Here is a 230,686-nt window from a genome sequence, read left to right on the forward strand (position 1 = left end):
GGTCAGACTGCCGCGCTTGCGCTCGGCCAACGACAAGAGGCCTGCACCGTCACGCGGCAAGCTGGCTTCACCTTCCAGAATGCAGGTGTCCAGGCTCGCCAGCAGAATGTCTTCGACCAACGCATCGACCCGGCCCATGTCGCGGTACAGCAGCGCCAGCTCGGTCTGCCCCGGCAATTTGCTGCGCAGGAACTTCGCAGGCTCCGCCAGTTGTTGCAGCAACAGACGCTGCAACGCACGGCGATGTTGATACTCGGCCTCGGTCTGCGTCGAGAAGCGCCCTTCCTTGACCGTACCGCCCTCCTCCACCAACGCCGGGTACACCGTCATCGAGAGGCCGGCGATCTTCTGTTGAGTCTTTTCCGCGACCGGCGCAAAGCCCTTGGCTTCGACCGGTTGCTGGCTCTTCTCGGTTTGCGGCACGGCCAGGGCCGCCTGCCCGGCTTCGGCAAAGCGCGCGGTGAGTTCATCCAGATCGCGGCCTTCGCCGAGAAACTTGCCGTTGGCGTCGACCACCTCAAGGTTCATTTTCAGGTGATCTTCCACCTGTTGCGCCGCCTCGGCCCACGCCTCGTCGGTGACACGCGCACCGGTCATGCGCAGCAACTCACGCCCTAACGCCTGAGGCAGCGACCCTTCAGCGAACACCATGCGCTGCAAGGCGGCCTTGACGAAATCCGGCACCGGCACGAAATTCTTGCGCAGCGCCTTGGGCAAGTTACGCACCAGGGCGACACACTTGGTTTCCAGCAGGCCCGGCACCAGCCACTCCAGACGCTCTGCCGGCAATGACAGCAGCAACGGCGCAGGCACGCGCAATGTCACCCCGTCACGGGGGTGATTGGGTTCGAAGTGGTAGGTCAGCGGCAAGGTCAGTTCACCTAACCGCAACGTGTCCGGGTATTGATTGGCCGTGACCTCGCTGGCTTCACGGGCGAGGACATCTTCCTCGCGCATGATCAGCAACTGCGGGTTCTTCTGGCTCTCCATCCGGTACCAGGCGTCGAACGTCGCGGTCTGGTGAATCTCGGCAGGCAGGCGCTCGTCGTAGAAACGGAACAGGGTTTCTTCGTCGGCCAGAATGTCGCGACGGCGGGCCTTGGCCTCCAGCTCGTCGAGCTCTTCGAGCAACCTGGCGTTGGCGCTCAGGCACTTGGCACGCGACTGAATCTCGCCACGCACCAGGCCTTCTCGGATGAAGAACTCGCGCGACACCACCGGATCGATCGGTCCGAAATGCACAGGACGGCGCCCGACCACGATCAGCCCGAACAGGGTGATCTGCTCAAAGGCCACGACCTGACCACGCTTCTTCTCCCAGTGCGGTTCGAAGTGGTTTTTCTTGACCAGATGCCCGGCCAGCGGCTCGATCCAGTCGGGTTCGATCTTCGCCACCATGCGCGCATACAGCTTGGTGGTTTCGACCAGCTCCGCCGCCATGATCCACTGCGGGCGCTTCCGGCCCAGCCCGGACGACGGGTGCACCCAGAAACGCCGTTGGCGCGCGCCCAGGTAGTCGCCCTCTTCGGTTTTCTGTCCGATCTGACTGAGCAGACCGGAAAGCACCGCTTTGTGGAATTTCGGGAAGTCAGCCGGCTCTTTATTGACCGTCAACTGCAGGTCACGGCAGATCAGGCTCAATTGACGATGGGAGTCGCGCCATTCGCGCAGACGCAGGTAATTAAGGAAATTGCGGCGACACCAGTTGCGCAGCGGACTGGCCGTCAGCGCCTGGCGCTGCTCCTCGAAACCGCGCCACAGATTGACCAGCCCGGCGAAGTCCGAGTCCTGATCCTTCCACTGTGCGTGCGCTTGATCGGCGGCCTGCTGACGCTCCGGCGGACGCTCGCGCGGATCCTGAATCGACATGGCGCTGGCGACGATCAGCACTTCCTGCAGGCTGCCCTGTTTGGCGGCTTCCAGCAGCATGCGGCCCATGCGCGGGTCCACCGGCAAGCGCGCCAACTGGCGACCCAACGGGGTCAGCTGGTTTTCGCGATTGACCGCCGACAGCTCCTGCAAAAGGTTGAACCCGTCGCTGATGGCCTTGCCGTCCGGCGGTTCGATGAACGGAAAGTCGGTGATCTCGCCCAGACGCAAATGCAGCATCTGCAGAATCACCGCCGCCAGGTTGGTGCGCAGGATTTCCGGATCGGTGAACTCAGGGCGCGAGAGGAAATCCTCTTCGCTGTACAGGCGCACGCACAGGCCCGGCTCAACGCGACCGCACCGGCCTTTTCGCTGATTGGCGCTGGCCTGGGAAACCGCTTCGATGGGCAGACGCTGAACCTTGGCGCGATAGCTGTAGCGGCTGATGCGCGCGGTGCCGGTGTCGATCACGTAGCGAATGCCCGGGACGGTCAGCGACGTTTCAGCCACGTTGGTGGCCAGCACCACCCGACGGCCCGGATGCGACTGGAAGATCCGCTGCTGTTCGGCCGGCGACAGGCGCGCGTACAACGGCAGAATTTCAGTGTGTTTGAGCTGGGCCTTGCGCAGCATCTCGGCCGCGTCACGGATCTCGCGCTCACCCGGCAGGAATACCAGCACATCCCCCGGCGACTTGCGTTCGCTGCGTTCGAATGCCGCCAACTCATCCAGGGTCGCGAGAATGGCCTGATCGACAGTCAGGTCGTCTTCGACGCTGTTACCCTCTTCGTCCTGTTCAGAGGTCAGCGGGCGATACCAGGTTTCTACCGGGAAGGTCCGGCCCGAGACTTCAATCACGGGCGCCTTGTCGAAGTGCTCGGAGAAGCGCTCCAGATCGATGGTCGCCGAGGTGATGATGACTTTCAGGTCAGGACGGCGCGGCAGCAGGGTTTTCAGATAACCGAGCAGGAAGTCGATGTTCAGGCTGCGTTCGTGGGCTTCGTCGACGATGATCGTGTCGTAGCGCTCAAGAAAACGGTCGTGCTGGGTTTCGGCCAGCAGGATGCCGTCCGTCATCAGCTTGATCAGGGTGTTGCTGTCGCTCTGGTCCTCGAAGCGCACCTGATAACCGACCAGTGCCCCGAGCGGCGTGCCGATCTCTTCGGCGACCCGGCTGGCGACGCTGCGTGCAGCGATTCGACGCGGCTGGGTATGACCGATCAGCCCGTGCTGGCCACGACCGATCTCCAGGCAGATTTTCGGCAGCTGGGTGGTTTTACCCGAACCGGTTTCGCCGGCGATGATCAGCACTTGGTGCTTGAGCAACGCGTCCTTGATCTCGTCGCGCTTGGCGGCGATGGGCAGGTTCTCGTCGTAGCGGATCGTCGGCACGCTTTGCTTGCGGCTGACCACTTGAGCGCACGACGCCTGGACACGCTCGACCCATTGCGCAAGCTTCGCCTCGTCGGGCTTCTTGCGCAGTTCGTGCAACTGGCGACGCAGGCGATGACGATCACTGATCATCGCGTGGTCGAGGTTTTTATACAGTTGGTCGATGGCGGTCGATTCGTCGGTCATCAGGGCGCGAAGTCTTTTCTATCTGAATGCAGGGCGCGGATTGTCGCAGATTTATCCACGATCATGCACAACCCTGTGCTCGCGAACGCGGCAGGTCGGATACGGCAGCTGTGAATGACCCACCGCATTCGCGGCCGTCGTAACCTCCGACTGCTCCTACAGGTCGTGCAGCGTTTCAGGGGTTCTTTCACCTCAGACCTGTGGGAGCGAGCTCGCTCGCGAAGGCTGCATGCCTGGCGCAGAAGGTGTGTCGGATGTAACAGCCTCTTCGTGAGCAAGCTCACTCCCACAGGCTTCACGTTTTCAGGAGGACCCGCGTAAAACGACAAACCCCACACGATGGCGGGGTCTGTCGGTATTGCCGTGAATCAGGCCGGCTTCTTCAACGCCAGCTTCTTCAGCTCTTCATCACGCAACTCGCGGCGCAGGATCTTGCCGACATTGGTGGTCGGCAGTGCGTCGCGGAATTCCACGCTGCGCGGGACTTTGTAGGCGGTGACGTTGGCGCGCATGTGTTCCATGACCTGCTCCTTGGCCAGCGTCGCACCCGGTTTCACGACCACGAAGATCTTAATCGCCTCGCCCGACTTCTCGTCCGGCACGCCGATGGCCGCGCACTGCAACACGCCCGGCAAGGTTGCCAGCACGTCTTCCAGTTCGTTCGGGTAGACGTTGAAGCCCGACACCAGGATCATGTCTTTCTTGCGATCGACGATGCGCATGTAGCCGTCTGGCTGAATCACCGCGATATCACCGGTCTTCAACCAGCCTTCGGCGTCGAGCATCTCATCGGTGGCTTCCTGACGCTGCCAGTAGCCCTTCATCACCTGAGGGCCTTTGACGCAAAGTTCGCCGACTTCACCGAGCGGCAACTCTTCGCCCGCGTCGTTGATGGTCTTGCACAGCGTCGACGGCACGGGAATGCCGATGGTGCCCATCTGGATTTTCTGGATCGGGTTGACCGTCGCCACCGGGCTGGTTTCGGTCATGCCGTAACCCTCGCAGATGGAGCAACCGGTCACCTCTTTCCAGCGTTCGGCCGCCGCTTGTTGCAGGGCCATGCCGCCCGACAGGGTGACTTTCAGCGAGGAGAAATCCAGGTTGCGGAAGTCGGCGTTGTTGCACAGAGCCACAAACAGCGTGTTCAGACCGACGAAGCCGCTGAACTTCCACTTCGACAACTCCTTGACCATCGCCGACAAGTCACGCGGGTTGCTGATCAGGATGTTGTGGTTGCCGATCAACATCATCGACATGCAGTGAAAAGTGAACGCATAGATGTGATACAGCGGCAGCGGCGTGATCAGAATCTCCGTGCCTTCGTTCAGGTTGGAGCCCATCAGCGCCTTGCACTGCAGCATGTTGGCGATCAGATTACGGTGGGTCAGCATGGCGCCCTTGGCCACACCCGTCGTGCCGCCGGTGTATTGCAGGACCGCGACGTCGCTGCCTTTCGGCGATGCATCGTTGACCGCCTTGCCGTGCCCCATCGCCAACACGTCGTTGAACTTGACGGCTTTGGGCAGGTGAAACGGCGGCACCATCTTTTTCACGTACTTGATGACGCTGTTGACCAACAGGCGCTTGAGCGGCGGCAGCAGGTCGGCGACTTCGGTGACGATGACGTGCTTGACGCCGGTCTTGGGCACGACCTTTTCAGCGAGGTGCGCCATGTTCGCCAGGCAGACCAGGGCCTTGGCGCCGGAGTCGTTGAATTGATGTTCCATCTCCCGCGCGGTGTACAGCGGGTTGGTGTTGACCACGATCAGGCCCGCGCGAATGGCGCCGAATACCGCAATCGGGTACTGCAGGACGTTTGGCAACTGCACGGCGATGCGGTCGCCCGGTTGCAGGTCGGTGTGCTGCTGAAGATAGGCGGCGAACGCACCGGACAGCGCGTACATCTCACCGTAAGTGAGTGTCTTGCCCAGGTTGCTGAACGCAGGTTTGTTGGCGAAACGCTCGCAGGACTGTTTCAATACCGCCTGAACGTTTGGATACTCGTCCGGATCGATATCGGCAGCAATGCCAGACGGATATTTATCCTTCCAGAAGTTTTCGATCATGGAAGCCGACTCCTCAGCGACAGCGTTTCTACACACCGCTTAATGCGATGATTTCTTGTGTTTGGAATGATGTAGCCACAGCTTTTTGCTTATCGACATGACAAAAAGCGGGCCGAGCGTAGCAGCTTTGCCAAAGGCCGACTAGAGCCAATAGCGGCCCACACAGTCACAAAAATGACTCTTGAATAGTTAAACGTCACGTTTAGAGCAATGAACCTAAATGTCGGAAACGCCCCCCTGATTGTAGGAGCGCGCTTGCCCGCGAATGCGTCGGAACATCCGACATAATCGTCGACTGACACACAGCATTTGCGGGCAAGCGCGCTCCTGCTCAGGTTTTATGCACCAATAAAAAACGGCGTGTTTCTCAACACGCCGTTTCTGTTTATAGCCGCTTCACGCGATGTCGCGCAGTTCTCTTCGCAGGATCTTGCCCACGGGGGTCATGGGCAGAGACTCGCGCAGCACGATGTGCTTGGGGATCTTGTAGCCGGTGAAGTTCTCTTTGCAGTACGCCTTGAGCTCTTCGTACGTGAGGCTCGAATCCCTCGGTACCACGAACAGTTTCACCGCTTCGCCCGAGCGCTCGTCCGGCACCCCGATCACCGCGCAGTTCGCGACTTTCGGGTGACGCGAGACGACGTCTTCAATTTCGTTGGGGTAGACGTTGAAACCCGAAACGATGATCAGGTCTTTCTTGCGGTCGACGATGCGAATGAAACCGTCCGGATCGATGACCGCAATGTCCCCGGTCTTGAGCCAGCCTTCGCTGTCCAGCACTTCGGCGGTGGCATCAGGCTTGTGCCAGTAACCGAGCATGATCTGCGGCCCCTTCAGGCACAGCTCGCCGCGTTCGCCGACGGGCAACTCAACGCCTTCATCGTCAATGATCTTGGCCGTGGTCCCCGGCACCGGCATACCGACCGTGCCCAGTTTCGACAGGTTGCCATACGGGTTGGCCGTGGCGACCGGCGAGGTTTCGGTCAGGCCGTAACCCTCTACGATCGGGCAGCCCGTGAGCTGCAACCAGCGTTCGGCCGTGGCCTTCACCAGGGCAGTACCCCCGGAGTTGGTGAGCCGCAGGCTGGAGAAATCCAGCGTCTTGAAGTCCGGATGGTCCATCAATGCGACGAACAACGTGTTGAGGCCAAGCATCGCGGAGAACTTCCACTTTTTCAGCTCTTTGATGAAGCCACCGATGTCACGCGGGTTGGTGATCAGCAGGTTGTGGTTGCCGCTGACCATCATGCACATGCAATTACAGGTGAAGGCATAGATGTGATACATCGGCAGCGGCGCGACCATGACCTCGCTGCCTTGTTTGAAGATCGGCAAACCGTCCGGACCGTGCTGGAGCATGCAGGCGTAAACCTGTTGCATGTTGGCGACCAGATTGCCGTGAGTCAGCATCGCGCCTTTTGGCGATCCGGTGGTGCCGCCGGTGTATTGCAGAACGGCGATGTCTTCCAGGTCCAGTTGAACGCGTTGCAGGTGATCGCCCCGCCCCAGCTTGAGCACGCTCTTGAAGGACACGGCCTGCGGCAGGTCGTACTCGGGCACCATCTTCTTGACCTTCTCGACGACCGTGTTGATCAGCCAGCCTTTGGCGGCCGACTGCATGTCGCCCATCTTCACTTCGATGAGGTACTGAATGTCGGTGTCTGGCAGCACTTCCTGGACGTTCTTGCCGAAGACGTTCAGGTACACCAGCGCGCGGGCACCGGAGTCCTTGAACTGATGGCGCATTTCACGGGCGGTGTACAGCGGGTTGGTGTTGACCACGATCAACCCCGCGCGCATGGCACCGAAGACCGCGATGGGGTACTGGATCAAGTTGGGCATCTGCACGGCGATGCGGTCGCCAGGCTTGAGCTCGGTCTGCTGCTGCAGGTAACCGGCGAACGCCGCCGAGTGTCTCTCCAGCTCTGCGTAGGTCAGGGTCACGCCCATGTTGCTGTAGGCCGGACGGTCCGCGTACTTCTTGCAACTGCGCTCGAACACCTCCACCACGGATTTGTAAGCGTGCAGGTCCACCTCGGAGAGGACGCCTGCCGGGCGTTTGTCGTTCCAGAAATCAGGTTGCATGTTCTTTTTATCCTCTTACCTGAGAGTGCTGGCCCCGCGATGAAGCAGGTGCTTGCCGGACGTTAGCAGCTGCCACCAGGAAGGCAAATCGTCATCAATGACGTGAATCTTACGGGTGATCAGGCTGCCATCTGACAAGCGCTATACACTGCAATCAGGCGACCGACAGAGCGCTATTTCAAGACAAATCTTTACAGGGCCAGGGAAACGCCATGAAACACGATGCTTTTTGGCTGGACACCAGTGATCACACTCGCCTGTACGTCAATGCATGGATGCCGCTGACCAGCCCACGGGCCGTGGTCATGCTGTCTCATGGCATGGCCGAGCACAGTGGACGCTATGCCCGCCTGGCGGCGGCATTGACTGACGCGGGGTTTGCCTTGTATGCCCACGATCAACGCGGCCATGGCCGAACCGCCGCCAACGGCCTGCTCGGTCACTACGCGGACCGGGATGGCTGGAACAAAGTGGTGGGCGACCTGGCCAGCCTCAGCGCCTCGATCGGCCAGCGCCATCCGGGCGTCCCGGTATTGTTACTGGGGCACAGCATGGGCAGCTACATCGCGCAGGCGTACCTGTTGCATCACAGCGCCAGCGTTCAGGGTGCGGTGCTCAGCGGCTCGAATTTCCAGCCCGTCTCGCTTTACCGCAGCGCCGCCGTGATCGCCCGTCTGGAACGCTGGCGGCAAGGCGCTGAGGGGCGCAGTGCAATCATCGAGTTCCTGTCGTTTGGCTCATTCAACAAAGCCTTCAAACCCGTGCGCACGCCGTTCGACTGGCTCAGTCGCGATCAGGAAGAAGTCGATAAATACGTCAAAGACCCGCTCTGCGGCTTTCGTTGCACCAATCAGTTCTGGCTGGACATGCTGGGCGGGCTGCAACAAATCAGCAAGAAATCCAACCTGGCGCAGATCGATAAAAGTCTGCCGATCCTGATCATGGGCGGCGAATGTGATCCGGTGAGCGAAGGCAAGCGTCTCAAGGATCTGGCAAGTGCACTGACGGACACCGATCACGCGCTCGTTACGCTGAAACTTTACCCGCAGGCACGGCATGAAATCCTCAACGAAACCAACCGCGAGGAAGTCACTCATGATTTACTCGCCTGGCTCGAGCAGGCGCTGAGCGAACCACGACCGCGCCGAACCGAATGACCTGCCGGGATTTCAGCTCTTTATTTATTTTTCATTTTCATGTCACAGGACCGCAACATGACCGAAGTCACCAACACGCCGTACGAAGCCCTTGAAGTCGGCCAGACCGCCAGCTACAGCAAAACGGTCGAAGAGCGCCATATCCAATTGTTTGCCGAAATGTCCGGCGACCGTAACCCGGTGCACCTGGATGCGGAGTTTGCGGCCAAAAGCATGTTCAAGGACCGGATCGCTCACGGTATGTTCAGTGGCGCGTTGATCAGTGCCGCCGTGGCCTGTGAGCTGCCTGGGCCGGGCACGATTTATCTGGGTCAGCAGATGAGCTTTCAGAAGCCGGTGAAGATTGGCGATACGTTGACGGTGCGGTTGGAGATTCTGGAAAAACTGCCGAAGTTCCGCGTGCGGATTGCCACACGCGTTTTTAACCAGAACGATGAGTTGGTGGTGGATGGCGAGGCCGAGATTCTGGCGCCGCGTAAGGTGCAGACGGTGAGTCTGGCTGAGTTGCCGGCGATTACGGTTGGCTGATTTTTGGTGGCGCTGAGGGTGGGGTGCATATCCGTTAATTCGGGTGGCGCTGAGGGGGTCTGGCTAACGCCAGACCTGTTTCGCCTTCGGCGAGTTACTTTTTCAAGAGCCGGAGTGCCGGACCATCAAAAAGTAACCAAAAGGCCCTGCTCCTGGTTGGGCCCGACTTCGTCGGGTTCCTTCTCTCCGGCGACGCTCCGTGGGCCCGCCGCCATCGGCCATCCATGGCCGGGGCGGCTCTCGCGGCATCCATGCCGCTCGGCCCACTCCACGCCACCTGCGTTCAGCCTGCACCCAAGTCGCATTTGGTGGTGTCTGGACTGTCGCGTACAAGAGCACGCTGGCTGGAGCTAACGCTCCTCGCATTCTTGGTTTGTGCATCCATCTCTCGCACACCGCCCCCTAACCGTAGGAGCGTGGCTTGTGTCTGGGCCGCATCCGGACGATCTGCCGGGAACCGGCAGCTAATCCTGTGAATGCGGTTTACCTGATACTGCCAAGGTGTCCGGTTTTACTGCTGCTTCGCAGCAGATCGCGGGACGAGCCACGCTCCTACAGGGACTGCGTCAGCCTGATATTCTGCTTCTGCTCGTGCTCTTCTGCATCAATGGTCCAAACACCACAAAACGCGACTTGGGTGCAGGCCAAACGTAGACGATGCGGAGTGGGTCGAGCGGCATGGATGCCGCGAGAGCGCCGTCAGGACATGGATGTCCGTTCGGCGCGGGCCCACGGAGCGTCGTCGGAGTGCGGGAATCCGACGAAGTCGGACCTAACCAGGAGCAGGGCCTTTTTGGTTACTTTTTCGGCTCTTGGAAAAAGTGACCCGCTGTAAGAGCGGAACCACAAGTAGCCGTTACCGCAGCAACGGATATACACCCGCCGCAAGTCTCCCATCCCCACAAAAAAACACGCACAAAAAAATGGGCAACCGAAGTCGCCCAAAATGCCTTGCGTGCTCTTTTTATAAGAAAGACTCAGCGCTTGCCGCCTTTGTGGTTCGAGTCTCTCCAGATGAACAGTCCCAAGCCTGCAAAAAAGCTCAGCATCAACATCACCGTCATCACACCGGCTATCACCGCATGATCGAGAAACATAAGTGCCCCTCCTGCCGTAACCCTGTTCGATGGGTGCAGATTAACCAGAGGCGAAAAATGAAATGTTGACCCAGGTCAATGCCGCTGCGCATGACCGCGCAGCGAATACACCGGGACAATAAGAAGGGAGGTCTAGCGTTTTTTCGGCTTGCTCTTCGGCTTTTTCTTGCCCTTACCCAGCGGCATCGCCTGCTCGAAGGCCTGACGCACTTCGTTGAGCCGTTTGTCATTGAGGTCGTGAACACGCTTGGCGCGCTCGGCACTCAGGTCTACCAGTTTTTCGTCATCGCTCATGGCGTGCTGCTCTCGAATGCCCAATGGCGACAATAATGCGGAATCCCGGCGGCGCTGACCAGCACCTTAGACTTTCAAATCCACCCACAAGCCCTGACGCGGCTCGTCGTCGATGATCGGCACGACCGGGACGGTGTTGTCGGCATTCAGATAATCCCCAGGCATGGCCGGACCCGCGTGCTGAGGCTCGTTCGGGGTGTCTTCATCAAGATCGGGATGACGATCGGCGGTGCGTCGGTCACGGCGGCGCCTTTGCTGTCGGCGCTGTTCTTCGCGCAGCAGCAACTGAGCCTGCTCGGGATCGCGCTCCCCCATGTTGATCGTGGTTTCGCTGGAACTGGGCTGCACGGGCGTAACGGGCGGAATGTCCGGGGTTGGCTTGACCGGGTCCTGCTGCGCAGTCACGGGGGCTGCACTCAAGGGAATCAGCGGTGGCAGCATGGTAATGGTCTCCTGTTATCAAGCTGTCGGCAGCCGTTTCGTCGACTTGAGCCGTGAGAAGCGGAAGTTTCGACTATGTTTTTCGCAACAAGTGCCCGCACGAGGCCAGGAGCCCAATAAATACGGGCGTTTTACACAGTTAGCTTTGGCCTGGGCCGCTTGTTCCGTTAACATAGTCGGCTTTTTCAAGGCGGGAGTCAGGCAGCATGGCGCAGCAGTATCAACCGGGGCAACGCTGGATTAGCGACAGCGAAGCCGAGCTGGGTTTAGGCACCGTTCTGGCACAGGACGGCCGCTTGTTGACCGTGCTCTATCCGGCCACTGGCGACACCCGCCAGTATGCTTTGCGCAATGCGCCGCTGACGCGGGTGCGCTTCTCGCCGGGTGACACCATCACCCACTTCGAGAACTGGAAAATGACCGTACGCGAAGTCGACGACGTCGACGGCCTGCTGGTCTATCACGGTCTCAACGCGCAGAACCAGCCGGTCACCCTGCCGGAAACCCAACTGTCGAACTTCATTCAATTCCGCCTGGCCAGCGATCGCCTGTTCGCCGGGCAGATCGACCCGCTGCCCTGGTTCTCGCTGCGCTATCACACGCTGGAGCACACCAGCCGTCAGCTGCAATCCTCGCTGTGGGGCCTGGGCGGTGTTCGTGCCCAGCCTATCGCGCACCAGTTGCACATCGCCCGTGAAGTCGCCGACCGCATCGCGCCGCGTGTTTTGCTGGCCGACGAAGTGGGCCTGGGCAAGACCATCGAAGCCGGTCTGGTGATCCACCGTCAATTGCTGTCGGGCCGCGCCAGCCGCGTGCTGATCCTGGTGCCTGAAAACCTGCAGCACCAGTGGCTGGTGGAGATGCGCCGCCGCTTCAACCTGCAGGTTGCGCTGTTCGACGCCGAGCGCTTCATCGAAAGCGATGCCAGCAACCCCTTCGAAGACACCCAGCTTGCCTTGGTGTCGCTGGAGTGGCTGGTCGACGACGAGAAGGCACAGGATGCACTGTTCGCCGCTGGCTGGGACCTGCTGGTGGTCGACGAGGCCCACCACCTGGTCTGGCATGAAGAAAAGGCCAGCCCGGAATACTCGCTGGTCGAACAACTGGCCGAAGTGATTCCTGGCGTGTTGCTGCTCACCGCGACCCCGGAACAACTGGGTCAGGACAGCCACTTCGCCCGTCTGCGCCTGCTCGACCCGAACCGTTTCCACGACCTGCACGCTTTCCGCGCCGAGAGCGAAAACTATCGCCCGGTCGCCGAAGCCGTTCAGGAGCTGCTTGATCAGGGTCGTCTCTCGCCGGAAGCGCACAAGACCATTCACGGCTTCCTCGGCGCCGAAGGCGAAGCATTGCTTGGCGCCGTGGCCGATGGCGACACCGAAGCCAGCGCCCGTCTGATCCGCGAATTGCTCGACCGTCACGGCACCGGCCGCGTGCTGTTCCGTAACACCCGTGCCGCCGTGCAGGGCTTCCCGGAGCGCAAGCTGCATCCGTATCCGCTGCCGTGCCCGGCCGAATACCTCGAATTGCCGATGGGCGAGCACGCCGACCTGTACCCGGAAGTCAGCTTCCAGGCCCAGGGCGAAACCAGCGAAGAAGAACGCTGGTGGCGTTTCGACCCGCGCGTCGACTGGCTGATCGACACGCTGAAGATGCTCAAGCGCGTCAAAGTGCTGGTGATCTGCGCCCACGCCGAAACGGCCATGGATCTGGAAGACGCCCTGCGCGTGCGTTCCGGCATCCCGGCAACCGTGTTCCACGAAGGCATGAACATCCTGGAACGTGACCGTGCCGCCGCTTACTTCGCTGATGAAGAGTTCGGGGCACAGGTGCTGATCTGTTCGGAAATCGGCAGCGAAGGCCGTAACTTCCAGTTCTCCCATCACCTGGTGTTGTTCGACCTGCCTGCGCACCCGGACTTGCTGGAGCAGCGTATCGGGCGTCTGGACCGTATCGGCCAGAAACACATCATCGAACTGCACGTGCCGTACCTGGAAACCAGCCCGCAAGAGCGCCTGTTCCAGTGGTACCACGAAGCGCTCAACGCCTTCCTCAACACCTGCCCGACCGGCAACGCCCTGCAACATCAGTTCGGCCCGCGTCTGCTGCCGCAGCTGGAAGGTGGCGACGAGGACGATTGGCAGGCGCTGGTGGCTGAAGCCCGTGCGGAGCGCGAGCGTCTGGAAAGCGAATTGCACACCGGCCGTGACCGTTTGCTGGAACTCAACTCAGGCGGTGCCGGCGAAGGCGAAGCGCTGGTCGAGGCCATCCTTGAGCAGGACGATCAGTTCACCTTGCCGATCTACATGGAAACCCTGTTCGACGCCTTCGGCATCGACAGCGAAGACCATTCGGAAAATGCCCTGATCCTCAAGCCGAGCGAGAAGATGCTCGACGCCAGCTTCCCGCTGGGTGACGACGAAGGCGTGACCATCACCTACGACCGCAACCAGGCGCTGTCCCGTGAAGACATGCAGTTCATCACTTGGGAACACCCGATGGTGCAAGGCGGCATGGACCTGGTGCTGTCCGGCTCGATGGGCAACACCGCTGTCGCGCTGATCAAGAACAAGGCGCTGAAACCCGGCACTGTGCTGCTTGAGCTTCTTTATGTCAGTGAAGTGGTTGCACCGCGCTCGCTGCAGCTGGGTCGTTACCTGCCACCGGCCGCCCTGCGCTGCCTGCTGGACGCCAACGGCAACGACCTGTCAGGGCGCGTGTCGTTCACGACCCTGAACGATCAGCTGGAAAGCGTTCCGCGCGCCAGCGCCAACAAGTTCATCCAGGCCCAGCGCGACGTGCTCAACCCGCAGATCACCGCCGCCGAAAGCAAGATCGCGCCCAAACATGCCGAACGCGTGGCAGAGGCACAGCGTCGACTGGCTGCCGACACCGATGAAGAGCTGGCACGTCTGACTGCTCTGCAAGCGGTCAACCCGACCGTTCGCGACAGCGAACTGACCGCGCTGCGCGAACTGCGTGAGCAAGGTCTGGCGATGCTGGACAAAGCGGCGCTGCGTCTGGAAGCGATTCGGGTGTTGGTCGCGGGTTAAACCGTCTCGCCGCAGATGATGCGGCGAATACCCATATGTAGGAGCGTGGCTTGTCCCGCGATCTGCTGCGAAGCAGCAGTAAACCCGGACACCTTGGCCGTATCCAGTAAACCGCACTCACAGGTTTTGCGACCGGTTCCCGGTCGATCGCGGGACAAGCCACGCTCCTACAGGTCCGTAGAAAACCGGAAAATCACGCCACCGACGGCTTCACCCCCTGCCCCACCGGCTCATCGGCCACCATTCCTTCGCGCATCCGCTGCGCATCGCGACTGAAGCATTTCGACGCCCGTACCAGAAACACCAGCGCCAAAAACAACGCGACCGGGATCAGGTACATCGCGTCATGCAGCCCGACCGCCTTGAACGGCTCGGTCATCTGCTCCACCTGCGCCGCGTTCATCGCCGTATGGGCAAAGTGATCCGACAGCAAACCCACCACCACCGGCCCCAGACCGCCACCCAGCAGGTACAGACCGGCAAAGAACAGCGCCATCGCCGTGGCCCGCAGCCGAGGCTGCACAACGTCCTGAATCGCGGTGTAAACGCAGGTATAGAAGTTGTAGGAAAACAACCAGCCAACGCTGAACACGCCCACAAATACGCCGATCTCGATACGCCCGGCGTGCAGGGCATAGCCGGTGCAGAGACTCGCGACGGCCATGCTCAACGCCGCGAACAGGAGTCGGCCGTTGGCGAAGCGTTGATGCAGTTTGTCAGCGATCCAGCCACCCGCGGTCAAACCCACCAGCCCGGTCACACCGACGATGATCCCCGTCGCCATCGCGGCGTCCTGCAACGGCAGCAGGAAATACCGTTGCAGCATCGGCACCATGAACGAGTTGCAGGCGTAGGTTGAAAAGTTGAAGGCAAGACCCGCCAGCACCAGCCAGCGGAACGTTGGGATCGACAACACGCGACGGATCGGCCGGTCGATCTTTTCCTGCGACATCGCCACGTTTTCCGCCGCCCCGCGTGCGGGCTCGCGGATGAAGAACATGAACACCGCCAGCAGCAACCCCGGTACGGCGGCAATGAAGAACGGCGCGCGCCAACTGTCGAACGCCTTGACCATCGCCCCGATGGTAAAGAACGCCAGTAACAAGCCCAACGGCAGGCCGAGCATAAAGATACCCATCGCCCGCGCCCGCTTGTGCGCCGGGAACAGGTCGCCGATCAGAGAGTTGGCCGCCGGCGCGTAGCTCGCTTCGCCAATGCCGACGCCCATGCGCACCAACAGGAACGCCCAGAAATTGCCGACCAGGCCATTCACCGCCGTCAGGCCACTCCACACCGCCAGTCCCCAGCCCATCAGTTTACGGCGTGAACCGTTATCGGCCATGCGACCCAAGGGCAAACCCGCGATGGCGTAGACCAGGGTAAACGCCGTACCGATGATGCCCAGCTGGAAGTCGCTCAACAGCCACTCCTTGCGGATCGGCTCGATGATGATCGCGGGAATGGTGCGATCGAAGAAGTTAAACAGGTTGGCCAGAAACAGAAGGAACAGAATGCGCCATGCGTTCGCTGCCTGAGTGGAATGATCCATGTGTCGATCTCTTTATTGTTGTTTGGCCGGACACCACCAATCCGGGAAATGGAAATCTAGTCAGGGTTGTCGACCCTGTCTTTGATCATTCGCAAGGCTGATATCAGCCCATCGCAGGGGCGTTTCCACGCCGCCAGACGTCCCCCTCATGCCTGCGAATTTCAAGCGTCATACACATCCAGAAATATTTTTACGGCCTACTTCCCAGCCGCCATGGAAAGCCTAGAATAGCCAGCCGATTCATCCCCTTCCCGACTCATTCCCCCCCGGTTAATGTCCATGTCCGAAGCCAGTCCGTGCCTGAATTGTGGTGCCTGCTGTTCACACTTTCGTGTGTCTTTTTTTTGGGGTGAATGCGCGTCGGCGGGCGGAACCGTCCCCGATGAGCTGGTGAGCAGCATCAGCCCAAGCCGCGTGGCAATGTTGGGAACCGACTGCAAATCCGTGCGCTGCACTGCGCTTGAGGGCGACGTTGGAAAAGGGACGCGTTGCTCGATCTACGAACAGCGCTCCAGCACGTGCCGAGAGTTCGAGGCCTCGTGGACCGATGGCCAGCACAACCCGGACTGCGACGCTGCCCGAGCGGCATTCGGGCTGGCGGCCATTGCTCAGCCGGCCTTTTCGGAAGAGACATGGCCGGCATTGACCGATGCCGTCTGCGTGGCTTAGAACATTTCGCGATGACTGTTATTTCAAAATAGTTGGTCGTTCCGTCTCCAGACAGCTGTTTTAAAACCTGCCGCTTCTATAATTCATCGCAAAGTGCCATCAGTCGTTCCGACTGAAGTCACCCGCCGTTGACACATGGAGCGTGCTATGGATTGGCTGGGTCTGCATTTTTTACCGTCGATGCCGACGGATGGCCGGATGCTGCTGGAATGCAGCCATAACCCTCTGCTCATCGTCCTCGCTTATCTGGTCGCCTGTGCGGCCAGTTTCGCGACGCTGGACATTGCCGAGCGGGTCGGACACGTCGACAACCGTCAGGCCAGGATTCGCTGGCGGGCGTTAGGCGCGTTATGCCTGGCGGTCGGTATCTGGGCCATGCATTTCATCAGCATGCTGTCGTTTCAGACCCCGCTCGAAATGCACTACGACCTCCCGGTGACGATCGCCTCACTGGCGATCGCCCTGATCTCCGGCATGGTCGCGATGGAAGCGCTGAGTCACCCGCAGCTACGCGCGGCCCAGTACCTGTTCGCTTCGCTGTGCATCGGTCTGGGCATCACCGCCATGCACTACGTCGGCATGTCTGCGATGCGCTCGAGCGCCATGCACTATTACGAACCGGTCCGCTTCGCGGCCTCGATCGTCATCGCTGTCGCCAGCAGCCTCGCCGCGCTGGTCCTGGCCATTCATCTGCGCCAGGGCAGCGGGATGTTTCATCAGTGGCTCAAATACGGCGCAAGCCTGGTCCTCGGCGCGGGCATCGTCAGCACTCACTTTATGGGCATGTGGGCGCTGCACCTGATGGTCCCGGCGGGCATGCAGCTGCAAGGCCCTTCGACCGACAACAGCCTGCACTTGAGCCTGACCATCGCCCTGATCGTCCTGCTGATCATCGCCGGTAGCGTCAGCGCCGCGTTGGCTGATAAAAAACTTCAAGCCAAGGAACGCGACCTGCGAAGGGTCAACGCGCTGCTCAGCCAACTCGACCAGGCGCGCGTGTCCTTGCAGCAGGTCGCGCATTACGACGCGCTGACCAACCTGATCAACCGTCGCGGCTTCAACCAGATTTTCGCCGAGCGTCTGATGGAGCAGAAGTTGACGGAGGGCATGCTGGCCGTGATGTTTCTGGACATCGACCACTTCAAGCGCATCAACGACAGCCTCGGCCACGATGCCGGCGACGAACTCCTCAAGGTGATCGCCGAGCGGATTCGCAGCGCAACCCGAACCCACGATGTGGTGGCACGATTTGGCGGCGACGAGTTCTGCATCCTGATCGCGCTGCACAACACCAATGAAGCACTGCATCTGGCGCAACGGGTGATGCAGAAGATGAAAGAGCCGATCGCGTTGTCGGGGCGGCGGATGGTCATGACCACCAGCATCGGCATCAGCGTTTACCCGCAAGACGGCGACACCTCGGAAGAACTGCTCAAGCACGCCGACCTGGCGCTCTATCAGTCCAAGGGACACGGCCGCAACAGCATTCATTTCTTCAGCGACAACCTCAAGACCAAAGCCAGCCTGGAATTGCATCTGGAAGAAGAACTGCGCGCCGCGTTGCGTGAGGAAAACGGCCTTCAGCTCTACTACCAACCTATCGTCGACCTGCGCACCGGTCATGTCGCCAAGTTCGAAGCGTTGGTGCGCTGGGAGCATCCGACCCATGGACTGCTGACCCCGGATCGCTTCATCGGCATCGCCGAAAACAACGGTTTGATTGCCGAGCTGGATAATTGGGTACTGCGCCGCGCCTGTCGGGACCTGGGCCTGCTGACCGAACCCGGGTTCGAGAAGCTGGTGATTGCGGTGAACTGCTCCGCCCTGAATCTGGCGCGCGACGAACTCGTGGATGAGGTCGCCAGTGCGCTGAGCGATGCCAACGTCGCCCCTCACCGCCTGGAGCTGGAGGTGACCGAAAACGCGCTGATGGGCAACATCAGCAACACCATCGTGCTGCTCAATGGCATTCGCGCGTTGGGCGTGGGCCTGTCCATCGACGACTTCGGCACGGGCTATTCCTCCCTGGCCTATCTCAAGCGCCTTCCGCTGGACACGGTCAAGATCGACCGGTCGTTCATCATCGACATCCCGAAATCGCCGCAGGACATGGAAATCGTTCAGGCGATCATCCTCATGGCCCACACCCTGCACCTCAAGGTCGTGACCGAAGGCGTCGAAACGCCCGCGCAGCTGGAATTCCTCAGTCAGCATGGCTGCGATTACGTGCAGGGTTATCTGTTCAGTAAACCGGCGCCCCTGAGCAGCCTGAAGCCGCTGGTACAGCAGCTCAACCTGAGGCGGCCCGCGGGGCTGTGGCCCTCGACGACCATGCTCGATGCTGTGAACATGGCGGTGCAGGGACCGGGCAATCCGTTGAGCCTGACCGACAGCAGTGATCCACGCATGGCCCGTTTCTGCCAGGCCCCGCGCGTCGAACCCGCCGGATAACTGTGATCTGCCCCACAACCCCGCGACGTTGAGCCTTCGCACGCTCAAGAAAGACCGTTCGTCGCCGATCATCCGAGGGATTCCCTTAGGCAGCGCTAGGGTTAGGCCCTATCGCTCGCCGTCGATATCCCGCTGTACAGTCGGGTTTTCTTTTTGGTGATGGCGCGATGACACTTGTGCGTCATCCTTCAGGCATGGCGTGCGATGACCAATAATACCGAGGCAGCAGGCGCTGTATCCGAACTTCTGCAGACCGTACTCAGCGAGCACAGCGTGGTGCCCCAAGGGCATTACCGTCCTCAGCCTGTCCCTGCACAGTCGTACCTTTACTTCACGGAAACCGACACCGACCGCATCCTCGACAACCTCGACGGACTGCGCGACATGGTGTTTCCGCCATCGATGCATTTCGAAGAAGCGGAAAACCGCAGTGATCAACAATTTCCCTCGGTTTGCCTGATTGGCCTGGGACGTTGCGGTTCCAACATCGCCCTGGATGTCGCCGAACTGGTCTACAACGCGCGCACGTTCTACCTGAACCAACTGAACAACGACGACCGCCTGCGGGACGACAAGGGCTACAGCCCGGCTCGCTGGATTCGCAACAACCTGCGTCTGGTCCAGAACAAATCGAGCAAACCAGTGTTTCTGGTCGAACCGCTGGTGATGCTCGGCGACCTGGACAAGGACATCGCCGGGCGCATCCGCTTCTCACGCAAAGGTGAGAAAAGCGGTTTCATCAAGGACTACAGCAAGATGAAGATCATGGACCTGTCCGAGGTCCATGCAGGGGGCGCCGGTAACGCACCGATCCTGGGTCAGTACCTGGCCAAGATCATCCTCAACAAAGACACCGAGCACTTCTCCAGCGCCGACTGGAAACTGATCCACTCGTACCTGATCGACTCCTGCGGTATCAAAGCCAACCAGTCGCGCCTGTATTTCTACATCTTCAGCGCCGGCGGCGGTACGGGCTCAGGCATGGCATCGGAATTCGGCCTGGCCCAGCAGTTCTCGTACATGAACAAAACCTTCGACACCAAGCCCGCTGGCGAAAACGACGGCAAGCGCGGCCGCTCGTTCGTGTTCGAACCGATCTTCACCAGCGGCATCTGCGTGCTGCCAAACATTTCCGATCACCGCAGTGAAATGTCCGAAGCCCTGCACATCAACGCCGGTCGTCTGCTGTGCAAGTACCTCGCAGAAGAATGGGACTTCTCGTACAACTTCGAGAATGAAGACAGCAGCGAAGCCAGCGTCATGGGCCGTATCCGCCCGTGGAACGCGATGATGCTGATCTCCAACGACATCATGCGCTACGCCGAAGAAAGCGATGACGGCACCATCGAGAACATCGACGTCAACGCCATGGAGCGTCACGCCAACCAGTACATCTCACAACAGATCTTCAACATTCTAACGGCGCAAGCAGTCACCACCGACTACGACCAGAACTACTTCCGTCGGGCCGGCATCGACATCGGCGAGACCATTCGCCTGGACGCCAACGACCTGTTCATGAGCCTCGCCGGTCCGGTGGCCATTGCCTACGCCGAATCGGTGGTGCCGGAAACGCCAGTCGCGGGTTCCGACAAGCTCAAGCTGTTTGAAAAAGAGCAGCCACGCCTGGACATCGATGACCTGTTCTTCCGTTCCATCGACCTGCCGCACTTCAACAAGATGACCCAGGCCATCGAAGGCATCAGCCTGTTGCCGATCGAATCGCGCCGTTATCGCGCAGCACTGGAGCAATACAAGTCATCGGGTTACGACGCCGCCGCGCTGCACGACCTGCACTTCTTCAAGAATTGCTCGTCGGTGGTGTCGATCGTCTCGCTCCCCAAGGACTACAAGCTATCGTACATGGACCTGAACCGGCTCAAGACACACCTCAACAGCCTGTTCCCCAACACCACGCTCAAGCGTTACGCCCTGGTGATCGGCGCCTCCGCCAACCTGTCGCTGACCACGCTGATCGCGAAAAGCCCGTGCCTGTCGGATGATTTCCTGACCTTGATCGTGGCGTTCATCAAGCGCTGCTTCGCCAAACAGCCGTATCGCTTCGATGACACGCTGGATAATTCGATTCTGGATTTCATCATGAGCGAGGAATTCGACGAGGGCCGGATTGACGATCTGCTCAACGAGTATGAAAACCCGGCGAAGATCCTGGACACCAACTGGTATGCGATCAAGCCAATGTACGAGAAGAAATACCGTGAGTTGATCGATGACAAATCCCGGTTCATCTCGATCAACGACATTCGCATTTCGCGGGAGAGCGTGAAGAAAGCGGTGAAGTACCTGCGGGAGATTTACCGTCACCGGATTGGCAAGACGCGGGTGATCTCGCTGAATCAGCATACGGGGAAGACGGGGTATATGGCTTGAGATCGCTGGGTCTCGGATTGGATCGCTACATTGATGCCCTTCGGGCGCATTGGCGGGCAAGCGCGCTCCTACATTTGTTGCAACGTGCCACGGTCTGACAGACCGCGTCGGTAGCTTCTGATTGATCGTTCCCACGCTCCGCGTGGGAACGGAGCGACTGACGCTCTGCGTCAACGTGGACGCGGAGCGTCCTGGCAAGCATTCCCACGCGGAGCGTGGGAACGATCGCGCAGAAACATCAGGCTAACGCGCTCCTACGGTTGAGAGTGGAGTAATAGAGCTCATCGATGGGACTTTCCGCTACCCACCCCCATGCAACCAGTTACCGCCCTACCCACTTTGCCATCACTACTCGCACCAAATCAGCGCACCAAAATCCCTCACGCCCGTTCCTGGATCAACACCCAGGGTGCAACAACGACCGCCCACAGTGGCGGGTCGCGCTCCAGCAAGTCCAGAGCCGTTGATTCAGAGACCTTCCCGACCTCCCCCGTGCTCAGCCAGGCCGCGACTTTCGCCTCGGCGTTCTCGGCAAATGCCTCGGCGACCGCGATCAAATCCTGCGAAGGCTCGACCCACAACAGGGCACCCTTGGCAAAGAAAGGTTGCAATTCTTTCCACGTGATCGAAGCCGTTTCGCCAAGCAGTTTGGCATAGAGGGTGCTAGGTTCTTGCGTCATGGGTTTCACCGTTTGGAAAATCGGCGTAATGATACCGCCGCCTTACCGACCGACAAACCCGGATTCAAGTGATTGATTGCAGAGAACTTCGCTCAGGCCGATAGATTGAACGACCCGGTTCGTCGATAGACCGGCTTGATTGTGTATCTTTCTTTCGATTAAGCGACATCAACAGGTTTTGCCCCCTGCAGCCAGCTTTTCAAGCGCTCGACCGGCGCTCTAAACTGTTCCGGTACAGTTGCTGGGGGTGTGGCCTGGATTAATCAATCCGGTCCTGCAGCTTCTGGCCGTCAGGATTATAAAAACTACAACGCAAGAGTGGAGCATCATGACTAAGGGTATTAATCAGATTTCCAAGCTGTTTGCCGCACTGGTTCTGGCGGGGGTTGCCAGCCATTCGTTCGCAGCTGACACCATCAAGATCGGTATCGCCGGTCCCAAGACCGGTGCTGTCGCCCAATACGGCGACATGCAGTTCAGCGGCGCCAAAATGGCCATCGCTGACATCAACGCCAAAGGCGGCGTGGATGGCAAGAAACTCGAAGCCGTTGAATACGACGACGCCTGTGACCCTAAACAAGCGGTCGCAATCGCCAACAAAGTGGTCAACGACGGCGTGAAATTCGTGGTCGGCCACCTGTGCTCCAGCTCCACTCAGCCCGCGTCCGACATCTACGAAGACGAAGGCATCATCATGATCACTCCGGCTGCCACCAGCCCGGAAATCACCAACCGTGGCTACAAAATGGTGTTCCGCACCATCGGCCTGGACAGCGCACAAGGCCCGGCCGCTGGCAACTACATCGCCAAGCAGGTCAAGCCGAAGGTCGTTGCGGTCATCCACGACAAACAGCAGTACGGTGAAGGTATCGCCACTGCCGTTAAACAGACTCTGGAAAAAGACGGCGTGAAAGTCGCCCTGTTCGAAGGCATCAACGCCGGCGACAAGGACTTCTCCTCGCTGATCGCCAAAATGAAGCAAGCCAACGTCGACTTCGTCTACTACGGCGGCTACCACCCTGAGCTGGGTCTGATCCTGCGCCAGGCACAGGAAAAAGGCCTGAAAGCCGGCTTCATGGGTCCGGAAGGCGTAGGTAACGCATCCATCTCGCAGATCGCTCAGGACGCGTCCGAAGGCCTGCTGGTCACCCTGCCGAAATCCTTCGACCAGGACCCTGCCAACCAGGCACTGGTAGAAGAATTCAAAGCCAAGAAAGAAGACCCGAGCGGTCCTTTCGTGTTCCCGGCCTACGCCGCTGTTGAAGTGATCGCTGACGGCATCAAGGCCGCCAAGTCGGAAGACACCAAGAAAGTGTCTGACGCCATCCGCGCCGGCACCTTCAAGACCCCTACCGGCGATCTGTCTTTTGACGGCAAGGGTGACTTGAAAGACTTCAAATTCGTCGTTTACACCTGGCACAAAGATGGCACCAAGACTGAAGCCCCTGTGAAGTAATCACACGCCCAGTATTGCCCCAAAGCCCACTGCAACCGCAGTGGGCTTTGTTTTACGAGGGGAATGGATTTCACAAGAATCCAGACGCCTGAACATCTTGAAACCGCACCAGTGAATCACTGGGCTCGTGCCGAACGCGGACGTAGATCACGACGCGCGAGCGGGAAAAAGACTTCACCAGTGAAACACCAGGCAGGTTTTTAGGAGCACTTTGCAATGTCGATAGACCTCTATCACTTTCTTCAACAGCTGGTTAATGGCATGACCATTGGCAGCACTTACGCCTTGATTGCCATCGGCTACACCATGGTCTACGGCATCATCGGCATGATCAACTTCGCTCACGGCGAGGTGTACATGATCGGCTCGTACGTGGCGTTCATCGCCCTGGCCGGCCTGACCATGCTCGGTCTGGACAATCTGCCCCTGCTGATCACGGCTGCGTTTGTCGCAAGTATCGTGGTGACCAGCGCCTATGGTTACGCCATCGAACGGGTCGCCTACCGTCCGCTGCGCGGCAGCAACCGTCTGATCCCCCTGATTTCCGCAATCGGTATGTCGATCTTCCTGCAGAACACCGTGCTGTTGTCGCAGGACTCCAAAGACAAATCGATCCCTAACCTGATCCCCGGCAACTTCGTCTTCGGCCCTGGCAGCACGCACGAAGTGGTGATCTCGTACATGCAGATCCTGATCTTCATCGTCACGCTGGTGGCCATGCTCGGGCTGACCTGGTTCATCTCCCGCTCCCGCCTGGGTCGCGCCTGCCGCGCCTGTGCCGAGGACATCAAGATGGCCAACCTGCTCGGCATCAACACCAACAACATCATCGCCCTGACCTTCGTCATCGGTGCGGCACTGGCGGCGGTCGCTGCCGTACTGCTGAGCATGCAGTACGGCGTGATCAACCCCAACGCCGGGTTCCTCGTCGGCATCAAGGCCTTCACCGCTGCGGTCCTCGGCGGTATCGGCAGTATCCCGGGCGCGATGCTCGGCGGTCTGGTGCTGGGTGTGGCTGAAGCGTTTGGTGCCGACATTTTCGGCGACCAGTACAAGGACGTCGTGGCGTTCGGTCTTCTCGTCTTGGTGTTGTTGTTCCGGCCAACCGGCCTGCTCGGCCGTCCGGAGGTTGAAAAAGTATGACCAGGAATCTCAAATCGGCCCTCTTCAGCGCAGTGCTGGTGCTGGCCGTCGCTTACCCGATCCTCGGGCTCAAACTGGACATCGTCGGGGTCAACCTGGCCGTCGTCGGTGCAAGCACCACCACCGTGCTGGTGATCTTCGCCGCCGCGCTGCTGATGTTCCTGCGTGTGCTGTTCAACGAACAGATCAGCGCCATGTGGCGTTCGCGCCCGCAAAAGCAAATGGTGTCGGACAAGGCCAGCAACTTCCTGACCCTGCCGTCGACGCAGCGCTGGTTCCTCGGCGCAATCGTCATCGCGGCCCTGGTCTGGCCGTTCTTCGGCTCGCGCGGCGCGGTGGACATCGCCACGCTGATCCTGATCTACGTGATGCTCGGCCTGGGGCTGAACATCGTGGTCGGTCTGGCGGGGCTTCTGGACCTGGGTTACGTCGGCTTCTATGCCGTCGGTGCTTACACCTACGCCCTGCTGCAGCACTACTTCGGCTTCGGTTTCTGGATCTGCCTGCCGCTGGCCGGTCTGGCGTCTGCGACCTTTGGCTTCCTGCTGGGCTTCCCGGTGCTGCGTCTGCGCGGCGACTATCTGGCGATCGTGACGCTGGGTTTCGGCGAAATCATTCGTCTGTTCCTGCGTAACCTGACCGACATCACCGGCGGCCCGAACGGCATCAGCAACATCGAAAAACCGACGCTGTTCGGCCTCACGTTCGAGCGCAAAGCGGCTGAAGGGATGCAGACTTTCCACGAGTATTTCGGCCTGGAATACAACTCCATCAACAAGGTGATCTTCCTTTACCTGATCGCCCTGTTGCTGGCGCTGTTGGCGCTGTTCGTGATCAACCGTCTGCTGCGCATGCCGATCGGCCGCGCGTGGGAAGCCCTGCGCGAAGACGAAATCGCCTGCCGTGCACTGGGCCTGAACCCTACGGTGATCAAGCTCTCGGCGTTCACCCTCGGTGCGGCGTTCGCCGGTTTTGCCGGCAGCTTCTTTGCCGCGCGGCAAGGCCTGATCACCCCGGAATCGTTCACCTTCCTTGAGTCGGCGATCATCCTCGCCATCGTGGTACTGGGCGGCATGGGCTCGCAGCTGGGCGTGATTCTCGCTGCAGTGGTGATGATCCTGTTGCCTGAACTGCTCCGCGAATTCAGCGAATACCGGATGTTGGGCTTCGGCGCCTTGATGGTGCTGATGATGATCTGGCGTCCTCAGGGCTTCCTGCCAATGCAGCGTCCCGTCATGAAACTCAAAGGGGAACGCTGATGAGCCGTCCACTTCTGCAAGCTTCGGGCTTGAGCATGCGCTTCGGCGGCCTCTTGGCGGTCAACGGCGTGGGCCTGACTGTCAACGAGAAACAGGTGGTGTCGATGATCGGCCCGAACGGCGCCGGCAAGACCACCGTGTTCAACTGCCTGACCGGTTTCTACAAACCGACGGCGGGCACCATCCTGCTCGACGGCGAACCGATTCAAGGGCTGGCCGGTCACGAGATCGCGCGCAAGGGCGTGGTGCGTACCTTCCAGAACGTGCGTCTGTTCAAGGAAATGACCGCGGTGGAAAACCTGTTGGTTGCCCAGCACCGTCACCTCAACACCAACTTCCTGTCCGGCCTGTTCAAGACCCCGTCGTATCGCAAAAGCGAACGCGAGGCCATGGAATACGCCGAGCACTGGCTTGAAGCGGTTGACCTCAAAGCCTTCGCCAACCGCCCTGCCGGTACGCTGGCGTACGGTCAGCAGCGTCGTCTGGAAATCGCCCGCTGCATGATGACCCGTCCGCGCATCCTGATGCTCGACGAGCCGGCGGCGGGGCTGAACCCCAAGGAAACCGAAGACCTCAAGGCACTGATCGGCGTGCTGCGTAACGAGCACAACGCCACGGTGTTGCTGATCGAGCACGACATGAAGCTGGTCATGAGCATTTCCGACCACATCGTGGTGATCAACCAGGGCACACCCCTGGCCGACGGCACGCCCGAGCAGATCCGTGACAATCCTGAAGTGATCAAAGCCTACCTGGGGGAAGCGTAAATGCTGCAGTTCGACAACGTTTCCACTTTCTACGGCAAGATCCAGGCGCTGCACGGCGTCAGCATCGACGTGCAACAGGGTGAGATCGTGACCCTGATCGGCGCCAACGGTGCGGGCAAATCCACCCTGCTGATGACGCTCTGCGGTTCGCCGCGCGCGCACAGCGGCAGCATCCGCTACATGGGTGAAGAGCTGGTGGGCCTGGAGTCCTCGGTGATCATGCGCAAGAGCATCGCGGTGGTGCCGGAAGGCCGCCGCGTGTTCGCCCGTCTGACCGTGGAAGAGAACCTGGCCATGGGCGGGTTCTTCACCGATAAAGGCGATTATCAGGAGCAGATGGACAAGGTTCTGGCCTTGTTCCCGCGCCTGAAAGAACGCTTCAACCAGCGCGGCGGCACCATGTCCGGCGGCGAACAGCAGATGCTCGCCATCGGTCGCGCACTGATGAGCAAACCCAAGCTGCTGTTGCTCGATGAGCCGTCGCTGGGGCTGGCGCCGATCATCATTCAGCAGATCTTCGAGATCGTTGAACAACTGCGTCGAGATGGTGTGACGGTGTTCCTGGTCGAACAGAATGCCAACCAGGCGCTGAAGATTGCTGACCGTGCGTATGTTCTGGAGAACGGCCGGGTGGTGATGCAGGGTTCGGGCGCTGAGTTGCTGGTTGATCCGAAAGTGCGGGATGCGTATTTGGGGGGGTGATTCCCCTGCCCTCGGGCGTTTCGGAAACGTGTGGAAAGGCCCCTTTTTTGGGGCCTTTTTTATTGGGGCTTAGGGTTGGGATTGGGATTGGGATTGGGATTGGGATTGGGGGTATATCCATTTCTGCGGTAACGGCGGCTTAGGGTTCCGCTCTTACAGCGGGTCACTTTTGAAAAGGCACCAAAAGTAACCAAAAGTGCCCTGCTCCTGGTTGGGTCCGACTTCGTCGGATTCCCGCACTCCGACGACGCTCCGTGGGCCCGCGCCGAACGGACATCCATGTCCTGACGGCGCTCTCGCGGCATCCATGCCGCTCGGCCCACTGCGCGTCGTCTGCGTTTGGCCTGCACCCAAGTCGCGATTGGCGGTGTCTGGACTGGCTCGGCAGGAAGATCAAAAGCCAGAGCCAAGAGCAGGCGATCGTTCTCGCGCTCCACGTGGTAACGGAGCGACTGACGCTCTGCGTCAACGTGGACGCGGAGAGTCCTGGCAGGCACTCCCACGCGGAGCGTGGGAACGATCACGAAGCAAGCATTGCGAATAACCGGTCTGCTTTTGATTGTGGCCGGAGGCCGTAGGAGCGCGCTTGCCCGCGATCTGCCGCGCAGCGGTAGCGAAATCAAGCGACTCGGTTGTACCTGATACACCGCATGCATCGGATTTGCTGCCGGTTCCCGGCAGATCGCGGGACAAGCCACGCTCCTACAACTATGGGTGAAGTGCGGGAAATGGATGCACGAACCAAGAAGGCGATGAGCGTTAGCTCCAGCCCGAATTGCTCTTGTACGCGACAGTCCAGACACCAAAAATCGCGACTTGGGTGCAGGCCAAACGTAGACGACGCGGAGTGGGTCGAGCGGCATGGATGCCGCGAGAGCGGCATGGATGCCGCGAGAGCGCCGTCAGGACATGGATGTCCGTTCGGCGCGGGCCCACGGAGCGTCGTCGGAGTGCGGGAATCCGACGAAGTCGGACCTAACCAGGAGCAAAGCGTTTTTGGTTACTTTTGTCGCTTTTTACAAAAGTGACCCGCTGTAAGAGCGGAACCACAAGTAGCCGTTACCGCAGCAACGGATACTCACCCCATACCCCACCCAACCCCAAGAAAAAAAACATCGACAACTCAAAGCCTCTCCAACGCCGCCGTACTCCGCTCAAACCAATGCGTCAGATAATCAGCCATCACCTGAATCCTTCTCGGCAGATGCCCTTCGAACGGATGCACCAGATACAACGACGACACCGGCGTCTGATAATCCCGCAGCAACCACACCAACTGCCCCTCATCCAGCTCGTTATGCACCATATACGATGGCAACCGCGCAATCCCCGCGCCGACCAGTGCCGCTCTCTTCAACAAACCATAGTGATTGCTGGCGAACGTACCGCGCACGTTCACCCGCGTCAGTTCATGGTTCTGGTGATAGACCCAGGTCTCACGACCGGCGTAATGACTGTTCAGCAGGCAACGGTGCACGCGCAGGGCTTCCGGCGTCTGCGGCGCGCCATGCTGGGCGATGTAGTCGGGGCTCGCGCACGTCAACTCCTGCAACGACAACAGCGGTTTCGCCACAAGGCGCTCATCAATACCGACACTTGAGCGAATGCCCAGATCGAAGCCGTCGCGGCGCATGTCGCGGAACTGATTGTTCAGGTCCAACTCGACCTGCACGTCGGGATAGGCTTTCGAAAACTCCGTCAGCAGTCCCTCGAAAAACGTCTCACCCAATGATACCGGCACCGTCAGGCGCACCGTGCCGACCAGACTCTCGCTGAGATAAGCCATGGCATCGCGCACGCGATCCCGTTGCGCCAGCAGCGCACGGGCTTCAGGCAGCAGAATCGCCCCGGCCGAGGTCAACGTCAGACTGCGTGTGGTCCGGTGCAGCAGCGTCACGCCGTAGCTTTTTTCCAGTTTGCTGATGCGCTTGGACAATTGGCTGGTACTGGTGTCCAGCCATTGCGCGGCCAAGGTGAAGCTGTTGGCTTCAACCAGCATGGCAAACGCCGCGAGGTCGTCCATTTCACTCATGATTGTTTCCTTTCTGACAAACCGGGATTGCCGTTTGGCCTATTTATCTGTGGGAAAAGGCGGTGGACACTGAACGCCTGATCCACTAACGGGAAGGACTGCAACGTGAAGATTCTATTGATTGGCGCTGGCGGAACCATCGGATCGGCGATCGAGAAGGAATTGGCGCCACGCCATGACATCGTTCGCATTGGCCGTAACAGCGGTGACGAGCATGTCGATATTAGTGACAGCGCATCAATCCGCAAACTGTTCGAACGAACAGGTCCTTTCGATGCATTGATCTGTGCGGCCGGCAATGTCACGTTCGCCCCGCTGGGCGAGATGACGGAAGCATCCTTCGAGCTGGGTCTGCGCGACAAGCTCATGGGGCAGGTCAACCTGCTGCTGATCGGTCGCGAGTTTGCCAACGACGGCGCATCGTTCACCTTCACGACAGGCATTACCAGCCACGACCCGATCCGGACCGGCGCCTCCGCCAGCCTGGTCAATGGTGCTATCGACGCCTTCGTGTGTGCCGCCGCGATCGAGATGCCGCGCGGGATGCGGGTCAACTCGGTGAGCCCGAACGTACTGGTTGAAGCGATGGGCAGCTACGCGCCTTACTTCCGCGGCTTCAAACCGGTGTCGGGCGCCGACGTGGCGCTGGCCTATGCGAAAAGCGTCGAAGGGCTGCAAACCGGACAGACCTATCACGTCGGCTAATCGCCTCTTGTGATGAGCGAGCAGCCTGAGTAACGTGGCGGCACCTGTCTGGAGACCCGCCACATGTTTGCTGCTCGATCCGTCCTGATGTTCGCCTTACTGCCGGTGTTCGCCGGCTGCCAACTGCTCCCTTCGCCCTCCGCCGACGGCAAAGTCTCTACGGCCGGGATGCTGCGCATGCAGGGCACGCTCAGCGGCGACGGCGGCAAGCTGTATTTCCAGCCCTGCAGTGAGCAACGTCGCTACGCCGTCACCGATAAAGGCAACACCGGCATCCTGCAAGAAGCCGCTTCGGTGGTGGACAAGAGCGGCAAGGCGTTCGCCGATGTGCGCGGCAACTTCGTCGCCAGCAAGGCGCAAGGCAGTGACGGTCAGGCTGACGTCTATCAGCTGTACCGCGTCGAGCGTCCGGGCAATGCCTGCGAAGACCCCAATTTCAAGCGCCTGACCATTCATGCCAGCGGCAACGGACCGAAGTGGAACCTCAACGCCAGCGGGAAAGGCATGGTGCTGGAGCGTGAAGGCCAGGACGAATTTGCGGTGCCTTACATGGAAGAGCAGATGCCCGAAGGCCGTTTCAACCTGATCACCGACGCCAACGACCAGCATGTCGAGCTGTACGTTGCCCCGCAGCGTTGCGTCGATCCGGTGAACGGTTCCGTGCAGCATCTGACGGCCGAACTGCGCGTCAACGGGAAAGTGCAGCGCGGCTGTGCCTATTTCGGAGCGATGCGTAACGATTGATCGTCCACGTCTTTGTTGGGGCACGCGCGCTCTGACATTGGGCTTGTACACGCCTGGAGGGGCGATGCGTTGCTTACGTCGTCGCTCCAGCCAACGCTCACTGCGCAATCTGGCTTATAATCGCCGGTTCTTGTAGCGCTGCCGGGCCGACCCTGCGGCCCGAAACCGGACCTTTCAATGTTACGAATCACCGAACTCAAACTGCCGCTCGACCACGCGGATGACGCGCTGCGCCCAGCGCTTGTACAACGCCTGGGCATCGACAGCGACGAGCTGCTGGATTTCACCCTGTTCAAGCGCAGCTACGATGCGCGCAAGAAATCCACCGAACTGCAGTTCATCTACACCATCGACTTCCAGGTGCGGGACGAAGCGGCCCTGCTCCAGCGCCTGAGCCACGACAAGCACGTCACGGCCGCGCCCGACGTCAGCTACAAAGTTGTCGGCCATGCACCCGCAGACCTCAACGAACGCCCACTGGTGGTCGGCTTCGGCCCTTGCGGCATTTTCGCCGGGCTGTTGCTGGCCCAGATGGGTTTCAAGCCGATCATTCTTGAGCGTGGCAAGGAAGTCCGTCAGCGGACCAAAGACACTTGGGGCCTGTGGCGTAAAAACGTGCTCAACCCCGAGTCCAACGTTCAGTTCGGCGAAGGCGGCGCAGGCACCTTTTCCGACGGCAAACTCTACAGCCAGATCAAGGACCCGCGATTTCACGGTCGCAAGGTCCTGCACGAGTTCGTCAAGGCCGGGGCGCCGGAAGAAATCCTGTACGTCAGCAAACCGCACATCGGTACGTTTCGCCTGACCGGCGTTGTGGAAAACATGCGTCAGCAGATCGAAGCCTTGGGCGGCGAAGTCCGTTTCCAACAGCGCGTGACTGACGTGCTGATCGAGGACGGCCAGTTGCAAGGCGTGGTGCTCGACAGCGGCGAGCGTATTGATTCGCGTCACGTCATCCTCGCGCTGGGCCACAGTGCCCGCGACACCTTCCGCATGCTCCACGGCCGAGGCGTTTACATGGAAGCCAAGCCGTTCTCGGTGGGTTTCCGCATTGAACACCCGCAGGGCCTGATCGACCGCGCGCGACTGGGCAAATACGCCGGTCACCCGAAACTCGGGGCTGCGGATTACAAGCTGGTGCACCACGCCAAAAACGGTCGCTCGGTCTACAGCTTCTGCATGTGCCCAGGCGGCACCGTGGTCGCCGCCACCAGCGAACCGAACCGCGTCGTCACCAACGGCATGAGCCAGTATTCACGTAACGAGCGCAACGCCAACTCGGGCATCGTGGTCGGTATCACGCCTGATGAAGACTATCCGGGCAGCCCGCTGGCGGGTATCGAACTGCAAGAGCGTCTGGAGTCCCACGCCTACATCATGGGCGGCGAGAGCTATGAGGCGCCCGCGCAGCTGGTGGGTGATTTCATCGCCGGCAAGGCATCGACCGAACTGGGCAGCGTCGAGCCATCCTACAAGCCCGGCGTGAAACTGACCGACCTGGCCGACGCCCTGCCCGCCTTCGCCATCGAAGCCATTCGTGAAGCGTTGCCGGCGTTCGACAAGCAGATCAAAGGCTTCTCGCAGCACGACGCCGTGCTGACAGGCATTGAGACCCGCACCTCTTCGCCCCTGCGCATCACCCGTGGCGCCGATATGCAAAGCCTCAACGTCAAAGGGCTGTTCCCGGCCGGTGAAGGCGCTGGTTATGCAGGCGGAATCATGTCGGCGGGTGTCGACGGTATTCGAATCGCCGAGGCACTGGCCAAGAGCATGTTAGGAATGGCGGAATAACCGACGAAACCGGGGATCCCCCTGTCGGAGCGAATTCATTCGCGATAGGTATGACGGCCAGTGACTACTGCTGGCTGTACTGACGTCGAGGATGAATCCGCTCCCACAATTGTTTCTCACGCTAGAAGGTTAAAGATCCTACAACCCAAGCGGGATAAGCCCTGTAGCACTTTGAAACTAATTTCACAGTTAATTTGTATACACGATTATGCTCATTTTTTAATAACCAAATCGAATATAACTTTTGTTTTCAGAAATAAGCCGACGGGTTAGGGTGTCGCTCCTTTTGCGCATGTCCATGGAGAGTGACCTTGCCCGTACGCAACACATTCAAACGTTTTTTCCAGCTTGAGGCGGCTGGCGGTCTGTTGTTGATCGCCGCTGCCGCCCTTGCCCTGGTCATCAATAACTCGCCGCTGTCCTGGCTGTACAACGGCCTGCTGGAAGTGCCCGTGGTGGCACAGATCGGCGCACTGAAAATCGCCAAACCGCTGCTTCTCTGGATCAACGACGGCCTGATGGCTTTGTTCTTCCTGCTCATCGGCCTGGAGGTCAAGCGCGAAGTGCTTCAAGGGCATCTGTCCCGCCCTTCGCAAATCGTCCTGCCCGGCGCTGCCGCAATCGGCGGGATGGTGGTTCCTGCCCTGTTTTTCTGGGCGTTGAATAAAGACAACCCCGCCGCCATGAGCGGCTGGGCCATTCCGATGGCGACAGACATCGCGTTCGCTCTGGGCGTTCTTGCCCTGCTGGGCAAACGCGTTCCGGTGTCACTCAAGCTGTTCTTGATGACGCTGGCGATCATCGACGACCTCGGCGCGATCATCGTGATTGCCCTGTTCTACTCGGGTGAGCTGTCTAACCTGTCGCTGGCCATCGCGGCCGCTTCGCTCATTGCGCTGATCGGGATGAACCGGCTGGGCGTGATAAAGCTGGCGCCCTACCTGCTCGTGGGTCTGGTGCTGTGGGTGTGTGTACTCAAGAGCGGCGTGCACGCCACGCTGGCGGGCGTCATCCTCGCCTTCTGCATTCCACTGAAAACCCCAAAGGACGTGCCCGCGCCGTTGCAGCAACTGGAGCATGCCCTGCATCCGTGGGTGGCGTACGCGATTCTGCCCCTGTTTGCCTTCGCCAACGCGGGCGTTTCACTGGCCGGTGTCACCCTTGAAAGCTTCACCCATCCTGTGCCGATGGGCATCGCGCTGGGGCTGTTGGTGGGCAAGATGCTGGGCGTCTTCGGGCTCACATGGCTGGCGGTCAAGGTCGGGCTGGCCGCACTGCCAGCAGGCGCGAACTGGGGTCAGGTGCTGGGCGTCTCAATACTGTGCGGGATTGGCTTCACCATGAGCCTGTTTGTCGGCTCACTGGCGTTTGTGCCCGGACAGAGCGAATTTGCGGGCATGGACCGAATGGGCATTCTGACCGGTTCGATCCTGGCGGCGCTGGTCGGTTACGCACTGACGGCTGTCTCCAGTGCCCGGAGCGCTAAGCCGCAAATCTGAGCGATTCATCACCCGTCAGCAGAAACGAAAACGCCCCGGCACGTCGGGGCGTTTTTTGTGTAAGCAGGTATTACATCAACCTGCTTCAGACCTAATCAGCATCGCTTAGTGAGTCACGCGGCTGGTGCCGTTAACGGTCATGATGCGCACACGTTCACCCACGCGGAAGATCTCGTTCTCCTGAACTTCCTGCACATAAGCACGCATGGTGCCGTCGTCTTCACGCACGGTGATCTCCACGCCCTGCGCACGGGTCAAACCGCCTTCCGCCGCCGAGCCCAACAAACCGCCAGCGACAGCGCCGATGACCGCGGTGACGATGCTGCCGCGGCCGCCACCAATGGCACTACCACCGACACCACCGACGATCGCACCGGCACCCGCACCGATCGGGGTTTTGGTGCCTTCAATCTTCACGGGGCGCAGCGATTCGATCGTGCCCAGACGCACGGTCTGCACTTGGCGAGCTTCATCGCGCGAGTACGAGTCGCCGGTCAGGCTCGAGGTACAGCCGCCCAGGGTCAGCGCCATGGCGGTGAACGAAGCAGCCAACAGAACAGACTTACGCATAACATTTGCCTCCAGGGGAACAGGTAGCCATTAGACTCCGCGACGCCAATCGATGTCACGGTCCTGCACCGATAATTTACGTTTATTCAGGCGCTATACAGAAAGTCGCCGGCGTCTACGAGTATGGACGACGACCCACTGGATAGATTCAAAGAATTGTTTTTTCAGCCGCCGAAGCGCTATGGCGCGAGACGTTCACGCGTCCACTGCGCATCGACCAGGCGGTAGTTCAAGCGATCATGCAGACGGCTTGGACGACCTTGCCAGAACTCGATGCGATCGGGGACCAGACGATAGCCGCCCCAATGCTCGGGGCAGTCGGGTTGCGTCTCACTGAAGCGTGCTTCGGTGGCCTTGAGCAGCGCTTCGAGCGCCTCACGGTCGGCAATGACCTGGCTCTGCGGCGATGCCCAGGCACCCAAGCGGCTGCCGAGTGGGCGAACCTGGAAATAGGCGTCGGACTCTTCGTGAGAGACCTTCATGACCCGCCCTTCGATGCGCACCTGACGCTCCAGGGTCGGCCAGAAGAAGGTCATGGCGGCAAAGGGTCGTGCAGCCAGCTGCTGCCCTTTGGCGCTGTCGTAATTCGTGAAGAAGGTGAAGCCTTGAGTGTCGAGGCCCTTCAGCAGAAGGACCCGGCAGTGTGGGCGACCGTCACCATCGACAGTCGCCAGCGTCATCGCATTGGCTTCAACCGGCGCCTGCTCGGTCTTCACCGCCTCGCCAAACCATTGGTGGAACAACGCAAAAGGTTCTTCCGGAGCCTGCGACTCGGTCAAACCTTCGCGGGCGTAGTTACGACGCATATCAGCCAGACTCTGGCTCATCACTGCCTTCCTTTATCGAAATCCGTGAGCGGGATAGCGATATTACCCTCAGTTGCTGCTGGCCTGCGCGTCGGCTGCAGGTTTCTTCGCGGCGGCTTTGGCGGGCGCTGCCTTGGCCTTGCTGGGCGCCGCTTTTTTCGCAGGTGCCTTCTTGGCAGTGGAAGCTTTGGCCGGTGCGGCTTTCTTCGCAGGTGCCGCGGATTTGGCCGGTGCCGCCTTGGTGGCCGGTGCAGGTGCGACCACGGGTGCTGCTTGCTTCACGGCGACCATGGTCGGAGCAGGCGCCGGCGTCATGTTGTACTTGGCCAGCAGCGCCACCATCGTGTCCTGCGGCGTCATGATGATTTCCACACGGCGGTTCAACGCTCGACCGGCAGCGCTGTCATCGGCAGCGCGCGGCATGACGTTCCCAAGACCCCGCAGGTTCAGGCGATTACGCTCCAGACCACTGAGGCGGAAGATGGCGGCGACCGACTGCGCCCGCTGCTGGCTGATCTTCAGGTTCGCATCGCTGGCGACGTCGCTGTGGCCCAGCACCAGCACGGAAGACTTCTGGTCGCCTTCCACGAGCTTGGCCACCCGGGTAATCGGACCGAGATTGACGGGCAGCAGCATTTCCGGACGATCCGGGTTGAAGGTGCTGTCAACCGGAGCCGTCACGACCAGAACGTCTTCGCGGCGCTCGAGTTCGAACTTGCTGTCCTTGATGGCGTCACGCACGCGTGGCTCGTATTGGTCGAGCCAGGCCTGGGTAACCTTCGGGTCGACCTTCGGCACTGCGGGTGCAGCCTCTTTCTTCGCTTCGTTGCCGCCGAACGGCCACCACCACTTGTTGCCCTCGTCAGCGTTCGCCACCGCAGGTTTGGCGGCAGGCTGAGTCGCTGCCAGCTCGGGCTTCTTATCGGTCGCACCGTGGTCAGAGCCGAACGGCCAGTACCAGTGCGTGCCACTCTCGGCTTCTGTTTTTGCGACTTCTGCGGCAGCGGGGCTGGCGGCAGGTTTTACCGAGGCAGCAGCGTCATTACTTTTTCCGGAGCCGAATGACCACCAATGGTCATTGCTGGCCGACGAGTCCTGGGGAGTCTGTGCGCAACCGGTAACGGCGATACACAGTGCAAATGCGAGGCTTTTGTTGGCAGACATGGGTGACCCACACAAATAATTGATCAGAAAATGAACGAAGCAGCGCCCATATAACACGCATAAACGCTGAGTTGGAAAAAGAAACCGCCCTACGGTTCCGTTATGGGCGGTTTAACTGACAGTCGGTAGAACAAGCACTTATCGGCGATAGTTATTGCAAACACTCACCAAGCACCCGTACCAGACGCTGCGCGCGCGGATCCATCAGCACATACGGACCCAATGTATTGGTCACGAAGCCAAACGCCACGTCACGTTCGGGATCGGCGAAACCCACCGATCCCCCGGCACCCGGATGGCCGAACGATTTTGCGCCCAGACCGAACGTCGCATTGGGTACGGTGGGCTGATCGAGCATGCAACCCAGACCGAAGCGGGTTTGGGTCAACAATGTCTTGTCCTGACCGATGCTGTGCTCGCGGGTCAGCTCGTTGATCAGATCGGCATCCAGCAGGCTGCCATCGAGCAATCCACTGTAGAAACCCGCCAGGCTGCGGGCATTGCCGTGGCCGTTGGCGGCGGGCTGTTGCATGCGCCGCCACTCCGGCTTGTTGGTGCTGGTCATGATCGACGGCGGGTTGGTGAATGCGCGCGCGGTCATGGACGTGGGCTCACGCATCGTGGTCTGTACGAGACGCTGGGCCGCTTCGTCGCCCATATTGCCCTTGCCCCGCGCGATATGCGCCACACGGTGGAATTCCTCATCGGCCAGACCGACATGAAAATCCAGTCCCAGCGGCTTGGCAATCCGGGCAGCGATGGACTCACCCGGCCCGCGGCCATCGGCGCGACGAATCATTTCGCCCACCAGCCAGCCGTAGGTAATCGCGGCGTACCCATGACCTTCACCGGGCTTCCACCACGGCTCTTCCGCCGCCAGGGCGTCGGTCATCGCTTCCCAGTTGTACAAGGCCTCAGCGGGCAACATGTCATGAATCGCAGGCAGACCCGCCTGGTGGCAGAGCAACTGACGCAAGGTGATCGCCTGTTTGCCTGCCGCCGCGAACTCCGGCCACAGCCGTGAGACCGGTTCGTCCAGGTGCAATTTGCCTTCGTCCACCAGTTGCAACGCAGTGACCGAGGCAAAGGTCTTGGTGCAAGAGAACAGATTGGCGATGGTATCGCTGTGCCAGACCTCGGCGCCGTCCTTGTCGGCCGTGCCCGCCCACAGGTCGAGCACGGTTTGGCCGCCGATCTGCACGCACAAGGCCGCGCCACGCTCCTGCGGATCGTCGAACAGCGCGGCAAACGCTTCGCGTACAGCTTCGAATTGAAGCTCGAAATGACCTTGAATCTGCACGGTTTCGCTCTCCGGTCGGGGCCTGCACAAAATGGCGTGCATTGTTCCAGCGATTTGAGGGTTTGGGAACAGCCATGCGTTGCCAGACCCACAGCAAAACCTGTAGGAGCGCGCTCCTACAGATCAGCGAAGTTACTGAATTTTGCCCATCACATCCGCCACCTGCCCATTGGCTTTCCGCACCGCTTCCACGAAGCCTTGATAGGGGACGTCGGTAATCCCCACGAGGCCCAAGTGACCATTTTCCCCGTCCAGCATGCGGCCGGTCGCAGGTTGGTCCAGGTACTGGAACCAATGCACACCGACAATGGAAGGCTCGGCCAGTGCGCTTTTCAGGAAGCTCGCATAAGCGGGACCGCGATCCTCCTCGCGGGCCACCTCCATCGCGCCGCCCCAGAAAGGTCCGCGATCACGCGAGCCGAAGTGGAACTCGCTGACCAGCACGGGCTTGTCGAGCACGCGCAATTTGGCGAAGTCCACCCCGTCCTGCGGCTTCGGCGTATAGAGGTTGAAACTCAGCACGTCGCAGAACTTGGCGCAGGCCTCGATGGCCTCGGGCGTGCTGACGCTGAAACGCCCACCCAGCAGCAAGTGGTTGGGGGCATGCCACTTGAGCGCGTCGGAAATGGTTTTGAAATAGGTTTCGGCAAACACCCGCTGGAAATACTTGAAGTCATTTTCGATTTCCGGGTGCTCAGCACTCGGCAAAGGCGGTTCAAAGCCGGGGTCTTCCATCAACTCCCACGCAGGCAGGTCTATCCCCCACGCTTTGGACAGGCCTTCCTGATTGCGGTACTTGTCGCGCAATTGCTTGAGGAATGCGCGCTTGGCGGGCACATCCGTGGTGAGCCTCAACGTGCCGTACGCCAGCGCATAACGATCGTGAGGATCGTCCCCCGGCGCGGCCCACGCCAGTTCGTTATCGGCGAAATAGCCAATCAGATAGGGATCGTCGCGGTGATCGCGCGCAGCGATGGCGACGGCACGTTCAGTGGCCATCGCAAAACGCGGATCGAACGGATCAGGCATCCCGCCCCACCAGTCGTGACCGGTGCTGATGCTAACGTAATCGCCGACGATGGACAGCGGCAAGGTGTAAGGCACATGGCTTTGCGCGCTGACGTCCGGATTCTCGAGTGCGGGCTCGCTCCAGTTGCCGATGGTGTTGAAGCCCCACGCCTGGAGGCGCTGCAGGGTGTGGTCCGCCCAGCGTTGTGTATCGAACGCACCGTAAGTGCGCTGCAGGTTGGCACCGTAGAAATCGAACGTGCGGCCCTGGTCGAAGCGACGATCCTTGCTTGCGCCGGTGTCGCGATGATCATTCCCCTTGCCGTAGAACGTCGCCAACGGATCGTCGTCGCCCGGCAGGCTGCTGAACATCGTCTCCCGGCCTTCGACGTAGGTCTGACTGTCGTCCGCCGTGACCGCGTTGACGCCCAGTGAGTAGAACGGATGCCCTTCGGGGGTCACCAGATACCATCGGTCATTGCGTTTCTCGGTGCGGAAAAACCCTTTTGCCTCAAAGGTCGGTCCTTTGAGCAGACCGCCATATTTGTCTTGGGCCGGACGGTCCTTCAGCCACGCCTTGAGCTGCGTTTGCTCTTTGCCGGCGAGGGCCTTGAGCTGATCGTCACTGTTGATCTTTTCCGGCCATTTGCCCCGGGTGTACTGACCGTAACCATCGAGCAGGTGGGTGTAAGCGGCTTTTTGAATCGCATCGCCTTCCTGCACGCCAAACTTTTCGATCAGCACGCTTTGCGCCACGTCGGGCTGGGACATTGACACGGTAACCGAACTGACTTGCGCAGCATTCAGCTCGCCCTCGGCACTGGCCAGCAACACGCGCTGGCCCTCGTAGGTCCACGGCATGGGCGGTCCTACCCGCATGCCCTGACTCAGGGGCGAACTGGCCTGCAGCGGGACGATGAGGGTTTGCGCAGGCCCCGCCGGCAGGTCGATCCGGCTATTGAGGGTCTTGCCGTCACTGCTCTGGATTTGCACATACAGGGTCAGTGCCCAGTCCATGGCACTCTGTACGCGCAAGGTCATGGCGCTGTCGGCGCTCCAGTCCCAGACGCCATTTTGTGGCGTCAGCCGCAGGCTGGGTTTTGCGACCGGATTGAAGATGACGCGCCGCAGCACCTCGCCCTCGGCGGTCTGCTCGGCGTTGGCTTGCGGCAACGTGGCGTCCTGCGTAGTGACTTGCACCACATCGGCAGGCCGAACGAAATTGAACAGCGTCTGCTGGCCGTCGGGCGCGGCATACACAGGTCCTGCGCACGCGATGGCGAGGAAGGCAGACAGTGAACGGCGAATCATCTGATCGGGTGCTCCTGGATCATCGGAAACTCCATCGCAGCGTCAGCGCTGACGATGGAGCGGGCCGAGATAAGACCCGATCAACCGCGTTTCATCCCCGACACCCGTCAGGAAATTTCGCGGCGGAAAGGCGGCAGTGCGTTGAGGATCGCTTTGCCGTAGCGCTGGGTGACCACGCGACGGTCGAGCAGCGTGATGATGCCGCGGTCCTGTTCGGTGCGCAGCAGGCGGCCACAGGCCTGAATGAGCCGCAAGGAAGCGTCGGGCACGGCGATTTCCATGAACGGGTTGCCGCCTCGGGCTTCGATCCACTCGGCCAGCGCCGCTTCCACCGGATCGTCAGGCACCGCGAACGGGATCTTGGCAATCACCACGTGCTCGCAATAAGCGCCGGGCAAATCGACCCCTTCAGCGAAGCTGGCCAGACCGAACAACACGCTTTCATCGCCACCGTCGACCCGAGCCTTGTGCTTGTTGAGGGTTTCCTGTTTCGACAGGTTGCCCTGGATGAACACACGCTTGCGCCAGTCACGCTCCAGGCCGTCAAATACTTCCTGCATCTGTTTGCGCGAGGAAAACAGCACCAGCGTGCCTTTTGAGCCTTCGACCAGACCGGGCAGTTCGCGGATGATCGCAGCCGTGTGTTCAGCCGCATTGCGCGGATCGGCCTTCAGGTCCGGAACACGCAACACGCCCGCATCGGCGTGATGGAACGGGCTTGGCACCACTGCCGTAACGGCGTCCTTGGGCAGGCCTGCACGCATACGGAAACGGTCGAACTTGCCCAGCGCCGTCAGCGTTGCCGAGGTGACCAACGCGCCGTACGCCACGTTCCACAGGTTGCGACGCAACATCTCCGCCGCCAGGATCGGGCTGGCGTTGACTTCGATGTCGAACAGCGAGCCGCTTTCGGCAAGGGTCAACCAGCGCGCCATGGGCGGGCTGTTTTCCGGGTCTTCGGCGGTGAACGCGGTCCACAGTTCCCAGTTACCGTGAGCACGGGCCAGCAGGCTGCCGAACAGTGGATACCATTCTTCGGCCTGATGGCTGGCGATGCCGATATTGACCTCGCCATCCATGCCTTCCTTGAGCAGCTCGGTCAGGCGCGTGAACAGATCGTCCAGGCGAGCGAACCCTTTCTTCAGCTCGATGCCCATCTCGCGCATGTGCTCAGGCACCACACCGCCGACGAAGCGATGGCGCGGGCGCTCTCGCCCTTCCATGTCCTCGCCCGCCTTGAAGTCGGCCAGTTGCTCACACGCGGTGAACATGAATTGCTGGTGGGTCTTGATCTCCCGCGCCAGCTCCGGCACCTGCTCGATCAGCTTGCCCAGGTCCCCGGGCAATGGATGCTGAGCGAGCAATTTAGTGAGGTTCTTGGCCGTTTGCTCCAGCCAGTCCGCCGTTGAACGCAGGCGGCTGAAATGCGCGAAGTGGCCGATGGCCTTGTCAGGAAGGTGATGGCCTTCGTCGAACACATAAAGCGTGTCGCGAGGATCCGGCAGAACGGCGCCCCCGCCGAGCGCGAGGTCGGCCAGGACCATGTCATGGTTGGTGACGATGACGTCGACTTTCCCCATGCCTTCGCGCGCCTTGTAGAACGCGCACTGCTGAAAATTCGGACAATGCCGGTTGGTGCACTGGCTGTGATCGGTGGTCAGCCGGGCCCAATCCTGGTCGGCCAGCTCCTGAGGCCAGCTGTCGCGGTCGCCGTCCCATTTGTTGCCGGCGAGCTTCTCGATCATCGTGGTGAACAGCTTCTGGCTGGCCTCGTCGACCTCGATCTTGAAGCCTTCTTCCTCGAAAAGCTGCGCCGTGGCGCTTTGCGCGTTGCCTTCCTGCAGCAGCATGTCGAGTTTGGACAGGCACATGTAACGACCGCGCCCCTTGGCCAGCGCGAACGTAAAGCTCAGCCCGCTGTTGCGCATCAGGTCGGGCAAGTCCTTGTGGACGATCTGTTCCTGCAACGCAACGGTGGCGGTGGCAATTACCAGACGCTTGCCGGCCGCCTTGGCCGTCGGAATCGCGGCGATGGCATAGGCCACTGTCTTGCCGGTCCCCGTGCCCGCCTCCACCGCGACCACCGCCGGGTCGCCCGAACGGCGGCCTTCCTCGTCGGTGTCCACGTCTCCCAGCACTTTGGCGACCTCGGCGATCATCAAACGCTGGCCGTAGCGAGGTTTGAGGCTCTTGGCTTCGAGGAAACGCGAATAGGCGCCCTGAATCTGGGATTTGAGTTCGGTGCTGATCATGGGCTGGGTCGTTGGCTCGGCGTCACGGTGCTGAATGAAAACATAAAAAAACCGCTGGATATATCTCCAGTCTTCGGAGGGCGGCTATCATACCGCGCTAATGCTTTCTGCGCAGAACGGAGTTTCCGATGTCGCCTGTAGCCTTTGTCTACACCTTGCACGTCCTGTCGGCTGTTGTCTGGGTCGGAGGAATGTTTTTCGCGTGGATGATTCTGCGACCGGCGGTCATCTCGGCGCTGGAAGGGCCGTCACGCCTGAAGCTGTGGCTGCAGGTCTTACCGCGCTTTTTTGTGTGGGTCTGGTGCGCGGTGATCCTCTTGCCCGTGACAGGCATCGGGATGATCCACCTCAATTTCAGCGGTTTCCAGACCGCGCCCAGCTACGTGCAGGTCATGATGGGGTTGTACGTGGTGATGGTGGCGCTGTTCCTGCGCGTCTCGACGCTGAACCTTCCGGAACTGCGCAAGGCTGTCGTTGCTGAACAGTGGCCAGAGGGAGCGGCTGCGCTGGGGAAAATCAGACGTCTGGTGGGAATCAATCTGACTGTGGGGATTGTGGTGGTGGCGATTGCGGCAGCACGGCCCGGGTTCTAGGCTGAAACCGGACACTGCAGGAGTGACCTGGCTCACGAGGGACGATGATCAACCGCCAGCGATGCGGCGGATGTAATGGCCCCTTCGTGAGCAAGCTCACTCCCACAGGTGACGCGTCACCGCTATGAAGCGGCGCTCCTACACAAATACGCGTTGCGGTTACAACTTGCGAACGCTCACAGAGCCGGCAGGCCCCGTCGAACCCGGTTGACCTTTCTCGCCGTTCTTGCCTGACTTGGCACCGTCCGCGCGGTAGACGAGGCAGCCTTTCGAGGTGCCGCCCTTCCCGCCGCGGCCACCTTCACCGCCGGCACCGCCCGCGCCACCCTGCACATTGACCTTCACGCGGTCGTCCGGAAACGCCTGAGGCAGCTCAAGCCGAACCAGGGCACCGGGAGCGCCGTCCTTGCCGTTGCCGCCGTTATCACCGTCGAAACCCCGGCTAGCCGAGCCCCAGGTGCATCCCGGGTCCTGACCGTTGCCGCCGTCCAGCCCCACATAACCAGGCGAGCCTGCACCACCGCGCGCGTCGATGAACAGCTCATCGGCGTTCAACTGTTCCAGGCGCAGGTTCAGGTTACGCCCTGGCAACGGCGGCTTTTCAAACGTGCCCGGCGCACCCCGCGCAGTGATCTGCGCGCCGCTGCCGAGGTCCCCTCGTTTGACCTGCAACTTGAACGGCTCGGCACTTGGCACGATGGCAATGCGCGACTCATGGCCCATGACCAGTTGCCCCACTTGCACCTCAGTGAGCCCGGCGGGGATCAGCAATGTTCCGTAATCCGCCACCTCCAGACGCTCCAGTTGCAGCACGCTGGTGTTACTCGGCAAGCGCATCAGCGAATGCGGCTCCACCGAAATCGCCTGCGCCATCGCCCAGGAACTGCTCAGGGCCGACAGCAGGCCCGCCGTCATCAGCAACGCATTACGCATGGTGAACCTCCGCCTGGCGGCGATCGAAAGATTGCAGGTGGAAAATACCGAAAATCAGGATCTGTAAACGATCGCCCCAAGGGTGCGAACGACCCCGCAGGCTACCGTTGAAGAGAAACAGCTCCATGACGTGGGTCAGCAGCAACAGACTGCCCGCCAGTTTGATCAACATCTCGAAGGGAATCGGCAGGACAACGACCTGATTGGCCAGCACCACCGCCCAAAACCCCAACATCAAGACTTTCCCCAAGCCCCAAAACAACTTCATGACACGCCCCTGGTATTTTTTTATTTCTGCGCCGCGAAAAGCTTCGCGCACAGTACGGCGACGAGCGCGACTATGCCAGAGAGAGGGGGTAAAAGTCGTGGGTTTAGGGATTGCACAGATAAGCGTTACCGCCGACGAGGCGCGCTGTGCCTTGATCCGCCTTTGATGCCCGCCAAAAAAAACCCCGACACAATGGCCGGGGCTTTCTCACACACCAAATCGCGAACTCAATCAGCGATTAAGCTTGATCTCCACACGACGGTTCAAAGCACGGCCTTCGGCAGTCTTGTTATCCGCCACTGGACGCGCTTCACCATCACCTTCAACCGACACGAACGCACTGCGAGGAATACCGGCGCTGACCAGGTAATCCGTCACCGAATGCGCACGTTTCTCCGACAGTTTCTGGTTGTAGGCATCGCTGCCCACACTGTCGGTATGACCGCTCACGTGCATCTGCACGTTAGGTGCTTCGGTTTTCAGTTTGGTCGCAACCATATCCAGTTGCTGCTTGTCGCCCGGGGTCAGCGTTGCCTTGTTGAACTCGAAGTGCACGTCACGGATCGTAATGACTTCTTCTTTTGGCAACACCACCGGAGCCACCGCAGGCTCTGGCGCTGGCGTCACGAGTGGGCAACCGGTCGCATCCACCGGCGTACCTTTTGGTGTGTTCGGGCACTTGTCGACGCTGTTCAGCACACCATCGCCATCATCATCGCCATCACCGTGAGCCCAGCAATAAGCGCCCGCCATCACACCGACAGCACCACCCAGCCCCGCCGCGACGGAGGCTGTCTGGAACGCGCCAATCGCTGCACCGGTGAGGACGCCGCCCGCAGCACACAGTGGCCAGTCGGTCTTTTGCAAGCCGGCACAGCCCGTCAATACACTGGTAACCAAAATCAGAGGTAACGCTGTCCGAATCATGCTCATACAGTTCTTCTCCTTTGGTATCGGCTAAAACCGACTGAAATGGAGTAAAGACGCCGTTGGGGCCATTTGCCACCCGGAAACAGGGGGTTTTATGGGTTTTTCAGTGCACGGTCTGGCTTGTTCTTCTAGAAATAGCCTTTTGCCTTCACTCCGTACGCTTTGTCATGGCGACCGATAAAAAAGTTCAAGCACTAGGCCACGATCATTCAGCAGGCTAACCTTGCGAGCTCAATGAGGGATTTCGATGACCGACAGTTTTTCCACCCGCACCCCGCAGCAGGCCCTCGCCGCCCTGCTCGACCGGTACGCGCCCAAACGTCTTCTGCTGATTGGCGCAGACAGTTTTCCTGCCCTGCAGGCTTTTCAGGAAGCGCACCCGGACACCCAGCTGGCCCAGGCCGCGCCAGGCGCACTGCCCGCTGAACTCGCCGGGCAGCGTTTTGATCTGGCGCTGGTGGTCGACTGCCTGGAGCACATGCCCAAACGTGCGGGGCTGGAATTGCTGGGCGGCATTCGCAACCTGAATGCCAGCCGCATTGCCGTGCTGGCCGACATGAAGGCCTGCGGCTGGCAGACCACCGACTTCTACTCGCTGGCCCTGCAGGCCAGTGAACGTTTCGCCCGGGACGAACAGGTGCTGACCCTCTTCACCTACGACCTGCGCGAATACAAACAAGTACCGGACTGGCTGAACGCGAAGTTCTGGGCCAACCCGGAGAATTTTGGCAAGTACTGGTGGTGAGACACGCATCATGAGCAGTGCAATTTGTCCCTGTGGCAGCGGCAATCTTCTGGACGGTTGCTGCGGCCGTTATCACGCAGGTCAGCCCGCTCCTAGCGCTGAAGCCCTGATGCGCTCGCGCTACAGCGCGTATGTGCTGGGCCTGGTGGATTATTTGCTGGACACGACCTTACCGGTGCAGAAGAGCAGTCTGGATCGAGCCTCGATCAGTCAGTGGAGCGCACAAAGCACCTGGCTGGGTCTTGAGGTGGAAAGCGCCGAGCTGTTGGGCGGCAAGCCCGAGCACGCGTTCGTGACATTCACGGCGCGCTGGCACGACGCGACGGGCGAGCACAGTCATCGGGAGCGCTCGGCGTTCGTTCAGAATCAGGGACGCTGGTATTTCATCGACCCGACCGTGCAGCTCAAGGCCGGACGCAACGACGCGTGCCCGTGCGGGAGTGAGCAAAAATTCAAGAAGTGCTGCTCGGCGTACATGGCTTGAGCGTCAAACCCGCGCACGCCGGACGATCACGCCAGCTTTAAATGCGAGATGTCCGGCAGCAGTACATGCTCAACTTCCGTCTTCTGCCCCATGTCGCTGCCCGCCGGCGCTAGGCTCAGACCTGAAAGGTCCAGTCGCGGCGGGACGGGCGGCGCTTTCGGGTCCTGCACGTCATGGCCCAGTGCCGACAACGTGAAATCCGGCGCCTCGACATCGACGAAGGCCGCCATATAGACGTCTCTGGGTTCAAGCCCGGATTTCTGCTCTGGCTTGGCGACGCTGCCTGTGGCCGCCGCTGGCGAAGACGCTTTTCTCGTCCAGGTCGGTTCGTCCGGAGGCGGGGCAAGCTCGACTTCCTCGACCTCCATCTCGGCGGGCGCGGGAACGTCGATCTGGCCCGGCATTTCCACCACATCGGCTTTAGCGCCCGCGCGCTCCAGGGTGGAGCGATATTTTTCTGCCGCCGCCTGATCAAGGTTGTTTTTCAGCACCAGACGCCGTCCGGAGAACAGCAGCGCGATCCGTTGTGCGTCAGCCTGAAACAGCTTGGTCAGATTCGCCTGAACCCGGTCCAGTTGTGCGCCAGGTACCAATTGGCCGGAAAAAACAATTTCGTACATCTTCATGGGTCAATACTCCTTCGACACATGGCATGAGTATGGCGCAGGCTCTAGGGAACAGCGAGCGGCCCACAATCAGTCGGTGCCAAGCTAACGTCAGCGAAGTCCTTGCTAGACTGCAGACCGACAGGGAGTGAACGAATGGTATTTCAGTTACGCGTAATCAAACTGCTCTGCCTCTGTGTGCTGTTAGGGCTGTCCGGCTGTTCGAGCCTGATCACCGGCGGCGCGCAAGACCCGGAAGTCAAGCTGCTCAAGGTCGATGTGGTCAAGGCCAAACTGTTGCGCCAGGACTTCAAGCTGCGCTTTCGCGTCGACAATCCCAACGACTCGAGCGTGCTGGTACGAGGCCTGCGCTACAAGATTCTGCTCAACGACCTGCTGCTCACCGAAGGCGAGCACAGCGACTGGTTCATTGTCGAAGCGCACGGCCATAAAAACTTCTCGGTGCCGGTACGCACCAACCTCTGGGAGCACTTGAAAGACATTTCGAAGATGCTCGGCAAATCCAGTCAGACTATTCATTACCGGCTGGAAGGCAAGCTCAAGACCGGATTTTTGTTTGGACACAGCGTGCGTATTCAGCGCAACGGCGAGATAATCCCTGGCGATTTAATTCCGGAGTAGCTCCATGAACCAGCAAGCCCACGTGCACGGCCCTGATTGCGACCACGATCACGACCACCACGACCATCATCACGACCACGGCCACGTGCATGGCCCGCACTGCAACCACGAACCTCAAGAGCCGGTCCGTAACGCGCTCAAGGACGTGGGTCGCAACGACCCTTGCCCATGCGGCAGCGAGAAGAAATTCAAGAAGTGCCACGGCGCTTGAGTAAAGGCACGATTTAATCTGTGGGAGCGAATTCATTCGCGAAAGATTGGCGCGGCGATGCATTGGGATCGTCTGCACCTGCCTCTCGCGAATGAATTCGCTCCCACAATGTTTTGCGCGGTCGCTCGAAGACTATGAAAAATCCTGAAATAAACTCCCGTCCCCCGCTTGCGTGGCGCCTGCCTGCTCTCTAACGTAGCGCGTTTCCAACGCCTACCCCCGCAGGAGCTCCATCATGGCCTCGCCAGCCCTCTCTTCCCTGAAGACGCGACTCAGTACTGCCGCCGCCATGATGGGCCTGTTGAGCCTCGCCGGCTGCCAGCTCGGCGGTGAAGACCGTGACAACCTGCCGCCCACAAGCGGGGTATACGCGATTAAGGGACTGGCGCAGAACGTGTCGGTGCGCCGCAATAACCTGGGCATGCCGCTGATAGAAAGCAGCACCTTCCACGACGCACTCTTTACGCTGGGGTACGTCCACGCCAGCGACCGTATCTCGCAAATGGTGCAAATGCGCCTGTTGGCGCAGGGCCGCCTGTCGGAAATTGCGGGGCCTGGCGCGCTGGACCTGGATCGCATGATGCGCGCTGCCCAGCTCAAGCAGAACGCGAGTGACCTCTATAACGCTTCATCGCCACGCTTGAAACGCTTCTTCGAGGTGTATGCACGGGGCGTCAACGCCTACCTGTTCCGCTATCGAGACAAGTTGCCGTCCGACCTCGCCGACGCGGGCTACAAGCCCGAATACTGGAAGCCCGAAGACTCGGCGCTGATTTTCAGCCTGCTCAACTTCAGCCTGTCAGTAAATCTGCAGGAAGAAATCTCCTCGCTGGTGCTCGCGCAGAAAGTCAGTGCCGACAAGCTCGCCTGGCTGTTGCCGACCTACCCCGATGAAGCGCTGCCGTTCGCGGAGGCCGACAAACTCAAGGGGCTGAACCTGGGCAGTCAGATGCCGGGGTTGAGAGATCTGGACAAGGCCGCGCTGCAACTCTCCGACCTCAACCTGCTGGGCGTTTCGGCCTCCAACAACTGGGTGATTTCACCGCAACGCGCCCGCGCGGGCAAAAGCCTGCTGGCCACTGACAGTCAACTGCCCGCCACCTTGCCGTCCATGTGGAATTTCGTGCAGATCCGCGCGCCGAAATACCAGGCTGCCGGTGCAACCGTCGCAGGTCTGCCGCTGGTGCTGTCCGGTTTCAACGGCAAGCTGGCCTGGGGCATGGGCCCGGCGATGGGCGATAACCAGGACCTTTTCCTGGAAAAGCTCAAGCGCGAAAACAATCGCCTGATGGTCATGGCCGATGGCAAGTGGGTCGCGGCCGGCGCCCACGAAGAAACGTATTTCGTCAAAGGTCAGTCTCCGGTGCGCGAGCCTGCCTATGAAACCCGTCACGGGCCCTTGCTCAATGCCAGTGCTGCGCAACTCGCCAGCGGTCTGGGTATCGCCCTGCAAACGCCAGACGCCAAGGACGACAAGACCCTGGATGCGCTGTTCGACCTGACCCGGGCGCAGAACGTTGAACGGGCCTTTGACACCACGCGGGAAATCCGCGCCATTACCCTGAACATCGTCTTTGCCGACGCCTCGAACACCGGCTGGCAGGTGACGGGACGTTACCCGAACCGCCGCGAAGGCCTGGGCCTGATCCCGTCGCCGGGCTGGGAGAGCCGTTTCGACTGGGACGGTTACGCCGACGCCATGCTGCACCCGTACGATCAGGACCCGCAGCAGGGCTGGATCGCCACCGCCAACCAGCGCACCGTGCCGAAGGGCTACGGGATGCAGTTGTCCAATTCGTGGGACTACCCGGAACGCGCCGAGCGGATCGCCGAACTGGCCAATACCGGCAAGCAGGACACTCGCAGCACGATCAGCATGCAATACGACCAGACCACGACGTTTGCGGCGAAGCTCAAGAAGATGTTCGAAGCGCCAGGGATGTCCAAACCGCTGAAGCAAGCGATCGATGCACTCCCGCCGGCGGACAGGGACAAGGCGCGCGAGGCATTGAGCCGTCTGATGGCATTCGACGGCCGGTTGTCGCCGGTCTCGGCGGACGCCGCGATCTATGAGCTGTTCCTGCAGGAAAGCACCAGGCAGATATTCCTCGACGAGCTGGGGCCGGAAAACAGCCCGGCGTGGAAAGCGCTGGTCCAGACCGCTGACCTTTCCTACTCGCCACAGGCCGACCACCTGCTGGGGCGCGAGGACAGCCCGTATTGGGATGATGTCAAAACCCCGCAAAAAGAAGACAAGCCCGCGATTCTGGCGCGCAGTCTGGCCGCTGCGATCAGCGCGGGCGAAAGTCAGTTGGGCGCTGATCACAAGGCGTGGCAATGGGGCAAATTGCATCAGTACACGTGGACGTCGCAAAGCGCTCAGTTGAAGGCAGCGATCGGTGGCAGCAAAGCCGGCGTGATCAAAGGCCCGATGGCCGCTGGCGGCGATCACACGACGTTGAATGCGTCGGGCTTCCACTGGGGCCAGGACTTCAACGCGGCGGTGATTCCGGCGATGCGCATGATCGTCGACTTCGCGCAACAGGAGCCGATGATGGCGCAAAACGCTGCGGGGCAGTCGGGTAACCCGGCGAGCCCGCACTTTACCGACGGGATCGATCCTTGGGTGAAGGGGCAGTACATGTCGGTGCCAATGCAGCCGGAGAACTTTGAGAAGGTGTACGGGAAGCAGCGGTTGACGTTGACGCCAGGTAAATAGCGCTTTTGCGGTGATGGTTGGGTGTCGGCGCTGGGCTTTGGGTCTAGCCCGTTATTTGTGTCGGCGCTTTATATGTGTTCTGGCGTTAGCCAGAGCCCAAAAAAACCGCGTCACTCGAGATAAGGGATATACACACGTGATCGCGCACCACAAGCAGCCCAACAAAAACCCCGAACTTCCATCCGTCCAACCGCTCTACCTGACAAGCCCCTTAATCCGGTCATCCCATGGACCTCGTCATCGCCCGTCCCGAAGGCCTTTACTGTCCGCCCGGCGATTTTTACATCGATCCGTGGCGCCCGGTCGAACGATCGGTCATCACCCATGGCCATGGCGACCACGCGCGCACCGGCAATGAGCATTACCTCGCAGCGGCCGCCGGTGAAGGCATTCTGCGTGCCCGACTGGGCCAGGACATCCACCTGCAGACCCTCGAATACGGCGAATCCATCACCCACCACGGCGTGAAGCTCAGCCTTCACCCCGCAGGCCACGTGCTCGGCTCGGCGCAGGTTCGTCTGGAATACCAAGGCGAAGTCTGGGTCGCGTCCGGGGACTACAAAGTCGAACCTGACGGCACCTGCGCGCCTTTCGAACCTGTGCGTTGCCATACCTTCATCACCGAATCCACGTTCGGCCTGCCGATCTACCGCTGGCAACCCCAGTCGGAAATCTTCACCGGCATCAACGACTGGTGGCGCGCCAACGCGGCCGTGGGCAAGGCCAGCGTGTTATTCGCCTATTCGTTCGGCAAAGCACAACGCATCCTTCACGGCATCGACCCGAGCATCGGGCCGATCCTGGTTCACGGCGCCGTCGAACCGCTTAACCGGGTCTATCGCGAAGCCGGGGTACTGATCCCCGAGACCCACTACGCAGGCGATTTCAAAAAAACCGACCCGGCCTTGCGTCAGGCCCTTATCGTTGCCCCGCCGTCCGCTGGCGGCAGTACCTGGATGCGTCGTTTCGGCGACTTCAGCGACGCCTTCGCCAGCGGCTGGATGATGCTGCGCGGCACGCGACGGCGCCGTGGGGTGGATCGCGGTTTTGCGCTGTCTGACCACGCCGATTGGCCGGGCTTGTTGTGGGCCATTGAAAACACCGGAGCGGAACGGGTGATGGTGACCCACGGTTCAGTCGCGGTCCTGGTGCGTTACCTCCGTGAAAAAGGTCTGGACGCGCAAGGCTTCACCACTGAATACGGCGACGAGGAAGACGACGCGCCGGCCAAGCCTGATGCCGTGGAAGAGGCCGCCTCATGAAGGCCTTCGCCGAGCTTTATGCCCTGCTGGATGCCACGACGTCGAGCAACGCCAAGCTTGCCGCCATGCAGCATTATTTCGCCCACGCGGCGCCGGAAGACGCGGCCTGGGCGGTGTATTTCCTGTCCGGCGGGCGTCCGAGGCAACTGGTGCCGACGCGTTTGCTCCGTGAGCAGGCGATGGTGCTGTCCGGGCTGCCCGAGTGGTTGTTCGAAGAAAGCTACCAGGCGGTGGGCGATCTGGCGGAAACCCTGTCGTTGCTGCTCCCTCAAGCCGAACACAGCTCTGACGAAGGCCTGGCCAGCTGGATGGAAAATAACCTGCTGCCCTTGCGCGGCCTGCCACCCGAAGAACTGCTCCAGCGTCTACCGACCTTTTGGGCACAACTGGATCGCCAGAGTCTGATGGTCTGCCTGAAATTGATCACGGGCAGTTTCCGGGTCGGTGTTTCAAAACTATTGGTCACCCGCGCACTGGCAGCCCTGGCGGACATCGACAGCAAGCGCGTGGCACAGCGGCTGGTCGGCTACACCGATCTGTCCCATCGCCCAAGCGCCGAAGGTTATCTCAAGCTGATCGCCGAAGAGTCCGAGGACGAGCACGCGCAACGGGGCGGTCAGCCCTACCCGTTCTTTCTCGCCCACGCCCTGCAACAACCGGTCGATCAGTTCGAAACACTGCTGGGCCCGGCCGAGAACTGGCAGGTGGAATGGAAGTGGGACGGCATTCGCGCGCAGGTGGTCAAGCGTGAGGGCCGACTGTGGATCTGGTCACGAGGTGAGGAGCTGGTAACCGACCGTTTCCCGGAGCTGCATGCGCTCGTTCAGTGCCTGCCCGACGGGACCGTGATCGACGGCGAGATTGTGGTCTGGAAGACGCCCTCTGATCAGGAGGGCATCAGCCCGGACGAGTTCGCGCTCAGTACACCTGCACCACAGGCAACCCAAGAATCAACGCCTTCCGTACAGCCCTTTGCGCTTTTACAGCAACGCATCGGTCGCAAAACCCTTGGCAAGAAAATCCTCGAAGACGTGCCCGTGGTCGTCCTTGCCTACGACCTGCTGGAATGGCAAGGCCACGACTGGCGCAGCAACCCCCAGCATCAGCGGCGCGCACAACTGGAGCAGGTGATCGCCGACGCGCAGAGCCCTGTGCTGATGCCCTCTCCGGTCTTGAGCGGCAAAGACTGGCTCGACCTCGGCAAACAACGCGAAGCCTCCCGCAGTCTCGGGGTCGAGGGCATGATGCTCAAGGCACGCGATTCGCTGTACGGGGTCGGCCGCACGAAAGACATGGGTGTTTGGTGGAAGTGGAAAGTGGACCCGTTCAGCGTCGACGCCGTGCTGATTTATGCCCAGCGCGGGCATGGCCGTCGCGCCAGCCTCTACAGCGACTACACCTTTGCGGTCTGGGATGGCCCGCCGCAGTCCAGCGAACGCACTCTCGTACCGTTCGCCAAAGCGTATTCGGGCCTGACCGATGAAGAAATGCGCAAAGTCGATGCAATCGTCCGCAAGACCACGGTCGAAAAATTCGGCCCGGTGCGAAGTGTTACCCCTACGCTCGTTTTCGAACTGGGATTTGAAGGCATTGCCCTGTCAAAACGCCACAAAAGCGGGATCGCGGTGAGGTTTCCCAGAATGCTCAGATGGCGGCAGGACAAGCCCGTGGCCGAGGCCGACAGCCTGGGGACGCTGCAGGACTTGCTGTCCTGAGCACCGTTTTGGGGCGCTGTCGAAACAGCCGCCCACAAAAAATGCCCCGAGTAGGAGCGCGCTTCGGCGTGACGGTTCGGGGTGGAGGCTGAAAAACGTTTCGAATCTTCCTACGCTTACGAAAATCTGAGGGTGGATGAACGTCCACACGCAATTTTTACGCGCACTTGTGGGCCGATCCAGCTACTCTCCCCCTGCCTCCGGCGCACTGAAAAAAGACAAGAGATGGCTCAAAGTCATCATTGCGACAACTCCGTACATTTAAAACGCACGTTCGTCTCTTTGGTTCGGAAATTGCTATCTTTTTGCGGTCTGGCACCTGCCGGTAGCAAGCCTTCGCGTGTTCCCAACGCTCAATTTGGTTTTAAGGACTGAACGATGAAAAAAGCATGGCTGACCCTTTCCGCACTCGCCATCTGTCTGGCCGCTGGCAACGCAATGGCCAAGGAATACAAGGAGCTGCGTTTCGGCGTCGATCCTTCGTACGCTCCATTCGAATCGAAAGCCGCTGACGGCAGCCTGGTCGGCTTCGATATCGATCTGGGCAACGCGATCTGTGCTGAACTGAAGGTCAAGTGCAAGTGGGTCGAAAGCGATTTCGACGGCATGATCCCTGGCCTGAAAGCCAACAAGTTCGACGGCGTGATCTCTTCCATGACCGTGACCCCGGCTCGCGAGAAAGTCATCGACTTCTCCAGCGAACTGTTCTCCGGCCCGACTTCGCTGGTTTACAAGAAAGGTTCCGGCCTGAGCGCTGACGTTGCTTCGCTCAAAGGCAAGACCGTTGGCTATGAGCAAGGCACCATCCAGGAAGCCTACGCCAAGGCGATTCTGGACAAGGCTGGCGTGAAAACCCAGGCCTACGCCAACCAGGATCAGGTTTACGCCGACCTGGTGTCCGGTCGTCTGGACGCTTCCGTACAAGACATGCTGCAAGCCGAACTGGGTTTCCTGAAGTCGCCACAGGGTGCTGGCTACGAAGTCAGCAAGCCAATCGACGACCCACTGCTGCCAGCCAAAACTGCAGTCGGCATCTCGAAAGGTAACAAAGAGCTGAAAGCGCTTTTGGACAAAGGTATCAAAGCGTTACACGATGACGGCAAATACGCCGAGATCCAGAAGAAGCACTTCGGCGATCTGAATCTGTACAGCGGTAAATAAGTAAACTAACGCCCGTCGCGTTCAGAGGTTCATCCGAATCCCCCCTCTGAACACGGTGGGCGTTTTTATTGACTGTATAGGTTCCACATGTTCGAAACTCTCCTGCAAAACCTGGGACTGTCCGCGTTCAGCCTCAAGGGCTTCGGCCCGTTGCTGCTTCAGGGCACCTGGATGACCGTCAAATTATCGGTAATGTCGCTGCTGCTGGCCATCGTGCTTGGCCTGCTGGGCGCCAGTGCCAAACTGTCCAAAGCCGCGGTCCTGCGTATCCCGGCACAGGTCTACACCACGCTGATTCGTGGCGTACCGGACCTGGTGCTGATGCTGCTGATTTTCTACAGCCTGCAGACCTGGCTCACCAGCTTCACCGAAGCGATGGAATGGGACTACATCGAAATCGATCCCTTCGCCGCTGGTGTCATTACGCTGGGCTTCATCTACGGCGCGTACTTCACCGAAACCTTCCGCGGCGCGATCCTCGCGGTGCCGCGTGGACAGGTCGAAGCCGCCACCGCCTATGGCTTGAGCCGTGCTCAACGCTTCCGCTTCGTGGTGTTCCCGCAGATGATGCGCTTTGCCCTTCCCGGCATCGGCAACAACTGGCAAGTGGTGCTCAAAGCCACGGCACTGGTGTCGATCATCGGCCTGGCCGATCTGGTCAAAGCGTCTCAAGATGCAGGCAAAAGCACCTACCAACTGTTCTATTTCCTGGTGCTCGCCGCGTTGATCTATCTGGTCATTACCAGCGTCTCCAACTTTGCCCTGCGCTGGGCTGAACGGCGTTACGCCGCAGGCAGCCGGGAGGCTCAACGATGATCGAATTGCTTCAAGAATACTGGCGCGCCTTCCTTTATACGGACGGGCAGAACATCACGGGCCTGGCCATGACGCTGTGGCTGCTCAGCGCGTCCATCGCCATCGGTTTCATCGTCTCGATTCCGCTGTCCATCGCCCGCGTCTCGCGCAACCCGCTGGTTCGCTGGCCGGTGCAGTTCTACACCTACCTGTTCCGTGGCACGCCGCTCTATATCCAGTTGCTGATCTGCTACACCGGCATCTACAGCATCGCCGCCGTGCGTGAACAACCCATGCTGGGCGCGTTCTTCCGTGACGCGATGAACTGCACCATTCTGGCGTTCGCCCTCAACACCTGCGCGTACACCACCGAGATCTTCGCCGGTGCGATTCGCAGCATGAACCATGGCGAAGTCGAAGCGGCGAAGGCATATGGCCTGACCGGCTGGCGCCTCTACACCTACGTGATCATGCCGTCCGCCCTGCGTCGGTCGCTGCCTTACTACAGCAACGAAGTGATCCTGATGCTGCACTCGACCACCGTGGCCTTCACCGCCACCGTGCCGGACATCCTCAAGGTTGCACGCGATGCGAACTCGGCCACCTTTCTGACGTTCCAGTCGTTCGGCATCGCCGCGCTGATCTACCTCACGGTCACCTTTATATTGGTGGGCCTGTTCCGCCTGGCCGAACGCCGCTGGCTGGCCTTCCTCGGCCCGTCTCACTAGGACCTGCCCATGCGACACCAGACTCATGATTTGCTGGCGCCGGTGCCAGGCACCGCGCGGCAGATCCACAGCTTTCACTACGGTCCGGAAAACGGCGCCTGCAAAATCTACATTCAGTCCTCCCTGCACGCCGATGAACTCCCCGGCATGCTGGTCAGCTGGTACCTGAAACAGCGCCTGGCCGAGCTTGAGAAAGCAGGTCAATTGCTGGGCGAAATCATCGTCGTTCCGGTGGCCAACCCGATCGGCCTGGAACAGGTGCTGATGGACATCCCACTGGGCCGCTACGAGCTGGAAAGCGGACAGAACTTCAACCGCCGGTTCGTCGATCTCAGCCAGCAAGTGGGCGATGAAGTCGAGCCGCTGCTGACCGACGACGCGCAGCACAATGTCACGCTGATTCGCAAAAGCCTGCGTGCCGCGCTGGATAGCTGCGTCGGCACCACTCAACTGGAATCGCAACGCCTGACTTTGCAACGTCTGGCCTGCGAGGCCGACATGGTGCTCGACCTGCACTGCGATTTCGAATCCGTGGAACACCTGTACACCACGCCGGAAGCCTGGTCGCAGGTCGAGCCACTGTCGCGCTACCTCGGCGCTCAAGCCAGCCTGCTGGCAACGGACTCCGGTGGCCAGTCGTTCGACGAATGCTTCACGCTGGTGTGGTGGCAACTGCAACAGCGCTTCGAAAAACGCTTCCCGATTCCACTGGGCAGCTTTTCGGTGACGCTGGAATTACGCGGTCAGGGCGATGTGTGTCACGCCCTCGGCAGTCGCGATTGCCAGGCGATCATCAGCTACCTGATGCAGTACGGCGCGATTGCTGGCGAGCCTGCCGCGCAACCCGAATTGTTATACCCGGCGACGCCACTGGCGGCGGTCGAACCGGTTGCCACGCCTGTCGGCGGCCTGCTGGTGTTCTGCACACTGCCAGGCGAATACGTCGAGGCCGGGCAACTGATCGCTGAGGTCATCGACCCGATCAGCGACGCGGTGACCCCGATCCACGCGGCCAACGCCGGCCTTATGTACGCCCGCTCTTTGCGACGCATGGCAACTGCCGGCATGGTCATCGCCCATGTTGCCGGCACCGAAGCCTACCGCAGCGGCTACTTACTTTCTCCTTAAGGATTGCCAGTCATGTACAAACTGACCATCGATGGCCTGCACAAAAGCTACGGTGAACACGAGGTGCTCAAAGGCGTCTCGCTCAAGGCCAACGTCGGTGACGTGATCTGCCTGATCGGCGCCAGCGGTTCGGGCAAGAGCACTTTCCTGCGTTGCATCAACTTCCTCGAACAACCCAATGACGGTGCCATGAGCCTGGATGGCCAGCAGATCCGCATGGTCAGCGATGCAACCGGCATGCGCGTCGCCGATCCGGCTGAGCTGCAGCGCATCCGTACACGCCTGGCCATGGTGTTCCAGCACTTCAACCTGTGGAGCCACATGACGGTGCTGGAAAACATCACCATGGCGCCGCGCCGCGTGCTGGGTGTCTCCAAGGCCGAAGCCGAAGACCGCGCACGCAAGTACCTGGAGAAGGTCGGTCTGCCAGCGCGCGTTGCCGATCAATACCCGGCATTCCTGTCGGGCGGTCAGCAGCAGCGCGTGGCGATCGCCCGTGCATTGGCGATGGAACCGGAAATCATGCTCTTCGACGAACCGACCTCGGCACTCGACCCGGAGCTGGTGGGTGAAGTGCTGAAAGTGATTCAAGGCCTTGCCGAAGAAGGCCGCACCATGATTCTGGTGACCCACGAGATGGGCTTCGCCCGCAAGGTCGCCAACCAGGTGGTGTTCCTGCACCAAGGGCAGATCGAAGAGATCGGCCATCCTGACGACGTGCTGGGCAACCCGAAAAGCGAGCGGTTGCAGCAGTTCTTGAGTGGCAATTTGAAATAATCCGGTTCGCGATTGGATGCTGACTAACGCGGACTACTGTGGGAGCGAATTCATTCGCGATGCGATCGTACAGCCGCCCCCCTTTTGGCGCCTGAACAATCCTTCGCGAATGAATTCGCTCCCACAGGATTCCTGTCCGACGAACCGACACTAACGATCATCCAACCAAACTAAACCCCTCCCCCGACGGTCTTTGAAAGAACACTTTTCAGAGCCCGCGCATGCCCAGATCCGTCAATGTTGCCCAGCGCTGGTTCGCCGCTCGCGGCTGGAAGCCATTCCCCTTTCAGAAAGAGGTATGGGCCGCCGTCGCCCGTGGCGAGTCGGGTTTGCTGCATGCCAGCACCGGCGCAGGCAAAACCTACTCGGTCTGGTTTGCTGCCCTCAATCAGTTCGCCAAGCCTGTGCCCTCCCCGGTCGAGGAAAAACCCCGTAAACGCAAACCTGCCCCTGCGCCGTTGACGGTGCTGTGGATTACGCCGATGCGAGCCCTTGCTGCCGACACTGCGCGAGCGCTCGAAGCCCCTTTGCGGGATCTTGAGATCCATTGGAGCGTGGGGCTCCGCACCGGCGACACCAGCAGCAGCGAGCGCGCAAAACAGGGTCGTCGGCTGCCCTCTGCGCTGATCACCACGCCCGAAAGCCTGACCCTGCTGCTCACCCGCGCCGACGCGGAAGCGACGTTCTCCACGCTGAAAATGATCGTCGTCGACGAATGGCACGAGCTGATCGGCAACAAACGTGGCGTTCAGCTGCAACTGGCGCTCGCGCGATTACGTCACTGGAACCCTGCCCTGGTCGTGTGGGGACTGTCGGCCACGCTGGGCAATCAGCACCATGCGCAACAGGTGCTGCTCGGCGAGGGCGGCACCACCGTGCAAGGCAAAGTGGTCAAGGATCTGATTGTCGACACCTTGATCCCGCAGGGTATCGAGCGCTTTCCCTGGGCCGGGCACATGGGATTGCGCATGTTGCCGCAGGTGGTTGCCGAGGTGGACAGCAGCGCCAGTTGCCTGGTGTTCACCAACACCCGCGCACAATCGGAAATCTGGTACCAGGCGTTGCTGGACGCCCGACCTGACTGGGCCGGCCTGATCGCACTGCACCACGGATCGCTGTCCCGCGAAGTGCGCGACTGGGTCGAGCGCGCACTCAAGGAAGGTCACCTCAAAGCCGTGGTCTGTACCTCCAGCCTGGATCTCGGTGTGGATTTCCTGCCGGTAGAACGCGTGTTGCAGATCGGCTCGGCCAAGGGCGTCGCGCGCTTGATGCAGCGCGCAGGACGTTCCGGCCACGCACCTGGCCGGCCATCTCGCGTGACGATGGTGCCGACGCACAGCCTTGAACTGGTGGAAGCGGCGGCAGCACACGATGCGGTCGAGGCACGAATGATCGAACCCAGGGAATCGCCCCACAAACCGCTGGACGTTCTCGTACAGCACTTGGTCAGCATGGCACTCGGTGGCGGTTTTTTGCCCGACGACCTGCTGACCGAAGTTCGCAGCGCCTGGGCCTACCGCGATCTGACCGACGAGGAGTGGCAATGGGCGTTGGCATTCGTGCGCCACGGTGGTCTGTCACTCACCGCGTACCCTGACTATCGCCGTGTAGAGCCTGACGAACATGGCGTCTGGCGAGTGCCCGATGCGCGGCTGGCGCGGCGTCATCGCATGAGCGTGGGCACCATCGTCAGCGATGCGAGCATCAACGTGAAGTACTGGAGCAAGGGCGGGGGTGGAGGTTCGCTGGGCAGCGTCGAAGAGGGTTTCATCGCGCGTCTGAAGCCCGGGGACGGATTTCTGTTCAGCGGGCGCCTGCTCGAACTGGTCAGGGTGGAAAACATGACCGCCTACGTCAAACGGGCCACAAGCAAGAAAGCCGCTGTCCCGCGCTGGAATGGCGGACGGATGCCGCTTTCCAGTGAACTGGCTGACGCGGTGGTGGCAAAATTCGACGCGGCGGCTCAAGGGGTATTCGACAGCCCCGAGATGCACACCGTGAGTCCGTTGTTAGACGTGCAGCGCGAGTGGTCAGCGTTGCCGCGCAAGCACACGTTGCTGGCCGAAGTGCTGAAATCCCGTGAAGGGTGGCACTTGTTTCTCTATCCGTTTGCCGGCCGCCACGTCCATCTGGGTCTGGCGAGCCTGCTGGCGTGGCGTCTGAGCCGGGATACGCCACTGACGTTTTCCATCGCCGTCAACGACTACGGTTTCGAATTACTGAGCGCGACCGAAATCGACTGGTCGCAACGCCTGACGCCAACGTTGTTCAGCGAGGAGGATCTGTTGACCGACATCATGGCCAGCTTGAATGCCGGTGAGCTCGCGTTACGTCGCTTTCGCGAAATCGCGAGAATTGCCGGCCTGGTGTTTTCCGGGTATCCCGGGGCGCCCAAAAGCAATCGCCAACTGCAAGCCTCCAGCGGGTTGTTCTTTGAGGTCTTCAAGCAATATGACGCGGGCAACCTGCTGCTGACTCAGGCGCAAGAGGAAGTGTTGCGACAGGAACTGGACGTCAACCGACTGGAACAGACGCTGCAACGAATCAACAGCCGCACCCTCGACCTGCATCTGATCAAACGCCCGACGCCGATGGCATTCCCGTTGCTGGTCGAGCGCATGCGTGAAAGCCTCAGCACGGAGAAACTTTCCGACCGCATCGCGCGCATGGTGCGGGACCTGGAGAAAGCCGCCGGGCCCGAGGTGACGTCATGAGGCCTTATCTTTCCATTCAACTGGCCGGTGCCGAGTTGTGGCTGCTGGCGGATAAAGCGATTTATTACCCAGCAGAACGCGCCTTGTTGATCGCCGATGCGCATTTCGGTAAAGCGGCGGCCTACCGAAAACTGGGGCAGCCGGTGCCCCACGGCACCACAGACGACAACCTGCAGCGGCTGGATGCGCTTCTCGCCGCCTATGACTGCGAACACCTGATATTTCTCGGAGATTTCCTGCACGCTCCCGAGTCCCATGCTGCAGGCACGCTGGCGGCCTTACAGGCCTGGCGCGAGCGACATGCGTCACTGGCAATCACGTTGATTCGCGGCAACCACGACAAACGTGCTGGGGATCCCCCTCCCCACTTGCGCATCACCGTCGTACCGGAACCGCTTCTGCTGGGGCCCTTCGCGCTGCAGCACGAACCCGATCCTCATCCCACTCACCACGTCCTCGCGGGCCACGTACATCCAACCTACCGGCTCTTTGGCAGAGGACGGCAGCGTCTGCGCCTGCCGTGCTTTTACGTGTTGCAACACGTCAGCGTGCTTCCCGCGTTCGGGGCCTTTACGGGGGGCATGAACATCGAGCGGCAGGAAAACAGCAGGGTGTATGTGGTGGGGGACGGAGCGGTCTGGGAGTCTCTGTAGGCGCAAAAGCGTCACAGAGCGGGTGTTAGTGATCAGGCTTTGCAAGGGGGAGCCTGCCGATGCCGCAGCACCGACAGGCCGTTGGGTCAGGCAACCGGAGCAGGAGGCGGCTCGTCAGGCAACGTTGGCTCGCCGGGCTCTTCGGGTTGGGGGTAATCGTTGGGAGTATCAGGATTAGGCTGGCCGGGGATGCCGCCGGCGACCATGTTGTTCAAATGGGGATGCGCTAACAGCGACCAAGCCAGCAACCCGACCTGGTTCTGTCCGGGGTCGGCTTCCTTGCTGCTGGTTCTGATTTGTCTCTTCATAGGGCACTCCTGAGCGTTGGCCCCATCCGCATGGTGCGGATGGGAACAGTTCAGTCAATAGAGTGCGGTTTTCGAGACTAATTCCGTTTCGAAATGACCAACGGCGAAATCCGGCTCAATGGCTCAGGTCCGTGGCAGTGTGACACCACGCTGGCCTTGATACTTGCCGCCACGATCCTTGTAGGAAACTTCACATTCTTCATCCGACTCCAGGAACAGCATCTGAGCGACGCCTTCGTTGGCGTAGATCTTCGCCGGCAAGGTCGTGGTGTTGGAAAACTCCAGCGTGACGTGACCTTCCCACTCTGGCTCAAGGGGCGTCACGTTGACGATGATGCCGCACCGCGCGTAGGTGCTTTTGCCCAGGCAGATGGTCAAAACATTGCGGGGAATGCGGAAGTATTCGACGGTACGGGCCAGTGCGAACGAGTTCGGCGGGATGATGCAGACATCGCTTTTAATGTCGACGAAGCTTTTTTCGTCGAAATTCTTCGGATCGACGGTCGCCGAATTGATGTTGGTGAACACCTTGAATTCGTCGGCGCAACGCACGTCGTAGCCGTAGCTCGATACACCGAAAGAGATCAACCGGTCAGCGCCCTCACCGCGCATCTGACGCTCTACAAACGGCTCGATCATGCCGTGTTCCTGCGCCATGCGGCGAATCCACTTGTCCGATTTGATGCTCATGGCGGTGTCCTGAATAGCGAGGTGAAAAAAGATGTCCGGCATCTTACCGGTCCAGGGCGCCGTGTTCAAAGCTTGCGCGCGATCCGCGGTGAACGCTTTATGCCTTCCGTCGAAATAAACGAGACATGCCCATTGGCACATCCGGAAAAAAGGGTTAAGGTGGGTCCACTGTGTTGCTTGTGTCACTGAGAATCTCTACACGATGTTGAATTTCGATCCAACCATCTCCAAGAATTTTTCCTGCTCTTTGCACTCAGTCTCGGCCAGGGTTCTTCCTGTGTCGCAGTTAACTTTGTCCAAGGAGATACACCATGTCTAATCGCCAAACCGGTACCGTTAAGTGGTTCAACGATGAAAAAGGCTTCGGCTTCATCACTCCACAATCCGGTGACGACCTGTTCGTACACTTCAAAGCAATCCAATCTGACGGCTTCAAAAGCCTGAAAGAAGGCCAGCAGGTCTCTTTCATCGCTACCCGCGGTCAGAAAGGCATGCAAGCTGAAGAAGTTCAAGTTATCTAACTTGTACTGAATCGCTTAAAAGACCCCGCCCTCAACAGCGGGGTTTTTTTATGCCCGTAGATTTTGTAGCTGCTCTATACCCCTGCGGTAGCGAGCTTGCTCGCGAAAGAGACGCTACGGAATCCCGAACGTTACACCCTCGCGAACAGCCCCCACTTTAATGCTTCAATCGTCACTGATCGAAATATTCGGCATCGCCGGTGTCGCCGCTTCCTGCAACACAATCCGCGCCCCGACGTGGCGCGCCAACTCCTGATACACCATCGCGATCTGGCTTTCCGGCTCGGCAATCGCCGTCGGCTTGCCCCCATCGGCCTGTTCACGAATCAGCATCGACAGCGGCAGCGAAGCCAGCAATTCGACGCCGTATTGCGAGGCGAGCTTCTCACCACCGCCTTCGCCGAACAAATGCTCGGCATGACCGCAATTCGAACAGATATGCACCGCCATGTTCTCCACGACGCCCAGCACCGGGATGTTGACCTTGCGGAACATCTCAACGCCCTTCTTCGCATCCAGCAAAGCCAGATCTTGCGGTGTCGTCACGATGACCGCGCCGGCGACCGGCACTTTTTGCGCCAGCGTCAACTGAATGTCACCCGTGCCAGGCGGCATGTCGATGACCAGATAATCCAGGTCATTCCAGGCCGTCTGGGTGATGAGCTGCAGCAATGCGCCCGAGACCATCGGCCCACGCCAGACCATCGGCGTGTTGTCGTCAGTGAGGAACGCCATCGACATGACTTCGATGCCATGGGCCTCAATCGGTACGAACCACTTCTGATCCTTGATCTTCGGCCGGGTGCCTTCAGCGATACCGAACATCACGCCCTGACTCGGACCATAGATATCGGCGTCGAGAATGCCGACCCGCGCGCCCTCGCGGGACAATGCCAAGGCCAGGTTGGCCGCGGTGGTGGATTTGCCGACGCCCCCCTTGCCCGATGCAACGGCGACGATGTTCTTGACGCTGGCCAGGCCCGGGATTTGCCCCTGCGCCTTGTGAGCGGTGATCAACGTGTCGATCTGAACCTTGGCCGAGGCGACGCCCTCCAGCCCTTCAATGGCCATCTGCAGCATCTGCGCCCAGCCGTTCTTGAACAACGCGGCGGCATAGCCCAGCTCCAGACGCACGTTGACGCGATCGCCCTCGATGTCGATGGCACGCACACAACCGGCGCTGACCGGGTCTTGGTTCAAATAAGGATCGGTGTACTGGCGAAGGACGGCTTCCACCGTTGCGCGGTTGACAGCGCTCATGGGTCACTCCCGAAAAAGACTGAGCAAAACAGGCGGCTATCCTACCGCGTTCATCGGAATAAGAGGGGGCCGTGTTTTCCCGGGGCGCGCGATGCCGATTCCGACACGCGGTGTGGGATGAAAAAAAACGCTCAGACCTTTATAGTGGCCGACCTCCGTTTCACTTCAAGTAGCCGAGCCCCATGTCCGAGCCACGCAAGATTCTCGTCACCAGCGCCCTGCCCTATGCCAATGGTTCCATTCACCTTGGCCACATGCTCGAGTACATCCAGACCGACATGTGGGTGCGCTTCCAGAAGCACCGCGGCAATCAGTGCATCTATGTGTGCGCGGACGATGCCCACGGCTCGGCAATCATGCTGCGCGCCGAAAAGGAAGGCATCACGCCAGAACAACTGATCGCCAATGTCCAGGCTGAACACAGCGCCGACTTTGCCGATTTCCTGGTGAACTTCGACAACTTTCACTCGACCCACGCCGAAGAAAACCGTGAGCTGTCGAGCCTGATCTATACCCGGCTGCGCGACGCGGGCCACATCGCCACGCGCTCGGTGACCCAGTATTTCGACCCGGAAAAGAAAATGTTCCTGGCCGACCGCTTCATCAAGGGCACCTGCCCGAAGTGCGGCACCGAAGACCAATACGGCGACAACTGCGAGAAGTGCGGCGCCACCTACGCACCGACCGACCTGAAAGACCCGAAATCGGCGATCTCCGGTGCGACCCCGGTCCTCAAGGACTCCAAGCACTTCTTCTTCGACCTGCCCGCCTTCGACGCCATGCTCAAAAGCTGGACCCGCAGCGGCACACTGCAGGACGCCGTGGCGAACAAGATCGCCGAATGGCTGGATTCGGGCCTGCAGCAGTGGGACATCTCCCGCGACGCGCCGTATTTCGGTTTTGAAATCCCCGACGAGCCAGGCAAATACTTCTACGTCTGGCTGGATGCACCGATCGGCTACATGGCCAGCTTCAAAAACCTGTGCGATCGCACGCCGACGCTCGACTTCGACGCGTTCTGGAACAAGGACTCGACCGCCGAGCTGTATCACTTCATCGGCAAGGACATCGTCAATTTCCATGCGCTGTTCTGGCCGGCGATGCTCGAAGGCTCCGGCTTCCGCAAACCGACCGGCATCAACGTGCACGGCTACCTGACCGTCAACGGCCAGAAAATGTCGAAGTCGCGCGGCACCTTCATCAAGGCGCGCACCTACCTTGAGCACCTGTCGCCGGAATACCTGCGTTACTACTACGCCGCCAAACTGGGCCGTGGTGTCGACGACCTCGACCTGAACCTGGAAGACTTCGTGCAGAAGGTCAACTCGGACCTCATCGGCAAGGTGGTGAACATCGCCAGCCGCTGCGCAGGCTTTATCCACAAAGGCAACGCAGGTGTTCTGGTGGCCGGCAACGCCGCACCGGAATTGACCGACGCTTTCCTGGCCGCGGCACCCAGCATCGCAGACGCCTACGAGGCCCGTGATTTTGCCCGTGCCATGCGCGAAATCATGGCGCTGGCCGACCGCGCCAACGCCTGGATCGCCGACAAGGCACCGTGGTCGCTGGCCAAGCAGGAAGGCAAACAGGATGAAGTCCAGGCCATCTGCGCACTGGGCATCAACCTGTTCCGCCAACTGGTGATTTTCCTGAAGCCGGTCCTGCCTAATCTGGCCGCCGACGCAGAGCAGTTCCTCAATGTCGCTCCACTGACCTGGGACGACCACCTGACACTGCTCAGCAATCATCAATTGAACCCGTTCCAGGCCCTGATGACCCGAATCGATCCGGCCAAGGTGGAAGCCATGACCAACGCTTCGAAAGAAGACCTGACGGCCAGCGCCACCGACACCGGCGCAGCCGCTCAGGGCAATGGCGAACTGGCCAAGGATCCGCTGTCGCCGGAAATCGACTTCGACGCCTTCGCCGCCATCGACCTGCGCGTCGCGCTGATCGAGAAAGCCGAACACGTCGAAGGGGCCGACAAACTGCTGCGCCTCACGCTGGACATCGGTGATGAAAAACGCAACGTGTTCTCCGGCATCAAGAGCGCCTACCCGAACCCGGCGGAGCTGGAAGGTCGTCTGACCATGATGATCGCCAACCTCAAGCCTCGGAAAATGCGCTTCGGTATTTCCGAAGGCATGGTGATGGCGGCCGGTCCTGGCGGCGAAGAAATCTACCTGCTGAGTCCTGACAGCGGCGCCAAGCCGGGTCAGCGCATCAAGTAACCCTGAACGCGGCCGACGACCTCCGGGGTCGTCGGTCTGGTCAAAGCATGAGCCTGATTCAGCGTATCGATGCCCTCCTGCCGCAGACCCAATGCGGCAAATGTGGCCACCCCGGCTGCAAGCCCTACGCCGAAGGCATTGCCAGCGGCGAATCGATCAACAAATGCCCACCTGGCGGCGATGAAACCATCGCAGCTTTAGCGCGCCTGTTGAACGTCCCGGTCCTGCAACTGGACACCGAACGTGGAAGCGCCCCTCCTCAGGTTGCATTCATTCGTGAAGCGGAATGCATCGGTTGCACCAAGTGCATTCAGGCTTGCCCCGTAGATGCCATTGTCGGCGCTGCGAAACTGATGCACACCGTGATCGTCGACGAGTGCACCGGCTGCGACCTGTGCGTGGCACCCTGCCCCGTCGACTGCATCGACATGCTGCCTCTGCCATCGGCCACCGTGGTGCCGATTGTCGGTGGGTTGGCGTTTGACGAAGCTCAGCGGGTGGCGCGAGCGGCGAAGCGCGGTCATGCACGTCAGCGCTTCGAAGCGCGCAACGCGCGACTGGAACGGGAAGAACAACAGCGCCAGGCCGAACGTCTGGCTCGTCAGCGAAAGCCCGCAGCCTCGACGCCAGTTCAGGCAGATCCTGTGCAGGCGGCGCTGGAACGGGTTCGGGCGCAGAAGACGGCTGACCGCGACGCAGCTTTGAAGCAGGCACGCATCGACGTCACGATGAGCCGCGCACAGCTGAACAAGTCACTCAAAGCGTTCGGACACCCACCCATTGCAGAACAGGCCGCGCGGCTGGTGGAGTTGCAGAGGGAACTCGACGAAGCCGAGCGCGCCTTGGCTGCACTTCAAGGCGTTGAGCAACCCGGTCAGGCGACGCAAACCGTGGCTCCAGTCAACAATGAGCCCGCCGCCAAACCTGACAAGGCTGCCTTGAACAGGGCGAAAATCCAGCTTGCCATGCGCCGTGCCGCCCTTGCCAAAGCTCGATCTGCCGAGCTGCCGTCTGATCAGATAGCGGTATTGAGCGCTGAAGTCGCACACGCCGAACAGGCGCTGCAGACCCTTGAGGGCTCATAGACTGACTCACGCCTGCCACCAGGCCCGAAGCCACACTTGATACGACCGTTTCTCAGGGAAAGCGCACTTCATGAACGCAGCAAAACGTCTGGAAATTTTTCGTCGCCTCCACGAAGACAATCCCGATCCCAAAACGGAGCTGTCCTACAGTTCGCCGTTCGAACTGCTGATCGCGGTGATCCTGTCGGCGCAAGCCACGGACGTCAGCGTGAACAAGGCGACGGCCAGGCTGTACCCGGTCGCCAACACCCCCCAGGCGATTTATGACCTGGGGGTCGACGGGCTGTCCGAGTACATCAAGACCATCGGTTTGTACAACAGCAAGGCCAGGAACGTTATCGAAACCTGCCGCATGCTGGTTGAACTGCATGGCGGCGAAGTACCGCAAACCCGAGAAGCGCTGGAAGCGCTACCGGGCGTAGGTCGCAAGACCGCTAACGTCGTGCTCAATACAGCATTCCGCCAGTTGGCCATGGCGGTGGACACGCATATTTTCAGGGTCAGCAACCGCACCGGAATCGCCCCGGGCAAGAACGTTGTTGAAGTGGAAAACAAACTGATGAAGTTCGTGCCCAAGGATTATCTCCTCGACGCCCATCACTGGTTGATCCTGCATGGTCGTTATGTCTGCATCGCCCGCAAGCCAAGGTGTGGCAGTTGCAGGATCGAAGACCTGTGCGAATACAAGGCAAAGACATCCGACGATTGAGCGATAGCGTTTTTGACGGTTGATCGATTGAAAAAATCTTTTTTACCCGGTCGAAGTTTGTCGCTATAAGGTCCGCCAATGACAGTCTAAGCCTGGAGTCAACTTGATGAGCACTGGCAAAGAGCAAATGGACGTAGAGGACGACTTCGTGTCCGGGGATACCGACGACGCCGCCCAAGTACCTGTAGAAACGGCAAAAACCAATCTCAGCAAGCGCCGCACCATCGACAACCTGCTGGAAGAGCGTCGGCTCCAGAAACAACTGGCCGATTACGATTTCGACCTCTGATACGCCCCGAAAAAAAGTTGTTCAAAGCCTCTCTTGTACCTGAGAGGCTTTAGCCTGTCGGCAAAATTCATGGTTCCTGCCTGCAGCGTCGCGACATCGCTGACACCTGTTTCGAGCCTGGACTCCTTTTTTTTACACCAGCCCGTTACGTTGGGCGAGCTCAATGAGATCCACCAGCGAATGCGCGTTGAGCTTCAGGAGCAGACGCGTTTTATAAGTACTGACTGTTTTATTACTCAGAAACATTCCATCGGCAATTTCCTTGTTGGTTTTTCCCCGAGCCAACTGCTGCAGGACCATCATCTCCCGCCCCGATAGACGATCCACCATTTCGGCCTCGCTGGCGTTCCCCAGACTCGAACGCACCGTGTGCAGCGCCTGATTTGGAAAATAGCTGTAGCCGGACAATACCGCCTTGATGGCACTGAGCAACTCGGTCAGGTCTTGCTGTTTGCAGACATATCCCGCAGCGCCCGCCTGCATGCAACGCATCGAAAAATGCCCAGGCGCCTGAGACGTCAGGATCAACACCTTGAAAGGCAGCGTCATCGCCGTCAACCGGGCAATGACCTCCAGGCCGTCGAGCTTGGGAATACCAATGTCCAGTATGACGATGTCAGGCAAATGCTCGCGTGCCAGTTGCAGCGCATCCACGCCGTTGTCCGTCTCGGCGATGACTTCGTAGCCATGACGCTCCATTAACATCCGTACAGCGAGCCGAATGACAGGGTGATCATCCACGATCAACACTTTATTCATGAGCAGTCCATTTTTTTTCTGTTCGAATTTTCAGAGCCCGCACAATAGCTTAGTCGTTTAGTGCTTTGCATGGCGCTCCTCCCTACGGACTAGCAGGCAAAGACCTTTCCTACTCAACCAACAGAAAGATCCTACAAAACCTGACTTTTCCATCCTTACTTGGAGGCTATTCATATCGTTTGCTTCCTGAATTGGAGCCTGTCGGAAACGTAAAAACCTCTCCGAAGAATCCGGGATGACGGTCGTTCACATTTCAGCACTCGGTTCACAGATTTATTACCTCTTCGCACCTTTCCGTCCATGGAAAGGCTGAATAAAGAATAGGCGAACACGTTGCGGCCCTTTTTTCTCCGAGCTCATGCCGGCCCATGCCGACAACCTGGCGTTCCCGTTCTGCCGGTCCACCTGACGCTGGCATTTCGGAAGTCGCCGTACGAATCCGTATCCCTCACTGAGAGGATAAGCGGATCCGCGGAACATGCGAGTCGAGAACCTCCATAAAGTATTGCGACTCCCTTCCGGCTCAATACCCCTGCGTCGCGTTGAAAAATTACACACCTGAAAATGCTTTTCCTCATACATATTTATTTAGAGAAATGGACTACAAGATGATCGGATTAATCCGAAAACCCCTAATCGGGTGCGCTCCGCCGCAGCGCCTGCTGACAAAACATCGCGAGAGCCGACAAACTCGCTAACAGTTCAAAAAACACCATTCATACGCTATACAAACAGGCTTCTCTTAATTAACATTTTATTGATACAGCCCTTCCGCCACCCACGTAATACCATCCCACTCTGTAAATCCAGCAAACTTCGCGCAAACCAGAAAAATACTACACAACTAACAGACCGCAAGATCCCTCCTGTAAGACTCTAAAAAATAACAAAACTCAAATGGCCGTAATTTGATTTTTTACTTGCCAAAACTATTTCCAGTCGTTACTTTTTTCTGCAAACAACCTTTCGGTTTTCGACAACTACCGACCTTCATTAGCTGTTTTAACCGAATCAACATTTGCCCTTAATCACCTTTCTATTTCCTTGCCTGGACTTCAAGCGCGAGCAGGGTTCGGCCGGCTCGAAGAAGCCTGTCCCGCCCTGAAAATAGTTGATGACGGACAACGGCCGGCGATAAGGCCGTCTATATGAAACTTGTTCAAAGGAATAAACCATGACTAAAAAAACAGGAGTGTTTTCAGCGATCACCTCCGAACCTCTGAAAATAGCTGAAGCGATAGAGCAATACGTCGCCCAGGGCGGTGTCATTAACGTGGTCCCGGAGGGTGAGTCCGGAGAAATGGCCTGCGAGGCGGCAAAGATGGCCCAAGCGGTGGATCCTGAAGCGCAGATGAACGCCAAACTTGAACAACTCAAAGGTCTGGTCGCGAAAGGCGCGGGCGTCTCGGCGCTCCAGTACTCGTTGCGGATGAACCGCAAAGAGATCAAGCGTCTGGCGAACGAGAACGGCCTTAAGATCCTCTACAGCCGCCCGGTAAGATCAAGGCCTGCCCGTAGCCATGACACGGTTATGGTGGATGATTCTGTCGCCGGTCATGCCATGCACTACTCCTCGCTGGGTTATACCGCGCAGGAAATTGCACAGTTGCTTGATCTGAGCGTGCGTGATGTCTGGAACATCGGTAAGGCGTATCGCTTCGAGTTCAAGAACACGGAAAAAATCGACGCTTGCCGACATCCATCTTCGGATGTGTCGGAGCCGGAGAAATAGCGGTCATCAAGCAAGGGATAAACGAATTGGAGACGCCCGCAATGCTGCGTGAGCGCAAGCAGGATCTGAAAGAACGGTGCAGCCCCGGGCGGGGCTGCACCTCGACACGTTGACGGCGATCAGAACAACTTGCGGTTCTTGTTCGCGGCAATGCGCATACGCAGTGCATTGAGCTTGATGAAGCCAGCGGCGTCTGCCTGGTTGTAAGCGCCGCCGTCTTCTTCGAAGGTCGCGATGTTGGCATCGAACAGCGAATCGTCGGACTTGCGGCCCGTGACGATGACGTTACCTTTGTACAGTTTCAGGCGGACGACACCGTTCACGTGAGCTTGCGACGCGTCGATCATCTGCTGCAGCATCAGACGCTCAGGGCTCCACCAGTAACCGGTGTAGATGAGGCTGGCGTACTTCGGCATCAGCTCATCCTTGAGGTGAGCGACTTCACGGTCCAGGGTAATCGACTCGATGGCGCGGTGCGCCTTGAGCATGATGGTGCCGCCCGGGGTTTCGTAGCAGCCGCGGGACTTCATGCCGACGTAGCGGTTCTCGACGATGTCCAGACGGCCGATGCCGTGTTCGCCACCGATGCGGTTCAGGGTCGCCAGCACGGTGGCCGGGCTCATTTCGACGCCATCCAGCGCGACGATGTCGCCGTTGCGGTAGGTCAGTTCCAGGTACTGCGCCTTGTCGGGAGCCTTTTCCGGGGAAACGGTCCAACGCCACATGTCTTCTTCATGCTCGGTCCAGGTGTCTTCCAGCACGCCGCCTTCATAAGAAATGTGCAGCAGGTTGGCGTCCATCGAGTACGGAGATTTCTTCTTGCCGTGACGCTCGATCGGGATTGCATGCTTCTCGGCGTAATCCATCAACTTCTCGCGGGACAGCAGGTCCCACTCGCGCCAAGGGGCGATCACTTTCACACCTGGTTTGAGCGCGTAGGCACCCAGTTCGAAACGCACCTGGTCGTTACCCTTGCCGGTCGCGCCGTGGGAAATGGCGTCGGCGCCGGTTTCGTTGGCGATTTCGATCAGACGCTTGGCAATCAGAGGACGGGCGATGGAGGTACCCAGCAGGTACTCGCCTTCATAGACGGTGTTGGCGCGGAACATCGGGAACACGAAATCGCGCACGAATTCTTCGCGCAGATCGTCGATGTAAATTTCTTTTACGCCCATGGCTTGCGCCTTGGCGCGTGCTGGCTCGACTTCTTCACCCTGACCCAGGTCAGCCGTAAAGGTCACCACTTCGCAGTTGTACGTATCCTGCAGCCACTTGAGGATTACCGAAGTATCCAGGCCACCGGAATACGCGAGAACTACCTTGTTAACGTCCGCCATGCCATCACTCCAACGCGTTGTACGGAAAACCGCTGATTCTACCGTTCAAACCCGTGGAATTACAGTGTCGCGACAGCTTCTGACGACGAAGCGACAGAATCTGTCGAACAGACGACGGTTGCAGCGCGGTCAGGAAGTCTTGGCGGCCGGAGTGCCGGATGCGGCCGTGGGTGCCGGGGCAGCCGTCGGCGGTGGTACAGGGGTCGACGCAGGAACTGGCGCGGGCGCGGCGGTCGGGGCCACCGCAGGTTTCTGCTCGGCGACGCGGTCCAGATGGATATTCACCCGGCGATTGCGCGCGCGATTGGCGTTGTTGGTGTTGGGGACCAAGGGGTATTGCTCGCCATGAAAGCGCAGGGTGATCTGCTCTTCCGGCACGCCCTGGGCCTTCAGGTAGTCCATGACGGCCAATGCACGGCGACGCGACAGGTCACGGTTGGTCAGACGATTGCCGCTGTTATCCGAATGCCCGTCCAGCTCGACACGGTTCACCGAAGGATCGGCCTTCATATAAGCCAACACCGTATCGAGGCGACGTTTGGCTTGAGCATCGAGGTCGATGCCGCCTCCCGGAAACCCGATTTCGGCCTGCCGCACTTGCTCGAAGTTCATGGGCAGCAGTTTGGCGGTGCAGACTTGAAAGTCAGCGTACGCATGGCTGAACTTGACCGGAAGCAAGCGCACTTCCATCGCCCCGCCGCCATCACGCAGGACGTGGCGAATCACGGGACTGCGCCCTTCCATCAAACCGGCGATCAAACGGCCGGCCTGGGCCTGGCTGGTGTTAAACGGAATGTCACCATTGCCGACTTTTACCGCACCGAGATTGAGATCACTTCGGCCGGGCTGCCACGGCGCGGCAGCCGCAATCAGCGTTGCCGACCCGGAGGCGAGGCTGTAGCCGGACGCCTTCAGTCGGAAAGTCGCTTGTTCACCCGCACGACGCACGAACTCGCCCGCGCCGAAATCGGTGATCGGCTGGCTAAGGCGGCATTCGAACTGATCGCCTTCTACCTTCCACTCGATATTCTCCAGACGTGTCTGGAAAGTGAGAGCCATGGCCGGCAGGCTGGCAAACACGCTGAGCAGGGCTAGATATCGCTGGCGCACGGGAGGCTCCACAAAAAATTCACCGCGTTACAAAATTTATCGCTTACACGTGTCTATCGGTTACTTCCTACAAAACTTGATAGCGAGTGCCTGGAAGAGTCTTTTCCGGTAGCATTCCCAGCGAGTTTGACCCGCCTGGAATCCCCAATGTCCGAACGCCTGACCCTCCTGCGCCCCGACGACTGGCACATCCATCTTCGTGATGGCGCCGTCTTGCCCCATACCGTCGCTGACGTAGCGCGCACCTTTAGCCGCGCCATCATCATGCCGAACCTCGTGCCGCCGGTACGCAATGCGCAGGAAGCTGATGCCTACCGCCAGCGCATCCTCGCCGCACGCCCGGCAGGCAGCCGCTTCGAGCCTTTGATGGTGCTTTACCTCACCGACCTGACTCAGCCTGCGGACATCAGTGCCGCCAAGGCCACGGGCTTCGTCCACGCCGCCAAGCTTTACCCGGCCGGTGCCACGACCAACTCCGATTCCGGCGTGACCAGCATCGACAAGATTTTCCCGGTGCTCGAAGCCATGGCAGAAGTTGGCATGCCGCTATTGATCCACGGCGAGGTGACGCGTGGCGACATCGACGTGTTCGACCGCGAAAAAATCTTCATCGATGAACACATGCGTCGTGTGGTCGAGCGCTTCCCGACACTCAAAGTGGTGTTCGAACACATCACCACGGCCGACGCGGTGCAATTCGTCAACGAAGCTTCGGCCAACGTTGGCGCGACCATCACTGCGCATCACCTGCTGTATAACCGCAACCACATGCTGGTTGGCGGTATCCGTCCGCACTTCTATTGCCTGCCGATCCTGAAGCGCAACACGCATCAGGTCGCGCTGCTGGATGCCGCCACCAGCGGCAGCAGCAAGTTCTTCCTGGGCACTGACTCGGCGCCTCACGCGCAGCATGCCAAGGAAGCCGCTTGCGGTTGTGCCGGCTGCTACACCGCGTATGCCGCGATCGAGCTGTATGCCGAAGCGTTCGAACAGCGCAATGCGCTGGACAAGCTGGAAGGCTTCGCCAGTCGCAATGGCCCGGCGTTCTACGGCCTGCCAGCGAACACCGACACCATTACTCTGGTTCGTGAAGAATGGACCGCCCCGACCAGCCTGCCCTTCGGCGAGCTGTCCGTTATCCCGCTGCGCGCCGGTGAGACACTGCGCTGGCGCCTGCTGGAGGAACACGCGTGAGTGAAGACCATTACGACGACGATCAGGAAGGCTCTGGCGGCGGAACCAGCTCCAGGCATCCGATGGCAGCCCGCTTTCGCGGCTACCTGCCAGTCGTTGTCGATGTAGAAACCGGCGGTTTCAACTCGGCCACCGACGCATTGCTGGAAATTGCCGCGACCACCATCGGCATGGACGACAAAGGCTTTGTGTTCCCCGAACACACCTACTTCTTCCGTGTCGAGCCGTTCGAAGGCGCCAACATCGAAGCCGCTGCCCTGGAATTCACCGGCATCAAGCTCGATCACCCGTTGCGCATGGCCGTGAGCGAAGAAACCGCGCTGACCGATATTTTTCGTGGCGTGCGCAAGGCCCTGAAGGCCAACGGTTGCAAGCGGGCCATTCTGGTGGGTCACAACGCCAGTTTCGACCTGGGCTTCCTCAACGCTGCAGTCGCGCGGCTGGACATGAAGCGCAACCCCTTCCACCCGTTCTCCAGCTTCGACACCGCGACGCTCGCCGGGCTTGCCTACGGACAGACCGTACTTGCAAAGGCCTGTCAGTCCGCTGACATCGACTTCGACGGTCGCGAGGCCCACTCGGCGCGTTACGACACCGAGAAAACTGCCGAGTTGTTCTGCGGCATCGTCAACCGCTGGAAGGAAATGGGCGGCTGGCACGACTTCGACGACTGACGTTCGCGCACGACCAGAAACCGGCCAATCGGCCGGTTTTTTTACGCCTGGCAAATGCCGATAACTGACCACTCATCGGCCGTCATCTGATGCGCATGAAGTAGTTTTGACAAGCATTCTCATTAACATTAGTATCCGTGGCATTGAGCCAATCACTCAGCGACGGTCCTTTCTCTATGTATGTCTGCCTCTGCCAAGGTGTTACCGACGGACAAATCCGCGAAGCAATCATGGAAGGATGCTGCAGTTATCGTGAAGTGCGCGAGACCCTGGGTGTCGCGAGCAAATGTGGGAAATGTGCCTGCCTGGCGAAGGAAGTGGTGCGTGAAACCCTGACCGAACTGCAAACGACACAGGCCGCACTTGCCTACCCCGCGGAATTTTCTGCCGCCTGATTCAACCGTTTTTGAAGAACCGGACCTTGTGTCCGGTTTTTTTATGCCTGTAATTCAATCGGTTAGCGATAAGATGCGGAACACAAACATTCTTATTTCTATTTATTTTCATTTATTATTCAATCACTTAGGTTTGACAGGTGTTTATTGGAGGCTCAAACTTGTGCCTTATAGATAAACATCTTCGACAGGACCTCGATCATGAAAGGCGACATTACCGTCATCCAGCATCTCAACAAGATCCTCGGAAACGAGCTGGTCGCTATCAACCAGTACTTCCTGCATGCACGCATGTACGAAGATTGGGGCCTGAACAAGCTGGGCAAGCACGAGTACAAAGAATCCATCGATGAGATGAAACACGCTGACAAGCTGATCAAGCGCATCCTCTTCCTGGAAGGCCTGCCGAACCTGCAGGACCTGGGCAAGATCCTGATCGGCGAGCACACCAAGGAAATGCTGGAGTGCGACCTGAAGATCGAGCGTAAGGGTCACGCTGATCTCAAAGCGGCCATTGCACATTGCGAAACAGTGGGTGACTTCGGTAGTCGTGAGATGCTGGAAGACATCCTCGAGTCGGAAGAAGAACACATCGACTGGCTGGAAACGCAGCTGGGCCTGATCGACAAGGTCGGCATCGAGAATTACCTGCAATCGCAGATGGGCGAAGAAGACTGATATCGGTTTTCGCCCAGATAAAAGCCCCGCCTGGTGTTGAGTCAGGTGGGGCTTTTTTGCTTCTGAAGGTGTTTCAGGTCCCTTTCGGCGGTGGGAGCCAGTGCGTTCTGCCAAAGGGCAAAGGCAAGATCAGGGTCAGGATCAGGATCAGGATCAGGATCAGGATCAGGATCTCAAATCTGACGCAGAACCTGTGGGAGCTGCTGGAGGTTACGACAGTGGCGAAAGCCGTATAACTGACACCCCACCCGTACCTGACCCACCGCGTTCGCGGCCGTCGTAACCTCCGACTGCTCCTACAAGAGATCGGGGCAAATACAGGATCAGGATCTCAAACCTTACTCAGAACCTGTGGGAGCTGCTGGAGGTTACGACAGTGGCGAAAGCCGTATAACTGACACCCCAACCGTGCCTGACCCACCGCGTTCGCGGCCGTCATAACCTCCGACTGCTCCTACAAGAGATCGGGGCAAAGGCAGGATCAGGATCTCAAACCTGACGCAGAACCTGTGGGAGCTGCTGGAGGTTACGACAGTGGCGAAAGCCGTATAACTGACACCCCAACCGTGCCTGACCCACCGCGTTCGCGGCCGTCATAACCTCCGACTGCTCCTACAAGAGATCGGGGCAAAGGCAGGATCAGGATCTCAAACCTGACGCAGAACCTGTGGGAGCTGCTGGAGGTTACGACAGTGGCGAAAGCGGTATAACTGACACCCCAACCGTGCCTGACCCACCGCGTTCGCGGCCGTCGTAACCTCCGACTGCTCCTACAAGAGATCGGGGCAAATACAGGATCAGGACTCTCAAACCTGACGCAGAACCTGTGGGAGCTGCTGGAGGTTACGACAGTGGCGAAAGCGGTGTAACTGACACCCCAACCGTGCCTGACCCACCGCGTTCGCGCCCGTCGTAACCTCCGACTGCTCCTACAAGAGATCGGGGCAAAGGCAGGATCAGGATCTCAAACCTGACGCAGAACCTGTGGGAGCTGCTGGAGGTTACGACAGTGGCGAAAGCGGTATAACTGACACCCCAACCGTGCCTGACCCACCGCGTTCGCGGCCGTCGTAACCTCCGACTGCTCCTACAAGAGATCGGGGCAAATACAGGATCAGGACTCTCAAACCTAACGCAGAACCTGTGGGAGCTGCTGGAGGTACGACAGTGGCGAAAGCCGTATAACTGCCCCCCCCAACCGTACCTGACCCACCGCGTTCGCGGCCGTCGTAACCTCCGACTGCTCCTACAAGAGATCGGGGCAAAGGCAGGATCAGGACTCTCAAACCTGACGCAGAACCTGTGGGAGCTGCTGGAGGTTACGACAGTGGCGAAAGCGGTATAACTGACACCCCAACCGTGCCTGACTCACCGCGTTCGCGGCCATCGTAACCTCCGACTGCTCCTACAAGAGATCGGGGGGAAGCCAAGATCAATGTTTGCTTTTGATCTTGATCTTTATACGAGATAGATCAGACGCCGCAGAACGCGACTTGGGTGCAGGCTGAACGCAGGCGGCGCGCAGTGGGCCGAGCGGCATGGATGCCGCGAGAGCGCCGTCAGGACATGGATGTCCGTTCGGCGCGGGCCCACGGAGCGTCGCCGAAGTGAAGGAACCTCGACGAAGTCGAGGCCAAACCAGGAGCTCAGACCCTTGGTTACTTGGGGTCTTTTCAAGTAACCCGCCGAAGGCGGAACAGGTCTGGCGTTAGCCAGAGCCCATCAGCGCCGACACAGACAACGGATATTCAAACCTCATCAGCACCAATAAAAACCAAAAAACAAAAAACCAAAAACCAAAAACCAAAAACCAAAAAAGCCCCGCCTGACTCAACACCAAGCGGGGCTTTTCGAATACCAGACTGAATCAAGCAGTAGCGTTCTTCTCAACCGCTTCCTTGACCAGCTTCTGCAGCGAACCGTCGGCATGCATCTCAACGATGATATCGCTACCGCCTACCAGCTCACCGTCCACCCACAGCTGTGGGAACGTCGGCCAGTTGGCGTACTTCGGCAGGTTGGCGCGGATCTCAGGGTTCTGCAGGATATCGACGTACGCGAACTTTTCGCCACACGCCATCAATGCCTGAGACGCCTTGGCCGAGAAGCCGCATTGTGGGGCATTCGGAGCGCCTTTCATGTAAAGCAGAACGGTGTTTTTGGCAATCTGGTCTTTGATCGTTTCGATGATATCCATGGAGCACCTCGGCTTAACTTTACGACTGTATGAGTCGACACGGTGGCGCATTGTAACGGAATCCCTAGCGTAACGCTCGGTCTTGGCTTTAATCGACCCGATAAATATGATGAGCGTCATGCCGCCGCGACAGTCACCGGCACCCCATTCAGCGCAGCGTTGCCGGACACCGCGTCCATCTGCCGTTCGTCGGTCAGGTCGTTGGCGCTTTCTCCAGGTTGATCGCGAGCGATGTCCATTTTTACGCCAGGACGCCCGTGTCCCCAACCGTGTGGAAGACTCACGACGCCCGGCATCATGTCCGTGCTGCCCATCACTTCAACTTCAATCACGCCCACCCGCGAACTCACGCGAACTCGCTGCCCATCGCTCAAACCTCGGCTGGTCAGATCCTGAGGGTTCATCAATAACTGGTGCCGTGGCTTGCCTTTGACCAGGCGGTGATAGTTATGCATCCACGAGTTGTTGCTGCGCACGTGGCGGCGCCCGATCAGTAAGAGCTCCCCGCTTTGCGGCGCGGGCAGCGTTGCGAAGCGGACGAGGTCGGCGAGGATCACCTCCGGTGCCGCCTGTATCCGCTGGTTGGCGGTACGTAGCCGTGCCGCGAGGTTAGGTTTCAGCGCTCCGAGGTCCAGGCCGTGAGAATGATCGTAGAGCGTTTCCAACGACAGCTTGAAGTCGGACGCATCCCCGTAAAGCCCGGCACGCAGACCACGATCCACGATCTGCGCCGGTGGAATCGTCGGCTTCAGTTCCCGCTCGGCTTTCGAGGCGAAGGCCTTGGCCAGCCCCACGAAAATCTCCCAGTCATGCAGCGCGCCTTCGGGTTTGGCGAGGATGGCGCGGTTGAAACGCGTGACGTTGCGCACGGCGAACATGTTGAAGGTCGTGTCGTAGTGATCATTCTCAAGCGCCGAAGTCGAGGGCAGGATCAGGTCGGCGTGGCGCGTGGTTTCGTTGATGTAGAGATCGATGCTGACCATGAACTCCAGCCCCTCCAGCGCCTGATCGAGGCGACGACCGTTAGGCGTGGATAACACGGGGTTACCGGCGACCGTCACCAACGCCCTCACCTGCCCTTCGCCCTCGGTCAGCATCTCTTCTGCCAGGGCCGAGACTGGCAATTCACCGCCGTACTCCGGCAGCCCGGATACGCGACTCTGCCAGCGATTGAATCCGCCCCCTGAGGTGGAAGCCACCAGGTCCAGCGCAGGCTCCGTGCACAAGGCCCCGCCGACGCGGTCGAGGTTGCCCGTGACCAGGTTGATCAATTGCACCAGCCAGTGGCAAACCGTGCCGAATGCCTGGGTGGAAATGCCCATGCGCCCGTAACACACCGCACTATTGGCGCCCGCAAAGTCTCTGGCCAGCTGTCGAATCTGCTCAGCCGGGACGCCGCAGCGCTGGCTCATGGCGTCGGCATCCATAGGCGCAACGGCGGCGCGCACTTCCTCCAGGCCATCGACAGGCAAGTGGGTCTCACGGGTCAGCCCTTCTGCGAAGAGTGTGTGCAACACGCCAAACAACAGCGCGGCATCGCCGCCGGGACGGATGAAGAGATGCTGGTCGGCGATGGAAGCGGTCTCGCTGCGACGTGGATCGACCACCACCACCTTGCCGCCGCGGGCCTGAATGGCCTTCAAGCGCTTCTCGACGTCAGGCACGGTCATGATGCTGCCGTTGGACGCGAGCGGGTTGCCGCCCAGGATCAACATGAAATCGGTGTGATCGATGTCGGCGATGGGCAGCAGCAGGCCGTGGCCGTACATGAGGTAGCTGGTCAAATGATGGGGCAATTGATCAACCGATGTCGCGGAAAAGCGATTGCGGGTCTTGAGCAAACCGAGAAAGTAATTGCTATGGGTCATCAACCCATAGTTGTGCACGCTGGGATTGCCCTGGTACACGGCGACGGCGTTTTGCCCATGACGTTGCTGGATGTCATGGAAACGTTCGGCAACCAGCTCGAAGGCCGCTTCCCATTCGATAGGCCGCCACTCATCACCGACACGGCGCATGGGCTGACGCAGACGATCAGGGTCGTTCTGAATGTCTTGCAGCGCCACCGCTTTGGGACAGATATGCCCTCGACTGAACGTGTCCTGCGCATCGCCCTTGATCGAACTGATACGCACCGACGCGTCGTCTTCGCGTGTGGTTTCGATAGTCAGGCCGCAAATGGCCTCACACAAGTGACAAGCACGGTGGTGGAGAGTCTTGGTCATCGCCAGTCTCATATTCTTGTATGGCGATCAGCGTGATCGCGGAAACAAAACTATGGAGCCTGGCACGGCACTTCGCCAGAAACGTCAGTGCCGTGAATCGGACAGCATCAGGCGAGCCGATAGCTCACCCGAGCGAAAAGGAGGGACTCACATGAAAAGACTCAGGAAGCGGAACCGCCAATAGGCGTGACCACTTTGCGCTGCATCTGAATCTCGTGAACGGTTTCGACTTGTTCCTGTGACACTTGAACGCCGGTGAGCTCCCCGATCAAACGCCAATGGTCATCCAGCCCAGCACTGATGGTCGCCATGCGATCGATCATCCGGCGACCTGCCGAGCGTGTCACCTCGTCTTCACTGCGCATCAGCTCGAACGACATCGATGTCATGGAAGCGGTGAGGTGCGTGAGGGTGCGAGCCGTGAGCCCGAGCAGTTCCGTCAGTTGTTTCTCTTTTGAATCCATTCCCCACCCCTTTTGGAGGACATAAGCAGCCTTTATAACCCACGCCAGTGCATTAGGAAACGTCCGGGTTTCCGCGGCGTGAAGCATGTCGCATAAGGTTCTGAAGCAATTTGAAACTGTTACAGAATCGGCAGTAATTGCCACCGTGCGACGCGACGATGTAAAACGACGACCGACTTGCCGAGCGAAGATGGCTAAGTGCCTCTGCGTGTACATAACTGTAGCACTTCGTTACATGAAAAGCGTACTGAGCGCGGCACTTTCAGGCGACCGGATGTCTGACGAACACTTTCCCTAACCGCGGCACTTGGCACGAGGCGACATTTTCTTATACCCTCGCGCCTTCCCTATTCGTCGCCCCGTGCGGCTTTTGCCGCAGGTCTCGCCCGTTTTCCCGATAAAACCCGGCTTTGAGGATCTGCGGTCTGTTGCAGACAAGGTAGTTAATGATGAGCGCAAGGCACTTTCTCTCGATGATGGATTACACGCCGGATGAGCTCGTCGGCATGATTCGTCGCGGCATTGAGCTGAAGGACCTGCGAAATCGAGGTGTGCTCTTCGAGCCGCTGAGAGGCCGTGTGCTGGCGATGATCTTCGAGAAATCTTCGACTCGTACCCGTGTTTCGTTCGAAGCCGGCATGATTCAACTGGGTGGTCAGGCTATTTTTCTGTCGCCTCGTGACACCCAACTGGGCCGCGGCGAGCCTATTGCCGACGGTGCACGCGTGATGTCGCGCATGGTCGACGCGGTCATGATCCGTACTTTCGCGCACAGCAATCTCACCGAGTTCGCCGCCAATTCCCGCGTGCCGGTCATCAACGGTCTGTCGGACGACTTGCATCCCTGCCAACTGCTGGCGGACATGCAAACCTTCCTGGAGCACCGGGGTTCGATCAAAGGCAAGACCGTGGCCTGGATCGGCGACGGCAACAATATGTGCAACAGCTATATAGAAGCGGCAATCCAGTTCGACTTCCAGCTGCGTGTTGCCTGCCCCGAAGGCTACGAACCCAGTCCACACTTCATGGCCCTGGCCGGTGATCGCGTCACGCTGACCCGGGACCCGCGCGAAGCGGTAAAAGGCGCACACCTGATCAGCACCGACGTCTGGACCTCCATGGGCCAGGAAGAAGAAACCGCCAAGCGGATCGCCCTCTTCAAACCTTTCCAGGTCACCCGCGCCTTGCTGGACCTGGCCGCCGACGATGCCTTGTTCATGCACTGCCTGCCCGCTCACCGTGGCGAGGAAATCAGTGAAGACCTGCTCGACGATGCCCGTTCGGTCGCATGGGATCAGGCAGAAAACCGCCTGCACGCGCAGAAGGCGCTGCTGGAGTTTCTTGTGGCGCCCGCCTACCAACCCGCGTGAGTGATTCCATGCTGCTGAAGCTGAGCAACCTCGCCTGCGGCTATCAGGATCAGCGGGTGGTGCAGAACCTGAATCTGCACCTCAACGCGGGCGATATCGGTTGCCTGCTGGGCTCCTCGGGCTGCGGCAAAACCACGACACTGCGCGCCATTGCCGGCTTCGAGCCGGTGCATGAAGGCGAAATCGTGCTGGCCGGGGACGTGATCTCCAAACCCGGTTTTACCCTGGCCCCGGAAAAGCGCCGGATCGGCATGGTGTTTCAGGATTACGCGCTGTTCCCGCACTTGACGGTTGCCGACAACATCGCGTTCGGCATCCGCAATCACCCTCGCCTGACACAGGTGGTCAGCGAAATGCTGGAGCTGGTCAATCTCGGGTCGCTGGGCAAACGTCACCCTCACGAACTCTCCGGAGGGCAGCAGCAACGCGTCGCGCTGGCCCGCGCCCTGGCGCCTGAGCCGCAACTGCTGTTACTCGACGAACCCTTCTCCAACCTCGATGGTGAACTTCGTCGGCGCTTGAGCCATGAGGTCCGCGACATCCTGAAAGCGCGTGGCACCAGCGCGATCCTGGTGACACACGATCAGGAAGAAGCCTTCGCCGTCAGCGATCACGTAGGGGTCTTCAAAGAGGGGCGGCTTGAGCAGTGGGACACGCCTTACAACCTCTATCACGAACCTGCCACGCCTTACGTCGCCAGTTTCGTCGGTCAGGGCTATTTCATTAGGGGTCAGCTGATCGATAGCGAGTCCGTGCAAACCGAACTGGGCGTGCTGCGTGGCAACCGGGCCTATCGGGGCGTGCGCGGCATGCCGATGGATGTGCTGTTGCGTCCCGACGATATCGTTCATGCCCCGGACAGCGCGTTGAAAGCCCGGGTCGCGAGCAAGACCTTTCAGGGCGCAGCGACGCTGTATCGCCTGCAACTGCCGACCGGCACCCTGCTGGAAGCACTGTTCCCGAGCCATGCGGATTTTGGCGTCGGGGAAGACGTCGGCATTCGAGTGTCAGCCGAGCATCTGGTGCTGTTTCCGGCGGTCGGTAGCGTGCCGGTGCATCAGGATGTTGCGATCTGACATGCACTTGCTCTGATGAATTGAAATGCGACCCTGTGGGAGTGAGCGTGCTCACGAAGAGGTCAGTCCATCCGCCGCATGTTCTGGCGATACAACGCACTCTTCGTGAGCGAGCTCACTCCCACAAGTCATGTGTCTTGGCGAAAAGTGTACGTCACCCCAACCTTAACGTCCCACTCGCCACCAGCGCCGCGTATCCGCCGATCTTCACTCTGTCCCCTTCCAGGCGGCAAAACAGCTCGCCCCCGCGCGCCGAACACTGATAAGCCGTCAGGCTGAACTTGTTCAATCGGCCTGACCAGTAAGGAATCAGGCTGCAATGGGTCGAGCCGGTCACCGGATCTTCCGGGATGCCGATCGCCGGGGCGAAATACCGGGACACGAAGTCGTAGCGTTCGCCATCGCCCTTGGCGGTGACGATCACACCAGGCCAGGGCAGCCGGGCAATCGCAGCGAAATCGGGTTTGCATTCCCGAACCGCCTGTTCGGACTCCAGCACCACTAGAAGCTCCGCAGACCCGAGCACATCAACGATATCGGTTCCCAGCGCACGCTCAACGTCCACCGTGACGCCCACTTCGCTGGGAGGCATCGCCGGGAAATCCAGCAGCAAGCGTCCGTTTTCCCGCGTCACACTCAAAGGGCCGGATTTGCCCACGAAGTCTATGGTGTCGGCCGTTTCGCCATAGACCTCAAACAGGACGTGGGCGCTGGCCAGCGTGGCGTGGCCGCACAACGGCACTTCGTGGGTCGGCGTGAACCAGCGAATATGCCAACCTTGGGCTTCACGCACCACGAAGGCGGTTTCCGACAGGTTGTGTTCGGTCGCAATGTGTTGCATCAGCTCATCCGACAGCCAGGCATCGAGGCGATAGACCATCGCAGGATTGCCCGCGAACAACCGATCGCTGAAAGCGTCGACCTGATGAAATTCAAGCTGCATGGACGGCGTCCCCAATCGTTGAGTCTGGCAGCGCCCTACCCTGGTCGCTGCAACGGGTTACTGCGTGAAGGCTTGAGGCATTGCTGACGATGCCCGCGGATCATTCACGGCCAATCTGCGCAAATGTCGCCTGGGTGTGGTGTGCAAGTACCGCGGCCGACAGCTCAACCTCAAGCCCGCGTCGACCAGCGCTGACATAAATGGTCGCGAACGGTTGAGCGGTCTCATCAATGAACGTCCGCAGCCTTTTCTTCTGCCCCAACGGGCTGATGCCACCCAGCAAATAACCGGTGGCACGCTGTGCCGCGGCCGGGTCCGCCATTTCTGCCTTCTTGGCGCCAGCGGCATGGGCCAGCGCCTTGAGATCCAGCGATCCCACCACGGGAACGACCGCGACCAGCAGCTCGCCCTTCTCCGTGCTGGCCAACAATGTCTTGAACACTTGAGCCGGTGGCAGATTCAGTTTTTCTGCGGCTTCCAGACCGTAGGAAGCGGCTTTGGGATCGTGCTCGTAGCTGTGTATACGGTGTTCGGCGCGAACCTTTTTCAATAAATCCAATGCGGGGGTCATGCAGCACTCCAGACGACCGGGAGGTTTCTTGTTCGGTGCCGTTACTTTAGGCCATCCGCCTTCGAAACGCCTTAGGCAGATAGGGCGGCGAGCCTTAAAAATCAGCGGGGGTGTAAATCTCACCCCGGTTCGCTTTCGACCTTTGACAAGGTTCGTTTACGTCTATATTTTTTCGAATACGAATATTCGGCCATCAATGTCACTGCCAACCGCGCACTGCACGCGAATTCGCACGTAAACTGATGGCAGTTCCCGGATACCCGCTTTATCACCAGGCCACCGACATGACCGACAACGACAACAAGAATTACATCATCGCCCTCGATCAAGGTACGACCAGCTCTCGCGCCATCATTTTCGACCGCGACGCCAACGTGGTGAGCACTGCCCAGAGCGAGTTCGTTCAGCATTACCCGCAGCCTGGCTGGGTCGAACACGACCCGATGGAGATCTTCGCCACCCAGACGGCCTGCATGACCAAAGTCCTGGCCCAGGCCAACCTGCATCACAACCAGATCGCAGCCATCGGCATCACCAACCAGCGTGAGACCACGGTGGTGTGGGAAAAGGACAGCGGCCGCCCGATTTACAACGCGGTGGTCTGGCAATGCCGACGCAGCACCGAAATCTGCCAGCAGCTCAAGCGCGATGGTCTTGAGGACTACATCAAGGACACCACGGGCCTGGTCATCGACCCGTACTTTTCCGGCAGCAAACTGAAGTGGATTCTTGACCATGTCGAAGGCAGCCGTGAGCGCGCCCGCCGTGGCGAACTCTTGTTCGGCACGGTCGATAGCTGGCTGATCTGGAAATTCACCGGCGGCAAGGTGCATGTCACTGACTACACCAACGCCTCGCGCACCATGATGTTCAACATCCATACCCTGGAGTGGGATCAGCGGATGCTGGACGTGCTGGACGTTCCCCGGGAAATGCTGCCCGAGGTCAAATCCTCCTCCGAAGTCTACGGTCACAGCAAAAGCGGCATCGCTATCGCGGGCATCGCCGGCGACCAGCAATCGGCGCTGTTCGGCCAGATGTGTGTGGAGCCGGGCCAGGCGAAAAACACCTACGGCACCGGCTGTTTCCTGCTGATGAACACCGGCAAGAAAGCCGTCAAATCCAACCACGGCTTGCTCACCACCATCGGCTGCGGCCCGCGCGGCGAAGTGGCTTACGCGCTGGAAGGCGCGGTCTTCAATGGCGGCTCGACCGTGCAGTGGCTGCGAGACGAGTTGAAAATCGTCAATGACTCGATGGACACCGAGTATTTCGCGACCAAGGTGAAAAACAGCAACGGCGTTTATCTGGTCCCGGCATTTACCGGCCTGGGTGCGCCCTACTGGGACCCTTATGCGCGCGGCGCCTTGTTCGGGCTGACCCGCGGCGTGAAGGTCGATCACATCATTCGTGCTGCGCTGGAATCCATCGCTTATCAGACCCGTGACGTACTGGACGCGATGCAGCAAGACGCAGGCGAACCCCTGAAAGCCTTGCGCGTGGACGGTGGCGCGGTGGCGAACAACTTCCTGATGCAGTTCCAGGCGGACATCCTCGGCACGCCGGTGGAACGTCCGAAAATGCGTGAAACCACGGCGTTGGGCGCTGCCTACCTGGCGGGTCTGGCCATCGGTTTCTGGAGCGGTCTGGACGAGTTGAAGGACAAAGCGGTCATCGAGCGAAAGTTCGAGCCGCAGTGCGACGATGCGGAAAAGGAAAAACTGTATGCGGGCTGGCGCAAGGCCGTGGACCGTACCCGCGACTGGGAGCCACACGAAGACGCGGAGTAACCTGCCACACCGCGACTCAACTGCTGGACCTGTTGAACGGTGGGAGCGAATTCATTCGCGATGCTGTGGTACATCCGATATACCTCTATCGAATCTACTGGCCTCTCGCAAATAAATTCGCTTCCACAGGTTTTGGGCGCCCTGACCCTTGAGATTCTTTTTCCGGCTGACAGGTAATGGCTGCCTGCGGCATCATGGGCGCCCTTGCCCGAAGGAAAAAAAATGAATCTGCCACCCCGTCAACAGCAGATCCTCGAGCTGGTCCGTGAGCGCGGCTACGTCAGCATCGAAGAAATGGCCCAATTGTTTGTCGTGACGCCGCAAACCATCCGGCGCGACATCAACCAGCTGGCGGAAATGAACCTGCTGCGTCGGTATCATGGCGGCGCCGCCTACGACTCCAGCATCGAGAACACCGCGTACGCCATGCGTGCCGACCAGATGCGCGACGAAAAGCAGCGCATCGCCGAAGCCATTGCCGCGCAGATCCCCGATCACGCCTCGCTGTTCATCAACATCGGCACCACCACCGAATCGATTGCGCGCGCCCTGCTCAACCATAACCACCTGAAGATCATCACCAACAACCTCCACGTGGCGTCGATCCTCAGCGGCAAGGACGACTTCGAAGTGTTGCTGGCCGGTGGCAATGTTCGTCGCGACGGCGGCGTGGTGGGTCAGGCGAGCGTGGATTTCATCACACAGTTCAAAGTCGACTTTGCGCTGGTGGGTATCAGCGGGATCGACGAAGACGGCAGCCTGCTGGACTTCGACTATCAGGAAGTGCGCGTTTCTCAGGCCATCATTGCCAATGCCCGCCAGGTGATCCTGGCAGCCGACTCCAGCAAGTTCGGCCGTAACGCCATGGTCCGCTTGGGCCCGATCACCCTGATCGACTGCCTGGTGACCGATCAGGCGCCGGTTCCTGCATTGGCGCAACTGCTGACGCAGAACAAGATTCGTCTGGAAGTGGTTTAAACATCCCGTCGCGTTTGCGCTCTCACCTTGTGAGAGCGAGTTCATTCGCGAAAATTTTCCAGACGACACAATGGATAGCGAAGATTCCGGCGTCTCGCGAATGAATTAGCTCCCACAGGTCTGGCGCCCGTCAGCCTTCTCACGCCCACCGCCCTCCTACCATGTTCGTTTTTGTTCTTTTCCTGCGCCTCCCATCAGTATTTTCAATCAATACCGAGTGGCCGGGTGCTCGTTATTGCGTTACTATTTTCGGAAATGAACATAAATGTTCGAATTCGCCTTTAGCGAATGCCTTTGCATTCAGGCGTGATCGAATTCAGACAGGAGGCCCCGATGGCCCATTCCAGCTTGCCCACCCCGCCCCTTTCCGAGGTCTATGACATCGCCGTCATCGGTGGTGGCATCAACGGTGTCGGGATCGCGGCGGATGCATCGGGGCGCGGTCTGTCGGTGTTCCTTTGCGAAAAGGACGACCTGGCCAGCCACACCTCCTCCGCCAGCAGTAAGCTGATCCACGGCGGCCTGCGCTACCTCGAACACTATGAATTCCGTCTCGTGCGCGAAGCCTTGGCCGAACGTGAAGTGCTGCTGGAAAAAGCGCCACACATTGTCAAGCCGATGCGTTTCGTATTGCCTCACCGTCCGCATCTGCGTCCTGCGTGGATGATCCGCGCGGGCCTGTTTCTGTATGACCATCTGGGCAAACGCGAAAAACTGCCGGCATCGAAAAACCTGCGGTTCGGCGCTGACAGCCCACTGAACAGCTCGATCACGCGCGGTTTCGAATACTCGGATTGCTGGGTCGACGACGCACGTCTTGTCGTGCTCAACGCCATGGCCGCCCGCGAGAAAGGCGCACACATCCACACCCAGACACGCTGCCTGAGCGCTCGCCGCAGCGGCGGGTTGTGGCACCTGAACATGGAACGCGCCGACGGCAGCCTGTTTTCGATCCGCGCCAAGGCACTGGTCAACGCCGCAGGCCCTTGGGTCGCCAAGTTCATTCGCGAAGACCTGAAACTGGAATCGCAGTACGGCATCCGCCTGATCCAGGGCAGCCACCTGATCGTGCCGAAACTGTACGAAGGTGAGAACGCGTTCATTCTGCAGAACGAAGACCAGCGAATCGTTTTCGCCATTCCGTATCTGGAACGCTTCACCATCATCGGTACCACCGACCGCGAATACACCGGCGATCCTGCAAAAGTGGCGATTACCGAAGGTGAAACCGATTACCTGCTGAAGATCGTCAACGAACATTTCAAGAAGCAGCTCAGCCGCGACGACATCATCCGCACGTATTCGGGTGTGCGTCCGCTTTGCAACGATGAGTCGGACAACCCGTCGGCAATCACTCGCGACTACACCTTGTCGCTATCAGGCAGTGCCGAGGAAGCCCCGATCCTGTCGGTCTTCGGCGGCAAGCTGACGACGTACCGCAAGCTGGCTGAATCAGCAATGCAGCAGCTCGCACCGTTCTTCACTCAGATGAAGCCAAGCTGGACTGCCAAGGCGAGTCTGCCGGGCGGTGAGAACATGACCACACCGGCCGCACTGGCCGCGGAGCTGCAACAGCGCTGCAACTGGCTGAGCGCAGACATCGCCAACCGCTGGGCAATTACCTACGGCTCGCGCAGCTGGCGGATCGTTGAAGGCGTGCAAGGCGTGTCGGACATGGGCGAACATCTTGGTGGCGGCCTTTACAGTCGCGAAGTGGATTACCTGTGCAGCCAGGAGTGGGCGACCAAGGCTGAAGACATTCTGTGGCGCCGGACCAAGCTGGGCCTGTTCACTACGGATGCGGAACAGCAGAATGTGCAGGCGTACCTCGACAAGGTGGCGCGTAATAAAGGCGCTATAGAAGCCGCCTGAGTCACCCACCCTCTTTCAATCGAGGCACCTCTGTGGGAGCGAGATTGCTCGCGAAGGCTTTAGATCAGACGCTGTATATGCGTGATCAGCAATGGCCCCTTCGCGAGCAAGCTCGCTCCCACAGGATTTTTACCGACCCGCCCACCTTCCATTCGGATTTCCGAACACCCATCCCTAACGTATTCGGTATCCCGGACACGAAATTCCCGCTGCGCCCTCCCTACTTAAAAAATACCTATAAATTTCAATCGCTTGCCTAGTGTCACGTGCTTGGCATGACTCATGCTCTACACTCATTCACGATTGCTCCGATGTAGCGTGCCGCCTGTCTGGGCCGCCGTTGAAGCGTTCTGAAACGATAGGGCCGTCCAACACCGGACCCATAAAAAAAACAATGTCGAGGATTAACAGATGCGCATCGTTCCCCATATTCTGGGCGCAGCCATTGCTGCCGCTTTGATCACCACCCCGGTTTTCGCCGCCGAATTGACCGGCACTCTGAAGAAAATCAAAGAGTCTGGCGTCATTACTCTCGGGCACCGCGACTCGTCTATTCCGTTTTCCTACATCGCTGACGCTTCCGGCGTTCCCGTTGGCTACTCCGCTGACATCCAGCTGAAAATCGTGGAAGCGATCAAAAAAGACCTGGGCATGCCCGACCTTAAGGTCAAGTACAACCTGGTCACCTCCCAGACCCGTATCCCGCTGGTTCAAAACGGCACCGTTGACGTTGAATGCGGTTCGACCACCAACAACGCCGAGCGCGCCCAGCAAGTCGACTTCTCTGTCGGTATCTTCGAAATCGGTACGCGTCTGCTGACCAAGGCAGACTCCCAGTACAAAGACTTCGATGACCTCAAAGGCAAGAACGTCGTAACCACCGCCGGCACCACGTCCGAGCGCATCCTCAAGTCCATGAACGCCGACAAGCAAATGGGCATGAACGTCATTTCCGCCAAAGACCACGGCGAGTCCTTCCAGATGCTGGAATCGGGCCGCGCTGTTGCGTTCATGATGGACGACGCCTTGCTGGCCGGCGAAATGGCCAAGGCCAAGAAGCCAACCGACTGGCACGTGACCGGCACCGCGCAATCCAACGAAATCTATGGCTGCATGGTTCGCAAGGACGACGCGCCATTCAAGAAAGCCGTGGATGACGCCATCGTCGCTACCTACAAATCCGGCGAGATCAACAAGATCTACGACAAGTGGTTCACCCAGCCGATTCCTCCAAAAGGCCTGAACCTGATGTTCCCGATGAGCGAAGAGCTCAAAGCGCTGATCGCCAACCCGAACGACAAGCCGGCGCCGGACAAGAAGGCCTGAGTCCTTCACCGCAGATCATAAAAACGTAAAAAAGCCTGATTCCCGGGAAAGCCCATGGGTTTTCCCGGGAGCCGCTACCAAGCGTATGCGTGCATAACGATCGATCAGAGGGGAGACCCTGATGAATTACAACTGGGACTGGGGCGTGTTCTTCAAGTCCACCGGCGTCGGCAGCGAGACCTATCTGGACTGGTACATTTCCGGTCTGGGATGGACCATCGCGATTGCCGTGACCGCCTGGATCATCGCGTTACTCCTGGGCTCGGTGCTCGGGGTCATGCGCACGGTGCCTAACCGCATCGTTTCTTCCATTGCCACGGTCTACGTGGAAATATTCCGTAATGTGCCGCTGCTGGTTCAGCTGTTCATCTGGTACTTCCTGGTACCCGATCTGCTGCCTGAAAACCTGCAGGAGTGGTACAAGCAAGACCTCAACCCGACCACCTCGGCGTTTCTGAGCGTCGTCGTGTGCCTGGGTCTGTTCACCGCCGCGCGGGTGTGCGAACAAGTGCGCACCGGTATCCAGGCGCTGCCGCCCGGCCAGGAATCCGCCGCGCGCGCCATGGGGTTCAAACTGCCGCAGATCTACTGGAACGTGCTGCTGCCGCAGGCGTACCGGATCATCATTCCGCCGCTCACCTCCGAGTTCCTCAACGTGTTCAAGAACTCGTCCGTGGCGTCGCTGATCGGCCTGATGGAGCTGCTCGCGCAGACCAAACAGACCGCCGAGTTTTCCGCGAACCTGTTCGAAGCCTTCACCCTTGCCACGCTGATCTACTTCACCCTGAACATGAGCCTGATGCTGCTCATGCGTGTGATCGAGAAGAAAGTCGCGGTGCCGGGCCTGATCTCCGTGGGAGGTAAATAATGGACTTCTCTGGCGTCATTCCCGCTATCCCAGGCATGTGGAACGGCATGGTCATGACCTTGCAACTGATGGTCATGGGCATCGTCGGCGGCCTCATCATCGGCACGATCCTGGCCCTGATGCGCCTGTCATCGAACAAGCTGCTGTCGCGTCTGGCCGGTGCCTACGTCAACTACTTCCGTTCGATCCCGCTGCTGCTGGTCATCACCTGGTTCTACCTGGCCGTGCCGTTCGTGCTGCGCTGGATCACCGGACAAGACACCCCGATCGGTGCGTTCACCTCGTGCGTCGTGGCGTTCATGATGTTCGAGGCCGCGTACTTCTGTGAAATCGTCCGTGCCGGTGTGCAGTCGATCTCCCGCGGCCAGATGGGTGCCGCTCAGGCGCTGGGCATGACCTACGGGCAGATGATGCGCCTGATCATCCTCCCGCAGGCGTTCCGCAAGATGACCCCGCTGCTGTTGCAGCAGAGCATCATCCTGTTTCAGGACACCTCGCTGGTTTACACGGTCGGTCTGGTGGACTTCCTCAACTCGGCCCGCTCCAGTGGCGACATCATTGGTCGTTCCAATGAGTTCCTGATCGTCGCGGGTCTGGTGTACTTCACGATCAGCTTTGTCGCTTCGCGTCTGGTCAAGCTCATGCAGAAAAGGTTAGCCGTATGATTTCCATCAAAAATATCAACAAGTGGTATGGGGACTTCCAGGTGCTGACCGATTGCAGCACCGAGGTCAAGAAAGGCGAAGTGATCGTGGTGTGCGGACCTTCGGGTTCGGGCAAGTCGACCCTGATCAAGTGCGTGAACGCGCTGGAGCCATTTCAGAAAGGCGACATCGTGGTCGACGGCACCTCCATCGCCGACCCCAAAACCAATCTGCCGAAACTGCGTTCGCGCGTCGGCATGGTGTTCCAGCACTTCGAGCTGTTTCCTCACCTGACCATTACCGAGAACCTGACCATCGCGCAGATCAAGGTACTGGGCCGAAGCAAGGAAGAGGCCACCAAGAAAGGCCTTCAACTGCTCGAGCGCGTAGGCCTGTCGGCGCATGCCCACAAGCATCCCGGTCAACTGTCCGGTGGCCAGCAGCAACGTGTGGCGATTGCCCGCGCACTTGCAATGGACCCGGTGGTCATGCTGTTCGACGAACCCACTTCCGCGCTTGACCCGGAAATGGTCAACGAAGTGCTCGACGTGATGGTGCAACTGGCCCACGAAGGCATGACCATGATGTGCGTCACCCACGAAATGGGCTTCGCCCGCAAAGTGGCGGACCGCGTGATCTTCATGGACAAAGGCCAGATCGTCGAAGACTGCGCCAAGGAAGAGTTTTTCGGTGACGTCAACGCACGCTCCGAACGTGCCCAGCACTTCCTCAACAAAATCCTGCAACATTGAAGGATCTTTTCGAAAAGTCGGCGAGCGAAGGTCAGGCAAGGCAAAAACAGGCGAGCAAGTGGAGTTGAGGCACCTCAATGAGCATTGCCAGCCTGTTTTTAACACCGCATGGCTGAGCGCAGCCACTTTTAGTGAGAGACAATGCCCCACAAGGGCAAAAAAACCCTCCCGCCGCTCGTGTCGACATCAACGACACGAGCGGCTGGTCGGTCCAGGACGACTGTGATGAAATGCGATCCCCCTCTTAGCGCGCCGCCATCACTTGCCGTGAAACCCCGCCTGATCCGCCATCTGTTCCTGCCGCCACTGGTCATCCTGCTGATGATCGCGCTGGGTTATGTCACCTATCTGTACAGCGAAAAGAACGGCATCAAGGCACTGGGCGAGAACGGTGAGCGTCAGCTCGAGCTGCACGCCCGCACCGTCGAAAGCGAAATCAACAAATACAACTACCTGCCCAGCGTGCTGGAGCTCGAATCCAATGTCTCTGATCTGCTCAACGACCCGTCGCCGGAGTTGAGAAGCAAGGTCAACGACTACCTCGAAGGCCTGAATCGTCGCAGCCGTAGCCGCGCCATCTATGTGCTCGACACCACGGGCCGCGTGCTGGCCACCAGTAACTGGCGTGACGCCGACAGTTATCTGGGTGAAGACCTGTCCTTCCGCGCGTATTACCAGGACGCGATTCGCGGTCTGCCCGGTCGCTTCTACGGCATCGGCAGCACCACCGGTGAACCCGGTTATTACCTGGCCCACGGGCTGGAGGAGAAAGGCAAGATCATCGGCGTGGCGGTGATCAAAGTACGCCTGGAAGCCCTCGAAGAACGCTGGCAGCGTGCGCGCCTGGAGGCGTTCGTCAGTGACGAGAACGGCATCATCATTCTGTCCAGCGACCCGGCCAGACGCCTGAAATCGGTCCGTCCGTTGACCGCAGAGGTCAAGGAACGCCTGGCGCGCAGCCTGCAATATTACTGGTGGCCGCTGAACGAGTTGGTGCCCCTTGAGCGGGAGTTGATCGCCGACGGCGTCGAGAAGCTGACCTTTCCCGCCAACAGCAGCGTCGACCATGAACACACCGTAGTGAGCTATCTGGCACAGACCCGCGACCTCGCGGACACGCCGTGGCACCTGACCTTGCTCACGCCGCTGGAAGACTTGCGTCGCGAAGCGGCCAACCAAGGCATGCTGGTGGCCGTTGCCTGCGCGCTGGTGGCGTTCCTGCTGATCGCCTGGAACGAGCGCCGCAAGGTGATTTCCACCCGCCTCGCCGCGCGGGAGGCCCTCGAGCAAGCCAACAACGAACTGGAGCGTCGGATTACCGAACGCACCGCCGATCTGCGCGCCAGCAACGAGCGCCTCAAGGGCCAGATTCGTGAACGACGTCAGGCCGAGGAAACCCTGCGTCAGGCGCAAGACGAACTGGTTCAGGCCGGCAAGCTGGCCGCCATCGGACAGATGTCCACCAGCATCGCCCATGAACTCAACCAGCCGCTGGCGGCGTTGCGCACGCTGTCGGGCAACACCGTACGCTTCATCGAGCGCGGCGCGCTGGACACCGCCAGCACCAACCTGCGAACCATCAACGATCTGGTCGACCGTATGGGCCGAATCACCGCCAGCCTGAGGGCGTTTGCCCGACGCGGCGAAGACAAAGGTCAGGCGTCGTTGGGCAAGGCCGTGGAAGCGGCCTTGCAGTTGTTGGCCGGACGCCTGGAAGCCAGCGCTCTGGATCTGCATCAGCAGATCGATGATGTCGAACTGGCAATCGATCAAACCCGCCTTGAACAGATTCTGGTGAACCTGATCGGCAACGCGCTGGACGCCATGCAGGCGCAACCGCTGCCCGTGCTGTGGCTCGAAGGTGACCTGTTCGAAGGCCGGTATCGCTTGCGGGTTCGCGACAACGGACATGGCATCGACGCCGAAGCACGCAAGCATCTGTTCGAACCGTTTTTTACCACCAAACCTGGCGAGCAGGGTCTGGGATTGGGACTGACCCTGTCGGCCAGTCTCGCCGCTGCCGCGGGTGGCAGCCTCAATGCTGAAGACCCGGCCGAAGGCGGCACGATGTTCGTGCTGATTTTGCCGCTGGTGAACAGCGGGGCTCCGATCATATGAATCACATCCCGGAAAGTCGCCGACCGGGCCATTTTTTCGCGGATGAATCCGCTCCCACAGAGGGTCGCATTCTTCCTGTGGGAGCGAATTCATTCGCGATGAAGGCAACGCTGATGGATTGGATTTGCACATGAACACTGAATTGACCGTCCTCATCGTCGAAGACGATCCTCATGTCCTGCTTGGCTGCCAACAGGCGCTCGCGCTGGAGGACATTCACAGTCAGGGCGTCGGCAGCGCCGAAGAGGCGTTGGCGCTGGTCGGCGACGATTTTGCCGGTATCGTCATCAGTGATATCCGTCTGCCTGGCATCGACGGCCTTGAACTGCTCAAACGCCTGAAGGAACGCGACCGCACACTGCCAGTGGTGCTGATCACCGGCCATGGCGACGTGTCGATGGCCGTCGGCGCGATGCGCGATGGCGCGTACGACTTCATGGAAAAGCCCTTCTCTCCCGAACGCCTGGTGGACGTTGCCCGCCGTGCGCTGGAACAGCGCGGACTGGCGCGGGAAGTCTGGTCACTGCGTCGGCAACTGGCCGAGCGCGACTCGCTCGAAGGCAAGATCATCGGCCGTTCGGCGGCGATGCAGAACCTGCGCGCGTTGATCGCCAACGTCGCCGACACCTCGGCGAACGTGCTGATCGAAGGTGAAACCGGGACCGGCAAAGAGCTGGTTGCCCGCTGCCTGCATGATTTCAGTCGGCGTCACGCCAGTCAGTTCGTCGCCCTGAACTGCGGCGGCCTGCCGGAAAACCTGTTCGAGAGTGAAATATTCGGTCATGAAGCCAACGCCTTTACGGGCGCGGGCAAGCGTCGTATCGGCAAGATCGAGCACGCCCACAACGGCACGCTATTCCTCGATGAGGTCGAAAGCATGCCGATCAATCTGCAGATCAAGCTGCTGCGGGTCTTGCAGGAGCGCACGCTGGAACGGCTGGGTTCCAATCAGAGCGTGGCCGTCGATTGCCGGGTCATCGCGGCCACCAAATCCGACCTCAATGAACTGAGCCAGGCCAGTCAGTTCCGCAGCGACCTGTATTACCGCCTTAACGTGGTGACCCTGGAATTGCCGCCGTTGCGTGAACGTCGCGAGGACATCCTGCAACTGTTCGAGCATTTCCTACAGTTGTCCTCACTGCGTTTCGACCGTGAACCGCCACAGCTCGACCCGCAGACAATGTCGGCTCTGATGAGCCACGACTGGCCCGGCAACGTCCGCGAACTGCGCAATGTCGCCGAGCGTTACGCGCTGGGCCTTCCAGCCTTCAAGAAGTCAGGGCTGACGGCGGCCAGCCAGAGCCTTGGCTTTTCCGAGGCCGTCGAAGCCTTCGAGAAGAACCTGCTCACTGAAGCTTTGCAGCGCAGCGGCGGCAATCTCAGTCAGGCGAGCCAGGAATTGGGGATGGCCAAGACCACGCTGTTCGATAAGGTGAAGAAGTACGGGTTGGGTTGAACGCAGACCTCTGCAGGTGCGTTTTGCGTGAGTCACGCCTGGATACCACCTGCACGTCGCTTCATTCAGGCCGCGTTCAGACCGTTGGCCCACCCTTTGCAATCCTCCTGAAAGCCCCGCCCGGCCAGCGTTCATGCCCATGAACCCGGTGTCTGGAGCGGCCTTTCACGAGTGAACACAACGTTGAACATTCTCGATCTCGATCACAGCTTGACGCAGCAGGCCCCGATCAAGGAGCGTCTGCAAGACGGCCGCGCAATGCGTCTGGACCTTCTTGAACTGGGGCCTTCACTGCGACTCTGGTCCACGGAACGCAATTACAAACGGTTTGCCGGACACTTGAGCCAACGCGCCAGGCCGCTGGCTGACCGTCCGGAAATCTTTTTCGTCGGCTCCGGCGACTACCACCACCTTACCCCTGCGTTGCTCGCCGATCTTGAAGAACCGGTGAGCCTGATCCATTTCGACAATCACCCCGACTGGGTGCATTTCGCGCCGAAGCGGCATTGCGGCTCATGGGTCAACCGAGCGCTGAAGCTGCCGAACGTCCGGCGCATCGTCACGCTGGGGCCCTGCAGCGACGATCTGCAAACGCCGCAATTGAAGGGCGGAAACCTCAGCGCATTGAAGCGCGGCACCCTGCAGCTGTTTCCCTGGCGCCATCCACCTTCCAGGGTCTGGGGCCATGTGGGCGACGGGCCAGGCCATCAACAGGCGGAGGGTCACCTGCACTGGCATAACCTGGTCGAGGTCGACTGGCCGATTTTCCTTGAACAACTGCTGGCGAGCCTGCCCACCCAAGCGGTGTGGATCACCATCGACAAAGACGTGCTTGCGGACGAAGACGCCGCCACCAATTGGGACCAGGGCGGTATGCGCCTGCATCATTTGCTCTCCGCCGTGCGCGCGCTGGCGACCGGCAAGCGTGTGCTGGGCATCGATGTGTGCGGCGAGTTCGCCCCCCCTGCCTTCAGCAACCCGTTTAAACGCTGGGAAGCCAGGTCCGATCAACCACCGGCCGAGCGATGGAGCGAACACGATCTGCAGCGTAATGCGCGGACCAATGCTGCGCTGATCGCGTTGTTCGAGGAGCTGTTTCCATGACGCCGACTGTTGTACTGCTGACAGCGCTGTCGATTCTGCTCGATGTGATTGGACAACTGGCGTTCAAGCTCGGCCTGGACCAGCTTCCTGAACACGAGGACGGGTTTCGGCTGGGTCATTTCTGGCGGCAGATCGCCGGCGCGCCGTTGTTGTGGTGCGGAGTGAGCGCCTACGTGATCGAGTTCATCACCTGGTTGTTCGTACTGTCGCTGGCACCGCTGAGCCTGGTCTTTCCCGCCGCCAGCCTGAGCTATGTCGGGGTGGTGCTGGGCGGAAGGCTGGTGCTGGGGGAAACCGTCAGCCGCCGTCGCTGGCTCGGCACCCTGGTCATCACCACCGGCGTCATGCTGGTTTGCGCCACGGGCGCGTGAGGATTTCATGACACAACTGCAAGCGGTTACCGCGCACCTGTCCCCGGCCAGCCTGACCGACGCCCCCGCGCTGAACGTCGAGGTCAGTCACAGCATCCATCGCATCAGTCGCACTGACTGGGCTCAACTGCAAAGCGATGAGCTGGAAGGCTATGACTATTACGCCGCCATTGAGGAAGCCGAACTACCAGGTATTGAACCTCGTTATTTCATGGTTCGCCACGGCCAGCGTCTGATTGCCGTCGCACCGGCCTATTGCCAGAGGTTCAAGCTCAATCAGGTGCTTGAGGGCCTGCCCCGCCGTCTGTTCGGAAGGTATTCAGCACCGATACTGGCGATCGGCTCCCCTGTCACCGAGGCGTGCTCCATCGCCTGCGCGCCAGACTGGCTGCCGCGCACACCCGAGCTGATCAATGCGCTGGTCGCCCAGTTACACCGCCAATGCCGCCTGGAAGGTGCTTGGCTTTACCTGTTCAAGGACGTCGCCGAAGAACAGACGAGCGTGCGCAGTGCGCTGGAGCACCTGAGGTTCAACCGCATCAGCGGTATGCCTCGCACACGACTGCCGCTGCCTTATCCAGATCTGGCCGGGTATCTCGCCCGTCTTGGCCGCGCCACGCGCAAAGGGCTCAGGCGCAAGCTCAATACCCCATCCGATTTGCGTATCGAAGCGCGTCACCATCAGGTCGATGACGTCATTGAACGCATGCTTGAACTGTACGCCGACACGGTGGCGCGCAGTGGTGAAGAGATCGAGCCGCTGAACGCCGGGTACTTCAAGGCCGTGTTGGCCAAACTCGGCGAGCGCGCCACGTGTTACCTGTTCTGGTCGGGGAAAACCCTGATCGGCTTCAACCTGCTGCTAGGCAACGGAACACGGCAAATCGACAAGGTCTTCGCCTCCGACGGGTCGGCTGCGTGTGAACACAATCTGTACCACCGCACATGGCTGGCCCATGTAGACCGATGCATTACCGCCGGCATTCCGGCCTTCGAAGCCAGTCAGGCCGCGTACGCTGAAAAGCTGCGATTGGGCTGTGGGCTGCTGGCAAACGACCACTACTTCCATCATCGCAACGCGCTGGTGACTCGCGCGCTGGGCTGGCTCGTGCGCAAGGCGGGGCTGGATCAGGCGACGGTTGTCGCAAAGGAGTCGGAACATGAGTGATCAGACGTTGAGCACAAAACCGGCGTGGCGCTGGCTGGAAAGCCGTGCCGCGACCATCGGCCTGTGGACCTTGCTGATCGGTACCGAGAGCGCCGCACAGCTAGCGCTGAAGGTCGGCGGCGACGGGTTGGCGACCGTGCCGTTCGGCGTCGAGTGGCTTCTCGCGGCGCTGAGCAATATCGCGGTGCTGACGGCGGGGGGCTGTTACATCGGCTCGTTCCTGAGCTGGATGTTGATCCTGCGGCGTAGCAGCCTGTCGCTGGCGTTTCCATTGAGTTCGCTGGTGTTTGTGGTGGTGCTGCTGGGCTCATGGCTAGGCCTGGGCGAGCACATCAGCGCCCTGCACTGGTTGGGGGTGTGGGTGATCATTGGCGGGATAGGGTTGCTGGCGGAGGGTGAAGCATGAAACGGCAGCTCAGGGTTTCAACGCGAAATCCGGGAGCCGCTCCTACCACTCTGGTGTCCGCCGCACATCCCGGTTGACGCTGAACCCTGTAGGAGCGTGGCTTGTCCCGCGATCTGGCGGGAACCGCCAGTAGAGCCACTCAACCGCGTTGAATCTGACATACAGCATTTGCCGGATTTGCGACGGGTTCCCCGCCGATCGCGGGACAAGCCACGCTCCTACAGGTTTGGGCTAAAACCGGAAACATGAGGACACGTTCAAGACCTCGAATGATCCAGCAAAAACCCCAACCCGTGCGACACGGGAATCTCCTTCACCCCCATCATGCGTTGCTGCTCCTTGATCTCCTTGTGGAACGCCTTGACCTTGGTCCAGTGCATCTTGGGCCGATAGTGATGTTCGGCGTGGTAGCCGTTGTTCATCCAGATGAGGTTGTAGAGCTTGCTATAGGAGCTGACGCCCCAGGCAATGGGCAGGTCGGGGTTGCCGCCAAGATGTTCGTAATAGCCGTTCAACGATGACAGCGATTGCCCCAAATACCAGAACGGCACCAGCAGCAGGACCGCGTGCCAGTCGTAGAACGCCAGCGCGATGTAGGCTGCCATCGTCATGTAGATTTCCACCTTCGCCCAACGCGCATCGTCAGGGTGTTTGCGCTTCATTTCTTCGTAGTAGCTCTTGGGCTCGTCACGAAAAGCGCTGAGGAACACGTAGCGCCACAGGGCTTCAGGCTCGCCATTGTGGCCATAGCGATAAATCGACAGCGGGTCGACCGTTTCGCCCTTTTCATTGGGCCGGTCGGAGTTGCCGCGATGGTGGCGGTTGTGGATGTCGCGGTACATGGTTTGCGAGAAGCCGATGGTCACCGACAGCAGCAGATCGAACGCCCGGTTCATGCCTTTGTGAGTGAAATAGGGGTTGTGAATCTGGTTGTGCGAGATGCTGTTGATGCTCCACGACAGGCTCACGGCATACAGCAGCGCCAAGGGCACGATGGCCCACCACGACAGACTGTGAAACGCCGTGACCAGCCAGAGCACGAATGCGAAATGCGCCAGCGCCATGGCAATCGGGACGACGTCCCAGAGTGAGTACGCGAGCCAGCGATAGACGGGACGAGCCATGAAGAACTTCCTCGAAACAGAGACGTGTTCTTCAGGTCATTGCAAGGGCCAGACCAATCCGGGGATCACTTGAAATGGTAAGCCACCGCGACGTCCAGTTCGCCTTGATTCACGCGGCCTTGCTGACGAACGATGCTGCTGTCGGCTGCTGACCCGACCAGGTGAATCCAGCTGGCGCTTGTGATCAGCGACCAGTTCGGCGCCAACGGGAAGGCCACGCTCTGGGTGAGGGTCAGGTTCTGGAAGCCGCCGCTCGCGTTGTAGGCGCGTATGCCGGAAGCCTGTGATTCGGGGCCGCTCACGCCATAAAAGGTCTGTGCCTGTTCGGCATTGGCGTAATGCGCAGCCAGGGTCGTGCCGCCGAAGATGCCTCTGCCCAGCGGGTAGTCCAGTTCACCTCCGACCCGCCCCAACACGCCGCCCTGGCCATTGCTGCCGCCGAACGTGCGGCCCACCTCGGCGAACACACGCCAGACGTCCGAGGGGCTGTATTCGACGAAACCGCCAACCTCGCCCATGTCCGACACGTCATGCAGGCCATGCAGCGCGCCATTGGCCGTGCGGCCCTGAACGTAGTTGACGAAGGGCCCGGCGCTCCAGCCGCTGGCTTTGATCGCATCCCAGGACAACCCCTCGTCCGAGCTCAGGTTGACCCGCCCCCATGACAGATCGAGATAGGGCACGGGCCGGGTTTCATAGCGGCTCCCGGTCGGGTCATCCGGCTGGTAGGCAACCCCGGCGCCGACATCACCGGTCAGGGAATCCGCGTGACACAAAGGGCTGAACCAGGCGGCGCAAAGCAGCCCGGCGACGCACAGGTTGCGCTTGAAAGAACACGGCAGAACGGTCATGGCAGCGATCTCGGGGCGGCGAACATGCGCGCATCAATCCCCAGACCTGACCGCCAGCGCAAGCACTGATCTTGTTTGTAGCGAGCTACAAAAATTGTAGCTTCGTGAGTCTCTGATGCCCCCGATCTCGTATCAAAGCCCATCGCAATCAGGCTTCCAGCGCCTTGGCACAGTCCCTGCTCCTGCCCTGTCACGAGACCCCGGCGCCCCGCTCGCCCGGCTCATTCCTAGGACAAGACAGGCAACCACAGATGATGCAATGGCATATCGTGTGCGACTTCGACGGGACGATCACCCCGACCGACGTCATCGACAACATTCTGGAGCGCTTCGCCGACCCAAGCTGGGCAGATATCGAAGACGCGTGGATCAGTGGCCGGATCGGTTCGCGCGAGTGCCTCAGCCTTCAGCTGTCGCTGGTCAAGGCGTACCCGGCGCAACTGCTGGACTATTTCGACAGCGTCGAGATCGACCCCCACTTTCCGGCGTTCGTCGAGCAAGCGCTTGGGCTGGGTGCGACGATGGCTATCGTCAGCGACGGGCTGGAGCAAGGCATCGCGCGGATTCTTTCCCGGCACAGGCTTCCCCTTCTCCCGATCATTGCCAACGGCCTGCGTCAGGTTGACCGGGATCGCTGGCGCATCGTGTTCCCTTACGCCAGCGATGCCTGCCGCGCGGCCTCCGGCAACTGCAAGTGCCGATCCACGCCTGACAACAAGCGCGTGCTGGTGATCGGTGACGGCAAGTCCGACATGTGCGTGGCCGAAACGGCTGACTTCGTGTTCGCCAAAGGACGCCTCGCCGAGCATTGCGAACGCAACGGCATCCCCTTCGCCCGCTTCGACTCCTTCGCCGAATTACCCGCGCTGCTGGCCTTGCTGCCTCACAGCCTGCCATCGCCAACCGTACGCCTCCCTCTTGAACAGCAGGAACTCTTTCACCATGTCTGACATTCGCATCGCAACCCCCGAAGACCAGGTCCTCCTGGAGAAAGAAGCCCGATACTGCTCGTATGGCGACACCGTCCATTACATCGACCCGCCACGTATCTTCAGCCGCTGCGAAGGCTCCTACGTCTACGACACCAGTGATCAGGCTTACCTTGACCTGCAAATGTGGTACTCGGCGGTCAACTTCGGCTACGCCAATCCGCGTTTGAATAACGCGCTCAAGCAACAGATCGACACGCTGCCGCAGATCGCCAGCCAGTACCTGCACAAAGGCAAGATCGAGCTGTCGGAACACATCGCGGTGGACGCCAAGAAGAAATTCGGTCTGGACGGTCGCGTGCATTTCAACGTCGGCGGCTCGCAGTCCATCGAGGACTCGCTGAAAGTGGTGCGCAACGCGAGCAACGGAAAGAGCCTGATGTTTGCCTTCGAAGGCGGCTATCACGGGCGTACGCTGGGCGCCTCCTCGATCACCTCCAGCTACCGCTATCGTCGTCGTTACGGTCATTTCGGCGAGCGCGCGCAGTTCATCCCGTTCCCGTACCACTTCCGCGGCCCCAAAGGCATGACCAAAGAGGAATACGGCAGCCACTGCGTTCAGCAATTCGCCCGCCTGTTCGAAACCGAATACAACGGTGTCTGGGACCCGAAAGTCGGCCAGAGCGAATACGCAGCGTTCTACGTCGAGCCGATTCAAGGCACCGGCGGTTACGTGATCCCGCCCATGAACTTCTATTCCGAGCTCAAGCATGTCCTCGACCAGCACGGCATCCTGATGGTGGTCGATGAGATCCAGATGGGTTTCTATCGCACCGGCAAGCTGTGGTCGATCGAGCATTTCGACGTCAAACCGGACGTGATCGTGTTCGGCAAGGCCCTCACCAACGGGCTTAACCCATTGGGCGGGATCTGGGCCCGAGAAGAGTTGATCAACCCGAAAATCTTCCCACCAGGCTCCACCCATTCTACTTTCGCCTCCAATCCATTGGGCACGGCGGTGGGTCTGGAAATGTTCAAGATGACCTCGGAAATCGACTACGGCGCGATGGTCATGAACAAGGGCAAGTATTTCCTTGAAGGGCTGCGCGACTTGCAGAAGCGTTACCCGATCATCGGCGACGTCGACGGTCTGGGTTTGGCCCTGCGCGCTGAAATTTGCGGGCCGGACGGCTTCACGCCAGACAAGGCGACGCTGGACTTCATGGTCGAGGAAGGCATGAAGGGCGACATCGAAATCGATGGCAGACGCCTGGGCCTGGTGCTCGATGTCGGCGGTTACTACAAGAACGTGATCACGCTGGCCCCCTCGCTGGAGATCAGTTATCCCGAGATCGATCTGGGTATCGCCCTGCTCGACCGCCTGCTGCACCGGGCCATGAAACGATGAACACGGCGCCGTCGCAAACCGCGATCGACATGGGCGAAGGCGACGCCGGTTTCATCCTGGGCGATGGCGCAGTGGGTGTGTTGTTGATCCACGGCCTGACGGGCACCCCGACGGAACTGCGTCGGGTCGCCCAAGGCCTGGCAGACAGAGGCTGCACGGTGTACGTGCCGACGCTGGCCGGCCACTGTGGCGACAACGACGACCTGCAGCGCACCCGCTGGAGCGACTGGTACGAAAGTGCCCGTCGCACCTTTGTCGGGATTCGCCAGCGACACAGTCAGGTGTTCGTTGGCGGGCTGTCGATGGGGGCGGTCATGTCGATGCACATGGCCGCACAACACCCGGGGGAAATTGCCGGGCTTTTGCTGTACTCGACGACCTTGCGCTACGACGGCTGGAACATGCCGTTCGTGGCCAAGTTCACGCACCTCTACATGATGGTGCCGTTTGGCGTACACGTTTGTCGCTTCAACGAAAAGCCGCCCTATGGCATCAAGAATCCACGCCTGCGGGCGATCGTCGAAAAGCAGATGAAAGACGGCGAAAGTAACAACGCCGGGCTGCTGACCATGTCCGGCATCAGCGTGCGCGAGTTGCACCGCCTGATCGCCGTCGTCAAACGTGGCATGCCGCAGGTGACGACACCTGCGCTGGTGCTGCACTCACTTGAAGATGACATCACTAGCCGCTGGAACGCCGATTACGTCGAACGGCGTCTGGGAGCGCCGGTGGTCAAGGTCCTGCTGGACAACTGCTATCACATGATCACGGTCGATCTGGAATACCGTCAGGTCATTGCCCTGAGCGCTTCATTCATTGAAACCCGTGTGCGGGCAAGCCTGGGGATGGGCGACGCATCAAGCGACCGTCAACCTGAGAACAGCCTGACCCATCATGACGACTCCCCCCAACTGGCCTGAATCATGATCACTGCGCACGCCTTTTCCAGCATCCGCTCCATTGATCGTGACGAATGGAACAGCTGCTTTCCCGGTCTGCTCGAGGACTGGGATTTTTATCTCGCCGTCGAGCAAGCGGGCATCGAACGTTTCACCTGGCGCTACCTGGCGGTCTTTGAAGGCCCGACCTTGATGGCGGTCGTTCCCGCTTTCATCACCTGCTACCGCTTGAACACCACGATGCAGGGTATCGGAAAACGCATCACCGACACGCTCAGCCGGCTGTGGCCCGGCGTGCTCGATTTGCCGTTGTACGCCCTGGGCTCGCCCGTCGCCGAACGATGCAGCGCAGGGATCGCGCGCCACGTGCCCGAGGGCAAACGCCAGGACGTGCTCACCCGCTTGCTGCAATTGGCCCGGCGTGATGCCGACGGCCTGGGCATCGGTCTGCTGGCCGTGAAAGATGCGCCCCGCGACGACCGTCTGTGGACCGAGACCTGTCGCGGTGCGGGGCTGCAAGTTATGCCGGGAATGCCCAGCGCCTTGTTGCCTGTGTCGTACGGGTCTCTCGATGCGTATCTGGGTTCATTGGGCAGGTCTACCCGAAAGGATTTGCGACGCACGCTGCGCGGTCCGGGACCGCGTATCGAATGGCGCCGACACATCGATGACCTGCTCCCGGACATCATGCGGCTGTACGAATCGACACTGGCGCGCAGTCATCTACAATTCGAACGGCTCGGCCCCGCTTACTTCACGCGCATTCTGGAACAGCTCGGCGAGCGGGCGGTGTGCGTGCTGTACTGGATCGATGACAGGCTGGTGGCGTTCAACCTGATGCTGCTGGATGATCAACGCATGATCGATAAAATCTTCGCCCACGATCTGGAACGCACCCGTGAGCACAACCTCTATGCACGCAGTTGGCTGGCCAATGTCGAATACTGCATCCACCACGGTATCGCGGTGTACGAAGCGGGCCAGGCAGGCTATGCCAACAAGCTGCGCTTCGGCTGTCGCTTCGAAAACAACCTGCTTTTCTTCCGCCACCGCAACCGGACGCTGAACACCGTGCTCAAACTGGTCAAACTGTTCGTCCGACCGGACCGATCCGACCCCGCGATGGCCGCCGCCATAAGCGAACATCAATGACTGATACCCCAAAGCAGGCGGTGCGGGCGTTTTTTTCTCTTTCGCGCTGGAGCGTGCAGCGCAAACTGGTGCTGGCGTTCTGGCTGGTCAGCGTCATCCCGACCATGATCGCCGCCGAGCTGGCCGCCTCCACCCTGTCGCAGATCTTCGAGAGCAACGTGCGCATCTGGTTGCAGGAGTCGACCAAGATCGTGATTGATGAAACCACCGAAATCATGCACAACAACGCCCGTGTCGCGCAGTTGTTCGAGCGCTATGCACGCCCCAACGCCGACTCGGGCAACAAACGCGACAAGTTGATTACCGACATCGCCGACGCCATGGGCATCGACGTGGTGGCGCTGATCCGCAGCGATGATCACAAGGTCGTCTTCTCCACCGCTGCCGACGACATCGTCAGCCAGATCAGCCTGGCGCCCAAAGCCGTCCTGCAGACCATCCACGAAGGCGGCAATCCCGTGGGCACCGTTGTCTCCACGTTTCATACCCTCCAGGGCGGCGTCGACTATGTGCTGGTGATCGCCACTTACCTGGACAGCAGTTTCCTGACCAGCGTGGCCGATGTGCACTCGCTTGACCTGCGGCTGTACCTGCGCAACCCCAGCGGCTTCGGCGAAGTATTTTCCACCCAGCGCTTCGAAGACCATCCGACCGAAGTGCCCGCACGCATCGAGAACATTCTGCGCGAGACGCGGCAGCCCAGCGAACAGTCGACGTCGCGTTACAGCGGCCTGTACTCGCCGATTGTGAACGACAACGGTGAGCTGCAAGGGGTGATATTCAGCGGCCTGCTGCGTCATTCGACCCTGGTGGGCCTGGTCAACCAGACCAACCTGTTTCTGGCGATTCTGCTGGTCGGTTCCGCGTTGTCGCTGGGCGTCGGCTGGTTGATATCTCAACACCTGACCCGCCCGCTGCGAGGCCTGCGCGAAGGCGTACGTGCGGTGACCGCCGGTGATTACCATCGCCAGGTCGAGGTCATCGGCGGCGATGAACTGGCCGAGCTGAGCGTGACCTTCAACCACATGACCGAACGCTTGCGCGAACTTCAGCATCTGGAAGCTCAGCTGCGCCGGCGCGACCGGTTGCACACGCTGGGCGAAGTGGCGATGGGGCTGGCGCACGAGATCCGCAACCCGCTGGGCATCATCAAGACGGCCACGCAATTGCTGCACCGTCGAGCCAGTCTGCCGGCAGCCGACATGCGTCATCTGGAATACGTCATTTCTGAAGTGACCCGCATCAATGACCTGATCACTGAATTTCTCGACTTCGCCAAACCCAGCGCGCCCATTCGCTCAATCCAGCCAGCCCGGCAGTTGCTTGAGCACGTGCTGGGGTTCTGCGCGCCGGAACTGGAGACCCATCACGTTGAGGCAGTGATCGATGAGCGCGCGCCGGGAGCCACGGTGTACGCCGATGCCAGACAACTGACCCAGGCCTGTCTCAACCTGATCCTCAACGCCATCGATGCCATGCCCTCAGGAGGCCGATTGACACTCTCCATCTCTCGCGGGCAGGCTGACAAAGGACGCGCTGTCACGATGATCAGCGTCAGTGACACGGGTCAGGGTATCGAGCCGGAGATCATAGAACGTATCTTCAACCCCTTCGTCACCACCAAAGCCTCCGGCACAGGGCTGGGCCTGGCCAAGGTGTTTTCGATCATGGAAAACCATGACGGCCGAGTGGAATGTGTGAGCGAATCCGGTGCCGGTGCGACGTTCAATCTGTACCTGCCCGCCGATGAAGGAGAACAGGCATGAGCCACAATGTGCTGGTGGTCGACGACGAGCCCAAGCTCTGCGACCTGCTGGCCTCGGCCTTGGGTCAGAATGACATTCATGTGTTCACCGCCGGCAATGGTCTGCACGCACTTGCCGTGCTCGAACGCGAGGACATCGATCTGGTGATCAGCGACTGGCGCATGCCGGGCATGGACGGTCCGCAGTTGCTGAGTGAAATCAAACAGCGCTTTCCGCAACTGCCCGTGATCGTGATGACCGCCTACAGCACGGTCAAGAATGCGGTGCAGTCGATGCGAAACGGCGCTTACGATTACATCAGCAAACCGTTCGATATCGACGAGCTGGACATGACCGTGCACAAGGCGCTGCAGTTTCGCGACATCCTGCGCGACAACCAGCGACTGCGCGCAGAGCTGAACGAGCATCAACAGATCGAAAGCCTGGTCGGCGACAGCCCGGCGTTTCGGCGGGTCTTGCAGGCGGTGGAGTCGGTGCGTGAAAGCAGCGCGACCATCCTGCTCACCGGCGAAAGTGGCACGGGCAAGGAAATGGTCGCGCGCGCCATTCATCAACACGGCAATCGGGCCGAAAAGCCGTTTGTCGCGGTGAACTGTGCGGCGATTCCGGAGGGTTTGCTGGAAAGCGAGATGTTCGGCCACAAGAAAGGCGCGTTTACGGGTGCCGTTTCCGATCGCGTGGGTCGCTTTCAACAGGCCGACAAGGGCACCTTGTTTCTCGATGAAGTGGGCGACATGCCGTTGGCGTTGCAGGCGAAAATTCTGCGGGCGTTGCAGGAGCGCGTGATCGAGCCGGTGGGTGATACCCGCGAGCGCAAGGTGGACGTCCGCGTGATCGCGGCCACCAACAAAAACCTTCTCGATGCCGTGGCGCGCAAGGAGTTTCGCGAAGACCTGTACTACCGATTGAATGTGTTCCCCATACCGCTGCCCGCCTTGCGCGAACGGGTGGAAGACATTCCAGCGCTGGCGCGGCACTTTGCGCTGACGCTCGGCGCCACAGCCGGCAAACGCATCAACGGTTTCAGCCCGCAGGCCTTGCTCGCCATGACGAACTACAGCTGGCCGGGCAACATTCGCGAGCTGCAAAACTGCGTCGAGCGAGCGACCATCGTCGCGTCCGGCAGCACCATCGAAGAGTCCGATCTACCGGCCTACCTGTTCGGCTCAAGGCCGCTGGAGGGCTCTAGCGCACGCATTCTCAGCGACGGGCCGGGCATTCCCAAAGACCTTGATGCCGCCCTGGCAGAAGTCGAAAAAGCCTACATTCTAGCGGCGCTGCAAGAGACCCACGGCGTTCAGGCGGCGGCGGCACAACTGATCGGCATCTCCGAGCGCAGCCTGTGGTACCGGCTCAAGAAACTGGAGATTCATGTCGACAAGATTGTGCGGTGACGATACTTGGCGATCCCGGCGGGCCTGACACATTGTTCGGCCAGACACTGAATTCGCTCCCACAAATTTAGACCGTGCAGGCCTTGATCAACACATCCACCTCATCAGCCTTCGGCGCGGTCGCCGGACCCCAGCGGGTGACGGCAATCGCCGCCGCCGCGTTGGCGCGCACAGCGGCCTGTTCCGCAGAGAGCCCCGCCGCCAACCCGGCCAGCAATACACCGGCATGGGCATCGCCCGCGCCATTGGTGTCGATGGCCGTGACCGGAAAACCGCCCACGTGTTGCGCCTTGCTTCCCTGACGTAACCAGCAACCTTGCGGGCCGTCGCGCACCACGATCAACGCATCCTCATTCAACCACTTCGCCAATTGCTCCAGCGCATCGGCAATCATCTCGCAGCCGGTGAACCGCAACGCCTCCTCGCAATTGCTGGTCCACAGCGTGATCATCGGCAGCACGGCCTGCATCTCGGCGCTGTCCGGTGAATTCACCAACGGTCCCGGGTCGAACACCACGCCTGCGCCCTTCGGCAATTCAGCCAGCCAGCTCAACAAGGTCGACACTTTGTGCGTGTGCAGCAGGCTGTAACCGCTCACGAACACAAAGTCGTCGGGTTGCACCGTGACACTGTGCAGGTCGTCGCGGGACAAGCCGCCCTCCGCGCCGACGTAGGAAATGAAGGATCGCTCGGCCGACGGTTCGATGAGTGCCACCGACAAGCCGGTGTCCTGATCGTCCGAACCCGGCGTGGCGATTTCAATGCCTTCGGCGGTCATTGCCTGACGTGCCAGGTCGCCGAAGCGACCGTTGCCGTGACGACCAAGATAGACCGTCTGCAAGCCGTTACGACAGGCAGCGGCCATCACATTGAAACCACCGCCGGTCTCGAACGAGGCGGACCGGGCGAGCACATCGCCCCCCGAACGCGGAAGCGCATCGAGCGCCATGACCAGGTCCACCACGACCTGGCCGGTGTACAGCAATCTAGCGGGCATGAGCAGCCTCTTTGGTGACGATGCGACGGTCGCGGGAACCGCCGAGCAACGCGTACAGGCCGCCGGCAACCACGAACGTCACGATCCAGCCCAGACCGTTATGGCCGAACCAGGAATCAGACAGGAAGCCCTTGAACAGCACGTTTTCCGGCGTGGTCGCGACGGTGGTGAAGCTGAAGCCCAGCACGATTGCCAGTGCCCAGGCACCCAGCGCACGCCATTCGACACCGCCGCGATACCAGTAGGCGCTGCGTGGCGACACGTCCATCAGATCCTTGGCCGAATAGTAATGACGATGAATCAGGTCGACCACGAAGATCCCGACCCACGCCGTGATCGGCACCGCCAGCATCGAGATGAAGGTGATGAACGGACCGTAAAAGCTATCGGCGATCAACATGAAGTAGATCGAACCGGCGAAGATCGCCACGATATCGACGATCACCGCGTGAACGCGCTTGATCTTCAGACCCAGGGTCAGCGTGGTCAGGCCCGCCGAGTACACCGACAGGTTGTTCGACAGCAGCAGGCCACCAAATGCAGTGATCAGGTAAGGAACCGCCATCCACGTCGGCAGCAGTTCGCGAATCGCGATGATCGGGTCGGTCGCCGAGGCCAGGTGATCGTTGCCGACCGACAGCAGACCGCCGAGGGTGATCAGCAATACCAGCGGGATGCCCGCGCCGAACGCCGCCGAGGCGACCAGGCGAGTGGCCTTGACGCTGCCGTGCTGATAACGGGACATGTCAGCCCCCGCGTTGGCCCAACCTATACCGGTGCCCGCAGCCATGGTGCCGACGCCGATGATCATCGCGCTCAGCGGCGCTGGCGTGGCGTTGAACACCGCCGCCCAGTCAATGTGCGCGATCAGGAAGCCGCCGACGATCACGTTCAGCGCACCAAAAATGTAGGTGGCCCATTTCTGGATGACCAGCAGCGTGGCGTGCCCTAGACCCGACACGGTCAGGGTCATCAGCACGAAAATCGCGATGAACAGCAGCGTCAGGCCCGGCGAGTTTTTCGCCTCGACCGCCGTGCCGAACAGGATCGAGCACAACGACAGCAGCACGAAGGCCGCCGTGGTGGTGTTCACGGTTTCCCAGCCCAGACGAGACATCAGCGAAACGATGGTAGGACCGATGTTGCCGCGCACCCCGAAGATGGCGCGCGAGAGGGTCAGACTCGGCGCGCGACCGCGACGGCCTGCGATGGAAATCACGCCCACCACGGCGAAAGAGCCCGCGGCGCCGAGGATCGCCACGATGATTGCCTGCCCGATCGACAGGCCGCGAAAGGCCACCAGCGTTGCGCCCAGCGGCAAGCCGAGAATACTGATGTTGGCCGCGAACCAGACCCAGAACAGCTGCAGCGGATGGCCGTTGCATTCGTTTTCCGGAACCGGCTCGATGCCGCGTGTTTCAAGCTGTCCTGCGCCTTGAGCGGCGTTGGATGTCGTCATGGGAAATGCTCCTGTTGCCATTTGTTCTGGTTGTGGGCAGTACGCAACGCAAGTGACATCCGTGTCGCAGGACGCCTTCGGTGTCCGGTCGGGACAGCAAAAGGCTCCAAATCGCCGCTGTGATCAGGGCAATGGGTGTGTCTCTTATTTGGTTCCGCTTTTCAGTTCAGCTTGACGGCGTCGTCAGACCGCGCGCAGAGACAGCAAATGCTCGACCACTGGGTAAAGTTCGAGCCCGTTCACGGTCTTGATCTGTTCGATCAGCTTGGCCGGCCAGGCGCTCATGCCGTGGCATGCACCCAGCATCGCGCCAAGAATTGCGGCGATGGTGTCCGTGTCACCGCCCAGGCTTGCCGCCATGCACAGCGCGTCGAAGGCCGACAGCTGACCCGAGGCGACCTGATGTGCCAGCGCGAACGCGGCCACCACCGATTCCTGTGACGCCACCGACGTGCCGATCACGTCGTAAATCAATTCAGGCAGCTGTTCATTGCTGCAGCCGGCGCAGAGCTTCTTCGCCCAGACGATGCGCGCCGCAATGCGACCGCCTGCAATCCAGTGGCCGTGACGTTCGGCGCGTTGCGCAATGCGCACGGCGAGGTCCAGCGCATCACTGAGGCTGACGCCGTTGATGCCCGCCGAGACCACCGCCGCCACGGCAGCGGCACTGGAAATGCCGAGGGTGGTGTTGTGGGTGACCTGACAGGCCTGCACCACCGACTCGACGAACTGCGCTTCTTCCTGCACATCAGCGGCTATGCCGACCGGCGTGATGCGCATGGCGGCGCCATTGGTGGTGCCGAACCGACCAGACTCTTCAGGGCTGTGGCCTGCCAGAATCATTTCAATGGCGCGCTTGGTGGACGGGCCAAGCAAGTCTTGTGAGCCTTTCGCCTGCATGACCACTTCCCAGTCGATCAGGCTCTGCGCCAGATCCGACGGCTCAATGCGGCCGCTCCCGGCAATCAGCAGCTCCGCAACGAGCACCGCTTGTTCGGTATCGTCGGTGATCGAACCGGCCACCATGTTCGGGGCGATGGGTTGATCGGCATCGGCAGCGGTCAGCGTGGTAATGCAGTCAAAGCGTTGCTTGATCTGCTCGCGACTCAACGACTGCGTGGGCATACCCAGCGCGTCGCCAAGGGCCAGGCCATAGAAAGCGGCCAGCGCGCGGTCGCGAATGTCGATCAATGCGGTCATGTAGACGATCCAAAAGCCAGGTGAAGACGAAAATGCACGGGGTCCAGAAGGCTTTCCACGTGCTCCATGAAACGGTGTCGCCGGTCGAAGGTGGTCCGTGTCGCCTTGAGAAACACTGTGCCGGGTTCGCGCAACATCAGCGCGGCATCGTCGTTGCTCAAGGGCTCCGCGCCGATCCACTGGTCGCCGCGATCACCGACGTACCCATGAGCGGCCATGGTCACGGTCAGCGAGTCATCGATAAGGCCGTCACGCGGCAGGTTTTCCAGGCCGTCCACGGCCGGGATCAGCACCCGTTCCAGCGACACCACACTGCCGTCCGCCGCTGTACGACGGCGATCCAGCGCAATGAAATCCACAGTGCCAAAGCGGACCTCAAGATCAGGACGCTGCACGGCAACCAGCCGCAGGATTTCAGTGCTGACCCCGGCGCCGGTGTCCGCCAGTGCCTGCGCCCAGCCCGCGCGTTGATCCAGGGAAATCCCGTCGTAGGTGACGATCGAACCCACGCCCGTCTGTGTCGCGATGTAGTTGCGGCGTTTGAGTTCGGACAGCGCCTCACGCAAGGTGCCGCGGCTGACGTTGAATTCCTGAGCCAGCAGGTTTTCACCCGGAAGCAGCTCACCGGAACCCATCTGGCCGGTTTCTATGCGTCGGGCGAGCTCATCGACCACGCGTTTTTTCTTGTCAAATCGAACCTGTCTAATCATGTACAAATTGATATCCGAAAGTGGTTGATGGGAGCAAGCGATTTTTTTACGCGAGATTGGAAATGAGTGATTGCGAGTGAAGTGCGTCGCGAGCAGGTTCGCCCTCACCCGGGCAACGAGGAGCCCTGTGAAAGCACGCCTGCTCGCGGACGCGTCAGTCAGCGTAGCTCAACATTGGTCGGCGTTAACGACACTCGACTGTTCGCTGATGATCTGACGAATGGCGCCGACAAACACGTCTACCGGCTGGCCACCGGTCACGGCGTATTGGTCGTTGAAGACGATGGTCGGCACCGAACTGACACCGCGCGTGACCCAGAGCTCTTCCAGTTCACGCACTTGAGCGGCGTATTGGTCTGACGCCAGTACCGCCTCGGCCCGCACACGGTCCAGGCCGACTTTCTGCGCGACATCCGCCAGCACCTTATGGCTGGACACATCGGCATGCTGGCTGAAATACGCCGTGAACAGCGCCTCTTTCAGAGCCTGTTGCTTGCCTTCCAGCTCAGCCCAGTGCAGCAGGCGATGCGCGTCGAAGGTGTTGTAGATCCGGCGTTCGCCCTGTTTGAAGACGAAACCCAGTTCCGCCCCGCGCTCGCGGATGTTCTCGGCATTGGCCTGGTACTGCTCGCGCGTCGAGCCATATTTCTCGGCGATGTGCTCGAAGATTTCCTGCCCTTCTGGAACCATCTTCGGGTTGAGTTCGAACGGCTGAAAGTGAATCTGCGCCTGAACTTCGTCACCCAAGTGCTCAAGTGCCTGGTCCAGCGCCCGCAAGCCGATGATGCACCACGGGCAGGAGACGTCAGAGATGAAATCGATTTTCAGCGGAGTGCTCATGGCAGCCTCGTGCAAAAGAGGATAAACGCCACGATACGCCGATCAGGCTCAGGGACAAACCAAAGGCGCTTGCCCACGATAGCCCCGCATCAATGAGGGGGATGGCGCCGGACATGCCTCAATCGCGGGCAAGCGCGCTCCTACACATACGGCGTACCACGTTCAGACACAGTAAATCCCTGAAAAAACGCGAAGCTGCCGAACGTCGCGGCCCCTGTGGGAGACGTCCGAGGTTACGAGGGCAGCGAACGCGGTCTGCCAATCACCCTCGATGGGCCGGCTTCAAAGTGCCGCCACGTGCGACGCGTCCTCGCGATGCTCACGCAGGTACGGCAAGACGGCCGCCAGCAACGGGGCCTTGAAGGCTTCCTGGAAACGATGAGCCAGCCCCGGAATGAGCTTCAACTGACTGCCTTGAATATGCGCGGCGACGTGAATGCCGTGCATCACCGGCAATAACGGATCGGCTGTACCGTGCACCACCAGCGTCGGAACGCGCAGGCGATTCAGCAATTCGACGCGGCTGGGTTCGGCGAGTATCGCCAGAATCTGCCGCTTCACACCTTCCGGATTAAACGCACGATCGTAGGAAATAGCCGCCTGCTGCAGCAGCTTTTGCCGATCGTCTTTGACCTCCGGACTGCCCAGCGCCGCCAGCAAATCCGCCTGCTGTTCCAGCGCCGTCTGACGATCAGGTGCGCCACGGCGGGCGAGCAGCTGCAGCAATGCAGGGCTTGGCATCGGCAAACCCGGTGCGCCGGAACTGGTCATGATCAGGGTCAGGCTTTCCACACGCTTGGGCGCCATGTCCGCCAGATGCTGAGCGATCATCCCGCCCATGCTCGCACCCAGCACATGGAAGTGCTGAATGTGCAGGGTGTCCATCAGCCCAATGGCATCCTGGGCCATGTCGGTCAGTGAATACGGCGCCGACACCGGCAGGCCAATCTTGTAGCGCAGCACTTCGTACGTCAGGTTCGCAGTGGCCGGTGCCTGAACCCACGTCGACAGACCGACATCGCGATTGTCGTAGCGAATGACCCGGAAACCTTGCTGACACAGCGCGACCACGACCTCGTCCGGCCAATGAATCAGCTGGCCACCCAGCCCCATGACCAGCAGCAATGCCGGGTCCGAATCTCGACCGATACTCTGATACGCCAGGTGCACCTCATCGAGTTCGGCCACTTGCGTGGGAACATTGATATCGCATCGAGAAGCCGCAAAGGACGGCAAGCTGCACAAAAGCGCAGCCAGGAAAAATAAAACCCGCATGAAAAACACCGAAACGCAGAACCCCAGTAGGCCGCGAGTCTGATGAAGTTTTCCCAAGCGCGCTGCCACAGTTGCGTGACATTTTGATGAAGGGGGCTCAACGGTCGTGAGGCAGCCGGAAGTAGCAAGTTGCAAGCGGCAAGAAAAAGCAGCCCACGCCCGCTTCGGTGCCTCTGTCGAAGGTGATTGAAACGGGGGTCGACGTCCTGCAACGAACCTGTGGGAGCGAGCTTGCTCGCGAATGCTGAGCCAACCGCCAAGGGTGTGTGGGCTGCAATGACGTCTTCGCGAGCACGCTCACTCCCACCAGTTTTTGCGCCTGTCAGTGTGTTGGCTTGTCAGGCCAACTCACACCTCAACTGCCGGGCCGCCGCCACCATGTTCACCAACGCGGCTTCGGTTTCGGGCCACGCGCGGGTCTTCAGGCCGCAATCCGGGTTCACCCACAACCGCTCAGCGGGAATGCGCTGAACCGCCTTGGTCATCAGTGTGACCATTTCCGCCTTGTCCGGCACCCGTGGCGAGTGGATGTCGTAAACGCCTGGGCCGATGTCATTCGGGTAATCAAACGCTTTGAACGCCTCCAGCAACTCCATGCTCGAGCGCGAGGTTTCAACGGTGATCACGTCGGCATCCATGGCGGCGATAGACGCGATCACCTCATTGAACTCGCTGTAGCACATGTGGGTGTGAATCTGGGTTTCGTCCCGCACACCCGAGGCGCACAGACGGAACGCTTCCACCGCCCAGTCCAGGTACTCGGTCCATTGCGCGCGACGCAACGGCAACCCCTCACGGAAAGCCGCTTCGTCGATCTGCACGACCTTGATGCCGGCACTCTCCAGGTCGACCACTTCGTCACGAATCGCCAGCGCCAATTGCTGCGCCTGCACCTTGCGTGAAACGTCTTCACGCGGGAACGACCACATCAGCATGGTCACGGGCCCGGTCAGCATGCCCTTCATGACCTTATCGGTCAGGCTCTGCGCGTACTCGATCCAGTCCACGGTCATCGCCTGCGGGCGGCTCACGTCGCCGACAATCACTGCCGGTTTCACACAACGGGAACCATAGCTCTGAACCCAGCCGAAGCGGCTGAACGCATACCCGTCCAGTTGCTCGGCGAAGTACTCGACCATGTCGTTACGTTCCGCTTCGCCATGCACCAGGACGTCCAGACCCAAACGCTCCTGGATTTCCACGGCATGGCGAATCTCGGCGCGCATGGCGTCGTGGTAATCATTGGCCGACAGCTTGCCCTGCTTCCACGACTGACGAGCCAGACGGATCGACGCAGTCTGTGGGAATGAGCCAATCGTTGTTGTCGGAAACGCCGGCAGATTCAGGCGGGCACGCTGCACCTCGATGCGGTCGGCAAATGCCGATTGACGCTGGCTGTCGGCGGCAGTAATCGCGGCCACACGTGCCTGCACCTCAGGTTTGTGAATGCGTGGCGACTGTTTGCGGCTCAGTTGCACGGCGCGGCTTTCGGCAAACGCCGTCTGGACGCGCTCGTCCTGAGGGTCGTTGAGGGCGGTGCTGAGGATCGAAATTTCAGCACATTTTTGCGTGGCAAAGGCCAACCAGCTTTTCAACTCGGCATCCAGTTGGTCTTCGCGTTCCAGATCGACCGGGCTGTGCAGCAGCGAGCAGGAACCGGCGACCCACAGGTTATCGGCGAAGCGCAGTTGAGCTTCGAGCAAGACCTCACGCGCGGCCTCCAGATCGCAGCGCCAGACGTTGCGGCCGTTCACGACGCCGAGGGACAGCACTTTGTAAGTCGGCAGACGATCCAGCAAGGCCGGCAATTGCTCAGGCGCGCGCACCAGATCGACGTGCAGACCGGCCACGGGCAGCGCGACCGCCAGACCGAGGTTGTCTTCCAGACCGCCGAAATAGGTTGCGATGAGCTTCTTCAGCGGCGAGTACTGCAGGCTGTGGTAGGCGCGTTCAAAAGCGTTTTTCCAGTCCTGCGGCAAGTCCAGGCTGAGGATCGGCTCATCGATCTGCACCCACTCCACGCCTTGCCCGGCCAGACGGCCGAGGATCTCGCCATAGATCGGCAGCAAGCGGTCCAGCAGTTCGAGCTTGTCGAAGCTGTCGCCTTTGGCCTTGCCCAGCCACAGATACGTCAGCGGGCCGATGATCACCGGCTTGACCTGGTGGCCCAGCGCAGTGGCTTCGTCGACTTCTTCGAACAGCTGCTCCCAGCTCAGTCTGAAGCGTTGATCCCGGGTGAATTCCGGGACCAGATAGTGGTAGTTGGTGTCGAACCACTTGGTCAGCTCCTGAGCGTATTGCGCCGTGCCGTGACTGCCGCCACAGCAGGGACTGGAGGCGCCACGGGCCATAGCGAACAGCGTGTCGAGGGTGGGCAGGCCCTTTTCGTTTTTCACCCCGGCGAAGCGCTCGGGGATCACGCCGAAGGTCAGCGAATGCGTCAGTACGTGGTCATACCAAGCGAAATCTCCCACAGGCAGCAGGTCGATACCCGACTCTTTCTGTAGTTGCCAGTGAGCCGCGCGCAGCTCGCGTCCTACCGATTGCAGGGCCGCCTGATCGAGATCGCCTTTCCAGTAGGCTTCCAGTGCTTTCTTCAGTTCGCGGTCGGCGCCAATGCGCGGAAATCCAAGGTTATGGGCCAGGGCCATGACAACTACTCCACTCAAAATATGGCGCCATTGTCGACACTCGCTGTTACATGAGACAAACTCATTGTTTTCGTGTTGATCACAAAATTCATTCATGGAGCGCCACGGTGCTTGAGATACGCCACCTGAAAACCCTGCACGCGTTGCGCGAGGCCGACAGCCTGGTCGATGCGGCGGATCGTCTGCATCTGACGCAATCCGCCCTGTCCCACCAGTTCAAGGAACTGGAGGAGCGCATGGGGATGCCGCTCTTCGTGCGCAAGACCAAGCCGGTGCGCTTCACCAGCGCGGGGCTGCGGCTGCTGCAACTGGCCGACTCGGTGTTGCCGCAATTGCGCAGTGCCGAGCGGGACATCTCACGTCTGGCGGGTGGCGTGGCGGGGCGTCTGCACATGGCAATCGAGTGCCACAGCTGCTTCCAGTGGCTGATGCCGACCATCGATCAGTTCCGGGATGCCTGGCCTGAAGTGGAGCTGGACCTGGCTTCGGGTTTTGCCTTCGCGCCCCTGCCTGCTCTGGCCCGTGGCGATCTGGACCTGGTGGTGACCTCGGACCCGGTGGATCTGGTAGGCATTACCTACGTGCCGCTGTTCACCTACGAGGCCATGCTCGCCGTGGCCAACCAGCACCCGCTGGCGAGCAAGCCCTTTGTCGTCCCGGAAGACCTGGCCACGGAGACGTTGATCACCTACCCGGTCGAGCGTGACCGTCTGGACATCTTCACGCGTTTTCTGGAGCCCGCCGACGTCGAGCCCGCGCAGGTCCGCACCTCGGAGCTGACGGTGATGATGATGCAGCTTGTCGCCAGCGGCCGTGGCGTGTGTGGGATGCCGCACTGGGCGTTGCATGAATACAGCTCACGCGGCTACGTGAAAGCCAAGCGGCTGGGTGAGAAAGGATTATTTGCGACGCTGTACGCGGCGATTCGCGCCGACATGCTGGACGCGCCGTACATGCGAGACTTTCTGCTGACGGCGAAAGATACGTCGTTCTCGACGCTGGATGGGGTCAGTGCGGTGCGGTGAATGGGGAAACCTTGGTGTAGGAACTCGCTTGCCCGCAATAGCTGCGTGTCTGTGATGACGGCGGTGACTGACACAACGCAATCGCGGGCAAGCGCGCTCCTACCGGGTTCGTTGCAGGACTCAGGCGGTTTGCAGGCTTCGATACAGCGGCAGGATCGAATCCCGCGTCAACGGCGCCAAGTGCAGATGGTTCACATCACCGGCATCGACCCAGACGACCTCTTCAATCTCGGCTGCTGGTTTGACGTCGTGCGCAACGTCCAGTCGATAGAGCTGGCAGTTCACTTCAAAGCCCGGCTCGTTGGCGGCTGGCGCTGAAAACTCTCCCAGAAACTGCGCCTGCTCCGGCGCCACACACAACCCAAGCTCTTCGTGCAGCTCACGCGCCAGCGCATTCACCGCCGTCTCGCCTGCATCGATCTTGCCGCCCGGCTGCATGAACGCCTGCGTTCCGCGCTTTCGCACCAGCAGGGTTCGACCGTCGGGGCCAATCAGCAGCGCCGCGGCGATGCGAATGACCTTCACAGCACCACCTCGGTTTTCAGTGCGCGATGTTCATCCGCGCGCTCCAGCGCCAGCACGATCAACCGATCAATCAGCTCGGGATAGCTCAAACCGCTGGCCTGCCAGAGTTTCGGGTACATGCTGATGGAGGTGAACCCAGGAAGGGTGTTGACCTCGTTGATGATGATTTCACGCGCGTCGGTGACGAAGAAATCCACCCGCGACAACCCGGCACAGCCCAATACGCGATACGCCTGCAAGGCGACTTCCCGCACGGCTTCGCTGAGGTCTGCCGAGAGCTCGGCAGGGATTGCGATCCGCGCCTGACCGTCGTTCAGGTACTTGGTGTCATAGGCGTAGAACTCATCGTTGGCCACCACCTCGCCACACACGCTGACCTGCGGGGCGTGGTTGCCCAACACCGCGCACTCCACTTCCCGCCCGACAATGCCCTGTTCGATCAGGACCTTGTTGTCGTAATCGAACGCCAGCTTCAACGCGGCAGCGTAGCTGGCCTCGTCCGTGACCTTGCTGACGCCGACGGAGGAGCCCTGACTGGCAGGTTTGACGAACAGGGGCAGACCCAGTTGCGCCGACACGCTGACAAAGTCAACCGATTCGCCCCGGTGCAGCACAACGAAAGGCGCCACGGCAATGCCGGCGTCGCGCAGCAAGCGTTTGGTCACGTCCTTGTCCATGCACACCGCCGAACCCAGCACATCGGGGCCTACGAACGGAATATCGAGCAGCCGCAACAGGCCCTGGAGCGAACCGTCTTCGCCAGAACTGCCGTGGATCAGCGGGAAGACCACATCAATGCGCGGCACTTCCAGCCCCGTTTCCACTTCAACGAACTGAGGGCCTTGGGCACCGGGCATCAGCGACAACAGCCGGCCGGATTCGCTGAGCTTGATGTGCGCAGGATCGGTCGCGTTCTGCAGGTAATCGCGCTCGTCAAACCGCAGCCAGTGACCTTGCTTGTCGATGCCGATGAGGGTGATGTAGTAGTTGTTGCGATCAATCGCATTGATCACGTTGCGTGCCGATTGCAACGACACTTCATGCTCGGAGGATTGCCCACCGAAAACGATGGCGACTGACTTTTTCAAAAGGGGAACTCCTGGATTTCAGGTCGCAGAGCTAAAAGCAATTTGCGTCGATAGTCCAGTGTCCGGGGCATCTGAATGACGGAATGTCGACCTAGCACACCTGTTGATGGCCGAACATAAAACCTGCGGAAACGAATACGCTGGTTCACCCCCCGTCGACGTTGCCGACCCATCGCCTCGCCAGCAAGCCGGCTTGTATGGTCTGCATCTCCACTATTTACGGTGACGCTGATGGTTTGTCCTAACGGCCGAACTGTTCCGCCCCCAGGCAGAACCCATACATCAGCGCCACCCAATAAAACGGATAAATCCGAAAACCCAGCGCCAAATCCCAACACACAGCCAAAAAAAATCCCGCACCCCAGGTCATCGACAAACGACACCCAAAGCGCGGGACCTGCCTCAGTCATTCAGCCTTCTTGGCACCAGACCCAAACGTAGCAAACCGCTTGTTGAACCCCGCAATACGCCCCTCAGTCGTGGTCTTGCGTTGCTGACCGGTGTACATCGGGTGCGAAGCGCTGGACACATCGAGCGCTACGTACGGATAGGTGTTCCCGTCGGAGTGTTTCTGCGTGCGGTCGGTATCGACAGTCGATCCAATCAGAAAATAGACATCGGCTGCAGTGTCGTGAAACAGGACCTGACGGTAGTCGGGATGGATATCGGCTTTCATAACGCTCTCCAGATGTAAGTAATCATGTAATACGTTATACAGTAACAATTGGAAAAAGTTCAACCCCACTTTTTTGTAACCGTTACAACTTTGGCCTTTGATCCTGCCGAAAGTGTCTATAAGGTTCGCGCCGCTGCTCAAAGCACCCCCGAATTTTTCGGGAACGGAATGAAAAATCACCACCAGGGAGTTGTGCAATGCCAATGATCGATCGATATGAAATGAGCATCCCCAGCCACATGCGTCTGATCGATGCTCGAAGCGCGCTGAATGTTCTAGAGCGGTTCGTGCAGGAAGCCAACGCTCAAATTGACCGTGATGTACTGGCGGACAAGCTGGAGCCATTGATAGACGCTTTGAACGAAGCCGCGGACGCAACACTTCCCGTGGACAGCCATGAAGCCTTCAACCGCTGGGCATGCGAGCTGGGCTACATCGCGCTGTCGCCCAAGGAAGCAGAACTGATCCAGGACATTCGCCGCTGCACCGAAGAAGGACAGGAAGACATCTACAGGATGGTCGAGCACACGCAAGAAACCAAGGAGCGCGTCTTCGGCCAGTAACGGGCGGGGCTGATGCTTTCAACACGTCATCTGATCGAGGGGAGGGTCATGTGAAATGCAGGGGCGCGCCGTTGCAGCGCGCCTCCTTTTGAAATCACACCGCTTCCTGGAAATCCATTTCAGGCGGCTGACGGCGGAAACCACCGGTGAGCCAGGCCAGGTAAATACAGCCCAACACCAGCCAGCTCACGCCGAGCATGATCGCCAGCTTGTCCAGGCTGACCATCAGCCACACGTCGGCCAACAGGCCGATCAGCGGGCAGATCAGGAACAGCAACACCTCGCGAAGACCGCGTTTCTCAACGGCGATCCAGTAATGGAAAATCACTGAAAGGTTGACCAGGCTGAACGCCAGGAACGCACCGAAGTTGATGAACGACGTCGATGTGGTCACGTCAAGTTTCAGGGCCAGCAGCGCCACCACGGCGCAGAGCAGAATGCTGTTGACCGGTGTTCCGAAGCGCTCGCTCAACCCCGCGAAAAACGACTTCGGCAACACACCGTCCCGCCCCATCGCATACAGCAGACGCGAACCGCTGGCCTGAGCCGACAGCCCCGAGGCGAACTGGCCGACGATCAGGCCGATCAGGAAGATCGTCACGAACAGATCACCGCCAATATTGCGGGCGATTTCGTAAGCCGCAGAATCAACGTTCTCGAACTGCGCCGACGGATGCGCCAACTGCACGAAGTAAGACACGCCGACGAAGATCAACCCACCGATCAAGGTAATCATCATGATCGCCCTTGGAATGGTCTTGCGCGGGTCCTTGGTTTCTTCCGTCAGGGTGCTGACCGCGTCGAAGCCCAGGAACGAGTAACAGGCAATCGCGGCGCCACTCATGATCAGCGGCATCTGCATGTCACCGTTGTAGAACGGCGCCAGCGTCCACAACGGTGTGCTGGCATCGCCCCCGATGTAGTGGATGCACAGCACGACGAACGCAGCCAGCACGAGGAACTGCACGATCATCAGCAAGGCGTTGACGGTGTTGGCCAGTTTCAGCCCCACGATGTTGATCACGCTGGTGACAACGATGAAGGCCAGCACCCAGACAGGCTGCGGTACCGAGGGAAAGGCCGAGCCCAGGTACGCAGCGCCGATCAACCAGATCGCCATCGGCAGGAACAGGTAGTCAAGCAGCACCGCCCAGCCCGCGATGAAACCGAGCTTCGGGCTGATGGCCTTGCGCACATAGCTGTAGGCCGAGCCCGCGACCGGGTAAGCCTGCGCCATACGGCCGTAACTCATGGCGGTGAAGAACATCGCCACCAATGCCGCGAGGTAAGAAGCCGGCACCATGCCGCCTGTGGATTGCGCCAGGATGCCGAAGGTGCCGAGCACGATGATAGGGGTCATATAGGCGATGCCGAACAGCACCACCGACCCTAATGAAAGGGTGCGTTGCAAACGAGCCATGAGCGACTACTCCGAATTTATAGGTTTTATGGCAGAGAAAAGTTCGGCAGAACAAAGGCGTTTCTTTTAATTGGGAACTGCTGAGCGTTCGCCGCAGCGACGCTCGGCAGGCACTGCTTTTATGCGGTTTTTGGAATCATCAGTTCGCGCACACCGTTGGCGTGCTCGATCACTTCGCCCGGCAGGCGCAGGCGTTGATCGTCCAGGTAGCGGTAGTCGCGGCGTGCCGCTTGCAGCTGGCTGAGATCAAGCTGTGCACTGAACTGGCATTCTTCGCGACCGGCTTCCTGCAACAGCGTGCCAAACGGGTCGACCAGCGCACTGCCACCGGCAAAGACCAGCCCGCCATCGCCTTCACCCACGCGATTGACCATCAGCGCGAACGCTTGGTTTTCCTGGGCGCGCGCCATGATTGCGGTGCGATGCGTCGGGCCGTATGGGTCCATGTTGCCGTTGGTCACGATGATCAGCTCGGCACCCAGTTGCGCCAGCGCACGGGCCGACTCAGGGAACTCGATGTCGTAGCAAATCAGAAGGCCGACCCGCACGCCATTCCACAGACAGGTCGCATAACGGTCTCCGGGCGTGAACACGCCACGATCAGATGCCCACAGGTGGGTCTTGCGATAGCGCAGCGCGATACCCTCTGGCGTGATCAACAACGTGGTGTTGTAAAACTGACCGTTGTCGCTTTCGGCCATACCAATGACCACCGAAACGTTGCGCGCACGCGCGGCCTGCTGCACGGCCTGAACGGTTGGACCGTCCAGTGGCTCGGAGACCTGAGCGACGGTTTCGCTGGACGGAAAGCCCATCAGGTGAGTTTCCGGAAACACCATCAGCGCGGTGTCATCGGCGCAGGCGGCGATCGCATTGAGCGCGCGTTTCAGGTTATGGCGCGTGCCATTGTCCTGGCCCGTCATTTGGGCAAATTCGACCTTCATGGGTTCTCCTTATCGAGTCACGTTGCCGATCGGCACAAAATGCTGGCTGATCATTGGCGCTGCGGGCAGTATGCGCATCAGCAACTGTTACGGGGTATTACGCAGCTGTAGTAACCCAATAGGGGTAGATCAATGACAATCGCACTTCAGGACATGGCCTGGCATCGCTCGGTCGCGCAGTTGATCGAAGCGCTGGACCGGCCCAACTTCTGGGCACAACTGGTGCGGCTGCTCAATCAATACGTGACCTTCGATAGTTGGGTGGCCCTGCAGTTCAGCGCTGGAGAACGGCCTCAGGTCTTCGCCGAATGCCCCGCCGAAGACGGCAGCCCCGATCAGTTGTTTCAGGACTACCTGAAAGGCCTGTACCTGCTCGATCCATTCTATATCGCCAGCCGCGAGCGCTCGCAAAGTGGGCTGTTCCGGCTGGCTGAAGTGGCTCCGGAGCACTTCGAGCTGACTGAGTATTACCAGCGGTACTTTCGTCTGAATGTCGTCGCCGATGAAATCCAGTTCAACTGCCAGCTCGACAGCGACCGCACGCTGTGCCTGTCGCTGGGCTCGACACAGCGCTTCAGTGCCGAGCAGATCGCCCTGCTGTCGATGATTCAACCATGGGTAATTGCCCTGTTGCGTCAGCGCCTGCCGTTTGAGCTGGCGGAGCCTGAGGCCGCTGACGAACCCACCGTCGCGCCTTTACCAACAACCGACTGGCGAACACAACTGGAAGCCTCGGTTCAGCAGAGTCGTGGCGCCCAACTGACGGCGCGTGAGCTGGACGTCGGCCGTTTGATGCTCAGCGGCTGCTCAAGCAAGGAGATCGCGCGCAAACTGGAGATATCTGCAGAAACCGTGCGCGTTCACAAGAAACACATGTACAGCAAACTCGGAATCAAATCTCAGTCGGAACTGTTTTCGATTTTTCTTCAGGCGCAAAGCGCTTGAGGCAAAGGAAAGTCTTGCCGAAAAAAGGCGCGGCACAGCGTCTCTTCCATCAACCGTGTTAAGACCCAGGATTGTCTATGAGCCTGTCCCTTTTAAGTCGCTACGCCTTTTTCGTCGGGTGTGTATTGTTCACCCTGCTGAGCCTCCCGTTCCTCTACCACGAGTGGCTTTGGCCGTTCACGCTGGCGACAGCGATTCTCAGCCTGATCGGTATTTTCGACCTCATTCAAGTCCCGCACTCGGTGCGCCGTAACTACCCGATCCTGGGTAACATCCGGTACGCCGTCGAAACGATCCGCCCTGAAATCCGCCAGTACCTGCTGGAGTCCGACAGCGACGCCCTGCCCTTTTCCCGTGCGCAGCGTTCGCTGGTGTATGCACGCGCCAAGAATGAATCGGCGGACAAACCCTTCGGCACCCTGATCGACGTCTACCAGTCCGGCTTCGAATTCATCAGCCACTCCATGCGTCCGGCGCCGCTGTCGGACCCTAACCAGTTCCGGGTCACCGTAGGCGGTCCGCAGTGCACTCAGCCGTATTCGGCGTCGATCTTCAACATTTCCGCCATGAGCTTCGGCTCGCTCAGCGCCAATGCCATCCGGGCGCTGAACAAAGGCGCCAAACTTGGCAACTTCGCCCATGACACCGGCGAAGGCAGCATCAGCCCGTACCACCGCGAAAACGGCGGCGACCTGACGTGGGAGCTGGGCAGCGGCTATTTCGGCTGCCGCACCGAAGACGGCCGTTTCGACCCCGAGCGTTTTGCCAAACAGGCGCAGGACCCGCAGGTCCGCATGATTGAAATCAAGATGAGTCAGGGCGCAAAACCCGGCCACGGCGGCATCCTGCCCAAGCACAAGGTCACGCAGGAAATCGCCGATACCCGCGGCATTCCCATGGGCGAAGACTGCATCTCGCCCTCCCGTCACAGCGCCTTTTCCACACCGTTCGAGATGATGCAGTTCATTGCGCAACTGCGAGAGCTGTCCGGCGGAAAACCGGTGGGCTTCAAATTCTGCCTGGGTCATCCCTGGGAGTTCATGGGCATCGTCAAGGCCATGATGGACACCGGCATCCTGCCGGACTTCATCGTCGTCGACGGTACCGAAGGCGGCACGGGCGCAGCGCCGGTCGAGTTCACCGACCATATGGGCGTGCCGATGCGCGAAGGCCTGCTGTTCGTGCACAACACGTTGGTGGGCGTGAACCTGCGCGACAAAATCAAGCTGGGCGCCAGCGGCAAGATCGTCAGCGCCTTCGACATCGCCAGCGTGCTGTCCATCGGCGCCGACTGGGCCAACTCGGCGCGCGGCTTCATGTTCGCCATCGGCTGCATTCAGTCGCAAAGCTGCCACACCAACAAATGCCCGACGGGCGTCGCCACGCAAGACCCGCTGCGCCAGCGCGCGCTGGTGGTCCCGGACAAAGCCCAGCGCGTCTTCAACTTCCACCGCAACACGCTTCACGCCCTGGCGGAAATGCTCGCGGCGGCCGGTCTGGATTCACCTGACCAGCTGGAAGCCAAGCATCTGGTACGTCGCATGTCGGCCACCGAGATTCAGTTGTTCTCCCAATCCCACGTGTTCCTGCAACCCGGCCAGTTGCTCAACGGCGTGGTCGACGACAGTTTCTACTCACGCATGTGGCGCATGGCGCGTGCCGACAGCTTCGAGCCCAATGAGATTGATTGATCGAATCGTGTGACGCCCTGACTGCCAGCTGCGGTGATTTCAAGCGTCGCCGCTGCTGGCAAGCATTACCGTTTGCACCTCGCACCGTTCAACCGGTGCCTGCAAACCTGAGACATTCTGTAATACCCCCCTTTTGCTTTTCCCCCCTGAAAGCGCCACCCTGCGCGCCGCCGATCAGCGCCCGCTGGCGGCGTGGAACCAAGGCCCTGCGCGGCCCTCTTCTCTAAACAGACTTGCAAGAGCCCACCGTCATGACGAACGGACGCGACCATCGAATCGACTTCTTTCGAGGTTTGGCGCTGATCTTCATTTTTTGGGATCACGTACCGGACAACCCTTTCGCGCAACTGACCCTGCGTAATTTCGGATTCAGCGACGCCGCCGAGGTGTTTGTATTCCTCGCGGGTTACGCCGCCGTGCTGGCCTATGGACGTGTGGTCGAGCGCGATGGCTTTGTCGTCGCCTGCCTCAGAATCCTGCGCCGCACGTGGGTGCTGTATGTGGCGCACATTTTCCTGCTGACCTTGCTGATGGGCATCGTCTTTGTCGCCAACAACCATGTCGAAACCCGTGACATGGTGCGCGAGATGGGCCTCGAATATTTCGTCGGCAACCCGCAACAGGCACTCGCCGACGAATTGTTGTTGCGCTTCAAGCCCAACCTGACCGACCCGCTGCCGCTGTACATCCTGCTGATGGGCGCCTTGCCACTGATCCTGCCGATCATGCTGCGCAACGTGGCGCTTGCGGTCGGCCTGTCGATCACGCTGTACATGATGGTGCCGCTGTTCGGCTGGAACCTGCGTGCCTACGAAGGCGGTGGTTACTGGTATTTCAACCCGGCGGCGTGGCAATTGATCTTCGTACTCGGCGGCGCCTTCGCGATGCACACCCAGCGACCTTCCAGCCCGCGCCCGACCGTGCGCCCGGTATGGCAGCAGCCGCTGTTTCTGTTGGCTGCGGTTTACTTGCTGATGGCCGGCACCCTCACCTTCCTCTGGAAATTCCCCGACGTTCACGATGCGCTGCTGCCCAAAGCGTTCACCGACCTGATCTACCCGATCAGCAAAACCGACTTGTCGCCACTGCGGTTGCTGCATTTCGTGGCGCTGGTGTACGTGGTCGCCAAATCGCTGCCAGCGTCCATGACCTGGCTGGACAACTGGCCCGCCCGGCAAACCTGTCGCATGGGCCGTTACTCGCTGGAAATCTTCTGCCTGGGCGTGCTCCTCGCGCCGCTGGCGGATGGCGTCAACGCGCTGGCCGGTGATGCCTGGCAGATGCGCGTGATCACGGCGTTGCTGGGGCTGGGGTTGATGCTGCTGTTGTCCAACTGGCTGGAGCTGAACAAACGACTGGGGAGCCCGAAGGTGGCGACGGTGGTGCGGGTTTGAGGCCTGGTTCTCACTAGGCAAACCTCTCGGAAATTTCCTACTGGTTTATCAGGCAAAGCTTTTTCGCAGACGGCCGTTATGCGGAGGGTAGAGATAAATCAGTGAGGGAATGAAGATGGAAATTTCTACTATCGCAACGCATACAGCGGTGCCAAAAAAATGGGAATCGATGACCAATCAGACGGAGGCACAACCCGGGCCTATGACACTCATTCAGCGTCCGGATAGTAAAAACACTGCACCTGAAACGCCTCGTCCAGATGACGGGACACGCAACATGATAGTCACAACGGGGGCTGTTTTCTCGCCTGAAGAGAGTTCGGCGAGCCTGCGACTAAGCCTCCTCAAGCTGCAATTTGAGATTTTTAGAAACGAGCTGGAAGACGCACACCCCGAATTTATCGGTGTTAGCTTTGAATTTGGTCTGGACGAACATGGACAAATTGAAATCATTGATGCATCGGGACAGCTTCCCAATGAACGGAAAGCTAAACTGGCCCAACTGCTCAGTGATTATCATGGATTTGGCGCAACGGCCCGTGATCTTGTGAACAATATAAAGCAGTCTGTGATCCATGCACGAAGCTATACTTTAGATCGAACCGACTTGGCGGAGCGCCCTGTCAGATCACTTATTGACTTCGGAACGATACTGAACAGTGGTGACGCGATGAGTGAATTAAAAAGTCAGATCATTAGCGCCTTGAACGAAATATCACCCACCATTTCCGAAATCGTTTAGAAACCTTACAGAGCCAGGCGGAAAACATCGACCGCCTGGCGAGTTAGCGAGTGCATCAAGCCTTTATCGGCGCACTTTTCTGTGGCCGCATACATGCCCGAAAACTCGATCCCCTTCTTGCTCTACCGTTTGAGGAAGACGATCAGGATAAGCATTCTCCAGTCGATAGCTGCCGACGTAGTAATAACTACGCCAAGTACCCGGACCATAGAAGATTTCGATATCTGCAGTTTCTCTACCACCGTAACAACGTTCAAAACTGACAGTTTTTGAAACTTGGCCCGCGGCATCGCTGACTACCCAAACAACCACAGGACGCATCCGGGATTCTGCGAGGTCCATATTAAACCAACCGATTGCGCCCTTGAGCGGTGACCCCACCGAATCAGTGAAGCTGGCCTCAAGCTGAGCTTCAATCGAGCCTTGAACCGGCAAGAACGAAGGTTGCGTATAGCCGCTTGGAATCCGTTTCATTCGGTATTGATCTTTTAAATGATACTCCTTCAGCACGGGAGAAGACCCGAATACAAAAGTGTACGGACGCTGTGAATACGGCTGATCTTTCTTATGAGAGACCCTAATCTTTATTTCTACCCCAGGCTCAAGACCTGAAAACACCTTCGAACTCTCAATTTTCTTCTTCCATTCGCCTCCCTCAAGATATTCAATCTCGAAAAAAACAGGCCCATCATGCTGCACAGAGTCCCCAAGCAGAACCTTCTGCCCCCGGACGGCGCTAAAGCTGTAGTAGTGAATCGCATCCGCCGCTTCCAAGGTAGCTGTTTTGGTATGTAGCTCATCACTAAGCTTCTCCTCTAAACTGCTACTTACAGATGCAGCTGGAGTATAAGCTGACACATGATCTACAACCAACTCCCCTTTGACTTCAAGGGCCGACGCTGTGCACATTACCAACGCCAGCGAAGCGCCAATCATTGAGCCTTCAATTTTTTTATTTTTAATCATGAAACATCCTGTCCATTTCGATTGATATTATTTCTTAGAGGTACAACGACGTAAGCAGCCCGCCTAATAGTCGTCAACAGCAAAGAAATCATTTCCGAAACTTCCTACGACTTATCGCCGAGCGGTGCGGTCTATCCAGTTTGAAACGGGCCTCAGCTCCGTGTCATAACCGAACGCCGCCACGTCATAGCCTGATCCGAAGCACCGGACGCTTTCTACACAAATTCTTCACCTTCCCCGCCCAGCGTCTAAGCTTGTAGTCAGGTGCGATTAACAGGTTTAACCGGGCCAATGATATGGGCGCTTTGTGGCATTCAGACGAAAAGAAGGCTGCGGTCAAGGCTGACAGTCATGGGGATGTACCGATGCCTGCCCGCCCACGCCGCAAGTGGTACCTGTGGCGCTTGCTGGTGGGATTGGTGCTGTTGGCGTCGGTGATCCTGGGATTTGCCGTGGCAACGGAAACCCGCAGTTCCAGGCTTCAGGCCCGTGAGTTCAGCCAGTTCGCCCATGAACTGAATTACACCGTAGAGTCCGGCCCCAGCGACGCGATTCTGTATCCGGGGGACGGGCCTTTCGACAAGCGCCTGGGCTACTCCTCGTTGGGCGAGTTCCTGCCTCGCCTGCTGAAACGTGATTACCGTATCACCGAGCAATCCCGGTTCTCTCCTGAGCTGGTTTCCTACGCCAAGCGCGGGTTTTTCGTGCCTTACCAGGAAAAGAGTCAGTCAGGCCTGACCATTTCCGATTGCCGGGGCGATTCGCTGTATCAGTTCACCTACCCGCAGCAGTTATACCCCACCTTCGTGTCGATCCCGCCCGTGGTGGTCAACAGCCTGTTGTTCATCGAAAACCGGGATTTGCTGGATGACAAGCAGCCGCTGGCCAACCCGGCTGTGGATTGGCCGCGCTTCCTCAAGGCCGCCATTTCCCAGGTGGCGAAGCTGGTTGGCCTGCCAGGGCAATCGGCGGGCGGGAGCACGCTGGCGACCCAACTGGAGAAATACCGTCACTCGCCCGATGGCCTGACGCAGTCGGGCGGCGAGAAAATACGTCAGATGATTTCCGCCAGCGTGCGCGCCTATCAACCCGGCCCGCAAACGCTGGAAGCACGGCAACGGGTGGTGCGCGACTACCTCAACAGCGTGCCACTGTCGGCGGTGCCTGGGCATGGTGAAGTACACGGTATGGCTGAAGGTCTGCGCGTCTGGTACGGCGCCGATTTTGACCGGACCAATCAGTTGCTGGCCTCGCCCGCCAAAGACCCGAAGACCATGGCAGCCAAAGGGCTGGCCCTGCGTGAAGTCCTGTCGCTGGTCATTGCCCAGCGTCGGCCTTCGCATTATCTGGCGAAGGGCCGCAAAGAGCTGGCCGACCTGACGGACAGCCATATCCGTTTGCTGGCGCAGAACCAGGTGATCGATCCACCGCTGGCAGACGCCGCATTGGGCGCCACTGTGACCTACCGTGACTGGGTGCAGCAGCCGACCGTGCAACCCATCGAGACCAACAAAGGCATCACGGTCGCCCGCACGCGCCTGTCGAACATGCTCGACCGGCCGCTTTACGATCTCGACCGCCTCGACCTGTCGGCCACCAGCACGCTACAAAGCGACCTGCAGATGAGCGTCGGCCAATACCTGCGCGACCTGGCGAACCCTGAATACGCCGCGAAGCTGGGTCTGCTCGGCGAGCATCTTCTGACACCGACCAGCACCCAGGCGGTGCGCTACAGCTTCACGTTGTTCGAACGCGATGCCGACGGCTCACGGGTCCGCGTGCAGACTGACAGCACGGATCAGCCGTTCGACATCAACGAAGGCAGCAAGCTGGAGCTGGGCTCCACCGCGAAAATGCGCGTGCTGACGACGTATCTGCAGATCATCTCGGAGATTCACGACAAATACGCCGGGATGAGCAACGCGGAGCTCAAGAAGGTCCCGGTCGAAGAACCTGACCGGCTGAGTCGCTGGGCACTGGATTACCTGATGCAAAACAATGACCGGGATCTGTCGAAAATGCTCACGGCAGCGCTCGACCGCAAATACTCCGCCAGCCCTGGCGAGTACTTTTTCACCGGCGGCGGCATGCATCACTTCAATAACTTTCGTCGTGAAGACAATGAGCGCAACCCGACCCTGCGCGACGCGCTGCGAGAATCGATCAACCTGCCGTTCATTCGTTTGATGCGTGATGTGGTGCGCTACACAACCTATCAGGGCCCGAACAACAGCGCCGTGCTGCTCAAGGACGACAGCGACCCGAGGCGTCAGGAATACCTGGCCGACTTTGCCGATCGCGAGGGGACTTCGTTCCTGCTCAGGTTCTGGAAACGCTACAAGAACAAGACGACGCAAGACCGGCTGGACACGTTCCTGGACGGGGTCCATCCGTCCGCCAGCCGCCTGGCGGCCGTCCACCGGTACCTGTTGCCCGAGGCGACCCAAAGCGCGTTCAACGCCTTCGTCCGCGCCCATGTCGTGGCGGACAAACGTCAACCACCGCTGAGCGAAAAGCGGCTCGACGAGCTGTATTACGCGTACGGTCCGGGCAAATTCGACCTGCCGGATCAAGGCTTCGTCGCCCGGGTTCATCCGCTGGACCTGTGGCTGGTGGGCTATCTGCTGCAAAACCCCGATGCAAAGTTCAAGGAGGCTGTCGCCGCCAGTCGCTTCGAGCGTCAAGAGGTGTACAGCTGGTTGTTCAAGAGTCGGCACAAAAGCGCGAGAGACAGTCGCATCCGCACGATGCTGGAGATCGAGGCCTTCCTCGACATTCATCAACGCTGGCAACGGCTGGGGTATCCCTTCGACCATCTCGTCCCTTCACTGGCGACCGCCATCGGCAGCTCAGGCGACCGTCCGGCCGCGTTGGCCGAACTGATCGGGATCATTCAGAACGACGGCATCCGGCTACCGGTCCTGCGCATCGACAGCCTGCACTTTGCGGCCGACACGCCTTACGAAACGCTGCTGACCAACAACCCCGAACTGGGCAAACGCGTGCTGCCTTCGGCTGTCGCAACCGCAATGCGCGAAGCACTGTCGCAGGTGGTGGACGCGGGCACAGCACGGCGCGTGTCGGGCAGTTTCAAATTGCAGGACGGCACCACTCTAGCGATGGGCGGCAAGACCGGTACAGGTGACAACCGCATCGAAAGCTTCGGTTCCGGCGGACGCATGCTCGCGTCCAAGGCGATCAACCGCACTGCCACCTTCGTGTTCTATATCGGCGACAACCATTACGGCACGTTGACCGCGTACGTGCCGGGCCGCGCGGCCGAAAGCTTCAAGTTCACCTCGGCATTGCCTGTCCAGGTCCTCAAAGGCATGGCGCCGATTCTCAATCCCTACCTGGAGCCCGGAACGTTCACCCAGTGCAAGGCGCCAGCGGCCACGCAAGTGGCGAGCCTTCACTGATCCTGCGTATTTCCAGCCACTAAAACTTCACTCAAGCCGACCAGCAGCGATCCACGCAATCGCACAAACGAGAACCGTTCGTCTTTAAGCCTCTTGCAGACATATTAAGATATATCTTAAGGTATATCTAACGTGTAACGAGAGATGAAAAAAGATGAGAGACCACTCACACGATCACCCCCATCACCACCGCCCTCACTTCGGTGACCACGGCGACGGCCGCGATGGTTTTGAAAAACGCACCGGTCGGGAACGCGGTGGACGCGGTCCTCGAGTGTTTGCCCCCGGCGACCTGAAACTCCTGCTCCTGGCACTGATTGCCGATCAGCCTTGCCACGGCTACGACCTGATCCGCCAGATTGAAGGCCTGTTCGACGGTGCCTACAGCCCGAGTCCTGGCGTGATTTACCCCACCCTGACCTTTCTGGAAGAAAGTGAGTTGATCACTGGCGACGCAGAAGGCGGCAAGAAGCGCTACCAGATCACCCCGGCGGGTCAACAACACCTGATCGAGCAAGCCGTTGCGCTGGACGGTGTGAAGATGCGCATCGAGGTGAGCAAGCGCTCGCTGCGCGGTCACGATCGTCCGCCGGAAATCCACGAGGCGGTGCACAACCTCAGGCACGCCCTGCAGATGCATCACGGCCGCTGGAGCCCGGAAGAAATCATCCGGGTTCGCGACCTGTTGAACGAAACCGCCAAAGCCGTCGCCGATGGCCCACACAATCGGTCGGAGAAGCCCGAATGAATTCACAGCAATCGATTCATCGCGTCAGCCACGAAATCAAGCGCCGCAAACTGGACGTGTTGCGCGTCACGGACCTTACGCCACGGATGCGCCGTGTGACCCTGCACGGACCTGAGCTGACCGGCTTCATCAGCCTCGGCACCGACGACCACGTCAAACTGCTGTTCGCCACCACGCCAGAAGAACAGGCGGCGTTGGACAACTTCATGCCTGGCGCGAATGCGGACGGCCCAAAGCCTGCCATGCGCGACTACACGCCCCGCCGCTATGACGCCGCGTCGGGAGAACTGGACATCGACTTCGTGCTGCACGGCGACGGCCCGGCCGCGACCTGGGCGGCGCAGGCGGCTGTCGGGCAGCACCTGTACATCGCTGGCCCACGCGGCTCGATGATCGTGCCGGACATGTTCGACAGTTACCTGTTGATCGGCGATGAGACCGCCCTGCCCGCCATCGCCCGGCGCCTGGAAGAACTGCCGGCCAATCGCCGTGCGCTGGTGGTGGTTGAGATCGAAGACGCCGCCGAGCGCCAGGCGTTGACAAGCCGCGCGCAAGTCGAAGTGATCTGGGTGCTGCGTGGTGAAGAGAGCCTGCTGGACGTGACGCGCCAGTTGACGCTGCCAGAGGGGAGTTTGTATGCCTGGGTCGCAACGGAGTCTGCGTTGTCACGCAAGGTTCGGCGGGTGCTGCTCGACGAATTCAAGCTTGATGAGGCGACCGTGAAAGCCGCGGGTTACTGGCGTCTGGCCGACACCGACGAAGCGTAACGCGGCGTCTACCGTGGGCCTTCGCAGCAGCATGCAGTGAAGGCCTACCGATTCTGAACGCGACGAGCCTTGATTCTGTCGATCAGCACGATCATCAGGCCGATCGCCACAAACCCCGCCAACACCCCTAAGGCGTTGATCAGTGCCTGGCCAAGGCCGAGCGTCCCGATGTCCAGAAACGGGTAGAGATAATCGCCAAAGGCGTTTCCCCGAAACAGCAGCCAGGCGAAGTACACCGCGGGATACGCAATCCACGCCAATACGTGCTTCAGGCCCAGCAAACCCTTCGTAACGTACAGCCACCAATAACCGACAAACAGCAGCGGCATGACATCGTGCAGCAGCTCGTCGGCGAGCCACTGCCAGCCTTGCGGCGTCCACAAATGGCGCAGCAGCAGGTTGTAGGCGATGCTCACCAGAAGAATGCTGGTGGTGATGCCCGCACACACGATCGGGGATCGGAAAAAACGGTGCGCCGCGCCATACCGTTCGGTGATGGCACAGGTCAGCGCCACGGCGACCAGCGTATTGGTCAACACGGTGAAGAAACTGAAAAAACGCACCAGCCCGCCCACCAGACTGGCCTGATCGGTCCAGCGTCCCCACAGGATCAAATACAGCTGCACCGCCAACGCGAACCAGCCAAGCACCGCGCCGGCAGTGGCGAGGCGGCGTTGTCCCGGCGCCAGGGTGAGCGTTTGGCTGTGCATCTGATTCAGTCCTTGAAAGCGTTCGAGCGGGGTGCGATCACCCGCGTTTGGTGCGTGCCAGTTTCACGTACAGGGCTTCGACCTTCTCGCGCGCCCAAGGTGTCTTGCGCAGAAACGTCAGGCTCGACTTGATGCTCGGGTCGCTCTTGAAGCAGCGAATGTCGATGCGCTCCGCCAGCCCCGACCACTCGTAGTGCTCGACCAGCGCGTTGAGGATCTGCTCCAGCGTCACGCCATGCAGCGGGTTGTTGTTGGGTGTGGTCATGCCGGGCCTTTTGCACTTGATGAAGGGACACGTTGTCGCGAGGTGCGCACCTTAACGGAGCAATGGATGAGTGTGAAGAGATTGTAGAACGGGTTACAGGTTCAAGGTCGGCAGCGACCTGTGACGGGCTGCCGCCTATACATGCTGGAACGCCCAGCTTTCATCTGTACCGCCAGTGTAACGGTAGATGAGTGCCCGCCAGGCCACGTCGTTCGCCCATCCTTATAGAGACTAAGGGATAGCGCTACCTCAAATTCCCCGCACTGTTACCAAAGCGGCAACTAATCATGTCGCAAATTCGACTTTTTAAAAAATCGTTAGGGCCCTATCATCGCCGGCGCTAAACACTGAAACGATTAATCCGTCTCTCCTTCGGACCCTTGCCGAGCATTTTTTACGCGCGGCGAGCAGCGTTTCCTTTGGCTTTTAGATTCCTCAAAAAAGAACTCGCCGCCTATGCCTACTCATCCGAAATGCCCCGCTTTAACGACCGCCAGACTGCTGACCGTACAAAGTGCAGCGCTGGTCACCCTCGGCTTTGCGGCCTGCGCCAACGCAGCGCCTGCATTCGACAGTGAGTCGCCGTGGATGCTGGGGGATTGGGGCGGCAAGCGCACCGAGCTGTCGCAACAGGGTTATGACTTCAAACTCGACACGGTCGTGGAAGTGGGTTCCAACCTGCACGGCGGCTACAACCACGATAAAGCCACTCGCTACAGCGATCAGTTCGCGCTAGGCGCGCACATGGACCTGCAGAAAATCCTCGGCTGGCATGACGCCGAATTCCAGTTGACGCTGACCAACCGCAACGGCGACAACATCAGCAACGACCGCGTTTCCGATCCGCGCGTCGGCACCATCTCCTCGTCCCAGGAAGTCTGGGGCCGTGGCAATGTCACTCGCCTCACGGACCTGTGGTACCAGCAGAAATTTCTCGATCAGAAACTGAGCATCAAGGTCGGTCGTTTCAACGAGGGCGAAGACTTCAACACTTTCCCGTGCGACTTCCAGAACCTGGCGTTCTGTGGCTCGCAGGTCGGTAACTGGGGCGGCGGCATCTGGTACAACTGGCCGATCAGCCAGTGGGCGATGCGTGTCAAATACCAGCTCAACCCTGAGCTGTTCGTACAGATCGGCGCCTTCGAGCAGAACCCGTCGAACCTGGAAAACGACAACAACTTCAAGCTCAGCGGCAGTGGCACCCAAGGCGCGGTCTTGCCGGTGGAGCTGGTCTGGTCGCCGAAAGTCAACGACCTGCCGGGCGAATACCGTCTCGGCTACTACTACAGCACCGCCGACAGCAGCGACGTCTACAAGGACAGCAACGGTCGCTATGCCGCGCTGAGCGGCGAAGACTACGCCTCTTCGTCCAGCAAACACGGCATGTGGCTGACCCTGCGCCAGCAGGTCACGAGCCTGGCCAGCGACAATAGCCGCGGGCTGAGCCTGTTCGCCAACGGCACGCTGCACGACAAAAAAACCAACATGATCGACAACTTCGTGGCCTTGGGCGCGACCTATAAGGGTCCGTTCGATGCGCGCCCGCAGGATGATCTCGGCCTGGCCGTGAGCCGTATTCATGTGAACCCGGCGTATCGCAAGAACATCAACCTGCGTAATCAGGCCGACAGCGTGTCGGACTACAACGACCCGGCCTTCCTGCCCGTGCAGGACACCGAATACAACGCCGAACTGTACTACGGCGTTCACCTGACCAACTGGCTGACCGTGCGCCCCAACCTGCAATTCATCCGTCATCCGGGCGGCGTGAACCAGGTCGATGACGCGCTGGTGGCCGGACTCAAGATCCAATCTTCGTTCTGATCGGCTTATTTAAACTTTCTGAATCCCGTTTCAGGAACTAGCGTGAATGAAGCGGATTCAAACGGTTCGAGTCGATCAGACGAAAAGAACAAAGCGTCAACCACTTAATCGTTACGGAGTACGACAATATGAGCACTGACGGTGCTTTCGGTAAGGGTCGCCTGCTACCGAGCTTGCTCGGGCTGGTGATTCTGGTGATGGGCCTGGCCTTGTTGGCCGGGGGTATCAAACTGCTGACACTGGGCGGGTCGCTGTACTACCTGCTGACCGGTATCGGCTTCGTCATCACTGGCGTATTGCTGATCATGGGCCGTCGCTCGGCCCTGGGTCTGTTTGCGCTGGTGCTGTTCGCGAGCACGGTCTGGGCGCTCTGGGAAGTCGGCCTGGACTGGTGGCAGTTGGTGCCACGTCTGTCGCTGTGGTTCGTACTCGGCATTGTCATGCTGCTGCCATGGTTCCGTCGCCCTCTGCTGCGCGGCCAGCCAGGCGGCATGCCGACCGTTGCATTGAGCATCGCCGTGGTCCTGGCCGGTCTGACGGCTCTGGCCAGTCAGTTCACCAGCCCGGGTGAAATCAAAGGCACGCTGGACCGTGACGACGCAGGCGTGGCCTACGATCCTCAGCCAATGCCCGATGGCGACTGGCAGGCGTACGGCCGTTCCGAGCACGGCAATCGTTACTCGCCACTGAAGCAGATCACCCCAGAAAACGTCGGCAAGCTGCAAGAAGCCTGGCGCATTCGCACCGGCGACCTGCCAACGGCAGAAGACCCGGTCGAGCTGACCAACGAAAACACCCCGCTCAAGGTCAACGGGATGATCTACGCCTGTACACCTCACAGCAAGGTGCTGGCGCTGGACCCTGACACCGGCAAGACGATCTGGTCGTACGACCCGCAGATCTCCAAGGAAGGCGCCAAGAACTTCACCGGCTGGGCGCACATGACCTGCCGTGGTGTTTCGTACTACGACGAAGCGGCCTACGCCAAATCCGACGTTGGCGCACCGGCTGCCGCGCTGTCGCCAGCGGGTACTGCCATCGCTGCTTCGTGCCCGCGTCGTCTGTACCTGCCGACGGCCGATGCTCGCTTGATCGCGCTGAACGCCGACACCGGTAAAGTCTGCGAAGACTTCGCCAACAAAGGTGCGATCGATCTGCGCGCCAACATCGGTCCCTTCACGGCCGGTGGTTACTACGCCACTTCCCCTGCCGCGATCACACGTAACCTGATCATCATCGGCGGCCACGTGACCGACAACGAGTCGACCAACGAGCCATCGGGCGTGATCCGTGCCTACGACGTGCACGACGGCAAGCTGGTGTGGAACTGGGACCCGAACAACCCGGACGCCACCGCACCCATTGCTGCCGACCAGTTCTATTCGCGCAACGCGCCGAACATGTGGTCGCTGGCCAGTGTCGACGAGAATCTGGGCCTGGTGTTCCTGCCTTTGGGCAACCAGATGCCTGACCAGTACGGCGGCGACCGCACCCCTGGCGCCGAGAAATTCAGCGCAGGTCTGGTCGCGCTGGACGTCAACACCGGTAAGGTGCGCTGGAACTACCAGTTCACTCACCATGACCTGTGGGACATGGACGTACCGAGCCAGCCAACGCTGATCAACCTGAAAACCAAGGACGGCGTGAAGCCGGCCGTGATTCAGCCGACCAAGCAAGGCAGTCTGTACGTGCTGGACCGTCGCGACGGTACGCCGATCGTGCCGATCGACGAAGTTCCGGCGCCGACCGGTGCTGCGCAAGGCGACCACACGTCGCCGACTCAGGCGCGTTCGCAGCTGAACATGCTGCCACCTGAGCTGACCGAAAAATCCATGTGGGGCGCCACCGCGTTCGACCAGATGCTGTGCCGCATCCAGTTCAAGGAACTGCGTTACGAAGGTCAGTACACGCCTCCGTCGGAACAGGGCAGCATCGTCTATCCGGGTAACGTCGGTGTGTTCAACTGGGGCGCCGTGTCGGTCGATCCGGTTCGTCAGCTGATGTTCACCAGCCCGAACTACATGGCCTTCGTTTCCAAGCTGGTGCCACGCGCCAAAGTGGAAGCCGGCAGCAAGCGTGAAAGCGAAACCAGCGGCGTGCAGCCGAACACCGGCGCGCCATACGCGGTGATCATGCACCCACTGATGTCGCAGATCGGCATTCCATGCCAGGCCCCGTCGTGGGGTAACGTTGCGGCCGTCGACCTGACCACCAATCAGGTGATCTGGAAGCACAAGAACGGCACCACCCGCGACAACACGCCAGTGCCTATCGGCCTGCCGGTCGGTGTACCGAGCATGGGCGGTTCGATGGTCACGGCAGGTGGCGTCGGCTTCCTGGCCGGCACCCTGGACCAGTACCTGCGTGCCTATGACGTGAAAACCGGTAAAGAGCTGTTCGCCGGACGTCTGCCAGCAGGCGGCCAGGCGACCCCGATGACCTACACCGGCAAGGACGGCAAGCAATACGTGCTGATCGTCGCCGGCGGCCACGGCTCGCTGGGCACCCGCATGGGCGACTACATCATTGCCTACAAACTCCCGGAGTGATCGGCCGCGGTAAGCGATGAAGTAGTGCAGTAAAAGGAAAGGCGGTCATCCCAAGATGACCGCCTTTTTTTGTATCCCGAGCCTCACCGCCTGCCCTCTCCTCGACGCGCTGCTGCCTGTAGGGCGTACAGATCATGCCAAGAACCGCATCGCTTTTGCCCGCAGGACGTGCAGATCATTTCACGCACAGCACTGCTTCTGCCCGTAGAGCGTAGGAGCGTGGCTTGTCGCGCGATCTGCCGGGAACCGGCAGCAAGACCGGTGCATGCGGTGTGTCAGTACAACCGAGTCGTCTGATTTTGCTACCGCTGCGCGGCAGATCACGGGACAAGCCGCGCTCCTACGGCCCCGGCCAGAATCAAAAGCCGTGAGCCTCTACGATCAGCCTCTGCCCGCAGGGCGTAGGAGCGTGGCTTGTCCCGCGATCTGCCGGGAACCGGCAGCAAGACCGGTGCGTGCGGTGTAACTGGCACAACCTCGCTTCTGCCCGGAGGGCGTAGGAGCGCGCTTGCCCGCGATCTGCCGGGGACCGGCAGCAAGACCGGTGCATGCGGTGTGTCAGTACAACCGAGTCGTCTGATTTTGCTACCGCTGCGCGGCAGATCGCGGGACAAGCCGCGCTCCTACGGCCTCCGGCCAGAATCAAAAGCCATGACACGCCGCTTCTGCACGAAGAGCGTGAAGATCATGCCAAGCACTGCATCGCTTCTGCCCGCAGGGCGTAGGAGCGTGGCTTGTGTCTGGGCCGCATCCGGACGATCTGCCGGGAACCGGCAGCAAGACCGGTGCGTGCGGTGTGACTGGCACAACCTCGCTTCTGCCCGGAGGGCGTAGGAGAGACCGGGCTTACTTCTCGATCACTTCCCCACGCTGGGGCGCCAATCTTGCGATGAACCGGTTCTGGGTCGGCACCGGAATATGCTGGTCGTCCATCGCGTCGATAAGGTTTTCCACCAGGGCGTTGAAATCACTGCGGCTCAAATTCAAACCCTTATGCGCCTCTTCCAGGGTGTCGCCCGTGTAGGTGCAAGGCCCGCCAGCCTCAACGCAAAACTTCTCCACCAGCTTGTCGCGCACCCTGACGATGTCGACTTTGGCGAAGTATTTGTAGATCCGGTCATCCTTGGCGATGTGCAACAGCATGCCTTCGACGATCTTTTGAATCCCCGGACGCTCGCCCAAGGCGTGATACAGGCTGTCATCCTTCGGCGGTTGCTGCGCACAGCCCACCAGCAACGCGAGGGTCAAAACGCCAATCCACTGCAACGGTCGTATCATCAGAAGCTCCCCTGAACCGACAGATACGTGCCGTTCTGATTGTCCAGCGTCGCGATTTCGCCGAGGCGTACGTAGGCCAGCACCACAGAGACATGCTTATTGGGGAACCAGCCGACGAACATGTCAGCCCAATCGCTTTCACCGGCAAATGACAGGTTGTCCGGCTTCTCCCGATACTCGACGCCGACCGCCCAACGCGGGTTGAACAGCAGCGCCACCGAGCCTTCCTTCAGGACGCTGCGGGTGTCCCGGCGATCACCGCCAAAACCCAACAGCCCGGTTTCATTGGCCCGGCTGTAACGCACCCCGCCGTTGACTACCACGTTGTAGCCAAACGCAGCACCCATGAACAAACGGCTGGCCGTGAGGTAACCCTCCACGTCCGAATCACGCCGAGCGCCAACAAGGCTCGGGATCAGGAAATCGTTCTGATGTTTGTACTCAAGCCCCACGGAGACTTGAGGCAACTGGTCGTAGATCAGGTCGCCAAACAGGCGCACCTTAACCCCGAAAATATCCTGCGAGAGATTGTCCTCAGGCAGGCTCAGCTTGTGGACCAGCGAGCCCAGATCAAAGCGTTGATGCGCGTAGGAGACTTCCACCCGGTTGCCGTAAGAAACCGCCATGCCTGCCACATCCAGCGTGTAGTCCGGGAGATTGATGTGGGTCGCAAACACGTTCGCGCCCCATTCGCCTTGCTCGCCATAACCGGCCAGCACCGCCCACGGAATGATCCCGCCCCCGGCGCCGCCTTCGATGCTGCTGGCGCCACCGGTCGCGATCAGACGTCCCTGATCGGCGTTAACAAAAGGCGCCGTCGCGCCCACGCAACTGCCCACTACACTTGCCAACACCACAGGGCTGAAAACAGCCGAGAGACTACGTGCCATAAACGCGAACCAATCAGTGAACCATCATGCTGGGAGAGGTATGAGATTTGGCGATCCATGCCTCGAACGCCAACGCGGTCAGCGGTCGGCTGATCAGATAACCCTGCGCGGTATCGCAGTGCCAACGCTCCAGTAAACGCAAGCTGTGGGCGTATTCGACGCCTTCGGCCACGACCTTGAGCCCCAGGTTGTGGCTCATTTCGATGGTGGAGCGAACGATCACCGCGTCTTCACTGGTTTCATCCAGATTGCGCACGAACGACTGATCGATCTTCAGTTCCTGCACTGGCAGCCGCTTCAAATGCGCCAGAGAGGAATACCCCGTCCCGAAGTCGTCGACCGACAGGCTGATGCCGCACTCTCGCAGCCGGTTCAGCACCCTCAGCGCATGCTCGGGCTCGCGCATGACAGCACTTTCAGTGATCTCGAATACCAGTTGTTCGGCCGAAACGCGATACAACGTGAGCAGATTCGACACGCGTTCAGCGAGGTCTTCACTGAGCAGATCGTCTGCGGAGATGTTCACCGACACCTGAACATGCAAGCCACGACGCGCCCATTCGGCCAACTGGCGCATCGCTTCCTCGATGACCCAGCGGGTGAGAATCTGGATGCTGCCGGTGCGCTCGGCGAGCACGATGAACTCGGCGGGAGAGACGTTCCCGAACTGCGGATGCTGCCAGCGCAACAGGGCTTCGGCCTGGCGCACCCGGCCATTGCGAATGTCGAGTTTGGGCTGGTAATGCAGCGTCAATTCGCCATTGCGCGCAGCATGGCGCAGGTCGCGGATCAGGCTGATCTGACGCTGATGCACCAGGTCTCGACCGTCTTCATAGACCTGCAGACGCCCCGGCAACTGCGCCGCGTCCTGACGGGCGATGGCGGCGCGCCGGAGCAGCTCGGAAGGCGAATCACCGCTGGCCGGGTACACCGCGATGCCGATGCTGGCATCCAGCGCAATATCGTGATCACCAATGCGCTGAGGCTTGAGCAACAGGCGTTGCAAACGGTCAGCAACGGCCACTGCGGTGTCGGCCTCGGCGTTGTGGATCAGCAACAGGAATTCGTTACCTGACAAACGTGCCACGGTGTCGCCCGGCCGCATGGGCAGCTGCAGCTGCTGGCCAATGACCTGCAGCAACTGTTCGACGCCTTCAGGGCCGATGCTGTCGTTGATGGCGCGAAAGTTGTCGATACCCAGGTACAGCAGGGCCACCGGCCGCTGTGCCGTGACCGCACTGCCCAGACGCTCCATCACCAGCGCGCGGTTAGGCAGCCCGGTCAGGCCGTCGTGCAGCGCGTTGTGCGCCAGTCGTTGTTCACGCTCGGCAATCCCGCTCTGCATTGAATTGATCGCGCCGGCCAGCAAACCCAGTTCATCGCTGCGCTCAAGCTTCACCGGCGTACCGTAATCGCCCTCGCCGATACGCTCGGCGGCCATCGCCAGTGCGCGCACCGGCAGCGAGACGCTGCGGGCCAGCAACAACGTGCCGATCAACGAGCCCGCCAACGCTGCCAGCGTGATCCAGAACAGTTTTTCGTCCAGCGGCGCGAACGCCTGCATCGCTTGATCAAGCGGACTCTGCAGCAACGCCACGACCTGATCGCCCGCGCTGTCGCCGGTATTGCCCAGGCTCAGTCGTTTGCTCAGAAAGCTCTGGTCGCCGTGTTCGGTCATCTGCATCTGATCATTGGCCGGGCTCAGCATCACCCCGCGCAAGCTGTCATACAGCGGCTGGGGTTGGGTACTGATGATTTGCCCCGGCAACCGATGCACCACCGACAGAAAGGACACCTGCAAACCGCTGAGCGAACGCAGTTCCTGCGCCAGGTCGTCGTCCATGCTGAAACCCATGACCACCTGCGCGATCGGCAGCGGTGCCAGCACCGTGCTCTCGACCAGCAAGTGCGGTTTGCCCTGCAACGGGACGATCAGCATCGACTGATTGTGGGCCTTCAGGTCGCGCAGTGCCTGGGTATAGGGAAACGGCGAGCCTTCAGGAATCTGGCCGACCGTGCTCGACAGGACCGTGCCATCCATGCCGAGCAAGAACATGTCATTGGCACTGATGCGCGCGCCATGGTTAAGCAGCACCGAACGGATCGTCGCCGAGTCCGCTGACGCCACCGCATCGCGAAAGCCGAAATCGGTCGAGAGCAGTTGCACTGCATCGCGCAGCCGCTTGCCGCGCATTTCAAGCAGCCCTTCAAAAACGCGAGTACCGACGTCCAGTTGAGCCTGGGCCTGTTTGCGCACCGCATCCTGCGTGGCCGCTCTGACCGCCACGAACACCGCACCGACCACGATCAGCAACAGCAGGATCAGGACGCCGGCAATGCGTGCCTGAAAACTAATTCGGAGTTTCATTCATGGGCCGCTTTATGAAAGGCATCGCCGAACGCACTGGACGGCGGCGCTGCAGGCATGTCGTCATCCTTGGGTTGCACAGCAAGGTTGAAGCGCTGGTGCAGGCCCGCGGCCGGAATGTCGATTTCGCCTCCTGGCACAGGTTGCATATCAGGCGTTTGTGGGTGCCACAGCGTCGCCACATAGTGACCTGCTGGCATTTGGTCTAAGGTCAGCGTGCCTTTGTCGTTGCTTACGCCAAACCAGGGATCGTCGGTCACGTACACATAGCCCAGCATCCAGTCGTGGATATTGCAGCCCAACACCACCACGCCGGGCTTGTCGAACAGCACAGGGTCTGACGGCGTGCCCCCATACAGACGCAATTCGAAGCGCTTGGCCGGAGAAAAGGAGTACACCTGATGGCGGATGTCGTCGCTGTTCGGGAACTTGATCTGTGTGCCGGTCCGCACGGCAAGCACATGCGGCGCGAAGCGCTGATCGCGCTGATCCATATCAGCCTTGGGCGCAAGATCCGGTTTGCCGGCAGGCCCCTGAAGCGTCAGCACGGCGTCGGTCAGCGGCTTGCCGTTCGCGTCGAAAAAATCGGCGGTAAGCGTCGCGGCGCTGACAACGGAGCTGAACAGCAGGGCTGAAGCCATCAGCAAAGAGGAGATCACGTGGGTCATACAGAAGGTCCAGAACGGCATGGTCGGGAAAACACAGCGCCGGCCCTGGCAGTTTTTTGCGGTGTCCTGAGGAGATTAACCGCCACTCGGCGGAAGATCACGCATTAAAAGCAGGCACAAAGCCATCACGCATTTATGACCGACGAAAGGCACAAAGTCACAATCATTTCCTTAATCGACGTCCATATTCAAAGCTATCGACCGCGGCTATTGAAACCTGAGGGCGACTGCCCCATCTAAGCCTCATCTCCATTTATGCAGGTGCCCCATGAGCGACCAGCAATCAGACTCCTCCCATTCGCATCAAGACGACGATCACGAGCACGAAGTGATCGGTTCGGACCGAAAAAGCCTCGCCCTGCCCGGCCAGAACCTGCCAGACCAGGTCTACATCATCCCGATCCACAACCGCCCCTTCTTCCCGGCTCAAGTCCTGCCGGTCATCGTCAATGAAGAGCCGTGGGCCGAAACACTGGAGCTGGTGAGTAAATCCGATCATCACTCCCTGGCGCTGTTCTTCATGGACACACCGCCCGAAGACCCGCGCCATTTCGACACCAAGGCGCTGCCTGAGTACGGCACGCTGGTGAAGGTGCATCACGCCAGCCGCGAGAACGGCAAACTGCAATTCGTCGCTCAGGGCCTGAGCCGTGTGCGCATCAAGACTTGGCTCAAACACCATCGCCCGCCGTTCCTGGTGGAAGTCGAATACCCGCACCAGCCCAACGAGCCGACCGATGAGGTCAAGGCGTATGGCATGGCCCTGATCAACGCGATCAAGGAGCTGCTGCCGCTCAACCCGCTGTACAGCGAAGAGCTGAAGAATTATCTCAACCGCTTCAGTCCCAACGATCCATCGCCCCTCACCGACTTCGCCGCAGCCCTGACCTCCGCCACCGGCGTCGAGCTGCAGGAAGTGCTCGATTGCGTGCCTGTGCTCAAGCGTATGGAGAAAGTCCTGCCGATGCTGCGCAAGGAAGTCGAAGTCGCGCGCCTGCAGAAAGAGATTTCTGCGGAAGTTAACCGCAAGATCGGCGAGCACCAGCGAGAGTTCTTCCTTAAGGAACAACTCAAGGTCATTCAGCAAGAGCTGGGCCTGACCAAAGACGATCGCAGCGCGGACATCGAACAGTTCGAACAGCGCCTGGAAGGCAAAGTCCTGCCAGCGCAGGTGCAAAAGCGCCTCGATGAGGAAATGAACAAGCTGTCGATCCTCGAAACCGGCTCGCCGGAATATGCCGTGACCCGCAATTACCTGGACTGGGCGACCTCAGTGCCGTGGGGCGTGTACGGCGAAGACAAGCTCGACCTCAAACACGCGCGCAAGGTGCTCGATAAACACCATGCGGGCCTTGATGACATCAAGGACCGCATCCTTGAGTTCCTCGCGGTCGGTGCCTACAAAGGCGAAATCAGCGGCTCGATCGTGCTGCTGGTGGGGCCGCCGGGCGTGGGCAAGACCAGTGTCGGCAAGTCCATCGCTGAATCCCTGGGCCGGCCGTTCTACCGTTTCAGCGTCGGCGGCATGCGCGACGAGGCCGAGATCAAGGGCCATCGTCGAACCTACATCGGTGCGCAGCCGGGCAAACTGGTGCAGGCGTTGAAAGACGTCGAGGTCATGAACCCGGTCATCATGCTCGACGAAATCGACAAGATGGGCCAGAGCTACCAGGGCGACCCGGCGTCGGCGCTGCTGGAAACCCTCGATCCGGAGCAGAACGTCGAATTCCTCGACCATTACCTGGATTTGCGGATGGACCTGTCGAAGGTCCTGTTCGTCTGCACCGCCAACACCCTCGACTCCATCCCAGGCCCGCTGCTGGACCGGATGGAAGTGATTCGCCTGTCGGGTTACATCACCGAAGAAAAAGTCGCCATCGCCAAGCGCCACCTGTGGCCGAAGCTGCTGGAAAAAGCCGGGGTCTCCAAGAACAGCCTGAGCATCAGCGACAGCGCGCTCAAAGCCTTGATCGACGGCTACGCCCGCGAGGCCGGGGTGCGTCAGCTGGAGAAGCAGCTGGGCAAACTGGTGCGCAAGGCGGTCATGAAGCTGATCGAAGACCCTAAAGCCGTCATCAAGCTGGGCCCCAAAGACCTGGAAACCTCGCTGGGCCATCCCGTGTTCCGTAACGAACAAGTGCTGTCGGGAACAGGCGTGATCACAGGGCTTGCCTGGACCAGCATGGGCGGCGCGACACTGCCGATCGAAGCGACGCGCATTCACACCCATAACCGTGGCTTCAAACTCACGGGTCAACTGGGCGATGTGATGAAGGAGTCCGCGGAAATCGCCTACAGCTACGTCAGTTCCAATCTGGCGAAGTTTGGCGGCGACAAAGGCTTCTTCGACGAAGCGTTCGTGCACCTTCACGTGCCGGAGGGCGCGACACCGAAGGACGGCCCGAGCGCGGGCGTGACCATGGCCAGTGCTTTGCTTTCTCTGGCGCGCAATCAGGCGCCGAAGAAAGGCGTGGCCATGACCGGCGAGCTGACGCTTACCGGCCACGTGCTGCCCATCGGTGGCGTGCGCGAGAAGGTCATTGCAGCGCGTCGGCAGAAGATTTTCGAACTGATTCTGCCGGAGCCGAACCGTGGCAACTTCGACGAACTGCCGGACTATTTGAAAGAAGGCATCACCGTGCACTTTGCCAAACGCTTCTCGGACGTGGCGAAGATTTTGTTCTAAAGCCTATGCCGAAGCCTGATGCAGCCCTCGGGCTGCCTCTGCCGAAAGGCGTAGGAGCGCGGCTTGTCCCGCGACCTGCTGCGAAGCAGCAGCAAATCCTGACACTGCGGTGTGCCTGAACCCACTCCAGTGTCAGGATTTACGACGACTGCGTCGCCGATCGCGGGACAAGCCACGCTCCCACGCCCTCCGGGCAGAATCAAAATCCAGATCGCTCAAAAACTCATCCTGTTCGGTTATGCTCCCCTCACGTTGCCTACGACCGGAGCCTCCATGACCCCTGCCCGCCTGCTCGTTCCGCTGAGCCTTGCCCTGCTGGCCGCCTGCGCCCAGCAACCGAAACAGATCGTGTCCCTCGACGATCAGAAAGACTGCCCGATCACCCTCAAGACCGGCCAGACCCTGATGCTGATGCTCCCCAGCAACCCCACCACCGGGCACCGCTGGCTGATGCAGAATCCCGCGCCGTCGATCCTCAATGCCATGGGCCCGGAAGTGTTCAACACCCCGGAAGACGTGGGCATGGTCGGCACCGAAGGCCAGTCGGTCTGGCGCTACAAGGCCGCCAACGCCGGCACAGGTCACCTGATGATGGTCTATCAACAGCCTTGGGCACCGGAAGTCCGCCCGGAGCGCACGTTTGACTGTGCGATCACGGTCAATTGAGGCTTGCCACCCGAACGATGAGATGAGGTTTCGGCCGGACGCCACAATTGGCTAAAATGCCGCACTTTTCGCCTCATCCCCCGGAATCGCCGTGAGCCAAGAACCCGACCGCATTTTCGCCCAGCCGCTGGCCCAGGTGCCTGACTTCGCCTTCAACGAGGACGTGGTGCGTGTGTTCCCGGACATGATCAAGCGTTCGGTGCCGGGTTATCCGACCATTGTCGAGAACCTCGGCGTGCTCGCAGCACAGTTCGCCCAGCCCCACAGCGTGCTGTACGACCTTGGAAGCTCTCTGGGCGCGGTGACCCAGGCCTTGCGCCGCCATGTGCGCACCGAAGATTGCCGGGTGATCGCCATCGACAACTCGGCCGCGATGGTCGAGCGCTGCCGCGAGTACCTGAATGCGCAAGACTCGATGTTCCAGGAGTTGCTGCCGGTAGACGTCATCGAAGGCGACATTCTCGCCCTCGAATTCCAGCCCGCCTCGGTCGTTGCACTGAACTTCACGCTGCAATTCATTGCACCCGATCAGCGCCTGGCATTGCTCGGTCGCATTCGCCGCTCCCTGTTGCCCGGTGGCGCGTTGATCCTGTCCGAAAAACTGCGCTTTGACGACACCGAGGAACACGCCCTGCTCACCGACCTGCACGTCGCCTTCAAGCGCGCCAACGGTTACAGCGAACTGGAAATCGCCCAGAAACGCAGCGCCATCGAAAACGTGATGAAACCCGACAGCCTTGAACAACACCGCGAACGCCTGCTCTCGGCGGGCTTCTCCAAAGTCGTGCCCTGGTTCCAGTGCCTTAATTTCGCCTCTCTGATTGCCCTGCCATGATCGATTTAGCCCCACTGGTCCGCCGTCTGGCGGGCACACCGCTGTATGCCTGGGCCCAAGGCCTGCAAGCGCAACTCGACGCGAAGATGGAAAAAGGTCACGGCGATCTGGAGCGCTGGCAAGGTGCATTGAATGCGCTGCCAGCGCTGCTGCCCAGCCGCGTCGAACTCAAGGATGACTTTATCCTGGATGCCGACTGCGACGACGCCACCCGCGAACAGACCCGCGCCGCCCTGATGGGACTGTCGCCTTGGCGTAAAGGGCCATTCGATGTATTTGGCGTGCACGTCGACACCGAATGGCGGTCGGACTGGAAATGGTCGCGTGTTTCACCGCACCTGGATCTGGTGGGCAAACGCGTCCTGGATGTGGGTTGCGGCAACGGTTATTACCAATGGCGCATGCTTGGCGCCGGCGCTGACAGCGTGATTGGCGTCGACCCGAACTGGCTGTTCTTCTGCCAGTTCCAGGCCATGCAACGCTACTTGCCGGATTTGCCGGCGTGGCACCTGCCGTTCACGCTGGAAGACCTGCCCGCGCGGCTCGAAGGGTTTGACACGGTGTTTTCCATGGGTGTGCTGTACCACCGCAAGTCACCCATCGATCACTTGCTGGCGCTGAAGGATTGCCTGGTCAAAGGCGGCGAACTGGTGCTGGAAACCATGGTGGTCGAAGGCGACGTGCATCAAGTGCTGGTGCCGGAAGACCGCTATTCGCAGATGCGCAACGTATGGTTCCTGCCGTCCGTGCCTGCGCTGGAACTGTGGCTGCGCCGTGCCGGTTTCGTGGATGTGCGCTGCGTGGACGTGAGCACCACCACGGTCGAGGAACAACGCGGCACCGAGTGGATGCGTTACCAGTCGCTGAGCGACTTCCTCGATCCGAACGACCACAGCAAAACGGTGGAAGGCCTCCCAGCGCCGCGTCGTGCGGTGATTGTTGGGCGTAAGGCCTGAAGCTGCAGATGATCGTTCCCACGCTCCGCGTGGGCATGCGGCTCAGGACGCTCTGCGTCCCCCCGGCGTGACGCGGAGCGCGGGAACGAACACTAATCGCGAATAAATTCGCTCCCACAGGTTTAACTTGGTGCGGCCGTCAGATCACGCCTTCGCAGCAGCTGCCAGAATCAGCGCCTTCATCTCCGACACTGCCGACTTGAAGCCCACGAACAGCGCGTGCGCCACCAGCGCGTGGCCGATGTTCAGTTCGTTAATGCCCTTTATCGCCGCGACCCCCTCGACGTTGTGGTAATGCAGACCGTGGCCTGCATTGACGATCAACCCCTGCGCCAGACCGAACGCGACACCGTCGGCCACTCGCTTCAGCTCTTCGGCGACGTCGGTCGGTGTTTCGGCATCGGCGTAACGGCCGGTGTGCAATTCAATGGCAGGAGCCCCGACGCGCGCGGAGGCCTCGATTTGACGCTCATCCGCGTCGATGAACAGCGATACCTCGCTGCCCATCGCGGACAGGCGTTGCACCGCTGCCTTGATACGCGCTTCCTGACCCGCGACATCAAGGCCACCCTCGGTGGTCAGTTCCTGCCGGGTTTCCGGGACCAGGCAGATATGCGCCGGACGGATACGCTCGGCAAACGCCATCATTTCCTCGGTCACGCCCATTTCGAAGTTCATGCGTGTCTGCAGCACATCCTTGAGCAGCAGCACGTCGCGCTCCTGAATGTGCCGGCGATCTTCGCGCAGGTGCACGGTGATGCCATCGGCGCCCGCCTCTTCGGCGTCAAGCGCAGCTTTCACCGGGTCGGGGTAACGGGTGCCACGGGCCTGGCGCAGCGTCGCCACGTGGTCGATGTTCACGCCAAGCAGAATACGGGTGCTGTGGGTCACTGTGTTCTCCTGAAAACTTGATCGGCCAGGCGCACGACGGCCTGACTAGGGCTTACGAAACAATTCACGGCTTACGAGAGGGCGACCGCCCAGATGCACCGCCAGCGCCTGACGCATCAGACGCTTGGCCGCAGACAGTGCGCCCGGCGCACTCCAGTCCGCTTCTGACATCGCCAGCAACTCGACGCCCTGAAACAATCCGGGCTGAAACAGATACACCCGCTCAAGGCCGGCGTCTACCTGCAGGCGGTACATGCCGTCGCTGGCCAACGGGTCGCCATTGATGTCCGCATCAAGGGCGAAACCGTAACCCAGGTCGTCCAGCAGACGCCACTCGAACGAACGCAGCAACGGCTCCAGCGCACGCCCTTCGGCCAACGCCACCAGCGTGGCCGCATAGTGATCGAACACACCTGGATGCGGATCTTCGGCGGGCAGCAGGCGGATCAGTAATTCGTTGAGGTACAGGCCGCTGAACAGCGCTTCACCTTCCAGCCAGGCGGCGATACCCGAGCTTTCCATGCGCCCGACGTTTTTAAGCTCTCCACGCCCCCGGAATTCGACATCCAGGGGCACGAACGGCCGCGCCAGCGACCCGGCCTTGCCCCGCGCACTGCGCAGCACCGCACGCAAACGGCCTTTGGGCGTGAGGAAATCAACCAAAGCGCTGTTTTCGCGATAGGGCCGACTGTGCAACACATAGGCGAGTTGGCTGGCGGGAGGGGTTTGCGACATTGCTATCTCAATGAAAGAACGCGGTCTTACAGGCAATCTAAAACCACTGTGGGAGCGAGCTTGCTCGCGAAAGCGGTGTATCAGTCAACATCAATGCTGAATGCTACATCTCATTCGCGAGCACGCTCGCTCCCACAGTGAATCGGTTTACAGCCAGACTTACAGGTCGCCGTAACCCAGAGAACGCAAGGCGCGCTCATCATCGGACCAGCCGCCTTTGACCTTGACCCACAGGTTGAGCATGACCTTGGAATCGAACAGCACTTCCATGTCGCGGCGCGCATCGCTACCGATGCGCTTGATGCGCTCGCCCTTGTCGCCAATGATGATTTTCTTCTGGCCGTCACGCTCGACGAGAATCAACGCATGAATGTGCAGGGTCTTGCCCTGCTGCTTGAATTCTTCGATTTCGACGGTGATCTGGTACGGAAGCTCGGCGCCCAGTTGACGCATGATCTTCTCGCGAACCAGTTCCGCCGCCAGGAAACGGCTGCTGCGATCAGTGATCTGGTCTTCCGGAAAGAAGTGATCGTTCTCGGGCAGATGCTCGGCAATCACCTTCTCCAGCGCTTCCAGGTTATGACCCTGCTGCGCCGAAATCGGAATGATCTGCGCGTTTGGCAGTTGTTCCTGCAACCAGGACAGGTGCGGCATCAGGTCGGCCTTGTCCTCGATGCGGTCAGTCTTGTTCAGTGCGACGATCAGCGGGCCGGTCACGTACTGCACGCGCTCCAGCACCATCTGGTCTTCATCCGTCCACTTGGTGCGGTCCACCACGAAAATCACCACATCGACGTCTTTCAACGCCGCCGAAGCGGTCTTGTTCATGTAGCGGTTGAGCGCCTTGTCACTGCCCTTGTGCATGCCGGGGGTGTCGACGTAGATCGCCTGAACGTCGCCTTCGGTCTTGATGCCCAGCATGTTGTGACGGGTGGTCTGCGGCTTGCGCGAGGTGATCGCGAGTTTCTGGCCGAGAATGTGGTTCAACAGCGTCGACTTGCCCACGTTTGGCCGGCCGACGATGGCGACATAGCCACAGCGTGTTGCAGTTGAATCAGTCATTGCCGTTCTCCACACCCAGGGCGATGAGGGCTGCGGCCGCGGCTACCTGTTCGGCAATGCGACGGCTGACACCTTGTCCCCGGCTTTTTTCGTTCAATAAGGTGATCTCGCATTCGACGAAAAACGTTCGGCAATGCGGTTCGCCCTGAATGTCCACCACTTCGTAGCGCGGCAATTCACAGGCGCGGGACTGAAGGAATTCCTGCAGTCGGGTTTTAGGGTCTTTGTTGGTGTCGACCAGCGTCAGACTCTCGAACTCGCTGGCCAGCCAGGCGAGAACGCGTTCACGCGCCATCTCCATGCCGGAATCCAGATAGATCGCGCCAATCAACGCCTCCAGCGCATCCGCCAGAATCGATTCACGACGGAAGCCACCGCTCTTGAGCTCACCGGAGCCCAATCGCAGATACTCACCCAGGTCGAAACCACGGGCCAGCAGCGCCAGGGTTTCACCTTTTACCAGCCGGGCGCGCAGACGCGACAGCTGACCTTCACGGGCCTGGGGAAAACGCTCGAACAGCGCTTCCCCTGCCACGAAGTTGAGGATGGCATCACCGAGGAATTCCAGACGCTCGTTGTTGCGGCCGGCAAAACTACGGTGGGTCAAGGCCAGAACCATCAGTTCCTGATCCTTGAAGGTATAGCCGAGCTGACGCTCCAGGCGACTCAATGACACGCTCACGGTTTACCCACGCTGAATTCGTGGTCGAACTTGACCACCAGATCGATGTTCTGGATCAGTGGCTCACGATTCTCGTATTTCAAATGGGCGAGGAACCTGTTGTTCTCCGTCGTCACACTTAACGCCTTGTTCAAATCCAAATCCCGAATGTTATTGACCTGCATGCCTTTGGCGACGTAGTCGTAGAAATCCCTGGTCGTGTTGATTTCTGCGGCATTGTCCGTACCGGCGGCTTCGATGATTTTCTTCATCGACATGTAATCGAGGTAGTGCGGCACCACTTTGGCTGCGGTACTCGCGGCAAATGCAAGGACAGCCAGCAACACCAGCCACCCAATAAACGACAAGCCTTTTTGCGAACCGGCAGATGTCATGTGTGCCCTCAAGAATAGCCCTTCCCTGCTGCGTGCAAGGTCAGCCTTGCAGCATAGCCCGCCGAAATGACATACGGCGCTGTGTCACACAGCGCCGCATCGGTTACTTGATCAGCCCGACTCGCGAGAAGTTCGGGAAGTGACTGAGCTTCGGCTCAGGCCAGCTCATCCACACTGCAAAGGCCTTGCCGACGATGTTCTTGTCGGGAACCATGCCCAGCTCGTCTTTGGGAATATTGGGGTCATCCCAGTAACGGCTGTCGTTGGAGTTGTCGCGGTTGTCACCCATCATGAAGTAATGACCGGCCGGAACCGTCCACTCATGATCGGGCGGCGCGCGGTAGCGGCTCATCTCCAGGCGGATCTGATGCTGGACTTCACCCAGCTTCTCTTCGTACAGCTCGGCGCTGCCCAATGTACCGGGTTCGGAGCCAATCAGCTGCTTGGCAACCATCTGTCCATTGACGAACAGTTGCTTGTCATTGGTGTAGCGAATCACGTCGCCCGGCAGACCTACAACACGCTTGATGTAGTTGACGTTCGGGTCGCTCGGGTAGCGAAAGACCATCACGTCGCCCCGCGCCGGGTCGCTTACCGGGATGACTTTCATGTCGATCACCGGCAGACGGATACCGTAGGAAAACTTGTTGACCAGGATGAAATCGCCCACATCCAGCGTCGGTTTCATCGAGCCCGAAGGAATCTGGAAGGGCTCGACGAGAAACGAGCGCAACACCAGCACGATGAACAACACGGGAAAGAACGACTTGCCGTATTCGACCAGCAACGGCTCCTTGTTCAGCTGTTCGACGACAGCGACGTCCGGCTGGCTCACGCTGCCCTCATAATTCGCTATCGCAGTCCGCCGACGCGGCGCCAGTATGATCAGATCGAACAAGGCCAGCAGGCCGCAGACAAACACGGCGATGACCAACAACAGCGGGAAATTTAGTGACATAGGGCCTGACTATTCCAACCTGAGCACTGCAAGGAAGGCTTCTTGTGGAATTTCCACGTTGCCGACCTGCTTCATGCGTTTCTTACCGGCCTTCTGCTTTTCAAGCAGTTTGCGTTTACGGCTCACGTCGCCGCCGTAACATTTGGCCAGTACGTTCTTTCTGAGCGCCTTGACGGTTGTACGCGCGATAATCTGGCCGCCGATGGCAGCCTGGATTGCCACGTCGAACATCTGACGAGGAATCAGTTCTTTCATCTTTTCAGTCAACGCCCGCCCTTTGTAGGCCGCGTTGTCACGGTGCACGATCAACGCCAGCGCGTCGACCTTGTCGCCGTTGATCAGCACATCCAGCTTCACCAGGTTCGCCGACTGGTAACGATCGAAATGATAGTCCAGCGACGCGTAGCCGCGGCTGGTCGACTTCAGGCGATCGAAGAAATCCAGGACCACTTCGTTCATCGGCAGATCGTAGGTCACTTGAACCTGCGTGCCGAGGAACAGCATGTCGTGCTGAATACCCCGTTTTTCGATACACAGCGTAATGACGTTGCCCAGGTGCTCTTGAGGCACAAGGATGTTCGCCCGTACGATCGGCTCACGCATGTCCTCGATACTGGAGAGGTCCGGCAGCTTCGACGGGTTGTCGACGTAAATGGTTTCACCGGTCTTGAGCAACAGCTCAAAGATTACAGTCGGCGCCGTGGTGATCAGGTCCAGGTCGTATTCGCGCTCAAGGCGCTCCTGGATAATCTCCATGTGCAGCATGCCGAGGAAGCCGCAACGGAAGCCGAAGCCCAGCGCGTCGGAGCTTTCCGGGGTGTACTGCAGAGACGAGTCGTTGAGGGTGAGCTTCTGCAACGCTTCGCGGAAATCTTCGAAGTCGTCGGAGCTGACCGGAAACAGACCGGCGTAAACCTGCGGCTGAATGCGTTTGAAACCAGGCAGCACTTCGACGTCAGGCGTGGTGCTCAGGGTCAGGGTGTCACCGACCGGTGCACCGTGAATGTCCTTGATGCCTGCGATGATGAAGCCTACTTCGCCTGCCTTCAGATCGACCGTAGCCGTGTGCTTGGGGTTGAAAACGCCCACGCTGTCGACCAGGTGAATCTTGCCGGTCGACTTGACGAGGATCTTGTCGCCCTTCTTGACGCGGCCGTGACGCACGCGAACGAGGGAAACAACGCCCAGATAGTTGTCGAACCAGGAGTCGATGATCAACGCTTGCAGCGGGTCTTCGATGTTGCCGGTCGGCGCGGGAATGGTCTGGACCAGACGTTCCAGCACCTCATCCACGCCCATGCCGCTCTTGGCGCTGCACGCGACGGCGTCGGTGGCATCGATGCCGATGATCTTCTCGATCTCTTCCTTGACGCGGTCCGGATCGGCCTGCGGCAGGTCCATCTTGTTCAGGACCGGCATGACTTCCAGGCCCTGCTCGATGGCGGTGTAGCAGTTGGCAACGGACTGCGCTTCCACGCCTTGACCGGCATCGACCACCAGCAGCGCGCCTTCGCAGGCGGCCAGCGAGCGACTGACTTCATAGGTGAAGTCGACATGGCCCGGGGTGTCGATGAAGTTCAGCTGGTAGGTGATGCCGTCCTTTGCCTTGTAATAAAGGGTGACGCTGTGGGCCTTGATCGTGATCCCGCGCTCACGCTCCAGGTCCATGGAATCAAGCACCTGAGCTTCCATTTCGCGCTCGGACAGGCCGCCGCACATCTGAATGAAACGGTCAGCCAGCGTCGACTTGCCATGGTCAATGTGGGCGATGATGGAGAAATTGCGGATATGACTCAAATCACTCACGGATCAACACTCGAAAAAGGTTGCAGGCAGACTGCCCGCCGAAAAATAGCCGGGAATTGTACCTGAAGGAAGGCTTGGGCGTCACGTTCACACGTGACCGCAGAGAGCCGCAAGACCGCCGGGCACAAAAAAGGAGCGGACCTGCCGCTCCTTTTCCCGTCATGGCTGATTATTCCGCCAGTTTGAAGGTGATGAACGTGGCGCGCCCCTGACGCAGAACCCGCATCGAGACCGAGCGATTCTTCGGCAGGCTTTTGGCCACCTCAGTGAACTGCTTGGCCGAGGTGATAGCCTGATTATTCAGGTGAGTGATCACATCGCCGGTTTGCAGGCCGATCAGCGAAGCCGGACCGTCCTGCACGTCTTTGATCAAGACGCCGCCTTTGAGGTCCAAAGACTTCATTTGCTCAGCGGTCAGGTCAGTGACCGAAACGCCCAGGCGGTTGCTGTTGCGCTCCACACCCGAATCAGCTGCGCCCATCTCTTCGCCTTCAGCCGGCAGAGCCCCTACCGTCACGGTCAGCTTCTGGCGCTTGCCGTCGCGAATGACTTCCAGCTCGGCCTTGCTGCCGTCCTTCAGGTTGCCGATCAGGTGTGGCAAATCCGCCGACATGACGATAGGCGTGCCGTTGGCGCTGAGAATCACGTCACCGACCTGCAGACCGCCTTTGGCTGCCGGGCCGTCGTCAAGAACCTGCGCCACCAGCGCACCGGCCGGTTTGTCCAGACCAAACGACTCGGCCAGATCCTTGTTCACTTCCTGAATCACGACACCCAGCCAGCCACGGTTAACTTTGCCGTTCGCCTTGAGCTGATTGGCAACGTCCATGGCCACGTCGATCGGAATCGCAAACGACAGCCCCATGAAACCGCCGGAGCGGGTGAAGATTTGCGAGTTGATACCCACGACTTCACCGGCCATGTTGAAAAGCGGACCACCGGAGTTACCCGGGTTGATCGCCACGTCAGTCTGGATGAACGGCACATAGGTGTCGTTCGGCAGGCTGCGGCCCTTGGCGCTGACGATACCTTTGGTCACCGAGTGATCAAAACCGAACGGCGAACCGATGGCCAAGACCCACTCGCCGACTTTCAGCTTGTCGGAGTTGCCCAGTTTGACGGTTGGCAGATCCTTGCCATCGATCTTCAGAACCGCCACATCGGTGCGCGGGTCGGTGCCGATAAGCTTGGCTTTCATTTCGCTGCGATCGGACAGACGCACGAGGATCTCGTCAGCCCCGTCGATCACGTGGTTGTTGGTCAGGATAAAACCATCCGCGGAGATGATGAAACCCGAACCCAGCGATTGCGCTTCGCGCTGGCGGTCGCCCTTGCCCGACCCTGGCGGACGCGACCCCGGCGGCATGCTGCGCTCCAGAAATTCGCGCAACATCGGTGGCAGACCTTCGAGATCTGGCGCTTGCCCTTGAGCCACCGAGCGATCCGGCAGCTTCTGGCGAGTACTGATGTTCACAACGGCGGGCGAAGCCTGCTCCACCAGCGATGTGAAGTCCGGCAGGGCTTCGGCCTGCGCAGTGAGGACCTGACCGAGCATCAGCACGGCGGCCATCCAGGACAGATAGGTTTTCAAGCGTGGTATCGACATACGGCTCCCGTTCACAACGAGCATGGTTAAGCGGTACGAACCGACAGGTTCGAGGAGCATCTGCACATCGCAGTCTTGCTCAGTGCGTGGCTCTCAGCCAGTTTTACTCTCAATCAGCTTTCTGAAAGCTGAAACAACAAAAGGCCAGAGCCGCGAAGCTGTGACCTATAGAAAAAAAAGAATGTGATTGCAACCTGCAAAGCTGACCAAACATTTCAGCCTCTCGTCCCGAGCCCGAAAACACTGGGCTTATGGCATGAAACGCCCAATATGAAACCTTTTTCATAGAGGGCGTTTACCGTTTCGTCAGGTTACTTTTTGGTCGAGGCAGGCGCGGCGCCGTCGTTGCGCATGGACAGTGCGATCCGCTCGGCAGTACCGATCGGGATTTCCCCGACCACCGTCACCATGGCGTCACCCTTCGGTGTCGTCAAACGACGGGACACTGCCACGGTGGGCCCCAACTGAGTGCGGATGTCAGTGACAGCGGCGCCGCTGACAGGCTCTATGAACACCGAGAAGCGGGCCAGACCGTCGTCATACATGAGACTGGTGACCAACGACTTGGAGTCGGGATCTTTGCGCGCAGCGGCGCTGCTCAGCTCGAATCCTGGCGGCAACCAGTCTGAACGCCATGCAACCTGCTGCTTCTGCGCATCGACCTTGGCCTTGACGACTTCGACCGGCTTGCAATCGGCGCTCGGCTGCAACATCTGATCAGTCGGTGCATCCGTGTCGAGCTCGGTAAACTGGAAGCGCTCAAGCAGTTGCCCTTTGTCGCTCAACAGCAGCGACTTAAGCGGCAGGCCGGTTTGAGTGTCCAGATGCAACTCGATGCCGTAACGATGCTGATCACGCGGCGTCAGCGTCACGACGACCGCAGGCCTACCGGCCACCCTGGAATTGCCTCCGACCTTCATGTCGTACCACGCAGACAGCTTCGCTGCATCGAACGCATGCGCCGGGGAATCAGGGATATTCGAAACGCCCGCCACCAGGGTGCCGCTGACGCACTGGGTTACCCCATCGACGCGCAGTACTTCCTGGGCGGAGCCATCAAGCTGGAGAAGATGTTCACGAACCTTGCCATCGACAACCCGATGCCAGATTCGATGAGTGGAAAAGCTTCCATTGCGTTCATAAACGAAAGTGCCCTGGAAGCTTTGCTGCTGTTCTGCCTGCGCAAGACGCTTCAGCTGGTCTTGCGCTTCATCGGCATGAACTGGAAGGACCAGCCATCCACCAAGCAGAAGCGGCACTAGAGGGATGGCGCGCATGATCCTCCTTAACGGTTTTCCAGGCTGGCGGCGCGTGCATACGGCAGAGCGCTTTCAGTGCCTTTCAACGCAGCTTGTTGAGCGTGTTGACGCAAGTAACCTGGCAGGCGCTGGTCGTGCCAGCCGGCCTGGTTCTGCATGACGCCGCTGGCCATCGGGCCTGGAGCCTGCTCGCTTTCGGTGTAACCGGCCAGAACCGCCGGGCCTTTTACCTGAGGCATGGCGACGTTGGCAGGCTGTGCCGATTGCTGAGCAAGTTGGGCACCTGCAATCTCGTCCTGGTTGTACAAGCGAACGCCTGCCAGAACAGCCACGGTGACCGAAGCCGCAACAGCCAGACGACCGAGCGTGCGCCAAGGACCGCGACCGGCCTTCAGCGGGCTGATTTCATCGGCAATCGCGGCAGATACGGCAGCCGAGATGTCCAGGTGAGGCATCAGCAATTCTTTATGCATTGCTGCACGAGCAATTTGATAACGCGACCATGTGGCACGTGTATCCGCATCGTCGATTGCATTGAGCACTCGACGTAATTCCAATTCGTCCGCTTCGTTATCCATCACCGCGGACAGCGATTCCTGCAGGGCTTCACGACTCATGGCGGTTCCTCTCATATGGCTGTCGCCGCTGTCTCAGGTTTCCTGCAACAAAGGCTGCAGGGCTTTATCAATGGCTTCCCGAGCGCGAAAAATGCGAGAGCGCACGGTACCAACCGGACATTGCATAACGCTCGCAATGTCTTCGTAACTCAGACCGTCAAACTCACGCAAAGTTAGAGCTGTACGCAAATCTTCTGGCAGTAGCTGGATGGTCCGATGGACGGTGCCTTCGATCTCATCCCTCAACAATGCACGCTCCGGCGACTCGATGTCCTTGAGGCCATGATCGCCGTCGTAGAACTCCGCGTCTTCAGATCTGACATCGCTGTCCGGCGGTCGCCGACCTCGCGACACCAGATAGTTTTTCGCCGTGTTAATGGCGATACGGTACAGCCACGTATAAAACGCACTGTCGCCGCGGAAGTTCCCAAGCGCACGGTAAGCCTTGATAAAAGCCTCTTGCGCAACGTCCTGAGCTTCATGGGTGTCGTGGACGAATCTCACGATCAACCCAAGAATTTTGTGCTGATATTTCACCACTAGCAGATCAAAAGCTCGCTTGTCGCCGCGCTGTACGCGCTCGACCAGTTGCTGATCCTCTTCCTGGGTTAGCATGAACACTCCTCATAGAGCTCAAAGGAGTGTCGCAGAGGCTGCTTCACAGGCTTGCAAACATAGACTCGGGCTTTTCGCAAAAGTTCTCCCCCCTTCAAGCAAGTTTCCGGCGAGCATCGGTAGCCCGCACGAAAAACGCAGCTCGAACCAGGTCGGCTGCGTGAATAATCTTGTCGTCGAAAGCGCTTGCGCAGATGTGGAAGCCATCCCCGCGCCACGCCGACGCTGTCCCTTTATCGGCAACCTTCTATTGAACGTGGGGCTTTATGAAAAGTTCCCACAATTCGCTTTAGAGCGTAAGACACACATCATGGTGTTTGTAGGATCCAATTCGAGCCTTGCCTCGCCATTGAGCTTGCCCGCCAAACGGTATGCACGATGTCGTGGAGTAGCGCACAATCCGCCCCCCGCTGTGATTCACAATTGCCATAAAATCGCAGCTATTGTGCCGTTCTCACCCTTTACATACTAGTGGCCACTTAGAAGCCGGAATACGTCATGAGTCGACATTTTCAACACGATGTACTGGTGATAGGCAGCGGCGCTGCCGGATTGAGCCTGGCGCTGACATTGCCGGGGCATTTGCGCATCGCGGTCCTGAGCAAGGGTGACCTTGCCAATGGCTCGACCTTTTGGGCGCAGGGCGGTGTCGCCGCCGTTCTGGACAATGACGATACCGTCCAGTCACATGTTGAAGACACCCTGAACGCTGGCGGCGGACTGTGCAACGAAGATGCCGTGCGCTTCACGGTCGAGCACAGCCGCGAAGCCATTCAATGGCTGATCGACATGGGCGTGCCCTTTACCCGCGACGATGATTCGACCGTCGAAGACGGCGGATTCGAATTCCACCTGACCCGTGAAGGCGGCCACAGCCATCGGCGGATCATTCACGCGGCCGACGCCACGGGCGCGGCGATTTTTCGTACCTTGCTGGCGCAAGCCAAGGCGCGTCCGAACATCGAACTGCTCGAACAGCGTGTCGCGGTCGATCTGATCACCGAACGCCGGCTGGGCCTTGAGGGGCAGCGATGCCTGGGCGCTTACGTGCTGGATCGCTCGACCGGCGAAGTGGACACCCACAGCGCACGCTTCACGATTCTGGCGTCTGGCGGCGCGGCCAAGGTCTACCTCTATACCAGCAACCCTGATGGTGCCTGCGGTGATGGCATCGCAATGGCCTGGCGCTCGGGTTGCCGAGTGGGCAATCTGGAGTTCAACCAGTTCCACCCGACCTGCCTCTATCACCCGCAGGCCAAGAGTTTTCTGGTCACCGAGGCCCTGCGCGGCGAAGGGGCCTATCTAAAGCTGCCAAACGGCGAGCGGTTCATGGAGCGCTTCGACGCGCGTGCCGAGTTGGCGCCCCGGGACATCGTCGCCCGGGCCATCGACCATGAAATGAAGCGGCTGGGCATCGACTGCGTCTATCTGGACATCAGCCATAAACCCGCGGACTTCGTCAAAACGCACTTTCCAACGGTCTATGAACGCTGCCTGACATTCGGCATCGACATTACACGCCAAGCCATTCCGGTGGTTCCCGCCGCGCATTACACCTGCGGCGGCGTGGTCGTCGATCAACACGGCCGTACCGACGTGCCGGGGCTGTATGCCATAGGCGAGACCAGCTTCACCGGCCTGCACGGCGCCAACCGCATGGCCAGCAACTCGCTGCTGGAATGCTTTGTCTACGCCCGCTCCGCCGCGAATGACATCATTACGCAGCTGCCGGACATCACTCAGCCTCAGGATTTGCCGTCCTGGGATGCCAGTCAGGTCACTGACTCGGACGAAGACGTGATCATTGCGCACAACTGGGACGAGCTGCGGCGGTTCATGTGGGACTACGTCGGCATCGTACGCACCAACAAGCGCCTGCAACGCGCCCAACACCGCGTACGCCTGTTGCTGGACGAGATCGACGAGTTTTACAGCAACTACAAAGTGAGCCGTGACCTGATCGAGTTGCGCAATCTGGCTCAGGTGGCAGAGTTGATGATCGCGTCCGCGATGGCGCGCAAAGAGAGCCGTGGGCTGCATTACACGCTGGACTACCCGGACATGCTGCCTGAGGCGGTGGATACTATTCTGGCGCCGCCCACCTATTGCGGCTGAACTTCAAGCGCAGACGCAGGTGCCGGTGCAGATCCGGCGCCATAGCGTCCGCCGGAATGCAGATGCTTCTGACCCACCGGCGTGCCAGCCAATGCCCGGTCATCAGGCGAAACCGGAGCACCACGATAGGCGGCAGCGCCATGCTGTCCGGGCGCAATTGCACCGGTTGCCATCCAGCTCGCTCACTCCAGACCTGCCAGCCCGAGCTGTCTCGACGCAAGCCGGTATAGGCGCGCTCATCACTCAGCAAAATCGATCGATGCAGACAATGCAGGCCATGCAGCACGCACAGCAGCACGCCGACCGTCTTGGCCCACAAAGGAATATCAAGCAGGAAAACCGCGATCAGCGCCAACAGCTGGGCGCCGAGGTATGCCGTCAACAGGGCCCGAGAGCGCTGCCAACGGCATTCGAAACGATCATTTCGGCTGGACACGGTCCAGGATCATTCTAACCATGCGCTGCAGTTCGGGGTCTTCGGACTCACCGCGCTGCATGAACCAGCCAAACATGTCCTGATCTTCGCAGGTCAGCAGACGCACATAGAGTGCGCGGTCCACGTCGTTGAGCGAGGGATAGACCTCTCTGACAAACGGCACCAGCAACACATCCAGCTCGAGCATGCCGCGGCGGCTATGCCAAAAGAGGCGATTGAGTTCAACATCTTCGACCATGGGGGCGCTCCTCAAATTTGCCGGCGAGTATACAGGGCCGTGCTGTTGGGGCGTACCCGCAGTTAGTCGCAGGTTTTTGCAAGGGTGTTTCACCCGACTTGCATATACCCATTAGCGAGACACAGCACTATGATGGTGCCCCAGACTTCTACCCACGCGATGACTCATGGCCGATTCAGCTTTTTTCTGCCCACTCTCCCACGAAGGTGTACTGGCCGTTCGCGGCGTAGACGCCAGCAAATTCCTTCAAGGCCAACTGACCTGCAACCTGGATTACCTGAGCGACGCCAAAGCCACGCTCGGTGCCCGCTGCACCCAGAAAGGCCGCATGCAGTCCAGCTTCCGCATCCTGCTGGAAGGCGACGGCGTGCTGCTGGCGATGGCCAGTGAACTGATCGACGCCCAGTTGCTGGACCTGAAAAAATACGCGGTGTTCTCCAAATCCAGGCTGACCGACGAAAGCGCGTCATGGGTGCGTTTTGGCCTGAACGACGGTGACGGTGCGCTGGTCAGCCTCGGTCTCGACCTGCCACACGAGACCGATTCGGTCGTACGTGCCAACGATCTGATCGCGATTCGCGTTTCCCCGGCTCGCGCAGAAGTGTGGGTTCGCGCCGATCAGGCGGAAGAAATCCGCACCCGCCTGGCGGCACAATTGCCGGAAGGCACGCTGAACGACTGGTTGCTGGGCCAGATTCGTGCCGGCATTGGTCAGGTCTTCGGCCCGACCCGCGAAGAGTTCATCCCGCAGATGATCAACCTGCAAGCCGTCGGCGGCGTCAGCTTCAAGAAAGGCTGTTACACCGGGCAGGAAATCGTCGCGCGGATGCAATACCTGGGCAAACTCAAACGTCGCCTGTATCGCCTGACACTGGACGGCAGCAATGTGCCCGAGCCGGGAGTCGAACTGTTTTCGCCGGTCCACGCCAGTTCGGCGGGCAACGTGGTGATCGCTGCGCGTGCTGGCGGCCATGTCGAGGTGTTAGCGGTTCTGCAGGCCGACGCCGTTGAAGACGGCAATATTCGTCTTGGCGCTCCGGAGGGTCAGGCCTTGCAGTTGACCGAACTGCCTTACACGCTGGATGCCAAGCTTGAAACACAGCGTTAAACCTCGCTTGAATAACCAAGCCGCACGTCAGCGCCGTCGTCTGCGCTCCTGCCACGATGTGGCCGGGGCCGTTGGCCGAAATGCACTCTCCAGGGATCCGATATGAGCAGTATGGCTGACGAGGTGCAGAGGGACCTGATCAAGGCGATCGACAGAGATGCCTTGTTCCTGCCAACGCTTCCTGAAGTGGCAATGAAGATTCGCCTGGCCGCGGAAGATTCGGAAATCACCATCGCGGCCCTCAGCAAAGTCATTGGCAGTGATACCGCCCTCTCCGCCCGCCTGATCAAGGTGGTGAACAGCCCGTTGCTGCGGCCTAACTTTGAAGTCAGCGATGTACTCACCGCAGTTCGCCGCCTCGGTGTGAATTACAGCTGCAACCTGGCCATCGGCCTGGTGGTCGAGCAGATGTTTCACGCCAAGTCCGGAGTCGTCGAGTCCAAGATGCGTGACATCTGGAAACTGAGCTTGCAGGTTGCCGGTGTCAGCAGCGTGCTCAGCCTGAGGCGCGCTCATCTGAAGGCCGACAAAGCCACGCTGGCCGGGCTGATCCATCTGATCGGCGTGCTGCCGATCCTGACCTACGCCGAAGACAACTTTGAATTGCTCGCCGACCCTGTGAGCCTTAACCATGTGATCGAACGCATTCATCCGATCATCGGCGAACGGCTGCTGCGCTCGTGGGACTTTCCGGAAGCACTGGCGATCGTGCCGAGGCAGTTCCAGAACTTCACGCGGGTTTCCACCCAGGCCGATTACGTCGACCTGGTACAGGTCGCGACCGTGCACGTTCATGAGTCCACCGGACGGCCTTACCCGAATCTGGACGTGCTGGGGATGCCTGCCGTCAATCAGTTGGGGCTGAACATGGCCGACGGCGCGTTGATCAACGAAATGAATGAAGCGATGACGTTGCTGTATTGACTCGACCCTGCCGCGATCGCCCCGACGCAACTGTCGTGCGCTGACTTGTTCCGGATGGGAGGTGTCATTCACATTTTATGTCTCTGAATGACTGCATTCGCAAGCTCGCTCCCACAGTGGTTTTGTCAGCCCAGGAATTGTCGCTGACCTGCCGCATTCGCCACTGTCGTAACCTCCAGCAGCTCCCACAGGGTGCGCGGCGGCATGAGGTTCTGGTTTATGCAGTCTTTTTAGAAGACTCCTAGCTGTTTGATGCGTTGCCACGAAGCATGGGGTCGCGGTTTACGCGATCTGCTAGGAAACTTTCAGCTATTTGATGTGTGCCACGAAGCATGAGTACGACCCAATACCCGTGGGAGACGTCCGAGGTTACGAGGGCAGCGAAAGGCGGTGTGTCATTCACCGATGATGTCGCTGCCACACCGTATTCGCGAGCAAGCTCGCTCCCACAGGTAGTGTGTCAGCCTGGACATTGTCGCTGACCTGCCGCATTCGCCACTGTCGTAACCTCCAGCAGCTCCCACAGGGTGCGCGGCAGGCATGAGGTTCTGGTTTATGCAGTCTTTTTAGAAGACTCCTAGCTGTTTGATGCGTTGCCACGAAGCATGGGGTCGTGGTTTACGCGATCTGCTAGGAAACTTTCAGCTATTTGATGTGTGCCACGAAGCATGAGTACGACCCAATACCCGTGGGAGACGTCCGAGGTTACGAGGGCAGCGAATGCGGTGGGTCAGTCACCAGAGATGTTGCTGACTCACTGCTTTCGCGAGCAAGCTCGCTCCCACAGGTGGTGTGTCAGGCTGGACATTGTCGTTGACCTGACGCATTCGCCACTGTCGTAACCTCCAGCAGCTCCCACAGGGTGCACGGGGTCCCGGTTTATGCGGCCTTGGGAAACTCCCAGCTATCCGACGCGTGCCACCCAAGCATGGGTAAAACGCGATCCCTGTGGGAGACGTCCGAGGTTACGAGGGCAGCGAAAGGCGGTGTGTCATTCACCGATGATGTCGCTGCCACACCGTATTCGCGAGCAAGCTCGCTTCCACAGGTGGTGTGTCCGCCTGGACATTGTCGCTGACCTGCCGCCTTCGCAAGCAGCCCCGGAGATGCCGTTGATCTGCTGAGCGCCCTAAGATGGAAGAGCCGCCGGGAATGTCACTCGAACCTTCAACCCGCGCTCGGCACCATCATGCAGGGTGATCTTCGCCAGATGCGCGCGGCAGATTTCGCCGACGATTGCCAGGCCCAAACCTGAACCGGCGCTCTGTTGATTGCGCCGATAAAAACGTTCAAACACCCGATCACGCTCGTGCAGTGGGATACCCGGCCCGTCATCCTCGACTTCGAGCACGCAGGGCGAGTGCACCCGTAGCACCACATTGCCACCGGGTGGCGTGTGTGCGAGGGCGTTGTCCACCAGGTTGCTCAGCAGCTCGTTGAGCAAGGTCGGCTCGCCGCGCATCCAGACAGACTCATCGGCTTCCAGGGCCAGAGCCACGCCTCGTGCATGGGCCAGCGGCGCCATGGCCATGCCCAACTCCCGCGCCAGCTGGCTGAGGTCCAGCAACTGCGCCCCGCCTTCTGCAATCGCACGGGCGCCGTTTTCGATACGCGCCAGCGACAGCAACTGATTGGCCAGGTGTGTCAGCTTGTCCGTCCCCATGGCCGCGCTTTCCAGCGTACTGCGCCACGCCGCCGGCTCCTGATCACGCAACCCCAACTCAACCCTCGCCTTTAGCGCCGCCAACGGCGTGCGCAGTTCGTGTGCGGCATCGGCGATGAACTGCGCCTGACGTTCGAACTGCATGCGCAGACGCTCGGTGAAGTGGTTGAGCGAGATGACCAGCGGCCGCAGTTCATGCTGCACCTCGACCATGGGCAACGAACGCAAATCGTCGGGCTCGCGCTCTTCCACGGCTGTGCGCAAGCGATCCAGCGGGCGCAGTGCGGCGCTGACGGTAAACCACACCAGCAGCAGCGCACCGCTGCCGAGCATACCCAGCCGCAACAGCGTATCGGCCATCAAGCCGCGCGCCATGTTTACCCGCTGCTCCTCGGTCTCGGCCACGCGGATTTCGGCGATGCCGTTCATGTTCGGCTCGCTCACCGGTTTGAGCAGGCTGACCACGCGCACATCCTGGCCCTGATAGCGCGCGCTGTAGAATTTCGCCAGCGCCGGGTAATCGTCGGTGCGCGGCGTGCCAGGAGGCGGCCCGGGGAGATTTTCGTAACCCGAAATCAGCTTCTGGTTGATGTCATTGACCTGATAATAGATCCGACCGGCGCTGTCATAGGCAAACGTGTCGAGGGCGACGTAGGGCACGTCGGCGCTGAGGGTGCCATCACGCTCGGACAACCCGGCCGCGATGGTCCTCGCCGAGGCCAGCAGCGTACGGTCATAGGCGGTGTCCGCGGCCTCGCGGCCGTTCCAGTAGGCGCTCATGCCGCTGGCGATCATCAACACCACCAGCAGCAATCCCAGGTTCCACAGCAGGCGCCAGCGCAGGCTGTTCTCCGCAGAGGGAAACGGATTAAGCATCCCGGCTTTCCAGCAAATAACCCAGACCCCGGAAGGTCACGATCCCGACCGGATGACCATCGAGTTTCTTGCGCAAACGGTGGACGTAGATTTCGATGGAGTCAGCGCTGGCCTCTTCGTCCAGCCCGAACACCTGCGCCGCCAGTTGCTCCTTGCTCATCACCCGACCGGGACGGGCGATCAGCGATTCCAGCACCGACTGCTCGCGAGAGGTCAGCGTCAGCGCCTCATCGCCCAGCGTGAAACGCCGGGTGTCGAGGTCATACACCAGCACGCCACAACGCTGCTGGCGTTCGCCGCCCAACACGCTGCGTCGTAACAGCGCCTTGACCCGCGCTTCCAGCTCGGACAACTCGAAGGGTTTGGCCAGGTAATCATCGGCCCCCAGATTCAGGCCGTGCACCCGGTCCTTGACGTCGCTGCGGGCGGTCAGCATCAACACCGGGATGTTCTTGCCCCGCGCGCGCAGGCGCGCCAACACTTCGAAACCATCCATGCGCGGCAGGCCGACATCGAGGATCGCCACGGCATATTCTTCGCTGCTCAGCGCGAGATCAGCCGCCACGCCGTCATGCAGAACGTCCACGGTCAGCCCGCTGCCCTTGAGTGCCAGCGCGACGCTTTCAGCCAGTTGCAGATGGTCTTCGACGAGCAGGACACGCATCGACTTCTCCCGATTCAGGCGTTTGGTGGAGGCGGAGTTTACAGGCGCGCTGCCGTCTGTGAAGGCTTGAAACACTTCAAACCTTTCCCCCGCGATCCATCCCATGTTTGGCAGGCACTCCATGAAAGGTAGTTGAAAGGTTGATGAAAGCTTCGCCCATTAGGATCCGGTTACGACTTGTTACGGTTGCCCTCATTCCGGGGTCCGTGACACGCAGGTCGTGACGAAAAACGCCTCGATGCGTTTTCAACAATAAAAACAATATCGGAGTCACCGGTGATGACCTCACTGCAATCCTCGGCCACAGTGCCGTCTGAATCCCATTCTGTTTTGAGTACACTTCGCGGTTTTGCTGCGCGGTGCATCGTCACGTCCTCCTTCCTGATCACCCTGGGTCCACGACGCCGTGGGTATCTTTGCCCGATCAAATAAGCCGAACGCACCCAAAAACAACAACTCCGTTGGAGACTGACCATGAACCTATCGTTGCGCCGAATCAGCGTCGCCGCCAGCTGCATGCTGGTAGCCACTCAACTGTGGGCAGCCGAGCCCAATCGTCCTGAATGCATCGCACCGGCATCGCCGGGCGGTGGTTTCGACCTGACTTGCAAGCTGGCGCAAAGCGCCTTGGTCAACGAGAAGATTCTGACCAAACCGATGCGCGTGACCTACATGCCCGGCGGCGTGGGTGCGGTGGCGTACAACGCCGTGGTCGCACAGCGCCCGGCAGACGCTGGCACGCTGGTCGCTTGGTCCAGCGGTTCGTTGCTGAACCTTGCCCAAGGCAAGTTCGGTCGCTTCGACGAAAACGCGGTGCGTTGGCTGGCGGCGGTCGGCACCAGTTATGGCGCGATTGCAGTGAAAGCCGACTCGCCCTACAAGAGCCTCGACGATCTGGTCAAAGCCTTGAAAGCCGACCCGAGCAAAGTGGTCATCGGTTCCGGCGGCACCGTCGGCAGTCAGGACTGGATGCAGACCGCACTGATCGCCAAAGCAGCCGGTATCAACCCGCGCGACCTGCGTTATGTGGCGCTCGAAGGCGGCGGTGAAATCGCCACCGCCCTGCTCGGCGGGCACATTCAGGTCGGCTCCACCGACATCTCCGACTCCATGCCGCACATCCTCAGCGGCGACATGCGCCTGTTGGCCGTGTTCTCCGAGCAGCGTCTGGACGAGCCGGAAATGAAGAACATCCCGACCGCCAAGGAGCAAGGCTACGACATCGTCTGGCCGGTGGTGCGTGGCTTCTACCTCGGGCCAAAGGTGACCGACGAGGAATACAACTGGTGGAAAGCGGCGTTCGACAAGCTGCTGGCCTCGGAAGACTTCGCCAAGTTGCGTGACCAGCGCGAGTTGTTCCCGTTCGCCATGACCGGTGACGAGCTGGACAAGTACGTGAAGACCCGCGTGGGTGAATACAAAGTGCTGGCCAAGGAATTCGGCCTGATTCAGTGATTGGACCGCATTGTTCGGTTCTCGATTGACTGACTTGAGGGTGGCGCCGCCTGCGCGGTGGCGCCATCCGGGAGCTTCCCATGGTCTTGCAACGCATTTTCGCTCTCGTGCTGCTATTGGCCTGTATCGGCCTGGCGCTGATGGCCTGGCCTTATCAGGCACCTTTTTCCTACGAACCCGTGGGCCCGCGGGCGTTTCCGCTGCTAATGCTGGCGCTGATGGGCATTTCGCTGTTGTACATGGTGTTTCGTCCAACGCCGATCAAGCACTCCGAAGACGAGCCACCGCTGGATCGTCCGACGCTGATCAAGATCGCCGTGTGCACCGGTCTGCTGCTGATCTTCGCGGGGCTGTTCGAGCCGCTCGGTTTCGTGCTGAGCAGCATTCTGGTCGGCATTCCCATGGCACGCCTGTACGGCGGCCGCTGGCTGCCCAGCATCGTCATCATCGTGCTGATGAGCATTGGTCTGTACGTGCTCTTCGACAAAGTGATGGATGTGCCCCTGCCCCTCGGCCTGCTCGACGTTCTGGAGAATTGATATGGATACTCTCGGCTATCTCGGCCAGGGTTTCGGCGTCGCGCTGACCCCGTACAACCTGGTCACAGCCCTTTCCGGCACGCTGATCGGCACCATTGTCGGCCTGCTGCCGGGCCTGGGTCCGATCAACGGCGTGGCGCTGCTGATTCCCATCGCGTTTGCACTCGGTCTGCCGCCTGAATCGGCGCTGATTCTGCTGGCAGCGGTCTATCTGGGTTGCGAGTACGGCGGGCGCATCAGCTCGATCCTGCTCAACATTCCAGGCGAAGCCTCCACGGTGATGACCGCGCTGGACGGTTACCCGATGGCGCGCCAGGGTCTGGCGGGCGTGGCGCTATCATTGTCGGCCTGGAGCTCGTTCATCGGTGCGCTGATCGCAACCTGCGGCATGGTCATGTTTGCGCCGTTGCTCGCCAAATGGGCCATCGCCTTCGGCCCGGCGGAATACTTCGTGCTGATGGTGTTTGCCATCGTCTGCCTGGGCGGCATGGCGGGTGATCGGCCGCTGAAGACCTTCGTTGCGGCGCTGATCGGCCTGTTCCTGTCGAGCATCGGTATCGACGCCAACAGTGGCGTGTATCGCTTCACCGGGGACAACATTCACCTGGCGGACGGCATCCAGTTCGTGGTGCTGGTGCTCGGTCTGTTCTCGATCAGCGAGATCCTGCTGTTGCTGGAGAAGACCCATCGTGGCCAGGAAGCGGTAAAAGCCACCGGGCGCATGATGTTCAACCTCAAGGAAGCGAGTTCGGTGTTCGCCGTCAACATTCGCTGCGGCCTGATGGGCTTCATCATGGGTGTGTTGCCGGGTGCCGGTGCGACGCTTGCCAGCGCCGTGACCTACATGACCGAGAAGCGTATCGCCGGTGCCAGCGGCAAATTCGGACAGGGTGACATGCGCGGTCTGGCTGCTCCGGAAACCGCCATCGGCGCCACGGCGTGTGGTGCATTGGTGCCGATGCTGACCCTGGGTGTTCCGGGTTCGGGCACCACGGCCGTGATGATCGGCGCGCTGTCGCTGTACAACATCACGCCGGGCCCGCTGCTGTTCCAACAGCAACCAGACATCGTCTGGGGCCTGATTGCTTCGTTGTTCGTCGCCAACATCATGCTGGTGATCCTGAACATTCCGATGATCCGCATCTTCACCCGCATCCTGGCCGTGCCGAACTGGGCGCTGGTGCCGGTGATCGCGATCATTACCGGAATCGGTGTCTACGCGGTCCACGCCACCACCTTCGACCTGTTCCTGATGGTCGGCATCGGCATCTTCGGTTACATCCTGCGCAAGCTGGACTTCCCGCTGTCGCCGATCCTGCTGGGCTTTATCCTCGGCGGCCTGATGGAGCAGAACCTGCGCCGCGCGCTGTCGATCTCCAACGGCTCGATGGACATTCTGTGGTCCAGCCCGATCACCCTGGGTGTCTGGGTGGTGACGGCGTTCATGTTGGTGCTGCCGTTGATCCGCATCTGGCGCAGACGCGCCGTGCAGCGTCGCGCTCTGGCCGATGTCTGATCGACCCTTCAGAACGTGGTGGGGAACGCCGCTGGTCGGCCTGCTGGGGGGTTATCTCGCCAGCCAGGTCGGCTGGCCGTTGCCCTGGATGGTCGGCTCGTTGCTGGCGATCATCCTGGTCCGCTGCCTGACCCCTTGGCAGCTGGCTGAAATCCCCGGCGGCCGCAAATGCGGCCAATGGGTGGTCGGCATCGGTATCGGCCTGCACTTCACCCCCGTCGTCATCGAACAAGTCCTTTCCCATTTCGGCCTGATCTTCATCGGTGCACTGGTCACCAGCGTGTCCAGCGTGGTGGGCGTGTGGTTGATGCTGCGCACCGGTGAGGACCGCGCCACGGCGTTCTTTTCCAGCATGCCTGGCGGCTCGGGAGAGATGGTCAACCTCGGCGCTCGCAATGGCGCGGTTCTTAGCAATGTGGCGGCCGGTCAAAGCCTGCGCGTGCTCGCGGTGGTCCTGTGCGTTCCGGCGATTTTCAAATACCTGATGGGCAATGGCGCCCCGCCGTCCCATGCCACGGTCGTCGACTGGACCTGGCTCGCGTTGCTGTTCCCGCTGGGCGGGTTAGTTGCCTGGCTGTGGCAGCGCCTGAAACAGCCCAATCCGTGGCTGTTCGGGCCATTGCTGGTGAGCGCGGTGATCAGTGTCAGTTTCGACCTGCACCTCGGCCTGCCCGAGGGCGGCAGTCAGATCGGGCAATGGTTGATCGGCAGCGGTCTGGGGTGCCACTTCAACCGCGCGTTCTTCCGCCGCGCGCCTTCTTTTATTGGGCGGACGCTGATCGGGACGGCGCTGACCATGAGCATCGCGGCGCTGTGCGCGTTGGCATTGAGCACGGCAACCCACCTGGACCTGCGCTCATTGACCCTGGGGATGATGCCCGGCGGCATCGCAGAAATGAGTTTGACGGCCGAAGTGCTGCAACTGTCGGTGCCGCTGGTCACGGCGATGCAGGTGATGAGGTTGCTGTTCGTGTTGTTTCTGGCGGAGCCGTTGTTCAGGTACTGGAATCGGCAGGCAGCGGTGTGAGGTCTGCCTGTGATGATCGTTCCCGCGCTCCGCGGCCCTTGACGCGGAGCGCCAATAACGGCGTCCCCACGCGGAGCGTGGGGACGATCAACATGCTCCGCGTGGGTACGATCAAAAGCGCACCTAAACCTGTTCAGGCAAGCGCCACTCAATCGGGGTCAGTCCGTTCTGCTGCAGATACTTGTTGGCCAGTCCGAAATGCCCGCAGCCTAAAAAGCCTTTGTACGCCGACAACGGCGACGGATGGACGGCGGTGAGGATCAGGTGCTTGGTCGCATCAATGAGCTTTTTCTTGCTCTGTGCGTGGGCGCCCCACAGCAGGAAGACCAGGTGCGGCTGATGCGCGCTGACGGTTTCGATGATCTTGTCGGTGAAGTGCTGCCAGCCCTTGCCCGCGTGTGAGGCGGCATTGGCGCGTTCGACGGTCAGCGTGGTGTTGAGCATCAGCACGCCCTGATCCGCCCAGGACTGCAAGTAGCCATGGTTGGGGATGTCGATATTCAGGTCGCGCTTGAGCTCTTTGTAGATGTTCACCAGCGACGGCGGCGCCGGTACGCCCGGTTGCACGGAGAAGCACAGCCCGTGCGCCTGGTTCGGGCCGTGATACGGGTCCTGACCGAGGATCACCACTTTCACGTTATCCAGCGGCGTTGAATTCAGGGCATTGAAGATCAGCGGTCCCGGAGGATAGATCTCCTTGCCCGCCGCATGCTCCTGGCGCAGGAACTCGCGCAGCTCGCCCATGTAAGGCTTTTCGAATTCTTCGCGCAGCGCCTGCTTCCAGCTGGCCTCGAGTTTGATGCGGTCGTCGTCTGTCATGGTGGTATCCGGCAAAATCAATGCGCGGACTTTAGGGGCTGTGACCCATTATTTCCAGCGCAACGCGTCGCGGGTTTTCTACACTCCTCTGCAACACCTGATTGCAACTTCCCGGCAGACGCAGGACTCACAGTCCTTAACGGATGCCCGTACCACGCACACGAGGTTACGATGAATCTGCAATTCGAAGAGCTTACCGGCACCGACGGCGCCCGTCTGGGCATCGCCACGCTGGATGCGGAAAAATCGCTTAACGCGTTATCCCTGCCCATGATTCTGGCGCTGCAGGATCGCCTTGATGCCTGGGCCAGCGACCCTCAGATTGTCTGTGTCCTTTTACGCGGCAACGGCGAGAAGGCGTTCTGTGCGGGCGGCGACGTCCGGGCGCTGGTCGAAGCGGGCCATGGCAAACCGGGAAACGTCCCGCCATTGGCAGCGCAATTCTTCGCGGCTGAATACCGTCTGGACTACACGCTGCACACATACCCGAAACCGCTGATCTGCTGGGGGCACGGCTACGTGCTCGGGGGCGGCATGGGGTTGTTGCAAGGCGCCAGCATTCGCGTGGTGACCCCAAGCAGCCGTCTGGCCATGCCGGAAATCAATATCGGCCTGTTCCCAGACGTCGGCGCCAGTTGGTTTTTGTCGCGCTTGCCCGGTAAGTTGGGGTTGTTTCTGGGTCTGACCGGGTCGCACATCAACGGCCGCGATGCACTGGACCTGGACTTGGCTGATCGCTTCCTGCTGGACGATCAACAGGAAGAAATGATTGATCGGCTGTTGCAGTTGAACTGGCAGGAACAGACCGCCGTGCAGCTGAACAGCCTGTTCAAAGCGCTGCAACAGGAAGCCGCCGGGCAGCTTCCGCCTGCGCAATGGCTGCCGCGTCGCCAGCAGATCGACGAGATTCTCGATGTGGCGGACGCGCCGTGTGCCTGGAACGCCCTGAAACATCAGCTTAATTCACAGGACGCGCTGCTGGCCAAGGCCGCAAAAACTTTGACCGAGGGTTGCCCGTTGACGGCGCAGTTGGTGTGGGAACAAATTCAGCGGGCTCGGCACATGTCATTGGCTCAGGTGTTCCAGATGGAATACTGCATGAGCCTCAATTGCTGCCGTCATCCGGAATTCAGTGAGGGTGTACGGGCGCGCTTGATCGACAAGGATCACACGCCGCACTGGCATTGGCAGGACATCGCAACGATACCGCTGGCGGTGGTGGACGCGCATTTCGAGAAGGCATGGGAAGGCAGGCATCCGTTGGCGGATTTGTCGGGGTATTGAGACGAATGGCCCAAACACCGAAAAGCCTGTGGGAGCGAGCTTGCTCGCGAAAGCATTCGACCTTCAATTAAACCTTGCCTGACAGACCGCTTTCGCGATCAAGCTCGCCCCCACTAAATCTGTGTCGGCTCACTCAATCAGGTTTATATCCTCAAAAAAACGGCGCTCCTGAGAGCGCCGTCTGCGTTGGCCTATCGGTTCCCACCGCCGGGGCCGCCATGCCCGCCTCGGCCGAAATTACCGTCTTCACGGAAGTTGCGGCCGCCGCCGGAAGGACGCCCTGGGCCTGGACCTCCGCCACCCGGATTGCCGTGCCAGCCGGAACCTGGGCCCGGGCCGTTGCCGCCGCCCGGTCGTGGACCTTGAGGCGGTGGGCGATAACCGGAGCCACCGCCGTGGTACCCGCCGCCACCGCCGTGCCAGCCCCCGCCTCCGTAACCGGGGCGACCACCGCCATACCCGGGACCGTAATAGCGCGGAGGAGGTGCATAGTATCGGGGTGGATTGTAATAGCGCGGGCCCGAGTAATAGCGCGGCGATGAGTAGTACACCGCAGAGCCGTAAGCGGTCGGACCATAAGGACGATAGGTGTCATACACGTATCCGCTGCTGTAGCCGCTGCTATAGACAGGCTGCGTGTAGGTGTCCGATTCGTAATAGCCTCCGTAACATCCTGCAAGAGACAACGTCATCAAAACGGTGAGCAAGCTTCGTCGATACATGGCGGCCTCCTGGACCGCGATAGAGCTCAAACCAGCGGCGCTGGTCGGCGTTCCCAATACTGCCGAGAACGTAACTTCAGACTGCAAAATCCCCTCCGAGTGCCCCAGCTCAGGCCCCAGCCGCCAGACGGCGCCCCGCAACAGTGCACGTATGTCACGTGAAAAAATCCTGTTCGTTGCTCGCCCCCATGGCCTGCGGGCCCTGTGGCGACTTGGCACAACTCTCGCTTAGCAAAGGGTGTGCAGGAGTCAACTCAGGTTCGCGGCACCACAATTTGCAATAGCCGACTAGGGTTCCGGCTCGCTTGAAGAAGCGAGTGGCTGGTCCGAGAGTCGGCGACCTCCAGTAGAGGTTACACGGCGGGATAAAAGCCCGGGAGACAGGACACCAGTGGTGTCGCCGTGCTCCTGACCGCCCCTTTTCGCTACTGGAGGTTAACCATGCAAAAGTCCCGTCTGTTCGGCCTGCTCACCGCCGGCCTCATCGCTGCATTTAGCCTCTCGGCCATCGCCGCCCCGAAGAAAGACTTCAACGTCTGCTGGACCATTTACGCCGGCTGGATGCCATGGGAATACGCAGGCACGCAAGGCATCGTCGACAAGTGGGCCAAGAAGTACAACATCAACATCAAAGTCACTCAGCTCAACGACTACGTCGAGTCGATCAACCAGTACACGGCAGGCCAGTTCGACGGCTGCACCATGACCAACATGGATGCCCTGACCATTCCGGCCGCAGGCGGTGTGGAAAGCACCGCGCTGGTGGTCAGCGACTTCTCCAACGGCAACGACGGCATCGTCATCAAGGGCAACGGCAAGAAAGTCACCGACCTCAAGGGCATGGACGTCAACCTGGTCGAGCTGTCGGTTTCCCACTACTTGCTGGCCCGCGCGCTGGACTCGGTGGACATGACCGAGAAAGACCTGAAGGTCGTGAACACGTCCGACGCCGACATCTCTGCGGCGTTCAACACCGATCAGGTCAAGGCCGTCACCACCTGGAACCCGATGCTTTCCGACATCAAGGCCAAGCCTGGCGTCACTGAAGTGTTCGACTCCAGCAAGATCCCCGGCGAAATCATGGACATGATGGTGGTCAACACCCAGACCCTCAAAGACAACCCTGCACTGGGCAAAGCCCTGACCGGCGCCTGGTTCGAAGTCGTCGCCTTGATGAACGCCAAGAACGCCCAATCCAAGGAAGCGCTGGAACACATGGCCAAGGCCTCGGGCACGGACCTCGCCGGCTTCCAGTCGCAACTGGACACCACCAAGCTGTTCGCCACGCCTAAAGAAGCCTTGGACTTCGCCACCAGCAAGCAACTGCCGAGCACCATGCGCAAGGTCGCTGACTTCTCCTTCGAACACGGTCTGCTCGGCGAAGGCGCCAAAGACTCCAGCGCCGTCGGCATGAGCTTCGCCAACAACGTGACCGAAGGCGACAAGGGCAACCTCAAACTGCACTTCGACCCGAGCTATGTGCAGATGGCCGCCGACGGCAAGTTGTAAAACCCGCTCGCTGCAAAGGTCTTCGTTATGCGCTTGATTAATCGCCGCCCGGATCGCGCCAGTCGCCTGATTCTGGTGATCCTGCCGTTCGCCCTGTTGCTATTCGCCTACTTCACGGGCTCGGCAACACGACTGACGGAAAACCCCAACGACAAGCTGCTGCCCAGTGCGGTGCAGATGACGGATGCAATCAAACGTGTGGCGATCATTCCCGATCAACGCACGGGCGAATACATTCTGTGGCAGGACACCGCGTCGAGCTTGCAACGTCTGGCCATCGGCCTTGCGATCAGTGCTGTCGTCGGGCTGTGTCTGGGCATCGCTTCGGGCGTGCTGCCGCTGTTCGGCGCGCCGTTGTCACCGCTGCTGACCGTGCTGTCGATGGTGCCGCCACTGGCGATTCTGCCGATCCTGTTCATCGTCTTCGGTCTGGGCGAGCTATCGAAGGTGATGCTGATCGTGATCGGCATCACCCCGGTGCTCGCCCGGGATCTGGAACAGCGCGCCCGGGAGATTCCGGTTGAGCTACTGATCAAGGCCCAGACGCTGGGCGCGTCGACCTGGACCCTGATTCTGCGCGTTGTGCTGCCGCAGTTGCTGCCACGTCTGTTGATCTCTCTGCGGCTGGTATTGGGCTCGGCGTGGTTGTTCCTGATCGCGGCGGAAGCCATCGCGTCCACCGACGGTCTGGGTTACCGGATCTTCCTGGTGCGGCGTTATCTGGCGATGGACATGATCCTGCCCTACGTGGCCTGGATCACCCTGCTCGCCTGGTTGATGGACTGGGGCCTGAAAGCGCTGACACGCAAGGCGTTCCCTTGGTACGAGGGCGCGCGGGCATGAGCTTCATTACGGTCAATAACGTCTGGCAACAATACGACGATCAAGTGGTGCTCGAAGGCCTGAACCTGAGCATCGCCGAGGGTGAGTTCTGCACATTGGTCGGCGCTTCAGGTTGCGGCAAATCGACTTTCCTGCGCCTGCTGCTGGGCCAGGAAGTGCCGAGCAAAGGCGCGATCCTGCTGGACGGTCAGCCCATCGCCGAAGAGCCGGATGCCAGCCGCGGCGTGGTGTTCCAGCGTTACTCGGTGTTCCCGCACCTGTCGGTGCTGGACAACGTGGCGCTGGGCCTTGAACTGCCTCGTTCGGCGCTGCTGGGCCGACTGTTCGGCAACGCCAAGCGTGAAGCGCGGGAACAGGCCTCGGTGCTGCTGCACAAGGTCGGGCTCGGCCATGCGCTGGACAAGTATCCGACGCAGCTGTCCGGCGGCATGCAACAACGGCTGGCCATCGCTCAGGCGCTGATCATGAAGCCTCGCGTGCTGCTGCTCGACGAGCCGTTCGGTGCACTCGACCCCGGTATCCGCAAAGACATGCACGCCCTGCTGCTGGAGCTGTGGCGCGAAACCAAACTGACGGTGTTCATGGTCACTCACGACCTGTCCGAAGGCTTCAACCTGGGCACGCGTCTGCTGGTGTTCGACAAGGTCCGCATCGACCCACACGCCCCCGGTGCCTACGGCGCACGCATCACTTACGACATTCCCCTGAACAGCGATCGTCGCGCCGCGCGCGCGGCCATTGAATCGCTGCAAACGGTTTGAAGGATTTTCGACATGACTGATTCAACTGCTGTGTTCCCCGTATTTGCCGAAGAACTGCTGCCCGGCGGCGGCCACCTGTCGTTCGTGCTCAAGCGCGGCGAATTGCTGCGCCTGACCGACCTCAACGGCAACGCCAACGTCAGCCTGACGATGTTCAACGCCCATGAGAAAACCGAGCGTCTGAACCTCCCGGACAGCCTCAAATGCCAACACACCGCCAAGCTCACCACCGGTCATTGCCTGTACTCGGACATGGGCCGCGTGCTGGCGGCGATCACCTCCGACACCTGCGGTTGGAGCGACAGCATTGGCGGCGTCTTGTGTGCTGAGGAAGTCACGGAGAAGTACGGCCAGGGCCGCTATCAGGAACTGCGCAACGGCTTCTTCCGCAACGGCACCGACAACCTGCTGGTGGAAATGGGCAAGTGGGGCCTGGGCCTTTCCGATCTGTTGATGACGCTCAACCTGTTCAGCCGGGTCAATGTCGACGACCACGGCGCACTGGCCTTCGTGCCCGACAATTCGAAAGCCGGTGACTGCATCGAGCTGTATGCCCCCATGGACACGCTGGTGGTGCTCACCGCCCTGCAACACCCGATGGACCCCAACCCCGAGTACGCGCCACAACCGGTCAAGTTGAGCTGGATGAAGGCCGACGCCAGCGTCGCTGAACACTGCCGTACGTCCCGCGAGGAAAACGTGCGCGGTTTCATCAACACCGACCGCCTGTTTGCTTGAGGATTGCCGCCATGAACACGCCACAGAAAAATGCACCCGTTTCGATCACCCACATCCCGGCTGGCGAACCGTCGCTGACCGAACTCAAGGCCGGGCAAACCCTGCGCCTGCTGGACCTCGAAGGCAATCAGGCCGTCGACACGCTTTTTTACAGCCTGACCAACCCCCGCGAGCGTTATGACGTGCAGCGCACGTTGCGGCGGCAGAACAACGTCTACCTGAGCAAAGGCAGCGTGCTCTATTCCAACCTCGGCAAGCCGATGCTGACCATCGTCGAAGACACCTGCGGTCGCCACGACACCCTCGGCGGTGCCTGCGCGCAAGAGAGCAACACCGTGCGTTATGCGCTGGAAAAACGCCACATGCACAGCTGCCGTGACAACTACTTGCGCGCATGTATGCACGACGGCCGTCTGGGCAAGCGCGACATCAGCCCGAACATCAATTTCTTCATGAACGTGCCGGTCACCGCCGAAGGTGGGCTGACGTTCGAAGACGGCATTTCCGGTGCGGGCAAATACGTTGAACTGCGCGCCGAAATGGACGTGATCGTGCTGATTTCCAACTGCCCGCAGCTGAACAACCCGTGCAACGGCTATAACCCGACGCCGGCTGAATTACTCGTCTGGGACTGATCGTTACCTACGCATCGATTCGACGTTTTGGCGCGAGGGACGGCCTTCGTGCAACGAGTACAACAGCGGGACGGCCCGCTACCCAGTTTGAGATCGACGCAGGTCAGTCTCCGGGGTCAAAACCATGTTCGACACACTGCTGATCGCCAACCGCGGCGCCATTGCCTGCCGCATCCTGCGCACCTTGCGCGCCCTGAACGTTGAAGGCGTTGCCGTCTATTCGGAAGCCGACGCCGCCAGCCTGCACATTCTGGAGGCCGATCAGGCCCACAGCCTCGGCGAAGGCGGCGCAGCCGGCACCTATCTGGCGGTGGACAAGATCCTCGCCATCGCGCAATCGACCGGCGCCAAAGCGATTCACCCCGGTTATGGGTTTCTCTCGGAAAACGCCGCCTTTGCTCAGGCTTGTGAAGACGCAGGTATCGCCTTCGTCGGCCCGACGCCTGAACAGCTGCGCGTCTTCGGCCTCAAGCACACGGCCCGTGCGCTGGCAAAACAGCACGGCGTGCCAATGCTAGAAGGCACCGAGTTGCTGGACAGCGTCGAATCGGCCCTGAACGCCGCCGAGATCATCGGCTATCCGGTGATGTTGAAGAGCACCGCAGGTGGCGGTGGCATCGGCATGCGCGTGTGCCGCAGTGCCAACGAATTGAGCGAATCGTTCGAGGCGGTCAAACGCCTTGGCCAGAACAATTTCAGCGACGCGGGTGTGTTCATCGAGAAATACATCCAGCGCGCGCGTCATCTGGAAGTGCAGGTGTTTGGTGATGGTCAGGGCGAGGTCATTGCCTTGGGCGTTCGCGACTGCTCAGTGCAGCGTCGCAATCAGAAAGTTCTGGAAGAAACCCCCGCGCCGAACCTGCCGGAAGGCATGGCCGAGGAACTGTGCGCTGCGGCGATCAAGCTGGCGAAAGCCGTCAGTTATCGCAGCGCCGGGACCGTGGAGTTCGTCTTCGACAGCGACGATCAGCGTTTTTATTTCCTTGAAGTGAATACCCGCTTGCAGGTCGAACACGGTGTGACCGAGCAGGTCTGGGGCGTGGATCTGGTGAGCTGGATGATCCAGCTGGCAGCCGGTGACCTGCCCCCTTTGGCTGACTTGCAAGCGGGTTTGCAACCCAGCGGCCATGCCATTCAAGCGCGGTTGTACGCCGAAGATCCAGGTCGGGACTTTCAGCCAAGTCCGGGCTTGCTGACGTCCGTTCACTTCCCGCCCGCCGATGGCAAGCAGTTGCGCATCGACACGTGGGTTGAGGCCGGTTGCGAGATCCCGCCGTTCTTCGACCCGATGATCGCCAAGGTCATCTGCTGGGCGCCGGATCGCGCAACCGCCAGTGCCGGGCTGGCACAAGCTTTGAGCGACACGCGCCTGTATGGCGTGGAAACCAACCGCGACTACTTGCGCCAGATCCTCGCGGATGCGCCCTTTGCCAGCGGCCAGCCGTGGACGCGATGCCTGGAAGGTCTGGTGTATCACGCCGACACTTTCGAAGTGCTGAGCGGTGGTACGCAAACCAGCGTGCAGGATTATCCGGGTCGGCTGGGTTACTGGGCGGTGGGCGTACCCCCGTCAGGTCCGATGGACAGCCGCTCCCTGCGGCTGGGCAATCGTCTGCTCGGCAACCCCGAAGGCTGCGCGGCGCTGGAAATCACCATGAGCGGGCCAATGCTGCGCTTCAACACTGACGCCGTCGTGGCGGTGACCGGAGCCATGATTCCGGTAACGCTGGATGGCCACGCACAGCCGATGAATCAGTCGTTTTTGGTCACCGCAGGTTCGACCCTGGCGCTCGGCACCCTCGCCGGCGCAGGCGCACGCAGTTACCTGTGCGTGCGTGGCGGCCTGGATGTGCCGGATTATCTGGGCAGCAAAAGCACGTTCACCCTTGGTCAATTCGGCGGGCACGGCGGTCGCGCCTTACGGGCTGGCGACGTGCTGCACATTGCGCCGTTGACCGACCGCAGCGTCGGAGCGCAATTGCCTGCGGCACAGGTACAGGCCTTGCCCGCTGTGCGTGATATCCGGGTGATCTACGGCCCGCACGCCGCACCGGAGTATTTCACCGAGGGTTACATCGACACCTTTTTCAGCACTGACTGGGAAGTGCATTTCAACTCCAGCCGCACCGGCGTGCGCCTGATCGGGCCGAAGCCTGAGTGGGTGCGTGCCGATGGCGGTGAAGCCGGGCTGCACCCTTCGAACATCCACGACAACCCGTATGCGATCGGTGCCGTGGATTTTACCGGCGACATGCCGGTGATTCTTGGGCCCGATGGACCAAGCCTGGGCGGTTTCGTCTGCCCGGTGACTATTATCGAAGCGGACCTGTGGCAGTTGGGACAACTCAAGGCCGGGGACAAGGTCCGGTTTCATCCCGTCAGCCTCGAGGCCGCGCGCGCAGCCTTTTGCAGAGGCGTGGATGGCGCCTCCGATATCGCAAGCGAACCACAATCCTGTGGGAGTGAGCTTGCCCGCGATGACGATAGGTCCGACGCCAGAGATGCAGCGGGTGTATCGGCCTCTTCGCGAGCAAGCTCGCTCCCACAGGGAGTAAATAACGCCTCTGATATCGCAAGCGAACCTCAATCCTGTAGGAGCGCGCTTGCCCGCGATGACGGTGGGTCCGACGCCAGAGATGCAGCGGATGTACCGGCCTCTTCGCGAGCAAGCTCGCTCCCACAGGGAGTAAATAACGCCTCAGATATCGCAAGCGAACCACAATCCTGTGGGAGTGAGCTTGCTCACGAAGAAGGCCGCACATTCAATACAGCGCTTGCGTCGGATACCGGGCTTTCGCGGGCAAGCGCGCTCCTGCAGGGGGTGACGTTGACCTCACCGGTTGTGTTGGACATCGGACAGGATGATAAAAGGCTCGTCGCGCGCGTATCCGGCGACACCCATCTGCTGTTGGAGATTGGTGCCGCTGAGCTGGATCTGGTGCTGCGGTTCCGGGGCCACGCGCTGATGCAGGCACTGGAAAGCAAACACCTGAATGGCGTGATCGACCTGACGCCCGGCATTCGCTCGCTGCAAGTGCATTACCAGCCCGAGCAGTTACCCCTCACCGAGCTGCTGAACATCGTCGCGGGCGAATGGGACGCGGTGTGCGCCAGCAAGAACCTCGAGGTGCCGTCGCGCATCGTGCATCTGCCTCTGTCGTGGGACGACCCGGCCTGCCAGCTCGCCATCGAGAAGTACATGACCACGGTGCGCAAGGACGCGCCGTGGTGCCCGAGCAATCTGGAATTCATCCGTCGCATCAATGACCTGCCGAATCTGGACGAAGTGCAGCGCACGGTGTTCGACGCCAGCTATCTGGTGATGGGGCTGGGCGATGTCTACCTCGGCGCGCCGGTCGCCACCCCGCTGGACCCACGTCATCGTCTGGTGACCACCAAGTACAACCCGGCGCGGACCTGGACCGCCGAAAACTCGGTCGGCATCGGCGGCGCCTACATGTGCGTCTACGGTATGGAAGGGCCCGGTGGTTATCAGTTCGTGGGGCGCACCCTGCAGATGTGGAACCGCTACCGCGCCGTCGAAGCGTTCGACGGCAAGCCGTGGCTGCTGCGCTTCTTTGACCAGATTCGGTTCTACCCGGTCAGCGCCGACGAGCTGCTGAAAATCCGCCGTGACTTTCCGCTCGGACGCTATCCGCTGCAGATCGAACACACCACGCTGAATCTCGCCGACTACCAGGCGTTTCTGGCAAAAGAAGCGGAGAGCATCGCAGCGTTCCGAAACCAGCAGCAAGGCGCGTTCAATGCCGAGCGCGAACGCTGGATCGCCAACGGGCAGGCCACGTTCGAAAGCGATGAAGCGGTCGCCGAAAGCGTCGAAGAAGCCGCTGTTCCCACCGGTCACCTGAGCGTCGACAGCCACATTGCGGGCAACCTCTGGCAGGTTCAGGTCAACGTGGGGCAGCGTGTCGAGGCAGGCGAGACGCTGGTGATTCTCGAATCGATGAAAATGGAAATCCCCCTGCTTGCCCCGGTTGCCGGTGTGGTTCAGGAGGTGCGCGTTCAGCCCGGCTCTGCCGTACGCGCGGGCCAGCGCGTGGTGGTGCTCGAAGCAGAGCACTGACAGCGAGGGCGGCGCTGATTAGGCGCCGCCCTTTCCTACGACCAACGTTCGGCAAGATCTGTAACAGATCCCTCTCTACAAAACGCGTTACATAGATATGCTTTTTTAGCCCTCAAGCACGACATAGTGCACCGCTCATTCCGTCATTACTGTCTTGCCATGAGCCACAGCGACAACGCCGCCACCCACAATCCGCCCGCCCTCCTCAACCACAAACAACTGGCCAGAATGCGCAACAGCGCCGTCGCACGGATGCTGGCGGGTTCGATATGGATTCTGAAAGCATGGCAACTGGACCTCGAATTCCCGCCCACAATTCACGCTTACCTTAATCAACGGCTTGCAGACGCCTTACGCGAAAGGCTTGGCCGGCCCATCGATCCGGACACATTGCATATCCATTTCACGACCGTAGAAAACCCAACCGTGGAGAACAACGGCGAGGAACAGTTCGATCTGCGCCTGTCCGTCCGCGACCTCGGCCGTGCCGTGCTCGATCCTCCGGCCTTTCTGGCGCTCAAGCGCTGCGCGGAGCCTGACCGACCGCTGCACGATGACTTCCCGCACTTCACGCTGGCCACGCTGTTTGCGCTGTTCATCAATGCGCACTGGACCCGTGACTACGAAGCGCTGGTGCAGCGGTTCTGGGAGCGGCATGGCGACACCTGGCAAATGCTCGCGACCCTGTCGTTTCTCGAAGCGCTGCGTCTGTCGCGGCGCCGCAAACGCATCAGCGAAGACGGCTACGTCCTCGCGCTGGACGCTGCGGGGTTCGAGTGGTTTCCAAAGACCTTGTCGGCACTGACCACCGAAAGGCGTACCCACCGCTCGGCAGTGCATCTGCTGACCCTCAACGACGAGCTCATCCCGGGCGTATTTCATCTGAGGTCCCGGTTCACGGGGCATTGCTACATTCACGTACTCGGCGCCCGCCCCCACTGCCACGAATACATCAGCGACGATGAGCCCTGGGATCAGGACGCCGTCATCAAAGCGCTAAACGCCTCACCCTGGCACCGAATGCACCTGGATCTTTCTCAGGCGCCGAACACACTAGGGCTGAGCGAGCCGGTGGAGGACCTCTTCACACAACTGAGGCAGGCCCATCGGCAATTTTCCATTGACCGGCTCACGACCAGCAGTCCTTTCGAATCTGGGGCACACGCTCCAGAGGACGAAGACGATGTGCTGATGGCGCCGATCCAGCCCGCGATGTCACTGGTCAGTGTGCTGGATCACTGGCATGGCGAACCGAAGATCCTCGACCGCATCCCCACACCGACGACTGTCGCGAACCGGATCATGGGCAATTGGCTCAAGGGGCTCGATGCCGCACTCCCCCATGACCTGGATCCCAAACACGTTTTCATCCGTTACCTGCGAGGCACCTCGACCACGCCGTGGGGCGATCCGCAGCGACCGCCCACCCACGTCGTCGTACCGAGTGAAACGCCGGTCAGTCTCAGTGAGGCACTGATCAGAAACTACCGGGAAGAACGCGCCAGCGGGTATACCGATGAGGGGGGGCGCTCGGTGGTGTACTTGGATGCAAGCGCCAAGGGCGTCTGGTCGCCCGAGGCAGAACTGTCGATCACACCCGCCAGTGTTGAAGCTCATATCGACAGCATTGAATTTCTTGACGTGATGGGCAGACGCCTCAAGCGTTTCTGGGGCAAGCAAGGCCCTGCCATTGAGCGTTCCCTGAAAAAAACCTTTATGGCGCAGGCGGTGTTGAGCCTGAAAAATGGCGAGCTTTCTCTATCAGCGTTCAACCTTTTGGTGACTGCGCTCGACGAGACTCAGCAAGATGTCGCGCAACGTCAGACTCGCTGTCACGCGCTGGGCTTTTACCTGAACGCAGGCTCTGTGACGGGAGCGGACGCGCCAGCCTGTGTCGGCCTGCTGCTGTTCCGCCACAAAAAACAGCCGACCGGCGTGCTTTATCAAGCAGGTCAGAAGCAGCCCTTCGTGGAGCTCGATGGCGCCAGGAACCTGGCTCAGCACCTGACCCACGCCGCGGCGGATGAACACTGGCGCAAGACGCTGCTCAACTACATGCCCCGCCGTTTTCACGAGCGCCTCGCTTATATCACCGCACTCTGGGGAGGTACCGTCCCTGTCCCTCCGCCGGTTTCCGACCTGCGCCCTTGGACCGAGCGGATTTACAACGAAGACGTGTACAAAACCCGGCAAGGTGGCGTCGCGGAACACGAGGTTGGCGGCTGTCCACTGGCGTTCATGGCCAGCGGGTTACGACAGAACGGCCACGATGACGCCGGAGACAGCATTGTCACGGATCGCGAGGTCGCGATACACCACTGGACGCAACAGGTGAGCCGATTGCAGCTGCTGCTGGCGCCGATGGCATTGCTGATGCCTGTCGCCGTCATTGCCTCGCTGACCGCGAGCGCCGCAAGCCTGGCGCTGAATGTTCAGGCCGCCAGTCTGCCGGGGCACCGCGCAGCCGAACGAAAGCAGGTCTTCTTCGCGGTCCTCAGCCTGGGCCTGTTGCAACTGGGGCCCGCAACGCCACGCCTGCTGCGGATGTTCACTCAACTCGCCACGCCTGCGAAGGCGATTGGCGTTGCACGCGCCCTGCCGTCCTCCCGAAGTTTCGGTGAGTGGCTAAGGGGCGCTACGCACTCGCGGAAAACCTACATGAGCACCTTCTTCAACGGCACAGGCCCGATGAAAACCTGGAGCCTGCTCGGCAGCGGCATGTTCGGCGTCGAGCCGGTCAGGGCGTGGAAACTGGGGCGCAAGTTTTTACTCTGGACATCGGATCGAAATCAGGCGCGCACGCTGGTGGTCAGCAGCCACGGTTATTACCTGCCCTGGACCCGCACCACGGCCATTCCCAATGGCACGGAACTGCGCACCTACGCGCCCCATGGCCAGACGCTGATCGATCCGACCTTGCACCGCGTTGCCAGCCAGAACGTTATCCCTTACTCGATGCTCAACACCACGCAGCCCGTGCCCGGCCCCAGCACCCCGCCTTTCTCGTCCTGGCTGGAAGCCGACACCCTGATGGCCGGAACCTCACTGCCGGGACGGATCAAGAACTACACCCTGGCAAAATTCCAGAGCGAGCACTACGAAAGCTATCGCTACATCGGCCACATCGTGCGCAACACTCAGCAATCGCCGCTGGCCGGACAATTACCCGCAACGCCCATGGACGTCCTGACGGTGCGCAATCGTTTCGGCATGACCAACCCGACCTTGCAGGACCTGTTCAACGAACTGAATCGCCATGGCATTCATTACGACAAAATTCTGCTGGTGCACTGCCGCTGCTCGGCAGTCAACTCGCTGCTCGGGCGAGTGCCCGACTTTCAAGCGCCGATCGGTAACGCGCCGATCAGCCCGTAGTTGCCGGCCATCAACCGATCAGTCGTTAACAGCAGCCTCCCATGGCGCAACAGGGTGGCCGCAGGCTAGCATGTCCCAATCTACGGACTTTTTACATTCAAGCGGACTGGTCATGCCCCTTCGTTCCACGCTCCACTCACAACGCTCCCTGCTGTTGACGTTGGTGATCCTTCTGGGGAGCGGCTTTCTGGCGACATCCTTGCTCAGCTATTTTGCTTCGCGAGATGCCATTCGAGACAGCATCGTCAACACCGAGCTGCCACTGACGTCGGACACGGTTTATTCCGAAATTCAGAAGGACCTGGTCCGCCCGGTGTTGATCTCATCGATGATGGCTCGCGACACCTTCGTGCGCGACTGGGTCGTGGCCGGCGAAAAAGACCCGCAGCAGATGACCCGTTACCTCAAGGAGGTCATGGATCACTACGGGGCCTACACGGCCTTCTTCGTCTCCAACCACAGCCTGACCTACTACCAGGCCAAAGGCATTCTGAAAAATATCAGCCCGGACGAGCCCCGTGATGTCTGGTACTACCGTGTGCGTGACATGGCCGATCCGTACGAGATCAATGTCGACCCGGACCTGGCGAACAAGGACAACCTGACCTTCTTCATCAACTACAAGGTCTTCGACTACAACGACAACTTCATCGGCGCCACAGGTGTGGGGCTGACCGTCGACGCCGTCATCAAGCTGATCGACCGCTACCAGCAGCGTTATCAACGCAGCGTGTACTTCGTCGACACCTTTGGTCGACTGGTCCTGACGGGCGCGCAAGGTGGTCCGGGCGGCGCGAAAATTGGTGAGGTCCTGCGCGACCTGCCCGACCTCAAAGCGCTCCAGCAGCAGATGCCGAAGCCGCAAAGCGGCAGCTACCAGTACGACTCGCCGGATGACGCGCACTTCCTTAACGTGCGCTACATCCCCGAGCTGAACTGGTACCTGTTCGTCGACAAGCGCGAAGATGGCGCGCTCAACGAGATTCGCCAGTCGCTGTACCTGAACCTGCTGATCTGTCTGGCCGTGATGGTGCTGGTGCTGTACCTGCTCAATCGGGTCATCCGCCGCTTCCAGGTGCGCATTGAAACCCAGGCCATGCTCGACAGCCTGACCGGCCTGCCCAACCGTCGCGGGTTCGACCGGATCGCCATGGATGCCATCGCAGATGCACGCCGCGAACACAAAGCGCTGTCGGCCATGCTGCTGGACCTGGATCACTTCAAGCGCCTGAACGACACCCACGGCCATCTGGCCGGTGATGAAGTGCTTACGGGGTTTGCGGATGATGTGCGACGTTGCCTGCGGGACACGGACATCATTTGCCGATGGGGCGGTGAGGAGTTCATCATCCTGCTCAGGGACACTAACAGCAGCGGTGCCCGACGCGTCGCCGAGAAAATTCGTCTGCTGGCCGAGCAGCATACCTACGTCTTCACAGGCGCTGCCCTGCAAGTCACGGTCAGCCTAGGCCTGACCGAATTGCATCCCGGCGACACCCTGCAAAGCCTGATTGCCCGTGCCGACCAGGCGCTCTACAGCGCCAAGCAGAACGGCCGTAATCGCGTCTGTACCGAGGTGGCAGAACCGGCATGAACCCGTCTGAATCAAGCCCCGACACCTGCCCCGTCTGCGGCATGAGCAATCGCTGCACGCTGGCTGATCCGCGCACCGTGGATCAGCCGTGCTGGTGCTTCACCGAAACCATTGACCCTGCCGTGCTGGCCGCTTTGCCGGAAGCCCTGCGCAACAAGGCATGCCTCTGTCCACGCTGCGCCGGCCTGGCTCAGGCCATCGAAACCGAACAGATTCAACGACCGGAATGATCCATAGACGGTCAAACAGGTCTCGAAAAACCTGTGGGAGCGAATTCATTCGCGATGTGGCGGGCAGCCGATATCGATGTGCTGGATGTACCGGCCCTTCGCGAATGAATTCGCTCCTACAGGTTCAACGACCTCCTGACCTGACGTAACATGCCCCACCCTCTTTGCACGCCAATCTGCCAATGCGCCTCGACCGCTTCCTCAGCAACCTCCCCCGCTTCAGTCGCAAGGACGTGCGTCTCGCGCTGCTCGCCGGACGGCTACAGGTCGATGGGCTGACGGTCAAAGACCCACTGCACGACGTGCGTGAATTCAGCCACGTCATGCTCGACGACGAAGTGCTGCAGGTGGGCAAGCCCGCGCGTTACTTCATGCTGCACAAACCACCGGGATGCGTCAGCGCTACCACCGATCCTCAGCACCCGACCGTGCTCGATCTTGTGCACGAGCCCGACAAGCACGACCTGCACATTGCCGGGCGCCTGGACTTCAACACCTCGGGGCTGATGCTGATCACCAACGACGGACAGTGGTCACGCCGTCTGACCCAGCCCGCCACCAAACTCCCGAAGGTTTACTACGTGGAAACCGAGCAGGACATCGGCGAGCATTACGTCCAGAAATTCGCCGAAGGCTTTTACTTCGCCTTCGAGGACCTGACCACGCTACCAGCCCGGTTGACGATCCTCGACCACCGCCGCGCACGACTGAGTATCGTCGAAGGTCGCTACCATCAGGTCAAACGCATGTTCGGCTTCTACGACAACAAGGTCGTGCGCCTGCATCGGGAGAGCATGGGCCCATTGGTCCTTGACCCGGCGCTGAGGCCCGGCCGGTACAGGCCGCTGACAGCTGAAGAGATTCAGCAGATCTGACGTCTTTCGACCGCCCGGCAGATCGTGTCGGACAATTCACGAACGGCACTTGCGGGTTACCACTTCCCCTGCTTGAATCCAATCGTCGGTCCACATGTGACCGGAGAGTCACGAACGCATTCTAAGAAACCTTTTGTCGTCGCGAGCGCCCTCATACGCCACGGTCGACAAACCGCCCGCCAATAACAATACCTGTCGGACAGATCGTCCCGTACCGACATGGGCCCTCTTTCAAGGCATTGCCTACCTGTCACGAGACTCGTGCAACGTGGTTGCGCGCACACCTGTTTTAACGTCAGGAGACATGGATATGAGGCCAGAAATCGCTGTGCTTGATATACAGGGCCAGTTTCGGGTTTACACGGAGTTCTATCGCGCAGATGCCGCAGAAAAGACCATCATCATGGTCAACGGCTCACTGGCCACTACTGCATCTTTCGCCCAGACCGTCCGCAACCTGCACCCGCAATTCAACGTGGTGCTCTACGACCAGCCCTACGCGGGCAAATCAAAGCCGCACAACCTCCATGAGAGACCGCTGACCAAAGAAATGGAAGGCCAGATCCTGCTGGAGCTGATCGACCACTTCAACGCCGAACACATCATGTCGTTTTCATGGGGTGGCGCGGCCGCGCTGGTGGCGCTGGCGCATCGACCCAAGCGCATTGAAAAGGCGGTGATCAGCTCGTTCTCGCCCGTCATCAACGAGCACATGCACGACTACCTCACCCGAGGCCAGCAACACCTGGGCGCCTTTGATCGTTTCGAAGTCGGCAACCTGATCAACAGCACCATCGGCAAACACCTGCCGTCGCTGTTCAAGCGCTTCAACTACAAACACGTCAGCTCTCTGGATCTGCACGAATACGCGCAGATGCACCACCACATCAACCATGTGCTCGATGCCAGCACGCACAACCAGATCAAGGCCGCCAAACGCATCAACGTGCCCGTGCTGTTCATGAACGGCGAATGGGACGAATACACCGCCGCCCCCGACGCACGACTGTTCGCCAATCACATCCGCGATTGCCACTTCACGACCATCAAAAGCGCCGGGCACTTCCTGGACATGGAACACAAAGCCGCGTGCCTGGACTCCCGGAACGCACTGCTGAGCTTCCTTACACCGGCACCTGAACCCAGCCGAAACCGCTACCGACAGGCACACACGCACCATGCATTTGCAATCTGACCGTGAAGGTCTCAAGGAACGGATTCATTCGCCAGCGCCCGCCTACCAGCCTTCGGCGAATGAATCCCGAACCTTCCCCCGCCGCCCCCGCCCCACCCACTGATTTCCACGCACCGCATTTAACGCTTCAATTCAGTGCCCGCTTCTGGTACAAAGTGACCCGCTGAAAGCGTCAAAAGCGGGTGTCGTATAATGGCATTACTCCAGCTTCCCAAGCTGATAACGAGGGTTCGATTCCCTTCACCCGCTCCAGCCTCTCAAACCCTCGCCTAAAAAACCTCCTCATACCTGATTTGATCTGCCGATTTGCAACTTCGCTTATCTTTGCGCTCGGTTGCCACTTTTTCAGATACCCCCAATCATTTCTTTTCGCTTCTTCAGATACCCCGCTCGCGCGTACGGTGGTGCCATCTGAAAGCAGCGGGCGAAGACGATGGAAAAGGTTCAGGTATTAGCCTCTCATACAGGCGCTTACGACCAGTCCCACAACACTAAATGGGGCATTGCGGCGGGGTTTTCGGCGAGTCTGGTGGGTATTGGTCTTGCCCGGTTTGCGTATACGCCTTTGCTGCCGGCGATCATTGATGCCGGGTGGTTTGATGCGTCGAAAGCGGCGTACCTGGGTGCGGCGAATCTGGCGGGGTATCTGTTGGGGGCGTTGACCGGGCGGGTGATGGCGCAGAAGTCGTCGACGGCGTTCACGCTCAGGGCAATGATGCTGCTGGCCAGTGTGGCCTTTTTCGCCTGTGCGTTTCCGGTTTCTTATCTGTGGTTTTTTGTCTGGCGGTTGTTGTCCGGCATCTCGGGTGGCGCGCTGATGGTGCTTGCTGCGCCTACGGTGTTGGCGAATGTGTCGCCGTCGAAAAGAGGGCTTTCGGGCGGGATCATTTTCATGGGGGGCGGGGTCGGTATCGCGGCTTCGGGGACGTTGGTGCCGCTGTTGCTGCAGCAAGGGTTGAAGCAGACATGGCTGGGGCTGGGGGTGATTTCTCTGGTGTTTACGGCGATTGCCTGGAAGGGTTGGCCGAAGCAGGACGCTGCCCCCGTACACGCTGTTCAGCATCCTCGCCAGTCCAAGAACAGGACGCTCAAGGCGTTGTACGCCGAGTACGCCCTCAACGCGGCGGGTTGGGTGCCGCACATGATTTTTCTGGTGGCATTCATTGCTCACGGGTTGGGTCAGGGGCTTGAAGTCGGGGCTCAATATTGGGTGCTGTTTGGCATTGGCGCGACGCTGGGCCCATTGCTGGCGGGCGTCTTGGCGGACCGCGTCGGCTTTGGTCTGGCGCTGCGGTTGTCGTTCATTCTGGAAGGGGTTTGTGTCTGCATCCCGGCGTTGGGCCTGGGCACGCCATGGCTGATGGCCTCCAGCGTGGTGGTCGGCGCATTTGTAACGGGGACCGTGCCGCTGGTCCTGGGTCGTGTGCAGGAACTGCTCGTGCACCATCCCGCGCAACAAAATGCCGCGTGGCGGACGGCGACTGTAGGCTTCGCGCTGTTTCAGGCGGTGGCGGCGTATGGGTTTTCGTACCTGTTCTCGTACAGCGGCGGCAACTACGCCCTGTTGTTCCTGTTGGGAACCGGCGCGATCGCCCTCGCCTTCCTGATCGACATCGTGGCTTCACGAAGCGCTGAGATCACGCGAGCTGCCTGACGTTCTGCAGACGCCCACCATTTTCCTGATGCACGCTGTCGAGAAAGGTCGCTAGTGCGCTGGAGAAATGGCTGTCGATGCGCCGAACGAACACCGTTTCAACCTGGGAAAAAGCCGGAGGCAGTTCATGCACGGCGACCCGGCCTTCCTGCCAAGCGTCTGCGACAACGCCTCGGGGAAGGAGCGTGATGCCCACGCCCGCCGAGACACAGGCAATAATGCCGTCGATGGAGCCGAACTCAAGTGGCTCCGGCACCTGCAGGCCCATACTCGCCAGTAATGCGTCCAGGCGCTGCCGATAGGAACAGCCGACACGAAACACCACGGTTTTCAGATGGGCTATGGTGCGGACGGCGTCCAGCGAGCGAACTGCACGGGAGGTGACAAGCACCAACTCCTCGTGGAAGACAGTTTCGGTGTGCAACTCCGGATGACTGACCGGGCCTGCGACGAACGCACCTTCGAGCTTACATTCGATGACATCCTGAATCAGGCTGTTGGTGGTGCCTGTTCGCACCAATGGCCGAACGTCCGGCCAGGCCTTGGCGAAGCGGGCGATCAACAGCGGCAAGCGAAGGGCGAGGGTGGTTTCCAGCGTGCCGATTTCCAGCACGCCGGCCGGCGTGCCGTCGTCGCGAGCAGCGGCCGATGCATCGGCAAGAAGCTTCGACAGCCTCGCGGCATAGGGCAGCACGCGCCGACCGGCCGGGGTGATCTGCACACCCTTGGCGCTGCGCTGAAACAGCGAAACCCCGAGTTCGTCTTCCAGCGAGCGAATTCTCGAAGAGACATTCGACTGCACGGTGTTCAGCTCGACGGCGGCCTTGTTCATGCTGCCGTGGCGGGCGACGGCTTCCACGACTTTCAGATCGATGACGTCCACTGAATCACCTGCTATCTAGAATGAGACCAACCTGATGCTCAGGCTATTGGTTTCAGAGATTAGGGCCTCAAGCAGTCCAGGAACAAGGGCACACATAACCTCTCAAGAGCGGAAAAGTAAAAAGCCCCGGCAAGAACCGAGGCTTGTTTTTCTTCATGCATTTACTTTTTCGCTTTGGATTTGGCTTTTGGCGCCTCTTTATGGGCATCGGTCGGCTTGGCTTTAGCGACGGCCGCGGGCTGTGCCCTCATCGCGGTCCGCTCCTGATAAGCAGGTAACGACGCTGCAAATGCCATCGCTTCCTCGCGAGAACCAAACGATCCGAGTCGGTCATGGTGAGTGCAGACCCGCCATGGGCCGTTGTTGACGTTGATTACGTCATAGCCGTTGAAATGGGTTTTGCTGAGCATCGCTGTGTGCATGGTGGACCTCCCTCTCATTTAGAGAGTGTTATTGGACTGTCCCGAAAGACCTTACACCCGGTCGGCCCCATGGGAAGGGCCGTTAGACAGATGGTGTTCAGGGCTTCAAGGGTTGTTCTTCGTCTTTTTCCGACAGACTTTTCCCATCGTCCGGGTGTTTCCAGGTTTGCGGGGGCGGCGTTTCGCGCGTTTGCTTCTGGTTGGCTTCAACCCGTTCGAATTCGTCGGCGGACGGCGACGACCTGTCGCGACGCGGCGTTTCCATCGGGCTTGGATGAGGGCCGGGGCTTTGTGCAGCGGCGGTATTCACTGGATCGGTTTTCATGATTACCTCTCAGCGAACCGGATTTGAGGTTCAAGGGTTAGAAACACGCTCAACGCACGGGTTCGAAATATCTTCCGGACGGTCCGACGGCGGCTCCGGCGTTGACAAGGTCGGCCTGGCTTCCTATAAGTCCACTCCGTTTGGCCACTCGGCCAGCCTGCTCACCTGAACGCGAAGCGAGAAGATGGAATTCACGGATTTTGACGCTGAACTTGCCGACTGGCATCAACTGCAAACCGCTCACCCGTGTTCAGGTTTGCTGTTGGGCAACGGTGCGAGCCTCGCGGTGTGGAAGAACTTCGCTTACGACTCGCTGTTCGAGCTGGCGCAAACCACCCGGAACAAGCCGCTGAGCGCGACCGAGCTTGCGCTGTTCAAGTCCATGGAAACCGAGAACTTCGAGCCCGTCCTCAGCGGCCTCAAAGTGGCGATGCGGGTGAATGCTGCGCTGACGATCAGTTCGTCTTCGCCACGCAACCGTTACTTCGCGATCAAGGAAGCGCTCATCCATGGCATTCGCTCGGCGCACATTCCGTGGCGTTTGATGGCGCCTTCGACCATTGCACACATCAGTCAGGCGCTGAGTCAGTACGCGACGGTCTACTCCACCAACTATGACCTCCTCGCCTATTGGGCGGTGATGCATGGCGCACAGCCGTTTGACGATCTGTTCGATGAGGACGCGGTCTTTAACCTGCACCGGACCACCAGCCACGCTACCCGCATCCTGTATCTGCATGGCGGCATGCACCTGGTGAAAAACTTCGACGGCACGGCGCGCAAGCTGATGTCTTCTGAAAGCACGTTGCTTGGCAGTTTTGCCGTCAATGCGCTGGAAGATGTTCCGCTGTTCGTCTGCGAGGGGCGTAGCAGCGACAAGATGAAAATCATCCGAGGCTCGGATTACCTCTCGTTCTGTCACGCCCAACTGGCGCAACACCAGGGCTCGCTGTGCATCTTCGGGCATTCCCTTGGCAAACAGGACCGACACATCCTCGACGCCGTGCTGCAAGCCAGACCGACAACCCTCGCCATCTCGATCCTTCCGCGCAGCGAAGCGTTCATCCAGCATCAGAAGCGGCACTACAGTGCGTTGTTCGAAGGACAGAACATCGAGTTGAAGTTCTTCGACGCCAAAACGCATCCGCTGGGCAATCCCGAGTTTTCGGTGCCGGTGGCGCGGTTGAAGGAAGCGTTGGAGCTTAAGAAGGGCTGAGCGTCAGCGATGCTCGTATTCCCAACCTCTGCACGCCAGCGCCACATGCTTGGGTATGAGCGCCGCGCCGCTGCTATAAGCAGTAATGGTTCGGCGTGTAAAACCAAGCTCGACCGCCGCAGCTGACAGCGACAGGTTGTTTTTTGCCATCCATTGCTTGAAATCCCGGGTTGGCATCACCTCGCCAGATTGCTCCAACGCCAGCCGATGGAGCGTAGATGCCGCCAATTCAAGATTATCGCCCCAAGTGACATCAAAACCCCACTCGCCTACGGTCGCCCTGCTGAACAACTCGAGGTCTTTCAAGGGCGAGAGGATGGGAAACTGATCGAGAACGTCCGACAGATCGACAATGTGCCGTTTGCCGTTGCTCCACTCGACAGTCAGTGCATGCTTACCTGCAACAGGCTGCACGCCAGCGATACGTAACTTGCTCGCCATAGGTCAGGTTCTCCGGTTTTGCTCGTACCATATCCGCCAGAGTTCGGCGGAATGAGATCGGGCCCACATCAAAGCGGCTCTCAGTGCTTTAGGCTCGGCCCCTTTGCCCAGGACTCTAAAGCCGTCGATCTGCACCAGCGACTCTCCATCCGGGGTCTGCACATGGAAGTGCGGCGGAGCATGGTCGTCCGGATAAATCTTGATCTTCCAATTGCGGTCGCTTTGTACGGTAGCCATGGGTGCGGATACTAGAGAAAAAATTTCCCTACCGCAAATCCCGTGATCACAAAAAAACCGGACCACCACAGCCCGGTTTCTGTCAGCTCAACCACCCTCGCTCCCAAACTTCCCACCCCTGCGGACCTACTCGTTACTTTCCGACAACGCCCCCACTACAACCGTGTTGCCGTGCGCCTTCTTATTGACGCTGGCAGCGACTGATTCCGTCGACAGTCGGACGCTGCTGAGGGCGGCGAGGCGGTCGCTGCTCGTCGATTTGACGACGCTCGATGACCACTGAGCCGCCACGGTCGCTATCCATGCGAACAGGAACACCACGACACCTTGCAACGCCCACTTTCCGATGACCGACACGATTGTTCTCCTGGCTGAATTCAACGGCATCAATTTGACCTTCAAACTGTTGCAAGAAGATGGCATTCAATTTCTGCACCAACATTCGGAGGTGTTCAGAGGCCCGCAGGAAAATCCTTACAAACGGCATTTCCCTCGTGTAACACGAAGTGTACGGTCGATTCTGTCGGTATCTGTTAAGGGGCTTTACGGGGCATCTGTGGCTGAATGAATGCCTTGTTTTCACCCCTGGCTTTTATTCTTAAAACAAAAGGCACGACTCAACATGTCCTCTCGCGAAAACACCGGCATGGTCCTCGGACTGATCGGCGTGGTGATCTTCAGTCTGACGCTGCCCATGACCCGCATCGTGGTTCAGGAAATCCATCCTTTGCTCAATGGCCTTGGCCGCGCCTTGTTCGCGGCGATTCCAGCGGCAGCGTTATTGCTGTGGCGGCGGGAGAAATGGCCCACCCGCGCCCAGTTCAAAGCGTTGATGGTGGTCGCGCTGGGCGTGATCATCGGCTTTCCGGTGCTGTCTGCCTGGGCCATGAAAACCCTGCCGGCCTCACACGGTGCGCTGGTCAACGGCCTGCAGCCTTTGCTGGTGGCGATCTATGCGGCATGGCTGTCCCATGAACGCCCTTCAAAAGCATTCTGGCTCTGCGCGGCGATGGGCAGCGTGCTGGTGTTGGGCTACGCGCTGATCAGCGGAGCGGGCAATCTTCAGGCCGGTGACCTGCTGATGGTCGGGGCCGTGGCGATTGGTGGGCTGGGCTACGCCGAAGGCGGGCGCCTTGCCAAGCAGATGGGCGGCTGGCAGGTGATCTGCTGGGCGCTGGTGATTTCGATTCCGGTGTTGATCATCCCGGTCGGCTACCTCGCCTCGCAGCACGAAGGACCGATCTCTACAGGCGCGTGGTGGGCGTTCGGTTACGTGTCGCTGTTCTCGCAATTCATCGGCTTTTTCGCCTGGTATGCGGGCCTTGCCATGGGCGGGATTGCCCGCGTCAGCCAGATCCAGCTGGTTCAGCTGTTCTTCACCATGGCGTTTTCGGCGCTGTTCTTCGGCGAACACATCGACCCGGTCACCTGGATCTTTGCCGCAGGCGTGGTGGTGACGCTGGCCATCGGGCGCAAGACTGCAGTCATCGCGCCCAGACCGGTCGTGGCTACCCGGGTCTAGTCGATCAGATGGTCTGCCTGGAGCAAGGTCTCCAGGCAGTGTTCCTGGATGCCATAAAACGTCTTCAGCGCCTGAATCTTCGCCAGCAGTTCCGCAGGATCGGCTGGCGTTGCGCGTTTGACGGCCAGGATCATCTTGTTCTTGTTGGTGTGCTCCAGCGAGATGAACTCGAAGACCTTGGTTTCGTAGCCACACACTTCCAGCAACAACGCACGCAGCGCATCGGTGACCATCTCAGCCTGCTGTCCCATGTGCAGACCGTATTGCAGCATCGGCTTGAGCAGCGTCGGGCTCTGGATTTGCAGGCGAATCTGTTTGTGACAGCACGGCGAGCACATGATGATCGAGGCGCCCGAACGAATACCGGAGTGAATCGCGTAATCCGTGGCGATGTCACACGCGTGCAGGGCGATCATCACGTCCAGCTCGCTCGGCGCGACCGAGCGCACGTCCCCGCATTTGAACACCAGCCCCGGGTGCTCCAGACGCGCGGCGGCGTTGTTGCACAAGGTGACCATGTCTTCCCGCAACTCGACACCCGTGACGTTGCCTTCAGCCTGCAAGGTATTACGCAGGTAGTCGTGGATGGCAAACGTCAAATAGCCCTTGCCTGAGCCGAAATCGGCCACGGTCACCGGTTTGTCGAGGGTGATCGGCGAGGTCGACAACGCGTGGGAGAACACCTCGATGAACTTGTTGATCTGCTTCCATTTGCGCGACATCGCCGGAATCAGTTCATGCTGTTTATTGGTCACGCCCAAGTCGGTGAGGAACGGGCGGCTCAGCTCCAGATAGCGTTTCTTCTCGCGATCATGTTCCGCGGACGGCGCTTCACGCTGTTGCTGTGAGGTGTTGCGGAACAAGGTGCTTTTGCCCTTCTTGCTGAATTCCAGCTGCACCTCGTCTGTGAGCGACAGCAGATGCGCGTTTTTGAACGATTCGGGCAGCAGACTGGCGACCAGCGCTTGCGCCTCGGTCAGCGGATGGTTCTTGGTGATGTCGCGGGTCTTGTAGCGGTACACGAACGACAAACAAGGTTGATCCTTGATCGTCGTGGGCTTGATGATGATCCGTTGCAGTTCGGCCTCGGTCCCGACGTACTTGGCCAGCACCAACTTGATCAGTGAGTTCTGCATCAGACAGGTGTCGAGCAGGCTCAGGAACTGGGCGCGGTGATCCTGCGCGGGAGCGGCGTTGGCGACAGTAACGGACATCGGGTGAACCCTGTGGCAGCGAAAAATGCGAGGGCGGTATTTTAGGCGGGTTGACGGGCCGTGGTGGATTTAATTATTGACCACCACAAGGCCGTAGATCGGATTCCACTAATCCAGCACCACCAGACGGTTCGGCAGCTCATTGCGCGCCTGAGTCACGGGCACCTGCGCGCTCAGCACTTCACCGCACGAACGAATGCAACCGAGGAACCCTTCCAGGATCTTCCCTTCGCTCACCTGCCGGGTGAACACATCGACCATTGAACGCCAGACCATGTCATCCACATGACGGGCGATGCCGTCGTCGACGATGATTTCGACGTAACGCTCGGCCTCACTGACGAAGATCAAAACCCCCGTGCCATTCGTCGTCGCATGCAGGTTCTGCTCAAGAAACTGACGTCGCGCCAGACTCCCCGCTCGCCAATGCCGCACCGATCCAGGCACCAGTCGTGAGGTCACTGCGGGCAGCCGGCACAACAGCGCGACGACAATGAATGTCGCAATCTGCGTCAGCAACAACTCGTTGGCATTCAGCCAACCGGGGTAAAAGTTGATCAGGCCGGGCACGAGCAGCGCAACCAGCCCGGCCCAGATCAAGGGGACGTAAGCATAATCGTCGGCACTGGCGGCCAACACGGTCACCAGTTCAGCGTCGGTCTGACGCTCGACCGCTTCGATGGCCTGAGCAACCTGCTTCTGTTCGTCTTCAGTGAGTAACGCCATGCACTGCAATCCTTATTGAGCTATCGACTACCAGCCACCGGAGGCACCGCCGCCGCCAAAACTGCCACCACCGCCGCGCATGCCCCCGCCGCCGCCAGAGCCACCGGACCCGAAGCCACCGCCGCCTCCCGAGCCGATGTAGCCGCCGCCCAGACCGCCCAACGCACGGCCCCAGCGCATATTGATAAAGACGAAAGCCACGAAGAGGATGAGAAACAGCAGGCTCATTTTCCAGTCAGTGACATCGTCGCCGCCGGACGCACCGACCACCGGCTCCGCCAGCGGATCGCCGCCCAGCACCTGCACGATGGCTTCGGTGCCTTTGCTGATGCCGCCGACGAAATCACCCTGCTTGAACGCCGGCGTGATGACCTGATTGATGATCACCGACGACTGTGCGTCCGTGAGCCGGTCTTCCAGACCATAGCCGACTTCGATGCGCACCTTGCGCTCGTCCTTGGCGACGATCAGTAACGCACCGTTGTCCTTGCCCTTCTGGCCAATGCCCCAAAAGCGACCCAACTGGTAGCCAAAGTCCTCAATGGTCGAACCCTGCAAATTGGGCAGAGTGACGACCACGACCTGCTCGGTGGTGAGCTCTTCATGAGCCCGCAGCATCTGGGACAGCCGCTCCTTGCTCTCGTTGTCGATCATTCCCGCCGTGTCGACGACCTGACCACTCAGCGCTGGAAACTTCAGCTCGGCCTGAGCCCATTGCGCAAACACGCCAACCGACATCGCCAGCAACGCGACCAGCATGCCCCGCCGCGCGCGCCCCATCAGAATTTCACTTGCGGCGCTTTGTCAGCGTCTGCAGCGGTGGCTTCGAAGTTAGGCCGGATCGGCAAATCGCTGTACATCACCGAATGCCAGAGACGGCCAGGAAAGGTCCGGATTTCGGTGTTGTACTTCTCGACCGCAGCGATGAAATCGCGACGTGCCACGGCAATCCGGTTTTCTGTGCCTTCGAGCTGTGATTGCAGGGACAGGAAGTTCTGGTTGGATTTCAGGTCCGGATACCGCTCGGACACCACCATCAGCCGGCTCAACGCGCCGGTCAACTGACCTTGCGCATCCTGGAACTGCTTGAGTTTGGCCGGATCGTTAAGCGTATTGGCATCGACCTGGATAGACGTGGCCTTGGCCCTGGCCTCGATAACGGCCGTGAGCGTCTCCTGCTCCTGCTTGGCATAACCCTTCACGGTTTCGACCAGATTGGGGATCAGGTCGGCACGGCGCTGATATTGGTTCTGCACTTGGGCCCAGGCGGCTTTGACCTGCTCGTCATAGGTCGGAATATTGTTGATGCCGCAACCGGCCAGCAACGTGCTCAACAGCATCAGCAACGCCAGTGACAAATTGTAACGACTGCCCCGAATATGCCCGTAACGCTCTATTTGCATGGCCTGTGCGCCCCTTCGTGTCCTGCATTAGTCTTCCCGTCTGACCATGACTTTAGCCAAATCGGACGATCCCCGGCATAATCTTGCCCCATCACGTTGTCAGGGCACTGGATTGCCAAGCAGCAATCAGATAAAACTCGCTGCGCTACTGATGCTCAGATGCGTCGGGAGTTCAGCGACACCCGTCCTGATAACAATAAAAACCAAAGGTTTCACACCAAAAACAAAGGCCACCCGGTATTTCGCGCGAGTTGCCGGTCAACGCCTTGAGAAAATCATTCATGAATAAGCTGTGTTTACTGAGTCTAGTCATCGGTTTGGCCAGTCAGTCCGCCTGGGCCGAGACCGCAACCAGCCCCGCCAGTAACCTGTCCACGTTACAAGCCAAGAATGCATTCATCTCCAACCTGATGAAGCAGATGACCCTCGACGAGAAGATCGGTCAGTTGCGCCTCATCAGCATCGGGCCGGAAATGCCGAAGTCGGAAATCGTCAAGGAAATCGCCGCAGGTAGAATCGGCGGCACCTTCAACTCCGTGCTATTGCCCGATAACCGCGCCATGCAAGACGCCGCCGTCGCCCACAGCCGTATGAAGATCCCGATGTTCTTCGCCTACGACGTGATCCACGGCCAGCGCACCATCTTCCCGATCAGCCTGGGCCTTGCGTCGACCTGGGACATGGACGCCGTGACGCGCGCCGGTCGCGTTTCCGCGATCGAGGCCGCTGCCGATGGCGTAGACATGACCTTCGCGCCGATGGTCGACATCACCCGTGATGCCCGTTGGGGCCGCAGCTCCGAAGGCTTCGGCGAGGACACGTATCTCGTTTCGCGCCTATCGGCGACGATGACCCGCGCGTTCCAGGGCACCAGCACACAAGCACCGAACAGCATCATGGCCGCCGTCAAACACTTCGCCCTTTACGGTGCAGTGGAAGGCGGCCGCGACTACAACACCGTGGACATGAGCCCGGTGCGTATGCAGCAGGACTACCTCCCGCCGTACCGCGCCGCGATCGATGCGGGCGCAGGCGGTGTAATGGTCGCGCTGAACTCCGTCAACGGCGTGCCTTCGACCGCCAACGCCTGGCTGCTGCAGGACGTGCTGCGCAAAGACTGGGGCTTCAAGGGCGTCACCGTCAGCGACCACGGCGCCATCAAGGAGCTGATCGACCACGGCGTGGCCAAGGACTTCCGCGAAGCCGCGAAGCTGGCGATCAAGGCCGGTGTCGACCTCAGCATGAACGACAAGGCGTACGGCGAAGAACTCCCTGCGCTGGTCAAGAACGGCGAAGTGTCGATCAAGGAAGTCGACAATGCCGTGCGTGAAGTGCTCGGCGCGAAGTGGGAAATGGGCCTGTTCGCCAACCCTTACCTGCGCATCGGCGCGGCCGTCGACGATCCGGTCGATCGCGATGCCGAAAACCGCCTCCACCGCACCGAGGCCCGCGATGTCGCGCGCCGCAGCATGGTCTTGTTGAAGAACGACCACAACACTCTGCCTCTGAAGAAAGAAGGCACCATTGCCATTGTCGGCCCGCTGGCCAAAAGCTCGCTGGACATGCTGGGCAGCTGGTCTGCCGCAGGTCTGGCGCGTCAGACGGTTAGCGCTTACGACGGTCTGGCCAATGCCATCGGCGACAAAGCGAAGATTCTCTACGCCGCCGGCACCAACGTGACCGACAACCAGGAAGCAATCACCTACCTGGACAAGATGGACGACCAGATTCACATCGACGGCCGTCCCGAGCAGGACATGATCGACGAAGCGGTCAAGGTCGCTCAGCAGTCGGACGTGGTCGTGGCCGTGGTCGGCGAATCACGCAACATGTCGCACGAAGCCGCGAGCCGTGTGGACTTGGTGCTTCCAGGTCGTCAGCGCGATTTGATCAAGGCGCTGAAAGCCACGGGCAAGCCGCTGGTCATCGTGCTGATGAATGGCCGGCCGCTGGCGCTGGGCGAGGAAAACAAGCTGGCCGATGCGATGCTTGAAACCTGGTTCCTGGGCACCGAAGGCGGTAACGCGCTGGCCGACGTGCTGTTCGGTGATTACAACCCGTCGGGCAAACTGCCGATGACGTTCCCGCGTTCGGTGGGCCAGGTCCCTGCCTACTACAACCACCTGAACACCGGTCGTCCGTATCGCGAGAATGACTCGAACTACACCTCGAACTACTTCGAAGAGCCGACCAGCCCGCTATTCCCGTTTGGTTACGGCCTGAGCTACACCCAGTTCAGCGTCTCGGACATCGTGCTGTCGGTCAACAAGATGACCCGCAAAGACAAACTGACCGCCACTGTTCAAGTGAAGAACATCGGCAAGGTCGCGGGCGAAACCGTGGTTCAGCTGTACCTGCGCGATGTCGCTGCGTCCCTCAGCCGTCCAGTGAAAGAGCTGAAGAACTTCCAGAAGATCATGCTCAAGCCCGGCGAAGAAAAAGCCGTGACCTTTACCCTGACCGAGGAAGATCTGAAGTTCTTCAATCCGTCGCTCAAGTACGCAGCTGAAGCGGGCGATTTCAAGCTGATGATCGGCCTGGATTCCAGGGACGTGAAGGAAACGACGTTCACTCTGCTTTAAACAAAAAGCTTACGGCGCAGTTCCGCGTGGGACCGCGTCGGGGCTTTCGCGAGCAAGCTCGCTCCCACAGGGTCTGTCATGATTCAGGAATGCCCCTAAAGAAATGGAGACCTGTTAATTTTCGGGGGGCCCGGATTCTGAGGGAATGAGCTTGCTGCCACAGGATCTGTGATGACCTTGGAATGCCCGTAAGGGGGTTGGATACCTATTCGATTTTCGGGGGGGTGTTCAGAACCTGTGGGAGCGAGCTTGCTCGCGAAGGCGTCGCTGAAACACAACAGGCCTATCTATGCCCCGCGCCGCCCGCCTTCTTTTATATACCCTGCTCATCCTGGCGGGCGCCGTGATGGTCGCGACCCTGGCCATGCATCAGGCGCAGCGCCATTCGCTCGAAGACGAGGCGGCTCGCGCTCAAGACCAGCTTTCGCTGTATGCCAACACTCTGCAAACCCTGATCGAGCGTTACCGTGCCCTCCCCGCCGTCCTGGCGCTGGACCCGGAACTGCGCGCCGCCCTGCGCGGACCGGTCAGCGCTGAAACCACGCAAGCCCTCAACCTCAAACTCGAGCAGATCAACGGCGCCGCGCAGTCATCGACGCTGGAATTGCTTGATCGTGACGGACTGGCCATCGGCGCCAGCAACTGGAAACTGCCCAGCAGCTACGTCGGCCACAACTACGGGTTTCGTCCTTATTTCACGCAGGCCAAAGCCACGGGCGTCGGGCGCTTTTACGCGGTCGGCGTCACCAGCGGCATCCCCGGCTACTTCCTGGCCAATGCGGTCCGTGACGACGCCGGCCATTTCATCGGTGCCATGGTCGTGAAGCTTGAGTTCCCTGACCTTGAACACACCTGGGCGCAGGGCGACGACCTGTTGCTGGTCAGCGATGCAAAAGGCGTGGTGTTCATCGCCAATCAGCCCGGCTGGCGCTATCGCTCGTTGCGGCCGCTGTCGGACCAGGACCGCAGTGAACTGGGCAGCACCCGCCAGTACGATAAACAGCCGCTGGCGCCACTGATTCAGGAACCGCTGCGCACCTTCAACGACAACAGCCTCCTGAGCCGGGTCGTCGCACCCGATGGCACCGACGATTACCTCTGGCAGTCGCTACCCTTGCAAGCAGAAGGCTGGACGCTGCACCTGTTGCGCAAACCTCAGGCTGCCACTGAAGACATTCGCAATGCCGCGTTAGCCGCGGCCGGCATCTGGCTGACACTGGTGTTTCTCGGGTTGTTTCTGTATCAGCGCTGGCGACTGGCGCGCATGCGTCAACGCAGCCGTGAGGAACTGGAACAACTGGTCGAAGCGCGCACACGGGATTTACGCACGGCTCAGGACGGTCTGGTGCAATCGACCAAGCTCGCCGCGCTGGGACAGATGTCCGCCGCCCTCGCCCACGAAATCAACCAGCCGCTGACCGCGCAACGCATGCAACTGGCATCCCTGCAGTTATTGCTCGACCATGGCCGGGTCGATGACGCTTATAAGGCGCTGGCCCTGCTCGATCAGCAATTGACCCGCATGGCGGCGCTTACCGGGCATCTCAAGACCTTCGCCCGCAAAAGCCCCAGCGGCCTGCGCGAGCGCGTGGACCTTGCCTGTGTGGTCGATCAGGCGATGTTGCTGCTCGACGCCCGGATTCGCGAGGAGCGTGTGAGCTGTGTCCTGGACCTGACGCGTCCGGCCTGGGTGCGCGGCGATGCGATTCGCCTGGAGCAGGTGCTCATCAACCTGCTGCGCAATGCCCTGGACGCCATGCGCGAACAACCACTCAAGCGGCTGGAGATCCGTATCGATGCCGAGGGCCAGCACTGGCGCCTGAGCGTGGTTGACAGCGGCAGCGGAATTGCCCAGGAGCACCTGGCGAATATCTTCGATCCATTCTTCACCACCAAACCCGTCGGCGACGGACTCGGTCTCGGATTGGCAGTTTCCTACGCTATCGTCCATGAGCTGGGGGGACGTCTGAGCGCCGAAAACCTCGACAACGGCGCGCGGTTTTCCTTCTGTTTGACCCAGGCCCCGGAGGCTGAACCCGTATGCTGAACTCGGTGATCGTGGTCGATGACGAGGCCCCCATTCGTGAGGCGGTGGAGCAATGGCTGTCGCTGTCTGGCTTCGCGGTGCAAGTGTTCAGCCGTGCCGAAGATTGTCTGGCGCAGCTGCCCGAACACTTTCCCGGCGTGATCCTCAGTGACGTGCGCATGCCGGGTATGGGCGGGCTGGAGCTACTGGCTCAGCTACAGGCACGCGATCCCGACTTGCCAGTGATTCTCCTGACAGGGCACGGCGATGTGCCGATGGCGGTGGACGCCATGCGCGACGGCGCCTATGACTTTCTGGAAAAACCGTTCACCCCGCAAACCTTGCTCGGCAGCCTGCGCCGTGGGCTGGAAAAACGGCGACTGGTGCTGGAGAACCGTCGCTTGCATGAACAGGCGGACAATCGCAGCCGCCTCGAAGCCACCTTGCTGGGCCTCTCGCCGAGCATTCAGACCTTACGCAGTCAGGTTCAGGACCTCGCCCAGCTGCCGGTCAACGTGTTGATTCGGGGCGAAACCGGCAGCGGCAAGGAAATGGTCGCGCGCTGCCTGCACGACTTCGGCCCTCGGGCCAGCAAACCGTTCGTGGCCGTCAACTGCGCCGCCATTCCCGAGCAACTGTTCGAAGCCGAACTGTTCGGCCATGAAAGCGGCGCGTTCACTGGTGCCCAGGGCAAGCGCATCGGCAAACTGGAGTTCGCCCACGGCGGTACGCTGTTCCTCGACGAAATCGAAAGCATGCCGCTCGCGCAACAGGTGAAGTTGCTGCGGGTGATCCAGGACCGGCGCCTTGAGCGGTTGGGTTCCAACCAGAGTATCGAGGTTGACCTGCGCATCGTTGCCGCAACCAAGCCGGATCTGCTGGAAGAAGCCAGGTCCGGGCGTTTCCGTGAAGACTTGGCGTACCGCCTGAACATCGCCGAGCTGCGCCTGCCGCCATTGCGCGAAAGACGCGAAGACATTCCGCTGCTGTTCAGTCATTTCTCACGACAGGCGGCGGAACGTCTGGGCCGCAGCGCTCCGGTGCTCAACGGCGGACAACTGAGTCATCTGCTCAGCCACGACTGGCCGGGCAATGTACGGGAGCTGGCCAACGCCGCGGAACGTCAGGTGCTCGGGCTGGAAAACCCGGCCTCGGTGGACATGCCGGCCGGACAGTCGCTGGCGGCGCAGCAGGAAGCGTTCGAGGCCCATTGCCTGCGCTCGGCGCTGAGCCGGCATAAAGGCGACATCAAGGCGGTGCTGAACGAGCTGCAACTGCCGCGGCGAACGTTGAATGAAAAGATGCAGCGTCACGGGTTGATCCGGGAAGTGTTTCTCCCTGACAACGGCGACCCCTTGTAGAACCCCGTCCACTGTAGGAGCTGCCGGAGGTTACAACGGTGGCGAACGCGGTATACCTGATTCCCATCGTTTGCCTGACGCAACGTCATTGTCCGGATGCTGCCCGGACCCGGCGCGCACCTGCAATCATGCCGACATGAGCAAAATTTCGCTTACCCAACCGCCCTGCATCGGCGGATTTCCGCTCACCCACTTCAAGCAAACCCTTCTAGACCGGGACTTTCCGGGCTTGGCACGTCTCCTGCTATCACCCTTGCAAGACCGCATCGCTGCGATCCTTCTAAAAACAATGACTTGCAGGAAATCCAATGGCTATTCCCAACTCTGTTTCCAACGGATCGGCTGCCGCACCCGTCGCCGACAAGACCACCAGAAGTCGCCTGAAATCCATTTTCAGTGGTTCGGTCGGCAACATGGTCGAGTGGTACGACTGGTACGTCTACGCTGCCTTCTCCCTCTACTTCGCCAAAGTCTTCTTCCCCAAAGGCGACACCACCGCACAACTGCTCAACACCGCGGCGATCTTCGCAGTCGGCTTTTTGATGCGCCCGATCGGCGGCTGGCTGATGGGCCTTTACGCTGACCGCAAAGGCCGCAAAGCGGCTTTGATGGCCTCGGTCCTGCTGATGTGTTTCGGCTCGCTGATCATCGCGCTCACCCCCGGTTATGAAACCATCGGCGTCGGCGCCCCCATCCTTCTGGTGTTTGCTCGCCTGCTGCAGGGCTTGTCGGTCGGTGGCGAATATGGCACCTCGGCGACCTATCTCAGCGAAATGGCGACCAAGGAGCGCCGTGGCTTCTTCTCCAGCTTCCAGTACGTGACGCTGATCTCCGGCCAGCTCATCGCGCTGGGCGTGTTGATCGTGCTGCAACAAACGCTCACCACCGAGCAACTGAACACCTGGGGCTGGCGCATCCCGTTCGCCATCGGCGCGCTGTGTGCCGTCGTTGCGCTGTTCCTGCGTCGCGGCATGGAAGAAACCGAGTCGTTCACCAAAAAGAAGGAAAAGCCAAAAGAGAGCCTGATGCGCACCCTGATGCGTCATCCAAAAGAGCTCATGACCGTGGTCGGCCTGACCATGGGCGGCACGCTGGCGTTCTATACCTACACCACCTACATGCAGAAATACCTGGTGAACACTGTCGGCATGAGCATCACCGACTCGACCACGATTTCCGCTGCCACGCTGTTTCTGTTCATGGTGCTGCAACCGGTCATTGGCGCGCTGTCTGACAAGATCGGTCGTCGCCCGATCCTGATCGCCTTCGGTGTGCTCGGCACGCTGTGCACTGTCCCGATTCTCACGACGCTGCACACGATTCAAACCTGGTGGGGGGCGTTCTTCCTGATCATGGCGGCGCTGATCATTGTCAGCGGCTACACCTCGATCAACGCCGTGGTGAAGGCCGAGCTGTTCCCGACTGAAATTCGCGCACTGGGCGTCGGCCTGCCGTATGCACTGACCGTCTCAATCTTCGGTGGCACCGCCGAGTACATCGCGTTGTGGTTCAAGAGCATCGGCATGGAAACCGGCTACTACTGGTACGTCACCGCCTGTATCGCATGCTCATTGCTGGTCTACGTCTTCATGAAAGACACCCGCCAGCATTCGCGAATCGACACCGACTGATCCCGCTGGAGGGCCTTGATAGAGGGCCCAGGCAGGAAAACCAAGGGGCGACCATACACATGGCCGCCCCTTTTTTTCGCTGCCTCGGCAGCTAAGTCGCTGAATCACTAGGCGGTTTTCGCAGTATCAATTTCAACGATGATCGCTACCAATGCGATTGACTTCTTAATAATCCAGAGCCGAGTAAAGTTAACTCCATACCGAGTTACCCACTTATTCGAATCGATCTGGAGCAACTATCATGAAAACTAACAAACTGATCTTCGGCCTCGCTTTCTCTATTCTGGCAACGAGCGCTTTTGCACTTCCTGCTGTAGATGCGAGCAAACATATCAACGCACCGGTAGTTGCTGAAAACGGTTCTTCCCATACCAACGTCGGTCGTGTTGCCGCTGATGGTGCTGACCGCGTAGGTGCCAACCGTGTTGCCGCTGACGGTGCAGACCGTGTAGGCAACAACCGTGTTGCCGCCGACGGTGCTGACCGTGTAGGCAACAACCGTGTTGCCGCTGACGGCGCTGACCGCGTAGGCAACAACCGTGTTGCCGCTGACGGCGCTGACCGTGTAGGCAATAACCGTGTTGCCGCTGACGGTGCTGACCGTGTAGGTAACAACCGTGTTGCCACTGACGGCGCTGACCATGTTGGTGCAAATCGTGTCGCTGCCGATGGCGCTGATCGTGTAGGCGCAAATCGCCTGAGCTGATCGCCAAGCGGTTCCCTCTCCAGCCCGGCTTCCGCCGGGCTTAGTTTTTTCTGCCACCGCAAAACGATCCAGCCCTCGTAATTGCTGGCTTCTTCCCCCTTCGCTGGCGGTTTCCTCTCCCTTTAGGGCGATTAGCGCTATCAGCCTGATGAATCCCATCTCATCACGCAAACCATACCAACAAAAGAAGACATTCACGCAATAATTAATTTGTCAACCAGCAAAACTGTCAAACCTGACAGAAATTGCCCCATTTCGGATCAAGATCCGCTGGAACGCTTTAAAACCGGGCGCTGCAGCCAACTATCATTTTCAGCGATGATCGTTAGCAAGCTTGTTAACTTCTACTTAATGCGTACGCGCGTAAAATTCACTCCATACCCAAGTTAAAGAAATTATTGAACTTTGATGGAGCAAACATCATGAAAACTTCAAACATTCTGTTCGGCCTTAGTCTCTCTATTCTGGCGTCGAGTGCATTCGCTCTGCCGGTTTCTGATCACCACGCTGTATTGAACGGTACTGTTGTCGCTGAAGGTGGTTCTTCCCACACCAACGCTTCGCACACCGGTTCTTATCGTCAGGCTTCTGATGGTGCTGACCGCGTCGGGGCAAATCGCCTGGCCGCTGACGGCGCTGACCGCGTAGGTAACAACCGTCAGGCCGCCGATGGCGCCGACCACGTGGGTGCCAACCGTCTGGCCGCTGACGGCGCTGACCGTGTAGGCAACAACCGTCAGGCCGCCGATGGCGCTGACCACGTCGGTGCCAACCGTTTGGCCGCTGACGGCGCTGACCGCGTAGGCAACAACCGTCAAGCCGCCGATGGCGCTGACCACGTCGGTGCCAACCGTCTGGCCGCCGACGGTGCCGACCATGTCGGCGCCAACCGCGTCAGCTAATACGGCCCTACAGCTTTACCGCTTCAGACGTTCCACCTCCTGAACTCCCTTTGTAGCCCGGCTGATGCCGGGCTTTTTTTTGCCTGAATAACGGCAAAGTCTGGAATCCGCAGGAAATGCCTTGCACTATGACGGCCTTCATTCTGTGCGGACAGCCGATGCTCAACCCGGCTCCCCGTCTCTCTTATCCAGGAAATGCGCTATGTCAGACGATATTCATTTCTACGAGCCGTCCAAAGGTCACGGGCTGCCGCACGATCCGTTCAACGCCATCGTCGGCCCGCGTCCCATTGGCTGGATTTCGTCTCAGGACGCCCATGGCAAGCTCAATCTTGCCCCTTACAGCTTCTTCAACGCCTTCAACTACGTGCCGCCGATCATTGGCTTCTGCAGCATCGGGCGCAAAGACAGCTTGAACAATATCGAGCAGACCGGTGAGTTCGTGTGGAACCTTGCCACCCGCCCGCTTGCCGAGCAGATGAACATGAGCTGCGCGCCCGTGGCAGCAGACGTCAATGAATTCGAGCTGGCGAATCTCACCGCCGAGCCTTCACGCATCGTCTCGGTGCCGAGGGTCAAAGAGACGCCGGTGGCGTTCGAGTGCAAGGTGACGCAGATCATCCAGCTGCAGCGGGCGGACAAGGAAGTGGTGCCCAGCTGGTTGATTCTGGGAGAGGTGGTAGCGATTCACATCGCCAAGCGCCTGCTTAAGGACGGGATCTACGACACGGCGGCCGGTGAGCCGATCCTGCGCGGCGGCGGCCCGGCCGATTATTTCCAGCTGGGCCCCGAATCGTTGTTCAAGATGTACCGACCGCGCGCCTGATCAGTCCTGGGCGAACATCAGGTCGCCCTCAGACGTTACGTCGATCAACCGCTCCAGTTCCAGGACCGCAGCTTGATCGGCGGCCAGGGCTGTCTTGAACGTCTGGTCTTGAAGCACGCGATGAAACGTCGGCGCACCACCGGCCCCCAGCCCTTTGACGGCGATAGCGGCGCTGTACTCGCCGCCGCCAGGGATTGCAGCGGAAACGGCTTCGTGATGCTGGAATTCTTTGCGTGCCATGGGAGGAGGATCCTGCCTTGAAAGAGAAAGGCGTGGATTTTAAACCTGAGTCAGGGAAATGGCCGCGAGATTTTCAGTGTTCAAGCCGATGCATTCGTCGGGTGCCGCCCGGACCACGCTCATTCCCACAGTGACTTTCCTGCGGGCGTAAGCCTGCTCGCGATAGAAGACTCAGTTCGAAGCCTGCTCAGCCCGCCTTCCTGACGTCCGGCAAACCGTAGGCCGTCTCGGCCTGCGCGGCACTGACGTGGGCGAACGTCTGAAAATCCAGGCTGCTGACCAGGCGTTCGGTCACCAACTCGGAAAAGATGTTCAGCTCAGGGGTGGCGAACCAGTCGTTCATGGCGGATGCGTCAGCCCACAATCCGCTGATCACCCACACGTCCTGTTCTGTCATTGATTGCTGCAGGGCAAAGTGCAGGCAACCGCCGGCCCTGGAGGATGGGGCGATCAATGTGCTCAGGCGTGCGCCGAGTCGGGCACTGTTTCCGGCGCTGGCGCGCAATGACACAAGGTGGCTCACAGCTGATGGGGTGTGCATGGTCTTCGCTCCATTGATTCAGCCGCAATCGAAGAAGGCGTTGCGGCTGGATGTGAAGATTAGTGGTCCAGGCACAAGTGTCGGTAGCCAATTACTGCCCCGTTATTGCCTGATTCTGCGCGGGTGCCGCTCAAACGCTAGCCCACCGATTGCCGATTCATGGCCTTGGACGCGGGACTTTCGAGCAATCAGATCAATCGGATAAGGCGTTTCGTCGTCTATCGCGCGAACCGGTAGCAGAATCAGGCAATCATCCGGCAGGATTCGCCTACCGCTTGCGATTGCACAAAAATAAGCTGTGCTGCATCGACGCTCCGTCAGAGGAATTTCTCCATGTTGCCCACCGCCGTTGAGCCTGCCGTCACCAGTGCCGTGCCCGACACCCGGCCAATGCCCGAACTGAGCGCGCAAATGGAACAGCAGCGTGCCGAACTTGCCGCGCTGATCCGTCGGCACGCGCCTACGGACGGCAGCTTTCAGACACTGATCAAGCCGCTGTTCATGGTGCGCCACGACCGTCCGGTGCAGTCCGTGCCGGGCGTGGTTCAACCCGCGCTGTGCATCATGGCGCAAGGCCGCAAGGACGTGACGCTGGGTGGCGAACTGTTCACCTACGACCCGCTCAATTACTTGGTGCTGTCGGTTGCCCTGCCCATCAGCGGCAAAGTCATTTACGCCACACCGGAAGACCCGCATCTGGCCATGCGGCTGGACATCGACCCCGCCGACATCAACGCGTTGATCGCTGAAGCCGGTCCCATGAGCGTACCGACCCGCCCCAGCGGACGCGGCATGTATGTGGAGCGCATCGATTCACAATTGCTGGACGCAGTCATTCGTCTGATTCGCCTGCTGGACAGCCCGAAAGACATTCCCATGCTGGCGCCGCTGATCACCCGCGAAATCCTCTACCGCTTGCTGCGCGGGAGCGAAGGCTATCGGCTGTATGAAATCGCCATTTCCAACTGCCAGACACATCGTGTGACCCAGGCAATCAAATGGCTGAACGAGCACTTTCAGCAGCCGTTGCGCATCGAAGAACTGGCCCGGGAAGTGAACCTCAGTGTCTCGACCCTGCACCATCGGTTCAAGGCCGTGACCGCCATGAGCCCGCTGCAGTATCAGAAACAGCTGCGCTTGCAGGAGGCCCGTCGTTTGATGCTCTCCGACGGGCTTGAAGCGTCAGCGGCCGGCTATAAGGTGGGCTATGAAAGCCCGTCCCAGTTCAGCCGCGAATACAGCCGCCTGTTCGGCGCGCCCCCATTGCGGGATCTGGCGCGCCTGCGCAAGACGCTGTGAACCATCGGCCCTGAACGGCATGTGTATCAGGCGCTCAGCACCCGGCACGCTTGCGCAGGAATGATCACCGACACCGAATGACCAACGGCCAGTCCGAGGCTCTGGTTCGGCGTGCTCAGCGCGGTCAACGACACGCCGCCGCACTCCACCGTGGTTTCGATGGTGGCGCCAATGTCGCGGATGAACGTGACCGTGCCATTCAGCCGATTGGCCTCAGCGGTCTGCGACTGCGAAAGCTGCAGGTCTTCCGGACGCACCAGCATCCTGATCTCGTCGCCCGCCTTGATCGTGTCGCCGATCGGCACGTCCAGTGAATCGCCCGCGGGCAGTTGCACGCGACCACCACCCAGTGCCTTGGCCGGGAAGATATTGCCGGAGCCGATAAAGTCCGCGACAAAGGCGTTGGCCGGGTTGCGGTAAATCTCAATCGGCGTGCCCACCTGCTGCACCTTGTGTTCACCCAGCACCACCACGATGTCGGCCATGGTCATGGCTTCGCGCTGATCGTGGGTCACCAAAATGGTTGTGATGTTGAGCTGTTTTTGCAGCTGACGAATCTCAACCTGCATAGACTCCCGCAGCTTGGCGTCCAGCGCGGACAGCGGTTCGTCGAGCAACAACAGTTTCGGGTGCGCAGCAATCGCGCGGGCAATCGCAACGCGCTGGCGCTGACCGCCGGACAGTTTCGCCACCGGGCGATCCACCATCTGTTGCAGCTGAATCATCGCCAGCAGCTCGGTGACCCGCGCTTTCTGCGCGGCCTTGTCGACACCCCGCAACTTGAGCGGGTACGCGATGTTTTCGCCCACCGTCATGTGCGGGAACAGCGCCAGCGATTGAAACACCATGCCGAAATTGCGCTCGTGGGCCGGCGTGTGGCTGACGTCTTCGCCATCCAGGCGAATCTCGCCGCTGGTGATCGTTTCAAGCCCTGCGATCATGCGCAACAGCGTGGTCTTGCCGCAGCCCGACGGGCCCAGGAAGCACACGAGTTTGCCCTGCGGCAGGTGCAGGTTGACGTCGGTGACGGCGCAGGCCGAGCCGTAGAATTTTTCAACGTTTTCGAGAACCAGTCCGGTCATTTCTTCACACCTCAAATCAGAACGAAACGCCACCTTCACCGACCAGCTTCTCCAACGCCCAGATCAGGACGAAGTCGATCAGCACGATCAGCACGGCGAACGAGAAAACGGTGGGGTCGAGCGAGGAGACGGTGCGGCTGTACATCCAGATCGGCACGGTCATGACGTCGATGTTGTAAAGGAAATAGGTCACCGTGAACTCGTTGAACGAGACGATGAAGGCCAGCAACATCCCGGCGAGAATCCCCGATTTCATCAACGGCACCACGACATCGACGATGGCGCGGGTGGGCGACGCGCCGAGCATCCGGGCAGCCTCTTCCACTTCGCTGCCGATGGTCATCATCGACGCCGTGCAGTTCTTGATCACGAACGGCAGCGCGAGAATCACGTGGGCAATCACCAGCCGCGAGGTGCTCAGGTGGAACGGCAAACTGTCGAACACCAGCAGCAACGCCAGCCCCAGGACCACCATCGGGAACACCAGCGGCAGCGACATCAGTTGCAGCGCGAAAGCCTTGCCGCGGAACTCGCAGCGCGTCAGCGCGTAAGACGCGGGCACGGCGATCAACGTGGCGAAGACCATCGTCAGGCACGCGACCATCAGGCTCGTGGTCATGGCTTTGCCCAGACTGAGCACATCGCTTTCGTCCGGGGAAACGAAGGTCTGCCACGCCGCTTTGTACCACTGCAGGCTGTAGCTGCTCGGCGGGAAATCGAGGTTGGCCGAGCCGCTGAACGACATGACGATCATGGTCAGGATCGGGGTGACCGCCAGGAACAGAATCACCGCCGACACAATGGCTGCGAAGCGTCCGGTTTCGCCGGGCAACAGGGGCTGCGAACGGCGTATTTTCTTGCTCATTGCGAAGCCTCCAGCATGCGCCGACGGCGACCGGTGACGAATTCGGAAAGGGTCATGATCGCCAGCGTCGTGATGATCAGCACGACGCCCGCCGCCGACGCCGCAGGCCAGTTCATCAGCGGGGCTATCTGGTCGTGCACCATCACCGCCAGCATCGGCACGCGACGGCCGCCCAGCAGCAATGGCACGACGAAACTGCTGGCGTTGTAGGCAAACACCAGCGTGGCGCCGGTGATGATGCCCGGCAGACTCATGGGCAGGATCACCTGGCGAAACACCTGAAAGCGACTGGCGCCCAGCGTGGCGGCGGCCTCTTCATAGCTTCGCGAAATGCCACGCATGGCACTCGCAATTGGCAGTACTGCCAGTGGGAAAGCGGTTTGCACCAGGCCCATCAGCACGCCGTTCTGGTTGTACAGCATCATGATCGGCCGAGTGATCAGCCCCATTCCTTTCAATGCCTGATTGAGCATGCCGGCCGGACCCAGAATCACCAACCAGCCATAACTTTGCAGCAGCAGGTTGACCAGCAGCGGCAACAGGACAGCCGCGAGAAAAACCCGTCTGACCAAGGGCGACTTGAGCCGCGCCATGGTGTAGCCGACCGGGATCGCGAGAATGACGGCAATCACCGCGCTGATCAGGGCCAGTCGCAAGGTCAGCAGCAGGGACTTCAAATAATAGGGTTCGAACAGTTGCGCATAACTGTCGAGGCTGAACCCGCTCCACTCTGCCCCTTTGGTGCCGACGCTCATGCGCAGGACCAAGAGGCTGGCGACGATCAGTACGGCGAGGAACAGCATCGACGGCGTGAGGAACAACCATGCGCGAGCGGTGGCCGAGAATGGCCGGTTTCGACGCGGTTTGGCTGCGTCTTCCTGGCGCGTTATAGGTGGGTTTTGCATGTTTTTGATCTCGGGTTTAGCGGTGAGTCACAAATGCATCGTTTGCCTGTTGTGGCCCTTTCGTGAGCAAGCTCACTCCCACAGGGTCCGGGATACATCAGAAACCGGGCTCGTTCCCAGTAATGCTGCGCCGTCGCAATCAACACAGACAGGTCAAGAAACGCTGCACCGTGGCGGTCCACACAGACAGGTCAAGCACCGGCGTCCCTGTGGGAGTGAGCTTGCTCACGAAGACGTCGGGCCGGACACTGCAACCGTGTCAGACCCGACTCAACCAACAGGCATCAGGACGAGAAAATCTCGGTGTAACGACGAATCCACTGGTCATGCACGGTCGCCAGGAAGGCGTTGTCGTGCATGATCGCCTTATCGGCGATCTGCTCAGGCGTTAGGATGTACGGGCTCTTGCGCGCTTCGGCGGAGATCACGGCCTTGGCGTTGACCGGGCCGTTATAAATGTCTTCCGCCATCTTGCCCTGCACCACCGGGTCCAGTGAGTGGTCCAGAAAGGCGTAGGCCAGGTCGGTATCGCCCGGCCGATTCTTCGGCATCACCGATTGCATCAGGTCGGTGTAAAACCCTTCCTTCATGCCAAAGGTGGCGCCCAGACCGTAGTTCGGGTCGCGAATCTGTTTCGGGAAGAACGCCGGCGCGTACAGTCCGCCCATGTCCAGCGAACCGGTGCGGAACAATTCGGCGATCTGGTTCGGGTTCTCACCCAGGGTCACGACGCGGTCTTTCAACTCGGCGAGTTTCTTGAAGCCTGGCTCGATGTTGTGCTCGTCACCGCCCGCCAGTTTCGCGGCAATGATGATCAGGTCCATTGCCTCGGTCCAGTTGGGCGGCGGCAGGAAGATATTCGGCGCCATGTCCTTGTCCCACAGCGCAGCGTAGCTGTCCGGGGCTTCTTTCACGGTGCGGGTGCTGTACACCAGGCTGTTGCACCAGAGCAGGTAACCGATGCCGTGCCCATTGGCGCCGGTGCGGTATTTCTCAGGCACATCAACGATGTTGGGAATGCGGTTCAGGTCCGGTTTTTCCAGAAGACCGGCCGCCGCCAGACCTTCGGCGCCGACGCCTGCCAGGGTAATGATGTCGTACTGGGGACGATCGCCACCGGCCTTGAGTTTGGCGACCATTTCCGAGGTGCTGCCGGTGCGGTCGGCAATCACCTTGGCGCCGGTTTTGGCTTCGAATGTCGCCGCGATATTGCGCAGGGCGGCAAGCCCCGTGTCATCCGACCAGGTCAGCAAACGCAGGGTCTTGCCCTGGAATTTGCCATCACTGGCGCTCGCCCGGATAAAGGGCATGGACATGGCCGCCGCGCCCACGGATGCGACGCCCACTGCCTTGATGAATTGCCGTCTATTCAGATCATGTTTGCCCACGTCGGACTCCATTGTTTTTCTGTCGCATGGTTGAGGGAATTTGCACCGCAGCGCGCAAGCCGACTTCTCTATAAGCCCCGGATGGCGGGGCATTCAGCAAGTCAGCGGGGTCATCCTGCGGCGACGCAGGTCCCTCAACAATCGAAAGTTTTTCATTGGAGCCATGTGCTCGACGCATGCCTTACGGGGAGGCATGCGTGAACTGTTTTCGACCGGCTCAGACGGCGCGAACGACGTGTTTTATTTCCTGAAACGCCTGCATGCCCCAAGGCCCCAACTCGCGGCCCAGACTGCTCTGCTTGTAGCCGCCCCACGCCGTTTGAGGAAAGATCACCTGTGGCGCATTGATCCACACAAGCCCCGCCTGCAGGGCGTTGGCGACGCGTTCAGTGGTCGCGGCATCACGACCGACCACGCTTGCCACCAACCCGAACTGACTGTCGTTGGCCAGAGCAATCGCTTCGGCTTCCGAGCTGAAGCCCCGAACGCAGACCACCGGGCCAAAAATCTCTTCGCGCCACAGTGCACTGTCCAGGGGCACGTGGCTGAACACTGCAGGCTGCAAAAAATACCCGCGAGGCTGATCGGCAGGACGTTTCCCGCCGCACAACAGGCGCGCGCCCGAGTCCTTGCCGGCCTCGATGTGGGCCATCACGCGTTGGTACTGTGCCTGGTTGACCAACGGCCCCATCTCGGCGCCGTCGTCTTGAGGGCCGGCGACCTTGATCGATCTGGCCTTGGCGACGATGCGCTCCAGAAACGGTTCCAGCAGTTCGTTCGCCACCAGTACGCGGCTGGTCGCCGAGCACATCTGCCCGGCATTGAAGAAGCCGCCGCCACTCGCCAGCTCCACCGCCAGATCCAGATCGGCATCGGCCAACACCAGAAGAGACGACTTGCCGCCCAGCTCAAGACTGACGCCTTTCACGGTTTCCGCCGCGCGCTGCATCACCTGAACCCCCACCGCATTGCTGCCAGTGAACGAGACTTTGGCGATGCCGGGATGGCCCGACATCGGCGCGCCGACGGCCAGACCCGTGCCGCAGACGACGTTGAACACGCCGGTCGGCAAACCGCTCGCGGCAATGATCTGCGCCAGTTCCAGCTCGGCCAGCGGCGTCACTTCCGAAGGTTTCAGGACCACGCAGCACCCGGCCGCCAGCGCAGGCGCCAGCTTCCAGGCGGTGGTCACCATCGGAAAATTCCATGGCACGATCAGCCCGACCACGCCGCACGGCTCACGGCGCAGGCGCGCGGTGAATTCATCGCTCGGTAGCTCGACCGCACGGTTTTGTTGACCATCGGAGGCTTCGGCCAATTCAGCGTAATAGTTGAACGTGCCGATCACATCGTCGACATCGATGGCCGCCTCGAAGCCCGGCTTGCCGTTGTTGCTCGATTGCAACTCGATCAGCCGCTCGCGACGCGCCGCCACACCATTGGCGATCTTGCGCAGGATCATCGCCCGCGCCGCGCCGGTGGTTTTCGACCATGCGCCAAAGGCCTCGCGCGCAACCTGCACGGCATCCTCCACCGCGCCGGCATCGCCGCCGGTGACGATCGCCAGACGCTCCTCGGTCGACGGGTTGATCACTGTCAGTTGCTCGCCACCGGCGCGCCAATGACCGTCGATGTACACACCTGCCAATACCGGGCTCAACACAGTTGCCTCACTCACGATGCTTTCAGTCCATTCATCCAGCGACGCTGGTCAATTTCGATAACGGTCGGGCCCTGACGGTCGTTCGCCGCATTCAGTGCCGCTTTTAACTGCGTGACGCCGCTGACGGCCTCGGCCGCACAACCCAAGGCTTTGGCGACGCCGATGAAATCAGGGGTGTAAATGTCCACGCCCACCGGCTCGATGGCGCGATTGACCATGTACTTCTTGATCTCTTCGTAACCCTGGTTATTCCACAGCAGCACAATGATCGGCGTGCGCGCTTCGACAGCGCTTGCCAGCTCGGACAGGGTGAATTGCAGGCCGCCGTCGCCGATCAGGCAGGCAACCGGGTTGCGCTCGCCGGCATCCTGACTGCCAAGCCAGGCACCCACCGCCGCGGGTAAGGCATAACCCAGCGTGCCGTAGCCGGTGGACGAGTTGAACCAGCGGCGCGGCTTATCCAGGTCCAGTGTCAGGTTCCCGGTGTAGACCGGCTGGGTAGAGTCGCCCACGATCACCACATCGGGCAGCACCTCCAGGACGGTTTGCAGGAACAGCGTCTGCCCGCGAGTGGCTTCATCCCACGAAGCCGTCAGCGTCTCTTTCAGTGCGGCCGCGCGTTTGTGGCCCCAGTCGTTCTGACGCTCGGCCAGCGTTTCTTCGTTCAAGGCAGCCACCAACGCCTCGGCTGCGGTCTGGGCATCGGACACCAACGCGACCTTGGGCGGGAAGTTGCGCACCGTCTGGTCCGGGTCGATATCGATACGCAGCAGCGTGCCGGGGATCTTGAAGTGCCCCTGGAACGTGATGTCGTAATCGGTTTCGGCGAGTTCAGTGCCGATCGCCAACACCACGTCGGCGCCTTCGACGATTTCGCGGGTCGGGTCCAGTGACTGAGTCGAACCGATCAGCAATGGATGACTCGCCGGCAGCATGCCCTTGGCGTTGATCGTCAGCGCAACGGGCGCGTCGAGCTTTTCTGCCAACTGAGTGAGTGCGCCGGCCGCATGAATGGCGCCACCGCCGGCCAGAATCAACGGACGTTTGGCGCTGGCCAACAACCCGGCCATTTGCTTGATCGCAGCGGGCGACGGGCCGGCCGGGGTGATGGACACCGGCTGGCTGTCCAGCAGGTCATCCGCGTTCTCGACCAGCACGTCCAGCGGAATTTCGATGTGCACAGGCCGTGGGCGACCGGCCTGGAACAACGCAAACGCGCGGGCCAGCACCGACGGCAACTCGGCGGCCGACATCAAGGTGTGGGAGAACGCCGCGACGCCCGCCACCAGCGCGCTCTGCGACGGCAGCTCATGCAGCTTGCCGCGTCCACCGCCCAGCTGGTTACGCGATTGCACGCTGGAAATCACCAGCATCGGGATGGAATCGGCGTAGGCCTGCCCCATCGCCGTGGTGATGTTGGTCATCCCGGGGCCGGTGATGATGAAGCAGACGCCCGGCTTGCCACTGGTGCGCGCGTAACCGTCGGCCATGAACCCCGCGCCTTGCTCGTGACGCGGAGTGACGTGATTGATCGAGGAGCTCGCAAGGCCGCGATACAGCTCCACCGTATGCACGCCGGGAATGCCGAACACCTGCTCGACACCGTATCCCTCGAGTAACTTGACCAACACTTCGCCGCACGTCGCCATTTGTCTGGACCTTATAGTCGTTCTGAAAACAGGATTCGAAGCTGCCCGCGAGGCTCAAACCAGGCGTAGCAGATGTAGGGTAATTGGAACCGTGCGGACATATCGGTGACAACGCAAAAAATGTCATGCTTAGGCATGTTCTCCACTCATGCCTGCGCAACCGATGAAACGCCTGCCTCCCCTGCCCGCCCTGCACACCTTCCTGATTACGGCTCAGTGCTGCAATTTCACGCGTGCCGCAGAGCTGTTGCACATCACGCAGGGCGCGGTCAGTCGGCAGATTTCGGGGCTGGAAAGTCACTTGGGCTATAGCCTTTTTCAGCGTCAGGCACGGGGCCTGAGCCTGACCGCGCAAGGCCGCGAACTGTTTCCGCGCATCCAGCAAGTGTTCGCGCTGATTGACGAGGCGGTCGATCAGGTCGGCGTCAAACGCGAGGCGCTGCAACTCAAGGCACCCACCTGCATGATGCGATGGCTGCTGCCCCGCCTGTTGCAGTGGCAAAAGGAACGCCCGGATGTGCCCGTGGAGCTGACCACGACTGTGCAGCACGCGGTGGACTTCCGTCGCGAGGAGTTCGACGCCGCCGTGGTGTATGGCGCTCGCCCCGACGGGTCGATGCAGGTCCATCACATTTTTGACGAACAACTCACGCCGGTCTGTTCTCAATCACTCCTGGACGGCCCGACGCCGCTGGGCCAGTTAAGCGATCTGGAGCAGCACATGTTGCTGCACCCGACCCGCGATCAGCGTGACTGGGAACAGTGGCTCAAGGCAGCAGGCACTACCCTGAGCAACATCAGCAAGGGTCAGCATTTCGACACGCTCGATCTGGCGATGACCGTCGCGTCTCAGGGTTCGGGCGTGGCGATTGGCGACTGGGCGCTGATTGGCGAAGACTTGAGCGCCGGGCGGCTGGTGATGCCGTTCGACCTGCGGGTAAAAACAGGTCAGGCGTATTACTTCGTTTACCCGAACCGCGCCGGGTCTTCACCGCAATTGCAGGAACTGCTGGATTGGTTGCTGGACCAGGCCGCTCAACGCGAGGGGCAGTGATCACCTTCGTACGAGATCACGTCGCGATATTTGACGGCGATAAACCTTCCAGCGCCTGGTCGCTGATAAAAACATTCAATCCCTGTCGCTGAGCCATCATCGCGATACCGACCTACACTTACCTTGTCCGACAAACAAACATTTTTGTAACCGGATCGAGGCAAATGTCATGAAAACCACAATAAAAAGACAATGCGTGTACGTAGTCGCTGTTCTGGCGGTGCTCAGCATCTATGCGGCAGGCGCCTATCGAATAGAACAGCTGCGGCAACAACCGCGCATGGCGGTCGTCTGCACCATTGGGCACTGCGTGCCATCGGATGCCACCTTCAGCGCGTTACGCTGATCGCATTCGCAGGTGCCGGCGTCGAGTGAATCGATAAAGCCAGCTATCGATTAGCTAGCTAACGGACTAGACTGAGCAAAAATTCCCGCTGCGGTATCCGGCGGGTCAACCTGCCAGTTCGAGTCCCTTTCGTGACCAGCCTCAATCAAACTCGTCCGGACATTCGCAGCATTCTGGTTGCGCTGATGATGGCCGTCTTTCTCAGCGCGCTGGACCAGACCATCGTCGCCGTCTCGATGCCCGCCATTTCCGCTCAATTCAAGGATTTCGACCTGCTGGCCTGGGTGATCTCGGCCTATATGGTCGCGCTTACCGTGGCCGTACCCATCTACGGCAAGCTGGGTGATCTTTACGGCCGTCGACGCCTGATGCTGTTCGGCCTGGGGACCTTCACCCTCGCCTCCCTCTTCTGCGCGATGGCTCAGAGCATGGAGCAACTGGTGCTGGCGCGCGTGCTGCAGGGCATCGGCGCAGGCGGCATGGTCTCGGTCAGCCAGGCAATTATCGGTGACATCGTCCCGCCACGCGAACGTGGCCGGTATCAGGGTTACTTCAGCGGGATGTACGCGGCGGCGAGCGTTGCAGGCCCGGTGCTGGGGGGTTTCATGACCGAATACCTCTCCTGGCGCTGGGTGTTCATCATCAACCTGCCGCTGGGTTTCGTGGCCTGGTGGATTGCACGTCAAACCCTGATCGGCCTGCCGGTTCCGCAGCGCAAGCCTGTTATCGATTACCTGGGCACGGTGCTGATGATCATCGGTCTCACGGCCTTGCTGCTGGGCATCACTGAAATCGGTCAGGGTCACAGCTGGCGCGATGATCATGTGCTGATTCAGCTGGGCGTGGCGATGCTCGCGCTGGTGGTTTTCGTGCTGTACGAACGCCGGACCCGCGAGCCCCTGCTGCCCATGCACCTGTTCGCCAACCGCAGCGCCGTGTTGTGCTGGTGCACGATTTTCTTCACCAGCTTTCAGGCCATCTCGCTGATCGTGCTATTGCCGCTGCGTTTCCAGACCGTGACGGGCGGCGGCGCAGACAGTGCGGCTTTGCACTTGATGCCCCTCGCGATCGGCATGCCGATGGGCGCCTACTTTGGCGGGCGTCGGACGTCGCTCACCGGTCGCTACAAGCCGATCATTCTGACCGGTGCGGCGCTGATGCCTTTGGCGATTCTGGGCATCGCCTTCACACCGCCGCAGTCGGTGATCCTCACCGGGTTTTTCATGGTGCTCACGGGCATCGCCAGCGGGCTGCAATTTCCCACGTCGCTGGTCGGCACTCAGAACTCGGTGGACATGAAAGACATGGGCGTTGCCACCAGCACCACCAATCTTTTCCGTTCACTGGGCGGAGCCGTGGGCGTAGCGAGCATGTCGGCGCTGTTGTTGGCGATGTTGACGACGTCCGGCCTGGGCCACCTCAGTGGTGGCGCGATCGGTGAAGGCAGTTCGGGCAATCTGTTGATGGACAGCCTGCACGCCGCCAGCGGCCCGGCGCTGGAATTGCTTCGTGGCCAACTGTCGATGACCTTCCAGCATCTGCTGATGACCAGCGCCGCCGTTTCCGTCCTCGGCCTGGCAGCGGCGTTGGCAATGCCCAACAACCTCTTGCGCGGGCGGGAAGACAGGGATCGGTGACGTTGTTTGCCGCCTACAAGGTAGGCGGCAAATTCACTGACTCAACCGTTGTAGTACCCCACCGCCACCAGAAACTCGCCCACTTTGCGCATGTACGCGTGTTTGTGTTCGACCTTGCCGGTTACCGGGTTGCGCCAGCGGTACTCGTATTCACCCTCCGGCTGTTTCTTGATCATCTCGAGCATTGGCAGGCCGACCGGTTTGCCTTCCGGGTCCTTGATCTTGCTGAAGTCGGTGTTGACCAGACGCAGGTTAGTGCCGTGCGCGACATAGCGTTTGGTGTCGACATTGACCACGAACACGTAGAGATCATCCTGCAAAAAGCCGCCTTTGAGGTTGTTGATCGCCTCGAGGGTTCCGTCCTGATCCTGCTCCAGCGCCTTGGACGCTTTGTCCAGCAACGCCCTCGCCTGTTCCGGTGATGCCCGAGGCAGGTAATAACCGACGGCCAGCACACGGTCACCGACGCGCTGAAAATACACACGCTTGCGTTCGATCTTGCCGTCGTTCTGGTTCTTCCAGCGGTACTCGGCCTGCTGAATTCCGGCGCTTTCCGGCGTTTTCAGGACGTCCTTGAAGCCCTTCTGGAGCTCGGGGTCGAGGACCGAAGAGACGTCCCGGCCAATCAACACCACCGACGGTCCGCCACTGGCGAGCATGACCCCGTTGGTGTCGGTGACAAAGACATAGCGCTCGCCGTCGACGTACTCGCCCTGACGGCTGAACTCGGCCAGCGCTTTGTCACCGACTTGACGGTAATGCGCCACGGCTTTTTCCAGCAGTGCCTTCGCCGCCGCAGCCTCTTGAGCCTCGTCCCCTGCCGCCCAAAGTTGTCCTACACACAACCAGGCCAGCACAAAGAGCACGCTTTTTTTCCACGCCCCACACCCCGAAACGACCGACATCGCGCTTACCCCGTTTTTATTGATCTGGCTGCAAGCTTAGTCGGGGGATGGCAATAAGGAAGTATTCGGCAATTCGATGCTTGCACCTGCAGCAGCGCACTTGCCCGCGATGCGTTGGTTCAGCCGCCATCCCTTCACCCGGGCCACCCCAGGCTCACGCAGCAATCACCTTGCACCCGGTCGCTTCCTGAATCTGCTCGAAGGTCACTCCCGAGGCGAGTTCAACCAGCTGCAAGCCCTGCTCGGTGATGTCCAGCACGCCCAGGTCAGTGATGATCCGGTCCACCACACCGACGCCGGTCAACGGCAGGTCGCATTGCTCCAGCAGCTTATGGGTCCCGCCTTTGGCCGTATGTTCCATCAAGACCACGACGCGCTTGACACCTGCCACCAGATCCATCGCGCCGCCCATCCCCTTGACCATCTTGCCGGGGATCATCCAGTTCGCCAGGTCACCGGTTTGCGACACCTGCATGGCGCCCAGGATCGACAGGTTGATGTGACCGCCACGAATCATCGCAAACGAATCGGCGCTGTTGAAAAAGCTGCTGCCAGGCAACGTGGTGATCGTTTGCTTGCCCGCGTTGATAAGGTCCGGGTCGACCTCGTTTTCCCTCGGAAACGGGCCGATGCCGAGCAAGCCGTTTTCACTCTGCAGCCAGACGTCCATGCCGTCGGGAATGTAATTGGCGACCAGCGTCGGAAGACCGATGCCGAGGTTGACGTAGAAACCGTCCTGCAACTCCTGCGCAGCACGATGCGCCATTTCTTCACGTGTCCAGGCCATGTCAGGCGCTCCTCACGGTGCGTTGTTCGATGCGTTTTTCCGACGCGGCGTTAAGCACCAGACGTTTCACATAAATGCCCGGCAAATGAATCTGGTCAGGGTCCAGCGCGCCGGTCTCGACGATTTCCTCCACCTCGACCACGCAGACTTTCGCCGCCATGGCGGCCAGCGGGTTGAAGTTGCGCGCGGTTTTGTTGAACAGCAGGTTGCCCGATGTGTCGGCCTTCCAGGCCTTGACCAGCGCGACGTCGGCGCGCAGCGAGCGCTCCATCACGTACCACTCGCCGTCGAATTCTCGGGTTTCCTTGCCTTCGGCCACCAACGTTCCATACCCCGTTCGGGTGAAGAACGCCGGAATACCCGCCCCGCCAGCGCGAAGCTTCTCGGCCAGCGTCCCTTGCGGGGTGAATTCCAGTTCCAGCTCGCCTGCGAGGTACTGACGCTCGAACTCCTTGTTCTCGCCCACGTACGACGAAATCATTTTGCGAATCTGACGGGTCGCCAGCAGTTGCCCCAAGCCGAAACCATCGACGCCCGCGTTGTTGCTGATCACAGTCAGGTCGCGCTTGCCGGTGTCGCGTAATGCAGCAATCAACGCCTCAGGAATACCGCACAGACCAAAACCGCCAACGGCCAGAGTCATGCCGTCCTCGACGAGCCCCTGCAAGGCGGCGTCGGCGGTGGAAAAGAGTTTGTTCAATGGTTGATCCTCGAAAGTCGCCGCTGTTGGCAACAGGGCCAACAGCGACAGGCATACTCTCGTCGCACACCCCGGAATACGCTGGGAGGTCTGCGCACCCATGCGCCACACCGTTGCAACACGCAGCGCGATTTGAGTGTAGAGGACCCTCGCAGAGGTGCCCGATGAATGGGCGCGATGGGCAAGATCTGGCGCCCACGGACCGGCCGCCTGTCGCGTTGCTGAATGCGCCAGGGGATTTAGGTAAAGGCTGGGTAAACCGTCTGTTCAATCCGCTTGAACGTATGTATAGATGCAGGCTAAGCGCCACAAGGTTATAGTCGGTTCTCTGGAGAGCACGATCCGTGCGGCTTTCAGCCCTTATATAAAAGCAGTACGTCTAACGCGCGCAAAGAAAGTATTTCAAACGCGGGGATCGCCAGATCCTGTGGACGAGTCGCGCAAGGCGGGGCTGTAACGGAGCATATCCAGGACGGTATCAACCAGGCGTTCAGCGTCATGGAACAGCGGAAAGCTGTCGGGCACCAGCAACCACTGTCCGAGAATGCCGTGAATATACGCATGCAGGCAAATGGCCCCTCGCTGAGGGTTCAGATCTGCGGGTAGCTGCCCTTGGCGAGAAGCGTTGCTCAAGGCCAGGGCAATCCGTTCGTTGGCATCGAGCCAGACGAATTGACGCTGACGCCGCATGTCACACATTTCATCGGTGAATTCGAATTTATGAAACAGAATTTCATTGATGCGGCGGGTTTTCGGGTCCATTGCAACTTGCTGAAACAAATGAACCAGAAGCTTACGCGTCCAGCCCAGCGGATCCAGTTCATCCGCACTTTCACTGGCTCGGGCCATTTCTTCCAGCGGCTCATGCAGGCTGTCCAGCATCGCCTGCACCAGATCGGCCTTGTTGCTGAAGTGCCAATAGATCGCTCCACGGGTCACGCCCGCCAGGGCTGCGATATCCGCCAGGGTCGTGCGAGCCACGCCACGCTCGAAAAACGCTTGCTCGGCAGCTTCAAGAATCTGCCTGCGGGTTTCCTGAGCTTCTTCTTTCGTGCGTCGGACCATGGCAGTAAAACCTCAATGAAAATGCTTCAGGCTCTCGGCTCGAGTGGCCTGAACAGCATGCCGGACGGCCTTTGTAATGCCTTGTCCCGGACCTACAATCGATCCCCTTGCTGCGTTCGTGTGTCGCAGTCATGGGTGTTTACAAACAACCGTGAACGTAAGTATATTCATTAGCTTGCTACTTATCCAGCCGGAAGACTTTTTACGCCCATTTCACTTCTCATGAGCTCAGGCTCCTGACCCGAGGATCTTCATGCAATTCAAGCCAGCTGTTACCGTACTGGTCACTGCCGTCGCCCTGGCATCGCTGCTCAGCGGATGCAGTAAAAAGGAAGAAGCGGCCGCGGCACCACCGCCTCCTCAGGTCGGCGTCGTCACTCTGAAAACGCAGGCCTACACCCTGACCACCGAGTTGCCGGGCCGGACCACTGCGTTCCGGGTCGCTGAAGTTCGTCCGCAGGTCAACGGGATCATCCTCAAGCGTCTATTCACCGAAGGTGCTGACGTCAAAGCAGGCCAGCAGCTGTACCAGATCGATCCGTCGATCTATCAGGCGAATCTGGACAGCGCCAAGGCGACCTATCAGTCGGCCAATTCGCTGGCCAACCGCTATAAGCAGCTGATCAACGAGCAAGCCGTCAGCCGTCAGGAATACGACACCGCTGTCGGCTCCGCACGGGAAGCCCAGGCCGCCGTACAGACTGCCGAAATCAATGTGCGCTACACCAAGGTTTATGCACCGATCTCCGGCCGTATCGGTCGTTCGTCGGTGACCGAGGGCGCATTGGTCAGCAGTGCCCAGGCAGACGCCATGGCAACCATTCAGCAGCTTGATCCAATCTACGTCGACGTCACGCAGTCTTCGGTCGACATGCTCAAACTGCGTCGTGAACTGGAAAGCGGTCAGTTGCAGAAAGCGGGCGACAACGCGGCGAAGGTCAAATTGGTGCTGGAAGACGGTAGTGTTTATCCGATAGACGGCAAACTTGAGTTCTCGGAAGTGTCAGTTGACGAGACCACAGGCTCGGTGACACTGCGCGCCGTGTTCCAAAACCCGGACCACACGTTGCTGCCGGGCATGTTCGTTCATGCACGCCTGCAGGCCGGTGTTGCAGCCAACGCAATTCTGGTGCCTCAGCAAGGCATTACCCGAGATCTTAAAGGCACGCCGACTGCGCTGATCGTCAACCAGGACAACAAGGTTGAAAGCCGCACGCTGGTTGCCAACCGCACCATCGG

The 230,686-nt window shown here is 60.0% G+C and carries 198 protein-coding genes, 1 tRNA gene, 1 pseudogene and 1 riboswitch (2 of these 201 cut by a window edge); of the genes and pseudogenes, 110 read left to right on the forward strand and 90 right to left on the reverse strand.

What is annotated here, in order from left to right:
- The 3 genes from hrpA to fadD2 form a co-directional block, all read right to left on the reverse strand.
- Positions 1-3,447, reverse strand: the 5' portion of a protein-coding gene (hrpA, locus tag ABDX87_RS07185) for an ATP-dependent RNA helicase HrpA (RefSeq protein WP_346832253.1). The gene continues 465 nt to the left of window position 1, outside the view; only the first 3,447 of its 3,912 coding nucleotides appear in the window; the start codon lies at positions 3,445-3,447; the stop codon falls past the left edge of the window.
- 368 nt (positions 3,448-3,815) lie between these two features.
- Positions 3,816-5,513: a long-chain-fatty-acid--CoA ligase FadD1 gene (gene fadD1, locus ABDX87_RS07190; protein WP_346832254.1), complete on the reverse strand. Its 1,698-nt coding sequence runs from the start codon at positions 5,511-5,513 to the stop codon at positions 3,816-3,818.
- Positions 5,514-5,909: 396 nt separating this feature from the next.
- Positions 5,910-7,598 carry a long-chain-fatty-acid--CoA ligase FadD2 gene (gene fadD2 / locus ABDX87_RS07195; RefSeq protein WP_346832255.1) on the reverse strand — a complete coding sequence of 563 codons (1,689 nt, stop codon included), beginning with the start codon at positions 7,596-7,598 and terminating at the stop codon, positions 5,910-5,912.
- Between the two features lie 212 nt (positions 7,599-7,810).
- Between fadD2 and ABDX87_RS07200 the strand changes: the two genes are divergently transcribed.
- Positions 7,811-8,755 (forward strand): alpha/beta hydrolase, encoded by a 945-nt coding sequence (locus ABDX87_RS07200; RefSeq protein ID WP_346832256.1) that lies wholly within the window; start codon positions 7,811-7,813, stop codon positions 8,753-8,755.
- A 57-nt stretch (positions 8,756-8,812) separates the two neighbouring features.
- Positions 8,813-9,283 (forward strand): MaoC family dehydratase, encoded by a 471-nt coding sequence (locus ABDX87_RS07205; RefSeq protein ID WP_346832257.1) that lies wholly within the window; start codon positions 8,813-8,815, stop codon positions 9,281-9,283.
- Between the two features lie 977 nt (positions 9,284-10,260).
- On the opposite strand, the gene ccoM is transcribed toward ABDX87_RS07205, so the two are convergent.
- The 3 genes from ccoM to ABDX87_RS07220 all read right to left on the reverse strand — a co-directional run bounded on the left by ccoM (position 10,261) and on the right by ABDX87_RS07220 (position 11,115).
- On the reverse strand, positions 10,261-10,380 hold the full coding sequence (gene ccoM / locus ABDX87_RS07210; RefSeq protein ID WP_346832258.1) for a cytochrome c oxidase subunit CcoM: 120 nt from the start codon (positions 10,378-10,380) through the stop codon (positions 10,261-10,263).
- A gap of 132 nt (positions 10,381-10,512) precedes the next feature.
- Positions 10,513-10,674 carry a hypothetical protein gene (locus ABDX87_RS07215; RefSeq protein ID WP_346832259.1) on the reverse strand — a complete coding sequence of 54 codons (162 nt, stop codon included), beginning with the start codon at positions 10,672-10,674 and terminating at the stop codon, positions 10,513-10,515.
- A 66-nt stretch (positions 10,675-10,740) separates the two neighbouring features.
- A complete protein-coding gene (locus ABDX87_RS07220) occupies positions 10,741-11,115 on the reverse strand; it encodes an aspartate-semialdehyde dehydrogenase (protein ID WP_346832260.1) in 375 nt (124 codons plus the stop codon).
- Positions 11,116-11,321: 206 nt separating this feature from the next.
- Between ABDX87_RS07220 and rapA the strand changes: the two genes are divergently transcribed.
- Positions 11,322-14,168, forward strand: coding sequence for an RNA polymerase-associated protein RapA (rapA, locus tag ABDX87_RS07225; RefSeq protein WP_346832261.1), 2,847 nt, complete (start codon positions 11,322-11,324; stop codon positions 14,166-14,168).
- 193 nt (positions 14,169-14,361) lie between these two features.
- Here rapA and ABDX87_RS07230 read toward each other — a convergent pair whose 3' ends face one another.
- The gene (locus ABDX87_RS07230) at positions 14,362-15,717 is read right to left on the reverse strand and encodes a spinster family MFS transporter (protein ID WP_346832262.1); all 1,356 of its coding nucleotides are present in this window, start codon (positions 15,715-15,717) and stop codon (positions 14,362-14,364) included.
- A gap of 279 nt (positions 15,718-15,996) precedes the next feature.
- Between ABDX87_RS07230 and ABDX87_RS07235 the strand changes: the two genes are divergently transcribed.
- The 3 genes from ABDX87_RS07235 to ABDX87_RS07245 all read left to right on the forward strand — a co-directional run bounded on the left by ABDX87_RS07235 (position 15,997) and on the right by ABDX87_RS07245 (position 21,228).
- On the forward strand, positions 15,997-16,386 hold the full coding sequence (locus ABDX87_RS07235) for a YkgJ family cysteine cluster protein (RefSeq protein ID WP_346832263.1): 390 nt from the start codon (positions 15,997-15,999) through the stop codon (positions 16,384-16,386).
- A 147-nt stretch (positions 16,387-16,533) separates the two neighbouring features.
- Positions 16,534-18,837: a putative bifunctional diguanylate cyclase/phosphodiesterase gene (locus ABDX87_RS07240; RefSeq protein WP_346832264.1), complete on the forward strand. Its 2,304-nt coding sequence runs from the start codon at positions 16,534-16,536 to the stop codon at positions 18,835-18,837.
- 204 nt (positions 18,838-19,041) lie between these two features.
- Complete coding sequence (locus ABDX87_RS07245; RefSeq protein ID WP_346832265.1) at positions 19,042-21,228, forward strand: hypothetical protein; 2,187 nt, start codon at positions 19,042-19,044, stop codon at positions 21,226-21,228.
- 380 nt (positions 21,229-21,608) lie between these two features.
- Here ABDX87_RS07245 and ABDX87_RS07250 read toward each other — a convergent pair whose 3' ends face one another.
- A complete protein-coding gene (locus ABDX87_RS07250) occupies positions 21,609-21,908 on the reverse strand; it encodes a DUF2288 domain-containing protein (protein WP_346832266.1) in 300 nt (99 codons plus the stop codon).
- Between the two features lie 328 nt (positions 21,909-22,236).
- On the opposite strand from ABDX87_RS07250, the gene ABDX87_RS07255 reads away from it, so the two are divergent.
- From ABDX87_RS07255 to ABDX87_RS07275, 5 genes are all read left to right on the forward strand, one after another.
- Positions 22,237-23,364 carry a branched-chain amino acid ABC transporter substrate-binding protein gene (locus ABDX87_RS07255; RefSeq protein ID WP_346832267.1) on the forward strand — a complete coding sequence of 376 codons (1,128 nt, stop codon included), beginning with the start codon at positions 22,237-22,239 and terminating at the stop codon, positions 23,362-23,364.
- A gap of 216 nt (positions 23,365-23,580) precedes the next feature.
- Positions 23,581-24,507: a high-affinity branched-chain amino acid ABC transporter permease LivH gene (gene livH / locus ABDX87_RS07260; RefSeq protein WP_346832268.1), complete on the forward strand. Its 927-nt coding sequence runs from the start codon at positions 23,581-23,583 to the stop codon at positions 24,505-24,507.
- Positions 24,504-25,766: a high-affinity branched-chain amino acid ABC transporter permease LivM gene (locus ABDX87_RS07265; protein WP_346832269.1), complete on the forward strand. Its 1,263-nt coding sequence runs from the start codon at positions 24,504-24,506 to the stop codon at positions 25,764-25,766. Before livH ends, ABDX87_RS07265 begins: the two co-directional genes overlap by 4 nt.
- Positions 25,766-26,533, forward strand: a complete 768-nt coding sequence (gene livG / locus ABDX87_RS07270) for a high-affinity branched-chain amino acid ABC transporter ATP-binding protein LivG (RefSeq protein ID WP_074753106.1) — start codon at positions 25,766-25,768, stop codon at positions 26,531-26,533. The genes ABDX87_RS07265 and livG overlap by 1 nt, the downstream gene beginning before the upstream one ends.
- Entirely contained in the window at positions 26,534-27,235 is a 702-nt protein-coding gene (locus tag ABDX87_RS07275; RefSeq protein ID WP_062387842.1) for an ABC transporter ATP-binding protein, read from the forward strand. It abuts the gene before it with no gap.
- A gap of 1,123 nt (positions 27,236-28,358) precedes the next feature.
- Here ABDX87_RS07275 and ABDX87_RS07280 read toward each other — a convergent pair.
- Complete coding sequence (locus ABDX87_RS07280; RefSeq protein ID WP_346832270.1) at positions 28,359-29,267, reverse strand: LysR family transcriptional regulator; 909 nt, start codon at positions 29,265-29,267, stop codon at positions 28,359-28,361.
- Positions 29,268-29,372: 105 nt separating this feature from the next.
- On the opposite strand from ABDX87_RS07280, the gene ABDX87_RS07285 reads away from it, so the two are divergent.
- The 4 genes from ABDX87_RS07285 (at position 29,373) to nhaA (ending at position 34,006) form a co-directional block, all read left to right on the forward strand.
- Positions 29,373-29,972 carry a short chain dehydrogenase gene (locus ABDX87_RS07285; protein ID WP_346832271.1) on the forward strand — a complete coding sequence of 200 codons (600 nt, stop codon included), beginning with the start codon at positions 29,373-29,375 and terminating at the stop codon, positions 29,970-29,972.
- A gap of 63 nt (positions 29,973-30,035) precedes the next feature.
- Positions 30,036-30,716, forward strand: coding sequence for a COG3650 family protein (locus tag ABDX87_RS07290; RefSeq protein ID WP_346832272.1), 681 nt, complete (start codon positions 30,036-30,038; stop codon positions 30,714-30,716).
- A gap of 177 nt (positions 30,717-30,893) precedes the next feature.
- On the forward strand, positions 30,894-32,507 hold the full coding sequence (locus ABDX87_RS07295; RefSeq protein ID WP_346832273.1) for an NAD(P)/FAD-dependent oxidoreductase: 1,614 nt from the start codon (positions 30,894-30,896) through the stop codon (positions 32,505-32,507).
- 311 nt (positions 32,508-32,818) lie between these two features.
- Positions 32,819-34,006, forward strand: coding sequence for a Na+/H+ antiporter NhaA (gene nhaA / locus ABDX87_RS07300; protein ID WP_346832274.1), 1,188 nt, complete (start codon positions 32,819-32,821; stop codon positions 34,004-34,006).
- Positions 34,007-34,111: 105 nt separating this feature from the next.
- On the opposite strand, the gene ABDX87_RS07305 is transcribed toward nhaA, so the two are convergent.
- From ABDX87_RS07305 to dinG, 6 genes are all read right to left on the reverse strand, one after another.
- Positions 34,112-34,576, reverse strand: a complete 465-nt coding sequence (locus ABDX87_RS07305) for a glycine zipper 2TM domain-containing protein (protein WP_346832275.1) — start codon at positions 34,574-34,576, stop codon at positions 34,112-34,114.
- Between the two features lie 179 nt (positions 34,577-34,755).
- A complete protein-coding gene (pdxH, locus tag ABDX87_RS07310; protein ID WP_346832276.1) occupies positions 34,756-35,403 on the reverse strand; it encodes a pyridoxamine 5'-phosphate oxidase in 648 nt (215 codons plus the stop codon).
- 48 nt (positions 35,404-35,451) lie between these two features.
- Positions 35,452-36,546: an OmpA family protein gene (locus tag ABDX87_RS07315; protein WP_346832277.1), complete on the reverse strand. Its 1,095-nt coding sequence runs from the start codon at positions 36,544-36,546 to the stop codon at positions 35,452-35,454.
- A 151-nt stretch (positions 36,547-36,697) separates the two neighbouring features.
- Entirely contained in the window at positions 36,698-37,846 is a 1,149-nt protein-coding gene (locus ABDX87_RS07320; protein WP_346832278.1) for a serine hydrolase domain-containing protein, read from the reverse strand.
- 132 nt (positions 37,847-37,978) lie between these two features.
- A complete protein-coding gene (locus tag ABDX87_RS07325) occupies positions 37,979-40,165 on the reverse strand; it encodes a beta-agarase (protein ID WP_346832279.1) in 2,187 nt (728 codons plus the stop codon).
- 107 nt (positions 40,166-40,272) lie between these two features.
- Positions 40,273-42,417: an ATP-dependent DNA helicase DinG gene (dinG, locus tag ABDX87_RS07330; RefSeq protein ID WP_346832280.1), complete on the reverse strand. Its 2,145-nt coding sequence runs from the start codon at positions 42,415-42,417 to the stop codon at positions 40,273-40,275.
- Positions 42,418-42,545: 128 nt separating this feature from the next.
- Here dinG and ABDX87_RS07335 point away from each other — a divergent pair, with 128 nt between their 5' ends.
- A complete protein-coding gene (locus ABDX87_RS07335; RefSeq protein WP_346832281.1) occupies positions 42,546-43,010 on the forward strand; it encodes a DUF2269 family protein in 465 nt (154 codons plus the stop codon).
- 159 nt (positions 43,011-43,169) lie between these two features.
- Here ABDX87_RS07335 and ABDX87_RS07340 read toward each other — a convergent pair whose 3' ends face one another.
- The 3 genes from ABDX87_RS07340 to ABDX87_RS07350 form a co-directional block, all read right to left on the reverse strand.
- Positions 43,170-43,943, reverse strand: coding sequence for a collagen-like protein (locus tag ABDX87_RS07340; RefSeq protein WP_346832282.1), 774 nt, complete (start codon positions 43,941-43,943; stop codon positions 43,170-43,172).
- Positions 43,936-44,211, reverse strand: a complete 276-nt coding sequence (locus tag ABDX87_RS07345; protein WP_346832283.1) for a DUF1145 domain-containing protein — start codon at positions 44,209-44,211, stop codon at positions 43,936-43,938. The genes ABDX87_RS07340 and ABDX87_RS07345 overlap by 8 nt, the downstream gene beginning before the upstream one ends.
- 231 nt (positions 44,212-44,442) lie before the next feature.
- A complete protein-coding gene (locus ABDX87_RS07350) occupies positions 44,443-45,144 on the reverse strand; it encodes an OmpA family protein (RefSeq protein ID WP_346832284.1) in 702 nt (233 codons plus the stop codon).
- Positions 45,145-45,388: 244 nt separating this feature from the next.
- Here ABDX87_RS07350 and ABDX87_RS07355 point away from each other — a divergent pair, with 244 nt between their 5' ends.
- Together ABDX87_RS07355 and ABDX87_RS07360 are read left to right on the forward strand one after the other, a co-directional pair.
- Positions 45,389-45,886 (forward strand): DUF6231 family protein, encoded by a 498-nt coding sequence (locus tag ABDX87_RS07355; protein ID WP_346832285.1) that lies wholly within the window; start codon positions 45,389-45,391, stop codon positions 45,884-45,886.
- 10 nt (positions 45,887-45,896) lie between these two features.
- A complete protein-coding gene (locus tag ABDX87_RS07360; protein ID WP_346832286.1) occupies positions 45,897-46,370 on the forward strand; it encodes a YchJ family protein in 474 nt (157 codons plus the stop codon).
- A gap of 26 nt (positions 46,371-46,396) precedes the next feature.
- Here the strand turns inward: ABDX87_RS07360 and ABDX87_RS07365 are convergent, their stop codons facing one another.
- Positions 46,397-46,996, reverse strand: coding sequence for a hypothetical protein (locus tag ABDX87_RS07365; protein WP_346832287.1), 600 nt, complete (start codon positions 46,994-46,996; stop codon positions 46,397-46,399).
- A gap of 135 nt (positions 46,997-47,131) precedes the next feature.
- Between ABDX87_RS07365 and ABDX87_RS07370 the strand changes: the two genes are divergently transcribed.
- The 12 genes from ABDX87_RS07370 (at position 47,132) to pdeM (ending at position 61,480) form a co-directional block, all read left to right on the forward strand.
- Positions 47,132-47,617 (forward strand): LEA type 2 family protein, encoded by a 486-nt coding sequence (locus ABDX87_RS07370; RefSeq protein WP_346832288.1) that lies wholly within the window; start codon positions 47,132-47,134, stop codon positions 47,615-47,617.
- 4 nt (positions 47,618-47,621) lie between these two features.
- Positions 47,622-47,828 carry an SEC-C metal-binding domain-containing protein gene (locus tag ABDX87_RS07375; RefSeq protein ID WP_110950055.1) on the forward strand — a complete coding sequence of 69 codons (207 nt, stop codon included), beginning with the start codon at positions 47,622-47,624 and terminating at the stop codon, positions 47,826-47,828.
- A gap of 235 nt (positions 47,829-48,063) precedes the next feature.
- The gene (locus tag ABDX87_RS07380; protein ID WP_346832289.1) at positions 48,064-50,547 is read left to right on the forward strand and encodes a penicillin acylase family protein; all 2,484 of its coding nucleotides are present in this window, start codon (positions 48,064-48,066) and stop codon (positions 50,545-50,547) included.
- Positions 50,548-50,774: 227 nt separating this feature from the next.
- Positions 50,775-51,809 (forward strand): ligase-associated DNA damage response exonuclease, encoded by a 1,035-nt coding sequence (locus tag ABDX87_RS07385; RefSeq protein WP_346832290.1) that lies wholly within the window; start codon positions 50,775-50,777, stop codon positions 51,807-51,809.
- The gene (locus tag ABDX87_RS07390; protein WP_346832291.1) at positions 51,806-53,524 is read left to right on the forward strand and encodes an ATP-dependent DNA ligase; all 1,719 of its coding nucleotides are present in this window, start codon (positions 51,806-51,808) and stop codon (positions 53,522-53,524) included. The genes ABDX87_RS07385 and ABDX87_RS07390 overlap by 4 nt, the downstream gene beginning before the upstream one ends.
- A gap of 378 nt (positions 53,525-53,902) precedes the next feature.
- Positions 53,903-54,685 (forward strand): transporter substrate-binding domain-containing protein, encoded by a 783-nt coding sequence (locus tag ABDX87_RS07395; RefSeq protein WP_346832292.1) that lies wholly within the window; start codon positions 53,903-53,905, stop codon positions 54,683-54,685.
- A gap of 87 nt (positions 54,686-54,772) precedes the next feature.
- Positions 54,773-55,501, forward strand: coding sequence for an ABC transporter permease (locus ABDX87_RS07400; RefSeq protein ID WP_346832293.1), 729 nt, complete (start codon positions 54,773-54,775; stop codon positions 55,499-55,501).
- A complete protein-coding gene (locus tag ABDX87_RS07405) occupies positions 55,498-56,208 on the forward strand; it encodes an ABC transporter permease (RefSeq protein WP_110950061.1) in 711 nt (236 codons plus the stop codon). The genes ABDX87_RS07400 and ABDX87_RS07405 overlap by 4 nt, the downstream gene beginning before the upstream one ends.
- Positions 56,209-56,217: 9 nt before the next feature.
- A complete protein-coding gene (locus tag ABDX87_RS07410) occupies positions 56,218-57,336 on the forward strand; it encodes a succinylglutamate desuccinylase/aspartoacylase family protein (RefSeq protein WP_346832295.1) in 1,119 nt (372 codons plus the stop codon).
- Positions 57,337-57,348: 12 nt separating this feature from the next.
- Positions 57,349-58,113 (forward strand): ABC transporter ATP-binding protein, encoded by a 765-nt coding sequence (locus ABDX87_RS07415; protein WP_346832296.1) that lies wholly within the window; start codon positions 57,349-57,351, stop codon positions 58,111-58,113.
- A 221-nt stretch (positions 58,114-58,334) separates the two neighbouring features.
- Positions 58,335-60,827, forward strand: a complete 2,493-nt coding sequence (locus ABDX87_RS07420; RefSeq protein ID WP_346832297.1) for a ligase-associated DNA damage response DEXH box helicase — start codon at positions 58,335-58,337, stop codon at positions 60,825-60,827.
- On the forward strand, positions 60,824-61,480 hold the full coding sequence (gene pdeM, locus ABDX87_RS07425) for a ligase-associated DNA damage response endonuclease PdeM (RefSeq protein ID WP_346832298.1): 657 nt from the start codon (positions 60,824-60,826) through the stop codon (positions 61,478-61,480). The genes ABDX87_RS07420 and pdeM overlap by 4 nt, the downstream gene beginning before the upstream one ends.
- Positions 61,481-61,566: 86 nt before the next feature.
- On the opposite strand, the gene ABDX87_RS07430 is transcribed toward pdeM, so the two are convergent.
- Positions 61,567-61,788 (reverse strand): hypothetical protein, encoded by a 222-nt coding sequence (locus ABDX87_RS07430; RefSeq protein WP_346832299.1) that lies wholly within the window; start codon positions 61,786-61,788, stop codon positions 61,567-61,569.
- A 123-nt stretch (positions 61,789-61,911) separates the two neighbouring features.
- On the reverse strand, positions 61,912-62,478 hold the full coding sequence (gene dcd, locus ABDX87_RS07435; protein ID WP_017126297.1) for a dCTP deaminase: 567 nt from the start codon (positions 62,476-62,478) through the stop codon (positions 61,912-61,914).
- A gap of 311 nt (positions 62,479-62,789) precedes the next feature.
- Between dcd and ABDX87_RS07440 the strand changes: the two genes are divergently transcribed.
- On the forward strand, positions 62,790-62,999 hold the full coding sequence (locus tag ABDX87_RS07440) for a cold-shock protein (protein WP_002554837.1): 210 nt from the start codon (positions 62,790-62,792) through the stop codon (positions 62,997-62,999).
- 165 nt (positions 63,000-63,164) lie between these two features.
- Here the strand turns inward: ABDX87_RS07440 and apbC are convergent, their stop codons facing one another.
- Positions 63,165-64,259: an iron-sulfur cluster carrier protein ApbC gene (gene apbC / locus ABDX87_RS07445; protein ID WP_346832301.1), complete on the reverse strand. Its 1,095-nt coding sequence runs from the start codon at positions 64,257-64,259 to the stop codon at positions 63,165-63,167.
- Between the two features lie 182 nt (positions 64,260-64,441).
- Here apbC and metG point away from each other — a divergent pair, with 182 nt between their 5' ends.
- The 4 genes from metG to ABDX87_RS07465 all read left to right on the forward strand — a co-directional run bounded on the left by metG (position 64,442) and on the right by ABDX87_RS07465 (position 68,573).
- Entirely contained in the window at positions 64,442-66,490 is a 2,049-nt protein-coding gene (gene metG / locus ABDX87_RS07450; RefSeq protein WP_346832302.1) for a methionine--tRNA ligase, read from the forward strand.
- A 47-nt stretch (positions 66,491-66,537) separates the two neighbouring features.
- The gene (rsxB, locus tag ABDX87_RS07455; RefSeq protein ID WP_346832303.1) at positions 66,538-67,575 is read left to right on the forward strand and encodes an electron transport complex subunit RsxB; all 1,038 of its coding nucleotides are present in this window, start codon (positions 66,538-66,540) and stop codon (positions 67,573-67,575) included.
- Between the two features lie 70 nt (positions 67,576-67,645).
- Complete coding sequence (nth, locus tag ABDX87_RS07460; protein WP_346832304.1) at positions 67,646-68,284, forward strand: endonuclease III; 639 nt, start codon at positions 67,646-67,648, stop codon at positions 68,282-68,284.
- Positions 68,285-68,390: 106 nt separating this feature from the next.
- Entirely contained in the window at positions 68,391-68,573 is a 183-nt protein-coding gene (locus ABDX87_RS07465) for a PA3496 family putative envelope integrity protein (protein ID WP_346832305.1), read from the forward strand.
- Between the two features lie 132 nt (positions 68,574-68,705).
- Here the strand turns inward: ABDX87_RS07465 and ABDX87_RS07470 are convergent, their stop codons facing one another.
- Complete coding sequence (locus ABDX87_RS07470; RefSeq protein ID WP_074753141.1) at positions 68,706-69,332, reverse strand: response regulator transcription factor; 627 nt, start codon at positions 69,330-69,332, stop codon at positions 68,706-68,708.
- A 1,174-nt stretch (positions 69,333-70,506) separates the two neighbouring features.
- Between ABDX87_RS07470 and ABDX87_RS07475 the strand changes: the two genes are divergently transcribed.
- Entirely contained in the window at positions 70,507-71,064 is a 558-nt protein-coding gene (locus ABDX87_RS07475; protein ID WP_346832306.1) for a hypothetical protein, read from the forward strand.
- Positions 71,065-71,183: 119 nt separating this feature from the next.
- Here ABDX87_RS07475 and ABDX87_RS07480 read toward each other — a convergent pair whose 3' ends face one another.
- Positions 71,184-72,401 carry an argininosuccinate synthase gene (locus ABDX87_RS07480; RefSeq protein ID WP_346832307.1) on the reverse strand — a complete coding sequence of 406 codons (1,218 nt, stop codon included), beginning with the start codon at positions 72,399-72,401 and terminating at the stop codon, positions 71,184-71,186.
- A gap of 129 nt (positions 72,402-72,530) precedes the next feature.
- Positions 72,531-73,511: a flagellar protein MotY gene (locus ABDX87_RS07485; RefSeq protein WP_346832308.1), complete on the reverse strand. Its 981-nt coding sequence runs from the start codon at positions 73,509-73,511 to the stop codon at positions 72,531-72,533.
- A 147-nt stretch (positions 73,512-73,658) separates the two neighbouring features.
- On the opposite strand from ABDX87_RS07485, the gene pyrC reads away from it, so the two are divergent.
- The 4 genes from pyrC to bfr all read left to right on the forward strand — a co-directional run bounded on the left by pyrC (position 73,659) and on the right by bfr (position 76,452).
- A complete protein-coding gene (gene pyrC / locus ABDX87_RS07490) occupies positions 73,659-74,705 on the forward strand; it encodes a dihydroorotase (RefSeq protein WP_346832309.1) in 1,047 nt (348 codons plus the stop codon).
- Positions 74,702-75,379, forward strand: coding sequence for a ribonuclease T (gene rnt / locus ABDX87_RS07495; protein WP_346832310.1), 678 nt, complete (start codon positions 74,702-74,704; stop codon positions 75,377-75,379). Before pyrC ends, rnt begins: the two co-directional genes overlap by 4 nt.
- A 176-nt stretch (positions 75,380-75,555) precedes the next feature.
- Positions 75,556-75,774: a bacterioferritin-associated ferredoxin gene (locus tag ABDX87_RS07500; protein ID WP_092410435.1), complete on the forward strand. Its 219-nt coding sequence runs from the start codon at positions 75,556-75,558 to the stop codon at positions 75,772-75,774.
- A 201-nt stretch (positions 75,775-75,975) separates the two neighbouring features.
- Complete coding sequence (gene bfr / locus ABDX87_RS07505; protein WP_062387988.1) at positions 75,976-76,452, forward strand: bacterioferritin; 477 nt, start codon at positions 75,976-75,978, stop codon at positions 76,450-76,452.
- A gap of 1,867 nt (positions 76,453-78,319) precedes the next feature.
- Here bfr and grxD read toward each other — a convergent pair.
- The 3 genes from grxD to ABDX87_RS07520 all read right to left on the reverse strand — a co-directional run bounded on the left by grxD (position 78,320) and on the right by ABDX87_RS07520 (position 81,338).
- Positions 78,320-78,649: a Grx4 family monothiol glutaredoxin gene (grxD, locus tag ABDX87_RS07510; protein WP_074753148.1), complete on the reverse strand. Its 330-nt coding sequence runs from the start codon at positions 78,647-78,649 to the stop codon at positions 78,320-78,322.
- 116 nt (positions 78,650-78,765) lie between these two features.
- Positions 78,766-80,874, reverse strand: a complete 2,109-nt coding sequence (locus ABDX87_RS07515; protein WP_346832311.1) for a molybdopterin oxidoreductase family protein — start codon at positions 80,872-80,874, stop codon at positions 78,766-78,768.
- Between the two features lie 161 nt (positions 80,875-81,035).
- The gene (locus ABDX87_RS07520; RefSeq protein WP_062387999.1) at positions 81,036-81,338 is read right to left on the reverse strand and encodes a hypothetical protein; all 303 of its coding nucleotides are present in this window, start codon (positions 81,336-81,338) and stop codon (positions 81,036-81,038) included.
- Between the two features lie 449 nt (positions 81,339-81,787).
- On the opposite strand from ABDX87_RS07520, the gene argF reads away from it, so the two are divergent.
- Together argF and ABDX87_RS07530 are read left to right on the forward strand one after the other, a co-directional pair.
- Positions 81,788-82,708 carry an ornithine carbamoyltransferase gene (argF, locus tag ABDX87_RS07525; RefSeq protein ID WP_346833451.1) on the forward strand — a complete coding sequence of 307 codons (921 nt, stop codon included), beginning with the start codon at positions 81,788-81,790 and terminating at the stop codon, positions 82,706-82,708.
- Complete coding sequence (locus ABDX87_RS07530; protein ID WP_346832312.1) at positions 82,705-83,784, forward strand: ABC transporter ATP-binding protein; 1,080 nt, start codon at positions 82,705-82,707, stop codon at positions 83,782-83,784. Before argF ends, ABDX87_RS07530 begins: the two co-directional genes overlap by 4 nt.
- A 154-nt stretch (positions 83,785-83,938) precedes the next feature.
- Here ABDX87_RS07530 and ABDX87_RS07535 read toward each other — a convergent pair whose 3' ends face one another.
- Together ABDX87_RS07535 and ybaK are read right to left on the reverse strand one after the other, a co-directional pair.
- Positions 83,939-84,727 carry a PhzF family phenazine biosynthesis protein gene (locus ABDX87_RS07535; protein ID WP_346832313.1) on the reverse strand — a complete coding sequence of 263 codons (789 nt, stop codon included), beginning with the start codon at positions 84,725-84,727 and terminating at the stop codon, positions 83,939-83,941.
- Between the two features lie 100 nt (positions 84,728-84,827).
- Entirely contained in the window at positions 84,828-85,298 is a 471-nt protein-coding gene (gene ybaK / locus ABDX87_RS07540) for a Cys-tRNA(Pro) deacylase (protein WP_346832314.1), read from the reverse strand.
- 284 nt (positions 85,299-85,582) lie between these two features.
- Here ybaK and glpK point away from each other — a divergent pair, with 284 nt between their 5' ends.
- From glpK to ABDX87_RS07605, 13 genes are all read left to right on the forward strand, one after another.
- Positions 85,583-87,088 carry a glycerol kinase GlpK gene (gene glpK, locus ABDX87_RS07545; RefSeq protein ID WP_346833452.1) on the forward strand — a complete coding sequence of 502 codons (1,506 nt, stop codon included), beginning with the start codon at positions 85,583-85,585 and terminating at the stop codon, positions 87,086-87,088.
- Positions 87,089-87,310: 222 nt separating this feature from the next.
- Complete coding sequence (locus tag ABDX87_RS07550) at positions 87,311-88,066, forward strand: DeoR/GlpR family transcriptional regulator (protein WP_037012305.1); 756 nt, start codon at positions 87,311-87,313, stop codon at positions 88,064-88,066.
- A 333-nt stretch (positions 88,067-88,399) separates the two neighbouring features.
- Positions 88,400-89,938 (forward strand): glycerol-3-phosphate dehydrogenase, encoded by a 1,539-nt coding sequence (glpD, locus tag ABDX87_RS07555; RefSeq protein WP_346832315.1) that lies wholly within the window; start codon positions 88,400-88,402, stop codon positions 89,936-89,938.
- Positions 89,939-90,349: 411 nt separating this feature from the next.
- Positions 90,350-91,264 carry a glutamate/aspartate ABC transporter substrate-binding protein gene (locus ABDX87_RS07560; RefSeq protein ID WP_346832316.1) on the forward strand — a complete coding sequence of 305 codons (915 nt, stop codon included), beginning with the start codon at positions 90,350-90,352 and terminating at the stop codon, positions 91,262-91,264.
- Between the two features lie 121 nt (positions 91,265-91,385).
- Positions 91,386-92,132 carry an amino acid ABC transporter permease gene (locus ABDX87_RS07565; protein WP_346832317.1) on the forward strand — a complete coding sequence of 249 codons (747 nt, stop codon included), beginning with the start codon at positions 91,386-91,388 and terminating at the stop codon, positions 92,130-92,132.
- On the forward strand, positions 92,129-92,797 hold the full coding sequence (locus ABDX87_RS07570) for an amino acid ABC transporter permease (protein ID WP_346833453.1): 669 nt from the start codon (positions 92,129-92,131) through the stop codon (positions 92,795-92,797). The genes ABDX87_RS07565 and ABDX87_RS07570 overlap by 4 nt, the downstream gene beginning before the upstream one ends.
- Positions 92,794-93,528 (forward strand): amino acid ABC transporter ATP-binding protein, encoded by a 735-nt coding sequence (locus tag ABDX87_RS07575; protein WP_062388030.1) that lies wholly within the window; start codon positions 92,794-92,796, stop codon positions 93,526-93,528. The genes ABDX87_RS07570 and ABDX87_RS07575 overlap by 4 nt, the downstream gene beginning before the upstream one ends.
- Positions 93,529-93,753: 225 nt before the next feature.
- On the forward strand, positions 93,754-95,646 hold the full coding sequence (locus ABDX87_RS07580) for a sensor histidine kinase (protein ID WP_346832318.1): 1,893 nt from the start codon (positions 93,754-93,756) through the stop codon (positions 95,644-95,646).
- Between the two features lie 178 nt (positions 95,647-95,824).
- Complete coding sequence (locus ABDX87_RS07585; protein ID WP_431061242.1) at positions 95,825-97,102, forward strand: sigma-54-dependent transcriptional regulator; 1,278 nt, start codon at positions 95,825-95,827, stop codon at positions 97,100-97,102.
- A gap of 183 nt (positions 97,103-97,285) precedes the next feature.
- Positions 97,286-98,206, forward strand: a complete 921-nt coding sequence (locus tag ABDX87_RS07590) for an arginase (RefSeq protein ID WP_346833454.1) — start codon at positions 97,286-97,288, stop codon at positions 98,204-98,206.
- Positions 98,203-98,577: a transporter gene (locus tag ABDX87_RS07595; RefSeq protein ID WP_346832320.1), complete on the forward strand. Its 375-nt coding sequence runs from the start codon at positions 98,203-98,205 to the stop codon at positions 98,575-98,577. Before ABDX87_RS07590 ends, ABDX87_RS07595 begins: the two co-directional genes overlap by 4 nt.
- 7 nt (positions 98,578-98,584) lie before the next feature.
- Positions 98,585-99,745: a peptidogalycan biosysnthesis protein gene (locus tag ABDX87_RS07600; RefSeq protein ID WP_346832321.1), complete on the forward strand. Its 1,161-nt coding sequence runs from the start codon at positions 98,585-98,587 to the stop codon at positions 99,743-99,745.
- Positions 99,738-100,151: a transporter gene (locus ABDX87_RS07605; RefSeq protein WP_346832322.1), complete on the forward strand. Its 414-nt coding sequence runs from the start codon at positions 99,738-99,740 to the stop codon at positions 100,149-100,151. The genes ABDX87_RS07600 and ABDX87_RS07605 overlap by 8 nt, the downstream gene beginning before the upstream one ends.
- A gap of 257 nt (positions 100,152-100,408) precedes the next feature.
- On the opposite strand, the gene ABDX87_RS07610 is transcribed toward ABDX87_RS07605, so the two are convergent.
- Both ABDX87_RS07610 and ABDX87_RS07615 read right to left on the reverse strand, forming a co-directional pair.
- Positions 100,409-101,275 (reverse strand): fatty acid desaturase family protein, encoded by an 867-nt coding sequence (locus ABDX87_RS07610; protein ID WP_346832323.1) that lies wholly within the window; start codon positions 101,273-101,275, stop codon positions 100,409-100,411.
- A gap of 65 nt (positions 101,276-101,340) precedes the next feature.
- Positions 101,341-102,126 carry a MipA/OmpV family protein gene (locus ABDX87_RS07615; protein WP_346832324.1) on the reverse strand — a complete coding sequence of 262 codons (786 nt, stop codon included), beginning with the start codon at positions 102,124-102,126 and terminating at the stop codon, positions 101,341-101,343.
- Between the two features lie 251 nt (positions 102,127-102,377).
- Here ABDX87_RS07615 and ABDX87_RS07620 point away from each other — a divergent pair, with 251 nt between their 5' ends.
- The 6 genes from ABDX87_RS07620 to ABDX87_RS07645 are packed head-to-tail and all read left to right on the forward strand — an operon-like array spanning position 102,378 to position 109,674.
- Positions 102,378-103,076 (forward strand): MtnX-like HAD-IB family phosphatase, encoded by a 699-nt coding sequence (locus ABDX87_RS07620; RefSeq protein ID WP_346832325.1) that lies wholly within the window; start codon positions 102,378-102,380, stop codon positions 103,074-103,076.
- On the forward strand, positions 103,069-104,463 hold the full coding sequence (locus ABDX87_RS07625) for an aspartate aminotransferase family protein (protein ID WP_346832326.1): 1,395 nt from the start codon (positions 103,069-103,071) through the stop codon (positions 104,461-104,463). Before ABDX87_RS07620 ends, ABDX87_RS07625 begins: the two co-directional genes overlap by 8 nt.
- Positions 104,460-105,383: an alpha/beta hydrolase gene (locus ABDX87_RS07630; RefSeq protein ID WP_346832327.1), complete on the forward strand. Its 924-nt coding sequence runs from the start codon at positions 104,460-104,462 to the stop codon at positions 105,381-105,383. Before ABDX87_RS07625 ends, ABDX87_RS07630 begins: the two co-directional genes overlap by 4 nt.
- 3 nt (positions 105,384-105,386) lie before the next feature.
- Positions 105,387-106,514, forward strand: coding sequence for a GNAT family N-acetyltransferase (locus ABDX87_RS07635; protein WP_346832328.1), 1,128 nt, complete (start codon positions 105,387-105,389; stop codon positions 106,512-106,514).
- Entirely contained in the window at positions 106,511-108,280 is a 1,770-nt protein-coding gene (locus tag ABDX87_RS07640; protein ID WP_346832330.1) for a sensor histidine kinase, read from the forward strand. The genes ABDX87_RS07635 and ABDX87_RS07640 overlap by 4 nt, the downstream gene beginning before the upstream one ends.
- Positions 108,277-109,674, forward strand: coding sequence for a sigma-54-dependent transcriptional regulator (locus ABDX87_RS07645; RefSeq protein WP_346832331.1), 1,398 nt, complete (start codon positions 108,277-108,279; stop codon positions 109,672-109,674). Before ABDX87_RS07640 ends, ABDX87_RS07645 begins: the two co-directional genes overlap by 4 nt.
- A 67-nt stretch (positions 109,675-109,741) precedes the next feature.
- On the opposite strand, the gene ABDX87_RS07650 is transcribed toward ABDX87_RS07645, so the two are convergent.
- The 7 genes from ABDX87_RS07650 to metE all read right to left on the reverse strand — a co-directional run bounded on the left by ABDX87_RS07650 (position 109,742) and on the right by metE (position 118,806).
- Positions 109,742-110,671 carry a PfkB family carbohydrate kinase gene (locus ABDX87_RS07650; RefSeq protein ID WP_346832332.1) on the reverse strand — a complete coding sequence of 310 codons (930 nt, stop codon included), beginning with the start codon at positions 110,669-110,671 and terminating at the stop codon, positions 109,742-109,744.
- Positions 110,661-112,130 (reverse strand): purine-cytosine permease family protein, encoded by a 1,470-nt coding sequence (locus ABDX87_RS07655; protein WP_346832333.1) that lies wholly within the window; start codon positions 112,128-112,130, stop codon positions 110,661-110,663. The genes ABDX87_RS07650 and ABDX87_RS07655 overlap by 11 nt, the downstream gene beginning before the upstream one ends.
- Before the next feature lie 183 nt (positions 112,131-112,313).
- Positions 112,314-113,330 (reverse strand): ADP-ribosylglycohydrolase family protein, encoded by a 1,017-nt coding sequence (locus ABDX87_RS07660; protein ID WP_346832334.1) that lies wholly within the window; start codon positions 113,328-113,330, stop codon positions 112,314-112,316.
- On the reverse strand, positions 113,327-114,040 hold the full coding sequence (locus ABDX87_RS07665; protein ID WP_346832335.1) for a GntR family transcriptional regulator: 714 nt from the start codon (positions 114,038-114,040) through the stop codon (positions 113,327-113,329). Before ABDX87_RS07665 ends, ABDX87_RS07660 begins: the two co-directional genes overlap by 4 nt.
- Positions 114,041-114,208: 168 nt before the next feature.
- Positions 114,209-114,880: a DsbA family oxidoreductase gene (locus tag ABDX87_RS07670; RefSeq protein ID WP_346832336.1), complete on the reverse strand. Its 672-nt coding sequence runs from the start codon at positions 114,878-114,880 to the stop codon at positions 114,209-114,211.
- A 282-nt stretch (positions 114,881-115,162) separates the two neighbouring features.
- A complete protein-coding gene (locus ABDX87_RS07675; protein WP_346832337.1) occupies positions 115,163-116,155 on the reverse strand; it encodes an alpha/beta fold hydrolase in 993 nt (330 codons plus the stop codon).
- A 338-nt stretch (positions 116,156-116,493) separates the two neighbouring features.
- Entirely contained in the window at positions 116,494-118,806 is a 2,313-nt protein-coding gene (metE, locus tag ABDX87_RS07680; RefSeq protein WP_346832338.1) for a 5-methyltetrahydropteroyltriglutamate--homocysteine S-methyltransferase, read from the reverse strand.
- A 107-nt stretch (positions 118,807-118,913) separates the two neighbouring features.
- Here metE and metR point away from each other — a divergent pair, with 107 nt between their 5' ends.
- The gene (gene metR, locus ABDX87_RS07685) at positions 118,914-119,831 is read left to right on the forward strand and encodes a transcriptional regulator MetR (RefSeq protein ID WP_346832339.1); all 918 of its coding nucleotides are present in this window, start codon (positions 118,914-118,916) and stop codon (positions 119,829-119,831) included.
- Positions 119,832-119,951: 120 nt separating this feature from the next.
- Here metR and ABDX87_RS07690 read toward each other — a convergent pair whose 3' ends face one another.
- The 3 genes from ABDX87_RS07690 to ABDX87_RS07700 form a co-directional block, all read right to left on the reverse strand.
- Positions 119,952-120,356 (reverse strand): NUDIX hydrolase, encoded by a 405-nt coding sequence (locus tag ABDX87_RS07690; RefSeq protein ID WP_346832340.1) that lies wholly within the window; start codon positions 120,354-120,356, stop codon positions 119,952-119,954.
- A complete protein-coding gene (gene ddlA, locus ABDX87_RS07695; protein WP_346832341.1) occupies positions 120,353-121,444 on the reverse strand; it encodes a D-alanine--D-alanine ligase in 1,092 nt (363 codons plus the stop codon). Before ddlA ends, ABDX87_RS07690 begins: the two co-directional genes overlap by 4 nt.
- 406 nt (positions 121,445-121,850) lie before the next feature.
- The gene (locus ABDX87_RS07700; RefSeq protein ID WP_314575167.1) at positions 121,851-122,120 is read right to left on the reverse strand and encodes a type B 50S ribosomal protein L31; all 270 of its coding nucleotides are present in this window, start codon (positions 122,118-122,120) and stop codon (positions 121,851-121,853) included.
- Between the two features lie 197 nt (positions 122,121-122,317).
- On the opposite strand from ABDX87_RS07700, the gene ABDX87_RS07705 reads away from it, so the two are divergent.
- Positions 122,318-122,683 carry a hypothetical protein gene (locus ABDX87_RS07705; protein ID WP_346832342.1) on the forward strand — a complete coding sequence of 122 codons (366 nt, stop codon included), beginning with the start codon at positions 122,318-122,320 and terminating at the stop codon, positions 122,681-122,683.
- Positions 122,684-122,777: 94 nt separating this feature from the next.
- Here ABDX87_RS07705 and ABDX87_RS07710 read toward each other — a convergent pair whose 3' ends face one another.
- Together ABDX87_RS07710 and ABDX87_RS07715 are read right to left on the reverse strand one after the other, a co-directional pair.
- Positions 122,778-124,103 carry an APC family permease gene (locus tag ABDX87_RS07710; RefSeq protein WP_346832343.1) on the reverse strand — a complete coding sequence of 442 codons (1,326 nt, stop codon included), beginning with the start codon at positions 124,101-124,103 and terminating at the stop codon, positions 122,778-122,780.
- Positions 124,104-124,222: 119 nt separating this feature from the next.
- Positions 124,223-125,047, reverse strand: a complete 825-nt coding sequence (locus ABDX87_RS07715; protein WP_346832344.1) for a carbon-nitrogen hydrolase family protein — start codon at positions 125,045-125,047, stop codon at positions 124,223-124,225.
- A gap of 132 nt (positions 125,048-125,179) precedes the next feature.
- Here ABDX87_RS07715 and ABDX87_RS07720 point away from each other — a divergent pair, with 132 nt between their 5' ends.
- The 4 genes from ABDX87_RS07720 (at position 125,180) to ABDX87_RS07735 (ending at position 129,819) form a co-directional block, all read left to right on the forward strand.
- Positions 125,180-125,992, forward strand: coding sequence for a helix-turn-helix transcriptional regulator (locus ABDX87_RS07720; protein ID WP_346832345.1), 813 nt, complete (start codon positions 125,180-125,182; stop codon positions 125,990-125,992).
- A gap of 77 nt (positions 125,993-126,069) precedes the next feature.
- On the forward strand, positions 126,070-127,683 hold the full coding sequence (locus tag ABDX87_RS07725; RefSeq protein WP_346832346.1) for an FMN-binding glutamate synthase family protein: 1,614 nt from the start codon (positions 126,070-126,072) through the stop codon (positions 127,681-127,683).
- 251 nt (positions 127,684-127,934) lie between these two features.
- Positions 127,935-129,077 carry an OpgC domain-containing protein gene (locus ABDX87_RS07730; protein WP_346832347.1) on the forward strand — a complete coding sequence of 381 codons (1,143 nt, stop codon included), beginning with the start codon at positions 127,935-127,937 and terminating at the stop codon, positions 129,075-129,077.
- Positions 129,078-129,192: 115 nt separating this feature from the next.
- Complete coding sequence (locus ABDX87_RS07735; protein WP_346832348.1) at positions 129,193-129,819, forward strand: hypothetical protein; 627 nt, start codon at positions 129,193-129,195, stop codon at positions 129,817-129,819.
- Between the two features lie 63 nt (positions 129,820-129,882).
- Here ABDX87_RS07735 and ABDX87_RS07740 read toward each other — a convergent pair whose 3' ends face one another.
- A complete protein-coding gene (locus ABDX87_RS07740) occupies positions 129,883-130,785 on the reverse strand; it encodes a hypothetical protein (protein ID WP_346832349.1) in 903 nt (300 codons plus the stop codon).
- Between the two features lie 296 nt (positions 130,786-131,081).
- Here ABDX87_RS07740 and ABDX87_RS07745 point away from each other — a divergent pair, with 296 nt between their 5' ends.
- The 3 genes from ABDX87_RS07745 to ABDX87_RS07755 all read left to right on the forward strand — a co-directional run bounded on the left by ABDX87_RS07745 (position 131,082) and on the right by ABDX87_RS07755 (position 135,719).
- Complete coding sequence (locus ABDX87_RS07745) at positions 131,082-134,204, forward strand: transglycosylase domain-containing protein (RefSeq protein ID WP_346832350.1); 3,123 nt, start codon at positions 131,082-131,084, stop codon at positions 134,202-134,204.
- Positions 134,205-134,358: 154 nt separating this feature from the next.
- Positions 134,359-134,952 (forward strand): PadR family transcriptional regulator, encoded by a 594-nt coding sequence (locus tag ABDX87_RS07750; RefSeq protein WP_346832351.1) that lies wholly within the window; start codon positions 134,359-134,361, stop codon positions 134,950-134,952.
- Positions 134,949-135,719 carry a siderophore-interacting protein gene (locus tag ABDX87_RS07755; RefSeq protein WP_346832352.1) on the forward strand — a complete coding sequence of 257 codons (771 nt, stop codon included), beginning with the start codon at positions 134,949-134,951 and terminating at the stop codon, positions 135,717-135,719. Before ABDX87_RS07750 ends, ABDX87_RS07755 begins: the two co-directional genes overlap by 4 nt.
- A gap of 44 nt (positions 135,720-135,763) precedes the next feature.
- Here ABDX87_RS07755 and ABDX87_RS07760 read toward each other — a convergent pair whose 3' ends face one another.
- Both ABDX87_RS07760 and ABDX87_RS07765 read right to left on the reverse strand, forming a co-directional pair.
- A complete protein-coding gene (locus tag ABDX87_RS07760) occupies positions 135,764-136,429 on the reverse strand; it encodes a Pr6Pr family membrane protein (RefSeq protein WP_346832353.1) in 666 nt (221 codons plus the stop codon).
- 37 nt (positions 136,430-136,466) lie between these two features.
- Positions 136,467-136,694 (reverse strand): VF530 family protein, encoded by a 228-nt coding sequence (locus ABDX87_RS07765; RefSeq protein WP_346832354.1) that lies wholly within the window; start codon positions 136,692-136,694, stop codon positions 136,467-136,469.
- 456 nt (positions 136,695-137,150) lie between these two features.
- Here ABDX87_RS07765 and ABDX87_RS07770 point away from each other — a divergent pair, with 456 nt between their 5' ends.
- Both ABDX87_RS07770 and ABDX87_RS07775 read left to right on the forward strand, forming a co-directional pair.
- Positions 137,151-138,518: a carbohydrate porin gene (locus ABDX87_RS07770; protein ID WP_346832355.1), complete on the forward strand. Its 1,368-nt coding sequence runs from the start codon at positions 137,151-137,153 to the stop codon at positions 138,516-138,518.
- A gap of 128 nt (positions 138,519-138,646) precedes the next feature.
- Positions 138,647-141,067, forward strand: a complete 2,421-nt coding sequence (locus tag ABDX87_RS07775) for a glucose/quinate/shikimate family membrane-bound PQQ-dependent dehydrogenase (RefSeq protein WP_346832356.1) — start codon at positions 138,647-138,649, stop codon at positions 141,065-141,067.
- Positions 141,068-141,913: 846 nt separating this feature from the next.
- Here ABDX87_RS07775 and ABDX87_RS07780 read toward each other — a convergent pair.
- The 4 genes from ABDX87_RS07780 to ABDX87_RS07795 are packed head-to-tail and all read right to left on the reverse strand — an operon-like array spanning position 141,914 to position 146,271.
- The gene (locus tag ABDX87_RS07780) at positions 141,914-142,345 is read right to left on the reverse strand and encodes a group I truncated hemoglobin (protein WP_346832357.1); all 432 of its coding nucleotides are present in this window, start codon (positions 142,343-142,345) and stop codon (positions 141,914-141,916) included.
- On the reverse strand, positions 142,345-143,235 hold the full coding sequence (locus ABDX87_RS07785; protein ID WP_346832358.1) for a DUF3034 family protein: 891 nt from the start codon (positions 143,233-143,235) through the stop codon (positions 142,345-142,347). Before ABDX87_RS07785 ends, ABDX87_RS07780 begins: the two co-directional genes overlap by 1 nt.
- Before the next feature lie 13 nt (positions 143,236-143,248).
- Entirely contained in the window at positions 143,249-145,603 is a 2,355-nt protein-coding gene (locus ABDX87_RS07790; protein ID WP_346832359.1) for a bifunctional diguanylate cyclase/phosphodiesterase, read from the reverse strand.
- Positions 145,600-146,271, reverse strand: coding sequence for a methylamine utilization protein (locus tag ABDX87_RS07795; RefSeq protein ID WP_346832360.1), 672 nt, complete (start codon positions 146,269-146,271; stop codon positions 145,600-145,602). Before ABDX87_RS07795 ends, ABDX87_RS07790 begins: the two co-directional genes overlap by 4 nt.
- Positions 146,272-146,539: 268 nt before the next feature.
- Here ABDX87_RS07795 and lon point away from each other — a divergent pair, with 268 nt between their 5' ends.
- The 4 genes from lon to cmoB all read left to right on the forward strand — a co-directional run bounded on the left by lon (position 146,540) and on the right by cmoB (position 151,414).
- The gene (lon, locus tag ABDX87_RS07800; protein WP_346832361.1) at positions 146,540-148,957 is read left to right on the forward strand and encodes an endopeptidase La; all 2,418 of its coding nucleotides are present in this window, start codon (positions 146,540-146,542) and stop codon (positions 148,955-148,957) included.
- 273 nt (positions 148,958-149,230) lie between these two features.
- Positions 149,231-149,623: a protease inhibitor I42 family protein gene (locus ABDX87_RS07805; protein ID WP_074755727.1), complete on the forward strand. Its 393-nt coding sequence runs from the start codon at positions 149,231-149,233 to the stop codon at positions 149,621-149,623.
- 91 nt (positions 149,624-149,714) lie between these two features.
- On the forward strand, positions 149,715-150,458 hold the full coding sequence (cmoA, locus tag ABDX87_RS07810) for a carboxy-S-adenosyl-L-methionine synthase CmoA (protein ID WP_346832362.1): 744 nt from the start codon (positions 149,715-149,717) through the stop codon (positions 150,456-150,458).
- On the forward strand, positions 150,455-151,414 hold the full coding sequence (cmoB, locus tag ABDX87_RS07815) for a tRNA 5-methoxyuridine(34)/uridine 5-oxyacetic acid(34) synthase CmoB (protein ID WP_346832363.1): 960 nt from the start codon (positions 150,455-150,457) through the stop codon (positions 151,412-151,414). The genes cmoA and cmoB overlap by 4 nt, the downstream gene beginning before the upstream one ends.
- A gap of 144 nt (positions 151,415-151,558) precedes the next feature.
- Here the strand turns inward: cmoB and pdxJ are convergent, their stop codons facing one another.
- The 11 genes from pdxJ to rpoE all read right to left on the reverse strand — a co-directional run bounded on the left by pdxJ (position 151,559) and on the right by rpoE (position 162,019).
- Complete coding sequence (gene pdxJ, locus ABDX87_RS07820; protein WP_346832364.1) at positions 151,559-152,305, reverse strand: pyridoxine 5'-phosphate synthase; 747 nt, start codon at positions 152,303-152,305, stop codon at positions 151,559-151,561.
- A gap of 45 nt (positions 152,306-152,350) precedes the next feature.
- Positions 152,351-153,040 carry a DNA repair protein RecO gene (recO, locus tag ABDX87_RS07825; RefSeq protein WP_346832365.1) on the reverse strand — a complete coding sequence of 230 codons (690 nt, stop codon included), beginning with the start codon at positions 153,038-153,040 and terminating at the stop codon, positions 152,351-152,353.
- A 159-nt stretch (positions 153,041-153,199) separates the two neighbouring features.
- A complete protein-coding gene (gene era / locus ABDX87_RS07830) occupies positions 153,200-154,102 on the reverse strand; it encodes a GTPase Era (protein WP_346832366.1) in 903 nt (300 codons plus the stop codon).
- Positions 154,095-154,784 carry a ribonuclease III gene (gene rnc, locus ABDX87_RS07835; protein ID WP_346832367.1) on the reverse strand — a complete coding sequence of 230 codons (690 nt, stop codon included), beginning with the start codon at positions 154,782-154,784 and terminating at the stop codon, positions 154,095-154,097. Before rnc ends, era begins: the two co-directional genes overlap by 8 nt.
- Positions 154,781-155,158 carry a DUF4845 domain-containing protein gene (locus ABDX87_RS07840; protein ID WP_074755713.1) on the reverse strand — a complete coding sequence of 126 codons (378 nt, stop codon included), beginning with the start codon at positions 155,156-155,158 and terminating at the stop codon, positions 154,781-154,783. The genes rnc and ABDX87_RS07840 overlap by 4 nt, the downstream gene beginning before the upstream one ends.
- Before the next feature lie 103 nt (positions 155,159-155,261).
- A complete protein-coding gene (gene lepB / locus ABDX87_RS07845; RefSeq protein WP_346832368.1) occupies positions 155,262-156,116 on the reverse strand; it encodes a signal peptidase I in 855 nt (284 codons plus the stop codon).
- A 9-nt stretch (positions 156,117-156,125) separates the two neighbouring features.
- Positions 156,126-157,922, reverse strand: coding sequence for a translation elongation factor 4 (gene lepA, locus ABDX87_RS07850; RefSeq protein WP_346832369.1), 1,797 nt, complete (start codon positions 157,920-157,922; stop codon positions 156,126-156,128).
- A gap of 169 nt (positions 157,923-158,091) precedes the next feature.
- Positions 158,092-159,492 (reverse strand): DegQ family serine endoprotease, encoded by a 1,401-nt coding sequence (locus ABDX87_RS07855; RefSeq protein WP_431061243.1) that lies wholly within the window; start codon positions 159,490-159,492, stop codon positions 158,092-158,094.
- Positions 159,493-159,839: 347 nt separating this feature from the next.
- Positions 159,840-160,805, reverse strand: a complete 966-nt coding sequence (locus tag ABDX87_RS07860; RefSeq protein ID WP_346832370.1) for a MucB/RseB C-terminal domain-containing protein — start codon at positions 160,803-160,805, stop codon at positions 159,840-159,842.
- Between the two features lie 8 nt (positions 160,806-160,813).
- Complete coding sequence (locus tag ABDX87_RS07865) at positions 160,814-161,404, reverse strand: anti sigma-E factor RseA C-terminal domain-containing protein (protein WP_074755703.1); 591 nt, start codon at positions 161,402-161,404, stop codon at positions 160,814-160,816.
- 33 nt (positions 161,405-161,437) lie between these two features.
- Complete coding sequence (rpoE, locus tag ABDX87_RS07870; RefSeq protein ID WP_037014368.1) at positions 161,438-162,019, reverse strand: RNA polymerase sigma factor RpoE; 582 nt, start codon at positions 162,017-162,019, stop codon at positions 161,438-161,440.
- A gap of 498 nt (positions 162,020-162,517) precedes the next feature.
- Here rpoE and nadB point away from each other — a divergent pair, with 498 nt between their 5' ends.
- Positions 162,518-164,134: an L-aspartate oxidase gene (gene nadB, locus ABDX87_RS07875; RefSeq protein ID WP_346832371.1), complete on the forward strand. Its 1,617-nt coding sequence runs from the start codon at positions 162,518-162,520 to the stop codon at positions 164,132-164,134.
- Here nadB and ABDX87_RS07880 read toward each other — a convergent pair.
- Together ABDX87_RS07880 and ABDX87_RS07885 are read right to left on the reverse strand one after the other, a co-directional pair.
- Positions 164,103-164,570, reverse strand: a complete 468-nt coding sequence (locus tag ABDX87_RS07880) for a protein YgfX (RefSeq protein WP_346832372.1) — start codon at positions 164,568-164,570, stop codon at positions 164,103-164,105. The two genes, nadB and ABDX87_RS07880, sit on opposite strands and share 32 nt — an antisense overlap.
- A complete protein-coding gene (locus tag ABDX87_RS07885) occupies positions 164,554-164,808 on the reverse strand; it encodes a succinate dehydrogenase assembly factor 2 (RefSeq protein ID WP_062388232.1) in 255 nt (84 codons plus the stop codon). The genes ABDX87_RS07880 and ABDX87_RS07885 overlap by 17 nt, the downstream gene beginning before the upstream one ends.
- Before the next feature lie 166 nt (positions 164,809-164,974).
- Between ABDX87_RS07885 and ABDX87_RS07890 the strand changes: the two genes are divergently transcribed.
- Together ABDX87_RS07890 and ABDX87_RS07895 are read left to right on the forward strand one after the other, a co-directional pair.
- Entirely contained in the window at positions 164,975-165,916 is a 942-nt protein-coding gene (locus ABDX87_RS07890) for a YgfZ/GcvT domain-containing protein (protein WP_346832373.1), read from the forward strand.
- Between the two features lie 102 nt (positions 165,917-166,018).
- Positions 166,019-166,840 carry an HDOD domain-containing protein gene (locus ABDX87_RS07895; protein ID WP_346832374.1) on the forward strand — a complete coding sequence of 274 codons (822 nt, stop codon included), beginning with the start codon at positions 166,019-166,021 and terminating at the stop codon, positions 166,838-166,840.
- Between the two features lie 1,129 nt (positions 166,841-167,969).
- Here the strand turns inward: ABDX87_RS07895 and ABDX87_RS07900 are convergent.
- Together ABDX87_RS07900 and ABDX87_RS07905 are read right to left on the reverse strand one after the other, a co-directional pair.
- Positions 167,970-169,379: a sensor histidine kinase gene (locus ABDX87_RS07900; protein ID WP_346832375.1), complete on the reverse strand. Its 1,410-nt coding sequence runs from the start codon at positions 169,377-169,379 to the stop codon at positions 167,970-167,972.
- The gene (locus ABDX87_RS07905; RefSeq protein ID WP_346832376.1) at positions 169,372-170,043 is read right to left on the reverse strand and encodes a response regulator; all 672 of its coding nucleotides are present in this window, start codon (positions 170,041-170,043) and stop codon (positions 169,372-169,374) included. Before ABDX87_RS07905 ends, ABDX87_RS07900 begins: the two co-directional genes overlap by 8 nt.
- Positions 170,044-170,511: 468 nt before the next feature.
- Between ABDX87_RS07905 and ABDX87_RS07910 the strand changes: the two genes are divergently transcribed.
- The 4 genes from ABDX87_RS07910 to ABDX87_RS07925 all read left to right on the forward strand — a co-directional run bounded on the left by ABDX87_RS07910 (position 170,512) and on the right by ABDX87_RS07925 (position 174,580).
- The gene (locus ABDX87_RS07910; protein WP_346833456.1) at positions 170,512-171,498 is read left to right on the forward strand and encodes a Bug family tripartite tricarboxylate transporter substrate binding protein; all 987 of its coding nucleotides are present in this window, start codon (positions 170,512-170,514) and stop codon (positions 171,496-171,498) included.
- A gap of 80 nt (positions 171,499-171,578) precedes the next feature.
- The gene (locus ABDX87_RS07915) at positions 171,579-172,037 is read left to right on the forward strand and encodes a tripartite tricarboxylate transporter TctB family protein (protein ID WP_346832377.1); all 459 of its coding nucleotides are present in this window, start codon (positions 171,579-171,581) and stop codon (positions 172,035-172,037) included.
- 1 nt (position 172,038) lies between these two features.
- Entirely contained in the window at positions 172,039-173,553 is a 1,515-nt protein-coding gene (locus ABDX87_RS07920; RefSeq protein WP_346832378.1) for a tripartite tricarboxylate transporter permease, read from the forward strand.
- Positions 173,546-174,580 carry an AbrB family transcriptional regulator gene (locus ABDX87_RS07925; RefSeq protein ID WP_346832379.1) on the forward strand — a complete coding sequence of 345 codons (1,035 nt, stop codon included), beginning with the start codon at positions 173,546-173,548 and terminating at the stop codon, positions 174,578-174,580. The genes ABDX87_RS07920 and ABDX87_RS07925 overlap by 8 nt, the downstream gene beginning before the upstream one ends.
- A gap of 123 nt (positions 174,581-174,703) precedes the next feature.
- Here the strand turns inward: ABDX87_RS07925 and ung are convergent, their stop codons facing one another.
- On the reverse strand, positions 174,704-175,399 hold the full coding sequence (gene ung / locus ABDX87_RS07930; protein WP_346832380.1) for a uracil-DNA glycosylase: 696 nt from the start codon (positions 175,397-175,399) through the stop codon (positions 174,704-174,706).
- A gap of 171 nt (positions 175,400-175,570) precedes the next feature.
- Between ung and ABDX87_RS07935 the strand changes: the two genes are divergently transcribed.
- Positions 175,571-176,683 carry an enoyl-CoA hydratase/isomerase family protein gene (locus ABDX87_RS07935; RefSeq protein WP_346832382.1) on the forward strand — a complete coding sequence of 371 codons (1,113 nt, stop codon included), beginning with the start codon at positions 175,571-175,573 and terminating at the stop codon, positions 176,681-176,683.
- A gap of 191 nt (positions 176,684-176,874) precedes the next feature.
- Here ABDX87_RS07935 and ABDX87_RS07940 read toward each other — a convergent pair whose 3' ends face one another.
- Positions 176,875-177,405, reverse strand: a complete 531-nt coding sequence (locus ABDX87_RS07940) for a hypothetical protein (RefSeq protein WP_346832383.1) — start codon at positions 177,403-177,405, stop codon at positions 176,875-176,877.
- A gap of 277 nt (positions 177,406-177,682) precedes the next feature.
- A riboswitch (guanidine-I (ykkC/yxkD leader) is annotated at positions 177,683-177,787 on the forward strand.
- A 59-nt stretch (positions 177,788-177,846) separates the two neighbouring features.
- On the opposite strand from ABDX87_RS07940, the gene ABDX87_RS07945 reads away from it, so the two are divergent.
- From ABDX87_RS07945 to ABDX87_RS08005, 13 genes are all read left to right on the forward strand, one after another.
- Complete coding sequence (locus tag ABDX87_RS07945; protein ID WP_346832384.1) at positions 177,847-178,914, forward strand: putative urea ABC transporter substrate-binding protein; 1,068 nt, start codon at positions 177,847-177,849, stop codon at positions 178,912-178,914.
- A 27-nt stretch (positions 178,915-178,941) separates the two neighbouring features.
- Positions 178,942-179,757: an ABC transporter permease gene (locus tag ABDX87_RS07950; protein WP_346832385.1), complete on the forward strand. Its 816-nt coding sequence runs from the start codon at positions 178,942-178,944 to the stop codon at positions 179,755-179,757.
- Entirely contained in the window at positions 179,754-180,518 is a 765-nt protein-coding gene (locus tag ABDX87_RS07955; RefSeq protein ID WP_346832386.1) for an ABC transporter ATP-binding protein, read from the forward strand. The genes ABDX87_RS07950 and ABDX87_RS07955 overlap by 4 nt, the downstream gene beginning before the upstream one ends.
- A 12-nt stretch (positions 180,519-180,530) precedes the next feature.
- Entirely contained in the window at positions 180,531-181,256 is a 726-nt protein-coding gene (locus ABDX87_RS07960) for an urea amidolyase associated protein UAAP1 (RefSeq protein ID WP_346832387.1), read from the forward strand.
- Between the two features lie 11 nt (positions 181,257-181,267).
- Entirely contained in the window at positions 181,268-181,891 is a 624-nt protein-coding gene (locus ABDX87_RS07965) for an urea amidolyase associated protein UAAP2 (protein WP_346832388.1), read from the forward strand.
- 124 nt (positions 181,892-182,015) lie between these two features.
- Positions 182,016-185,975 (forward strand): urea carboxylase, encoded by a 3,960-nt coding sequence (locus tag ABDX87_RS07970; RefSeq protein ID WP_346832389.1) that lies wholly within the window; start codon positions 182,016-182,018, stop codon positions 185,973-185,975.
- A gap of 159 nt (positions 185,976-186,134) precedes the next feature.
- A complete protein-coding gene (locus ABDX87_RS07975) occupies positions 186,135-189,350 on the forward strand; it encodes a dermonecrotic toxin domain-containing protein (RefSeq protein WP_346832390.1) in 3,216 nt (1,071 codons plus the stop codon).
- Between the two features lie 112 nt (positions 189,351-189,462).
- On the forward strand, positions 189,463-190,944 hold the full coding sequence (locus ABDX87_RS07980) for a sensor domain-containing diguanylate cyclase (protein WP_346832391.1): 1,482 nt from the start codon (positions 189,463-189,465) through the stop codon (positions 190,942-190,944).
- The gene (locus tag ABDX87_RS07985) at positions 190,941-191,174 is read left to right on the forward strand and encodes a cysteine-rich CWC family protein (RefSeq protein WP_346832392.1); all 234 of its coding nucleotides are present in this window, start codon (positions 190,941-190,943) and stop codon (positions 191,172-191,174) included. The genes ABDX87_RS07980 and ABDX87_RS07985 overlap by 4 nt, the downstream gene beginning before the upstream one ends.
- A gap of 182 nt (positions 191,175-191,356) precedes the next feature.
- Positions 191,357-192,049: a pseudouridine synthase gene (locus ABDX87_RS07990; RefSeq protein ID WP_346832393.1), complete on the forward strand. Its 693-nt coding sequence runs from the start codon at positions 191,357-191,359 to the stop codon at positions 192,047-192,049.
- A gap of 310 nt (positions 192,050-192,359) precedes the next feature.
- The gene (locus tag ABDX87_RS07995) at positions 192,360-193,244 is read left to right on the forward strand and encodes an alpha/beta fold hydrolase (protein ID WP_346832394.1); all 885 of its coding nucleotides are present in this window, start codon (positions 192,360-192,362) and stop codon (positions 193,242-193,244) included.
- A gap of 178 nt (positions 193,245-193,422) precedes the next feature.
- Positions 193,423-193,496 (forward strand) — tRNA-Gly (locus tag ABDX87_RS08000).
- Between the two features lie 181 nt (positions 193,497-193,677).
- Entirely contained in the window at positions 193,678-194,898 is a 1,221-nt protein-coding gene (locus tag ABDX87_RS08005) for a YbfB/YjiJ family MFS transporter (protein WP_346832395.1), read from the forward strand.
- On the opposite strand, the gene ABDX87_RS08010 is transcribed toward ABDX87_RS08005, so the two are convergent.
- From ABDX87_RS08010 to ABDX87_RS08020, 3 genes and pseudogenes are all read right to left on the reverse strand, one after another.
- A complete protein-coding gene (locus tag ABDX87_RS08010; RefSeq protein WP_346832396.1) occupies positions 194,882-195,781 on the reverse strand; it encodes a LysR family transcriptional regulator in 900 nt (299 codons plus the stop codon). The two genes, ABDX87_RS08005 and ABDX87_RS08010, sit on opposite strands and share 17 nt — an antisense overlap.
- 254 nt (positions 195,782-196,035) lie before the next feature.
- Positions 196,036-196,203 (reverse strand): annotated as a pseudogene (locus tag ABDX87_RS29150) (SPOR domain-containing protein); the annotation flags it as partial.
- A 97-nt stretch (positions 196,204-196,300) separates the two neighbouring features.
- Complete coding sequence (locus tag ABDX87_RS08020; RefSeq protein ID WP_346833721.1) at positions 196,301-196,528, reverse strand: hypothetical protein; 228 nt, start codon at positions 196,526-196,528, stop codon at positions 196,301-196,303.
- 184 nt (positions 196,529-196,712) lie between these two features.
- Here ABDX87_RS08020 and ABDX87_RS08025 point away from each other — a divergent pair, with 184 nt between their 5' ends.
- Positions 196,713-197,744 (forward strand): DUF4917 family protein, encoded by a 1,032-nt coding sequence (locus ABDX87_RS08025; protein ID WP_346832398.1) that lies wholly within the window; start codon positions 196,713-196,715, stop codon positions 197,742-197,744.
- A gap of 3 nt (positions 197,745-197,747) precedes the next feature.
- Here the strand turns inward: ABDX87_RS08025 and ABDX87_RS08030 are convergent, their stop codons facing one another.
- The 3 genes from ABDX87_RS08030 to ABDX87_RS08035 form a co-directional block, all read right to left on the reverse strand.
- Positions 197,748-198,185 (reverse strand): DUF2442 domain-containing protein, encoded by a 438-nt coding sequence (locus ABDX87_RS08030; protein WP_346832399.1) that lies wholly within the window; start codon positions 198,183-198,185, stop codon positions 197,748-197,750.
- Positions 198,186-198,188: 3 nt separating this feature from the next.
- Positions 198,189-198,422 (reverse strand): DUF4160 domain-containing protein, encoded by a 234-nt coding sequence (locus ABDX87_RS29155; RefSeq protein WP_431061213.1) that lies wholly within the window; start codon positions 198,420-198,422, stop codon positions 198,189-198,191.
- Between the two features lie 126 nt (positions 198,423-198,548).
- A complete protein-coding gene (locus ABDX87_RS08035) occupies positions 198,549-198,779 on the reverse strand; it encodes a hypothetical protein (RefSeq protein WP_346832400.1) in 231 nt (76 codons plus the stop codon).
- A 265-nt stretch (positions 198,780-199,044) separates the two neighbouring features.
- Here ABDX87_RS08035 and ABDX87_RS08040 point away from each other — a divergent pair, with 265 nt between their 5' ends.
- Positions 199,045-199,944 carry a DMT family transporter gene (locus ABDX87_RS08040; RefSeq protein WP_346832401.1) on the forward strand — a complete coding sequence of 300 codons (900 nt, stop codon included), beginning with the start codon at positions 199,045-199,047 and terminating at the stop codon, positions 199,942-199,944.
- Here the strand turns inward: ABDX87_RS08040 and ABDX87_RS08045 are convergent.
- The 4 genes from ABDX87_RS08045 to ABDX87_RS08060 all read right to left on the reverse strand — a co-directional run bounded on the left by ABDX87_RS08045 (position 199,941) and on the right by ABDX87_RS08060 (position 203,287).
- Positions 199,941-201,158 carry a class I SAM-dependent methyltransferase gene (locus tag ABDX87_RS08045; protein WP_346832402.1) on the reverse strand — a complete coding sequence of 406 codons (1,218 nt, stop codon included), beginning with the start codon at positions 201,156-201,158 and terminating at the stop codon, positions 199,941-199,943. The genes ABDX87_RS08040 and ABDX87_RS08045 overlap by 4 nt on opposite strands.
- 108 nt (positions 201,159-201,266) lie before the next feature.
- Positions 201,267-201,884 carry a TPM domain-containing protein gene (locus ABDX87_RS08050; protein WP_346832403.1) on the reverse strand — a complete coding sequence of 206 codons (618 nt, stop codon included), beginning with the start codon at positions 201,882-201,884 and terminating at the stop codon, positions 201,267-201,269.
- A gap of 27 nt (positions 201,885-201,911) precedes the next feature.
- A complete protein-coding gene (locus ABDX87_RS08055) occupies positions 201,912-202,643 on the reverse strand; it encodes a TPM domain-containing protein (RefSeq protein ID WP_346832404.1) in 732 nt (243 codons plus the stop codon).
- Positions 202,644-202,663: 20 nt separating this feature from the next.
- Positions 202,664-203,287, reverse strand: a complete 624-nt coding sequence (locus tag ABDX87_RS08060) for a LemA family protein (RefSeq protein WP_346832405.1) — start codon at positions 203,285-203,287, stop codon at positions 202,664-202,666.
- A gap of 281 nt (positions 203,288-203,568) precedes the next feature.
- On the opposite strand from ABDX87_RS08060, the gene bglX reads away from it, so the two are divergent.
- From bglX to ABDX87_RS08095, 7 genes are all read left to right on the forward strand, one after another.
- Positions 203,569-205,869, forward strand: coding sequence for a beta-glucosidase BglX (gene bglX / locus ABDX87_RS08065; protein WP_346832406.1), 2,301 nt, complete (start codon positions 203,569-203,571; stop codon positions 205,867-205,869).
- 289 nt (positions 205,870-206,158) lie between these two features.
- On the forward strand, positions 206,159-207,916 hold the full coding sequence (locus tag ABDX87_RS08070) for an ATP-binding protein (RefSeq protein WP_346832407.1): 1,758 nt from the start codon (positions 206,159-206,161) through the stop codon (positions 207,914-207,916).
- Positions 207,910-209,256: a sigma-54-dependent transcriptional regulator gene (locus ABDX87_RS08075; RefSeq protein ID WP_346832408.1), complete on the forward strand. Its 1,347-nt coding sequence runs from the start codon at positions 207,910-207,912 to the stop codon at positions 209,254-209,256. The genes ABDX87_RS08070 and ABDX87_RS08075 overlap by 7 nt, the downstream gene beginning before the upstream one ends.
- 308 nt (positions 209,257-209,564) lie before the next feature.
- Positions 209,565-210,887, forward strand: coding sequence for an MFS transporter (locus ABDX87_RS08080; protein WP_346832409.1), 1,323 nt, complete (start codon positions 209,565-209,567; stop codon positions 210,885-210,887).
- A 241-nt stretch (positions 210,888-211,128) separates the two neighbouring features.
- Entirely contained in the window at positions 211,129-211,593 is a 465-nt protein-coding gene (locus ABDX87_RS08085) for a hypothetical protein (RefSeq protein WP_346832410.1), read from the forward strand.
- 422 nt (positions 211,594-212,015) lie between these two features.
- Entirely contained in the window at positions 212,016-212,495 is a 480-nt protein-coding gene (locus ABDX87_RS08090; protein ID WP_346832412.1) for a hypothetical protein, read from the forward strand.
- 202 nt (positions 212,496-212,697) lie between these two features.
- Entirely contained in the window at positions 212,698-213,321 is a 624-nt protein-coding gene (locus tag ABDX87_RS08095) for a flavin reductase family protein (protein WP_074755621.1), read from the forward strand.
- Here the strand turns inward: ABDX87_RS08095 and ABDX87_RS08100 are convergent, their stop codons facing one another.
- The gene (locus tag ABDX87_RS08100) at positions 213,322-213,561 is read right to left on the reverse strand and encodes a hypothetical protein (RefSeq protein ID WP_346832413.1); all 240 of its coding nucleotides are present in this window, start codon (positions 213,559-213,561) and stop codon (positions 213,322-213,324) included.
- A gap of 187 nt (positions 213,562-213,748) precedes the next feature.
- A complete protein-coding gene (locus ABDX87_RS08105) occupies positions 213,749-214,102 on the reverse strand; it encodes an antibiotic biosynthesis monooxygenase family protein (RefSeq protein ID WP_346832414.1) in 354 nt (117 codons plus the stop codon).
- A gap of 390 nt (positions 214,103-214,492) precedes the next feature.
- Between ABDX87_RS08105 and ABDX87_RS08110 the strand changes: the two genes are divergently transcribed.
- On the forward strand, positions 214,493-215,401 hold the full coding sequence (locus tag ABDX87_RS08110; RefSeq protein WP_346833457.1) for an AraC family transcriptional regulator: 909 nt from the start codon (positions 214,493-214,495) through the stop codon (positions 215,399-215,401).
- A 26-nt stretch (positions 215,402-215,427) separates the two neighbouring features.
- Here the strand turns inward: ABDX87_RS08110 and ABDX87_RS08115 are convergent, their stop codons facing one another.
- The 6 genes from ABDX87_RS08115 to ABDX87_RS08140 form a co-directional block, all read right to left on the reverse strand.
- A complete protein-coding gene (locus ABDX87_RS08115; RefSeq protein WP_346832415.1) occupies positions 215,428-216,483 on the reverse strand; it encodes an ABC transporter ATP-binding protein in 1,056 nt (351 codons plus the stop codon).
- Between the two features lie 16 nt (positions 216,484-216,499).
- Positions 216,500-217,348 (reverse strand): ABC transporter permease, encoded by an 849-nt coding sequence (locus tag ABDX87_RS08120; protein ID WP_346832416.1) that lies wholly within the window; start codon positions 217,346-217,348, stop codon positions 216,500-216,502.
- Positions 217,345-218,253 carry an ABC transporter permease gene (locus tag ABDX87_RS08125; RefSeq protein WP_346832417.1) on the reverse strand — a complete coding sequence of 303 codons (909 nt, stop codon included), beginning with the start codon at positions 218,251-218,253 and terminating at the stop codon, positions 217,345-217,347. Before ABDX87_RS08125 ends, ABDX87_RS08120 begins: the two co-directional genes overlap by 4 nt.
- Positions 218,254-218,537: 284 nt before the next feature.
- Entirely contained in the window at positions 218,538-219,641 is a 1,104-nt protein-coding gene (locus ABDX87_RS08130) for an ABC transporter substrate-binding protein (RefSeq protein ID WP_074755791.1), read from the reverse strand.
- Between the two features lie 217 nt (positions 219,642-219,858).
- Complete coding sequence (locus ABDX87_RS08135; protein WP_346832418.1) at positions 219,859-221,319, reverse strand: aldehyde dehydrogenase family protein; 1,461 nt, start codon at positions 221,317-221,319, stop codon at positions 219,859-219,861.
- Positions 221,316-222,953 (reverse strand): 5-guanidino-2-oxopentanoate decarboxylase, encoded by a 1,638-nt coding sequence (locus tag ABDX87_RS08140; protein WP_346832419.1) that lies wholly within the window; start codon positions 222,951-222,953, stop codon positions 221,316-221,318. Before ABDX87_RS08140 ends, ABDX87_RS08135 begins: the two co-directional genes overlap by 4 nt.
- Positions 222,954-223,116: 163 nt before the next feature.
- On the opposite strand from ABDX87_RS08140, the gene ABDX87_RS08145 reads away from it, so the two are divergent.
- Positions 223,117-224,007: a LysR substrate-binding domain-containing protein gene (locus tag ABDX87_RS08145; protein WP_346833458.1), complete on the forward strand. Its 891-nt coding sequence runs from the start codon at positions 223,117-223,119 to the stop codon at positions 224,005-224,007.
- 477 nt (positions 224,008-224,484) lie between these two features.
- On the forward strand, positions 224,485-225,990 hold the full coding sequence (locus ABDX87_RS08150) for an MDR family MFS transporter (RefSeq protein ID WP_346832420.1): 1,506 nt from the start codon (positions 224,485-224,487) through the stop codon (positions 225,988-225,990).
- A 41-nt stretch (positions 225,991-226,031) separates the two neighbouring features.
- Here the strand turns inward: ABDX87_RS08150 and ABDX87_RS08155 are convergent, their stop codons facing one another.
- The 4 genes from ABDX87_RS08155 to ABDX87_RS08170 form a co-directional block, all read right to left on the reverse strand.
- Positions 226,032-226,895: a cache domain-containing protein gene (locus ABDX87_RS08155; RefSeq protein WP_431061214.1), complete on the reverse strand. Its 864-nt coding sequence runs from the start codon at positions 226,893-226,895 to the stop codon at positions 226,032-226,034.
- A gap of 154 nt (positions 226,896-227,049) precedes the next feature.
- A complete protein-coding gene (locus ABDX87_RS08160; protein WP_346832421.1) occupies positions 227,050-227,682 on the reverse strand; it encodes a CoA transferase subunit B in 633 nt (210 codons plus the stop codon).
- Position 227,683: 1 nt separating this feature from the next.
- The gene (locus ABDX87_RS08165; protein ID WP_431061244.1) at positions 227,684-228,325 is read right to left on the reverse strand and encodes a CoA transferase subunit A; all 642 of its coding nucleotides are present in this window, start codon (positions 228,323-228,325) and stop codon (positions 227,684-227,686) included.
- Positions 228,326-228,784: 459 nt separating this feature from the next.
- Positions 228,785-229,447: a TetR family transcriptional regulator gene (locus tag ABDX87_RS08170; RefSeq protein ID WP_346832423.1), complete on the reverse strand. Its 663-nt coding sequence runs from the start codon at positions 229,445-229,447 to the stop codon at positions 228,785-228,787.
- A 253-nt stretch (positions 229,448-229,700) separates the two neighbouring features.
- On the opposite strand from ABDX87_RS08170, the gene ABDX87_RS08175 reads away from it, so the two are divergent.
- Positions 229,701-230,686: the 5' portion of an efflux RND transporter periplasmic adaptor subunit gene (locus tag ABDX87_RS08175; RefSeq protein ID WP_346832424.1), read on the forward strand. 175 nt of this gene lie beyond the right edge of the window; only the first 986 of its 1,161 coding nucleotides appear in the window; the start codon lies at positions 229,701-229,703; the stop codon falls past the right edge of the window.

The sequence above is a fragment of the Pseudomonas abietaniphila genome (assembly GCF_039697315.1).
GTDB lineage: Bacteria > Pseudomonadota > Gammaproteobacteria > Pseudomonadales > Pseudomonadaceae > Aquipseudomonas > Aquipseudomonas abietaniphila_B.

Excerpts from the sequence above, each read along its gene's own strand:
- fadD1 (WP_346832254.1), bottom strand. The coding sequence starts at position 5,513 with ATGATCGAAAACTTCTGGAAGGATAAATATCCGTCTGGCATTGCTGCC.
- fadD2 (WP_346832255.1), bottom strand. The coding sequence starts at position 7,598 with ATGCAACCTGATTTCTGGAACGACAAACGCCCGGCAGGCGTCCTCTCC.
- ABDX87_RS07200 (WP_346832256.1), top strand. The coding sequence starts at position 7,811 with ATGAAACACGATGCTTTTTGGCTGGACACCAGTGATCACACTCGCCTG.
- ABDX87_RS07205 (WP_346832257.1), top strand. The coding sequence starts at position 8,813 with ATGACCGAAGTCACCAACACGCCGTACGAAGCCCTTGAAGTCGGCCAG.
- ccoM (WP_346832258.1), bottom strand. The coding sequence starts at position 10,380 with ATGTTTCTCGATCATGCGGTGATAGCCGGTGTGATGACGGTGATGTTG.
- ABDX87_RS07215 (WP_346832259.1), bottom strand. The coding sequence starts at position 10,674 with ATGAGCGATGACGAAAAACTGGTAGACCTGAGTGCCGAGCGCGCCAAG.
- ABDX87_RS07220 (WP_346832260.1), bottom strand. The coding sequence starts at position 11,115 with ATGCTGCCACCGCTGATTCCCTTGAGTGCAGCCCCCGTGACTGCGCAG.
- rapA (WP_346832261.1), top strand. The coding sequence starts at position 11,322 with ATGGCGCAGCAGTATCAACCGGGGCAACGCTGGATTAGCGACAGCGAA.
- ABDX87_RS07230 (WP_346832262.1), bottom strand. The coding sequence starts at position 15,717 with ATGGATCATTCCACTCAGGCAGCGAACGCATGGCGCATTCTGTTCCTT.
- ABDX87_RS07235 (WP_346832263.1), top strand. The coding sequence starts at position 15,997 with ATGTCCGAAGCCAGTCCGTGCCTGAATTGTGGTGCCTGCTGTTCACAC.
- ABDX87_RS07240 (WP_346832264.1), top strand. The coding sequence starts at position 16,534 with ATGGATTGGCTGGGTCTGCATTTTTTACCGTCGATGCCGACGGATGGC.
- ABDX87_RS07245 (WP_346832265.1), top strand. The coding sequence starts at position 19,042 with ATGACCAATAATACCGAGGCAGCAGGCGCTGTATCCGAACTTCTGCAG.
- ABDX87_RS07250 (WP_346832266.1), bottom strand. The coding sequence starts at position 21,908 with ATGACGCAAGAACCTAGCACCCTCTATGCCAAACTGCTTGGCGAAACG.
- ABDX87_RS07255 (WP_346832267.1), top strand. The coding sequence starts at position 22,237 with ATGACTAAGGGTATTAATCAGATTTCCAAGCTGTTTGCCGCACTGGTT.
- livH (WP_346832268.1), top strand. The coding sequence starts at position 23,581 with ATGTCGATAGACCTCTATCACTTTCTTCAACAGCTGGTTAATGGCATG.
- ABDX87_RS07265 (WP_346832269.1), top strand. The coding sequence starts at position 24,504 with ATGACCAGGAATCTCAAATCGGCCCTCTTCAGCGCAGTGCTGGTGCTG.
- livG (WP_074753106.1), top strand. The coding sequence starts at position 25,766 with ATGAGCCGTCCACTTCTGCAAGCTTCGGGCTTGAGCATGCGCTTCGGC.
- ABDX87_RS07275 (WP_062387842.1), top strand. The coding sequence starts at position 26,534 with ATGCTGCAGTTCGACAACGTTTCCACTTTCTACGGCAAGATCCAGGCG.
- ABDX87_RS07280 (WP_346832270.1), bottom strand. The coding sequence starts at position 29,267 with ATGAGTGAAATGGACGACCTCGCGGCGTTTGCCATGCTGGTTGAAGCC.
- ABDX87_RS07290 (WP_346832272.1), top strand. The coding sequence starts at position 30,036 with ATGTTTGCTGCTCGATCCGTCCTGATGTTCGCCTTACTGCCGGTGTTC.
- ABDX87_RS07295 (WP_346832273.1), top strand. The coding sequence starts at position 30,894 with ATGTTACGAATCACCGAACTCAAACTGCCGCTCGACCACGCGGATGAC.
- ABDX87_RS07305 (WP_346832275.1), bottom strand. The coding sequence starts at position 34,576 with ATGCGTAAGTCTGTTCTGTTGGCTGCTTCGTTCACCGCCATGGCGCTG.
- pdxH (WP_346832276.1), bottom strand. The coding sequence starts at position 35,403 with ATGAGCCAGAGTCTGGCTGATATGCGTCGTAACTACGCCCGCGAAGGT.
- ABDX87_RS07315 (WP_346832277.1), bottom strand. The coding sequence starts at position 36,546 with ATGTCTGCCAACAAAAGCCTCGCATTTGCACTGTGTATCGCCGTTACC.
- ABDX87_RS07325 (WP_346832279.1), bottom strand. The coding sequence starts at position 40,165 with ATGATTCGCCGTTCACTGTCTGCCTTCCTCGCCATCGCGTGCGCAGGA.
- dinG (WP_346832280.1), bottom strand. The coding sequence starts at position 42,417 with ATGATCAGCACCGAACTCAAATCCCAGATTCAGGGCGCCTATTCGCGT.
- ABDX87_RS07335 (WP_346832281.1), top strand. The coding sequence starts at position 42,546 with ATGTCGCCTGTAGCCTTTGTCTACACCTTGCACGTCCTGTCGGCTGTT.
- ABDX87_RS07340 (WP_346832282.1), bottom strand. The coding sequence starts at position 43,943 with ATGCGTAATGCGTTGCTGATGACGGCGGGCCTGCTGTCGGCCCTGAGC.
- ABDX87_RS07345 (WP_346832283.1), bottom strand. The coding sequence starts at position 44,211 with ATGAAGTTGTTTTGGGGCTTGGGGAAAGTCTTGATGTTGGGGTTTTGG.
- ABDX87_RS07350 (WP_346832284.1), bottom strand. The coding sequence starts at position 45,144 with ATGAGCATGATTCGGACAGCGTTACCTCTGATTTTGGTTACCAGTGTA.
- ABDX87_RS07355 (WP_346832285.1), top strand. The coding sequence starts at position 45,389 with ATGACCGACAGTTTTTCCACCCGCACCCCGCAGCAGGCCCTCGCCGCC.
- ABDX87_RS07360 (WP_346832286.1), top strand. The coding sequence starts at position 45,897 with ATGAGCAGTGCAATTTGTCCCTGTGGCAGCGGCAATCTTCTGGACGGT.
- ABDX87_RS07365 (WP_346832287.1), bottom strand. The coding sequence starts at position 46,996 with ATGAAGATGTACGAAATTGTTTTTTCCGGCCAATTGGTACCTGGCGCA.
- ABDX87_RS07370 (WP_346832288.1), top strand. The coding sequence starts at position 47,132 with ATGGTATTTCAGTTACGCGTAATCAAACTGCTCTGCCTCTGTGTGCTG.
- ABDX87_RS07375 (WP_110950055.1), top strand. The coding sequence starts at position 47,622 with ATGAACCAGCAAGCCCACGTGCACGGCCCTGATTGCGACCACGATCAC.
- ABDX87_RS07380 (WP_346832289.1), top strand. The coding sequence starts at position 48,064 with ATGGCCTCGCCAGCCCTCTCTTCCCTGAAGACGCGACTCAGTACTGCC.
- ABDX87_RS07385 (WP_346832290.1), top strand. The coding sequence starts at position 50,775 with ATGGACCTCGTCATCGCCCGTCCCGAAGGCCTTTACTGTCCGCCCGGC.
- ABDX87_RS07390 (WP_346832291.1), top strand. The coding sequence starts at position 51,806 with ATGAAGGCCTTCGCCGAGCTTTATGCCCTGCTGGATGCCACGACGTCG.
- ABDX87_RS07395 (WP_346832292.1), top strand. The coding sequence starts at position 53,903 with ATGAAAAAAGCATGGCTGACCCTTTCCGCACTCGCCATCTGTCTGGCC.
- ABDX87_RS07400 (WP_346832293.1), top strand. The coding sequence starts at position 54,773 with ATGTTCGAAACTCTCCTGCAAAACCTGGGACTGTCCGCGTTCAGCCTC.
- ABDX87_RS07405 (WP_110950061.1), top strand. The coding sequence starts at position 55,498 with ATGATCGAATTGCTTCAAGAATACTGGCGCGCCTTCCTTTATACGGAC.
- ABDX87_RS07410 (WP_346832295.1), top strand. The coding sequence starts at position 56,218 with ATGCGACACCAGACTCATGATTTGCTGGCGCCGGTGCCAGGCACCGCG.
- ABDX87_RS07415 (WP_346832296.1), top strand. The coding sequence starts at position 57,349 with ATGTACAAACTGACCATCGATGGCCTGCACAAAAGCTACGGTGAACAC.
- ABDX87_RS07420 (WP_346832297.1), top strand. The coding sequence starts at position 58,335 with ATGCCCAGATCCGTCAATGTTGCCCAGCGCTGGTTCGCCGCTCGCGGC.
- pdeM (WP_346832298.1), top strand. The coding sequence starts at position 60,824 with ATGAGGCCTTATCTTTCCATTCAACTGGCCGGTGCCGAGTTGTGGCTG.
- ABDX87_RS07430 (WP_346832299.1), bottom strand. The coding sequence starts at position 61,788 with ATGAAGAGACAAATCAGAACCAGCAGCAAGGAAGCCGACCCCGGACAG.
- dcd (WP_017126297.1), bottom strand. The coding sequence starts at position 62,478 with ATGAGCATCAAATCGGACAAGTGGATTCGCCGCATGGCGCAGGAACAC.
- ABDX87_RS07440 (WP_002554837.1), top strand. The coding sequence starts at position 62,790 with ATGTCTAATCGCCAAACCGGTACCGTTAAGTGGTTCAACGATGAAAAA.
- apbC (WP_346832301.1), bottom strand. The coding sequence starts at position 64,259 with ATGAGCGCTGTCAACCGCGCAACGGTGGAAGCCGTCCTTCGCCAGTAC.
- metG (WP_346832302.1), top strand. The coding sequence starts at position 64,442 with ATGTCCGAGCCACGCAAGATTCTCGTCACCAGCGCCCTGCCCTATGCC.
- rsxB (WP_346832303.1), top strand. The coding sequence starts at position 66,538 with ATGAGCCTGATTCAGCGTATCGATGCCCTCCTGCCGCAGACCCAATGC.
- nth (WP_346832304.1), top strand. The coding sequence starts at position 67,646 with ATGAACGCAGCAAAACGTCTGGAAATTTTTCGTCGCCTCCACGAAGAC.
- ABDX87_RS07465 (WP_346832305.1), top strand. The coding sequence starts at position 68,391 with ATGAGCACTGGCAAAGAGCAAATGGACGTAGAGGACGACTTCGTGTCC.
- ABDX87_RS07470 (WP_074753141.1), bottom strand. The coding sequence starts at position 69,332 with ATGAATAAAGTGTTGATCGTGGATGATCACCCTGTCATTCGGCTCGCT.
- ABDX87_RS07475 (WP_346832306.1), top strand. The coding sequence starts at position 70,507 with ATGACTAAAAAAACAGGAGTGTTTTCAGCGATCACCTCCGAACCTCTG.
- ABDX87_RS07480 (WP_346832307.1), bottom strand. The coding sequence starts at position 72,401 with ATGGCGGACGTTAACAAGGTAGTTCTCGCGTATTCCGGTGGCCTGGAT.
- pyrC (WP_346832309.1), top strand. The coding sequence starts at position 73,659 with ATGTCCGAACGCCTGACCCTCCTGCGCCCCGACGACTGGCACATCCAT.
- ABDX87_RS07500 (WP_092410435.1), top strand. The coding sequence starts at position 75,556 with ATGTATGTCTGCCTCTGCCAAGGTGTTACCGACGGACAAATCCGCGAA.
- bfr (WP_062387988.1), top strand. The coding sequence starts at position 75,976 with ATGAAAGGCGACATTACCGTCATCCAGCATCTCAACAAGATCCTCGGA.
- grxD (WP_074753148.1), bottom strand. The coding sequence starts at position 78,649 with ATGGATATCATCGAAACGATCAAAGACCAGATTGCCAAAAACACCGTT.
- ABDX87_RS07515 (WP_346832311.1), bottom strand. The coding sequence starts at position 80,874 with ATGACCAAGACTCTCCACCACCGTGCTTGTCACTTGTGTGAGGCCATT.
- ABDX87_RS07520 (WP_062387999.1), bottom strand. The coding sequence starts at position 81,338 with ATGGATTCAAAAGAGAAACAACTGACGGAACTGCTCGGGCTCACGGCT.
- argF (WP_346833451.1), top strand. The coding sequence starts at position 81,788 with ATGAGCGCAAGGCACTTTCTCTCGATGATGGATTACACGCCGGATGAG.
- ABDX87_RS07535 (WP_346832313.1), bottom strand. The coding sequence starts at position 84,727 with ATGCAGCTTGAATTTCATCAGGTCGACGCTTTCAGCGATCGGTTGTTC.
- ybaK (WP_346832314.1), bottom strand. The coding sequence starts at position 85,298 with ATGACCCCCGCATTGGATTTATTGAAAAAGGTTCGCGCCGAACACCGT.
- glpK (WP_346833452.1), top strand. The coding sequence starts at position 85,583 with ATGACCGACAACGACAACAAGAATTACATCATCGCCCTCGATCAAGGT.
- ABDX87_RS07550 (WP_037012305.1), top strand. The coding sequence starts at position 87,311 with ATGAATCTGCCACCCCGTCAACAGCAGATCCTCGAGCTGGTCCGTGAG.
- glpD (WP_346832315.1), top strand. The coding sequence starts at position 88,400 with ATGGCCCATTCCAGCTTGCCCACCCCGCCCCTTTCCGAGGTCTATGAC.
- ABDX87_RS07560 (WP_346832316.1), top strand. The coding sequence starts at position 90,350 with ATGCGCATCGTTCCCCATATTCTGGGCGCAGCCATTGCTGCCGCTTTG.
- ABDX87_RS07565 (WP_346832317.1), top strand. The coding sequence starts at position 91,386 with ATGAATTACAACTGGGACTGGGGCGTGTTCTTCAAGTCCACCGGCGTC.
- ABDX87_RS07575 (WP_062388030.1), top strand. The coding sequence starts at position 92,794 with ATGATTTCCATCAAAAATATCAACAAGTGGTATGGGGACTTCCAGGTG.
- ABDX87_RS07580 (WP_346832318.1), top strand. The coding sequence starts at position 93,754 with ATGAAATGCGATCCCCCTCTTAGCGCGCCGCCATCACTTGCCGTGAAA.
- ABDX87_RS07595 (WP_346832320.1), top strand. The coding sequence starts at position 98,203 with ATGACGCCGACTGTTGTACTGCTGACAGCGCTGTCGATTCTGCTCGAT.
- ABDX87_RS07600 (WP_346832321.1), top strand. The coding sequence starts at position 98,585 with ATGACACAACTGCAAGCGGTTACCGCGCACCTGTCCCCGGCCAGCCTG.
- ABDX87_RS07605 (WP_346832322.1), top strand. The coding sequence starts at position 99,738 with ATGAGTGATCAGACGTTGAGCACAAAACCGGCGTGGCGCTGGCTGGAA.
- ABDX87_RS07610 (WP_346832323.1), bottom strand. The coding sequence starts at position 101,275 with ATGGCTCGTCCCGTCTATCGCTGGCTCGCGTACTCACTCTGGGACGTC.
- ABDX87_RS07615 (WP_346832324.1), bottom strand. The coding sequence starts at position 102,126 with ATGACCGTTCTGCCGTGTTCTTTCAAGCGCAACCTGTGCGTCGCCGGG.
- ABDX87_RS07620 (WP_346832325.1), top strand. The coding sequence starts at position 102,378 with ATGATGCAATGGCATATCGTGTGCGACTTCGACGGGACGATCACCCCG.
- ABDX87_RS07625 (WP_346832326.1), top strand. The coding sequence starts at position 103,069 with ATGTCTGACATTCGCATCGCAACCCCCGAAGACCAGGTCCTCCTGGAG.
- ABDX87_RS07630 (WP_346832327.1), top strand. The coding sequence starts at position 104,460 with ATGAACACGGCGCCGTCGCAAACCGCGATCGACATGGGCGAAGGCGAC.
- ABDX87_RS07635 (WP_346832328.1), top strand. The coding sequence starts at position 105,387 with ATGATCACTGCGCACGCCTTTTCCAGCATCCGCTCCATTGATCGTGAC.
- ABDX87_RS07640 (WP_346832330.1), top strand. The coding sequence starts at position 106,511 with ATGACTGATACCCCAAAGCAGGCGGTGCGGGCGTTTTTTTCTCTTTCG.
- ABDX87_RS07645 (WP_346832331.1), top strand. The coding sequence starts at position 108,277 with ATGAGCCACAATGTGCTGGTGGTCGACGACGAGCCCAAGCTCTGCGAC.
- ABDX87_RS07650 (WP_346832332.1), bottom strand. The coding sequence starts at position 110,671 with ATGCCCGCTAGATTGCTGTACACCGGCCAGGTCGTGGTGGACCTGGTC.
- ABDX87_RS07655 (WP_346832333.1), bottom strand. The coding sequence starts at position 112,130 with ATGACGACATCCAACGCCGCTCAAGGCGCAGGACAGCTTGAAACACGC.
- ABDX87_RS07660 (WP_346832334.1), bottom strand. The coding sequence starts at position 113,330 with ATGACCGCATTGATCGACATTCGCGACCGCGCGCTGGCCGCTTTCTAT.
- ABDX87_RS07665 (WP_346832335.1), bottom strand. The coding sequence starts at position 114,040 with ATGATTAGACAGGTTCGATTTGACAAGAAAAAACGCGTGGTCGATGAG.
- ABDX87_RS07670 (WP_346832336.1), bottom strand. The coding sequence starts at position 114,880 with ATGAGCACTCCGCTGAAAATCGATTTCATCTCTGACGTCTCCTGCCCG.
- ABDX87_RS07675 (WP_346832337.1), bottom strand. The coding sequence starts at position 116,155 with ATGCGGGTTTTATTTTTCCTGGCTGCGCTTTTGTGCAGCTTGCCGTCC.
- metE (WP_346832338.1), bottom strand. The coding sequence starts at position 118,806 with ATGGCCCTGGCCCATAACCTTGGATTTCCGCGCATTGGCGCCGACCGC.
- ABDX87_RS07700 (WP_314575167.1), bottom strand. The coding sequence starts at position 122,120 with ATGAAAGCCGATATCCATCCCGACTACCGTCAGGTCCTGTTTCACGAC.
- ABDX87_RS07705 (WP_346832342.1), top strand. The coding sequence starts at position 122,318 with ATGCCAATGATCGATCGATATGAAATGAGCATCCCCAGCCACATGCGT.
- ABDX87_RS07710 (WP_346832343.1), bottom strand. The coding sequence starts at position 124,103 with ATGGCTCGTTTGCAACGCACCCTTTCATTAGGGTCGGTGGTGCTGTTC.
- ABDX87_RS07715 (WP_346832344.1), bottom strand. The coding sequence starts at position 125,047 with ATGAAGGTCGAATTTGCCCAAATGACGGGCCAGGACAATGGCACGCGC.
- ABDX87_RS07720 (WP_346832345.1), top strand. The coding sequence starts at position 125,180 with ATGACAATCGCACTTCAGGACATGGCCTGGCATCGCTCGGTCGCGCAG.
- ABDX87_RS07725 (WP_346832346.1), top strand. The coding sequence starts at position 126,070 with ATGAGCCTGTCCCTTTTAAGTCGCTACGCCTTTTTCGTCGGGTGTGTA.
- ABDX87_RS07730 (WP_346832347.1), top strand. The coding sequence starts at position 127,935 with ATGACGAACGGACGCGACCATCGAATCGACTTCTTTCGAGGTTTGGCG.
- ABDX87_RS07735 (WP_346832348.1), top strand. The coding sequence starts at position 129,193 with ATGGAAATTTCTACTATCGCAACGCATACAGCGGTGCCAAAAAAATGG.
- ABDX87_RS07740 (WP_346832349.1), bottom strand. The coding sequence starts at position 130,785 with ATGATTAAAAATAAAAAAATTGAAGGCTCAATGATTGGCGCTTCGCTG.
- ABDX87_RS07745 (WP_346832350.1), top strand. The coding sequence starts at position 131,082 with ATGGGCGCTTTGTGGCATTCAGACGAAAAGAAGGCTGCGGTCAAGGCT.
- ABDX87_RS07750 (WP_346832351.1), top strand. The coding sequence starts at position 134,359 with ATGAGAGACCACTCACACGATCACCCCCATCACCACCGCCCTCACTTC.
- ABDX87_RS07755 (WP_346832352.1), top strand. The coding sequence starts at position 134,949 with ATGAATTCACAGCAATCGATTCATCGCGTCAGCCACGAAATCAAGCGC.
- ABDX87_RS07760 (WP_346832353.1), bottom strand. The coding sequence starts at position 136,429 with ATGCACAGCCAAACGCTCACCCTGGCGCCGGGACAACGCCGCCTCGCC.
- ABDX87_RS07765 (WP_346832354.1), bottom strand. The coding sequence starts at position 136,694 with ATGACCACACCCAACAACAACCCGCTGCATGGCGTGACGCTGGAGCAG.
- ABDX87_RS07770 (WP_346832355.1), top strand. The coding sequence starts at position 137,151 with ATGCCTACTCATCCGAAATGCCCCGCTTTAACGACCGCCAGACTGCTG.
- ABDX87_RS07775 (WP_346832356.1), top strand. The coding sequence starts at position 138,647 with ATGAGCACTGACGGTGCTTTCGGTAAGGGTCGCCTGCTACCGAGCTTG.
- ABDX87_RS07780 (WP_346832357.1), bottom strand. The coding sequence starts at position 142,345 with ATGATACGACCGTTGCAGTGGATTGGCGTTTTGACCCTCGCGTTGCTG.
- ABDX87_RS07785 (WP_346832358.1), bottom strand. The coding sequence starts at position 143,235 with ATGGCACGTAGTCTCTCGGCTGTTTTCAGCCCTGTGGTGTTGGCAAGT.
- ABDX87_RS07790 (WP_346832359.1), bottom strand. The coding sequence starts at position 145,603 with ATGAAACTCCGAATTAGTTTTCAGGCACGCATTGCCGGCGTCCTGATC.
- ABDX87_RS07795 (WP_346832360.1), bottom strand. The coding sequence starts at position 146,271 with ATGACCCACGTGATCTCCTCTTTGCTGATGGCTTCAGCCCTGCTGTTC.
- lon (WP_346832361.1), top strand. The coding sequence starts at position 146,540 with ATGAGCGACCAGCAATCAGACTCCTCCCATTCGCATCAAGACGACGAT.
- ABDX87_RS07805 (WP_074755727.1), top strand. The coding sequence starts at position 149,231 with ATGACCCCTGCCCGCCTGCTCGTTCCGCTGAGCCTTGCCCTGCTGGCC.
- cmoB (WP_346832363.1), top strand. The coding sequence starts at position 150,455 with ATGATCGATTTAGCCCCACTGGTCCGCCGTCTGGCGGGCACACCGCTG.
- recO (WP_346832365.1), bottom strand. The coding sequence starts at position 153,040 with ATGTCGCAAACCCCTCCCGCCAGCCAACTCGCCTATGTGTTGCACAGT.
- era (WP_346832366.1), bottom strand. The coding sequence starts at position 154,102 with ATGACTGATTCAACTGCAACACGCTGTGGCTATGTCGCCATCGTCGGC.
- ABDX87_RS07840 (WP_074755713.1), bottom strand. The coding sequence starts at position 155,158 with ATGACATCTGCCGGTTCGCAAAAAGGCTTGTCGTTTATTGGGTGGCTG.
- lepB (WP_346832368.1), bottom strand. The coding sequence starts at position 156,116 with ATGTCACTAAATTTCCCGCTGTTGTTGGTCATCGCCGTGTTTGTCTGC.
- ABDX87_RS07855 (WP_431061243.1), bottom strand. The coding sequence starts at position 159,492 with ATGGCCGCCGTGCTGATGCTCGGTCAGGTCCTCACTGCGCAGGCCGAA.
- ABDX87_RS07860 (WP_346832370.1), bottom strand. The coding sequence starts at position 160,805 with ATGCGCGCCATCCCTCTAGTGCCGCTTCTGCTTGGTGGATGGCTGGTC.
- ABDX87_RS07865 (WP_074755703.1), bottom strand. The coding sequence starts at position 161,404 with ATGAGTCGTGAAGCCCTGCAGGAATCGCTGTCCGCGGTGATGGATAAC.
- rpoE (WP_037014368.1), bottom strand. The coding sequence starts at position 162,019 with ATGCTAACCCAGGAAGAGGATCAGCAACTGGTCGAGCGCGTACAGCGC.
- nadB (WP_346832371.1), top strand. The coding sequence starts at position 162,518 with ATGAGTCGACATTTTCAACACGATGTACTGGTGATAGGCAGCGGCGCT.
- ABDX87_RS07885 (WP_062388232.1), bottom strand. The coding sequence starts at position 164,808 with ATGGTCGAAGATGTTGAACTCAATCGCCTCTTTTGGCATAGCCGCCGC.
- ABDX87_RS07890 (WP_346832373.1), top strand. The coding sequence starts at position 164,975 with ATGGCCGATTCAGCTTTTTTCTGCCCACTCTCCCACGAAGGTGTACTG.
- ABDX87_RS07895 (WP_346832374.1), top strand. The coding sequence starts at position 166,019 with ATGAGCAGTATGGCTGACGAGGTGCAGAGGGACCTGATCAAGGCGATC.
- ABDX87_RS07900 (WP_346832375.1), bottom strand. The coding sequence starts at position 169,379 with ATGCTTAATCCGTTTCCCTCTGCGGAGAACAGCCTGCGCTGGCGCCTG.
- ABDX87_RS07905 (WP_346832376.1), bottom strand. The coding sequence starts at position 170,043 with ATGCGTGTCCTGCTCGTCGAAGACCATCTGCAACTGGCTGAAAGCGTC.
- ABDX87_RS07915 (WP_346832377.1), top strand. The coding sequence starts at position 171,579 with ATGGTCTTGCAACGCATTTTCGCTCTCGTGCTGCTATTGGCCTGTATC.
- ABDX87_RS07920 (WP_346832378.1), top strand. The coding sequence starts at position 172,039 with ATGGATACTCTCGGCTATCTCGGCCAGGGTTTCGGCGTCGCGCTGACC.
- ABDX87_RS07925 (WP_346832379.1), top strand. The coding sequence starts at position 173,546 with ATGTCTGATCGACCCTTCAGAACGTGGTGGGGAACGCCGCTGGTCGGC.
- ung (WP_346832380.1), bottom strand. The coding sequence starts at position 175,399 with ATGACAGACGACGACCGCATCAAACTCGAGGCCAGCTGGAAGCAGGCG.
- ABDX87_RS07935 (WP_346832382.1), top strand. The coding sequence starts at position 175,571 with ATGAATCTGCAATTCGAAGAGCTTACCGGCACCGACGGCGCCCGTCTG.
- ABDX87_RS07940 (WP_346832383.1), bottom strand. The coding sequence starts at position 177,405 with ATGTATCGACGAAGCTTGCTCACCGTTTTGATGACGTTGTCTCTTGCA.
- ABDX87_RS07945 (WP_346832384.1), top strand. The coding sequence starts at position 177,847 with ATGCAAAAGTCCCGTCTGTTCGGCCTGCTCACCGCCGGCCTCATCGCT.
- ABDX87_RS07950 (WP_346832385.1), top strand. The coding sequence starts at position 178,942 with ATGCGCTTGATTAATCGCCGCCCGGATCGCGCCAGTCGCCTGATTCTG.
- ABDX87_RS07955 (WP_346832386.1), top strand. The coding sequence starts at position 179,754 with ATGAGCTTCATTACGGTCAATAACGTCTGGCAACAATACGACGATCAA.
- ABDX87_RS07960 (WP_346832387.1), top strand. The coding sequence starts at position 180,531 with ATGACTGATTCAACTGCTGTGTTCCCCGTATTTGCCGAAGAACTGCTG.
- ABDX87_RS07965 (WP_346832388.1), top strand. The coding sequence starts at position 181,268 with ATGAACACGCCACAGAAAAATGCACCCGTTTCGATCACCCACATCCCG.
- ABDX87_RS07970 (WP_346832389.1), top strand. The coding sequence starts at position 182,016 with ATGTTCGACACACTGCTGATCGCCAACCGCGGCGCCATTGCCTGCCGC.
- ABDX87_RS07975 (WP_346832390.1), top strand. The coding sequence starts at position 186,135 with ATGAGCCACAGCGACAACGCCGCCACCCACAATCCGCCCGCCCTCCTC.
- ABDX87_RS07980 (WP_346832391.1), top strand. The coding sequence starts at position 189,463 with ATGCCCCTTCGTTCCACGCTCCACTCACAACGCTCCCTGCTGTTGACG.
- ABDX87_RS07985 (WP_346832392.1), top strand. The coding sequence starts at position 190,941 with ATGAACCCGTCTGAATCAAGCCCCGACACCTGCCCCGTCTGCGGCATG.
- ABDX87_RS07990 (WP_346832393.1), top strand. The coding sequence starts at position 191,357 with ATGCGCCTCGACCGCTTCCTCAGCAACCTCCCCCGCTTCAGTCGCAAG.
- ABDX87_RS07995 (WP_346832394.1), top strand. The coding sequence starts at position 192,360 with ATGAGGCCAGAAATCGCTGTGCTTGATATACAGGGCCAGTTTCGGGTT.
- ABDX87_RS08005 (WP_346832395.1), top strand. The coding sequence starts at position 193,678 with ATGGAAAAGGTTCAGGTATTAGCCTCTCATACAGGCGCTTACGACCAG.
- ABDX87_RS08020 (WP_346833721.1), bottom strand. The coding sequence starts at position 196,528 with ATGAAAACCGATCCAGTGAATACCGCCGCTGCACAAAGCCCCGGCCCT.
- ABDX87_RS08025 (WP_346832398.1), top strand. The coding sequence starts at position 196,713 with ATGGAATTCACGGATTTTGACGCTGAACTTGCCGACTGGCATCAACTG.
- ABDX87_RS08030 (WP_346832399.1), bottom strand. The coding sequence starts at position 198,185 with ATGGCGAGCAAGTTACGTATCGCTGGCGTGCAGCCTGTTGCAGGTAAG.
- ABDX87_RS29155 (WP_431061213.1), bottom strand. The coding sequence starts at position 198,422 with ATGGCTACCGTACAAAGCGACCGCAATTGGAAGATCAAGATTTATCCG.
- ABDX87_RS08040 (WP_346832401.1), top strand. The coding sequence starts at position 199,045 with ATGTCCTCTCGCGAAAACACCGGCATGGTCCTCGGACTGATCGGCGTG.
- ABDX87_RS08045 (WP_346832402.1), bottom strand. The coding sequence starts at position 201,158 with ATGTCCGTTACTGTCGCCAACGCCGCTCCCGCGCAGGATCACCGCGCC.
- ABDX87_RS08050 (WP_346832403.1), bottom strand. The coding sequence starts at position 201,884 with ATGGCGTTACTCACTGAAGACGAACAGAAGCAGGTTGCTCAGGCCATC.
- ABDX87_RS08055 (WP_346832404.1), bottom strand. The coding sequence starts at position 202,643 with ATGCTGGTCGCGTTGCTGGCGATGTCGGTTGGCGTGTTTGCGCAATGG.
- ABDX87_RS08060 (WP_346832405.1), bottom strand. The coding sequence starts at position 203,287 with ATGCAAATAGAGCGTTACGGGCATATTCGGGGCAGTCGTTACAATTTG.
- bglX (WP_346832406.1), top strand. The coding sequence starts at position 203,569 with ATGAATAAGCTGTGTTTACTGAGTCTAGTCATCGGTTTGGCCAGTCAG.
- ABDX87_RS08070 (WP_346832407.1), top strand. The coding sequence starts at position 206,159 with ATGCCCCGCGCCGCCCGCCTTCTTTTATATACCCTGCTCATCCTGGCG.
- ABDX87_RS08075 (WP_346832408.1), top strand. The coding sequence starts at position 207,910 with ATGCTGAACTCGGTGATCGTGGTCGATGACGAGGCCCCCATTCGTGAG.
- ABDX87_RS08080 (WP_346832409.1), top strand. The coding sequence starts at position 209,565 with ATGGCTATTCCCAACTCTGTTTCCAACGGATCGGCTGCCGCACCCGTC.
- ABDX87_RS08085 (WP_346832410.1), top strand. The coding sequence starts at position 211,129 with ATGAAAACTAACAAACTGATCTTCGGCCTCGCTTTCTCTATTCTGGCA.
- ABDX87_RS08090 (WP_346832412.1), top strand. The coding sequence starts at position 212,016 with ATGAAAACTTCAAACATTCTGTTCGGCCTTAGTCTCTCTATTCTGGCG.
- ABDX87_RS08095 (WP_074755621.1), top strand. The coding sequence starts at position 212,698 with ATGTCAGACGATATTCATTTCTACGAGCCGTCCAAAGGTCACGGGCTG.
- ABDX87_RS08100 (WP_346832413.1), bottom strand. The coding sequence starts at position 213,561 with ATGGCACGCAAAGAATTCCAGCATCACGAAGCCGTTTCCGCTGCAATC.
- ABDX87_RS08105 (WP_346832414.1), bottom strand. The coding sequence starts at position 214,102 with ATGCACACCCCATCAGCTGTGAGCCACCTTGTGTCATTGCGCGCCAGC.
- ABDX87_RS08110 (WP_346833457.1), top strand. The coding sequence starts at position 214,493 with ATGCCCGAACTGAGCGCGCAAATGGAACAGCAGCGTGCCGAACTTGCC.
- ABDX87_RS08115 (WP_346832415.1), bottom strand. The coding sequence starts at position 216,483 with ATGACCGGACTGGTTCTCGAAAACGTTGAAAAATTCTACGGCTCGGCC.
- ABDX87_RS08120 (WP_346832416.1), bottom strand. The coding sequence starts at position 217,348 with ATGAGCAAGAAAATACGCCGTTCGCAGCCCCTGTTGCCCGGCGAAACC.
- ABDX87_RS08125 (WP_346832417.1), bottom strand. The coding sequence starts at position 218,253 with ATGCAAAACCCACCTATAACGCGCCAGGAAGACGCAGCCAAACCGCGT.
- ABDX87_RS08140 (WP_346832419.1), bottom strand. The coding sequence starts at position 222,953 with ATGGCGACGTGCGGCGAAGTGTTGGTCAAGTTACTCGAGGGATACGGT.
- ABDX87_RS08145 (WP_346833458.1), top strand. The coding sequence starts at position 223,117 with ATGAAACGCCTGCCTCCCCTGCCCGCCCTGCACACCTTCCTGATTACG.
- ABDX87_RS08155 (WP_431061214.1), bottom strand. The coding sequence starts at position 226,895 with ATGTCGGTCGTTTCGGGGTGTGGGGCGTGGAAAAAAAGCGTGCTCTTT.
- ABDX87_RS08160 (WP_346832421.1), bottom strand. The coding sequence starts at position 227,682 with ATGGCCTGGACACGTGAAGAAATGGCGCATCGTGCTGCGCAGGAGTTG.
- ABDX87_RS08165 (WP_431061244.1), bottom strand. The coding sequence starts at position 228,325 with ATGACTCTGGCCGTTGGCGGTTTTGGTCTGTGCGGTATTCCTGAGGCG.
- ABDX87_RS08170 (WP_346832423.1), bottom strand. The coding sequence starts at position 229,447 with ATGGTCCGACGCACGAAAGAAGAAGCTCAGGAAACCCGCAGGCAGATT.